Annotated in this window: 191 protein-coding genes (1 of these 191 cut by a window edge); 68 read left to right on the top strand and 123 right to left on the bottom strand. The window is 37.8% G+C overall.

Annotated features, from left to right (window positions below):
* Positions 1-62: 62 nt before the first annotated feature.
* From ACTJIV_RS05970 to ACTJIV_RS05935, 8 genes are all read right to left on the bottom strand, one after another.
* Positions 63-392 (bottom strand): helix-turn-helix domain-containing protein, encoded by a 330-nt coding sequence (locus tag ACTJIV_RS05970; RefSeq protein ID WP_111954717.1) that lies wholly within the window; start codon positions 390-392, stop codon positions 63-65.
* 11 nt (positions 393-403) lie between these two features.
* Positions 404-844 (bottom strand): transposase, encoded by a 441-nt coding sequence (locus ACTJIV_RS05965; protein ID WP_336378394.1) that lies wholly within the window; start codon positions 842-844, stop codon positions 404-406.
* 52 nt (positions 845-896) lie between these two features.
* Complete coding sequence (locus ACTJIV_RS05960) at positions 897-1919, bottom strand: hypothetical protein (protein WP_440626287.1); 1023 nt, start codon at positions 1917-1919, stop codon at positions 897-899.
* A gap of 478 nt (positions 1920-2397) precedes the next feature.
* Positions 2398-3450 (bottom strand): hypothetical protein, encoded by a 1053-nt coding sequence (locus tag ACTJIV_RS05955; protein WP_440626285.1) that lies wholly within the window; start codon positions 3448-3450, stop codon positions 2398-2400.
* Between the two features lie 213 nt (positions 3451-3663).
* Positions 3664-5232, bottom strand: a complete 1569-nt coding sequence (locus tag ACTJIV_RS05950; RefSeq protein ID WP_440626283.1) for a helix-turn-helix domain-containing protein — start codon at positions 5230-5232, stop codon at positions 3664-3666.
* A gap of 786 nt (positions 5233-6018) precedes the next feature.
* The gene (locus ACTJIV_RS05945; RefSeq protein WP_440626281.1) at positions 6019-6705 is read right to left on the bottom strand and encodes a hypothetical protein; all 687 of its coding nucleotides are present in this window, start codon (positions 6703-6705) and stop codon (positions 6019-6021) included.
* Positions 6706-6722: 17 nt separating this feature from the next.
* Entirely contained in the window at positions 6723-7418 is a 696-nt protein-coding gene (locus ACTJIV_RS05940; protein WP_336378389.1) for a hypothetical protein, read from the bottom strand.
* A gap of 12 nt (positions 7419-7430) precedes the next feature.
* On the bottom strand, positions 7431-8099 hold the full coding sequence (locus ACTJIV_RS05935; protein WP_440626279.1) for a hypothetical protein: 669 nt from the start codon (positions 8097-8099) through the stop codon (positions 7431-7433).
* Positions 8100-8554: 455 nt separating this feature from the next.
* Between ACTJIV_RS05935 and ACTJIV_RS05930 the strand changes: the two genes are divergently transcribed.
* Positions 8555-9133 (top strand): peroxiredoxin family protein, encoded by a 579-nt coding sequence (locus ACTJIV_RS05930; protein WP_440626277.1) that lies wholly within the window; start codon positions 8555-8557, stop codon positions 9131-9133.
* Positions 9134-9267: 134 nt separating this feature from the next.
* Here the strand turns inward: ACTJIV_RS05930 and ACTJIV_RS05925 are convergent, their stop codons facing one another.
* Both ACTJIV_RS05925 and ACTJIV_RS05920 read right to left on the bottom strand, forming a co-directional pair.
* A complete protein-coding gene (locus tag ACTJIV_RS05925; protein ID WP_440626275.1) occupies positions 9268-11004 on the bottom strand; it encodes a RagB/SusD family nutrient uptake outer membrane protein in 1737 nt (578 codons plus the stop codon).
* A gap of 21 nt (positions 11005-11025) precedes the next feature.
* Entirely contained in the window at positions 11026-13791 is a 2766-nt protein-coding gene (locus ACTJIV_RS05920; protein WP_440626273.1) for a SusC/RagA family TonB-linked outer membrane protein, read from the bottom strand.
* Between the two features lie 278 nt (positions 13792-14069).
* On the opposite strand from ACTJIV_RS05920, the gene ACTJIV_RS05915 reads away from it, so the two are divergent.
* From ACTJIV_RS05915 to ACTJIV_RS05905, 3 genes are read left to right on the top strand one after another with little or no spacing between them, the layout of a single operon-like run.
* Positions 14070-15197 (top strand): alkaline phosphatase, encoded by a 1128-nt coding sequence (locus ACTJIV_RS05915; RefSeq protein WP_440626271.1) that lies wholly within the window; start codon positions 14070-14072, stop codon positions 15195-15197.
* A gap of 20 nt (positions 15198-15217) precedes the next feature.
* Positions 15218-16999: an alkaline phosphatase gene (locus ACTJIV_RS05910; protein WP_440626269.1), complete on the top strand. Its 1782-nt coding sequence runs from the start codon at positions 15218-15220 to the stop codon at positions 16997-16999.
* A 34-nt stretch (positions 17000-17033) separates the two neighbouring features.
* Positions 17034-18836: a metallophosphoesterase family protein gene (locus ACTJIV_RS05905; RefSeq protein WP_440626267.1), complete on the top strand. Its 1803-nt coding sequence runs from the start codon at positions 17034-17036 to the stop codon at positions 18834-18836.
* 328 nt (positions 18837-19164) lie between these two features.
* On the opposite strand, the gene ACTJIV_RS05900 is transcribed toward ACTJIV_RS05905, so the two are convergent.
* From ACTJIV_RS05900 to ACTJIV_RS05885, 4 genes are all read right to left on the bottom strand, one after another.
* Positions 19165-19683, bottom strand: a complete 519-nt coding sequence (locus tag ACTJIV_RS05900; RefSeq protein ID WP_336378382.1) for a DUF2911 domain-containing protein — start codon at positions 19681-19683, stop codon at positions 19165-19167.
* Between the two features lie 32 nt (positions 19684-19715).
* On the bottom strand, positions 19716-21407 hold the full coding sequence (locus tag ACTJIV_RS05895) for a sodium:solute symporter (protein ID WP_440626265.1): 1692 nt from the start codon (positions 21405-21407) through the stop codon (positions 19716-19718).
* A gap of 100 nt (positions 21408-21507) precedes the next feature.
* Positions 21508-24012 carry a PIG-L family deacetylase gene (locus ACTJIV_RS05890; RefSeq protein WP_440626263.1) on the bottom strand — a complete coding sequence of 835 codons (2505 nt, stop codon included), beginning with the start codon at positions 24010-24012 and terminating at the stop codon, positions 21508-21510.
* 171 nt (positions 24013-24183) lie between these two features.
* Entirely contained in the window at positions 24184-24855 is a 672-nt protein-coding gene (locus tag ACTJIV_RS05885; protein ID WP_223559124.1) for a hypothetical protein, read from the bottom strand.
* A gap of 150 nt (positions 24856-25005) precedes the next feature.
* Between ACTJIV_RS05885 and ACTJIV_RS05880 the strand changes: the two genes are divergently transcribed.
* Positions 25006-25518 carry an AAA family ATPase gene (locus ACTJIV_RS05880; RefSeq protein WP_440626261.1) on the top strand — a complete coding sequence of 171 codons (513 nt, stop codon included), beginning with the start codon at positions 25006-25008 and terminating at the stop codon, positions 25516-25518.
* 74 nt (positions 25519-25592) lie between these two features.
* On the opposite strand, the gene ACTJIV_RS05875 is transcribed toward ACTJIV_RS05880, so the two are convergent.
* Entirely contained in the window at positions 25593-26135 is a 543-nt protein-coding gene (locus ACTJIV_RS05875) for a hypothetical protein (protein ID WP_440626259.1), read from the bottom strand.
* Positions 26136-26623: 488 nt separating this feature from the next.
* Between ACTJIV_RS05875 and ACTJIV_RS05870 the strand changes: the two genes are divergently transcribed.
* The 5 genes from ACTJIV_RS05870 to ACTJIV_RS05850 all read left to right on the top strand — a co-directional run bounded on the left by ACTJIV_RS05870 (position 26624) and on the right by ACTJIV_RS05850 (position 31954).
* Positions 26624-26872 (top strand): transcriptional regulator, encoded by a 249-nt coding sequence (locus ACTJIV_RS05870; protein WP_440626257.1) that lies wholly within the window; start codon positions 26624-26626, stop codon positions 26870-26872.
* 241 nt (positions 26873-27113) lie between these two features.
* A complete protein-coding gene (locus ACTJIV_RS05865; protein ID WP_440626256.1) occupies positions 27114-27461 on the top strand; it encodes a hypothetical protein in 348 nt (115 codons plus the stop codon).
* Positions 27462-27485: 24 nt separating this feature from the next.
* Positions 27486-29642: an ATP-dependent nuclease gene (locus ACTJIV_RS05860; protein ID WP_440626254.1), complete on the top strand. Its 2157-nt coding sequence runs from the start codon at positions 27486-27488 to the stop codon at positions 29640-29642.
* The gene (locus tag ACTJIV_RS05855) at positions 29624-31576 is read left to right on the top strand and encodes a UvrD-helicase domain-containing protein (RefSeq protein WP_440626252.1); all 1953 of its coding nucleotides are present in this window, start codon (positions 29624-29626) and stop codon (positions 31574-31576) included. Before ACTJIV_RS05860 ends, ACTJIV_RS05855 begins: the two co-directional genes overlap by 19 nt.
* Positions 31577-31774: 198 nt before the next feature.
* Positions 31775-31954, top strand: coding sequence for a hypothetical protein (locus ACTJIV_RS05850; RefSeq protein ID WP_440626250.1), 180 nt, complete (start codon positions 31775-31777; stop codon positions 31952-31954).
* 99 nt (positions 31955-32053) lie between these two features.
* Here ACTJIV_RS05850 and ACTJIV_RS05845 read toward each other — a convergent pair whose 3' ends face one another.
* The 7 genes from ACTJIV_RS05845 to ACTJIV_RS05815 all read right to left on the bottom strand — a co-directional run bounded on the left by ACTJIV_RS05845 (position 32054) and on the right by ACTJIV_RS05815 (position 41173).
* On the bottom strand, positions 32054-32830 hold the full coding sequence (locus ACTJIV_RS05845; protein ID WP_440626248.1) for an SDR family NAD(P)-dependent oxidoreductase: 777 nt from the start codon (positions 32828-32830) through the stop codon (positions 32054-32056).
* Positions 32831-32841: 11 nt separating this feature from the next.
* A complete protein-coding gene (locus ACTJIV_RS05840) occupies positions 32842-35907 on the bottom strand; it encodes an efflux RND transporter permease subunit (protein ID WP_440626246.1) in 3066 nt (1021 codons plus the stop codon).
* 6 nt (positions 35908-35913) lie between these two features.
* Positions 35914-36957: an efflux RND transporter periplasmic adaptor subunit gene (locus ACTJIV_RS05835; RefSeq protein WP_440626244.1), complete on the bottom strand. Its 1044-nt coding sequence runs from the start codon at positions 36955-36957 to the stop codon at positions 35914-35916.
* 16 nt (positions 36958-36973) lie between these two features.
* Complete coding sequence (locus tag ACTJIV_RS05830) at positions 36974-38308, bottom strand: TolC family protein (RefSeq protein WP_440626243.1); 1335 nt, start codon at positions 38306-38308, stop codon at positions 36974-36976.
* A 52-nt stretch (positions 38309-38360) separates the two neighbouring features.
* The gene (locus ACTJIV_RS05825; protein WP_255815919.1) at positions 38361-38978 is read right to left on the bottom strand and encodes a TetR/AcrR family transcriptional regulator; all 618 of its coding nucleotides are present in this window, start codon (positions 38976-38978) and stop codon (positions 38361-38363) included.
* A 360-nt stretch (positions 38979-39338) separates the two neighbouring features.
* The gene (locus ACTJIV_RS05820; RefSeq protein ID WP_440626240.1) at positions 39339-40097 is read right to left on the bottom strand and encodes an SDR family NAD(P)-dependent oxidoreductase; all 759 of its coding nucleotides are present in this window, start codon (positions 40095-40097) and stop codon (positions 39339-39341) included.
* A 485-nt stretch (positions 40098-40582) separates the two neighbouring features.
* Positions 40583-41173 carry a Crp/Fnr family transcriptional regulator gene (locus ACTJIV_RS05815; RefSeq protein WP_440626238.1) on the bottom strand — a complete coding sequence of 197 codons (591 nt, stop codon included), beginning with the start codon at positions 41171-41173 and terminating at the stop codon, positions 40583-40585.
* Positions 41174-41701: 528 nt separating this feature from the next.
* Here ACTJIV_RS05815 and ACTJIV_RS05810 point away from each other — a divergent pair.
* The gene (locus ACTJIV_RS05810; RefSeq protein WP_440626236.1) at positions 41702-43213 is read left to right on the top strand and encodes a serine hydrolase; all 1512 of its coding nucleotides are present in this window, start codon (positions 41702-41704) and stop codon (positions 43211-43213) included.
* Between the two features lie 176 nt (positions 43214-43389).
* Here the strand turns inward: ACTJIV_RS05810 and ACTJIV_RS05805 are convergent, their stop codons facing one another.
* From ACTJIV_RS05805 to ACTJIV_RS05770, 8 genes are all read right to left on the bottom strand, one after another.
* Positions 43390-44310, bottom strand: coding sequence for a carbohydrate kinase family protein (locus ACTJIV_RS05805; protein ID WP_440626234.1), 921 nt, complete (start codon positions 44308-44310; stop codon positions 43390-43392).
* Between the two features lie 152 nt (positions 44311-44462).
* On the bottom strand, positions 44463-46160 hold the full coding sequence (locus ACTJIV_RS05800) for a RagB/SusD family nutrient uptake outer membrane protein (RefSeq protein ID WP_440626232.1): 1698 nt from the start codon (positions 46158-46160) through the stop codon (positions 44463-44465).
* Positions 46161-46177: 17 nt separating this feature from the next.
* A complete protein-coding gene (locus ACTJIV_RS05795) occupies positions 46178-49279 on the bottom strand; it encodes a SusC/RagA family TonB-linked outer membrane protein (RefSeq protein WP_440626230.1) in 3102 nt (1033 codons plus the stop codon).
* A gap of 10 nt (positions 49280-49289) precedes the next feature.
* Positions 49290-50852 (bottom strand): glycoside hydrolase family 32 protein, encoded by a 1563-nt coding sequence (locus tag ACTJIV_RS05790; protein ID WP_440626228.1) that lies wholly within the window; start codon positions 50850-50852, stop codon positions 49290-49292.
* A 95-nt stretch (positions 50853-50947) separates the two neighbouring features.
* On the bottom strand, positions 50948-52258 hold the full coding sequence (locus tag ACTJIV_RS05785; RefSeq protein WP_111954651.1) for a sugar porter family MFS transporter: 1311 nt from the start codon (positions 52256-52258) through the stop codon (positions 50948-50950).
* A 517-nt stretch (positions 52259-52775) separates the two neighbouring features.
* Entirely contained in the window at positions 52776-55544 is a 2769-nt protein-coding gene (locus tag ACTJIV_RS05780; RefSeq protein WP_440626226.1) for a substrate-binding domain-containing protein, read from the bottom strand.
* 145 nt (positions 55545-55689) lie between these two features.
* A complete protein-coding gene (locus ACTJIV_RS05775) occupies positions 55690-56247 on the bottom strand; it encodes a dihydrofolate reductase family protein (RefSeq protein ID WP_440626224.1) in 558 nt (185 codons plus the stop codon).
* Positions 56248-56446: 199 nt separating this feature from the next.
* Positions 56447-56698 carry a DoxX family protein gene (locus ACTJIV_RS05770; RefSeq protein WP_440626222.1) on the bottom strand — a complete coding sequence of 84 codons (252 nt, stop codon included), beginning with the start codon at positions 56696-56698 and terminating at the stop codon, positions 56447-56449.
* Positions 56699-56790: 92 nt separating this feature from the next.
* Between ACTJIV_RS05770 and ACTJIV_RS05765 the strand changes: the two genes are divergently transcribed.
* Together ACTJIV_RS05765 and ACTJIV_RS05760 are read left to right on the top strand one after the other, a co-directional pair.
* Positions 56791-57147, top strand: coding sequence for a winged helix-turn-helix transcriptional regulator (locus ACTJIV_RS05765; RefSeq protein WP_111954643.1), 357 nt, complete (start codon positions 56791-56793; stop codon positions 57145-57147).
* Positions 57148-57315: 168 nt separating this feature from the next.
* Positions 57316-57732 (top strand): YybH family protein, encoded by a 417-nt coding sequence (locus ACTJIV_RS05760; protein ID WP_440626220.1) that lies wholly within the window; start codon positions 57316-57318, stop codon positions 57730-57732.
* Positions 57733-57937: 205 nt separating this feature from the next.
* Here the strand turns inward: ACTJIV_RS05760 and ACTJIV_RS05755 are convergent, their stop codons facing one another.
* The 5 genes from ACTJIV_RS05755 to ACTJIV_RS05735 all read right to left on the bottom strand — a co-directional run bounded on the left by ACTJIV_RS05755 (position 57938) and on the right by ACTJIV_RS05735 (position 62314).
* Complete coding sequence (locus ACTJIV_RS05755; protein ID WP_440626218.1) at positions 57938-58879, bottom strand: alpha/beta fold hydrolase; 942 nt, start codon at positions 58877-58879, stop codon at positions 57938-57940.
* Between the two features lie 399 nt (positions 58880-59278).
* Positions 59279-59923, bottom strand: coding sequence for a hypothetical protein (locus ACTJIV_RS05750; RefSeq protein WP_223559093.1), 645 nt, complete (start codon positions 59921-59923; stop codon positions 59279-59281).
* A gap of 751 nt (positions 59924-60674) precedes the next feature.
* The gene (locus ACTJIV_RS05745; RefSeq protein WP_440626216.1) at positions 60675-61226 is read right to left on the bottom strand and encodes a putative glycolipid-binding domain-containing protein; all 552 of its coding nucleotides are present in this window, start codon (positions 61224-61226) and stop codon (positions 60675-60677) included.
* A gap of 171 nt (positions 61227-61397) precedes the next feature.
* The gene (locus ACTJIV_RS05740) at positions 61398-61877 is read right to left on the bottom strand and encodes a DinB family protein (protein WP_228452584.1); all 480 of its coding nucleotides are present in this window, start codon (positions 61875-61877) and stop codon (positions 61398-61400) included.
* A 251-nt stretch (positions 61878-62128) separates the two neighbouring features.
* Positions 62129-62314, bottom strand: a complete 186-nt coding sequence (locus tag ACTJIV_RS05735; RefSeq protein ID WP_111954631.1) for a hypothetical protein — start codon at positions 62312-62314, stop codon at positions 62129-62131.
* A gap of 22 nt (positions 62315-62336) precedes the next feature.
* On the opposite strand from ACTJIV_RS05735, the gene ACTJIV_RS05730 reads away from it, so the two are divergent.
* The 11 genes from ACTJIV_RS05730 to ACTJIV_RS05680 all read left to right on the top strand — a co-directional run bounded on the left by ACTJIV_RS05730 (position 62337) and on the right by ACTJIV_RS05680 (position 73934).
* The gene (locus tag ACTJIV_RS05730) at positions 62337-62810 is read left to right on the top strand and encodes a cyclase family protein (RefSeq protein ID WP_440626213.1); all 474 of its coding nucleotides are present in this window, start codon (positions 62337-62339) and stop codon (positions 62808-62810) included.
* A 306-nt stretch (positions 62811-63116) separates the two neighbouring features.
* Positions 63117-65000 carry a type VI secretion system Vgr family protein gene (locus ACTJIV_RS05725; protein WP_440626211.1) on the top strand — a complete coding sequence of 628 codons (1884 nt, stop codon included), beginning with the start codon at positions 63117-63119 and terminating at the stop codon, positions 64998-65000.
* Positions 65001-65092: 92 nt separating this feature from the next.
* Positions 65093-66772, top strand: a complete 1680-nt coding sequence (locus ACTJIV_RS05720) for a PAAR-like protein (protein WP_336378350.1) — start codon at positions 65093-65095, stop codon at positions 66770-66772.
* A complete protein-coding gene (locus ACTJIV_RS05715; RefSeq protein ID WP_440626209.1) occupies positions 66753-67328 on the top strand; it encodes a hypothetical protein in 576 nt (191 codons plus the stop codon). Before ACTJIV_RS05720 ends, ACTJIV_RS05715 begins: the two co-directional genes overlap by 20 nt.
* Before the next feature lie 20 nt (positions 67329-67348).
* On the top strand, positions 67349-69016 hold the full coding sequence (locus tag ACTJIV_RS05710; RefSeq protein ID WP_440626207.1) for a hypothetical protein: 1668 nt from the start codon (positions 67349-67351) through the stop codon (positions 69014-69016).
* Positions 69013-69495, top strand: coding sequence for a hypothetical protein (locus ACTJIV_RS05705; RefSeq protein ID WP_440626206.1), 483 nt, complete (start codon positions 69013-69015; stop codon positions 69493-69495). Before ACTJIV_RS05710 ends, ACTJIV_RS05705 begins: the two co-directional genes overlap by 4 nt.
* Positions 69496-69514: 19 nt before the next feature.
* On the top strand, positions 69515-70384 hold the full coding sequence (locus ACTJIV_RS05700; RefSeq protein WP_440626204.1) for a hypothetical protein: 870 nt from the start codon (positions 69515-69517) through the stop codon (positions 70382-70384).
* Positions 70371-70541 carry a hypothetical protein gene (locus ACTJIV_RS05695; RefSeq protein ID WP_440626202.1) on the top strand — a complete coding sequence of 57 codons (171 nt, stop codon included), beginning with the start codon at positions 70371-70373 and terminating at the stop codon, positions 70539-70541. Before ACTJIV_RS05700 ends, ACTJIV_RS05695 begins: the two co-directional genes overlap by 14 nt.
* Positions 70542-70574: 33 nt before the next feature.
* Positions 70575-72167 (top strand): hypothetical protein, encoded by a 1593-nt coding sequence (locus tag ACTJIV_RS05690; protein ID WP_440626200.1) that lies wholly within the window; start codon positions 70575-70577, stop codon positions 72165-72167.
* Complete coding sequence (locus tag ACTJIV_RS05685; RefSeq protein ID WP_440626198.1) at positions 72160-73146, top strand: hypothetical protein; 987 nt, start codon at positions 72160-72162, stop codon at positions 73144-73146. The genes ACTJIV_RS05690 and ACTJIV_RS05685 overlap by 8 nt, the downstream gene beginning before the upstream one ends.
* A 347-nt stretch (positions 73147-73493) precedes the next feature.
* Complete coding sequence (locus ACTJIV_RS05680; protein WP_440626196.1) at positions 73494-73934, top strand: hypothetical protein; 441 nt, start codon at positions 73494-73496, stop codon at positions 73932-73934.
* Positions 73935-74095: 161 nt separating this feature from the next.
* Here the strand turns inward: ACTJIV_RS05680 and ACTJIV_RS05675 are convergent, their stop codons facing one another.
* Positions 74096-74692, bottom strand: a complete 597-nt coding sequence (locus ACTJIV_RS05675; RefSeq protein ID WP_440626194.1) for a Crp/Fnr family transcriptional regulator — start codon at positions 74690-74692, stop codon at positions 74096-74098.
* 129 nt (positions 74693-74821) lie between these two features.
* Positions 74822-74995, bottom strand: a complete 174-nt coding sequence (locus ACTJIV_RS05670; RefSeq protein WP_223559069.1) for a hypothetical protein — start codon at positions 74993-74995, stop codon at positions 74822-74824.
* 64 nt (positions 74996-75059) lie between these two features.
* Here ACTJIV_RS05670 and ACTJIV_RS05665 point away from each other — a divergent pair, with 64 nt between their 5' ends.
* Both ACTJIV_RS05665 and ACTJIV_RS05660 read left to right on the top strand, forming a co-directional pair.
* A complete protein-coding gene (locus ACTJIV_RS05665) occupies positions 75060-76325 on the top strand; it encodes an NAD(P)/FAD-dependent oxidoreductase (protein WP_440626190.1) in 1266 nt (421 codons plus the stop codon).
* Positions 76326-76338: 13 nt separating this feature from the next.
* Positions 76339-76800: a PA2169 family four-helix-bundle protein gene (locus ACTJIV_RS05660; RefSeq protein ID WP_223559067.1), complete on the top strand. Its 462-nt coding sequence runs from the start codon at positions 76339-76341 to the stop codon at positions 76798-76800.
* A gap of 278 nt (positions 76801-77078) precedes the next feature.
* On the opposite strand, the gene ACTJIV_RS05655 is transcribed toward ACTJIV_RS05660, so the two are convergent.
* The 11 genes from ACTJIV_RS05655 to ACTJIV_RS05605 all read right to left on the bottom strand — a co-directional run bounded on the left by ACTJIV_RS05655 (position 77079) and on the right by ACTJIV_RS05605 (position 91943).
* Positions 77079-78587, bottom strand: a complete 1509-nt coding sequence (locus ACTJIV_RS05655; RefSeq protein ID WP_223559406.1) for an FAD-dependent oxidoreductase — start codon at positions 78585-78587, stop codon at positions 77079-77081.
* Between the two features lie 365 nt (positions 78588-78952).
* On the bottom strand, positions 78953-79564 hold the full coding sequence (locus ACTJIV_RS05650) for a ferritin-like domain-containing protein (protein ID WP_336378334.1): 612 nt from the start codon (positions 79562-79564) through the stop codon (positions 78953-78955).
* 79 nt (positions 79565-79643) lie between these two features.
* Positions 79644-80396, bottom strand: a complete 753-nt coding sequence (locus tag ACTJIV_RS05645; protein ID WP_440626188.1) for a KGG domain-containing protein — start codon at positions 80394-80396, stop codon at positions 79644-79646.
* Positions 80397-81205: 809 nt separating this feature from the next.
* Positions 81206-82387: an alpha/beta hydrolase gene (locus ACTJIV_RS05640; protein WP_440626186.1), complete on the bottom strand. Its 1182-nt coding sequence runs from the start codon at positions 82385-82387 to the stop codon at positions 81206-81208.
* Positions 82388-82391: 4 nt separating this feature from the next.
* Positions 82392-85121: a TonB-dependent receptor gene (locus tag ACTJIV_RS05635; RefSeq protein WP_440626184.1), complete on the bottom strand. Its 2730-nt coding sequence runs from the start codon at positions 85119-85121 to the stop codon at positions 82392-82394.
* On the bottom strand, positions 85063-85941 hold the full coding sequence (locus ACTJIV_RS05630; protein ID WP_440626183.1) for a prolyl oligopeptidase family serine peptidase: 879 nt from the start codon (positions 85939-85941) through the stop codon (positions 85063-85065). The genes ACTJIV_RS05635 and ACTJIV_RS05630 overlap by 59 nt, the downstream gene beginning before the upstream one ends.
* Positions 85938-87470 carry a long-chain-fatty-acid--CoA ligase gene (locus ACTJIV_RS05625; protein WP_440626181.1) on the bottom strand — a complete coding sequence of 511 codons (1533 nt, stop codon included), beginning with the start codon at positions 87468-87470 and terminating at the stop codon, positions 85938-85940. The genes ACTJIV_RS05630 and ACTJIV_RS05625 overlap by 4 nt, the downstream gene beginning before the upstream one ends.
* A gap of 230 nt (positions 87471-87700) precedes the next feature.
* Positions 87701-88576 (bottom strand): helix-turn-helix transcriptional regulator, encoded by an 876-nt coding sequence (locus ACTJIV_RS05620; protein WP_111954597.1) that lies wholly within the window; start codon positions 88574-88576, stop codon positions 87701-87703.
* A gap of 61 nt (positions 88577-88637) precedes the next feature.
* On the bottom strand, positions 88638-89768 hold the full coding sequence (locus ACTJIV_RS05615) for an alpha/beta hydrolase-fold protein (protein WP_440626179.1): 1131 nt from the start codon (positions 89766-89768) through the stop codon (positions 88638-88640).
* A gap of 184 nt (positions 89769-89952) precedes the next feature.
* Entirely contained in the window at positions 89953-90948 is a 996-nt protein-coding gene (locus ACTJIV_RS05610) for an alpha/beta hydrolase (protein WP_440626177.1), read from the bottom strand.
* A gap of 137 nt (positions 90949-91085) precedes the next feature.
* Positions 91086-91943 carry an AraC family transcriptional regulator gene (locus ACTJIV_RS05605; RefSeq protein WP_336378326.1) on the bottom strand — a complete coding sequence of 286 codons (858 nt, stop codon included), beginning with the start codon at positions 91941-91943 and terminating at the stop codon, positions 91086-91088.
* A gap of 77 nt (positions 91944-92020) precedes the next feature.
* Here ACTJIV_RS05605 and ACTJIV_RS05600 point away from each other — a divergent pair, with 77 nt between their 5' ends.
* A complete protein-coding gene (locus tag ACTJIV_RS05600) occupies positions 92021-93121 on the top strand; it encodes an alkene reductase (RefSeq protein WP_440626175.1) in 1101 nt (366 codons plus the stop codon).
* Between the two features lie 68 nt (positions 93122-93189).
* Here the strand turns inward: ACTJIV_RS05600 and ACTJIV_RS05595 are convergent, their stop codons facing one another.
* On the bottom strand, positions 93190-94320 hold the full coding sequence (locus ACTJIV_RS05595) for an acyltransferase family protein (protein WP_440626173.1): 1131 nt from the start codon (positions 94318-94320) through the stop codon (positions 93190-93192).
* Positions 94321-94504: 184 nt separating this feature from the next.
* Between ACTJIV_RS05595 and ACTJIV_RS05590 the strand changes: the two genes are divergently transcribed.
* Both ACTJIV_RS05590 and ACTJIV_RS05585 read left to right on the top strand, forming a co-directional pair.
* Positions 94505-95563 (top strand): sensor histidine kinase, encoded by a 1059-nt coding sequence (locus ACTJIV_RS05590; protein WP_440626171.1) that lies wholly within the window; start codon positions 94505-94507, stop codon positions 95561-95563.
* Positions 95560-96255 carry a LytR/AlgR family response regulator transcription factor gene (locus tag ACTJIV_RS05585; RefSeq protein WP_440626169.1) on the top strand — a complete coding sequence of 232 codons (696 nt, stop codon included), beginning with the start codon at positions 95560-95562 and terminating at the stop codon, positions 96253-96255. The genes ACTJIV_RS05590 and ACTJIV_RS05585 overlap by 4 nt, the downstream gene beginning before the upstream one ends.
* A 36-nt stretch (positions 96256-96291) precedes the next feature.
* Here the strand turns inward: ACTJIV_RS05585 and ACTJIV_RS05580 are convergent, their stop codons facing one another.
* Positions 96292-96792, bottom strand: coding sequence for a GNAT family N-acetyltransferase (locus ACTJIV_RS05580; protein ID WP_223559053.1), 501 nt, complete (start codon positions 96790-96792; stop codon positions 96292-96294).
* Between the two features lie 571 nt (positions 96793-97363).
* Between ACTJIV_RS05580 and ACTJIV_RS05575 the strand changes: the two genes are divergently transcribed.
* The 4 genes from ACTJIV_RS05575 to ACTJIV_RS05560 all read left to right on the top strand — a co-directional run bounded on the left by ACTJIV_RS05575 (position 97364) and on the right by ACTJIV_RS05560 (position 100341).
* Positions 97364-97933, top strand: a complete 570-nt coding sequence (locus ACTJIV_RS05575) for a hypothetical protein (RefSeq protein ID WP_111954581.1) — start codon at positions 97364-97366, stop codon at positions 97931-97933.
* Between the two features lie 158 nt (positions 97934-98091).
* Entirely contained in the window at positions 98092-98793 is a 702-nt protein-coding gene (locus ACTJIV_RS05570; protein WP_111954579.1) for an ABC transporter ATP-binding protein, read from the top strand.
* A gap of 5 nt (positions 98794-98798) precedes the next feature.
* Positions 98799-99839, top strand: a complete 1041-nt coding sequence (locus ACTJIV_RS05565; RefSeq protein WP_440626166.1) for a hypothetical protein — start codon at positions 98799-98801, stop codon at positions 99837-99839.
* Positions 99840-99897: 58 nt separating this feature from the next.
* Positions 99898-100341 (top strand): hypothetical protein, encoded by a 444-nt coding sequence (locus ACTJIV_RS05560; protein WP_440626164.1) that lies wholly within the window; start codon positions 99898-99900, stop codon positions 100339-100341.
* A gap of 122 nt (positions 100342-100463) precedes the next feature.
* Here the strand turns inward: ACTJIV_RS05560 and ACTJIV_RS05555 are convergent, their stop codons facing one another.
* Positions 100464-101264, bottom strand: a complete 801-nt coding sequence (locus ACTJIV_RS05555) for a patatin-like phospholipase family protein (protein WP_440626162.1) — start codon at positions 101262-101264, stop codon at positions 100464-100466.
* A gap of 165 nt (positions 101265-101429) precedes the next feature.
* On the opposite strand from ACTJIV_RS05555, the gene ACTJIV_RS05550 reads away from it, so the two are divergent.
* Positions 101430-102008: a TetR/AcrR family transcriptional regulator gene (locus ACTJIV_RS05550; protein WP_440626160.1), complete on the top strand. Its 579-nt coding sequence runs from the start codon at positions 101430-101432 to the stop codon at positions 102006-102008.
* 77 nt (positions 102009-102085) lie between these two features.
* Positions 102086-102937 carry a nuclear transport factor 2 family protein gene (locus ACTJIV_RS05545; RefSeq protein WP_440626159.1) on the top strand — a complete coding sequence of 284 codons (852 nt, stop codon included), beginning with the start codon at positions 102086-102088 and terminating at the stop codon, positions 102935-102937.
* A gap of 158 nt (positions 102938-103095) precedes the next feature.
* Here the strand turns inward: ACTJIV_RS05545 and ACTJIV_RS05540 are convergent, their stop codons facing one another.
* The 4 genes from ACTJIV_RS05540 to lpdA form a co-directional block, all read right to left on the bottom strand.
* The gene (locus ACTJIV_RS05540) at positions 103096-105036 is read right to left on the bottom strand and encodes a prolyl oligopeptidase family serine peptidase (RefSeq protein WP_440626157.1); all 1941 of its coding nucleotides are present in this window, start codon (positions 105034-105036) and stop codon (positions 103096-103098) included.
* A gap of 77 nt (positions 105037-105113) precedes the next feature.
* Entirely contained in the window at positions 105114-105698 is a 585-nt protein-coding gene (locus tag ACTJIV_RS05535; protein ID WP_440626155.1) for a hypothetical protein, read from the bottom strand.
* A 62-nt stretch (positions 105699-105760) separates the two neighbouring features.
* Positions 105761-105859 carry a YvbH-like oligomerization domain-containing protein gene (locus ACTJIV_RS05530; RefSeq protein ID WP_440626682.1) on the bottom strand — a complete coding sequence of 33 codons (99 nt, stop codon included), beginning with the start codon at positions 105857-105859 and terminating at the stop codon, positions 105761-105763.
* An 18-nt stretch (positions 105860-105877) separates the two neighbouring features.
* Positions 105878-107266 (bottom strand): dihydrolipoyl dehydrogenase, encoded by a 1389-nt coding sequence (lpdA, locus tag ACTJIV_RS05525; protein ID WP_111954561.1) that lies wholly within the window; start codon positions 107264-107266, stop codon positions 105878-105880.
* A 276-nt stretch (positions 107267-107542) separates the two neighbouring features.
* Between lpdA and ACTJIV_RS05520 the strand changes: the two genes are divergently transcribed.
* Positions 107543-108427 (top strand): hypothetical protein, encoded by an 885-nt coding sequence (locus ACTJIV_RS05520; RefSeq protein ID WP_336378315.1) that lies wholly within the window; start codon positions 107543-107545, stop codon positions 108425-108427.
* Between the two features lie 144 nt (positions 108428-108571).
* Here the strand turns inward: ACTJIV_RS05520 and ACTJIV_RS05515 are convergent, their stop codons facing one another.
* The 12 genes from ACTJIV_RS05515 to ACTJIV_RS05460 all read right to left on the bottom strand — a co-directional run bounded on the left by ACTJIV_RS05515 (position 108572) and on the right by ACTJIV_RS05460 (position 121587).
* Positions 108572-108832, bottom strand: a complete 261-nt coding sequence (locus ACTJIV_RS05515) for a hypothetical protein (protein ID WP_111954559.1) — start codon at positions 108830-108832, stop codon at positions 108572-108574.
* Positions 108833-108993: 161 nt separating this feature from the next.
* Positions 108994-111753, bottom strand: coding sequence for a glycoside hydrolase family 3 N-terminal domain-containing protein (locus tag ACTJIV_RS05510; RefSeq protein ID WP_440626152.1), 2760 nt, complete (start codon positions 111751-111753; stop codon positions 108994-108996).
* On the bottom strand, positions 111663-113105 hold the full coding sequence (locus ACTJIV_RS05505; RefSeq protein WP_440626150.1) for an alpha-L-fucosidase: 1443 nt from the start codon (positions 113103-113105) through the stop codon (positions 111663-111665). Before ACTJIV_RS05505 ends, ACTJIV_RS05510 begins: the two co-directional genes overlap by 91 nt.
* Before the next feature lie 50 nt (positions 113106-113155).
* Positions 113156-113305 (bottom strand): hypothetical protein, encoded by a 150-nt coding sequence (locus ACTJIV_RS05500; RefSeq protein ID WP_223559042.1) that lies wholly within the window; start codon positions 113303-113305, stop codon positions 113156-113158.
* 170 nt (positions 113306-113475) lie between these two features.
* Positions 113476-113682: a hypothetical protein gene (locus ACTJIV_RS05495; RefSeq protein ID WP_440626148.1), complete on the bottom strand. Its 207-nt coding sequence runs from the start codon at positions 113680-113682 to the stop codon at positions 113476-113478.
* Positions 113683-113766: 84 nt separating this feature from the next.
* The gene (locus ACTJIV_RS05490) at positions 113767-114549 is read right to left on the bottom strand and encodes a fatty acid desaturase (protein WP_440626146.1); all 783 of its coding nucleotides are present in this window, start codon (positions 114547-114549) and stop codon (positions 113767-113769) included.
* Between the two features lie 10 nt (positions 114550-114559).
* Entirely contained in the window at positions 114560-115369 is an 810-nt protein-coding gene (locus ACTJIV_RS05485) for a DCC1-like thiol-disulfide oxidoreductase family protein (RefSeq protein ID WP_440626144.1), read from the bottom strand.
* 6 nt (positions 115370-115375) lie between these two features.
* Complete coding sequence (locus ACTJIV_RS05480; RefSeq protein ID WP_146896988.1) at positions 115376-115732, bottom strand: hypothetical protein; 357 nt, start codon at positions 115730-115732, stop codon at positions 115376-115378.
* A 190-nt stretch (positions 115733-115922) separates the two neighbouring features.
* Positions 115923-116426, bottom strand: a complete 504-nt coding sequence (locus ACTJIV_RS05475; RefSeq protein ID WP_111955055.1) for a GbsR/MarR family transcriptional regulator — start codon at positions 116424-116426, stop codon at positions 115923-115925.
* Positions 116427-116543: 117 nt separating this feature from the next.
* Positions 116544-118472, bottom strand: a complete 1929-nt coding sequence (locus tag ACTJIV_RS05470) for a vWA domain-containing protein (RefSeq protein WP_440626141.1) — start codon at positions 118470-118472, stop codon at positions 116544-116546.
* A gap of 116 nt (positions 118473-118588) precedes the next feature.
* Positions 118589-121057 (bottom strand): YfbK domain-containing protein, encoded by a 2469-nt coding sequence (locus ACTJIV_RS05465; RefSeq protein ID WP_440626139.1) that lies wholly within the window; start codon positions 121055-121057, stop codon positions 118589-118591.
* 11 nt (positions 121058-121068) lie between these two features.
* Positions 121069-121587 carry an RNA polymerase sigma factor gene (locus ACTJIV_RS05460; protein WP_111954547.1) on the bottom strand — a complete coding sequence of 173 codons (519 nt, stop codon included), beginning with the start codon at positions 121585-121587 and terminating at the stop codon, positions 121069-121071.
* Between the two features lie 218 nt (positions 121588-121805).
* On the opposite strand from ACTJIV_RS05460, the gene ACTJIV_RS05455 reads away from it, so the two are divergent.
* Both ACTJIV_RS05455 and ACTJIV_RS05450 read left to right on the top strand, forming a co-directional pair.
* A complete protein-coding gene (locus ACTJIV_RS05455; RefSeq protein ID WP_111954545.1) occupies positions 121806-123008 on the top strand; it encodes an aminopeptidase C in 1203 nt (400 codons plus the stop codon).
* Between the two features lie 174 nt (positions 123009-123182).
* Positions 123183-123344: a bacteriocin-like protein gene (locus ACTJIV_RS05450; protein ID WP_157963356.1), complete on the top strand. Its 162-nt coding sequence runs from the start codon at positions 123183-123185 to the stop codon at positions 123342-123344.
* Positions 123345-123553: 209 nt separating this feature from the next.
* On the opposite strand, the gene ACTJIV_RS05445 is transcribed toward ACTJIV_RS05450, so the two are convergent.
* Positions 123554-124615, bottom strand: a complete 1062-nt coding sequence (locus ACTJIV_RS05445) for an NADH:flavin oxidoreductase (RefSeq protein ID WP_440626136.1) — start codon at positions 124613-124615, stop codon at positions 123554-123556.
* Between the two features lie 122 nt (positions 124616-124737).
* On the opposite strand from ACTJIV_RS05445, the gene ACTJIV_RS05440 reads away from it, so the two are divergent.
* Entirely contained in the window at positions 124738-125124 is a 387-nt protein-coding gene (locus ACTJIV_RS05440) for a winged helix-turn-helix transcriptional regulator (RefSeq protein ID WP_223559035.1), read from the top strand.
* 84 nt (positions 125125-125208) lie between these two features.
* Here the strand turns inward: ACTJIV_RS05440 and ACTJIV_RS05435 are convergent, their stop codons facing one another.
* The gene (locus tag ACTJIV_RS05435) at positions 125209-127641 is read right to left on the bottom strand and encodes an alpha-ketoacid dehydrogenase subunit alpha/beta (RefSeq protein WP_440626134.1); all 2433 of its coding nucleotides are present in this window, start codon (positions 127639-127641) and stop codon (positions 125209-125211) included.
* Between the two features lie 137 nt (positions 127642-127778).
* On the opposite strand from ACTJIV_RS05435, the gene ACTJIV_RS05430 reads away from it, so the two are divergent.
* Both ACTJIV_RS05430 and ACTJIV_RS05425 read left to right on the top strand, forming a co-directional pair.
* Positions 127779-128075, top strand: coding sequence for a hypothetical protein (locus ACTJIV_RS05430; RefSeq protein ID WP_111954535.1), 297 nt, complete (start codon positions 127779-127781; stop codon positions 128073-128075).
* Between the two features lie 274 nt (positions 128076-128349).
* Entirely contained in the window at positions 128350-129141 is a 792-nt protein-coding gene (locus ACTJIV_RS05425; RefSeq protein WP_111954533.1) for a hypothetical protein, read from the top strand.
* A 60-nt stretch (positions 129142-129201) separates the two neighbouring features.
* Here the strand turns inward: ACTJIV_RS05425 and ACTJIV_RS05420 are convergent, their stop codons facing one another.
* The 5 genes from ACTJIV_RS05420 to queA form a co-directional block, all read right to left on the bottom strand.
* Positions 129202-130179 (bottom strand): polyprenyl synthetase family protein, encoded by a 978-nt coding sequence (locus tag ACTJIV_RS05420; RefSeq protein ID WP_111954531.1) that lies wholly within the window; start codon positions 130177-130179, stop codon positions 129202-129204.
* Between the two features lie 74 nt (positions 130180-130253).
* Positions 130254-131132, bottom strand: a complete 879-nt coding sequence (locus ACTJIV_RS05415) for a hypothetical protein (RefSeq protein WP_440626131.1) — start codon at positions 131130-131132, stop codon at positions 130254-130256.
* Positions 131133-131439: 307 nt separating this feature from the next.
* A complete protein-coding gene (locus ACTJIV_RS05410) occupies positions 131440-132357 on the bottom strand; it encodes a sterol desaturase family protein (protein WP_440626129.1) in 918 nt (305 codons plus the stop codon).
* 72 nt (positions 132358-132429) lie between these two features.
* Positions 132430-133464 (bottom strand): 23S rRNA (adenine(2503)-C(2))-methyltransferase RlmN, encoded by a 1035-nt coding sequence (gene rlmN / locus ACTJIV_RS05405; protein ID WP_440626127.1) that lies wholly within the window; start codon positions 133462-133464, stop codon positions 132430-132432.
* A gap of 114 nt (positions 133465-133578) precedes the next feature.
* Complete coding sequence (queA, locus tag ACTJIV_RS05400; protein WP_111954523.1) at positions 133579-134628, bottom strand: tRNA preQ1(34) S-adenosylmethionine ribosyltransferase-isomerase QueA; 1050 nt, start codon at positions 134626-134628, stop codon at positions 133579-133581.
* 180 nt (positions 134629-134808) lie between these two features.
* On the opposite strand from queA, the gene ACTJIV_RS05395 reads away from it, so the two are divergent.
* From ACTJIV_RS05395 to ACTJIV_RS05380, 4 genes are all read left to right on the top strand, one after another.
* Entirely contained in the window at positions 134809-135501 is a 693-nt protein-coding gene (locus ACTJIV_RS05395) for an AIM24 family protein (protein WP_336378301.1), read from the top strand.
* A 154-nt stretch (positions 135502-135655) separates the two neighbouring features.
* Entirely contained in the window at positions 135656-137053 is a 1398-nt protein-coding gene (locus ACTJIV_RS05390) for a Gfo/Idh/MocA family protein (protein WP_440626124.1), read from the top strand.
* Positions 137043-137948, top strand: a complete 906-nt coding sequence (locus ACTJIV_RS05385; protein ID WP_440626122.1) for a sugar phosphate nucleotidyltransferase — start codon at positions 137043-137045, stop codon at positions 137946-137948. Before ACTJIV_RS05390 ends, ACTJIV_RS05385 begins: the two co-directional genes overlap by 11 nt.
* Positions 137939-138973 (top strand): phosphotransferase enzyme family protein, encoded by a 1035-nt coding sequence (locus tag ACTJIV_RS05380; protein ID WP_440626120.1) that lies wholly within the window; start codon positions 137939-137941, stop codon positions 138971-138973. Before ACTJIV_RS05385 ends, ACTJIV_RS05380 begins: the two co-directional genes overlap by 10 nt.
* A gap of 197 nt (positions 138974-139170) precedes the next feature.
* Here ACTJIV_RS05380 and ACTJIV_RS05375 read toward each other — a convergent pair whose 3' ends face one another.
* From ACTJIV_RS05375 to ACTJIV_RS05360, 4 genes are all read right to left on the bottom strand, one after another.
* Positions 139171-139662: a DNA-deoxyinosine glycosylase gene (locus ACTJIV_RS05375; protein WP_440626118.1), complete on the bottom strand. Its 492-nt coding sequence runs from the start codon at positions 139660-139662 to the stop codon at positions 139171-139173.
* A gap of 124 nt (positions 139663-139786) precedes the next feature.
* Positions 139787-141781: an alpha/beta fold hydrolase gene (locus ACTJIV_RS05370; protein ID WP_440626116.1), complete on the bottom strand. Its 1995-nt coding sequence runs from the start codon at positions 141779-141781 to the stop codon at positions 139787-139789.
* Between the two features lie 265 nt (positions 141782-142046).
* On the bottom strand, positions 142047-142391 hold the full coding sequence (locus tag ACTJIV_RS05365) for a phage holin family protein (protein ID WP_111954513.1): 345 nt from the start codon (positions 142389-142391) through the stop codon (positions 142047-142049).
* 112 nt (positions 142392-142503) lie between these two features.
* Positions 142504-142926, bottom strand: a complete 423-nt coding sequence (locus tag ACTJIV_RS05360) for a PaaI family thioesterase (protein ID WP_223559026.1) — start codon at positions 142924-142926, stop codon at positions 142504-142506.
* A 275-nt stretch (positions 142927-143201) separates the two neighbouring features.
* Between ACTJIV_RS05360 and ACTJIV_RS05355 the strand changes: the two genes are divergently transcribed.
* Positions 143202-143624: a hypothetical protein gene (locus ACTJIV_RS05355; protein ID WP_440626113.1), complete on the top strand. Its 423-nt coding sequence runs from the start codon at positions 143202-143204 to the stop codon at positions 143622-143624.
* 2 nt (positions 143625-143626) lie between these two features.
* On the opposite strand, the gene ACTJIV_RS05350 is transcribed toward ACTJIV_RS05355, so the two are convergent.
* Complete coding sequence (locus tag ACTJIV_RS05350) at positions 143627-145750, bottom strand: DNA topoisomerase 3 (protein ID WP_440626111.1); 2124 nt, start codon at positions 145748-145750, stop codon at positions 143627-143629.
* A 504-nt stretch (positions 145751-146254) separates the two neighbouring features.
* On the opposite strand from ACTJIV_RS05350, the gene ACTJIV_RS05345 reads away from it, so the two are divergent.
* From ACTJIV_RS05345 to ACTJIV_RS05325, 5 genes are all read left to right on the top strand, one after another.
* The gene (locus ACTJIV_RS05345; RefSeq protein WP_440626109.1) at positions 146255-147250 is read left to right on the top strand and encodes an EamA family transporter; all 996 of its coding nucleotides are present in this window, start codon (positions 146255-146257) and stop codon (positions 147248-147250) included.
* 22 nt (positions 147251-147272) lie between these two features.
* The gene (locus ACTJIV_RS05340) at positions 147273-148301 is read left to right on the top strand and encodes a methionine ABC transporter ATP-binding protein (RefSeq protein WP_440626107.1); all 1029 of its coding nucleotides are present in this window, start codon (positions 147273-147275) and stop codon (positions 148299-148301) included.
* Positions 148294-148950 (top strand): methionine ABC transporter permease MetI, encoded by a 657-nt coding sequence (gene metI, locus ACTJIV_RS05335; RefSeq protein WP_111954501.1) that lies wholly within the window; start codon positions 148294-148296, stop codon positions 148948-148950. Before ACTJIV_RS05340 ends, metI begins: the two co-directional genes overlap by 8 nt.
* Before the next feature lie 85 nt (positions 148951-149035).
* Positions 149036-149854 (top strand): methionine ABC transporter substrate-binding lipoprotein MetQ, encoded by an 819-nt coding sequence (gene metQ / locus ACTJIV_RS05330; RefSeq protein ID WP_111954499.1) that lies wholly within the window; start codon positions 149036-149038, stop codon positions 149852-149854.
* 232 nt (positions 149855-150086) lie between these two features.
* The gene (locus ACTJIV_RS05325; RefSeq protein WP_440626104.1) at positions 150087-152348 is read left to right on the top strand and encodes a glycoside hydrolase family 3 C-terminal domain-containing protein; all 2262 of its coding nucleotides are present in this window, start codon (positions 150087-150089) and stop codon (positions 152346-152348) included.
* Positions 152349-152721: 373 nt separating this feature from the next.
* On the opposite strand, the gene ACTJIV_RS05320 is transcribed toward ACTJIV_RS05325, so the two are convergent.
* From ACTJIV_RS05320 to ACTJIV_RS05285, 8 genes are all read right to left on the bottom strand, one after another.
* Positions 152722-153681, bottom strand: a complete 960-nt coding sequence (locus tag ACTJIV_RS05320; protein ID WP_440626102.1) for a Fic family protein — start codon at positions 153679-153681, stop codon at positions 152722-152724.
* A gap of 134 nt (positions 153682-153815) precedes the next feature.
* Positions 153816-154370 (bottom strand): DUF2652 domain-containing protein, encoded by a 555-nt coding sequence (locus tag ACTJIV_RS05315; protein ID WP_440626100.1) that lies wholly within the window; start codon positions 154368-154370, stop codon positions 153816-153818.
* 59 nt (positions 154371-154429) lie between these two features.
* Positions 154430-155848: an efflux transporter outer membrane subunit gene (locus tag ACTJIV_RS05310; protein WP_440626099.1), complete on the bottom strand. Its 1419-nt coding sequence runs from the start codon at positions 155846-155848 to the stop codon at positions 154430-154432.
* A 17-nt stretch (positions 155849-155865) separates the two neighbouring features.
* Positions 155866-159006 (bottom strand): efflux RND transporter permease subunit, encoded by a 3141-nt coding sequence (locus tag ACTJIV_RS05305; RefSeq protein ID WP_440626097.1) that lies wholly within the window; start codon positions 159004-159006, stop codon positions 155866-155868.
* A 9-nt stretch (positions 159007-159015) separates the two neighbouring features.
* Complete coding sequence (locus ACTJIV_RS05300) at positions 159016-160161, bottom strand: efflux RND transporter periplasmic adaptor subunit (protein WP_223559015.1); 1146 nt, start codon at positions 160159-160161, stop codon at positions 159016-159018.
* 239 nt (positions 160162-160400) lie between these two features.
* Positions 160401-161318: a helix-turn-helix domain-containing protein gene (locus tag ACTJIV_RS05295; protein ID WP_440626094.1), complete on the bottom strand. Its 918-nt coding sequence runs from the start codon at positions 161316-161318 to the stop codon at positions 160401-160403.
* Positions 161319-161408: 90 nt separating this feature from the next.
* On the bottom strand, positions 161409-162203 hold the full coding sequence (locus ACTJIV_RS05290) for a metallophosphoesterase (RefSeq protein ID WP_440626092.1): 795 nt from the start codon (positions 162201-162203) through the stop codon (positions 161409-161411).
* A gap of 417 nt (positions 162204-162620) precedes the next feature.
* A complete protein-coding gene (locus ACTJIV_RS05285) occupies positions 162621-164009 on the bottom strand; it encodes an MFS transporter (RefSeq protein WP_440626090.1) in 1389 nt (462 codons plus the stop codon).
* Between the two features lie 142 nt (positions 164010-164151).
* Here ACTJIV_RS05285 and ACTJIV_RS05280 point away from each other — a divergent pair, with 142 nt between their 5' ends.
* Entirely contained in the window at positions 164152-164622 is a 471-nt protein-coding gene (locus ACTJIV_RS05280; protein WP_111954483.1) for an Lrp/AsnC family transcriptional regulator, read from the top strand.
* Positions 164623-164913: 291 nt separating this feature from the next.
* A complete protein-coding gene (locus ACTJIV_RS05275; RefSeq protein WP_440626088.1) occupies positions 164914-165681 on the top strand; it encodes a methyltransferase domain-containing protein in 768 nt (255 codons plus the stop codon).
* A gap of 71 nt (positions 165682-165752) precedes the next feature.
* On the opposite strand, the gene ACTJIV_RS05270 is transcribed toward ACTJIV_RS05275, so the two are convergent.
* Positions 165753-166268 (bottom strand): hypothetical protein, encoded by a 516-nt coding sequence (locus ACTJIV_RS05270; RefSeq protein ID WP_440626086.1) that lies wholly within the window; start codon positions 166266-166268, stop codon positions 165753-165755.
* A gap of 19 nt (positions 166269-166287) precedes the next feature.
* Entirely contained in the window at positions 166288-167340 is a 1053-nt protein-coding gene (locus tag ACTJIV_RS05265) for a hypothetical protein (RefSeq protein ID WP_440626084.1), read from the bottom strand.
* Positions 167341-167876: 536 nt separating this feature from the next.
* Between ACTJIV_RS05265 and ACTJIV_RS05260 the strand changes: the two genes are divergently transcribed.
* Positions 167877-169055 (top strand): T9SS type A sorting domain-containing protein, encoded by a 1179-nt coding sequence (locus tag ACTJIV_RS05260; RefSeq protein WP_440626082.1) that lies wholly within the window; start codon positions 167877-167879, stop codon positions 169053-169055.
* 141 nt (positions 169056-169196) lie between these two features.
* On the opposite strand, the gene ACTJIV_RS05255 is transcribed toward ACTJIV_RS05260, so the two are convergent.
* From ACTJIV_RS05255 to ACTJIV_RS05240, 4 genes are all read right to left on the bottom strand, one after another.
* Positions 169197-170045: a GIY-YIG nuclease family protein gene (locus ACTJIV_RS05255; protein ID WP_440626080.1), complete on the bottom strand. Its 849-nt coding sequence runs from the start codon at positions 170043-170045 to the stop codon at positions 169197-169199.
* A gap of 395 nt (positions 170046-170440) precedes the next feature.
* Complete coding sequence (locus ACTJIV_RS05250; protein WP_440626078.1) at positions 170441-171163, bottom strand: siderophore-interacting protein; 723 nt, start codon at positions 171161-171163, stop codon at positions 170441-170443.
* An 82-nt stretch (positions 171164-171245) separates the two neighbouring features.
* Entirely contained in the window at positions 171246-172118 is an 873-nt protein-coding gene (locus tag ACTJIV_RS05245; RefSeq protein WP_440626076.1) for a helix-turn-helix domain-containing protein, read from the bottom strand.
* Between the two features lie 53 nt (positions 172119-172171).
* Entirely contained in the window at positions 172172-172807 is a 636-nt protein-coding gene (locus ACTJIV_RS05240) for a LysE family translocator (protein ID WP_440626074.1), read from the bottom strand.
* 245 nt (positions 172808-173052) lie between these two features.
* Between ACTJIV_RS05240 and ACTJIV_RS05235 the strand changes: the two genes are divergently transcribed.
* From ACTJIV_RS05235 to ACTJIV_RS05215, 5 genes are all read left to right on the top strand, one after another.
* Entirely contained in the window at positions 173053-173211 is a 159-nt protein-coding gene (locus ACTJIV_RS05235) for a hypothetical protein (protein ID WP_440626072.1), read from the top strand.
* A 181-nt stretch (positions 173212-173392) separates the two neighbouring features.
* Positions 173393-175732 carry a TonB-dependent receptor gene (locus ACTJIV_RS05230; RefSeq protein WP_336378275.1) on the top strand — a complete coding sequence of 780 codons (2340 nt, stop codon included), beginning with the start codon at positions 173393-173395 and terminating at the stop codon, positions 175730-175732.
* 3 nt (positions 175733-175735) lie between these two features.
* On the top strand, positions 175736-176551 hold the full coding sequence (locus ACTJIV_RS05225) for a DUF4249 domain-containing protein (RefSeq protein WP_440626069.1): 816 nt from the start codon (positions 175736-175738) through the stop codon (positions 176549-176551).
* Positions 176552-176847: 296 nt separating this feature from the next.
* Entirely contained in the window at positions 176848-177507 is a 660-nt protein-coding gene (locus ACTJIV_RS05220) for a hypothetical protein (RefSeq protein WP_111954463.1), read from the top strand.
* A 341-nt stretch (positions 177508-177848) separates the two neighbouring features.
* Positions 177849-178865 (top strand): hypothetical protein, encoded by a 1017-nt coding sequence (locus ACTJIV_RS05215; RefSeq protein WP_440626067.1) that lies wholly within the window; start codon positions 177849-177851, stop codon positions 178863-178865.
* A 116-nt stretch (positions 178866-178981) separates the two neighbouring features.
* On the opposite strand, the gene tssD is transcribed toward ACTJIV_RS05215, so the two are convergent.
* The 22 genes from tssD to ACTJIV_RS05105 form a co-directional block, all read right to left on the bottom strand.
* Positions 178982-179389, bottom strand: a complete 408-nt coding sequence (gene tssD / locus ACTJIV_RS05210) for a type VI secretion system tube protein TssD (protein ID WP_111954459.1) — start codon at positions 179387-179389, stop codon at positions 178982-178984.
* 198 nt (positions 179390-179587) lie between these two features.
* Positions 179588-181153: an ABC transporter permease/substrate-binding protein gene (locus ACTJIV_RS05205; RefSeq protein ID WP_440626065.1), complete on the bottom strand. Its 1566-nt coding sequence runs from the start codon at positions 181151-181153 to the stop codon at positions 179588-179590.
* Positions 181150-182061, bottom strand: coding sequence for an ABC transporter ATP-binding protein (locus ACTJIV_RS05200; RefSeq protein ID WP_440626063.1), 912 nt, complete (start codon positions 182059-182061; stop codon positions 181150-181152). Before ACTJIV_RS05200 ends, ACTJIV_RS05205 begins: the two co-directional genes overlap by 4 nt.
* 9 nt (positions 182062-182070) lie before the next feature.
* Positions 182071-183243, bottom strand: coding sequence for an ergothioneine biosynthesis protein EgtB (egtB, locus tag ACTJIV_RS05195; protein WP_440626061.1), 1173 nt, complete (start codon positions 183241-183243; stop codon positions 182071-182073).
* A 254-nt stretch (positions 183244-183497) separates the two neighbouring features.
* Positions 183498-184481 carry an L-histidine N(alpha)-methyltransferase gene (gene egtD, locus ACTJIV_RS05190; RefSeq protein WP_440626059.1) on the bottom strand — a complete coding sequence of 328 codons (984 nt, stop codon included), beginning with the start codon at positions 184479-184481 and terminating at the stop codon, positions 183498-183500.
* A gap of 139 nt (positions 184482-184620) precedes the next feature.
* Entirely contained in the window at positions 184621-185082 is a 462-nt protein-coding gene (locus ACTJIV_RS05185; RefSeq protein ID WP_440626680.1) for a GNAT family N-acetyltransferase, read from the bottom strand.
* A 302-nt stretch (positions 185083-185384) separates the two neighbouring features.
* Positions 185385-186527, bottom strand: a complete 1143-nt coding sequence (locus ACTJIV_RS05180; RefSeq protein WP_440626057.1) for a 1-acyl-sn-glycerol-3-phosphate acyltransferase — start codon at positions 186525-186527, stop codon at positions 185385-185387.
* A gap of 393 nt (positions 186528-186920) precedes the next feature.
* Positions 186921-187466 carry a hypothetical protein gene (locus ACTJIV_RS05175; RefSeq protein ID WP_440626055.1) on the bottom strand — a complete coding sequence of 182 codons (546 nt, stop codon included), beginning with the start codon at positions 187464-187466 and terminating at the stop codon, positions 186921-186923.
* A gap of 184 nt (positions 187467-187650) precedes the next feature.
* Positions 187651-188676, bottom strand: a complete 1026-nt coding sequence (locus ACTJIV_RS05170; protein WP_111954443.1) for a terpene synthase family protein — start codon at positions 188674-188676, stop codon at positions 187651-187653.
* Between the two features lie 20 nt (positions 188677-188696).
* Complete coding sequence (locus tag ACTJIV_RS05165; RefSeq protein ID WP_440626053.1) at positions 188697-189698, bottom strand: terpene synthase family protein; 1002 nt, start codon at positions 189696-189698, stop codon at positions 188697-188699.
* A gap of 21 nt (positions 189699-189719) precedes the next feature.
* The gene (locus ACTJIV_RS05160) at positions 189720-190736 is read right to left on the bottom strand and encodes a terpene synthase family protein (RefSeq protein ID WP_440626051.1); all 1017 of its coding nucleotides are present in this window, start codon (positions 190734-190736) and stop codon (positions 189720-189722) included.
* 28 nt (positions 190737-190764) lie between these two features.
* Positions 190765-191763, bottom strand: a complete 999-nt coding sequence (locus ACTJIV_RS05155) for a terpene synthase family protein (RefSeq protein ID WP_111954435.1) — start codon at positions 191761-191763, stop codon at positions 190765-190767.
* A 684-nt stretch (positions 191764-192447) separates the two neighbouring features.
* Complete coding sequence (locus tag ACTJIV_RS05150) at positions 192448-192786, bottom strand: hypothetical protein (protein ID WP_440626049.1); 339 nt, start codon at positions 192784-192786, stop codon at positions 192448-192450.
* A gap of 30 nt (positions 192787-192816) precedes the next feature.
* On the bottom strand, positions 192817-193353 hold the full coding sequence (locus tag ACTJIV_RS05145) for a hypothetical protein (RefSeq protein WP_440626047.1): 537 nt from the start codon (positions 193351-193353) through the stop codon (positions 192817-192819).
* Entirely contained in the window at positions 193350-194603 is a 1254-nt protein-coding gene (locus ACTJIV_RS05140; RefSeq protein WP_440626045.1) for a condensation domain-containing protein, read from the bottom strand. Before ACTJIV_RS05140 ends, ACTJIV_RS05145 begins: the two co-directional genes overlap by 4 nt.
* Complete coding sequence (locus tag ACTJIV_RS05135; protein ID WP_440626043.1) at positions 194600-195871, bottom strand: condensation domain-containing protein; 1272 nt, start codon at positions 195869-195871, stop codon at positions 194600-194602. Before ACTJIV_RS05135 ends, ACTJIV_RS05140 begins: the two co-directional genes overlap by 4 nt.
* Positions 195872-195874: 3 nt before the next feature.
* Positions 195875-198280, bottom strand: coding sequence for a glycosyltransferase (locus tag ACTJIV_RS05130; protein ID WP_440626041.1), 2406 nt, complete (start codon positions 198278-198280; stop codon positions 195875-195877).
* Entirely contained in the window at positions 198273-199067 is a 795-nt protein-coding gene (locus tag ACTJIV_RS05125) for an alpha/beta fold hydrolase (protein WP_440626039.1), read from the bottom strand. Before ACTJIV_RS05125 ends, ACTJIV_RS05130 begins: the two co-directional genes overlap by 8 nt.
* Complete coding sequence (locus ACTJIV_RS05120; protein ID WP_034728171.1) at positions 199058-199357, bottom strand: acyl carrier protein; 300 nt, start codon at positions 199355-199357, stop codon at positions 199058-199060. Before ACTJIV_RS05120 ends, ACTJIV_RS05125 begins: the two co-directional genes overlap by 10 nt.
* Positions 199345-203577, bottom strand: a complete 4233-nt coding sequence (locus ACTJIV_RS05115) for a beta-ketoacyl synthase N-terminal-like domain-containing protein (RefSeq protein ID WP_440626037.1) — start codon at positions 203575-203577, stop codon at positions 199345-199347. The genes ACTJIV_RS05120 and ACTJIV_RS05115 overlap by 13 nt, the downstream gene beginning before the upstream one ends.
* A 19-nt stretch (positions 203578-203596) precedes the next feature.
* A complete protein-coding gene (locus tag ACTJIV_RS05110) occupies positions 203597-210598 on the bottom strand; it encodes an SDR family NAD(P)-dependent oxidoreductase (protein WP_440626035.1) in 7002 nt (2333 codons plus the stop codon).
* 693 nt (positions 210599-211291) lie between these two features.
* Complete coding sequence (locus ACTJIV_RS05105; protein WP_440626033.1) at positions 211292-213667, bottom strand: TonB-dependent receptor domain-containing protein; 2376 nt, start codon at positions 213665-213667, stop codon at positions 211292-211294.
* Between the two features lie 109 nt (positions 213668-213776).
* Here ACTJIV_RS05105 and ACTJIV_RS05100 point away from each other — a divergent pair, with 109 nt between their 5' ends.
* Both ACTJIV_RS05100 and ACTJIV_RS05095 read left to right on the top strand, forming a co-directional pair.
* The gene (locus ACTJIV_RS05100; protein WP_336378256.1) at positions 213777-215441 is read left to right on the top strand and encodes a histidine kinase; all 1665 of its coding nucleotides are present in this window, start codon (positions 213777-213779) and stop codon (positions 215439-215441) included.
* Positions 215441-216139, top strand: a complete 699-nt coding sequence (locus tag ACTJIV_RS05095; protein ID WP_440626030.1) for a LytR/AlgR family response regulator transcription factor — start codon at positions 215441-215443, stop codon at positions 216137-216139. The genes ACTJIV_RS05100 and ACTJIV_RS05095 overlap by 1 nt, the downstream gene beginning before the upstream one ends.
* 29 nt (positions 216140-216168) lie before the next feature.
* Here the strand turns inward: ACTJIV_RS05095 and glsA are convergent, their stop codons facing one another.
* Positions 216169-217176: a glutaminase A gene (gene glsA / locus ACTJIV_RS05090; RefSeq protein WP_440626028.1), complete on the bottom strand. Its 1008-nt coding sequence runs from the start codon at positions 217174-217176 to the stop codon at positions 216169-216171.
* Between the two features lie 235 nt (positions 217177-217411).
* Between glsA and ACTJIV_RS05085 the strand changes: the two genes are divergently transcribed.
* The 6 genes from ACTJIV_RS05085 (at position 217412) to ACTJIV_RS05060 (ending at position 222198) form a co-directional block, all read left to right on the top strand.
* Positions 217412-217822, top strand: coding sequence for a hypothetical protein (locus tag ACTJIV_RS05085; RefSeq protein ID WP_111959649.1), 411 nt, complete (start codon positions 217412-217414; stop codon positions 217820-217822).
* 190 nt (positions 217823-218012) lie between these two features.
* Positions 218013-219026 (top strand): NAD-dependent epimerase/dehydratase family protein, encoded by a 1014-nt coding sequence (locus tag ACTJIV_RS05080; protein ID WP_440626026.1) that lies wholly within the window; start codon positions 218013-218015, stop codon positions 219024-219026.
* A 39-nt stretch (positions 219027-219065) separates the two neighbouring features.
* Positions 219066-219638 carry a Crp/Fnr family transcriptional regulator gene (locus ACTJIV_RS05075; RefSeq protein WP_223558975.1) on the top strand — a complete coding sequence of 191 codons (573 nt, stop codon included), beginning with the start codon at positions 219066-219068 and terminating at the stop codon, positions 219636-219638.
* Positions 219639-219733: 95 nt separating this feature from the next.
* Positions 219734-220432: a DUF1826 domain-containing protein gene (locus tag ACTJIV_RS05070; RefSeq protein WP_440626024.1), complete on the top strand. Its 699-nt coding sequence runs from the start codon at positions 219734-219736 to the stop codon at positions 220430-220432.
* A gap of 94 nt (positions 220433-220526) precedes the next feature.
* A complete protein-coding gene (locus ACTJIV_RS05065; protein ID WP_440626022.1) occupies positions 220527-220994 on the top strand; it encodes a cupin domain-containing protein in 468 nt (155 codons plus the stop codon).
* 391 nt (positions 220995-221385) lie between these two features.
* Complete coding sequence (locus tag ACTJIV_RS05060) at positions 221386-222198, top strand: helix-turn-helix domain-containing protein (RefSeq protein ID WP_440626020.1); 813 nt, start codon at positions 221386-221388, stop codon at positions 222196-222198.
* Positions 222199-222202: 4 nt separating this feature from the next.
* On the opposite strand, the gene ACTJIV_RS05055 is transcribed toward ACTJIV_RS05060, so the two are convergent.
* The 6 genes from ACTJIV_RS05055 to ACTJIV_RS05030 form a co-directional block, all read right to left on the bottom strand.
* Positions 222203-222559, bottom strand: coding sequence for a helix-turn-helix domain-containing protein (locus ACTJIV_RS05055; RefSeq protein WP_440626018.1), 357 nt, complete (start codon positions 222557-222559; stop codon positions 222203-222205).
* An 18-nt stretch (positions 222560-222577) separates the two neighbouring features.
* Positions 222578-223018: a transposase gene (locus ACTJIV_RS05050; RefSeq protein ID WP_440626016.1), complete on the bottom strand. Its 441-nt coding sequence runs from the start codon at positions 223016-223018 to the stop codon at positions 222578-222580.
* 49 nt (positions 223019-223067) lie between these two features.
* Positions 223068-223820: a hypothetical protein gene (locus tag ACTJIV_RS05045; protein WP_440626014.1), complete on the bottom strand. Its 753-nt coding sequence runs from the start codon at positions 223818-223820 to the stop codon at positions 223068-223070.
* A 660-nt stretch (positions 223821-224480) separates the two neighbouring features.
* Entirely contained in the window at positions 224481-225356 is an 876-nt protein-coding gene (locus ACTJIV_RS05040) for a helix-turn-helix domain-containing protein (protein WP_111959631.1), read from the bottom strand.
* 660 nt (positions 225357-226016) lie between these two features.
* A complete protein-coding gene (locus tag ACTJIV_RS05035) occupies positions 226017-226829 on the bottom strand; it encodes a helix-turn-helix domain-containing protein (RefSeq protein WP_440626012.1) in 813 nt (270 codons plus the stop codon).
* A 54-nt stretch (positions 226830-226883) separates the two neighbouring features.
* On the bottom strand, positions 226884-228299 hold the full coding sequence (locus ACTJIV_RS05030) for an aldehyde dehydrogenase family protein (protein WP_440626010.1): 1416 nt from the start codon (positions 228297-228299) through the stop codon (positions 226884-226886).
* A 788-nt stretch (positions 228300-229087) separates the two neighbouring features.
* Here ACTJIV_RS05030 and ACTJIV_RS05025 point away from each other — a divergent pair.
* Positions 229088-230080 (top strand): hypothetical protein, encoded by a 993-nt coding sequence (locus ACTJIV_RS05025; protein ID WP_440626008.1) that lies wholly within the window; start codon positions 229088-229090, stop codon positions 230078-230080.
* 599 nt (positions 230081-230679) lie between these two features.
* On the opposite strand, the gene ACTJIV_RS05020 is transcribed toward ACTJIV_RS05025, so the two are convergent.
* Positions 230680-230686 carry the 3' end of a PhzF family phenazine biosynthesis protein gene (locus ACTJIV_RS05020; RefSeq protein ID WP_440626006.1) on the bottom strand. It continues 782 nt past the right edge of the window, so the window shows 7 of its 789 coding nt (coding positions 783-789); its start codon lies off the right edge, out of view — the gene reads right to left on this strand; the stop codon is at positions 230680-230682.

Genomic DNA, 230686 nt, shown 5'->3' with positions numbered 1-230686 from the left:
TAACTGAACTCTGCATATTTATTCACACTTTCTACATATCCAACGACATACCACCTGTAATATCAAAGTTTATATATTCTCTTCCATCGTGTAAGAGTATTCCTGCTGAGCTTAAAGTGCCGGGCTACCTGGCTGTTGTTGAGGCTGTTTTTATCCTGATACTCTAATATTTCCAGAATTACTTTTTCATTGTATGATCTGTGTGCCTGATTAAAATGATCAAACTCTTTTTCTATACTTTTAAAAAGAATTTTTTCAAGGTTAATAACATCCAATGGCGAAAGATTGTCCTTTGACAGTATTGTTTGGCATTTCCATTTCTTTTCAGGATATTTTAGTTCAATAAGATCTGTATATATTTTTATATAGTCTGGGTTACCTTGTTTTTCCAATAAAAATAATTTTAAGTATTATCAATTTTTTTGTATTTGCTGATCCATTTATAAAGGGTAGTTTTTGGGATTTTATATTCGTCAATGACCTGCCGTATTGTTTTTTGTTCTGTACTGATAAGTTCCAGAATAAAATCAATCATTACTTTGGTATAAATATTTTTGCGGAATTGAGGGAGTTCAGATTTTCGGTCCGGCTCTTCCTTATCAGGTGAAACAGGAGGTGAAAAAAGCACCAGATGTTGGGTATAGATGCGGAAAAAATCATATTTCAGCAATTTGCTCCATTTTAGAAGAATACCTGTATTCATATCTTTTTGTTTATACATTTCTTCGATATCTTTCTCAATACAGTCAAAAAAATTGCATATGCGGGATACTTTTATATTGCATTCCGATACTCTTTTTTCAATAAGGTTACCGATGTGTATGTTTTTATAAATGATTGACATAGAACTCTCTTTTTAAAGGATCATTTTTTATTGATAGAATTATGCTGAGATATTATTTAAGTAATGTCAATGTAAAGCTATTCTGAGAAAAAGAACCTCTTGAGGTATTTGTAGTACAGCCTGGAGAAGAAGACCCTCTTACTTGCATATAATATGTTCCGGCTGTCAGGTAAGCAATATTCGAAGTATAAATAAAGTCATAACTACTAGAACCGGTAGGTACATGGATATCCTGCGCAGGAAATGCAACATTTACTGCTGCCGTTGAGCTTTTGCTCAAATTATAGGCAAGAAAAGCTCCACAACCCGCTGGGCTTTTATCGGTAATAAGACGCGGTGAAACAATATAATACCCTGGAGTAGTAACAACGGCGTTTGCTCCAAGGTAGGTCATAGCCGCAGGGATATTTACACTGGTACCTGTTGTAGAGTTAATAACAAGTGCAGAACCCGTAGTGTCACGCCAAGTGGCTACACCACTCGCATCAGAAACCAGAACTTTACCTTCAGCCTGTGTTCCATCTACAATTTTTATTGCTCCCGGAGTACTTCCGTTGTCAATATCTAATCTTGTAGCAGGAGCTGTCGTTCCCAATCCTACTCTGTTATTTAGGGCATCGATATTGAAAGTAGTATTGTCTACCTGAAAATGGCTGGTTCCTGTATTGGCAGAAGAAGTAAAAGAAAGAGTTTTGTCGCTCATCGTTACCACTCTGTTTGATTCAAGAGTTCCATTGTTTTTGTAAATATTGGTGTCCTGATTTATTTTTTGCCAAATATTTCCATCGAAAAAGTAATATCCCTCTTCTGTAATGTTTATTGTCTTTGGTGATACTATACTTACGGCCGAGGTAGCATAGATGATGTTCCCTTTTTGATCCATCATATATTGTGCATCTCCGGCTTTGATCTGATCTCCAGCAAGTCTTGGTGCAAGAAGTCCTTCCGGTCTGCTGCCATCAGTTGTTTTTGCCGTTATATCGAAGGTTGATTTTGAATTGCTTGTGTTGATCCCTATTTGGGAGAATAACAATTGAGTACATAGGAAACATAATAGTAGATTGATTTTTTTCATTCTATAAAATTTAAATATGATGTATGAATCTGATAACGCCCTGGATATGCTTATTAAAAACGATATAAAAGTAGATGAATAGTGTATTATCGAAAAAACAATATCTTGTTGTTTTCGGGAAAATGACAAGACATAAAAATGGTATAAATGTAAATATATCAATACTTTGTAATTCATTTTTAAATTTATCATAAGCGCTGTTTCTACAAAAAAGAGAAAATGATTTAAGATGAATTTTAATGAGTAACAAGAACATAAACATGGCCGGTTCTTCGGCCATGTGAGTAACCTGCAGATAAAATTGAGGGATGTTCTGCATCGTTAAAAATCAAATGTGCTTTCAGAATCATCAAAGAAGTTAATCCGTTAGTTCATAGATAGGAATTTTCAAAAATTTATGAGCTTATTGTTTTGATGTCTTGCTTAACGCCTAACAATAATCAGTTGTTGTGTTGTTAATCCTAATAAGAATAATATATTATCTTTGAAATTCTACAAAAATATATCCTAGTGCTCCAAAGCCAAGTCCGTCTCCATCTGCTATATGAAAACTTACTCTATAGAAGGTTTTATCTACATAAGAAAAGAATGTAAACTCTGCGTGGCCATCCTGCGTACAATTGATAGGAATCAAAGCTGGATTAGGATTGCTTGGTATTCCGGCTCCTATATTCGCAAATGTCGGAGTTATGGTTAAGGGAACACTGTTAATAAATCCTGAACCATTTTGTGCAGTTCGAGATATTCCGTGGATAATCCCCGTATTATTGGTTCCTGTTGTTGTTCTTACCTGCATATAAGAATCCGTATTTGTACAGGTCGTAGATGGATATCGAAATTCTAAAGATCCTATAGACACAGAAGAACTTGTGGGAGTCGTTGCATTAATATTAAACGACCTGAATGAGGTGGTTATGGAGCTCTGTACCACAACATTACCATTAGCATCAATTCCCAGTGGTGACGTATTTGATGAAGGTGTAGTTGTATTGTTCATATTGGTAAATTTCAATCCTGAAGATCCGTCTACACCAGATTCAATTTCCATTTTTGCCGTTGGCGTGCTGGTTCCTATTCCTACCCTGTTATTGGCAGCATCCACAGAGAAAGTGGCACCGTTTACAGAGAAGGCATTGGTAGATGTCCCGTTAAAAGCCAGGGTGTGATCCGCTTGTGTCACCGTTCTGTTTCCTGTAAGTGCTCCGTCTGAACTATAAATATTAGCATTGAGTTTCGTCCAAGTTGTTCCATTGAAAAAGTAAAAGCCCGTATTATCAATATTAACGGCATTCCCGGTTTGTGTTCCGGTTGATATATCATTAACATAAATAAGGGTTGAGGTTGGGATGCCGGTCATACTCTGGGCTCTTTGCCTGTTGATCCTCGGAATCAGCATTCCGTCTACTGTTGTTATTGTTCCTGTTGCTTCTTTTGCTGCAACTTCAAAAGTTGCAGAAGGAGTGGATGTATTGATGCCGACCTGGGCAAAAATTCCGTAAGGAACTAAAAAAAGCAATAGTAGTTTTTTCATTTTTTACTCTGGATTTAATTAAAAATGTTTGGGAAATGAGATCAACTTAATTTATGCAATAGCCTTTATCTCAACCAGGAATTATAGAGTTATTGTTTTTCCTGATTGTGTGGCAAAAGTATCCCGTCAATTGTTAGGGAAAAAGAAAATACCTTGCTTTTTTCAGGAAAAAGACAAGGTATATTTGTGTAGTAAAATTCTGATTAATAATACTTAATCTTCTTTTTCTTGAATTTCTTCCTGCAGGTATTTTATAAATAGCGAAGGAGATAAAGAAGTCACTTTCTTGAATATTTTGCTGAATTTGCTATGCGAAGAAAATCCCACCTCATCTGCTAATGAGGCCAATTTAAAGTTCCGGTATTGAGGATCATTTTTGAGTTTTTCAATAATGTAATTAATCCTCAGCTCATTAATATAATTATTAAAGTCTTTCTCTTTATGAGTATTGATAACATAAGAAAGATATTTGGTATTGGTTTCAAAACGGCCTGCTAAAAAGGGAAGGGAAATATTTTTATTATTAAAGAGATTTGTTTTTTCAAATTTATTCAATTTTGCAAGCAGTTTTTCTTCTGTTTCTGAACTCATTAATACCACTGCCTCATTATTTCCTGCTTGATGAACCGATATATCGATTTTTTCTGAGGCGATAGGAATATCAGTACTGTTTTTTATATTGGATTTTCGAAGTATCTGTTTAAATTTTTCAATATTTTTCCTTTGTTGTATTTTAGATCTTATATATAATGTAAGGATAAGAATAAGCAGAAGTCCGGTAATGAATATAAGATAGTTTTTCTGAATACTTTTTTTCTCTGTCTTTATTATTTTTTTGTCAAGCTTGGTATAGGATTCATCGATAAACTGACGAGTTTTTGACTCTATTTTCTTCTCTAACGTGTCTTTTCGTTGGTCTGTAACCTTTAGTTTTTCAATATTTTCAGTCTGTAAATAATATTGTTTCTCCGTAGTGTAAATCTCTTTTTTTTGTTCAAGGTTTTCTGTTTTTTCAGATACTTTTTTGGCGAGATCCAGATATTGTTTAGCTTTTGACAGATTTTTTTTTTCTAAATATACATTAGCAAGGCCAATGTAAATATAGCTCGTAGTTTCATTTTCGGGAAAATCTTTAACTAAGTTTAGAGCCTTCTTATAATGATATAAAGAAGCATTAATATTTTTCAGATTGTAATAATTAGACCCAAGCATCTGTTCGTTATCAGTAGTAAAAAAATCTTTTTCTTTTATAACATTGAAATGAAGCTGAGATTGTTGAATATACTGATTGGATTTCTTGTATTTTTTTTGATCCATTTCGTAATAGGCCATTTCCTGCAGAATTAATCCCTGGATTTTATGTGCTATTAACGTATCCTTAATCATTTTAGCTGTTTTGAGGGTTTTTTGAGCGTATTTTTTTGACTGGCTGTAGAGTTCAACACCACGATATTGGCCAGCTAAAAAAAGAGAAATCCGTGCTTGCCAGTTTAAATTATCCGTATTCTCAATAATTGTTTCAGCTTTTTCAGCATACGATAAGGCTCTGTTAAAATCTTTCGCATCTCTGCAAAGGTTAGCAGAAAGCATTAAACTTTTTGCCTGAAGGGTCGGTGTTCCAGAAATCTTATATAAAGAATCAGCAATATAGAGTGCTTTTTTGAAATCTTTGGAAGCGGTTTCTAAATAGGTTTTGTTATATAATTTATTATATGCATCTAAATCCTGGGCATTAACAAGCGCACACGCCACAAGATACAGAAGAACTAATTTTTTTTTCATTGATTATTTTTTCTTTAAGGAATTCCGATAGTATATAAAAGTGAATTATAAAGTTCTTTTTATCCAAAATAGCAAAGACATAGAATAGTTAGTTGACATACTTTAAAATATTAAAAAAATGAAAGATTAAAGAATATGGTTAAATTATATTTCAAAAATGAAGAATAAAATTCATATTTCAATATATAGATTAACAATAATTTTCGCGTCACAAAATTATAATTTTTGGAATCATGATAAAAGCTATTATTACTGATAGATCCAAGCAGAATTATAAACGGTAAATTTATTATGACCCAATTATTGGATATTGCCGAAACCTTCAAAATATTTAGCCAGACGATAAAATTTGCCACTATTGAGGTATATAATCTATGATTATAGTCACTAAGTTGTGAAAATTTATTTCTTAACTTGATTTTCTTTCAAATAGAAATCAACGCAGATAAACCAATGCAACCTTGGACAGTGTATGAGATAAAAACGGAATTCTAATTCCCAGAATGATGCTGCTCAAATAGAACATATAATTCCCATAACTGATCTGGCTATGGGGATATGTGTTCTAAAAGTATTTTTGGATAGTGGACAAGAAAAACGACGCATAAATCACAGAAATAAAGCAAAGCATTCATTGATATCGAGTAGAACAATTCAGTAATGCCTGCCTTTTTTAAGCCGAAGGTTAATTAAAAAACAGGTCAGGATTCATTTTGTAATATTATAATCATTTCAAAAAAGTGAAATCGATCATTCTTTTTATAATTTCGCTGTTGATAAGTGAAATCAGAAAATCTCCATGACCAAAAGATTATAAATATCCAGCTCTACATGTCCGCTTAGCTTATACATTTTCGTTGGGTCATTAGATGCACTTATAAACATCATGGCATCCCAGTTATTGGTATACGTATAAACATTCTTCCAGCTACTCCAATCGGTTGTGGTCCATGATATATTAACAGTATTAGCTGCAGAGTTATTAAACGTCCATAGCTTTACCGAGCCCCTTATCGTTACATTAGCTGCTGGAGCACTCCGAAGCCGTGCCTGTACAGAATAGGTCGTTGCTGTTGCTTTTACCATTCTCCACTCATAGTACTCCGTTACCAGAACTTTATCAGTGTTGGTGGTTAAACCTGTATAGATTAAATTGTTGACTTTTAAATCTGAAGACTCAGAAAAATAATCAAATTTGCTCCACTCAGGAGATGTTTTATCTCCCATATTTACATATAATCCGACCCCATTTACCGTAGCCAATGGATGGTATACAAGTAATCCGTTGGCAGGCTGTGGTACGGTAACAGCATCGGTGGAAGAAAGCAGGGAAACCCTCGGAAACAGTACGCCTTTGCTTGTGCTCTCTACATGTAACGCGGCAGATGGATCCGGATTCACTGCACCGATCCCAATTTGGCTCAACGCGATAGTGTAGGATACTATTGCAATTGTTGTTAGTATATTTTTCATCTTTGACATTGTATTTTTTAAAATTGTTCTACCATTAAGTAATTAATAGAATTGGTAACGGTGTAAACATTGACCCTAAATAATTTATCAGTTCCGACAACACCGAAATAGTAAAAAGTTTCAAAATTAGATTGATAGGTATAGGCAGGGTACCATATATTCCAGTTGGTTGGAGACCACGTAAAAGAAGGCATCGCTAAGGTCGCTTGCTCGGTACCTCTCCAGTTTAAAGTATAGGTACTGGTAGTAGTAACATTACCCGTTGGCGCAGCCTTTAATCTCATTTGTAATGAATAATTGCCGGAAGCATCAGAGACCATTCTCCACTGAAATGTATCTGTGTTTAAGATTTTTGCTGCATTAGTGGTAGCCCCATTATATACAAGAGTTGATACAATTCTTGATGATTCTTGGGATTGTAATATTTTCATTTTTTGCCAGGATGGTGATGATGCGTTTCCTTCATTAACATACATTCCCTCTCCTATAAAGCCATTGGTATTAAATACGGTTAATCCTTTAACAGGAGAGACTATTGTCGTTGCATCTGTTGCCGACGTAAGATTTACTTTTGGCAAAAGAACACCTTGTTTCCCGGATTTTCCAACGACATCAAGAACTGCAGAACTATTGGGTGTAGAGGTATTGATACCCACTTGCCCGAACCCTAAACTGCTAAAGAAAATTGATGATAAAAATAATAGTTTTCTCATAATACGTGTTTTTTAATAAATTTCTACAATCAATGAATTAAAACTATTTTGATTAACAAAATTACTAATCTTATAAAACTGGTTAGAATTGGAAACTCTTAAATAAAAGAAATGGCTTGCTCCATTAGCCATAAAATCCATCACTTTCCAGGTATTCCAGTCGGTTGAGTTCCATGTCTGTGAAACAAGCTTAAGTCCCGTAATAGTACTCACCCAACCAACCCTGTTACCAGATATGGTAATGGGATCAGTCGGCGCTTGAATTAATCTTGCATACAAATAGGTTTGAGCCCCTTCAATAGTGAACTTGAATTCGAAACCACCTTTTTTCAACGTTTTTGAAGCATTCATTGTAGTCCCAAAGTAAACCAGCTTGCCGATTTCTACTCCGTTTTCCGGGGTTAAAGACTGCCACAGCGGTGCAGCGGGTGTTCCTGTATTTAACGATATTCCTTCCCTTAGATTCGCTGCGTTAGGATTAGAATTATATACGATAAGTCCGGTTGCCGGACTTGTTATTGTTAATGCGTCAGTACGAGAAGTAAGATTAACCCGGGGTGGTAAAAATCCTGCCGGTTTATCTGGTTTTGCCTGTATATCCAATGCTGCTGAGGTGTCTGGACTGCTTGTATTTATACCTACTTGTGCTTCAGTATACATTATGCTACTGAATAATAGCATAAAAAAGATTTTAGCTTCCATTTTTTTATTTTTTCTTATCAAAGTATTTGTTGAATGAGAGTAATGATATATCTGCAATTTTTCAATACACAGCTGTTATAAAGTCCAAATGATATTGAATATCTTGTCCTCTATTTTTACCGCCGCAAGGTATATTTAAAATCAGGCGGTGTAAAGCATTTGGCTGATCGTATTCAGGAATATGACAACACTGATTGACTGGAAAAAATGCATCAAACTAATGGTATATGTTTGGCCCTAATCAATGTAAATTAGTGAGTCCGGCTTGACAATTCTGAGCAAGTTAAATCTGTAGAAATTCTCATCTTTAATATTTGATAGAAATGTATTGTTCTTAAATTATGGGAAGATCCCTGTTATTGAGCTTGAGTTGCTTCCATAAAAACATTAGTGTATATTTAAGAATCTCATTCATCTATCATAAAAAAACTATCATGAAACACATTTTAGCCCTATTTATAATATTATCTATATTATCTTGCGAAAGCAAAGAACAAAAAAAAGAGAGAATTTTAAAGGAATTCGAGAAAGAAGCTAAAGAGTTACAAAAAAATCAGATTGATTTTTCACTCAATGCAAGGCCCAGATATTTTTCAGCTAAAACAACTAATGGTAATGTATTCAATTCACAGAATTATAAAGACAAAAATCTCGTGGTTTTCATATATGACAAGTCTTATTTAAAAAAGAGCGAGTCTTATGATATGGCAGAAGAGTTCAATACTCTATATACGAAGTATAAAAATGACGCTTATTTTATTGGTATTGTAGAAGGTTTTATAGAAGATGAAAAAGAGCTAAAGAATTATCTAAGTCATTCACAAGTTCTGTTTGAGCAGATCGACAATACCAAATCTTACAGTAAATCAGAAAAATTGAATTACAATCTATTTTGTAGTCCTGCAAAGGTTCTTATTGGTACTAATGGAAAGGTTATACACTCTTCTTGTGGCGGTGGCAACAATATGATGATCGAACAGAAGCTCGACAGTATAAGGGCTATTGTAAAATAGTTAAAGTATTGCCTATGTTATAATATGATTGCAATTGTAGGAAATTTGCTTTTCAAATAATTAAATTAGACCATAAAATCAAAACTGTCAGCAGAAATTCTGCTGACAGTTTTTTGAAAGTAAAAAATGTAAAATTAATATCCCTCGTTCTGAACCAGATATCCAAGAACACTTGATGCTCCGTCAATTGTCGATTGCGGAATCGGGAAAAGCCTTTTTCGTACATCAGTATTTGTTTTAGATGTATAGGTATCTTCATAATGACCAAAACGAATCATATCTGTTCTTCTGGAATATTCCCAGTAAAACTCAAAACCTCTTTCTCTGTATAAAAGATCCAGATTCATTGTTGTCAGTGCGGGAGGGGTAACGTTAGGTCTGGCTGTTCTAGATGCTCTAACGAGATTAACATCCGCTAAAGCTGCTCCTGCATTTCCTTTTCTTAACTGGGCTTCTGCTCTCATCAGATAAATATCCGCTAAGCGTAAAAGGACTATATCTGCATTTCCTCTGTTTCTTCCTGTATCTGAAGTTCTGCTGAACTGGTATTTTGAAACTCGATATCCATCGGTGTAATCTTTATTGTTGGGATTTTCTAAATCGATATCCAGCGTGTGATTTACGTAGCTTACAAATCCATTTCTCTGCTCTATGATAGGATAAATTTTATATTGTCCGTTCAGAGTTTGGAAAGGCTGTCCATTTGATGCATTTCGCAACCCCCACTGAACTCCTCTCTGAATTCCTCTGTTAATTTCATAAGTAGCACCATTCACAAGGAAATAATGATTCCCATCATTTGCAGGAGTCACTCCGGTTAAATCCTGTAGATTTGCCGGAACACTAAAGTTTTCTTTATAAAATCTGGCATCTGCCTGAGCCGGATCAGTGCTTCCATAGGCCTGAACCCATGTCTTATAAAAATCAGAAGTTATCGCTGGGCCATCTGTTCCGTTGGCTTTAGGAAATGCAGCCAAAGGATATTGACTTCCTGACAAAGACCAATAACCTAATCTGTTGTGTGATGTGTTAAGGTCCTGACGCTGGTCAATTGCAAAAATTAATTCTTTATTTGAATGGTTATTGTCGTCAAATATGGCAAAATATTCCGCAGATAAACTAAATAACCCGCTATTGATAACTTTGTTAGTATATTCAATTACCTTATCCATATCTCCCGCCGCAAAAGAAGGAGTTCCGTAAGGGTTTCTGTAAACCGCTGCATTAAGATAAAGCTGTGCTAAAAATCCGTTTACTGCTGCTTGAGAAACTCTTCCCGGACCTTTCGTATTGTCTAGGCTATTTACAACAGCTAAAAACTCACTTTCAATATAAGAAACAGCTTCCTGCCTTCTTAGAACTTCAGAATTTTGCCCCGTGTTATCTTTTTTGAATGCAATTCCCCAATAATCAAGTATCAACATATTGTAATAAGCTCTCAAAGCACGCATTTCGGCAACAGCTTTAGCTGCATTGGGATCTGTTGCAGCAATGGGTTGTAGCTTTTCGATTGCTGTTACAGTTCTTGAAAGCATTAATCTCATTGCATCCCAGGTTTGTTGTACAACAACGTTTGTAGTTGTAGTGGTGTGTTGATGAAGTTCGATGTATTTTCCGCCATCATACCAGTCGTTCCCACTTCCTCTTGGAGGTAGAATGGCTTGGTCTGAACTGATCAGCTGAAGCCCATAATTTTTGGTATGGGTAAATGCGTCTGGAAGCGGACCGTAAGCCGGAGCGATAAAAGATTCAACAGGCGTTGTTGTTTGTGCATCAAGTGATTCGTCAATAACCGATTCTTCAAGATCTGTACATCCTACAAGTGCCAAAACACTTAGACTAAAAATAGAGGTTAAAAATTTATTTTTCATTTTTTTTCTTTTAAATATTAATTAAAATGCTACGTTTACACCAAATACAAAGCTTCTGGCTTTAGGATAAGTAACGTAATCAATTCCGAAGGACTGAATTCCGCCCTGAGATAAACCGGTATTGATTTCAGGATCGAAACCTGAATATTTGGTAATCACGAATAAATTCTGAGCCGTTACTGAGAATCTGATGTTTCTGATATGCTCACCAATTCCAAGGATTTTCGGATTCAGATTGTAACCTAAAGTGGCATTATTCAATCTGAAAAAGTCTCCCTTTTCAAGGTATCTTGTTGAAATTACATTGGTATTGTTTACACTTTCATTAGGAAATTGCGTTGCAGCATCTGTTGTGTTGTGAGATAATCCCAATCTGCCTCTTGAAAATAACGTGGAAGCAGTATTGTTATAAATCATATTGCCTGAAACTCCGTTGAAATTTAATCCTAAATCGAAGTTTTTGTAAGCTGCCTTCAGGTAAAGATTATAAGTAAAATCCGGTAAAGCGCTTCCTGCTGCAACTCTGTCGTTGTCTGTAATAATTCCATCTCCGTTTACATCTCTGAAGATATTGGTGCCGTTTTCGCTTAATCCTAAAAATTCTCTTACGTAGAAAGTTCCGATTGGTTCATTATTAATGTACCCATTGATAACAGCATTAGTTGTTCCCGGTCCCTGTGCCTCTCCTGTGGAAATTACTTTGTATGGAGAATTTTTTACTTCATTTTTAATAAAAGAAGCATTTCCCCCAATGCCATATGTAAATGCTTTATTCGGATCGCTGTTGTAGTTTAATGAAATTTCCCAACCCGTATTGTTGATCTGCATATTCGGGATATTCTTCCACATTGTTGGAGCTGGCTCTATAGGATCCACAGTATTTATTACCGAAATAATGTTATCAGAAATTTTTCTGAAGAAATCGACAGTACCCGTTAATCTATTATTTAAAATTCCAAAGTCTAATCCAATATTGGTTTGCGTCGTTACTTCCCATTGTAGATCCGGATTGTCAGCTCTTACCAAATACACTCCTATAGGATAATTTCCACTGTCATTTAGAGGATAAGTGGCTTGTGCAGTTCCGCTAGCATCGGCTTGGTAGCTTTTTTTTGTTACCTTACCCGGGATTTCCTGATTTCCTGTTTTACCCCAGCTTGCTCTTAATTTCAGATTGTTGATCTGCTCTACATCCGAAAGAAATTTTTCTTTGCTGATGTTCCATCCTGCAGCGACTGACGGAAATATTCCGTATTTGTTATTTGCTCCGAACTTAGAAGATCCATCGGCTCTTAAAGTTGCTGTTAAAAGATATTTATCCTGAAAATCATAATTTACCCTTCCAAACCAGGACTGTAATTCATTTTTATTAGCAATAACAGACGTTGTTTGATTCGTTGCCCCTGCAGCAGGAATCTGATATTGCGGCTCGATTCCGTTGATTGGGAAGTTCTGATAATACCATCCTCTCGATGTCAACATTAACTTTTGATAAGAATGTCCTGCCATTACATTAAAATCGTGACTGTTGATTTTAAATTTATACGTTAAAGTATTTTCTAAAAGAGTATTGTTATTTGAATAATTGCTTAGGTTTAAAGTTCCGATCTCCAGAGGAATAGCATGCGGAATATTCTGGATAACTCGTTCCGCTGTAGAATAATCAACCCCTAAATTCAGCTTATAAGTCAATCCTTTAATAATTTCCACAGAAGGAGAAATGTTGGCTAAAATTCTGTTATTTGTTGTAAAATCCTTGTAAATCTCGCGACGAATTAATGGGTTAAAAGCCCCATTATTAAAGACAGTAGTTGGTACCCCATCGGTATATGCAGGATACGTCGGATTCCATGTAAGCATATTGGAAACCACATCTGTTGAATTCGGTCTGTTATTTTCGGTTCTTGTTCCGTTTAAATTGAAGTTTATACTTACTCTTCCGTTAAACGCTTTTTGTGAAGCATTGATACGACCGGAATATCTTTTTAGATTACTGTTGTGAAGAATTCCTTCCTGATCTTCATATCCTAAAGCAGCATAATAATTTGAAGTATCTGTCGCTCCTGCTGCTGAAAAATTTACATTTTTAGAAATAGCTGTCCTGGTCAGCTCATCCTGCCAATCGGTATTTCCTCCCATATCATCCAATTTTCCTCCGGCTGCAGTTACCTGTCTTCTGAATTCGTCTGCTCCAAAAACATTCATTTTGTTCGCAAGATTGGAAATTGTAAGATTGGAAGAAAGACTCATCTGAGTTCTACCTTTTTTACCTTTTTTAGTCGTGATGATAATCACTCCATTGGCTCCTCTTGCCCCATAGATTGCAGCTGCAGAAGCATCTTTTAAAATATCCAATGATTCAATATCATCAGGATTAATAAAGTTCATGGGGTTGTTAGCTGTTCCGGTATTGCTGTTATCAATTACAAACCCATCGATAACGTAAAGTGGTGTTGTGCCGGAACGTAAACTTCCGACTCCTCTGATGATAATATTTTGGTTAGCTCCCGGTTCACCACTTATATTCGAAACATTTACTCCGGCAACTTTTCCCTGAAGCAATTGACCAACATTAGCAACCATTCCTTTATTAAAATCTTCGCTTTTTACAGAACCTACAGCTCCGGTTACATCAGATTTTTTTTGACTCCCGTATCCTATCATTACCACTTCTTCAATGTCTGTCAATTTGTTCTCATCCTTGAGCGTGTCGGATTCTTTTTTTTGTGCAAATGTTAAGCTGACACAACTCATCAAAACTGTCGGCACGAGATAAATACGTTTCATTCCTTATTATTTTCGTGCAAAATTAGCTCGATAAAATGCCGAAAACTGTTAATTTAACATTAAGTAACCGGTTTTTAAAATTAATAAAACGTGAATATTTTTGTCAAAAATTAAATTTATGGAAACTTTATGTAAACAAACTTTTTTAAAGTTCTTAAATTCAATTATTTCCCTGTTAACATTGGACTTATAGTTTATTATTGAAATTTTTGAAATGATATTATATCTAATTTCGCATCTTATTTCACACTTATAAAATTATTAAAAATCCAATCATTATGAATTATTTCTGTAAAAATGTTAATTTCAAGGCAATCGCAGCTTTTTCGTTGCTTCTTTTTGTAGCCATGTTATCAGCTCAAAAAAAACAAAAGCCTCTTAACGTTATTTTTATGATTGGTGATGGAATGGGTGTTTCACAGGTTACTTCTGCATTCTATTTTGGAAATTCAGAACCCAATTTTCAAAAATTTAAAATTGTAGGTCTGTCTGAAACATCTTCAACCAGCGATTGGGTTACAGATTCTGCTGCCGGGGCAACCGCTTTATCAACAGGTGAAAAAACTTACAAACGTGCGATTGGCGTAAATAAAGATTCGATAGCACTTCCAACGATATTAGAACAGCTGCAGAAAAAAAATTACCAAACCGGGTTGGTTAGTTTAACGAGTATTACTCATGCAACACCTGCTTCTTACTACGCTCATGTAAAAGACAGAGATCTTCATGAAGATATTGCGCTTGACCTTGTAAAAGCAAACGTTAATTTTTTAGCAGGCGGAGGTTTAAAATTCTTCAATAAAAGAAAAGATGGAAAAAATCTTCTGAATGAATTTAAAAAGCTCAATTATAATATAGACACGCTGAAACTTTCAAAACCCATTCAAAATAAAAACAACTTTTATCTTTTGGCGCAGGACGAACTCCCGAATAAAGTTCAGGGAAGAGGAGATTTTCTTCCCGAAGCCACACAAACCGCTTTAGATTACTTATCTAAAAATAAAAAGCCATTCTTTTTGATGGTGGAAGGTTCATTTATCGATTGGGGCGGTCATGCTAAAGATGGCGAAATGATGGTAAAAGAAGTTTTAGACTTTGACAAAACCATCGGCGTGGTGATGGAGTTCATCAAAGAAAACCCGAATACACTGTTGGTAGTCACAGCAGATCACGAGACAGGCGGTGCAAGCATCGGAAAATTCATGGAAAAAGATTCAACAGGAAAAGAGAAGAACATCAAAGACAAAGTACAGGTGAATTTCATCGACAATCAACACACTGCGGCTTTAGTTCCCGTTTTTGCGATGGGAAAAAACCAGGAGCTTTTCTCTGGCGTATACCCCAACAACACCATCTATCATAAGCTTGCCGAAGCTTTGAAAAAAAGTGGAATCACTATTAAATAATTTGAATTTTATTAAATCTTATGCGCTTACATTTAAAAAAAATTACAGGCTTTATCACTCTGCTTTTTGTTGCAACTGTTTTTGGTCAAACTACAAGAGTACACTCTCATAATGATTATGAACAGAAAATCCCATTTTGGTATGCCTTAGGTTCTGATGCAAATTCAATTGAAGTGGATGTTTTTCTTGAAAACAACGAACTTTTTGTAGCCCACAACAAAAAAGACATTACCCATGAACGAACATTTGAAAGTTTATATCTGAATCCTATTGATAAGGCATTAGGAATGAATATGATCAAACAGGAATCTCTACAGATTCTTATTGATATTAAAACAGATGCTAAAACAACTTTAAAGCAGATTGTAAAAACAATTCAGAAATATCCGGCCATTACAGCTCAAAAAAAATTACGTTTTGTTATTTCAGGGAATCAGCCAAAACCGGAAGAATATACTTCTTATCCCGAATTTATTTTTTTTGATTATCAAAAACTGGATAATTTAACAACAGATCAATGGAATAAAGTTGCTTTGCTTAGCTTAAGCTTTCCGCAATATTCTAAATGGAACGGTAAAGGAGGCTTAACGGAAGAAGATTTACCTAAAGTAACCGAAGTCATCAAAAAAGCAAAATCATTTGGGAAACCATTCAGATTCTGGGCGATTCCCGACGGGAAAACTTCCTGGGAATTTTTTGCACACAACGGTGTTGATTTTATTAATACAGACCATCCTAAAGAATGTGTGGAATATGTAAATTCTTTGGAGAAAAGAACTTTTAAGAATAATCTGTTTTCAGAAGTTTATCAGCCTAAATTTTCCTATCTGAACAAAAATGTTCCCGTGAAAAATGTTATTTTATTAATCGGTGACGGAAATGGTCTTTCACAAATTTCTTCATCCGTTTTAGCCAATAAAGGACAATTAACGTTAACACAATTGAAAAATATTGGTTTAATTAAAACTTCTTCGACTGATAATTTCACCACAGATTCTGCAGCAGGAGCAACTGCTTTTGCAACAGGAAAAAAAACAAAAAACAGATTTATCGGAGTAAATTCTGAGGGGCAAAAAACGGCAAATCTTACTGAAATTCTATCAGAAAAAGGTTTCAGCACCGGAATTATTACGATTGACGAAATTGTGGGAGCAACACCTTCTGCATTTTATGCTCATCAAAAAGACCGTGGTATGGAAAAGGAAATTGCTGAAGATTTGCCAAAATCAAAACTTAACTTTTTTGCAGCGGGCGGAAAATCTAAAGTTTCCGGCCTGCATGATTTTAAATTAGCCGAAAACCCGAAGGAGGTTGCAGAAAGTAAAGCCAACCGTTTGGCGTATTATCTTTCCGATAACGGTGTTCCGCAAGTTTTGAAAGGTCGCGGGAATCTTTTGGCTGAAACTGTAGAAAGTGGGCTGCAATTTTTAAAAAGCAAGAAAAAACCATTCTTCATCATGATTGAGGCAGCGCAAATTGACAGTGGCGGCCACAGCAATAATGTAGGAACCATCGTTACTGAAGGTATTGATTTCGACAGAGCAATTACAAAAGCAGTACAGTTTGCTGACCAGAACCCCGGGACTTTGGTGATAATTACTGCAGATCACGAGACAGGAGGTTTTAGTATTCCTCATGGCGATCTGGAAACAAGCACTATAGAAGGTGATTTTACGACAGACGATCACTCAGCTACATTAATTCCTGTGTTTTCCTACGGTTCAGGCTCAGAAATTTTTACGGGAGTATACGAGAATAATGAAATTTTCCATAAAATATTGAAAGCTTTGAAAGTAAATTAGTTTTACAATTATTTTTTCTAAAATACATACAGCTTTGAAAAAACATTTTTCTATTCATCTATTGATCGCTTTACTGCTTTCGTTAAACGTATTTGCGCAGCAGAAAGCCATTCAAATAGCATTTTTGGCAGATGTTCATTTTCAGGATCTTTACGGAGATTTTTCAGATAACGAATTCAGAGGAGTAGAAAATCCAAAAACCCAAAAGAAAACCTTATTGAGAACAATGGATTCACAGCTCCACTCGACAAGAATTTTTAATGAAAATTATTTTGCTTTTCTGGCGGCTTTGGATGATGTGGCAAAACGGGGGATTAAAATCGTCGCACTTCCCGGTGATTATACTGATGACGGACAAGCCTACAATTTGAGAGGATTGAAAAAGATTTTAGATGAATATCAAAAAAAACATGGAATAAGGTTTTTTATTACCACAGGAAATCATGATCCGGTAAGCCCGTTTCTGAAAGACGGCGGGAAATCTGATTTTTTAGGCGAAAATGGAAGCCCTGTTAACATTTTTAGTAATAAAATTTCAGTTGAAGATAATGGTCAGGAAACTTTCATTACCAAAGATATTGCGATGTCTGGCTATTTTGAAATTATGAAAGAGTTTAAAGAATTTGGATTTTGCCCTTCTGAAAAAGATCTGTTTTGGGAGACTCCGTTTAATCATAGTTCTTATGAAAATTATAGTTTTAAAAAGGCTTTAAAAAGTTCAGAATATTCCAACAGAATGTATGAAGTCAGTCCGGGATTTACTGTTCCTGATTTGAGTTATCTGGTAGAACCCGTAAATGGAATTTGGCTTTTGGCAATTGACGGAAATACCTATTTGCCAAAAAATATTAATGGAAATCCAATAGATCCAGATAATTTTCATAGTGCTTCCGTTGGATACAATAATGTGCTTTCAAATAAAAAACATTTGATTGATTGGGTGAAAAACATTTCAAAAGAAGCAGAAAAAAAACACAAAGTTCTCATTGCATTTACGCATTATCCGATGCTTGATTACAATGACGGTGCTTCTGAAGATATTAAAAATTTATTAGGCAAAAATAAATGGCAGCTCGACAGAGTGCCAGATGATCGCGTTGCTAAGGTTTTTGCAGATGCAGGAGTGAAACTTCATTTTGCGGGCCATATGCACATCAACGACACCGGAATCAAAAAGTTTGAAAACGGAAAAATGCTTGTCAATATTCAGGTTCCTTCATTGGCAGCTTATCTTCCGGGATATAAAATTCTGACAGTGAATTCTCCCGCTGATTTTGATGTCGAAACGGTTTCTATTACTAATGTCCCACGTTTTGATGAGCTATTCCCTTTGTATAAAAAAGAATTTGGAGTCTTAAAAAATCAGACCAGAAAAGATCTTTGGAACGTTGAAATTTTAAAAACAAAGAATTACCACGATTTTACATTATTTCATTTAAAAGAATTGGTAAGGTTAAGATTTGTTCCTTCAGAATGGCCTAAAGATTTTATAGAAAAAGCCAGCCAACTTTCAGGAGAAGATTTACTTTATTTAAGTATCATGACCAATTCAACTACAATAAATGCAGGAGAATTTAAAACATGGAATTTTGAAGATGCTTTATTAAATCTTTATCAATTACAGTCTGCAGACGAATTAGCAAAAAAAGATATTCCTGAAAAACGACTTTTGCAATTCAAATTTTTGCATGAAAATTTCGAAAAATTAAATACAAAAGATGAATTTCTAAATCAGCTGAAATTATTTTTCATAGTTTTAGTTAAGCTCTCCTCGGGAGATTCTGCAGACCATTTCAAAATTGATTTTGAGAAAGGGGAAATTTTGAAATTGAAATAATTGCTGCTTTATCAAAAAAAATAATATTGTTCAAACAGCAATCTTAACAAATTCCTCCATCAAAAATACCAAAGCAACACTATTTTCAAAGATACTTCTGAAATACAAATCATTGCAGCTTTTTATTTAACTTTCAAAATATTTCGAAAATCAAAATGAATTTTGACATAACTTGAGAATTTCCAGAAGAACAAAAAACTAAAGCATTAATCAAACAGCAGGAATTGGATTGGTGACTGGAATTTACAATAGCAATCTTTGATACAATATCAAAATTTTAAATAAAAAATCCCGGTTAATCCGGGATTTTAATTTCTCATTTTTACATTTATTTTATTTCTACAGGAACTGAGATTTTATCCCAATCCATTGTGAATCCATTATTGTTTATTTTATAAACTAAAGTTTCCTGTGTTGCTGGTAAAGCCTTGGTTTTTACATCAACACGTAAAGCATCTTTTGCTTGTTCATATTTATAAGCTCCCCACTGTTTTGGCTCTTTGTTAAAAATCGCAGTCCAGGTTCCAGACTCTTTTGGGATTAAGAAAAAGCTATATTTACCGGCAGGCAACGGTTTACCCTGAACAGTAATGTTTTTATCCGTTTCAAAAGTAGTTGCTTCATTGGCACCCGCACGCCAAACTTTGTCATAAGCTTCTAAACCACCCCAGATCGTACGCCCTTTAACAGAAGGACTGCTATAAGCTATCGTAATGGTTGCATCTTTAATTTTTCCCGTAGCAGTAGCCGGAGGGCTGGCAGGTTTTTTAGTGTCCTGTGCAAAGGCATTCATGGAGATTGTCATTGTCGCAACAAGTACGGCAGCAGATTTAATGATGGTTTTCATAATATTTTTGTTTGTATGTTTATTTTGTCTGTTTACGAATTTACTGCTTTCTGTTTATAAAACAGTAATCCGATTGCTGAAAATATAATGACTGCTGCTGCCCCAATGACGTTAAGCCAAAGGAAAGAAACAATATCAAAATTATAAACGGCAATAACCACAATTTCTGATAAAATGGCAGCAATAAATACATTGGAACCGGTGATTTTTTTATAGTAAAATGCAACAAGAAAAATCCCCAATATCGGGCCGTAGAAGAGAGAACCTAATACATTAACCGCTTCAATAAGGGAACCCATTTGAGTAGCAAACATGGCTACCCCAATTGAAAAAATACCCCAGGCTAAAGTATGCAGGCGACTGTACTTCAATTCGGTTGCATCATCAGGAATTTCTTTTTTAAATATCAAATGAACATCTTTTAATGAGCAGGCGGCAAGGGAATTCAGTGCTGCAGAAATTGAACCCCAGCTGGCCAGAAAAATGACGGCAAACAGTAAACCGATCATTCCTACAGGCAAGGTATTTTTTACGAAATACAGGAAAATGTAATTCGTATCCGTTTTTTCCGCATTATAGTTTGAATGATTGATCGCTTCCTCTACCCTGCCGTGCAGTGCTTTTACCTGAGTTTGCGTGTTTTTAAAATCCTGAATCGTTTTTTTGAGCTGAGGAGAATGAGTTTCTTTCAACCTTAAAATTTCTTTCGATTCTGCATTAAATTTTAGTTGTAAATCCTGATGTTCTTTTTCAAAAACCGAAGCCTGTTCAGGTTTTGTTTCCTTCAAATATTGATAAGAGCGTTCATTAAAATAAATCGGAGCCGGTTTTAGGGAAAAGAAAGCGAAAAGCAAAGCACCGATCAGGAGAATAGCAAACTGCATCGGAATTTTAACCAATCCGTTCAATAGCAAGCCCATTTTTGCATTGGTATTGTCCTTCGCAGTAATATACCTCCCGACCTGGCTCTGGTCTGTACCAAAGTAAGAAAGGGCCAGAAAAAAACCGCCAATTAATCCGCTCCAAATATTGTATTTATCTTTCCAGTCGAATTCTGTAGTGATTACATTGAGCTTTCCGGATTTCCCTGCCAGATAAAGCGCATCGTTAAAACCAATTCCATTCGGCATATTCTGAATAAGCAAATAACCTGCAAAAGCCATTGTTCCCAGAATAATGAGAAACTGTAATTTTTGGGTGTGAGCGATCGCTTTTGCTCCGCCAACATAGGTATAAATCAACAGAATTCCCCCTGTTAAAACATTGGTTAAATAAATATTCCAGTTTAAAACGCTTGATAAGATGATACTCGGAGCGTAAATGCTGATTCCTGTTGATAAGCCTCTGGAAAAAAGAAAAAGCAGTGAAGTGAGTACCCTTGTTTTTTTATCAAATCGGTTTTCCAAATATTCATAAGCCGTGTACACATTTAAGCGCTGAAAAATCGGGATGAAAGTGATACAGATAACAATCATCGCCAAAGGCAAACCAAAGTAATACTGAACGAAACGCATACCATCTGTATAAGCCTGACCCGGTGCTGACAGAAATGTAATGGCACTTGCCTGTGTAGCCATAATACCTATAAGCACAATGTACCAGGGCATTTTATTATCTGCTTTCAGATATGATTCGTTGCTTTTTTGGCCACGACCGATCAATACGCCGTAAACAACCACTGCAACAAGGGTAAAAATGAGAACTGTCCAATCTATAATACTCATGCCCAGAATTTAGTAAACAAATAATAAAATGCGATCTGAAATACTAATGCAACGGCTAATAGTATGTACCAGGTATTCCAATTTTTAAGTGGTTTGTTCATCAGTTTTTCTGTGCAGATAAAAAGTTAAAAAATAAACGTGCCGCCCCCACATTTCCCGCAGGCAGCTGTCTGAAAAATGCCAACGGTGTGTAGATAAAATTACCCTTCCCATATTTGGCATATAAAGTTGATCCCTGCAGTGGCTCTTCATCTGTGTCGTGCATTTCAAAAAGCGGTTCATACGCTACATCCCATTGAGCAGGGAAATAGGCGCCGCGCTCCTGCACCCAGCCTTTAAAATCATCCGCAGTGATTTTGTTCGGAAAGTTCAGTAATTTATGATTTGGATTTAAAAATGTAACCGCTGCATTTTCTTCGGTAACACGCTTATTGGCAATACTGAAATTGTACATCCCCAATTTGTCAACGGTTGTATCCTGGTTGGTGTTATACTGCATCACCAAATTACCTCCGGCTTTTGCATAAGACCATAAAAAAGGCATCCAGCGACTCAACTTTTTCTCTGTATTATTGGCACGAACGCCAAGTACGATGGCATCATATTGCGATAGCTTGTTTTGACTGCCGTTTCCAGCAGATTCATCTAAGTTGCCATAAAAATCTTCGTCTTTCAAAACATCTACCTGAATACCTGCAATGCGTAGGAACTCAGGAATGAAATCGCCCGCACCTTCTATGTAACCCACTTTTTGAACCTTCGCCTGAATATCGCCTTTCATTACGATGGCAGTTGCAGGTGAAAAATATTGTAAGGAAGGTAAATGCGGGTACTGAATTAATATTTGTTTTTTATTATAAGTTACTCCATCTGCAACAAAATTGGCATCTAATTGCAAACGAGATGAATGTATTGCGGCAAGCTTAGTTTTTGGAATAACGTAATCGATGGTAGCATCTTTTCCATTGATCGAACTTACATCAGCACCGCCTAATCGTTCTCCGTTATACATCAGGTTTACTTTACTGTTACTGTACTGTCTGTTAGAATTAACCTTAACATTTAAACTCAAATGTAAATCTTCATTTTCCTTGACCTGATAAAGGGGTTGTGTAAATTTCAGTTCCAATGCAGGAACAATGCGCAAAGCTTCGACTACATCACCACGCACCGGGTCTAATTTCTTGAAAGATAAAGGAAGTTTAACCTGAAACTTTTCCGAACCGATTCTTAAACCAAGCAAAACATTCAGTGGCGATTCTGCCTCTGGCAAACCGATTAAAGTATCATTCGGAACAGAGAAAGTTGCTGCGTTCGTGGGAGATTTTGCCAACCAGTAAGGTTCTGTGAGTGCTGCATCTGCAGGAATCTGAATGTCATGCTGAATGGTAATTAAAGAATCTTTTGATAGTTTTCTGTTGAAGCTTTCTGATTGACTTAACCATTTTACATTGTCTAAAATGACAGGATTTTCAGCTCTTGAAATCAAATTTAACCTGAAATTGTAATGGTCTCCGGCAACAGCTTCAGCCTGATTGGTCACTACCTCGCCCATAAATCCGGCACAGCTTAAAATGATATTGTCAAGAGATTTAATTTTATCCCTTTTTAGATCTCCATCCTGAAGAGCTACAACCTTTTTTCGTAAAGCAAGCAAGGCAGGTAAGCTGAGATCAGGTTGATTAAAATTAAAAGAGGAAATAATTTTATCTAATGATTGGTCAATATCAGCGCTTCCTTGTGAAGTCCAGGTTTTAGTTATTCCGTCAAAGAGTGTTGCTTTTGCAGGTTCGCCAATAACGTGGGCAAAATATTCAGTTCTGATACCGGCTACAGACTGTGTCCCCGCACCCTGGCTTTTATGTAAACTTCTGCTTAATCCTGCCAATTCACCATAGCCCATTCCCAATTGCGCATCATATTGCCCAACGGTAACTTTCAGTTGATTTTCAGCTGTCGTATTGACCCCACCAAAGCGGAAAGTATTCCACAATACGCGTTTTGGTTGCCATGCATTCACATATTTTAGTTGATCTGGGAAAGCCGTTTTATCGCCTGCCAGCTTAAAAGCTTTTTCCGCAACCACGGCCGAAGCTGCATGTTGTCCGTGGCCTGCCGCAGCATTAGGAGGAAAACGACAAATGATAACATCAGGACGGAATTTACGGATGACCCAAACTACATCCGCTGTAATGCTATCTGCATCCCATTGTTTAAAGGTGTCGGTCGTATTTTTAGAGAATCCGAAATCAATTGCCCGGGTAAAAAACTGTTGGGCACCGTCTAACTTTCTTGCCTCTAAAAGCTCATGCGTTCTGATTAAACCCAATGCAGCACCCTGCTCAGTACCTAATAAATTCTGACCACCATCACCTCTGGTTAAAGACAAATAGCCCGTTTCTACATTTTGATCGTTGATTAGCCAGGAAAGTAATCCTGTATTTTCATCATCAGGATGAGCCGCAAGATATAAAACTTTAGGCAGCTGTTTAAGGGTTTTGAGTTCACGGTAAATTTCAGATGATTTGGAAGGCCGGACCTGCTGGGCCGAACAAAAAACCGTATAAAAGCCAAGGATACATACAGTGCTTACTTTTTTGAACATTTAGATTTGCTTTGCGAGCAAATATAAGTAAATCGTTTTTTCTTTTAAACTTAAATTAGCAACTCCAAAAATTGTATTATATTCTTAGTAAAATCTTTGTGTGAAGGTAAAAGGAACCAAAGGCTTGATAATCATGTATCCATTTTTTTCAAATAAAATTTAAACAGGTATTTATGTTTTTCTAATCGTATTCCGCGTAAGATAGATATAATTAAACATGCAAAATGTGGCTACCGCCCCAAAAGTATGCCATAAAAAGTGTGTTCCGAAACTCAACCATTCCCGTTTATCAATGATGCGGAAAGTGAGTGCGAGCGCAAACGACAACAAAGCAAAGCCTACCCATTTGCCAGCTTTCCATTGGGTATAAATTAAATAACGTAACACTGAGAAAAGGACAAATGAAGCCATGATTGCATAATTTACGTTGATAAAAAGAGAAGTGTTATCTGTCAAAATCCAATTTCTCAAGCCCAACATAAGTACCAGATATGCAAGAACCATTACAACAGCATAGTACCATCTGGTGCTCTGAGCTACAAAATAAAATCCGGCGGACAAACAGAGCAGCATAATGGGCATCCAATCCATCATGATAAATACCGGCCATTGTCTAAATGCATGGTAAACAGTTCCCCCAATGGCACCAATATATAACAACATTAAGCAGTAGGTTAAAAAAGGATATTCTTTAAAATTACCCTTCATTTTAAGGGTCCAAAAAATAGCTATGGCTAAAAATAACAGAGCAGTTATTGCATTGAATGGCTCAGGGAAAAACTGGGCCATATCTGTTTCTTTATATAACATGCCTCCGTCCGGAGGTATTCGGTTTATTGGCATTCTCTTTTTTTATATTATATTTATATACCTGTTCTAAATATAGAAAAATTATGGTATTAAATAGACTGGCAAAACTCTATATAATGGACGCTCAAAAAACAGGCACGAAAATCTCGTACCATACTTTTGGATTATAATATAAACTGAAATATGAGAATTGCAATAATCGGCGCTCACAAAGTCGGTAAAACTACATTGGCAGAAGAACTTCTGGAGAACCTTCCCGGGTACACCCTTGAAATAGAACCCTACTACCAGATGGAGTCTTCAGGGTATGAATTTTCAGAAGAACCTCATCCTGACGATTTTCTTGAACAATTTAATTATTCAGCTAAACTGATCTTCAAAAGCGGAGATGATGTCATATTTGACAGATGTGTCATCGATATCTTAGCTTATCTTCATGTTCTTGATTCAGGTCGAAATATCCAGTTTCTCTTTGAAAAAGTTCAAACCATCATCGATGAAATTGATGTTTTTGTTTTTGTCCCTATTGAAGAACCCGATCTGATATCCAAACATCAAATAGAGCTGCCAAAACTCAGGCATAAGGTTAATGAGTTACTTTATGACTGGATTGAGGATCTTGGAATAAAGGTCATTAAAGTAAGCGGAACTTCATCGAACCGAAAAGATCAGGTGCTGACCGGAATTTTATCCTAGGATCTGAGGTGGGTAACTTCTGTAAGGCTTTAAAAAGGTTACAGGTTTGAATTCTGGCATTATGCTCAACTTTCTTATCCTGAATTGGTCTCAGCCATCTCCTTTTCTCTCCTTCTTTGAAGAATAAGGTGTGCAGCATCCAGCATTTTAACCGTATGAATGTAAGGCATAACGATGTTGCTTTCCGGCAGATTTTCATAGACGCCCATTGAAAAATAGACAATTCCGGACATAAAATAATCAAATTCTTTGAGGGTGTATTCCCTGAATGCTTTTTTGAAAACCAGCAGAGGATTCCGGTATTCTTTCTCCGAAAGCAAGCCAAGAACCCACGGGGAAATCTTCTCCGGCCGGGCATCGACCGTCCATTTTCTGTTTTTCAGCATCATGAGATATCCTGCCCGGATCAGCGACCTCATCGATTGATGAAACTGGAAGATCACCGCCGGATCTTCATGAATCCAGCTATTCCTCTTGACGGCATAATTTAAAATGTTGCTGAGCCTTTCTTTGGAAACATCCAGCTCATTGAACTGAAAAAAAGTTTCTATCAGCTGCAAGCCGGAGCGCTTACCTTCCCAAAGCCGGGTGTCGAAATCTGTTTTTATTTTTTTCATTGTTTGTATTTTTAGAATGCATGAAACCACCAGCCTACCGATGTACGCTGAGTTTTATTGTAAATAGTGAGCAGAAATAAATCTGTGTTCTCATAAAAGCCCTGAAGCCGCAATGGATTGTACACTCCATTGTATCGTACATGATACTTTATGTAGTGAAGCAGCTTAGAAAAAGATGATTGTAGAAAAGCAGAACAGCATAAAATAAAAACGGCATGAGACTCTACAATATCCGTCATTGAGGCACTGGTATACCTTACACACAGATAAGAGAGCCCACGCCTAGGTCGTGAGCTTCCTGCTTATCGTCTTGTGTGTCTAAAAATTACCAGTTTTCAATGACAAGATTCTAAGCAATAGCTTCTATTATTCTTTGAAGTATCGCAAAGCTACTTTATTTGTAGCTTATTGTACAAATGTAATAATATTTTCATTATTGCGCACAGAAAACCGCACTATTTTTTTCACCTTTCTCGTAATTTGTTTTAATGGACGAAGAAAACGAAGTAACTATTGCCATCTGCCAATACATTTACACAAACTGGATTTCAAAAGCAAAATCACAGAGAGACTTTGCATCTAAATGCGAAATAGAAGAAAGTACAGTTAGGAAAATTAAAAATGTTGCCTTAGGAACTGCAAAGACGGAGTATAATATGTCTATAAAAACACTGGCGAAAATTTGTCGAAAGAAAGAAATTACTTTAGAAGAGCTTTTTAAAAATATAAAAAAATAAAATCCTGACGAGAGTTGGGATTTTTTTGTGACTAAATTTTGAAGAAATTCCGGGAAAATACGGATACAAAATTTTAAGATACTTTTTATTTTTACACTTACGGAAATCCGTAAACTACAAATATCATGTATTCTTTACATTTGACATTAAAAACTGCTCACCTGAAGAACAAATAGATAAAGTGTTATGCAAATTGGTAAGATAACTTTTTCTTCTATCAAATATTAACAAACAAATAAGTATGGAACCCATAATAGAAAGGATTAAAGACTTTAAAAAAGTACTAGAAACAGAAATTAAAATTGATTTATTCAATAAGTTAATATTACATTGTCAAGATGATATAAATCAAAATCTTATGACCCAATATATTAATAATCTATCGATAGAGCAATGGGTTGAATTGTACAGAAATTTAAATATAAATGTTACGGAATATCAAGTTAAAGAATTTTTTGATTACATGATAAAGTATTATAAAGGGTTTTATAAAATTCATGGAAAAACATATGCTGTAAGTCGAGGATTTGATAAAGAATCTGAAAGTTTTGAATTTGAAAAGATCGTTTTCTATTCTATTAATTTGTAAGATCCTCTTTAATAGACAGTAACCATGAAAATAAAAAAACTTTTTATTAAAAACTTTAGAATACTTTCCGATTTTCAAATTGACTTAGAAGATGAAATTTCGTTGGTTATAGGAAAAAATAACTCGGGTAAAACTTCTATTCTTACAGTTCTGGATAAGTTTTTAAATCAAAGTGAGAAGAATAGTTTTTCAATTGAAGACTTTAATTTGTCCTTTAAACAACAATTGCAAATTCTTATTGAAGATTCTACGGAGCTTTCTGAAGAAGAGTATCTGAAATGCTATAATGGTATTTCACTAAGAATATTAGTATTGTATAATAATACTGATAGTTTCATCAATATTCAAAAATTAATGCTAGATCTTGATCCAGAAAATAACCATATTGTATTAGGATTTGATTATTATTTAAGTTATAAAAATTATTTAGGAATCAGGAAAGATTTAGCACAATATAGACATCGTGAAAATGTTAAAAAAGCTGAGGCAGAAGCCTGTGAGCCACCTAAGAAATATAATGTAAAAGGATTTTCAGAATTTTTCAAATTACATTATCAAAAATATTTTGAAACTAAGAAAAAATCAATTTTCTATGACAAGACTTCAAAAAAAATAATTGAGGATAACTATATATTAATTGAAGACTTGAAAACATCTGATTTTATTAGCTTTAAATACATTTCAGCTAGAAGAGATGTTACTAATAAAGAGACAGATAAAACATTATCATTACAAACATCAAAGATATACGAAAGAAAAGAAAATGATGAAAATGAAGCTAAGAAGATAGATGATTTTCATGATACTATAATTAATACTGATGAAGAACTATCAAAGATTTACAAAGTCTTTTTCGAAGATATAATTGAAAAAATAAAAAGTCTAGGAGGAATACGTGAAAATGAATCAGTATTGAGTGTACTTTCGACATTACAGTCTAGAGAACTTTTAAAGGGTAATACAACTGTTTATTATAAACATGAACTGTCAGATTTACCAGAACACTATAATGGCTTGGGATACCTAAATCTTATAAGTATGATCTTTGAAATTGAAATAAAAAAATATGAGTTTCAAAGATCTTTATTAGAAGCTCCCGCAGATATTAATTTATTATTTATAGAGGAGCCAGAAGCACATACTCACCCACAAATGCAATATGTTTTTATAAAAAATATTAGAACAATTGTGGGTGATAAAATCTCAAAAAAAATTAAAAATGTTGATAATACAGAATTTGAGATTTGCCGTAGTTTACAGACAATAATTTCTACACATTCTTCTCATATTGTTGCAGATAGTGATTTTGATGAAATTAAATATTTAAAAAAAACAGATACAATAACTTCTAGAAATTTAAAGGATTTAAAAAAATTATATGATGCTGCTGGAAAGCAATATCATTTTCTTAAACAATATCTTACTATAAGTCGTGCTGAAATATTTTTCGCTGATAAAGCTATTTTGATCGAAGGAGATACGGAGCGTATACTTCTCCCGACAATAATGAAGAAAATAGACATTAATTCGTCTCAATATGATAAAGAAAATAAAATAATTCCACTACTATCTCAAAATATTTCGATCATCGAGGTTGGAGCTTATTCTGAAATATTTGAACTTTTTATAGATTTTATAGGTATTAAAACACTTATTATTACTGATTTAGATAGCACTCGTAAAGTTAAAAAACTAAATAAAAATGATAAGGAAATCACAAAAGGTGAAGCCTGTCGTGTCGCAGTAGGGGATAATTATGCAAATCCAGCACTTAAATTTTTCTTAAATAACAAAACTCTTGAAGAATTAAAATCTCTCATATTAAAAGATAAATGTTTGATTAAAACAGATAATAAATGGGTTCCAAATGAAAATGGAACTGTATGTATTACTTATCAAACTGATTATGAAGGATATACCGCAAGAAGCTTTGAAGATTCTTTTTTAGCTATACCGAAAAATAAAAATTTAGTTATTAGTAAAATAGATAACTTTAAAGGAATTAAAAATCCTAGACATTTTGATGATAAAAATAAAGATTCTTATGATTTAGCAAATGAATGTATTAATAAGAAAACCCATTTTGCTTTAGATATATTATATCATAGTAATGATGATTATTCAAATTGGGAAATTCCTGGATATATAAAAGAAGGTTTGTTATGGCTGAAAGAGAATTAAAAAATGAAATAGATCAGATTTTTGATCATATAGAAAAAGGAGATAATTTTTTATTAAGTGGTGGAGCTGGAAGTGGAAAAACATATACTTTAGTACAGTGCATAATTGGAATAATTGATAAGTTTCCAAATCATAAGATTGCCTGTATTACATATACAAATTCTGCGGTTAAAGAAATTGAAGAGCGTATAGATCATAAAAATTTACAGGTTTTAACCATTCACGACTTCTTATGGGATTGTATAAAAAATTTTCAAAATGAATTAAAATATGCAATAGTTACCCTAGCCAATAATCCCTCGCAGAAAAAAATAAATATAGAAAATCCCAGTGTAGAAATGTTTTCCGAAGGCATTAGATATATGGAAAATCTAAATTTATCTAAGGGAATAATTTCGCATGATGAACTATTAGTAATAGCTGAATACTTATTTAAAAATTATGAAAAATTATGTGATGTAATCAAAGACAAATTTAATTTTATATTGATCGATGAGTATCAAGATACTAGCGAATTTGTGATAAGGATTTTTCTAGATCATTTCAGACAGGGTTCAAAAAAAAATATAATAGGTTTTTTCGGAGATGCAATGCAATCTATCTATGAAGACGGTATTGGAGATTTAAAGAAGTACCAAGAAAATGAGGGTGATTACTTCGTTCAAGAAGTTAAGAAGCTAGAAAATAGAAGAAGTCCACTTAATGTAATTAATTTAGCTAATAAAGTAAGAAACGATGGGTTAGAACAATTACCTCAATTGGAAAAAACGAGCCCTATGCCCCCTAATATGAATGAAGATGGTACAATTAAAGAAGGGGAAATTAGATTTTTATATTCTTCTGAAAATAACTTGGATAAAGTGAGAAAATATTTACAATGGGATTTTAATGAGAGGGATAAAGATGGGAATTTAAAGTGTAAAGAGTTAAATCTAACTCATAATCTTATAGCAAAAGAATCTCAATTTGGAACATTAATGGACATTTATAACAATGACCAAATACTAGAATATAAATATCTTGTTGATGTTTTCTTAAGAAATAATCCACATATTCAAATAGATGAAAATGATACCTTTGGAGATGCAATAGAAAAATCTGGACAAGTTCCTAATGGTGGTAAAATGTCCGACTTTATTAATTCAAATATTGATCTCTTTAACGAAGCTAAATCGTATAAATTTAATTTGTTTAGAAAAATTTATCTAAATAGTGATATTCTTACGGACGATAAAAAACAAAATGAAAAAGACTTAATCAAAAAAGGAACAAAAAGAGATAATTTATTAAAACATTTATTTAAAATCCAAAATTGCATAAGACTTTACAACGAAAAGAGATTTAATGAATTTTTGAAGATTACAGATTATAAGATTAATTCAATTGAGGACAAAAAAATATTACAAGATCATATAGAAGCTCTTTCAAAAACTGATGAAAAAACGATTGGTGATGTAATTGAAAAAGCAGATGAATATAAATTGGTTTATGCTGATGATAAACTAAATGAATTTATGCAACATAAGCAATATGTCTATAATAGAATTTCTAAAGTTAAATATTCTGAATTCATTAATCTATATAATTATTTAGAAGGTTTTACCCCATTCTCAACTCAACATAAAACAAAAGGAAGAGAATTTGAAAAAGTCCTTGTCATTTTAGATAGGGGTGGTTGGAATAATTATAATTTTGAATATGTTTTTGATGATGGTACAGTCTATAAATCTTTGGTTGATGGAAAATCAAAAACAAAATCGAAATTGTCAAGTTATCCTAAAATAAAAGAAAGAACGGAAAAAATATTTTATGTATGCTGTACTCGTTCTAAAGAAAAACTTGCTGTTTTTTATCTTGCTCCTAAACCATTTGTCATAGATACTGCAAAAGTTTGGTTTGGTGATGAAAATGTTATAAATATTGATAATCTTTAGGATTCATTAATTTATATATTAATGGAAAATAAACATACAAGCTCTCCCCATTACCACACAGGTATTTCGTTTAAAGAAATAATCTTATCTCCCAGCTAAAAGTAGGAAGGCTTTCCACAACAGCGCACAATATTTAAAAAATGATCACCGACAATCATTTCTCTTTATCACTTATATCCTTTTTTTGTAAAAAAACTAATGGACAAATTAAGTTTTCTGGAAGTTATTGCTGCGATGGCTGTTTTTATATCGCTGCTGCTTGCTGTATTTTTATTAACGGTAAAAACAGAAAGAAAACTGGAAAACAGATTATTTGCAGCGTTCCTTATCATTAATGCCATTGATATCAGCGGAATTTTTATGCGTCGAGATCACTAAAAGCCAAATGGGGCTACTTATTAAGACAAGTGACCCCATTTTTATTTGTTTCGATAGCACTATTTACCGGATTAATGTCTTTTTACAGTCTTTAAGAAATCACCCCTTTGCAGCCAGATTTTTTTTAATTTTCATCATCAAAAAATCCGGAGTTATGCGTGGAATATTAGACAGGAACCAATTCATAAAACCGACAATTTTCTTACCTTTTCCATGTAAAAGAAGTTTCACACCTTCTTTTGCAACCACCTCGGGCTTAACGGGTTTATTGCTTTTCATCATATTGGCTTGGAGCATTTCTTCATTGTAGAAGCCTGTATCGATCGGCCCGGGACATAATGCTGTTACAACTACTCCCGTTCCTTCCAGTTCGGAAGCGAGTGTTTCGGTAAAAGCCAGAACAAAAGTTTTCGTTGCAGAATAAACCGAATAATAAGGGAATGGCAAGAATGCCATCAGAGATGAGATATTCATAATCCTGCCTGATTTTCTGGTCACCATATCTTTGACAAACAATTTGTTAAGTGCCACGAGACTGGAAATATTCAAATCGATCATTTTTAATTCTTCTTCCAATGAAGTTTTTGTAAATTCCCCGTAAGTTCCTACGCCAGCATTATTAACCAATCCGGTTACAAGCAGATTTCTGTCCTGAACTTCACGGTATAGTGCAACGGCATTTTCAACAACAGACAAATCTTTGACAATATATTCCACGGAAATTCCGTATGTAGCAGTGAGTTCTGATGCAAGTTTCTTGAGCTTATCTTCGCTTCGGGCTACCAAAATCAGATCTTTCTTTAATTCAGCTAACTGAACGGCCATATGGTAACCTATCCCGGATGATGCGCCTGTTATTAAAATGTATTCTTTCATTTTATTCAATTTTAATATTCTTCTTTGTTTTCAATGTCCAGACTTGGAGGAATCAGTTTGTACATTACCGGCGTAACAATTCTGGAGAGAATCGTTGAGCTGATAAGTCCGCCAATCAATACGATGGCTAATGGAGCGATCAAAGGATTGGAGTTTAAAGCCAAAGGAATTAAACCGCAGATCGCCGTGATGGAAGTTAAAACTACAGGAAGAAAACGCGTTTCACCCGCAATAGCAATGGCCTCATCAATCGAATGGCCTTCCAATCTCAACTGGTTGGTAAAATCTACCAGCAACAGAGAATTTTTAACCTGAATTCCGGACAGTCCGATAAATCCGATAATTGCCACTAATGACATCGGGCTGCCATCAATCAGTAACAAAATGACACCGCCCAAAATCCCCAATGGAATAATCGACAATACAATGATAATTCCTTTAAAAGTTTTGAACTGAAGCAACAGCACAGCAATGAAAAGAAAAGTGCTTAAGATAATGACAGAAATGAAATTTCCTCCTAATGCATCGCCTTCTGATTCTTTTTCTCCCGACAGTTTATAGTAGTAGCCTTTTGGCATTTTCAGCTGATCCAATTGAGGAATAATGTCAACCAATAAATCATTGGCATAATATCCTTTTCCAGACATGGCCGAAACTTTTGCAAATCTTGATTTATTGAAATGGTTGATTGCCGTAGGAGATGTTTCAAATGAAACGGCAGCAATCTCATTGAGCGCAATTGGTACCCCTTGCACATTATTGACATAAAGACTCTTCAGAGCGTCCAGATTAGAAAATTTTTCTCTTGGTAGAGTCAGCGTTACTGTTCTTGCATCGCCGCGGTCGTCGATGTAGTCTCCCACCGGCAATCCGGCTACGGCAAGACGAATGACTTTATCCACCTCACTCGTCATCACTCCTAGAGTTCTCGCTTTTTCCTTGTTGATTTTTACTTTAACATCGGTTTTGTAGGTGTTTAGTTCATTGTTGATGTACACCGTTCCTTCTTGTTTTCTCAAAATATTTTCTACCTGAGAAGAAAGTTGTCTCAAAACAGCAGGATCTTCTCCAAATAAGCGCACGACAATATTGGCTTCAATCGGGGTTCCCTGTTCAAAATCTTTTACCTCAACTTTGGCGTAAGGCATTGTTTTGAATTTTTCCCTTAAAGTTTCGATCAGCACCGTCTTCGTTTCAGGTTTTGCTTCGTCATCCAGCTGCACAAAGATCTGCGCAAAATCAGGCTTTCTGTCCTGTGGATGCACATTGTAGTAAATCTGTGGATTTCCTTTTCCAACATTGGAAGTGTAAAAGGTTATTTCTTTATGCTTTTTTAATTCTGATTCAACAATCCTGGCAACACGGTCACTCTCTGAAATATTAGACTGAAGGGGTGTTTTGATATTGATCAGAAACATCGGTTTTTCTGAAGTCGGGAATAATTTAAAACCTGTTAAACTGAATAATCCAAATGCCAAAACACTTAATGCGATTGAAATTCCGATTGTTATTTTGGGATATTTCAAGGCTTTCGGCATAATTCCTTTGTAACTGTTGGTCAGAAATTTCTGAAGATACTGTAGGAAAATATTTCCACCTTCGTGGTCGTGGGTCTTCAGGAATCGGCTGCCTAAAAATGGAACAAGGGTTAGCGCAACCAGCATGGACGCCAAAACACTCGTAATTACCGCCACGGGTAGACTTCGTATAAATTCCCCGGCGATATCAGGAAGGAATGCCAATGGTAAAAATGCAATGATCAATGTTGCCGTACATCCTACAACCGCCAAACCGATCTGTTTGGTTCCTTTAAGAACCGCATCTTTTTTAGAATGTCCTTCACGTAACCAGCGCTCTATATTTTCCACAACCACAATACTGTCATCAACCAATAATCCCAATGCTACAACCAATCCCACGATGCTCAACTGATTCAGTGAAAATCCTAATGCATTCATCGCAATTAAACCTAATGCCAACGAAAGCGGAATTGAAATCATTACAATAACAGATGCTCTTGAACCTAAAGGCAGCAATGTAATGATAACCAAAACAATGGCCAATCCGAAGTCAAAACCTAAATGCCCCAGACGCTGGGAAACCATATCAGCCTGGTCGAAGTTTTTGATCAACTTAATATTTTCAGGAAGATCTTTTGAGAATTCTTCCAAAATAGGAGCAAATTGTTTCTGAACATCGGTAATATTCACATTATCCTTCATTCCGGCACTTACAAGAATGCAACGATGGCCATTGATTCGGGTGATATGGTCAACGGTCTGCGATTTGTAACCAACCTCGGCAACGTCTTTCATATAGACAATCTTACCATTGGCATTATAAATGACGGTGTTGGCAACATCCTGCTCATTTTTGAATTTACCGCTGGTTTTAACATTGAACACCTTGGTTCCCATATCGATACTTCCTCCGGGGATATCGGCTGCCTCACTCTGCAAACTTCCCATCACAACATTTAAGGGTATTCTCAGTTGTGCAAGCTTATCCAGTTTAAGATCAACCCTAATCTCCTGCTCTGGCATTCCTGAGTAGATGACATTTTTAAGATTCGTGATCTTTTCAAGTTTTGTTTTAAACTTATCTGCCTCATCTCGAAGTTTTTTCTCGGAAGCACTCTCAGAAACCAAGGCAACCTGCAGAATTTTCACATCAGAAGATGATATCTTTTCTGTTTTGATCTGATAAATATCTTTCGGAAGCTCACTGTTTTTTAAGGCATTAATCTCAGTTGAAATTTCCTGATACTTATTATCGACATCAACACCATATTTAAATTTAACCTGAAAAGCGGCAACGCCGTCTTCTACAGTCGTCAGTATTTTATCAATATTTTCCAGCCCGTAGATTTTATTTTCGATGGGCTTTACCACCTGCTCTTCCATATCTTTCGGGCTTGTTCCGGGATAGATCACGGTGATCAGATATTGTGGCGGATGCGTGGATGGATCTTCGGATCTTGGCATTGTGAAGAGCGTTAAAAAACCGACCACCGCAACAAGAAGAAATATGATCAGCGTAAACTGATAATTTTTAACGGCAAAATTTGTAATCTTCATCGTTTCTTAATTAATAATTTTAATGGTTGATTGCTCATTCAGATAAGCACTGTTGGAGATCACAATTTTATTGTTCTTTTGAAGTCCGTCCTTTACAAACACTTTATCATTTTCAAATCTGGCAATCGTAATAGGTCTTTTCTTCACTTTGTTATTTTCAACCACAAAAACGAAAGCTTTATTCCCGTCAGCTTCAATTAAGGAATTGTAGGGAACCATTATAAAATCTTCCGAATGATCAGTCTTAATCTCGGCTTTCCCAAACATTCCTACTGCGGGCTTGCTGTCATTCATCGTCAGTTTAAGCTCCACCTGAAAAGAGCCAAGCGCCATATCAGCTGCCTGCGACTTCCTGAAAATAAAGGCATCGAAACTTTTGCCGGGATAGCCATCCAATGTAACCACTGCTTTTTGGCCGATCTTTACAGAAGCCCATTCGGTATCGGTAAGTCCTACTTTCAATAGATAATTATTATTGTTGGAAGTTTCATTAATCATGAGAACCGGTGAGCCTGGTCCTACAATCTCACCTTTACCGGCCACTTTTTGGGAAACGAAACCGTCCGCGGCTGCATAAATTTTTGCATATCTGGCGTTGAATGCAACCGCATCTTTCTGTTTACGGGCGATATCCAGTCCGGTCTTGGTGTTCTGAACCTGCTCCAAGGTATACACGCTGTCTTTATATAAGTTGGTGGCGCGTCTGTAATCACGTTCGTATTTCTGCACATTTAAATCCGACTGATTGAGGCCTGAACGGATCTCTGTCTCGTCCAAAGTGGCCAGTAGCTGACCTTTTCTGAAAAACTGTCCTTCCTCCACAAAAACTCCATTCACGACTCCTCCTATTTTAAAGGAATAGGTGGTTTCATTTTCTGTGGTTACCAAACCGGAGGCATTAATGTTTGAAGCAAGAGCCAATGATCCTACAGACGCTGTTTTTACGGCAATTATATCAGCTGTTTCAAATGGTTTTGACTCTTTTTTTTCTTCTTTGCAGGAAGCTGTCAGCAAGATTGAAAGCAGGGATATGGTTATGGTTTTATTCATAATAACTGTGTTGATTTTATTGATTAAGATTGAAAGTGGCATTGGCTCTTTCCAGTTCTGCGAAGGCAATCCATGAATTGTAAAGGGCAATGTTGGTATTAAGCTGTGTGTTGACGACCTGATTTTGGGCATCCAGCAATTCGATGTAGATCGCTAAACCTTCTTTGTATAATTTGGTGACATCATCATTGTATTTTGTAGCGGTCTCTTTCTGTTTACTGTCAGATTCATACTGTTCCAAAGCGGATTTTAAATTATTTTGAGAAACCTGAAACTGGAGTAACAACTGCTGTTTGGCATTATTGATCTGAGAATCTAATTTTTTACTTTCTTCATCTACCTGTTTCAGTTTGTACTTATTTTTATTACCTGAAAAAATATTCCATTCCAGGCTCAGACCTGCAAAATAATAGCGTGAAGTCTTATCAACCCTGAAATCAAAATCCTGAAAACCGAGATCTGCGAAGCCGCTTAGTTTTGGAAACCAACTGGATCTTGTCAGCTGATACACATTTCCGTTGATCTCTTTAGCCTGATTCAGCTTCTGCAATTCTTCCCTGTTTTCTGTATTTTCCGAGAGCAATTCTGTCGGAATTTCTATAATTTCATCGGTTTCAATCTCAGTATCCAGCTTCTGATTCAACAGAAAATTAAAGTAAGCCTGGGCATTTTTGCTTGTATTGATGGCGGTTTCGAGATTAGCCTGAATTCTTGTTACTTCATTATCACTTCTCAGTACTGCTGTACGATTGATTTTGTCATTCTTAAAAAGCGCTCTGTTCACTCTCTGATTTTCCTTCACCATCGATAAAGCATTCTGATAAATTCTGATACCTTCTAAAGATTGCAAGTATTTATAGTATGCAATCTTGATATCCTTTACCAATTCGCGCCGGTAAATTTCCAGTTCAATTTTTTGTAAACCCGCTTGCTGTGTTTTAATCTTTTTGTTGTAAATAATCTCATAATTCAAAAGCGGCATTGTCGTATGAAGCTTTATGTCATAGAAATTATTAGGATTAATCAGCACCGACTGATTCTCCAGCGAAGGAAAAGCGTTGGAATTGGTGATCTGATTCAAGGTGCTGTACACAGGATTCAGCATATCCCCGATGGGAATATCAATCGTTCTTCCGCCGTCAGCAATCGTGTAATTGGCTACTACTGCGACCGAAGGTGAAAACAGTGACTTAGCTTCCTGTAATGCATACAGGCTTTTATTGACATCAAAATTTCTTTGTTTGATAACTTCATTATTTTCAAGACCGATTTCGATGTATCGATCAAGGTTAGTTTGGGAGTATGCGATGCATCCTAAACAAATCAGTAATAACATTGACAGTTTTTTCATTTAAATACATTGTTTATAATTTGAACATTGTTCATTTTTTTGACAAAAAAATTTATAGCTTTTCCAGCATTTTCAAAAATTCGTTATACCCTTCCGCCATAATGGTGTCCGGACTGCTGAATTTTACACCTTTTGTTCTTTGGCGGATTTCCAGACAGCACATACCGTGTACTAAGCTCCAGATCAAAAAAGATAATGCTTCTGAGTTATGCTCCTTAAAATGACCTTCTTGCATACAATCTTCCACCGTCTTTTTAACATACCCAAAAGTTTCATTTCCTTCAGACCACAGCTGATTTTTCTGTGTTTCAAGATAATCCATTGGTGCTCTCAGGTTGAACATCAAATCATACATCTCAGAATTTTCCATCGCAAACTTCATGTAGACAAATCCCATTTTTCGAAGCCTCAATAACGGATCTTCTTCACTGACTAAATCTCTGAAGTATCCACCCAATTCCTGAAATCCTATGGAATGCAGATCATGAAAAATAGCATTCTTATCCTTAAAATAAACATAAACAGTACCTACACTGTAATTTATTTCATCAGCAATATTTCTAATGGTGGTATACTCTATTCCTTTTTCCACAAAAAGTCTTTTTGCACCATTAAGAATGAGTAATCTTAAAGCTTCCTTTTCTTTTTGTTTTCTTTCACTTATGCTCATAAAATAATTTTACTATGCAAAGATATAATTATTTTTTGAACGTTGTTCATTTTAATTATACTTATCGGTATTTTTGTTCGTTTTATTAAATTCAAATATCTAAAAAGTGTGTCAAAATAAAGCTCTATATTCCTTGTAAATACCTATTTACTTGAATTGAGTTAAATAGAAATTATTGGATAAAAAAAGCTTTGTAATTCTTGTTTTATTTGGATCAAACGAACCAAATCATGAATAAAAGTGTTTGAAGATACGCTCACTAAAAGCCAAATGGCGCTACTTATTAAGACAAGTAGCGCCATTTTTATTTATTTCGATAACACTATTTGCTATGCAATATCTTCAGTTCTTTCAATGTTTTTAAAAACCAAACATACCACCGGAAACGCTTATTTGCTCTCCTGTAATCCAGGCTGCATCATCAGAAGCCAAAAATACGGCAGCTTTCGCAATATCTTCCGGCTGGCCTCTACGGCCAAGTGGTGTATTGGCAACAAACATTTTTTCATAATCACTGCCTTTGGTAACACCAGCACTAACTGCACCTTCTGTTTCTGTGGCGCCTGGCAAAATAGAATTAATACGAACGTTTTTTACACCCAGTTCTTTCGACAAAGAAATCGTTATTGCATCTAATGCTGCTTTTGTTGAAGAATATAACGATACTCCCGCCATTGGCGATTTGCTTGCACCCGAACTGATATTAATGATATTGCCACCTTTATCTCCAAACAGCTTTAAAGATGCTTGGATAGTCAATACAGAACCCAAAACATTGACATTGAAATGCTGATGGAAAGCTTCTGCCGATACTTGTTCGATAGGTAAAAATTGTTGAAAAACCGCGTTGTTTACCAAAATATCTAAGGTTCCGAAAGTTTTTTTAGCTTCTTCAAACAACCTGTTCACATCAGCTTCATTAGATACATCGGCCTGTACTGCAATGGCTATGCCTCCATGATCTGTTATCTCCTTTACTACACTATCCGCTGCTTCTTTGCTTGAAGCATAATTTACAACGACCTTTGCACCTTCATGGGCAAAGTGCTTTGCGATTGAAGCACCTATTCCTTTTGCTGCACCAGTTACTACTGCTACTTTATTTTTTAATTTACTCATTACTTTTTATTACTTTTTTTGTTTGTTAATATTCTTCATATTCTCGTTTTGAAGCTTGTACAAAGATGCAACCCTGTGATGAAGCGTTGGTTGACATACATCATTAAGTAAGCTTGATATGGGTCAAGTCAGGTTGATGATCCAAATCAAATTAAGCTCATAACCAATTGTAATACTGTAAATTACGATATTATTAAAAACACTCGGGAAACAAAAACCGTCAAGGTCAAAACGGCATAACATCCTTTTTAGCCCAATTTTTTATTCGAGCAAAATATTTTTTTAAGTAGGGAATTTGCTGAGAAAACAAATTGAAAAACCAAGTAATATGATTTGATCAATGATGAATTGAGAATTGCTATATTTTACGGGACTTCCTAGCTGATTATTATGAAAAGTTCTCCTTCAGGGAAAAAGCTGATGTATAATCTTTAATTTTATTAGTCGACATTCGTCATGAATTATACAGTTAACATAAAAAGAAATTATTTTAAAAAGTTTTTCTTTATCCTGCTCAAAGTTTCTGGCGATAAACCCAGGTATGAAGCGATCATGTTCTGCGGAAACCGTTGCAGGAAATGAGGATAACTTCTGATCAGTTCTTCATAACGTTCTTCAGCCGTATAGCTATTTGAGGCCAGCATTCTTTTTTGAGCTGCAATAGCGTAATTTTGATTGATTACATTCGTCATCGCTGAAAAGGCGGGAATATGCTTTAGAAACTGTTCAATTTCAGCATGAGTTGACTGTAGTATCTCAAGTGGCTCCAGTGCTTCAATATTAAAACGGCTTGGAGTCAACAGAAAAAAGCTTTCAAAATCGGCCAGCCACCAATTTTCCACAGATAGTTTCAGTATGTGTTCATGCCCCTTATCATCTACCGCAAAGGTTCTGGCAGATCCTTTCACAATAAACCCAATGTATTTGCATACGTCTCCTTCCTGTAAAAAATACTGTCTTTTTCGAAGTTTTTTGGGTTTGAAATGGGCCATCAACAAACGCTTATCGTCTTCTGAAAGCTGTTTGCCTGATGTTTTTTCTATGTAATCGAAAAACACTGGAAAATCAGACATCATTTAAATAATTTATTGCAATTTACTTAAACTATCCGATAAACTAAAAGATAAGTATTCTAAAATTTGAGGTATACTATCATAAATTTACAAGTAATAAATGTCATTTTAATACCTTCAAAATCTTATCTATAGCTGTTAATAAAAGATTTGAATAGAGCCCGGTTATCAGCATGGAGAAATGCCTTGGTTTTGCGGACAAAAGCCTAAAAAACTTGGCGTAGAAAATTTAAATAAGGAAAATGCAGGAGATAGCTCACTTGCAGCCAATAAATTTGATAAAGTTTGTATAAAGGAACTTCTTGTCAATGAAAAATCAAAATTGAAGTACAGTTTGTAAAATTATTTTTCACAACGATGTATCAAAAATCTATTGAATTAAATCCGGATCATGAAAATGGACAACAGATGCTGTTGAACATTGAAAAAAAATAAACAATAAAACAGAAGATATTAAAAAAATCAGTCATTGATGTAATAAAACTTACTTGTGGATCGTCTTTATATTGAAATAGATAACCAGGAATAAAAATGAAAAAACTACATCTAGTCCTAATGCTGTCTTTAACCTTGAATATTTTTGCACAAAATGTAAAGGATAAAATAAAATCATTCGAAAACAATATGCTCAGTTGGGATAAATCGAAAACTAAGAAATGGACTTTAAAAGACAGGATGGCTTTCTATAATATGAATGCAGTAAGCATCGCAGTCATTAAAGATTACAAAGTAGAATGGGCTAAAGCTTATGGTTATGCAGATGTTGCTGAAAACAGACCAGCGAGCGTTCACACATTATTTCAGGCTGCATCTATCAGTAAATCCATTAATAGCTTAGGACAATTAAAGTTGGTTGAACAAGGAAAATTAAGCTTGGATGATGACATCAATAATTATTTGAAAAGCTGGAAATTCCCATATGATTCGGTTTCAAAAGGAAAAAAAATTTCTATTGCAAACCTCTTAAGTCATAAAGCAGGTTTGTCTGTTCATGGTTTCGGAGGCTATCAAAGAGGAAAAGAACTCCCTACAATAATACAAATTCTTGATGGACTGAAACCATCAAATTCTATTGCGGTTCGGTCTGTGTTTGAGCCCAACCTTAAATTCCAGTATTCGGGTGGAGGAACAACTATTTCACAGTTAATCCTTGAAAATATAACAGGAGAAAAGTATGAAGATTATATGTTGAAAAATGTTTTGAAGCCATTAGGAATGAATGAAAGTTCTTATAATCAGCCTCCCTCTCCAGATAAAGAATTATTACTTGCAACAGCTTATAATAACGGAAAAGAGGTAAATGGAAAATATCATATTTATCCCGAAAAAGCCGCAGCCGGTTTATGGACCAATCCCAGTGATCTGGCAAAATATATCATCGAAACACAATTGTCATTATTAGGCAAATCAAATAATATTTTGTCCAAAGAAATGTCTGTAAGGAGAATTGAGAATAATTACGGTGTATTTCTAAGTGATTTCAAAGGCACAAAATATTTTGCACACAGCGGAGGGAATGAAGGGTTTGTATGCTACTATATTGGAAGTGTTGAAGATGGAAACGGTTTAGCAGTAATGACTAATGGTAATAATTTTAAGCTGATAGAAGAAATCCTTTTAAGTATTGCCAGTTTAAACCAATGGAAAAACTACCCTATCGAGCCACAAAAGGAATCTATTGGCTTAACCATCAGAAAAGAATGCTTGAAAAATATTGATAAAGGAATTGCATTATATAAAGACCTTAAGAAAAACAAGCCAAATGACTACAATTTCTCCAACGAAAATGAATTGAATGAACTTGGTTATGAGTTTCTAAAAGATAATCAATTAGACGCAGCGCTTAAGATTTTTGATTTAAATGTCAATGAATTTCCAAAATCAGGAAATGTCTATGACAGTCGAGGCGAAGCTTATTTTAACAAAAAAGAATATGCATTATCAAAAAGCGATTATCAGAAATCATTAGAGTTGGATCCCACCAATAATAATGCGAAGGAAATGATTTTGAAAATCAATCAAATTTTTTCCACCAAAAATTAAATTGCTTTATAAAATGAGTGATGTAGTTCTTGCTTAATTTGATTTAAATGAACCAATTATCGATAAAAGTTTGAAGATAATATGTCTTGATCATATACAGTTAAACGGCGCCACTTCTCTTAAAGTGGCGCCGTTTTTATTCTTTGGGATATCAGACTCAATCAGATTAATACTTTTTAAATATTCAGATAAGCATTCTGCTTAAGAAATATCTCTATTTCAGAATTTTCTATCTTAGGATTTGCACCGGAGTAGCTCGCTACCAAGGCACCGACAGCGCTTGCAAAATTTAAAGCATCAACAGGATTTTGATCGGACAGCAATTTCGCAATAAGGCTTGCCAAAAAAGAATCACCTGCACCTACCGTATCTGCCACTTTTACAGGATAACCTTCGTGTCTATAAAACTGATCATTCCATAGTAAGATAGATCCGTGTTTTCCTAAAGTTACACATATCGCTTTAGTGTTTGTTTTTTCTGATATGAATTTTATATTGGACTCAAGATCATGTGATTCAAATCCCATTCCGGCAGCAATTTCCAGTATTTCCTCATCATTAAATTTAATAAAGTCTGCCCTGTCCATAAGCTTTTCAAGAAGCTGAATATTGTAAAAGGGCTTTCTTAGATTCACATCGAAAACTTTAAACATTTTATCGTTGGAATCCAATATGGAGAAAAGTGTTTTTTGGGAAACCTCATTTCTGCAGGCAAGGCTTCCATAGAAAAAAACATCGGCTTCTTTTACGGTATCCATTATTTTTTCGTCAACACTGATAAAATCCCAGGCAGAAGGAAACTTGATCTCATACGTGGCAGAGCCACGCTCATTTAAAGAGACCTGAACAATTCCTGTTTCATATTCTGGAGAAACAATAATTCCGGCGGTTTCAAGAGTATTTTCTTTGCCATAATCCAGAATTACTTTTCCGTCTTCGTCATTTCCTACTGCACTGATCATTGTTACCGGAAAGCCATACGAAGCTGTTCTGAGAGCCAGATTAAGAGGAGCTCCCCCAATTTTTTTCTCTTCTCCAAAAACGTCGAAAAGTACTTCTCCAAAACTTATTACATTAATTTTCTTATTGATAAACATTAATTGGATTTTTGATATTGATATTATTGAATGAACTCTCTGAAGAGCTAAAAATACTCCATTTTTTATTAATAGATAAGATACTCCGAACCGGAATTCATTCCATAATCCGCAATTCTGTTTTTGAATATCGTTTTCATTAGCATTTTGTTTTAGTATCCGTTATTTTGTTTGTACAGTCCCTGGCTGAAATTGATCTGCGCCAAAGGAATCGGACAGTATTCTTCAATTCCGTGGTCAAACCCCGCCTGCGAATAGTAAGATCTTTTAGTTTTCTCGACAGAATAATAGCTGTTCATCGTTCCTGCTGTAATGCCCCATCTCACGAGGTCAAAGAAACGGCTTCCTTCCATGGCAAACTCCATTCTTCTCTCCCATCGCAACGCTTTTCTTGCAAAATCCTGATTCCACGTACAGTTCACTCCCGGCTCATATTTGCTGATCAGGTTGTTGGTGGTATAACTTCCTGTAAGGACCGTACTATTAGCAGCCCGCTGTCTCACCTGATTGATCAGTGGTAAAGCATCGTTATATTGTCCAAGCTCTATCAGCGCTTCAGCTTTCATCAGCAAAACATCGGAATATCTTATGATGATTCTGTTTTTGGAATTTCCATAGAAGGGGTCTACATTCACGGTACAGCCACATCCTACAGGCACATTTTCTTTTAACGAAGAATAATACCCATAAGTCCCGGGACTTCTGCTCCAACTTTCCTGAAAAATTTTGTTTTCGTCGTATTTCCAAGGCAGTCCGGGCAAGGCAACGGTGTGATATAATCTGGGATCTACTTTGTAACTGTTCAGCTGGTTGTAATTCAGATCAACATCGTTAAAAGTATTAAACATCGGTAGCCCCTGCGGTGTCGTTTTGAATGCGTTCACCAGATTCTGGCTTGGCTTATGAAAATCACAGCATCCCAAACCTTGTGGTACAGAAAGCATATCTCCGAAATTGAGCCTTCCGAAAAGCGTACCGTCATTATCAGAATATTGAATGGAAAAGATTGCCTCCGGGCCGTTTTCGTGTGTTCCCGGCAGGAAATTGTACCCGAAATCCGGTTCCAATGTATAATTTCCGATCACCTGATTGGCAGCATCAATAGATTTCTGAAGGGTGGCAGGATTTACCTGCGTTACTGTATAGTTATCATCCTGCTCATACGCCTGATACAGCCTTACTTTAGCAAGATAGGCATAGGCAGCGCTTTTCTTTGGTCTTCCCACTTCCGACTGTGTTGCAGGCAGATTAGCGGCTGCAAATTCAAAATTAGAAGCAATAGCTTCCCATAACTGCTGGTCTGTCTTTGCCCTGTTTGAGATTTTCGGATACTCATCAAGCGGTGTATTTTCATCTACATAAGGCACATATTTAAATAACGTTTTCAGTAAAAAGTAGTAATGTCCTCTTACGAAGCTCATCTCGGCAATCCGCTTTTGCTTGTTCGGATATTCTGAATCTGAAAGCTGCTTAAGTGCGGCAATTGCTTTGTTACATCTGGAAATCCCTACATAATTGAGATACCATAATCTGTCTAACTCACCAAAATCCGAACGGACGTTATTTGAAATTTCAAAAAAGTGGAATGTCTGGATATCATTGGTTCCGCTTCCTCCTTTGTACGCATCATCAGAACGAACGTTCCCATAGGGCCAAAGGCTGAAAGGGGTATCATAATGGTCGTTTCCAAGAGATGCATAGGCTGCAACTACAAAACCATCCACATTCTGAGGCGTTACCACGTCGGCTTCCGACAGGACACCTCTCGGCTCATTGTCCAGAAAATCGTTGCAGGAAGTAGTTCCCAGCAAAAAAGCAAAAGCTATTGTTAAAAGTATATTCTTTTTCATTTTTTATTATTTAAAAATTATAGGGAAAAATTAACTCCAAAATTGAACGTCAGCGGTAACGGATAACCGAATGCCGGTGTTTCGGGATCTACTCCTGTAAAGCTTTTCGATTTTATTGTCCAAAGATTCTGAACACTTGCATACATCCTGAAATTGACAATATTATAATGCTCCATTAAAGATTTCGGAAACGTATAGCCCAACTGTAAAACCCTCAGCTTCAGATAACTTCCGCTTTCTACATAATATGATGAGAATCTGGATTCTGCATTGCTGTCCACTGTCGTAAGCGCAGGAATATCCGAATTGGGATTTTGCGGCGACCACGCATTCAGAAGCCTTGTCCCTTTATTGGAACCGACATCATCCACACTCCAGAAATCAGTCTGGTATTTTTTTGAATTAATGACATCCACATCACCGATGCCCTGCCAGAATGTTGAAAGATCAAAGTTTTTATATGAAAAGTTAAGGTTGATACCATACATAAATCCCGGATTCGGATTGCCAATCCACGTTCTGTCTTTGTCGTCAATCATTCCATCACCATTTAGATCTGCATAGCGGATTCTTCCCAAACCTTTACCTGACTGACTGGCAGAATTATCCACCTCTGCCTGCGTCCTGAAAAGTCCGTCGGCAACATAACCGTACATTGAGTTAATGGGGCGTCCCAGAATATTATCCGTTGTTCCGTTTCCACCGTAATTATTGATAACTGATTGCGGAAGTTCGGTAATTTTGTTACGGTTCATCGAGATGTTCCCTGAAACTTCGTAACGGAAACCGCCTGCTGTTTCATTCTGATAGGACAATGCAACCTCGATCCCTTTGTTTTCCATAGATGCACCATTGATCCATCGATCTCCTCCTTCTCCGATCACCCCAAGATAAGGTGGTAATACCAGGATGTCTTTTGTTGCTTTTTTATAAACATCGATACTCCCTGTCAGTTTTTGGTTAAAAAATCCGAAATCCAGACCGAGATTGGTTTGTGTGGTGGTTTCCCATCTGAGGTCGTCATTTTTTGTCTGCGTTGCGATAAATCCTGATGGTAATAACCCACTTCCGACACCGGAAATATCGTAGGCTGTGCCATAAGATGTTGCCCATGTTGGATTTCCTCCCGCATAATTTGCTATATAAAGGGAATAAACCGCCGAATTGCTGATTTCCTGGTTTCCGGTCTGTCCCCAACCTGCTCTTAATCGCAAATCTGAGAAAAACGGAATCAGATGTTCTGCAAAATGTTCTTTATTGATTCTCCATCCTGCCGAGAATGCAGGGAATGTTCCGAAACGGTTGTTTTTACCGAATCTTGAAGAGCCGTCGTAACGCATTGTTGCAGAAAAAAGGTATCGGTTGTCATAATCGTAAGAGAATTTTCCGAAGTAGGACAACAGGCTGTAATACGTGGAGCTTCCGCCGTTGAAAGCATCTCCTGTACCCGCATCTGGATACATATAATCCGGTGTTTCTATCAGGAATCCTTCTTTTCTCAGCCAGGTATTTTTAAACGTATCCTTGTACATTTCCATTCCGCCCAACACATCAAAATGGTGCTTTCCAGTTTTTGCCGTGTACTGTGCGGTATTGGACCACGTCCATTTTTCCGTGTCTGACTGGTCGATGTTTACTGCATTGGTTTTGTTTTGCAGATAACCTGAAACATAGCTTCTTTGCAGCATTCTTTTGTAATAATTGGAAAGATCGATTCCAAAGCTGGATTTTAAGGTCAGATTTTTCACAGGCTGCAATTCGGCATAAACATTTCCGAAGAATCTTTGATATTGGTAGCCATTGTCTTTATTGTATTCCAAAAGTCTGACAGGATTTTGCCGGTCATTCATTCCACCAACCGGACCGCCCCACCCAATACCGTCTACAGTATGAACGGGAATGATGGGCAAAGCACGTAATGCGGGATCCAAAACGCCCGGATCCATAAGCTCATTGGTTTTATTAAAGGTGAAATTTTCTCCGATTTTCAGTTTTCCGTCAAAAAAGTTATAAGAGGTATTGACGCGGGCAGACAATCTTTTGAAATTGGTAAGCTTCACGATTCCATCATTGTTATAATATCCCAAAGAGAAAAAGTAAGAACCTTTGTCCGAAGCACTAGAAGCAGAAACATCCAGCGAATTGGCAACACCTGTCTGCGAAACCTCATCATACCAGTTGGTATCGGCTGACTTTATGGTTTTTGCAGCATCCAGATATTCCGGAACATTGCTGCTGTATAAGGTCGGAACACCATTCTGAACACCCCAGTCGAAATTGTAGCTTAAATTGTTGCTATTAGGGTTCAGTCCGTCATTGATGTTGGCCTGCCAAAGCACCTGTCCGAATTGTTTGGCATTCAGAACCTCTGTTTTTTTAGTATACTGTGAATACGCCGTATAATAATTAAGGTCGATTCTCATCTTCCCTTTTTTACCTTTTTTGGTAGTGATAATGATAACACCATTAGCAGCCCTGGAACCGTAGATACTTGCTGAGGATGCATCTTTCAGCACCTGCATCGTTTCGATATCGCTTGGGTTGAGTTCGTTCATTCCGGCTTTTGTGGGAACACCGTCAATCACATAAAGTGGATCTGTATTATTTAACGTTCCCACACCACGAATCAGCACTTTGGTATTACTGCCGGAAGGAGATCCGTCGGCTGTGATATTAACACCTGCTACTCGTCCCTGCAAAGATTTAATTGGATTCGGTTCGGTCTGCTTGTTCAGGTCTTTCATATCCACCACAGAAACCGCACCGGTAATGTCTGCTTTTTTCTGCTTGGTATATCCGGTTACGATGACCTCATCTATACTTTTTATTTTCTCTGCAGCTAAAACGATGTTAAGAATTGTCTTTTCATCAACAATCACTTCACGGGTGGAATAATCGGGATAAGTGAAAATTAAAGTATTTCCTTTTTGCAGGTCATTAATCTGAAATGCACCGCTGCTGTCTGTTGTTGTATTGGCTCCTGTTTCCGAAACGGTTACAATAACCCCGCTCAGCGGTTTCTGATTTGAGGAAACTACCTTACCTTTAATGACTTCCTGCGCAAATACATACGAAAAAGGCAGAAGACAAAAGGCGATGGCTATTTTGTATTTCTTCATAGTATAGTTTTTATTTGATATTAATCTGATGTGCATTGATGTTCAGAGTACTTCCTTTTGTATCTGTGGATAAGCTCAGTTCCGAAAAGTTTTCATTAGGGAAGAAAATTTCGGTCATTACCTTTTCGCCGTTATTGAAGAAAATTTCGATGGAAGTTTTATCCAGGACAATTTTGAATGCTGCATTTTGGTAGTTTTTTGCTAATGGAGCTTTTGAAACCCTGTCTGCAAAATTGCCCTTAAAATCGGTTTTCCCGGATTGGGTACGGTCAATAAACAGCTCTTGCTTGTTATTGTCAATTCCGAAAATCACCCTTTCTCCCAATGAATTTTTCAAAGCAAAAGTGTAAACTCCTTTGGTCATTTTTTTGAGATCAACATCTAACACTGCTTTGGAAAGATCTATTTCTCCTTTGCCGATGAGCTTTTTATCAGAAACAAGGCTAATTTCTTTTCTGATTGTTTTTCCTTCATAATTTTTGAGTTGGGAAACAGGATTATTTTTCAAAATATAACCTTCTTTGGTCCGTTTTAAAGTTACTTCACGAGGAATAGTAGAACTTCCTCTCCATTTTTCCGTAGGCACATTCGGTGAATAATCCCAGTTTGACATCCATCCGATAATCACTCTTTTATTATCCGGAACATTATCAAAAGAAACGCTCGCATAATTATCGCGCCCCCAATCCAGCCAGACCACTTTTTCTTTTTCGAGCTGCTTTGTATAAATATCATCCATTTTGAAGGTTTTTCCGTCAAAATCACCTACAAAATACTGGGCAGCAGAGCCTCCGTTTGGGCCACCCGGATTGATGTTAACGATAAGCACCCATTTTTCTTCATTGGTTCCTTCTACCTTTATGGGGAAAAGATCCGGACACTCCCAAACGCCACCGTGTCCGCCTACATCTTTACCAAACTCTGAAAGGAAGGTCCAGTCTTTCAGGTTTTTTGAGGCATAAAAATGCTGCCTGTCCTGTACCGCCAATCCCATTACCCATTGTTTTCTTTTGGCATCCCAGAAAACTTTCGGATCCCTGAAATCTTTTATTCCTGGATTTTTCAATACCGGATTGTTACTGTATTTGGTCCAGGTTTTTCCATTATCCAAAGAATAAGCGATTGCCTGAGACTGTGCGTCAATTTCTCCGGCTTGCTCTTTCTTCATATCGTGATAGGTAAAAATTGCCACCAACGGAACATTCTTCCCATCACCAAAACCTGATGTATTATTTTTATCCACAACTGCACTTCCTGAGAATATGGCACCTTTTTCATCATAGGCAATGGCAGGAGCCAGTTCTTCCCATTTTATAAGATCTTTGCTGATAGCGTGTCCCCAATGCATCTTACCAAAATCTGGTACACTCTGAAACGGCGTATACTGGAAAAATAAGTGATAAGTTCCGTTGAGATAAAACAGACCGTTTGGATCATTCATCCAGCCTTTTTGAGGAGTGAAGTGGTAATTGGGTCTGTAAAGCTGCTCTTCGGCCGTTTTCAAATCCGACTGTGCGTTGAGCCCGGAATAAAACGTTGCAGCAATGATTAAAGTTGATATGATTCTCTTCATTATGATTATTTAATAGGAATTTTTTGAATTATTTTAAAAACACTTTATTCAATTTATAGAGGTGTTCTTTCTGATGATTATATTGATTTGTACATCTATTTCGTCAGTGTTTTGCTTAATTTTTCCAGAGATATACCCTTTGTTTCCGGCATCATAAACATCACGAATAATAATTGGAATACCATTGCAATGGTAAAGACTAAAAACACAGTCCCTGCTCCGATAGTAGAAAATAATGTAGGAATCAGTGATGGAATAATCGCTGCCAGAAGCCAGTGTGTGGAACTTCCGAAAGCCTGTCCCGATGCCCTAAGATGATTCGGAAAAATCTCCGAGATAAATACCCAAATCACTGTTCCCTGACCAATAGCGTGAGAAGCAATGAAGAGGAACAGGAAAATAGGAATCGCCAATCCCGACCAATGGAAATAAAACGCCATAGAAACCAATCCCAGAGAAATGATATACCCTACGGAACCTAAATACATCAGTGTTCTTCTCCCAACTTTATCAATGAGATTAACCCCAACCAGAGTGAAAACCATATTCACAACACCAATTCCTATACTGCTGAGAAGTGCTGTTTTCTCGCCCAAACCTGCTTCGCCAAAAATCCTTGGTGCGTAATACAAGAATGCGTTGATACCCGACATCTGATTAAAAAAGGCTACTAGAAAAGCCAACATCAGCGGGAAACGGTATTTTTTCATAAAGATATTTTCCTTTGGCGATTCTGCGTGGTCATCTTCCATCTGCGTGATCAAAGTTTCAGAATCCTGATCCGGACTCAGGATTTTCATCACTTTTTTCGCTTCTTCTATTCTGGAATGGGAAACCAGCCATCTCGGACTTTCCGGAATGGTGAATACACATAATGTATAAATGGCTGCGGGAATTGCCTGTACACCAAGCATCCATCTCCAGTCGTTATCGCCGATACCGCTTAATAAATAATTTGATAAAAATGCGATTAAAATCCCCAGAACAATATTAAACTGATACAGTGAAACCATCCTTCCGCGGTCTTTTGCAGGTGCAATCTCTGAAATATAAGCCGGTGCAGCAATCGTAGAAGCACCTACTCCTAAACCACCCATAAACCTGAAAAATGCAAACAGATAAGGATCATTGGAAAGCGCAGTTCCTATGGCAGAAAATGCATATAAGACACCAATGATCAAGAGCGTTTTTTTCCGTCCTAATGTATTGGTCGGGATTCCGCCGAAAATAGCCCCTATCACTGTACCCCATAATGCCATCCCCATCACGACCGCTCCGTGAAATGCATCTGAGCTGTTCCACAACGTTTGCAATTTTTTGTCTGCGCCGGAAATCACTACCACGTCAAATCCAAAAAGAAATCCTGCCAAAGCTGCCGTAATAGACCACATAAGAATTTTATTCATCCTTTAAAATATTTATTTGTTTGTGGCTAATATATCCCGGGGCGGTAATCCGAAGGTCTAATTATGTAACTAAATATTTCAGCAAGGTTAACTATTTGTTAATTAATCATAACTAACTAAATATCAACAATTTATTTATAAACAATTTTATTAAAGTTTAATCATGTTTCAAAAATGTAACATTGTCTTATAAAAATGTTACGCATATTTTGGCCTTTTTAAGATTAATAACCATTTACTATTATGAAAAGTTTATCCGAAAAATGGGTCAAGGTGTGGGATTTTTGGCTTATGAATTTTTAGCAATTATTAATCGTTCGGAAAGTTGGTTATTCGTCCGAATGAAGGTGTGTTATTCAGAAAGTATAATAAAAAAGCAGCAGTTTGATTTTCTGCTGCTGGATATGATAAAAATAGTATATGTGAAAATTGATATTAAATATAAGTTAAGCTTTAGGTTTTGTTATTACAATGTTACATTCAAATAGGTGATCATTTGATTTTACAAACTTTTTTATCACTCCTTCCCTGAAGACTTTCTAAAGGCATTAGGGGATATGCCAAACTTATTTTTAAAAACAGTAGAGAAATAATTCGGAGAAGAAAAACCGGTTTTGTATGCAATCTCAGAAATAGTCAGTTCAGGATTTTGAAGCATCGATTTGGCCTGTTCCAGGCGGAAATTGTTGATATAATCACTCACATTCACATCAAACATCGCTTTTATCTTTCTATAAAGCTGAATTCTGGAAATATTGAGCAGGTCTGCAAGATTTTCTACTGAGAAATCGGGATTATCGATATTGGTTTTGATAAGTTGGTTCAGATTATTCACAAATGTTTGCTCCATGCTTCCGAACGATTTACTGTCCACAATTCTGCCGATATTGTTTGTATAGTAATAACGCAGTTTTTCGCGGTTGTAAAGCAGCGCACGCAGTGACTGTATCAGAATAGGGTAACTGAAAGGTTTTGTGAGGTAAAGGTCAACGCCGGATTTCAGTCCCTGCAGGTAGGATTCTTTATTATCCAAAGCAGTCAGAAGAATAACCGGAATATGTGATGTACGAAGGTCATTTTTTAGAATTTCACAGATTTCAAAACCGTTTTTGTCCGGAAGATTGACGTCACAGACGATAATATCCGGAATTTCACTCAATGCCTTATCAATTGCATCCGTACCGTCAGAAACCATTACTTCAAACTCATTCTGAAGCTTTTTGCTTAGAAAGAAGGATAAATCCGAATTATCCTCTACCAAAAGAAGCGAATAACGTTCGCCCTGAAACTCCTGATTTTGGGTAATCGTCTCGTCTTCCAATCCTGTAAAAACAGTATCTTTTGCCAGACTTTCAGCATCTGCGAGACTGGGTTCTTTCACCATTTGGTCTTCGTTGAAATGCTTGTTTCCCTTGTAAAGGCTGATGGTAAATTCCGTTCCCTGGAAAGAGCTCACTTCTATCTTCCCAAGATGAAGCTCTATGAACTGCCTGCTAAGATGAAGCCCGATTCCTGAACTGTTTTTTCTGTTATTGGAACCTTTGAAATAAGCTTCAAAGACATTGCTGACCTCTTTTTCGGGGATTCCGATTCCGTTATCTTTAAAGCTGATGACCGCCTGATTGCCTTTTTCCTGAATTGTAATTTCAATCTTTCCATTGTCCGGCGTAAATTTGAAAGCATTCGATAAAAGGTTGAAATAAACTTTATCCATCAGGTTTCTGTCAATATAAAGCTCAAGGTTTTTATTTTGTGAATGAATTTCGAATTTGATATTTCTTTTCTTGGCTTCATTTTCAAAATCACGAAAAATCGCATACGTAAAATCATAGATATTCGTTTTGGAAACTCTCAGATTAAAAGTCTGATTTTCTATTTTTCTAAAATCCAGCAGGTTATCCACCAATCTCAATAATCTGTTGGAGTTTTTATTGATCAACTCTAACTCATAGGATGGTTTTGCACCTTTAGTTTTACCGGAATCCATCAAAGATTCCAATGAACTGAGAATAAGCGTGATGGGTGTTTTAAATTCATGAGACAATCCCGTGAAAAAATTAACCCTTGCCTCATTACTGTCTTTCAACTCATTGGCAATGGTTTCAATCTGGTTTCTTTGAATAGTAATTCTCTCGTTGGTAAGGGTAAGCTGCTTATTTTTTATCTTGATCGCATAAATAAGGTAAATAGAATAAGCCACCAGGCAAAACATCAATATCAACAATATGATAGACCAGCGGAACAATTCTTTTTGCGAAGAATAAAGCTCGATCTGCTTTTTAACCGCCTGTACCTGATTTTCTATAATACCTTGTTGCTCAATGATTTTATCAAACTGATTACGCATAATTTCCGCATTCATTCTGTCGATGATCGTTGTACTGAGTTTAATGCGTTTGGGAACGGCAGCACCGTTATGAATTTTAATTGCAGTCTCAATGGCTTCTGCCCCACCTGTCGGATACAATAAAGTGGCGTTCAGCTTTCCGTCCAGAACCATTTGTATTCCGCCGTCTTTTGTATTCAGTCCGTCAATGCCGATAAATTTGATTTGATTTTCCAAACCTTTATTCCTTGCAGCCTGCCACGCAATGGCGGCAAGCTCATCATTAAAAGCAAAAACATACAGACTTTGATTTCCCAAGGAATCAAGTGTTTTCCGGAAAGCGTCTACAGGAAGACCTTTAAAGGTTTTTATCAGCTCTGTGTTGGGATTGTTTTTGATGATTTCCTGAAAGCCAAGACTTCTTTCTATGGTTGGAGAGGAATTGTCATCGCCACTTATTTCGATAACTTTTTTATAATTTTTGGAATCTGAAAGAATGTAACTGGCCGCTTCTTTACCAATCTCCAAGTTGTCTGCGCCTATATAGGTTGTATATTGTTCTGAATTGATTTTCCTGTCGAGCAAAATAACCGGAATATTTTTGGCAGCCGCTTTTTCCACTACAGGAATCAAGGATTCCGGATCAATCGGTGAGATAATAATCACATCCACCTTACGATCAATCATTTTTTGTATGTCCTGAACCTGCTTGCTAACCGAATTTTCTGCTTTCTGTATATTCAGCTCTACTTCGGAATGGAGTGATGCCTGTATCTCCATAGCATGGTTCATTGTCAATCTCCAGGGATGATTTCCCAACCCCTGTGAAAATCCGATACTAATTTTGTCTGAAGTTTTCTGAGATTCTTTACAAGAAGAAAAAGCAAGGAAAAACAGAAGAAATAACATTCTATAAGCCTGAGGAAAACCAAAAACTTTCAAAAATTTTATTGTTGACATATGAACACAATATTAATGAAGTTGTTGCAGACAGGCAATTTTTAATTACAGTATTTTGTATTCAATCCTCTATTTATTATATACATATTTGATTTGATTCATAAGGCGACAGAAATTCTGGCTAATTTTAACAGTATTGTCAAGTTTAATCAATAGTTCTTACTGGTTCATAGTACAGTATGACCGAGCCTCCGCTAAAGGTTTGCGTTCTTAAGAGCTTAAGAATAATCCTGCTATTTATGTTTTCAAATAACGGCAGACCATTTCCAACAACAACAGGGTAAACACATAGCTGAAATTCGTCTATCAGATTAAGTTTCATTAATTGGATAATCAGGCTTCGGCTTCCTACTAAAATATCTTTACCTGTTTGCTGTTTTAATTTCAGGACCTCTGCTTTCAACTCCCCAGCGGCTAACTTTGCACTTTCCCATTCTATATTTTTCAGACTGTTGGAAAATACGATTTTAGGGATTTTATCAATTGCCTGTGCAAAGTCGTCCATTGATTTTTCACCTGAGGGATTCTTTACATAAGGTCGCCAATATTCCATAAGCTGATAGGTTATTCTACCATATAAAATAACATCTGCCTGGTTTAACAGATCAGTATAATGTTTATGTATTTCTTCATCGGGAATACCTGCCGTATGATCACAAAATCCATCAAGTGTCATATTAAATGCCGCAATTATTTTTCTCATATCGGTCTAATGATTTTATTTGATCATTAAATTTAAAAATTTACATTTTATCGGGGCTTTGCATAGGACAAGAAAAATGTTCAAAGAATAATTTTGAATTCTTTGTCAGTTACTAAAAGGACTATACTCAGAATGCACATTAGCAGTGAATTGTAATAGTGTTCATATTCATTATGTGACATGTGTGTTGTAAAAGCACCTACTGCAAAAGGAAAAAGTTTAATACAGCAAGATTCTTTATTGGTGGTTTAAACAATCCAATTATCAATAGCACAACGCCAATTAACTCGCCAATGCCGATTAATATTGTCCACGTTTTATTAAATCCTAAGTTCTGCATATTCTGCATCATAGTCTGTTTTTGAAATACTTTAAATAACGAAGCGTATCCAAATACATACAGATAGTAGGCATATGCACTCCAATGAATTAATGTTTTAATTACCGTCATTTTGTTGATTTTAGAATTAAGACAAATTTATTTTTTAACTTTCAGAATTAAAAGAACTGACAAAATTGTATGGTACTAATAAAAAAGTATGTATGAATAAAAGGAAAATAAACTCTACAAATCATATTAACGAAGTTCAGATAAATGAGAATTGTGGAATTGCTTACACATTATCATTAATAGGAGGAAGATGGAAAATTAATATTCTTTCTTATTTACTAAACGAAAATAGGTTACGTTACAATGAATTATTAAAACGTCTGCCAGGAATTTCAGAACGCATGCTTATTGCAAAATTGAAAGAGTTGGAAAATGATAATTTGATAAATAGAATTGTTTATCAACAAGTTCCCCCAAAGGTTGAATATGAGTTAACGGATTTAGGGAAGTCATTATCGGATATAATGAAATTAATGGACAGTTGGGGAGAAAAACAATTAAAAATGTAAAATGACAAGCAAGTTTGCGTCAGACGGACAGATTTACAAAACTCAACTTTTTTTTATAAATTTGGTTCAATTCAAGGTTTAACGTTTGTGCGCAATTTCCCACCCGAATGCCAGGCTGCGAACCTTTAGCGATCATTGTAAAAAGATAACCCATTCAAATTTAAAAGCATGATAAACGACAATAAACATTTAAAGGACTTTGAAAATTTTATGCAAGTAAGACTTAAAGCCTCGGGAGATTTTGTAGAAGGAAAATTTGAACCTTTAGAGAAAATATCTGTAAAAAAATCTCCTGCAACAATTTTCCCACCACCAGGAATCTGTATTCAAGGTGCCAGCGAAGTGAATACTTTCAATAAAGAAGGAGCGACCAATTTCCTACCCGGTGCCAAAAATGAATTTGAGATAATGCATCAGGATGCGGATGAGCATTTGGCATATTGGACAGGTATTCAACGTTCGACAGTGAAAATGAAAGGGCAAGACAATGACATTATATTTAATTTAAGAGTGACAGAGATATTTCGAAAAGAGAACGACGAATGGAAATTAATGCATCGCCATGCAGACAAACTAACAGAATAATAAAAGGCAATGATATACTAAAATGCACCCAAAATTTTTGTTTCTTCAAAACCGTAAAAGAAGGCAGATGACAGTATATTGAAGTATTGTGAGTAGCCTAGTTTATACTGGTACATTTAAGTATTAACATCTTAATTTGTATTAACTAGGATTCTGCTGCATCTCAGTCCATCTGATGCAAAAAGCTTGTTGACGATAATTCTTTCTACTTACCTTTTAAGGAAGTTAGACAGTTTTTGTACGTATCTATCAAAGCTTCTGCTACAATTTTGGGATCTTGCTGATGTATTCCATGGCTGTAACGCGGCAACAAGATCAACCGGCTATTACTGTTATTTTTTATCATTTCTGCATAATGATTTATTCTTAATTCATCCAATTCTTTCCACCACGGAATTAAATTGATCCCTAATTTCAGATTTTCGTTCATCTTTGTTTCATAATGTTCAATATGCTTGTTGTATGAAATCATTACGGTTACAGGAATGTCCTTAAGAGGTTGTAAGGATTTGTATCTTTTAAAGAATTCCGGTGAGCTTTCATTCAGTTCTCTCTTTGCCTCATTTCGAAAACCATCTGATGTTAAGGTATCATTTATAATGTTTTTAAGATTTATCACAAATAATTCCCTATAGCCTGTAGAGCTTGATGTATTAATTTTCACTTTGTTGTCTTCGTCTTTTGTAAGCATAAAATCTGTAGGATCTATAAAAAACAGGCCGCAAATTTCATTTGGATACATTGAGGCATACAGACGTATAAACGGTCCGCCTATAGAATGTCCTGCCAATAGATAAGGCGGATTTATTTTTAAGGCTGCTAGCAAATCATGAAGTCTTTTGATAACATCTTCATCTGTTTTTATGGAAGTATCGATTTCTGACTCTCCAATTCCATTTCTGTCATAAACTACCCCTGCAAAACTTTTTTGAATGAAAGGAAACAAACTTCCATACCCTCCACCTCCTGAACCGAGACCACTTTCAAAGATTACTATTGGCTCATTAGCTTTTCTTTCATCAAGTCCAAAAGTTTTATATGCTATTTGCTTATTGTTAATGGATACAAATTTTCTTTCAGAAGTCTGCGAAAAAAATAATGTTATTGAAAAGAAAGTAATAAATACAGTTATTTTTAAGGATTTCATCTTTTTTGATTTAGTATAAGTAGCAGGTCTTAAAATTACGTTCACTCAAAACACATTCAATTTGCATTCTGAATATTTTAAACAATATTAATGAATTTTAAGCCACGATATACTTTAATGCATGATTTAACCCCAGCATTGCTTTTAAGCAAAACATAAGGAGATGTATTCCACACAAAACCCTCATACCAATTTCATAACATCAATTGCCGGCACATTAAAACAAAAAAATATCAAATCATTGATTTTCAAACACATAAAGCCAATACATTTTCAATCGAGTTTTAACAAGATTCTCCAAATCCGCATCGCCTTTTCTGTTGAGCTTTGCACGCATGCTGGCGATTATTTTCCATTACGAAGAACCTTCCGGTATAGTTCAAAAAAGTTCAAAAACCGTTATTTTAATCGTCTTACAGAAACTTGCGTGACAGGACCTGAACCCGTTGAGCCGGAGCTTGCATACTTGAGTGTGTAATCTTGTGTATTTATAGCCCTAAACGAATAGGTATTTGCAGCCTGCATCGGAATCGAAGTAATTAAGGTATATGTTTGTAATCCGCCGGTCGGCGCTGCATATGTGTCATTTACTCTGGCTACCCACAACCCGGTGTTATTATTCCATATACCAATAACCGGTGAAGTTCCGTTGGCAGTGGAAATCTGTACATTCATATTAATCTGATAAACCCCGTCAGCAGACACTTTAAAAGAATTGGTTGTAGCCGTACCTGTATAAAGATTTTCGTTATCGATAATTTCATTGTTCAGATTGCCAATGGGATTGGCTACCGTAGCGCCCGGAGCACCTGCGCCACTCGTATCTGCAGTCATTTGAACAGTAATTTCCTGCGCAACTAAAAACTGTCCATTAACAACTATTACTGTTCCTGTTGATGTAGGAACGCCGGCTAAAGTTTGCCATGAAGGTGCAGCACCCGGTCCATTTGATTTCAGTACCTGGCCTATTGCACCTGCTGAACCTGCAGTATTACTATTACCCCCGACATTAAGTTCATTCGTAACTTGTAACGAACCATTCACATGAAGATTTTTTTGAGGTGTTGAAGTACCGATACCCACTTGAGCAGAAATTGCCGCACATATCGAAAAGGTCAATAAAAAAAGTGTTTTTTTCATACTTAGCATGTTTAAAAATAAAGTTAAAAAGCAGCCTCTTCTTGCGATTCCAGGGATCAGAGAGAATGGAGAGGAGGCTGAATATAGTGTTCATTTGTGTTTTTAGAATCCGAAAATCCTTAGCTACATTCTAATATTGTATTTTGGCTCCATTAATTACTGAAATGGATTACCATCTTTACTCATAGTTTTATAGCAAATAAATATTTTATAAACTAAAAGCTCTTTAAATAATTATCTTATTACAAAATTACCAACATTCGATGTAAATTATAAAGAATTCGCATCGACATATATCGATAAACGCATAGATGTTTATAGCTAATAATCTACTATCGCTAAGTTTGAAACTTTTTCCTGGGGTAATTATTGAGTACAGTCAGTGCTCTGAAACTTACTATGTAAGAATTAGTACAGTTAACAGATTAATATCATTGGAACTAAGATATCATTGATGCAGATATTGCGGATAGTCAGCAATATTTATGTAAACAGTATGGAAATATAGAAGGTTATCTAAAAGATATTCGACTTAACGCCGAAACGGCTGGAAAACTGGAAACTTATAGGTATTTCTCAATGTTACTTTGAATCAGAAGTAACAATCTTTCTATCAATAAAAAAATGTAGTCCATCAACTTCACATCATTACCAATTAAACCTGGCCAATTTTTTCAAACAGTTCAGGGTACTTCTCAACAAAGCCGTTATGATCAACTGTTAGTATTGCTTTAAAATCAGAGTCTATGTTTTCATAAGAAAAACTGAGCGTATCAAGTTTTGTGTACCTCTGCTTTACTGGTTTTATATGACCCTGTAAAATATCTATGTAAATAACATCAATATCCTGTGGCACCTTTTCCTTAAAGACCAGATTGTTTATAGGTAATGAATTTGTGAAAGGACTAAGGGAAATATCAATATAGTGTATGTTCGCCAATTCAGGTTCAGGTATATTATTAATTTCCCAGGCACAGTCTCTTTTTTTTCCGGTATAAGAAGTTGTGATAGAGTTTATTTCAGTAACTATTGTAAACTCATTAATAAACCAATTATCGTCAATTAGCAAATGATAAGTGACTGCGAAAACTGTATCCTCCTGAATACCAATAATTTTTGAATTAACCTTTAACGACCCTTCTTTTTTTTCGATTTTAAAATATTCAAGAGACTGATTGGCGAGCCCTTTCCAAAGAATTATTTTCATAAGGTAAATATTGTTTTGTTCATCAAATATCGAATGACCAGCATATTAGGAGTTTAAAATATTACAGAGCATCTTTAAAACATAATACTTTTGTGATAGTTCCAAGCCAAATTTTGATAAAGACTCTTGACCTCTTAAACTATATTACCAAAGTGCTACTGATTTCTTGGTTTAAGTTGTGCCATTTGTCAGAAACTTAATAGTGATGCCTATTTGTCCCAGATGATAAAAATCGTGATGGACCAGTCCAGTGGCTAGATATTGGTAATTATGCGGGAAAGATGCATCCGCATATGGATATGGGCTGTATAAATAGGAGTCATCTTTTTCTGCCAGAAATGATATCAGCTGTTGTTGGCTGGTATAAAAACCATTTAGAAGATTTTCCCATCCCATTTCTTTAAGCTCTTCATTACTCCGCCAATTTGCGGCATCACTCATTTCAAGACCTCTTGGATTTCCTTGAAGTCTGCTTAAAACCTCCTTGCGCCATTCGGTTAAATGAGAGATAAGCTCCGCAACACTATGCAGATTGGCAATAGGACGTTCAAAAGCGGTTTCATCATTAACTTTTAAAAGTTTCTTCTTAAAATTTTCGTCAATCCATAGATCTGCATTCTCAACGTCCTTCAGTTGTTGAATTAAATCCATAATCAAAATATTTTCCATTTAGTTAGCATTAAGGAGTTTGACTTATTATTTTTAGTTTCAACTTATGAATTCCATACCATTGCCTACCCTAAGCTTGAATTCATTACGGTTTTGTCTCCAGCAATTTTCCATTAATTTTCCATACTTTTTACAAAATATAGGTATTTTGAAGAAAAATTGAAATGCATAAAGGAGGAATTACCAGGAATGTTCTTCAATTCGGGAATGCAATATTTTACTTTAACTTATAGTTATGCTTCATCTCTTGTATTCTTTACAAGACCTATTCCGGAGAAAAAGAAGATCAAACCGATCACTCCAACTACAGATAACGTAGTATATGCAGAACTTTTGTTGATCAATTCGTATCCGGTATAAACCATACCTGCAATTCCAAGGATTGTAAGTATTGCTCCAAATGTGCGTTTTACGTTCATAATATTTTTGATTAAGTGGGTTATGATTTTTATTTTACAAAAATCACACCGTTTCTTTTCATTATTTTTTTTGCCAAGCAGTCCTCAAATTAATTCCTCGCAGGAATGCAATATCTCCTATCCTATTATACCATTTCGCCCCAATTCTGATGAGGAATTATTGGTTGATCTCAGTCACACGATTGAAAATGGAAAAGATGTTTCCGAAATGTGCCTCAAATCCTTTGCAGAACTGGAAGCCGTTGTCATCAGGGTTCCCTATAACGAAACATTGGAAATTACCGAGGAACATCTCAAAAACAAAGAAATCAGGAACAGAGCAGTATTGATTCATACAGGCTGGGATAAGCACTGGAGTACAGAACGCTGTTATAATAATCATCCTTATCTGACAGAATCCGCACCAGAATACCTTAACCCGCCCGGTACATTCTATCTTACGGGGTGCGCAAATACTCATCGTAGAACATCTGTGCAATTTGGAGCTGCTGCCTGATCAAAATTTCACCTTTACAGCTGCACCTCCAAAATTCAAAGGCGTGGGAACATTCCCTGTCAGGGTTTTTGCTTCCATAAAAAAATCTATGGAGAGGTCTTAATAAAAAAAACATTGCTATAGCAAACAATATTAAAAAAATGGATTTGCCAGACTGGAACTTCCTCAATTTCCAAAACTTAAGCAGGATTTTTTAGTCAATCGTAGTTTTACTACAATTTTGAAGATTTAATGAAATTTTACATTTAATAGTCTATTTTTATCTAACTTAGGTGACATAATATCAAAAAAAACGCACCAAATATTATGAAAAACACCTCAAATTCTGATAAAGTTTCAGAAAACCATATTTCGGGAATCAACCGTGTGGTAAAACTGGACATTGTGGTTGAGGGCAAGGCTGTCAATCACTTTAAACACTTTCGTTTACAACAAAGTGCAAGAAGGCACCATGATTTTGAGCTGGTATTGGCTTATGACTCTTTAGGCGAGGCCCAAAATCACAATCTTGAACAGGCCCAAAAGTTTTTAGGAAAAAGAATCACCATTGTTTTTAAATATAAAGATGCCGAAACTGAAAGCCCCGAAAGAACATTTGTGGGTCTCATTACCAAAGTAGCATTCAGTCAGGAAAAAATGAGTCTGGGAAATATTATTTTAAAAGGAAAAAGCCCCACTATTCTCATGGATTCCGCTCCACATACCCAAAGTTTCGGAGGAAGCCAGGAGGTGAATACCAATATTATTGCCAACCGGATTATTAAGGAGGCATTAGGGGCAAATAAATTTGATTTCAGGATAGATACCCAAAACAAAAGTTATATCAGTTACAGTTCACAATACAACGAAACCCATTACAATTACCTTACAAGGATTGCGGAAGCCTACGGAGAACAGTTCTATTATGACGGTGAGATTCTTCATTTCGGGAAGCTCCCCTCTTCTGAAAAACCTATCCTGCTGGTGTACGGAAGCAATGTAAATGATGTAAATGTTGAGCTGAAAGCCGTTCACACCAAACCGGAATACTTTGGCTATAACAGCAGCAGTCATACTAAAATGGTGGGTGCTGATGATCGTATACAACATTTGGGAGAGTTATCTTCGAAAGCCTACGAACTGAATGATACTATTTTCACAACCCGATCATTGACCCCTACTCCCATCAATGCCAATATGTTCCGTGATGTAGATGATTCCCAAAAAAGCGCAAGAGGAAGTAAAGCAGTAGAGGTTTTTACTGTTTCAGGACAAACAACAGTTCCATTCCTGTATATTGGCTGTGTTGCAGACTTAGCCATGAGAAAGACCGGCAGCAATGAAACCTCACATTTTACAACACTGATGATTACAGAGGTGACCCACGAAGTTGATGCAAGAGGATATTATACGGGAAGTTTTGAAGCCATTGCTGAAGGCACTGGTTTTATGCCAAAGCCTGATTTTGAAATGCCCAAAGCTGAACCGCAGGTGGCAACCGTTATATCCAATGTAGATCCACTGAATCAAGGCAGAATACAGGTCCGATTTGACTGGCAGTTAAATGATACGACCCACTTTATCAGAATGATGAGCCCAGATGCAGGCGGAACAGATGCTATTACACAAAACAGAGGTTTTGTAGCCGTTCCGGAAATTGGCGATCAGGTTATGGTGGGATTTGAATACCACAACCCTGATTTTCCATTTGCTATGGGCGGAATGTTTCACGGGAAAGTAGGCCTGGGCGGTGGCGTGGACAATCATTTGAAATCTATACAGACGAGAAGTGGTATCAAGGTGTTAATGAATGACGCGGAAAAAAGTGTAACCATTAAGGATCCAAGCGGAAATACTTATTTTATGGATGGCCAGGGTAATATTCATGTTACTGCGCCCAAGAATATGACCTTTACTGCAGGGGAAGATATGCAGATTTCCGTGGGAAGGAATATGACCACTAAGATTGGGCAGGACAGCACCATGCATATTGGAAATGACCATACCGAATCCATTACAAAGAGATACACTCAGACCTCTGAAAATAAAAGCGTTACCGTTAAACAAGATCAAACAGAAAGCACCGGTAATAAGTTTAAAAGTATTTCCGGAGAAGCAGATATACAGACCTCTAAAGGCGATTTAAAACTAAGAGGAACATCATTGGCCGTATTCCAGGGCGGAAAAGACGTTAAAGTAAGTAAAGGCTAAATCTATTATGGATGATGAAAGTAAATTTTCATTGATTACCAGCAAATGCGATTCCGGTTTCAACAATTGAATCAAATCCAAAATTTTAACACATGGAAAATCAGAATACTTCAGCGCATGATCGTAAGCTTTCTGAAAAAAGAGCAGAAAAACAAAAAAAAGCCAACGAAGATTCTCCTTCAGAAAAAAGAGAAATGGTTATCCATGGAGCCAAGTTGAAATGTCCCTATGCTCAGGCGCCCGGAGAACTGAAAGTTACCTCTAATGAAATAAACCTTCAGGATAAGCTATTTGCAACAGAAGGCGATGGAAACAATATGGTCAACCTTCAGTTTAAAGGAACTTGCGGGCACCCGAAATGGCCTGCTAGAAATATGTCTCCCCCACCCTGTATGAGCGTTATAAAGTTAAGTCCGTGGCAAAACCTGGGAACCTCCATTATACAGGAACAAACTGTTTTGGTAAAAGAATCCTATATCAATTGTGACCCTGAGTTTAATGCAGCCACTGCAACACCGATTCCGCAGGCAGCAAGTATAAAAAGTGAGATTCAAAACAATGAAATTCCTAAAATTATTGATGCTTACTTTGTGAAGTGGATTTCAGAGAAAGGCACTCCTGTTGAAAAAGAAGAGGAAGTCTACAACAAGAAACTGGGCAAGAAAGTTTCTGTAAAAAAGAAAATAGAGACCACGAAAATATCTACAGAAAGAATATCAGAGCGGGGATTAAGTTATCAGGTTGCTTTAATTGTTGAAACTGAAGGACTTTCTGGAAAAAAAGTAAAGGTTAAGATTAAAAGCGGTAAAAATAAAGTTTTAACAGATGTTGATGCTGAGCTGAGTTTAATTGATCTAAAAGAGGTAGAAAAAGTTACAGATGCTGCAAAATATGCAGGCATAAAAGCAAAAAGTGAATTTGAAATAGAAGTTGATAATTTTGCAAATGATCCCACAATAGAAAATTCAAGCCAATTCAAAAACAAAGCGGTACTCAAACTAATGCTCAATCAACGTGCTGATGATTTATCATTTAATTTGGCAAAACTAATAACAGCAAGTCCTGACAAAGAAGCATCGGTATATATAGAAGTGACTTCTGATGAACCAAAAATTGAATATCTTGGCAAAGAAGGAAGCAGCAGCTTAAAAAATACCTTTTTAAATGAATTAGGGAAATATTTCAAAATAAAATATCTGGAACAGCCATGGGTTGTTAAAGCCCGAGAAGAACAGGAACTGGGCGTTTCAGAGTCCACCCATTGCTCAAAGATCATAGATGAATACCATGCTATAAACCGACAAAATAAACCAAAAGCTTGTGCTAATACCGATAACAGTTCTTGGTGTGCCTCATTTGTGGGCTGGTGTTTGAAAAACAGCGGGTATTCTGCCCAATTAGACCCGGGTGCCTATTCATATGGAGAAGAAAAGACTAGATATAGAGCTGGTTTTAAGAAAAATCCAACAGATAAAAAAGGTCTGGAAAAAGAGGAATTTGATGATCCGGTATGGGGAAAGCTTATAGCCGGGAATCACCCTTTGGTGGGTTCGATATGTGTTTTATTAAATAAACACCACGTAAGTATAGCTGTTGGAAAGAGCAGTGATGGGAAAACAATATATTATCTGGGAGGAAATCAGGGAAACAAAGTCTGTGTGGGAACTTTCGGACAAAGAACCTCTTCCATATACCCCGTAGAATATACCAAAAAATCTGAAGACGATGAGTTACCTATTTATTATACAAAAAATGAAAAGCTTAGTTACTAGTTTGATATTATTGTTTTTTATCCCTGTTTGCGGACAAAAGCCTGTGAATGATACTTTGAAAAGGTATTATCAGGATTCATTGATCATACAAAAAAACTTTAAAGACGGAACAATATCAAACAAACTTACCGTAAAAGTAATTAATCCCTGTAACTCTGAAAAAAACAGATTCGACGGAGCAGTAACCATTATCAGCGCTGCTGTCAAAAATAAAAATTACAGCGATAACGTAGTTTATAATTATCCATATGCACAATCCGGTTTAATCAATTTAAAAACAGATCATATATCTGATCATAACATCAATAAGCATCAGGCAGTCTTCATACCCTTTACGTATTGTGGGAATTGGGATAACGATACAAAAGTTTCCTACATTATATTTTATAAACATAAAAAATATCTGTATCATATAAAATATTATTGTGGAGAAGATGGCAAATGTAAACTAAATGATAATCTGAACATTACATTAAAAGATTTACCCTCAACATTAAGATTAAAAGTGATTAAAGACTTAAAAACAAAATATAAGAACTCAAATGATTTTCAATAATAAGCTCAAAATAAAATGATATGAGTGAAGTACAAGAAAAAGATGATTATTCTGTAAACCCCAATCAGAAAGTTTATGATCTCCCCCACCAGGTGGATCATGAAGTGAATGTGGTAAAAATATATTTTGCAAAACAAGTTCCTAAAATGACCTGGGAAACTAAAGAAGAAACTTATACTGTTAAAAGTGGAGGTCTGGTATCTGATGTCAAAAAGAAGTACGAAAAAAAAGGAAGAAGGAACCTCAAGGCAGATCAGGAGGATTCTGTAAAATTAAAGGCAAAAGAATCGGTGAAAATTACCTGGGAAGAGGAAGTACAAGCGAAAAAGGCTGATGGCAGTCCTGATTTTGATTTTGAGAGAATAAACAGCACCACCATTAAAAAGAAAGTATGGGTAGTCGCCAATTGTGAAGGGGCAAGCGGCAAACTCTCTGTTGAGATCCATGAAAATAAATTGAAAAATACTGAAAACGTATATGAAAATCCTGTCAAGTTTTTAGATGGCGAGGAGGAGAAAAGTAAAATAGAATTTACTATCGACGGAACACTGGTGTATGCCAAAGAAATAACGATGCGTCCCAAAAGTGATGAAGATTTAAAGAAATTAATAGATAAATTAAATAAAAGAGAGGACTTAAATGCCTTTTTATATTTAAAAGCTGAAGTAACAGGAACAGAAGATGAAGTGAAATTCCCGGATGAAACGCATGAGTTTTTAAATAAAGACAATGAAAGGTTTGAGATCAGATACTGTAATTGTGGAAACAACTATGATATTACCTGTACCCGATATAGTAAAAAATATGGACCAGCCTACTGGGGATCTAAAAAACTTGAAAATTATTCCGATTGGGATACATTGATTGAAGAAAAGAAAATTACAGCCGAAGAAAAGGCTATTTTGGTGGGAATGTCTGAAAATGAAGGCAAATTGGATTCTGTTCAATCCTATGACTGGGACCTTTCAGGTGAACAGATGATATTAACTGCGGGGGCCATGCAGAAAACAGTGGATCATACCGGAAAAGGTGAATTTACTACACAGGTTGAAGAATTTAAAGCTCAGCATCCTGAAAAATATGACGAGTTATTTGTATCATGCGGATGGACGGTAGACTCCGGGATTCTATACTATAAAGATCCGGCAGATCCCAAAGCGGAGAAAATTACAGGAAATACATTATCGAATAAAATCAGAGAAAACTGTAAAGAATCCTTATTTGGAAAAACAGTAGAATGTAAGCCTCTGCAACCGATTGTAAATGCTGTTATTGATAAAGTATTTCAGGAAAAACAGGTGCTGGATTTTATTAAGAGATTAAAAGAAGTTGTACTTCCTTTAACTCCTACAGGCTATTCATATAAGCTGTCAGATTATTTAAAATCAAAATTAGGTAAAGCAACTGCATTGGATCATCACATTAACAGACCAGGATATGTACAAGATGATTTCGGCTCTGCACTAGACCGGTTTTTTGCAAAAAAAGATGCTAACACAGCCAAAGAAAATAAAACCAGAAAAGAAGGGGAAAAATTAGAAAAAATATCAAGAAATCCTGGCGAATGGGGAGATATGCACAGTAAATACGAGCAGGAAATTCTTGATGATTACGGGAATAAAAGAAGAGGTACAGATATGGATAAACGCTATGAAAAAATGGAAAAAAACTCAAATTTATCATCATGAAAAAATTGACATTTATGCTAATGATTTTAATCATTTTTGTTACCTGCGGAAACGTTGTTTCCCAAAAACATCATGATGTACAGAATAAAACGGCAAAGAAAGACACTATCATTACTTTAAATGATACTCTATCATTGTATTATGCTTCCTACAACAGCCCTATGAAACTATGGTATAATCTCCATATTATTATTAAAAAGAAAAAGATAAAAGTAGGTAAAGGAAGTGAATTTAATGGTACCGGAAGTGAGCTCTTTTCTTCACTGTCCCCTAATGCAAAGTACGTAGTAGTAGACGGCATCATTAAAGAATATGTACATGAAAGTGATAAGGACAGTACCCTGCATGAAAACTACACGTGTGCCATTATTGACATAAAAAAAGCAAAAATAGTTAAACAAATGCAACAGGATTGTGATGGGTCTTGGAACAAAAAAAACCAGTGGGTTTCCTCCGGAGGGAAAGTAGTTTTTAAGTAAAAATAATGAGTGAAAAATTATGGAACCAGGGTTTCCCATAGATATTAAATTGAACCTTTCGGAAGGAAAGAAATTTTACCGCTATTCCTGTAATGAATATACCACCATCAACGGAAAAACGCACAGAAGCGAGCTCAACAAAAATTTTCATGTTACGCTGAAGCGTTTAGAAAAAGAAAGATTTGAATACCATATCGAAATTTTTGACAGAGTTCATCGGGATAAAACACTATCCCTGTCCGAAAAAGATTTTCTAGCCAGAATTGCAGATATCAATGACGATGTAGTGCTTATAACGGACGAATATGGTCATTTAAAAAATGTACAGGAATTATCAATTCTTCAGGATAAGGTGGAAAAAACAGTAGAAAAGCTCTCCCGCTCCTATGTTGGCAAACAGGCAGAAGATTCTTACACCTTTTTAAAAACATTTTACCAAAACGAAAACTTAGTGGGTAAAGATTTTTTAAAAAGTAATCAATTGGGAATGATCCTCCATAAGTTTTATGGAAGGTATGAGCAGGAAGATCGGGTAAAGTATAGCGTGCGTTACCTTAATTTTATGACCAATACCGTAATAGATATAGAAGAACGTGTACAAACGGAGGCCATGCGTTGTGATGATGAATTATTACTATTACAGTATACCGGGAACATTCCTTCAGATAAAAATTGGGAAATGTTTTATGGAGAAATGAACAGAAAGGAAATTGCTTATAACAGGGAAACAGATTTTCCAAAACTTGACAAATATAAAGGGCAGATTTTATTGGATTTTAAAACCAAAGAAGTGCTAGAACATAAACTTACCATAGAATTTTCCCTGGGTGAAAACTACCAAAAGAAAATCATCTATCATATAAAAGAAATAAGCTATGAAGAACTATAAAAATACAGGATGGATTAAAGAAATGCAGGACCAGCCGGATGAAAAGTCTGGCAAAGGATTGAACCATACTGGTTTTGTGTTTTTATTATTTGGAAATCAGAATCTTACCTCATTTAAGGAAAATGAAATCTCGGATAATCCTCGTCAGGAAATGTAAAAACTCCCGTATTAAAAAAAGAAAAATCTTAAAATGGCGACACGTATTACAATAACAGATTCCGGGCAAACCCAAACTTTAAATGGCCCATTGGCTCCGGATACCCCCGATAACTCTTTACAGCGTATTACTGAAGTTTATTTTGCCAAGAAAACGACAACAGACAACGGAACAAGAGTCAATTTTACAAAAATTGATTCTGCTCATGTACAGCAGGATCATCAGAATCAAAATATCCCATACGATTCCATATTAGGCAAAACAGTATATCTGATCATAGAGACCAGCAATATGACAGACCTGAGTATAGATGCGGTGATAAGGCCTTCAGCAAGTACGATGACAGAAAATACAGATCCATTACAGTTAATGCGTTTTATATCTCCTGACCGATATGAGGCACAGAGGCTGTTTACCGTACAGGTAGGAAATTTTGATGCTCTTAACAATAGAGATGGCAGCCATGATCATTATACTAATTTACGGGCTGACCATATCAATAAAGCCATTATTAAGCTGCAGCTAAGGCCTGACGGAAGAGCTATTTTTGATGACTGGACCAGAAGGCTGGCAGATAGCAGTATTAATTTGGAAGTGGCAGTAGAAAGAACAGACAATAATCCTTGTGCCTATGGAGATGGACAGGAAGAGGTAAACGGCGCCGGTATTTTCTTGAATGATGACAGAGGAAGATTCAGGGTGGTCAATAAAAATATCTATACCATTCATCATGGCAGCAATACGTACAATGCTTTACAGGTGATCAGTACAAATCCGGAAAGAAGAAGAAGGATTCAGAAGGTTCTGAATAACCATTCCACTGATGTTATCTTTTTTTATTACGACCAAAACGATAATGAACACAGGATCTGTAACAGAACTAAAGAAACTGTAACCAGAAAAAGAAGAGTCAATACCATCCCACCACTGGCCCAAAGAGGCAATCTTTTGGACACCATAGATTTCACAGCGAACAGAGCCGCCGGAGAGCAGATAGATGCCCATCAGTTATTGGTGTATGCTAACGGAACTCTTGGTGATGGAGCCACCGACAAATGGTACATCAATCAACCGGGAAATGTCGAGTTGGTCAATATGGATATTTTAGCGAATGACGGTGTAGGGCCACAGATTTTTGAGGCATTCAATTATAATCAAGACGGGGTCATCATCCGGTATGGGTTTCAGCATACCAGAAGAAGAAGCATCCAGCCGGATTTATTTGCAGGTTTCTTAGGAGCATTGGCACAATTCAGACAGGAAGGACATAATCATTATATTGTATCTCAGGGTTTTTCTTATTCAGACGCGTCATGCTATCCCAGCGCAGAACATGTGAACGGAGAAGCGGGAGATCTGAATTTATTAACGGCTCAGCAAAATGGAGTCAATACCATCCTTACGGCTGCGAATTTTGATTATGACAATCAGGTTATTCTCCGGAATATTCTTTTTGATTTTGGATTTGGATCAGGCCGGTCAGAGAATTTTTCCAATACCTCAAATGCCAGTACTGCAGACAATGCCAGCACACGGTTACCTCATACCACGCATACCGCTACCCCAAGACATAATAATCATTTGCATGTTCACGGTTTCACCCCAATATTAGATATATATGCCTAAAATTAATATCGCCTGTTTTACCATTCTGTTTTTCCTTTTTTCCTGTTACAGTAAGGCTCAAACAGAAAATAAGGCAATAAGCACAGAATCTCATTCCACAGATAAAGAATCAGTTTCCTTTAACACCAATAAAGCGGATTGTATTATTCTGCCATTTGGATATCCAGATATTTCAAAACGGATCACTGTTGACTCCATTCTGTCTGCTATACAGGATGAAAATAAATTAAAGGAAATCAATGCATTGCAATTTGAAAAACAAATAAAAAAAGATTTTGTAGTACTTCCTGAAGAATACAATGTTTTGCTGCCATTCAGCACTACTGTCAATGAAAAATATGATCAAATTAAAATAGCCTCAGATTTTTTGTGTTATGGAGACTATTCACTGTACTTTATGGCGGTTTATAATACCGTTCGTTATGCCGACCCGTTTATTGAAAAAATGTATTTAGTTTCAACGAAGGACGGCAAACTGATCGATATGAAAAGAATCTATCTGAATCATCAGGGAGAAATGGGATTTGCCAACTATACCCTGTTTAATATCGATAAAAATTACACCATTTCTCTACAGGATTATGAATTGACTGAAAGCCCTTTTCAATTAAAACCTTTACAGAAATACCAGATTCTGCCCTCCGGAAAATTTGCCAGATACTATGACAATGATGGCCCTTATAAAGATAATGAAGAACAGGGCCTGGTAAAAAATCACCATAAAGAAGGAAAATGGATAGAATGTAAACCCAATGGATCTATGGATTTACAAAAACATCCTAAATTTACGGATCCTTATACTTATCTGGAAGCGGAGTATAAAAATGGGTTACCAACCGGGACATGGAAGTTTTATAAGTTATTGCAAAAATATAATGAAGATACCGGAGAACCTCTTATAAATACAAGGAAAAAGGGACAATTGATCTATACTGAAATGTATAGAGACGGAGTTTTAGAAAAACGGGAATTTCATTAACGCAATTAAAGAATATCAAAATAAAATGTTTTTCCCTACGCCCGCTACCGCACGAATCCTTTCGTGTGGTTTTAGCATTATAAATCAAACATTCTAAAAACAACAATATTATCTAAAAGTCCTTTTTCATCGGAATAATCAATTGTACTGCTGTATCTATAATCTTCTGCACGAAAAACTAAACCTGCTTCTACCGGATTTTGATGTACATAATTAATTTTCTCATTAAAGAAACCATTTTTATTTTACTTGCTCAAAGTCAGAAGACTTTTCGCAGCAGATTTTTTAAAAACAAGATCTTTTACAAGAAACACCCAAATATTCCGTTTAATTCTTAAATTTGGCTTATGCGAAAGAATCTTTATTTCATCATTATATTATTTTCTCTGACCAGCTGCTATACGTACCAGGTAAAAAAGCAAGTGGATCCAGCGGCCGACAGTAAGCAAAATACAGCTGCGCAAATGAAAAGCACAACAGCTGCATCCCAAAGCCCGAACGCACAACAAATGCCTGCTCCTGTCAATATTCAGGAGAAACTTGCATCCGGTAAAAATGTTAGAATTGAAGCAGATGGCAAAAGTTATAAAGTAATCGTTGATAAGTGGGAAAGCGACAGTCTGGTGGCTCACCCGGTTCATAATCCTAATAAAATTCTGAAATTCCATAAGAACCAGATCAATGCCGAGAAAATTGCAGAAAAACGATTTTCACAACCCATCGCAGATATTCTTACGGTTACCGCTTATGCTGCAATTGGTGTTGGAATCTATCTTCTTGTCCGCTAGTTTTTTAGCCTTTTCCCAGTAATGATAGAAAATATTATAAGATAATAATGAAGCATACTATCCGTGAAACGGATCAATAAAATAACGCCATATGATTCATATGGCATTATTTATAAAACATTTCACAATTAATACGTTATAATTAAAATAGGTTTAAAGGCTTAATAAAGTATTTTCCGGCCTTCAATTTTAACCATATTTTCATTTTCCATTTTCTTAACGGTTCTTATAACCGTTTCAACACGCAGTCCTGTAAGATTGGCAATCTGCTGCCGGGTATAAGGTACCTGAAAAGTCTGGTTACGATCGTTACCCTGGGTTGCCTTCAAATAGTCCATGACCGTTTTGATTTTGAACTGTGGATCCGTGGATGAAATATTAAAAAGCATTAAATATTTGTAGTAGAGTCGGTCGGACATGCATTTAAACATATCCATCATCACATCCTTATTTTGATGAATGAGCGAAAAGAAATCTGCCTGAGGCAGTTTCATGACGGAACATTGTGTTTTGGCAACGGCAGTCATGGGATACGGCTTATCGTTAAAAAGTAACGATTCGCCAATACTTTGCCCATCGGAAAGAATATTCTGTGTGAATTCTTTACCATCCTCATGGTAATTATTGAGCTCGACAACACCATTAACAATCTGGAAATAAAATTTAGCAAAGCTTCCTTCACTAAAAATAATCTCATTTGGTAAATAGGTTTCATATTCACCTCCATAAGCTAACAAAAGGTCTTCACTGATTATCATATCTTAAAATTTTATTGATAGTTAAGTAATGAACATCGTAGTAAAAAATTGGTGCTTTTCCAATATCAAAAAGCAAGCCATATTAATTTATTGTTACGAACAATACCAAATAAAAACCCGTGTTTATGATCAGGATAATAATATAAATGAGAAGTATTTGTTAATTTTATAAAGATTAGCGAGCATAATGGTAAGTATTAAGCAATGTTTTATGATAGCAGGAACCATATCTGCCTTTACATCGATAGCTTTTATAACTGTTGCTGTATTGTATTTCCGGACCTGTTCAACTAAATGTAACATACACTATCTATTTTTTGGTGCCATTATTGGAGGATAATCAAAACAATTCCAAATGTCAATTAACATGAAAAAGCATATCATTATTGTTGGTGGAGGATTTGCAGGAATTAATCTTATTAAATCCTTAAAAAATGACAATAGATTTCTTATTACGCTTGTTGATAAGAACAATTATCATTTCTTTCCTCCCCTTATTTACCAGGTGGCGACCTCTTTTATTCAGGCCTCCAACATCAGCTATCCTTTCCGTAGATTATTTTCAAAATACAAAAATGTGAATTTTCATATGGGAAGCCTTCTTAAAGTGAATCCCGAAAGCAAAACCATAGAAACAGATACAGGAAACCTGACTTATGATTATCTGGTTATTGCATTGGGAACTGAGTCCAACTTTTTCGGAATGGATAATGTACAGAGGTGTGCACTTCCTATGAAAAGTATTGAGGAGGCACTTTATCTGCGGAATCATATGCTCCTCAACTTGGAGGAAGCTGCCAGAAATAAAGACCCGAAAACCGCAGAAAAATTACAGAATGTGGTTATAGCAGGCGGCGGACCTACCGGGGTAGAACTGGCGGGCATGATCGCGGAAATGGGAAAATATATTGCTGAAAAAGAATACCCGGAAATCAAGCTCAGCCTTTCCAATCTGTATCTGATTGATGCCTTACCTACCCTGCTTTCCCCGATGAGTAAAATGGCACAGGAGACTTCCCACAAGACTTTACAGGAGCTTGGTGTAAAAATACTTCTTAATGTTTCGGTAAAAGACTATGTCAATAATCAGGTGCTTCTGTCCGACGGAACATCGATAGATACCGAAACCCTCATCTGGACTTCCGGAGTTATAGGACGGGAAGTTCCTGGAATTCCGGAAGACAAAATAGGAAAAGGAAGAAGAATTTTAACTGATGAATACAACCGGGTAGAAGGAATGGAGAACATCTATGCGGTAGGAGATATCGCTCTTCAATTAACGGATAAAGAGTTCCCGAAAGGACATCCCCAGCTTGCCCAGGTGGCCATACAGCAGGCTAAAAATCTGGCTAAAAATTTCATCAGGATCGAAGAAGAAAAAATACTCATTCCCTTCAAATATAATGATAAGGGCAGTATGGCGATCATTTCAAAATTCAATGCCGTGGTGGATCTTCCCAAATTTTCTTTCAAAGGTTTCCTGGCTTGGCTTACATGGCTGTTTATCCATATCATTCCGTTGGTAGGCTTCAGAAGCAAAATCAGGCTAGCACTGGATTGGTTACGGCTGTTTATCACCAATAACCCATCCATCCGTTTAATTCTTTATCCAAAAAGAAATACAACTCAATAAAAAAAAATAAAGTATGAAAACAGAAGAAACAGTATCCGTCCTCAATGACCTGCTTCACATTACGAATGACAGGATAGAAGGATTTGAAAAGGTTGAAGGAAAAATCTGGGAAATGTATCCCGGAATAAAAGATGAGTATGACCGCATGATCTCACAATCAAAAATCATGAAAAATGAGCTGATTAACCTGATCACTGAAAAAAACGGAAAACCTGAGGATTCAACTTCCATTGCAGGAGCTCTCCACAGGACATGGATTGATATTAAAAATTCATTTACCATAGGCAATCTCGAAGAATCTACCTTAGAAAATGTAATCTTTGGTGAAAAAGCGGCCATTGAGGCTTATCAAAAAGCTCTGGACAGCGGAGATCTCTGTGAAAAAAGCGAGAAAATTGTTTCAGAGCAATTACACAGCCTGAAGATATCTTATCAGCAGTTTAAAAATATTGAAGAATATAAAAAGAAAGAATAAGGATATGAAAATTTAAGTTCAACAATCACACACCAAATCTTAAAATAACATGAAAAAGAAATCACCCAAAGAAATGCTATAGGAAAAACATCGACAACAATTGTTGTGGCTGCTGTTGCTCCAATTGTTTTTGCCCAGTCATAAAAAACATCAAACATACCGCAGGACAAAATCTTATCTACCCCACTACAAAAAGTTCATATCAAATATTAAAGTATTGAAGCCACCTCAGGGTGGCTTTTTAAACGATCACAGGTAATTTACTATAAAGATTTGGTCTAAAGTTCAATTCTATGCAAATCCTTTACGGTAGGACCTGTAAGCATTTTCCCATTGACATTGAATCTGGAACCATGGCAAGGACAATCCCAGCTTATTTCTGCACTATTCCAGCGTACTTCACAATTCATGTGAGTACACGTACTTTTAACAAGATGTATTTTCCCTCCGCTGTCTTTATATACAGCGTAAGATTCACCTTCGTATTTTACAACTTTTGCTTCACCTTCAGTAAGTTCGGTTAGGGAATTTATCTTCTCAATAAACAGTTTATCTTTCACAAAATCCAATACTACACTAGCCTGCTCTTTCACAAAATTGGTAAAGCCGGCCACCGGTTTTATCCTTCCCGGGTCAAAAAGCTCTTTATACTTACTGGAACCGGTTAAGATTAAGTCTCCAAGAATTTGTGAGGCAATAGTTCCAAAGATCATCCCGTTTCCCCGGAATCCTGTGGCTGTATAGATTTTTTTGCATCCCGGCAATATTCCAATATAAGGAAACCCGTCAGTCGGTTCATAGTATTGGCTGGACCAGCTGTAAACAGCAGTATCTACATCAAAATGTTCTCTCACATAGTTCTCTAATTTCGAAAAGCATTCTCCGGTATCCTCTGTATGTCCTGTTTTATGGTCTTCACCACCGGCAATCAGCAGATCCTCACCATTTATATTCTGAATTCTGTAGTAATGATAGGGATCAGTCAGGTCATACCCGAGATCTTTAGGATAATGATCTCCTTTCAGACTGAACGCAATGGCATAACTGCGGTAAGGAGCGTTCATCAGATGAAGGATGCTCACTCCGGGAGGAATATGGGTAGCATAAATAACATGGTTTGCACTAATACTTCCTTTTGAAGACTTCAAGATTACTGAATTCTCCTGTTCATCATGCCCTTCACAAACACAGTCTTCTACGAGTGTCCCTCCCAGATTAATAAACGCCTCTGCAAGGCTTTTGATATATTTGATGGGATGAAATTGCCCCTGATTGGGAATAACAGCTGCCTTCCTGAACGCAAAAGGAAAAGGAATTTCATTGGTAAACGTCATCTGATGCCCTACCTGTGATGCCCCTTTTACCATATCCTCCAATTGTTTTTCCTGCTTCTCATCTAAAGCAAAAAGGTAGGCTGTTTTGTTTTCAAAATCACAGTCAATATTAAATTCCCTGATATTATTCCTGATGATATTTTTGGCTTCAATGCCCACATATTTCAAGAGTTTTGCGCTATTTAAACCAAAATCCTTAATGGCCTGGGCATAGGTGGTATCAAAGAAGTCATTTAAGTGGGCTGTTGTTCCGCCGGTGGTTCCAAAACCAATGTTGGCAGCTTCCAGAACAATACACTTCTGACCTTCTTTCTGTAATCTTATTGCGGCAGAAATGCCGGTAATACCGGCTCCAACGATGGCAACATCATAGTGTTTTTCCAAGACTGGCTCTAAAGAAAACTTTTTAATTTCCTCCTGCCATATACTTTTTCTGGCTCCATCCCTGTTCATCACTTTTTAGCTTTTAAAGTGTCGCTTTTTAATCTTAGATCGTTTTTCTTCTTTGCTTCATCCTCATTTATATCACAACGGCAAGCTGTTAAACTCGTAAGGCAAAATGCCATTAAAATGATTGTTTTCATATTTTTTTGTTAGGGTTTATCTATTATTTTATTGCCTTAATAAAGATTTTTGTCAAAGATTTCGTATCATTTAGAAACATCTTCAAGGGAATGAGGGTGCGTAATAATATCATCCAGCTTCATAATGTTAATATTTAGTGGGTGTGAAGAATCTCTTCGGACAACATCTCTGGTAGTTTCCGGATTAAAATGTCATATAGATTTTGAAATCTATATGACATTTCATTATTTGACTTAATCTTCCTGTTCTGCATCAAAGTTGATGAAGGTTTCAGCAATTTCAGTAAGGTTATAATCTGTATCTTCTTCCTCCTGAAGTGTTTTTTCGAGCAGGTCTGCAGCCTTATCGTGTCCCATGGTAATAGCAAGCTGAGCCAGCCCCCCATAAGTTGCAATCTCATAATGTTCTACTTTCTGCGCAGCAATAATCAAAGCTGCATCTCTGGTCATAGAACCTTCTTCTGTAGATTTTATAACTTCCTCGCCTTCTTTTATGATTCCTTTTATTGCTTCACATTCTTTTTTTGCTGGAGTCTCATCAATGAGCTTAAAGACTTTTTCCAAACGGCTTATATGTTTTTTGGTCTGAAGCTGATGGTCTTCAAATGCATCTTTCAGTTCTTCGGTTGTTGCCGCTTCCTGCATTTTCTCCAGTGCGTCGATAATGGCATTTTCTGCGAAATAAATGTCTTTAAGAGAACTCACAAAGAACTTGTGCAGTGGAGAATTCTTCATTTCGTTTTTGTCTACCGAAGCATTGTCTACTTTCATTTTTTTATCTGCAGCAGATGCTGTTGCAGTGCCTGCAGATGTTGTTGTACTATTTTCTGTTGTTTTTGTTGCCATGATATATGTATATGATGTGGTGTTGAAATTAAATTAAAAGATTACCTCTTTAAAGCTGTAAAGAGGTAATCTAAAAAAATTATGAATTATTACGTCTGCCTCCAAATCCTGATCTTCCTGAACCGGAAGATCTTCCGCCACTATGAGAAGCTTGTCCTCCCATGCGGGCAATCCTGGTACGTTCAGCTTTACTCATGGATGCAAAACCTCTTCTTGAAGTTTCGTTTCCTGAATTTCCTGAATTAGAACCACGACCTGAGCCACTGCCGCTTCCTGAGCCTGAACCTCTTGAACTACCACCAGCGCCTGATCTTCCTGAATTTGAAGAAGATCTTCCGCCTCCATGGGAAGCTTCTCCTCCCATACGGGCAATTCTTGTACGCTCAGCCTTACTCATGGATGCAAAACCTCTTCTTGAAGTTCCGTTTCCTGAACCTGAAGATGATCTTCCTTTTCCTGATGAGCCGGATCTAGAGCCTCCTCTACCTCCGGAAGTAAATCTTCCCTGACTGTCTCTTTGTTGATTATCTCCTCTGGAACCTTCTCTTCCTACGAAGCTTCCACGTCCTCTATTATCGTCGTCTTCATCATCATATTCATCATCGTCATAGTCTTCGTAATCATCGTCCTCGTAGTCGTCATCATCATAGCTGTTTTCATAATCATCATAATCATCTTCATATTCAGAGAAATCATCATCATACTCTTCATCTTCGGATGCATCGTTATAACCATGGTCATAACCTAATTGATAAACTTCCTCTAAAGTAGATCTTTCACTGTTTGAAGAATTACTTCTTGAACTACGACTGTTTGAATTTCTAGTGCTCATAACTGAATGTTTTAAAAAATTAATATATAAGTGATGTATTGCAGTTCTTAACTAGTATCAGAAAAGCAATGGTGTTAGTATATTGATATAATTGTATTAAGCTGAACAGCTTATGTATGACCTCCACTATGGAAGCATCAGATTTTTAATCAGTTTGATATTTCAAATTTACAGCAGAATAATTCTCATGTTTATGACCCGCATCATATTAAATAATTTTTTCTGTTGATGATCTTCGATAATGTATTTATAAAGCGTGTAGTTCAAAATTACAACCCTATATAATTTATTTTTATGATTTACATCATAAAAAACAGATATTATTCAACATCCTAAAGAACTTCACACATTTTAATATTAAATAACATATTTTAAGAATTATATTATTTAAACAAAAAAAATTCAAAATATAATAACAGTAATAATAATCTAAAAAGTAAAGATATTATTTACAAAAAACCTTCCTGAGTAGGAAGGCCAGAATATATGGGTCTAAAAAAGTGTTTAAAAGCTATAAAGTTATTTTCCATCCTCTGTTTCAATGCAGGACCGTTATAATCAGTTATTGCATCAATTGAATACCAGTTTCTCAGTAAGAAACAACAGATTATTTTTCAAATTTATCTACTTATTCTTTTTTAGTTTATGAGCTAGATCACAAAGTAATTTTATTATCTTGGAAACACAATTATTTGGCACTTGTTCTTGTCCAAAAAGCACCATATGTCAACATACAGTGCTCTATTCTTATTAAAATATATTCAGCTGAACCAATCATTAACCAGTCATTATCCCTCAGACAAAGATTATTAATTTTCCAGATGATTATTTTTTAAAAACTCTCCTATTTTATTCCATTCAATCTGTCCTGCAATGGAATTGGAATTGGCGTCAAAAACATGTTCCCCGTAAGGAATTTCAACATAGGAAACGGGGAGCTTCATTTCTTCCGTTTTTTTTACAAATTTTCTTGTAGCTTCTACATTTACGACATGATCTATTTCGCCGGCAATAATGAACGTCGGGGAAATTCCTTCGGAAAGCTGGTCTATTAAATTCAGCTGTGCATAGCGCTGTGGGAATTCGGTGGGTGAACCTCCGAGATATTTTCTAGCCGCATATTTGAGATCAATATTCTTTTTTTCATCTATTTTCTGCCAGAGCTCGGATAAACTGACAGGCGGATAAATAGCAATAATTGCAGCCGGAACCGGAGGCTGAGGGGAATCGTAAGATTTGGCAAAACCTTTCCTTAATCCTAAATCTGCCTGCATCACCAAAGCGGCCCCAGCGGAGCCCCCTACTAAAACTATTTTGTTCGGGTCAACATTGAATTTTTTTGAATTTTTCACCACAAATCCCATTGAAGTCACGACTGAATTAACAGCAGATTCCCAATTGTGCCGGTCTTCTTTTCCTAAAGGATAATCGATGGAAAAAACGGTGTATCCATGATCTTTAAACCAATTGGCTGCATAACCTACCTGGGTTCTGTTCCCTTCAATAAAAGCACCACCGTGAACAAGAATAACAGGAATCGCAGGCACAGAAGATTTTACTTCCGGACGGAAAACATCTATATGCTGCTCTTCATTATAAATCGTAAGATAAGAATAGGTTTCAGTAGGTTTTATCGGTATTCCAGAACTTTTTAATCCCTGGGAAAAAGAAACTTTGGTATTGTATTTTTTGGCCGTGGAAAACATCACAGCCGTGAAATAAATCTGGGCAAGAAAAAACAAAACCGAAAGGACCAAATTGGCTATCAGTAATTTCCGCCAGTATTTTCGATATCGGTAGAAAAGAAAACAGATCAATAGTAAAACCAACCCCAAAACAACAAACTGTGAATTGAACTGCATGGTAAACGAACTGCTGTAACCGCTCAGAAGCATGGGTGCTTTCAGATACACAGAAATCATAGGAATAACCAATAATATCAGGATAATAAAGAGCAGAACTGCAAAAAATATAGATAAGGACTTTCTCATAGGATTAAAATTTATAAGTTACCGTAAAATATCCGGATGTGGGTGGAATGGCAATCGTAAAATAAGGAGTATTATTGGCCACTGCTGAGTTGTATTCAGCCTGGGTAAAGTTTTCGAAGCCGGCAAGCTGCTGCTGCAGGGTTCCCGGCCTCTGGTAGCTCATTACCCCATATTTGTTAAATACATTGTTCACATTCACCAGCATACTGATATTTTCGTTTAAATTATACCCTATTCCAAGATCAAACTGGGAAAATCCCGGAAGTTTATAGATATTGGTGTTGCTTCCTTCTCTTTTACCCATATAGCTCCAGGTCACGAATCCATATGCTTTGCCGATTTTCAAATTAGGAGTGACGTGGGCCATAATTTTCGGAGTATAGGCAATCGTAGTTCCCGAATATGAGGAAACAGTGTCATCTGAAGGACCGGCACTTCCCAAATTCCATAAATATCCTTCTTTAACTTTCGGATCCTGCAGGGTAAGCACAGCTCTGATACTGAAATTATCAGCCGGTTTTATATTGGTTTCCAATTCAATACCATAGGTTTCGTTTTTATTGTACAGGGACGGTGTGGTATAGAACCCGCCTTTGCCGTCATCAGCCATAAAGCTGTAAGGAATATTGCTCAGCAAACTGTAAAACGGGGTTATAAAAGCATCAAAATAAGTGGTTTTGGTTTTAAAGCCCATCTCCACCTGCTGTGTTTTTCTGGATTGCGGATTCAACAAGTCTATCGTTTCCGGCCTGTTGGCTGCAAAGAACATATCAAGATCCGGAGATTTGCTGCCTTTAGAATATCTGGCATATATGGCAACATTATTATTGAACTTATAATTCACCGCTGCTGAATAGGAAAAGTTTTCCAGCTGCCTGCTATAGGCAACATTGGTAAGTTTCGTTAAAGCATTGTTATTGTACAGGGTAAAAATGTTACTGTCCGTCCCTCCGTTTTTATCTGAAAACAGATAGGTTCTGGTATTATCCCCTTTGATCCATACTTTTTCATACCGGATTCCCCAATCCAGAGTCAGGTGATCTGTGATATCCCAGGTATGTCCGAAAAATACGGCCCCCTGCTGCTGTTTGGCTTTAAATTCAATTAAATCCCCCGTACTGCCTGCTGCCTGCGCAAACCCGTCATTATTGGTCAGCTGGTAAACACCGGGTTTTGTAAAATCTAAAGTAGTGACACCCGTTAAGCTTACCGTCAGCATTCTCGGCCTGTTTTCCAAAGTCGTAAGCCCTATCCCGTTAATTCCGGAAAAACGCCATACATCAGAATAACCATAATATCCTCCAAACGAGAAATTCATATGGTTCCATTTTTTATTGATGGTCAGCTGATTCATGGATTCTTTTACTTTATTTTCATAAAAATTTAGCGCCGACATTGCAAATGAATTATTCTGGATAGACTGACCCGGCAACTGATTCTTGGTGATCTGGTAAACAGGTAATCCTCCGACTCCCAGGGTAGCATTCACACTGGCAAGTTCCTGTCCTGTAAGCGCATCTTTAAAGGAGTAAGTTCCGATTCCCAGTCCACCGACTAAAAAATAAGAGGTCATATCATCCAGTGAGGTAAGAAAAGAATTACCCACACTGTTCTGCACCACATCATTATCAGAATATTTGCTTGCAAAGAACAGCTTCCAGTCATTTCCCAGGTTATGATCCCAGTTGAGTCCTACGGAACGGTATTTATTGCTAACCAAACGCCCTGAATTATAATCTACATTACCTCCGTGAATAAAATCCGGAGAATTGTACTGCAGCTCCGGAATAAGCAAAGACGAACTGCTGCTGAACCCTTCCGCCGGTTCGGGAGCCGTATAGTTTCTGGTAGGAATCAGCTGCGCATAGCCATTTCTGTCATCCAGATATTTAAGGAAAACTTTCAGGCTTCCTTTATTGTATTTTTTTACAATATTTGCTTTTACCTGGCCTCCGTTATTAAACGGATAGCCTGCATACCGGGCACCTAAATCATACCGGTAAAACCCGCCGACATTAAAAAACCAGTTATCACCCAGAGGTCCTCCAAAGTTGGCATCAATTCTGTGATATCCTGAGTTATTAGCTCCCTGAATTCCATATTTTGCACGGATTTCTCCTCCGAATTTATTGCCTCCTGTTTTGGAAATATAATTGAAGATTCCTCCTGGTGCATTGGCCGCCGTAATAGAGGCAGGCCCTCCTCTCACGGCATCAATCTGGGAAATGGTTGCATCTGCTCTTAGAAAAAAGTCGGGACCGTAATTATAATAGGTGGTATTGGTTACAGGCAAACCGTCTTCCTGCATAGATATATATTCGTAAGCAAAAGTCCCGTCTGAAGAACCTGCACTGATTCCTCTTGAGCTTACATTGTTCCTGATCTCTCCCAATGATGAGTTCACATATACTCCGGGAACGTTTTTAAGCAGATCTGCAGCACTTACAGGGACCTGTTTTTCAATGACCTCGCTTTTCAGAACAGAGATAGCCACAGGAGCATTCATCCTTGTTCTTTTATCAAATACCCCGGTCATAATCACTTCATCGATATCTTTTGTTTCCGCTGTATCAGCTTCTTTTTTCTGGGCCGTTACATTGGAAAAAGCTGCCAGGAAAAGTACTGCTACCGTGATTTTTGTATTCAAAAATGTAGTCTTCATAATATTGTAATCATTAATTTGTGCCATACTTTTTAAGCCATTCTGCCACATGGGTGAATACCACCTGCTCATCTGCCGGTAATTTTGTGATAAGATGCCCTGCGCCGGGAACTACGACCAATTTATACGGAACACCTTTTGCCTTCAGGGCTTTTTCCAGAATATAAGCTTGCTGGATGGGAACCACTTCATCCTTGTCACCATGAATAATCATTGTGGGAATCTGATTGACAAATTTTACAGGACTGGTTTTAGCATAAGCTTCCGGAATCGCATCACCGGGTTTCCAGACTACTTTGTTTCCAGACATTTTATCCAGGACATTCAAAAGGTTAGCTGCTTTCACGTACTGTAACGTCTGAACATCTGTAAAATCTACGGGACCACACATTTCTATGATGGTTTTAATCTGAGGATTTTTGGTATAGGCATACATCAGCGAAACATGGGCACCGGAGCTCCCTCCGGAAATTGAAAACCCGTTTTTTCTGGTATTCCACTCATTGGCATGGGAAGAAAGATATTTTACAACGTTATCAATATCATCTAAAAGCTCAGGAAGATGGGTGTCAGTAAGATTGGCATAACGGTAATTGAGATTGGCAACAGCAATTCCCTGTGAAAGAAGATATTCGGAAATTTTACCATCATATGTCCTATCACCTTGCGTCCAGGCTCCACCGTGGATATTAACAAGAAAGGCAGTTTTCGGGCTTCTGTTTGCCGGTAGATAGACATCCATTACGTTCCTTTCGTGTGAGCCGTATTGTATATCGGTAAGCTTTTCTTCCTTTTGGCTTACAGAAACCGTTTTGGTGTTTTCAATATTTTGTGTTGAGCAGCTTACCGTCAATAATGTAATGGACAGGGCTGCGATTTTAAAATAATTCATTTCAGTTGTTTTTTTAAATTCTTTTTAAGTATTTTTCCTGTAGCGTTTAAAGGCATCTCGTCTATAAATTCTATGATTCTCGGATATTTATATTTGGCAATTCTTTCTTTTGTCCACAGCTTAATATCTTCCTCGGAAGCGTTGCTTTCTTTTTTCTTTACCACAAATGCTTTAATTTCTTCACCTAGCTTTTCATCATCGATGCCGATAACCGCAACCATGGAAATATCAGGATTCCGCATCATCACTTCCTCTACTTCACGGGGATAAACGTTCATTCCGCCCCGGATAATCATTTCTTTTTTACGGTCAACGATGAAGAAAAAACCATCCTCATCCTTTACCGCGATGTCTCCGGAAAACATCCATCCGTTCTTCAGAACTTCCTGAGTTTCTTCAGGCCTTTTGTAATAGGCTTTCATCACATTGGGACCGCGATAGATCAACTCTCCTTTTTCACCAATCGGGAGTTCATTACCTTGATCATCTATAATCTTTACCTCAACTCCCCAGATTGGAGTTCCGATAGAACCGGGCTTTCGTCCCACTGCCAGCTGATTGAATGTCACCACAGGAGAACCTTCGGACATTCCATATCCTTCAATAATGGGAACGCCGAAGCGGGTTTCAAATTCGTCAATGATTTTTACAGGAAGGGAAGCACCGCCGGAAACACAGATTCTCAGTTTTTTAATGCTGTTTGTATTTTCTTCAGTGTTTTCCTCATTCAGCAGGGCCCAGTACATGGAAGGAACGCCGGCAAAAATCCGGATATCAAAACGGATAATGAGCTGATAAACTGCTTTGGCATCAAATTTCGGCATCAGGATAAGATGAAGCGATCTCCGGATTCCTGCAAGCATCATTACCGTTAAGCCAAAAATGTGAAATAAAGGTAAAACAACAAGCTGGGCTTCAAATTCGGTAGATGCAATTATAGTTGTGCTGGCTTCTGAATTGGTAAAGAGATTAATATGCGAAAGTTCGGCTCCTTTAGGTTTTCCGGTAGTTCCCGAGGTGTAAATAATAACGGCCGTATCTTCTGATGAGGTAATATAGGATTCAAATTGGGTTTCTTCGTCTTTAATTAAATCATCAAAATTCTCAACATCTTCAGCGAGATTCCCTATACTGATAAAATCTTTGCATGAGGTGCTTTTATCAAATCCCTCCTTTCCAAACTTTCCTACAGGCATTTCCGGAGTTCCTGCAAAGCACAGAAACATTTTACTGTCAGAATCGGACAGCTGGTAAGCAATCTCATCAGGTTTAAGAAAAATGCTAAAGGGTACAACCGTTGCCCCAGTTTTTAGTATTGCGAAAAAAATAACCGGAAATTGTAGAATATTAGGACATAGCAAAGCAACCTTATCGCCATATCCGATTCCTCTTTTTGCAAAGGCATTGGCCGCCTGGCCAACTTTTTCATGAAAAATTTTATAGTTGATCGTGGTTTCTCCCAGGCTTAAGGCTGGCTTTTCCGGATTTCTTCTTGCACTTTCTTCCACTAAAATTGATAAGTTCAGCATAATTTTGTTCATATTGAGTTAATGTTGATATGAAAAGGGCCTTGGTTAAAGGGAATTTCATATGAACTAATCTTAACTCCAAATTAATGATATGCTGCACAGGTGCTGACACGAAAAGGAAATTCCGTGATACGAAAAAGAAATTTTTTCATAGTGTATAAAACTGCAACTTCACGCAAATGTCAGGTATAACAGTCATTCACGATATTCCGTATAAAAGTGTTTAAGTTTTACTGACGTTCTTCGGAAGGAAGCTTCCCGAAATGACGGAGATAAAGCTGTGAAAAGTGTCCCCGGTTGTTATACCCGATAAAATCACTGATCTCCCCTACCGATTTTTCGGTTTCCAGAAGCATTGCACGAGCTGTTTCCATTCTGGTTTTGATAATATACTGATGAATAGGCAATTGGGTATAATCCTTAAATCCTTTTTTCAGATCACTGCTATTGAGTCCGCAGTAACGGCTTATCTCCCTGATGGCCAGACTCTGGAACGCATTGGTATCTACAAAATCTTTGGCCAGTTTTATTTTGTCTTCAAATGCCTTCTTATGCTCAAAAGTCTTTTCATCGGACAGCAGATAATGGATCCAATAGCTTAAGAACTCTAAAATCCGGCTTTCGAGAATAATACTGCATGAAGCATCGTCAAACGGAGTATCGAAAATAGTTTTAAGCTTTTCCTGACTCAGGTAATTGCGCTGTGCATTTTCCAGCTTTTCTTTCAGAAGCCCTTTATCTTTTGAAAATATGGTTTTGGGTACAAAAATCCTTACGCCATCGATATCGGTAGTATTGTGTTCAAATTTTTTTTCGTCATTAATAAAATTACTGCTGATCTTCCCTTCTTTATTGATCCGGAAATCCATCATCCCATTATCTCCTACTTTATGCGGGGAATGAAAAATGGTTTCTTCATGAAAGTTCCATTTTCCACGGAAAAAATGAAAATTCTTCTTACTGAAAAGAATCAGCTTCCCGGTTCCTAAATCCTCCGGCATCTCCAGAACAGTAGAGTTCAGGAAATCTTTATCACAAAATCTGTAATCCTTCATCAGACCTTGTTTAAAACCATCCGGTTCCAGATAAGGAAGGAGTAATTCCATACAACGGTAATTTATTGGTGTAAGTTAATAAAATTTCAAAACATGACAAATATCATGTTTTTTATTTAAAAATTTGCTGGGCAAACTGGTAAAGAGATCTTCTCCACGTAAGCCATTCATGGCGGGTTTCAGGGGATTTGTATTGGAAATAAGGATAATTATTCCTGTTTAAGAAATCCGTCAATAATTGATCAAATTTAAAAAACATAGCGTCTTCTTTTTCCCCGATTCCGATAAAGAAGTAAGGCTTTTTCTTAGACTTCAGCAAGTTTCCGATAGGAAGTTCTTTAAAAGGTTCTGCCTCAGTTCCTTCATAGATCACAGGACTAAATGCTCCGATCGCCGAAAATGTTTCGGGATGAGAAACCCCGACAAGCATAGCCTGATAGCTGCCGCGGGAAAGTCCTGCGATAGCTTTTTTACCTGAAGTTTTATATTTTTTCTCTATATAAGGAATCAACTCCTGCGTAATGATTTTATCAAGATTTTTGGAAGAAAGCACTGTTCTGGGATAGTTGTCCGGCATTTTTTCCTGTTCGGCATTCAGGGCAACCCCATAGTCCATCACCACTATCATTTCCCGTGCTTTTTTTTCTGCGAAAAGATTGTCTAAAATGTTTAGGATATACCCTTGTTTTTCCCAGCCTGTAATATCTTCTCCGGTACCATGGTACAGATACAGAACGGGTAATTTTTTTGTACCGTAATTGGGAGGAAGATATACTTTAAAATTCCGTTTACCCTGGGTAATTTGTGAGTTTAAACTGTCATTAATGATTTTCCCATGCTTTACATTTTTTTCCTGGAAAAAAACCTCCCCGGAAGGAACTTCAATTCCACTCGTCGGCTGGCTGTACCCGAAATACAGCTGTGTATTGGGATCATTAGTCCGTTGCCCATCTACATTGAACCAATAGTAATGAAATCCTATTTCCATAGGTGTTGTGAAAATGTTCCAAAAGCCATCTTTATCTTTGGAAACGGAAGATTTTATACTTTTCATGCCGTCTCCTCCATCTAAAGTTACAGATTTTGCATCCGGAAAGTAAACACGGAATTCTGCTTTTTTCTCAGAGTCTATTCTGGGAAATTGCTTTCCCGGTAAAACTGTTGAAGAAGTTTTATAAACCTGGGAAAATACGATGGAAGAGAATAAAACGAAAATTAAAGATATTTTTTTTGAGTACTGCATTATTTTAGTTTTAAAATATGATTCACAGTCAGACAGCTTTTCTAAAGAAAAGGGCTCTTGTTACTTCTGTCAATCCTGTGTTATTACATCAATATTAAGGAAAATATTTTTTCTTTATCCGGATCTATAGAATATTATTCTATGACAGTTTGAAATCCAGATTTCTGCCTCATCCCTGTCCTGATTATTTAAGAAACTGCTTCATCATTCTCAGGGTGATCTCCATGCTTCCGGGAAGTGGCATTCCGTGGGCATAGCCTGCAAAAACGTGTAATTCTGTGAAAATACCTGCTTTTATCAGACGGGCAGCGTAAGCTATTCCACTATCCCGTAAAGGATCTGCTCCGGCAACAAAAATTACAGCAGGTGGAAGATTAGAGACATCTTTAATATTGCCAGGCAATACGTATTTTTCTTTTGAATTACCATTTTTTCCTATATAGAAGTCTTTTAAAACTGGGAAATCATCACTTTTGACACCGGGAATTCTTTTAAATTCAACAACAGACGGGTAATCCATCCCGAAATCACCGGGAGGAATTTCCAGAACCTGTAAACTGATTTCCGGACCTTTCAGATCTCTTGTATATTGTGCCAGACTTCCGGATATCCCGGCTCCCGCACTGGAACCTCCAACTGCAATCAGTTTTGGATTTCCACCAATACGCACTGCATTTTTACTGGCCCATAACAGGGAAGCATAGGCATCGTGAAGTGCCGCCGGAAAAGGACTTTCCGGGGCGAAACGGTAATCTATATTGATAACAACAGCGTGCCCTTTCAAAGCATAATCTGCACACCTCTGATGATCCCATTTAGGAGTTCCATATACAAAAGCACCACCATGGAACCAAAGAAATAAGGGAAGATTTTTCGCGTTTTTGGGTTTATAAATCGTTACCGGGATTTCGGGATCTTTGGCATTCAATCCCGGAATTTTAGATTGGGTTACATCAACGCTGTCTTTGTTTTTCAGTTCCGGCCAGGCCATTTCTGCCTGGGTTTTGCGCTCTTTTTTTACTTCTTCCAGGGTAATATCCTGAATCGGAGCATTAATCATAGCTCTAAACTGGGGCAGTAATCTTTTTTCTGCTTCCTGAAGGGTAAGTGGATTATATTGTTGTGCAAATGATAAGCCCGGGATCAGGAAAGATATTAGGAATAACAGGTATTTTTTCATAATAACAGTAATGATAGATTCTATTCTTTCAAAAGTAATGTTATGCCTACCATTGGATGATACGAAAAGGAAATTTTGTGATACGGAAAAGAAATTTTTATAACCGGGTTTTCAAATTTGTCAGCAATTTTTTCTCTTTAGCTTTTAAACTGTTTCCGGAAGGCAGCAGCAGTTATCCCTTTATGCTTTTTGAACTGTCTGCTTAAATGGCTTTCATCAGAAAACCCTAAATCGTCTGCAATCTGTCCTATTGAATATTCACTGTAGATTAGCCGCTGTTCTATAATATTCATTTTATACTGAGTAAGATAACAGTGTAAGCTGTCGCCGGTGAGGTTCTTAAAATATTCGCCGATATAATTTGCCGACAGGTTAAACTGTTCTGCAAGATGTTTTATTCTTAAATTCTTAGGACTGTGTATGTTCTGATGCAGATAAACGAGTATTTTATTAATCAACGGTTCATCCATGGTTGTATCTGATATAACCTGCTGGGGATTCACGTTACGGGAAATAATATTTAAAACAAGAATGACCAGATGCTGAAGATTTTCATCAAAATAGGAAGGCTTGTTGCTGTATTCTGTGATCATATTTTCAATTAATGAAGCGATCATGTTGCAGTCTTTCTCATCTTTAATCAATACCTGCTCAAAGCGGTTGTGATGCGTGAAAATAGCTTCCAGCTGCTTTAACCATTCTATGACTCTTTCTTTTTCGTGTTTGGTTTTGTACTGTTCGAGAAAGACTTCGGAAAACCGGATGGAGCAATAGCGGGTATTGGTAGTACTCTCAAAACCTCTGCAGTCCAGCGGGGTAAACAAAAAAATACTGCCTTTAGTATATGGAAACTTGTTTTCATTAATAATCCTGGTGCCTTCCCCTTCCATAATCTGTACAATTTCAAAGAACTGATAGATCAGCGGACGTTCATGCCAATGTTCCATATCGGATACAAATATATCTAAAGGTTTATGTAAATGTTTAGTTTTCATTACCCGAAATGTACAAAAAAAACCGCCCAATATCCCTGTTTTTACCTCTTGGTTCATGTTAATTTTGTCAAAAAAATATGCCACAGAAAAAATTAATCGCTCCGTTTATCAGCGAAAACATTTCCCTTTCCAGCAGAGTTGTAATGGCTCCCATGAACCGTAGAAGAGCCATTAAAGGCATCCCGTCACCATCCATGATTACCTATTACCAGCAGAGAGCCGGTGCAGGATTATTAATATCAGACAATATTGCAGTTTCTTCCAATGGTGGAGCGTATATGAATACTCCGGGAATATATACTAAAAACCAAAAAGATGCCTGGAAAAAAGTAGTTGAAGGAGTACATACAAAAGGCGGAAAAATATTTGCCCAATTAGTACAGTCAGGCCGTGTTGGTCATCCGGCCATCCAAAATAATGAGCCATTGATAGCACCGTCTGCCATACCTGTGAATGAAACTATCCGTATTCCTGATAACAGCTATCAAAGCATGACCATTCCTGATGCTATCAGTACAGAAGAGATTCCGGTTTGGGTAAAAGTTTTTAAAGAAGCAGCCATCAACGCGATGGAAGCGGGATTTGACGGTGTTGAAATTCATGCAGCTCATGGCTTTCTGATCGACCAGTTCATCAATCCTCTGAGCAATACCCGAACGGATGAATACGGCGGAAGTATTGAAAACAGAACGAGGTTCCTTTTTGAAGTCATGCAGGAAGTTATTGCAGCAATTGGTAAGCATAAAGTAGGTATAAGACTTTCCCCTTTCCGCGAAATTTATGATCTTAAGACTTATCCTGAGGAACTGGCAACCCACGAATATATCCTTGATGAACTACAGAAACTGGATATTTTGTATGTTCACTTTTCTAATGCGGTAGCTGATGGAAAACCTTCAATTCCATTGAGCTTTTTAGAGAATGCGAGACAACGTTTTAAAAACATCATCATGATTGCCGGCGGCTTTAGCATAGAAACAGCGGAAGAAATATTGCAAACCGGGCTTGTGGACCTGGTCGCTTTTGGCAAACTCTATATTTCCAATCCTGATTTGGCAGAACGTATAAAAAATGATCTTCCGATGGCGGATTGGGATGAGGAAACGTTTTATCACGGTGGAGACAAAGGGTATACTGACTATCCGAAAATATCATTTCAGGGATGTATAGAGTGTTAGCTTTCATATTGAACTAAATTTTAATTGATCTGATACGAATTCCCGGATAGCTGGGCATTTGTGTCAGATCAATCACGTTCTGCTGTTCGGTTTAAAATCCTGTATTTAAGCCTTGAAGCAGGATTTTCAATCATAAAGCGATATAACAAACCTCCGGCGATACATCCTGCCAGGCAGACTAAAAGACTGAAATTGTCTGACACATTCATTCCAAACTGCCCAAGAGTATATTGAATCATATGGATAATTCCTTTATGTGAAAGATAAATTGCATAAGAAAGCGCCGCAATCTGTGTAGTACTATATGATTTTGACCTGAAGAGAAATGAAGACCCAGAAAGTGACGACATCAAAATAATTCCATAACTTATTGCTACAAAAGTAAATCCAAAGACGGAAGCTTCTTCAGAAACCTGATCGTTACATATCCAAAATGAAATCCCCAACAAAATCGCTCCAAGAATGAAAAGCTTATTCCCGTTGTTATGAACTGCATTTTTAAACTGAGATGAATATTGCATTAAATAACTGACTGTAACTCCTACTGCCAAACCGTCCAGACGTGTATGTGTAGGATAATACATTTCCATATACCAAACTTTCCAGAAATCTTCGGTATCCAGCACCGGAACAATAAAGTCTTTCCAAATGATAAATCTGGCTGTCAGCGAAAAGATGATGAGGAAGGCAGTAAAAAACACTGTATATCTCAAAACTTTTGCCTTCACTGCTACTAAAAGCATGCAAGGAAGGAAAAGATAAAACTGTTCTTCAATACATAAAGACCATGCATGCGAAAACGTTCCGCGGTTAATGACATCGAGTCCATAGTTTTGAGTAAAGGTGATAAACTTCCAAAAAGAGGATAATGCCTCTCTTTCCCTGAAAAACGGAAATGAAAAGTACAAAGCCAAAGTGAAACAATACGGCGGGATAATCCTGAAAAAGCGTTTGGTAAAAAATATTTTTAAACTGATACTTCCACTTTTCTCAATTTCTTTAAACAGCTGTCGTGATATCAAATAACCACTCAGTACAAAGAAAAGATCTACCCCGGTCCACCCGAATCTCCCTAAGGTATCCAGCCAGGCCGGATGTTGAAACGCTCGGTAATGGTACAATAAAACCAATACAATGGCTAAAGCTCGTAAATGATCCAGTCCGTAAAGTCTTTCAGAAGAATTGTAGTTTGCCTGCATTTTTTTTCTGCAAATGTTGTAAAACAGATCAGACTTTTTGTATAATCATGGCAGACAGCTATAATCTGCATGCCAACCGTAAAATCAGCCGTCCGAATGATAAATAAATCTTTCCGTCACTAATTTGCTTCTTTTTATCAAAAAATGACAGGCTGCACTTCAGGATTTTATATTTTTGAAGACTATGACATTCGGACCGGAAAATAATCTCAAACAGAATATCTGTTTCCAACTGCTCTTTTGGACGGCTTTGTTTGTATTTGGAATTGCAAGAATGTATGGAGAATATGATGACGGAATCTCTTGGGAAATCATCATTTATAATTTCTGTCACTGGATATTTCAGATAGCAGGAGCCAATTTTATCTATTTTGTTCTTATCCGGAATTTTTTTGACCGGAAAAATTATTTCGCATTTTCGCTGTCCCTTATTTTCAGTCTGTATGTTATTTCTGTGGTCAACAGGATATTCATTGTTTATCTGGCAGAACCTTTCTTCATCAGTGTTCCTAAAGACAGCTTCTACAGTATTTTTACGGATATCGGTTATCTTTGGACTCACTATATTTTTACAATTATCAGTGGAGCTTTTATTTTTGTTTCAGTAATGTTTGTGATTCGGTATAAAGATGAAAAAGAAAACACGGCGAAACTGCAGAAGGAAAAAGCTGAACTTGAATTAAAATCTTTGAAATCCCAGCTTAACCCACATTTTCTGTTCAATACTTTGAATAATATTTATTCCCTTTCAATCAGCAATTCAGAGAAAACTTCTGAATCAATCAGCCGTCTTTCAGATATTCTGGATTACATTCTGTATAAAGGCCCTAAAAATGAGGTATCCATATCTGAAGAACTCAATATGATTGATCATTATATCACCTTGGAAAGCCTTAGATACAGTGAAGGAAGATTAAAAATCAGCAGAACGGCTTCCTTATATTCAGCCGCTGTGATTCCTCCGCTACTCTACCTTACATTGGTTGAAAATGCTTTTAAACATGGCGCAGAAAAAACGATAGGCTCAACTGAGATAAAAATTGATGTTTCCACAGATCGCTCCTATTCAGTTTTCAGGATTCAGAATACTTGTGGAGATGATGAGTATAACAACCCTGAAGGAATCGGGTTGAAAAATATAGAAAAACAGCTCCGGCTCCATTACCATGATGATTTCATACTCAAAGTTTCAAAAGAAAACAATATTTTTAAAGTCGAAATAAAAACTCCAGCAATCTTATGATCAACTGTATCATTGTGGATGATGAACCTCTGGCAGCAGCCCTGCTTGAAAAACATATTTCCGGGATCGGACATTTAAAACTGACTGGAAAAGCTGAAAATGCAATGGATGCCTACAAACTTCTGCAGACAAAATCTGTAGACCTTATGTTTTTGGATATCCAGATGCCTCATTTAACCGGAATTGATTTTCTTAGATCACTTCCTCAAAAACCACCAACTATTTTCACAACAGCCTACCGCGATTTTGCCATCGAAGGTTTCGAGCTGGAAGCTGTGGATTATCTTTTGAAACCTATTACTTTTGAACGTTTTTTCAAATCTGTAGAACGGGTTTTAAGAAACAGAAGTGATTTTCAGGAGGACTTTATCATCATTAAAACGGAAGGAATGAACCGGAAAGTCTTTATTCAGGAAATTGTTTATTTTGAAAGCCAGGGAAACGATATCAAAATGGTGTTGGCCAATAATGAAAACATTATATCAAAGCATACAATAACAGAGCTGGAAGCCATTTTATCCGGAAGAAATTTTGTCAGAATCCACCGTTCATTTATGATTAATGCTCAATTCATGACTGCTTTTAACAACAATGAAGTCCTGCTAGGCATTCATCATCTTCCTGTAGGCAGAAGCTATAAAAATGAGTTCAATGCTTTTATAATAAGGGTTTCTAAAGGCTCTATTAATTGATGAAAACCAATTATCTCCTCTAATCTAAATATAGATCTAATTACGTTTAACTATATAATAAGCTAATTCACCATATGTTCTTTTCAGATTATCAGTCCGATTAAATCCTGCTTTTTCCAATACTTTTTGTGAACCGATATTATCAAGATCAGTTACGGCTACAACTTCATTGGTCTCAGTCTTTAAAAAGCAATATTTTACGAGAGCACGGCTCACTTCTGTTGCTATTCCTTTCCCCCAATATTTTTTACTTAACGTATATCCTATTTCAATCTGATCGGGTACATCAGCAAAGGTCCTGGCCAGGCACATTCCGATAAAATCATTATTTTCAGAATCAAATATTCCAAAACGGCCAAACGGGCCTTCAAGGTAATCCTTCAGAGCTATTTCGAACATTTCTATATACTGTTCAGGTGAACGATAAGGAAGATATTTGGTAACCTCCGCATCTTCAAAAAGGTCACAAAACAGGTTTTGCTCTTCAACTGAAAATTGACGGATAATAAAGCTTTGATCCTGATGTAGAATATTCATATTGGAAAATTATACTAATGAAAGGATAAAATTACAAATTATATAGCTTTTATCAAGATTATAATGCTGATCACTTATATTTTCTGAAAGCACACGCTTTTGTAATAGTCTTTTCATTCATAAACTTTATATTTCGCAGCTTTTGAAACTTAATTAATTATCTTTGAACAAATTGAAAGGCAAAACGGCTCTCTGACCAACTGTGGAACATTTAAGTTTGTTCATGTCTGGAAAAAGACTCCTGACGGGTGGAAAATTTCAAGAGTGGTCAGCTACGGACACTAAATAACTCAGAATAATTTTAAAGTCCCAGTTAATTAATAGTTTACAGCACTAAAAAGCTTATCCAGCTCATTTAATATTTTGGAAATGATGCAGATAACTTATAAACGTCTGCCAACAAATGATTTGCAAACCTTCCCGCATGCAATGGCATGCATAATATCAACAGCTTCCCCATCATGGATATTAAAAAAAAGTCTTACTTTTGTTTGAAATAATAAAATTGTTTAGAAACTTTTTATTAGTAATTTTAAGACACAAATTTATAAAACATTAAAATCCCTTCCACATGAGAAAAATAATTCTACTCATTACATGTATGTTCAGTATTTCAGTTTTCTCGCAGATCAAAGTGCTGAAAAATGAAAGCTTGGTGGAAATTGGCAAAGATAATTCCGTAGGTTTATATAAAAAAGAGGATAAATTTACCATCAACTACCAGGATCTTAATACAAGTAACCTGAATACCATAAGGTCTTTTTCTTTCCAGAACCTGAACAGCGATGTATCTGGTCTGTATAAACTGCTTATGGACGGCTTTATATCCTCTCCGGACGAAAACATCATCCTGGAACTTCCTAATGATATTATTGAGCTTCATTACGAGAAAAATTATGGCCAACCAACCGTACAGTTTATCCAATACATCAATAAAAACCGTAAATATGTTGGCAAATCCCAGTTTTTAACCAGAAAACAGGTAGACAAAGTATTCGGAAGAACAAATGGAAAATCTGCCATGTATGAGAAGCCTGCTACCATGCAACAGATCAATGGTACAAAGTCTTACTCAAATCAGGCATCCACTGCGGCACCAGCTTCAAACAGCGGCAGTAAAAACAAGAAATCAAGAAAATAATCATATTTATTTTTCAATAATACTGAACTCATTCATCCGGATGAGTTTTATTTTTAAGATAAATCCCAGATATACCGCTATTATTTCTAATATTACGCAACCGTACATTACGAAATGAGTTTTTTATTTTTTACTTTTGCAGAAAGACATTACTTATTATGCCGCTTCAGATAATCAATTTAACCAAGAAATTTGGGGAACAGACCGCACTAGATAATATCAATATTTCTATTGATAAAAATGAGATCATTGGCCTTCTGGGTCCGAACGGAGCCGGAAAATCCACCCTCATGAAATCTATTGTCGGAGCATTGAAAATTGATCAGGGCGAAATTATCTTTAATGGAATGAATATTTCCGAAAATGAGATCGAAAGCAAGAAGAAAATAGGTTTTCTTCCCGAAAACAATCCGTTATACCTGGAAATGTATGTCAGAGAATACCTTCAGTTCGTTGCCAATATCCATAAAATATCTGCAGCCAGAGTAGATGAGGTGATTGAGCTTGTGGGAATTACTCCGGAAAAATCAAAAAAGATCGGCCAGCTGTCTAAAGGATACAAGCAGAGGGTTGGTCTTGCACAGGCCATCATTCATCAGCCGGACCTGTTGATCCTGGATGAACCAACCAACGGCCTGGATCCTAACCAGATTATCGAGATAAGAAATGTAGTGAAAGAAATCGGGCAACAGAAAACAGTACTTCTGTCTACTCATATTATGCAGGAAGTGGAAGCGCTTTGCTCACGGGTCATTCTGATTCACAAAGGAAACATTCTTCAAGACTGCCCTATTGATGAATTTAAAGGCAGATTCGACAGTCTGGAAGAAGCTTTTGCAAGCTATACGGCTGTTTCTTAATACTCATGGAAATACACATCACTCACGGACAGGGCATTATCAAAGTTCTGTACGATGGTTTTGCCAGCTGCTTAATCATCAGGCGTCCTGTGGCTGTTAACTGGCCGGATTCCCGGGGAAGTGTGGGTGAATATTATGCTGTTTCGGAACTCTCTGATGAAGAGAAAATAACTTTGGCTGACGGTCTTAACCATGCCCTTACGGAAGGAACCGAAGAAGAGATCATAGCTCAGGTTGAGGATTTTCTAAAGCTTTTTGAAAGTGGAAGTTACCAGGTTAACCTGGGTAAAATTCCGTTCGACAATTCCAATTTCTATATGGCCACGCCTTTGCCTGATGACGAAAATATTCCTGACCGGAAGAAATTTTCCGGCTGGTTCTACCCTTTCCAGGATTTTAATTATCTGTATACGTTGGAAAGTAAAAGTATAGATCCCAAAAGAATCGAATATTATGTAGATCTTATCAGAAAAGGAGGCCGTCCGAAACCCGTTGTATTTTACAGTCTTTACCATCTCGATCCGATGATGAGCTGTGCTTTTGTTCTGGACGGACATCATAAAATTGAAGCGTACACCCGTCTGAAGATGGATATCCCGGCAGTTTTTATTGTAAAGGATAATAATGACTACAGCCCTGCATCAGAGATCATGCATGGAGCACACCACCTCCTTCAGGATATTGAGTTTGAACATCTTTTTCAGAACAATGACGAAAATCTGCCCAACATTAATTTTATCGATGATGAAATACTGACCAATGCGCTGGATAAAATGCTTAAGGAATCGGAAAGAATTGACACCTCTATTATTGAAATATTGATCAGGCATCACGAGTCCGGTTCTATGGATGAAAGAAAGTGGCTGAACAGGCGGCTTGATTTTTTAAAAGAAAACGTTAACCTTAGCTTTTTTAGTTTTAAAAAAGGTTTAAATGTATATTCACCGCAATATTCTGAAAGACATAAGACCAATATATGGTTCCTGAAAACGCTTAAAAGCGCAGTGGAACTGAATGTATGGATCAAAGAAACCATCTTACGATAAATATCCAATGGCTTCATATTTGATGGGTCTATTAATCTAACCAATAACCCATAATGCGATGATTAAAAGAATCTTATTAGGCGCCTTTTGTACGGCTCAGTTTTCTTTGGCTTATGCAATTGATAAGCCGGTAACCTCCAATTTTATTACTGTTTCCAGCAAGATACTTTCTTCTCAGCAGGTTCCGAAAACAGTGATCATTAAAACGAAAAAATTTAAAATCAGGATCGACAAGCAGCCAAATGGAAAATATCTTTACCAGTCATGGGCTGCCAACGCCAGGATCACATCAAAGCCAAGCATGATCATCAGTGACGGTGAGCTGATCCCTGACGGTTCCGGAGGAAATTACTATTTCAGCTTTGCCAATAAAGGATATACATATCAGATATGGAGAAACTACCTTACCGACTCAGCTTCCAAAGCACCTTATACACTGACCGTGAATAATGAGAATGATCAGGAAGTTGTACGCCAGGACGGATTTGTAGTGAAGCAATAAAATAATATTATATAACAAAAAATAACCAACCTGCAGATTACATCATTTCAAGACAGTTAAGCTGTGGAATTGTGTAATCCGTGGGATTTTTATAATATTAATTTATTGTATAGATAAGCTTATTACGAGCCAGACTGTTTCAGCTCCGTATGGAAACCGCTTGCTTCATAGCTTTCTTCAGCAGCTTTATACCCTATGTTAAAAATTTCTTCCAGACGGTCTTTTTTGCGCTCAAAAGTTCCATAGGAGGAAAGTTTTTGGGAAGAAATAAACCAGTCACAATAGTCGAATTTTCCTTTTTCGACTCTATATGAAAGAAGGTCGTAGGAACGGGAAACAATGGCTTTAATGGATTTCAGGTCTTTAATATCAATATCATGCGGCGGTGACACGAAAACACCGATCAGTTTATCGCATTCATCTCTGATGATATCTGCAGGAAAGTTATTCAGAACGCCTCCGTCACAGTACATTTCCTCACCGATGATATAGGGTGTTGTAACTCCCGGAATAGAGCACGATGCAATAATAGCATCTACTACTTGGAAGTTTTCGTCAAAGATTTTTTGAGTCCCGGAAACCAGTTCTGTGGCTACAATTTTCACTTCTTTTTTCAAATCCCCTAATTTCATATCATGAAAAATGGGTTTAAGATAATTACTGAAAATCACCGAAGAAACCAACCCCGGCTGGTTGAAAGTAAAATGCTTCCAGTTGAAGAAATAAACCGAATTGAAAAATTCCAGAATCTCATCCGGCGTTTTTCCTACTGCATACAGACACCCCACAATAGATCCTGCACTACAGCATGACAGCACATTAATATCTATGTTCTTTTCATTCAAGAATTTTAAAACTCCTGCATGGGCGATCCCTTTGGTACCGCCTCCTGACAAAACCAGCCCTGTTCTCTCAAAATTCATAGAATAAATGTAAGAAAACAGCCTGAAATAATCAGATTAATTTTAAGAAACATGCGGATTTTAGAATTATTTTAACAAAACACCTGGTAAGCTGTTCTTCTTATCTGATTCAAAAAAGCAGATAATTTAATTTGGAACGATCAGTTTAAATTGTATATTTGTCTCATGCCAAGAAATAAGGAATTTGATTATACAGAAAAACTGGAACTAGTGCGCAACCTCTTTTGGGAAAAGGGATACCATACGACATCCATGCATGATATTGTAGCCATCATGAAGCTGAACAGGAGCAGTATCTATGATACCTATGGCAATAAGCATGATTTATTTTTAAAATGTCTGGCGAATTATGCGGCCTTCAAAGAAAATCAATACTCAAAAGCGTCACAGGCAAAAGATAGAGGAATTGAATCTCTGGAATATATCATCCGGGATGTTGTAGATCAGACACTGGCAGATAACAGAGCGTGTCTTATTGTAAAAACTATTTTTGAAGTGGCTCCTTCAGACCAGAAGGTTAAGCAGTTCATCCTGAAGAATGGTGTGGTGCTGCAGGCGATTTTAGAGCGGTCCATATTACAGGCCCTTGCGGAAGGAGATATCAGAAGTGAAAGTTCTTCATCTGTTATTGCCCGTTATATTCTTGCTTCTTTCAGTAGTTTTTGGAGTCATTATATCTTAACGCAAAATAAAAAAGAAGTAACGGAAATGGTTGATTTTTTAATGGAACAAATCAGGAAATAAATTTTTTTATCCAATAACGGAACGATCGGTTTAAAATACAATAATAAAGATATTAATCAAGTAACAAGTAAAATAAAATGGAAAAAAAGACTTTAAATGAGATCAGAAAAAACAAAATTGAAACCTATTTCAAAAAGATAGATTCAGGAATATTTGATGATGAATACTTTGATCTTTATACCGAAGATGTAGAAATGTATTATCCTAAATTTGGGTTTGAAAAAGGGAAACAGGGAATTAAAAATTTCGGAACGGTCATAGGAAAGCATTTGGAGAAGCTTACTCATGATATTCAAAATTTCAGGTATACTTTTTCAGATACTGTCATTGTGGTTGAAGGCAACGAAAAAGGAGTCACAAGGTCTGGTAAGGAATGGCCGGACAATCATACGTCTTTTGGTAAATTTTGTAATGTTTTTGAATTTGACGGTGAACTGATTAAAAGAGTTCATATCTATGTAGATCCGGATTTTACATCGGAAGATACCGAAAGGCTTGCTATTTTCAGGAACGACTCCGGTAAACAAAATTCAGTACCCTCGACCAGAGATGTGGTTGAGGAATTCTATGATCTGCAGTTCGGAAGGAAAGAAGGAAATATAGTGGATCTTTTTGCAGATTCTGTAGACTGGGATTTGCCCGGCAACAAGGATAAATTCCCATGGACAGGAAAAAGAGAAACCCGTGAGGAAATAGAGCTGTTTTTTCAAGACTTATACAATAACATACAATCGGAAAGCTTTACTATTGATTTTATTTCTGTAGAAGGGGAAAACGCAGCCGTAGCAGGACAGTTATCCTCCAGAATACTGAAATATGACAAAGTGTTCAGTACCGAATTTGTTGTTATTTTTAAAGTGATTAACGGAAAAATTGTCAAATATCATTTCTTAGAAGACAGCTATAAACTTAATGAAGAAATGAAATAAAACGCATTCTCTTCCCTGTACAACATTCTTATGGTCGTTACAGAATATTTTAAACCACAAAAGTCACAGAATTTTCAAATACTTTAAACCTATAAATTTTCTGACTTTTGCGGTTTTATTTTGATACATCCAGAATATGGACAGTTTTTATGCTGCTGCTATTTCAGCAGGTATTCCTGCATGAATCTGATCACGGCAAGACGCTGAAAATCTACATTTTCTTTTTTCCTGAATCCGTGGCCTTCATTTTTAGCTTCCAGATACCATACTGTTTTTCCCTGGGCTTTCAGCTTATCTCTCATCTGAACAGCTTCCGTCACAGGAACTCTGGGATCATTGGTTCCCTGGATGATGAACATTGGTTTTTTAATCTTATCGATATTATTCAGAGGAGCAATTTTGGTAAAGAATTCAGCCATTTTGGGAATCCTTTCATCACCGTACTCTACCCTTCTCAGGTCTCTTCTGTATTCTTCCGTATTTTTAAGGAAGGTATTAAAATCGGAGATTCCCACAATATCTACGGAGCATCTGATCTTATCGGCATATTCATAAGCAGTGGCCAGAGTCATAAAGCCTCCGTAGCTTCCTCCCATGATCATGATCCTGTCCTTATCCAGTTCAGGCTGCCTGGCGATCCAATCAAGAAGGGCTCCGATATCTTTCACGGAATTCATTCTCAGATCCCAGTTATCGGCCGCAATGAATGTTTTCCCAAAACCGGATGAACCTCTTACATTAGGATAAATCATGGCAACTCCCATTTCATTGGTAAAATAGTTCGAAGAGCCTATAGAAGATGCCATAGATTGCCCTTCCGGGCCACCATGGATATTAATAATCACCGGTCTTTTTCCTGTAAACTTCGAGGACGCCGGATAATAAAACCCTGAGATCTTCATTTGGTCAAAGCTCTTCCATTCTATCAGTTTTGGGACGGACATATCGGAAGGCTGCATTTCACCTTGCTCACTTTCCGTCCACCTTTCTATATTCCGGGTGGCCATGTCCATTTTATAAACATCTGCACCGGAATCTGCTGCTGATCTGGAGAAGTAAAGGGATTTCCCATCGTTGGAAAACTTCACACCACCAATCAGACCGATCGGGATTTGGCTAACAGGTACATATTTTTTTGTAGCCGTATCCAGAGTATACAATTTATTGATTCCGCTTTCATTGGTTACAAATGCCAGCGTGGATTTATCTTCAGAAAGCTCATAATCTTCTACATTCCATGGAATGGAAGAGGTCAGGTATTCTGTTTTTTTGGTTTTTAAATTTAAAACTGCCAGTCTGCTGAATTCATTATTCCGGTCTGTAATGTAGAAAATTTCATCAGGATTTTTGCTGAAAACACCAGCGCTTTGCACGACTCCTTTCTCTTTACGATCTGTGATGGGTTCCAGTTTTTTAGCTTCCAGATCATACAGGTACAGATAGGAATCGTTAGCTGAAACATATTCTGCAACCAGAAGCTTTTTACCGTCTTCGGAAAGATCGGAAATTCCCCAGCCGCCTCCTTTGACTTCCAGTACCAATTGTGCATTTTCCGGTTTTAGAGGATTCATGTAATAAATATCCCTGTCGCCACCGTTTCTTTTTGTGGATGAAAAATAAAATCCTGACCCATCTTTTTTCCAGATTACTCCTCCATTCTGGGATCGTCCGCCATCGGTGAGAAGTTTAGATTCCATCGTCTTCAGATCAAGCTTAAAAAGCTGCCCGAATTCATTTCCTCCGGTATCTTTGGTGTAGATCAGATACTCCCCCTTTACGGGCTCATATGAGGCTGTATTGACGGGTTCATCAAAGAAAGTAATCTGCTTTCTCGCTCCCATGGGAACAGAAATCTTATGAAGCTGATTGGTCGAAGCAAAACGGGTCACCGCAATGATCTCTTTTCCATTAGGATGAATGTCTGCAACACCTGCATTTCTGCTCTCAGAATACTTTTTAATAGTCTGATTCAAGCTCTTTGGAATAGGCAGAATATTTTCGACAATAAGATTCTCATTGGGGCTTACAAAGTCATTTTTCGTCTGTGCAGACAGGAGTCCGGCGAACAGAAGAGGAAGAAGAATATATTTGTTTTTCATGCTTAAATTTTGCCTGAATTTACAAAAAACCACAGACATTATCCATGGTTTCATTTATTTACAAAGTTTCTATATGATTATTTTTTATCGTATCGTTCAAGGATCTGTATTAAATCTGTATCCTCAACCATCCCATCTATCAATAGTGAAAGATCGGGGTACGCTCCAAATATTTCCTTCAATTGTGCCCTTGCTCCCGGTGCCCTAAAATATATTTCATTAATATTTTTATTCTTCCGCATGATCAAATAATCTGTATTCTTTGTTTCATAGGTATAGATCGGGCCGTCGTAAAAGCTCTTTCTGTACCATTGCGTCTTATTCCCGCTATACATTACCTGAAGCAATCCGGAATCTTTAGAAAGAACGGATTTTGAATTAACGAATGTTCTTTTTACTTTTTTAAGGTCTCTTATTTCCAGGTATTCAATATCATTTTCATTCACTTTCAGCTTTTTACCTGAAGGATCTAACACTGTGATCTGGCGGATATAAGTTGCCGGAGAAAACTCTTCATTATCATACAATCCAATATTCAGAATTTTTGTTTTTATAGTGTCTTTAGAATTTTTCAGGACATATTTTGCCGGAAAGTATGTTTCTTTCTGAGAAAATAAAAAATTAAAACAAAGGAAAAGAAGGAGTAAATTTATCTTTTTCATAATTGCAGCTATCATAAAAAAGCCCAGAGCAAATCTGAGCTTTAAATATAGTTATTAATATTTTAGTTATTCATATACTTTTCAAAAATCGCTGAAAAGTCTTTCTGATTGTTATCTTTCAAAACTGTTTTTGACCAGTTAAAAACATATTCTGAATACAGGTATCAGTTAAATTGATCTTAGATATGGATTACTTCACCGTAAGCTGCTGCTGCTGCTTCCATAATCGCTTCGGAAACCGTTGGGTGCGGGTGGATCGATTTAATGATCTCATGACCTGTAGTTTCCAGTTTTCTGGCCACTACTGCTTCTGCAACCATATCTGTAACTCCTTCTCCAATCATGTGACATCCTAACCACTCACCATATTTGGCATCAAAAATAACTTTGATGAATCCGTCTGTATTTCCGTTAGCAGTTGCTTTACCACTTGCAGAAAGAGGGAACTTCCCTACTTTGATCTCGTATCCTTTTTCTTTAGCCTGCTTTTCCGTAAGACCTACAGAGGCTACTTCTGGGTGACAGTATGTACATCCCGGGATATTGCCATAGTCGATTTTTTCAACGTGCATCCCTTTGATTTTTTCAACACAAGTGATTCCTTCAGCAGAAGCAACGTGTGCCAAAGCCTGTGTAGGAATGATATCACCGATTGCATAGTAACCCGGAACGGAAGTTTCATACCATTCGTTTACTAAAACTCTTCCTTTATCAGTCTGGATTCCTACTTCTTCCAATCCGATGTTTTCGATATTGGCAGCGATACCTACGGCAGAAAGTAAAATATCAGCTTCAAGGGTAATGTTTCCGTTTGCTGTTTTTACAGTTGCTTTTACGCCTTCTCCACTTGTATCAACACTTTCAACTGATGCATTAGTCATGATCTCGATTCCTGTCTTTTTAAGAGATTTTTCCAGGTGCTTAGAAATTTCCTCATCTTCTACAGGAACAATGTTTGGCATAAATTCTACAACAGTTACTTTAGTCCCCATTGTATTATAGAAATCGGCAAATTCTACCCCGATAGCACCAGAACCTACAACGATCATAGATTTCGGTTGCTCAGGAAGAGATAATGCCTGTCTGTATCCGATTACTTTTTTACCATCCTGAGGAAGGTTAGGAAGTTCTCTTGAACGTGCTCCTGTTGCGATAATAATGTTCTCTGCTGCATATTCAGTCACTTTACCATCTTTATCTGTAACAGAAACTTTTTTACCTTTCTGAACCTTAGCTGTCCCAAGAATCACGTCGATCTTGTTCTTCTTCATCAGGAATTCAATTCCTTTGCTCATTTTGTTGGCAACGCCACGGCTTCTCTGGATTACATTTGGAAACTCAAAGCTTCCTTCCACTTTATTCAGACCATAGTCTTCAGCATGGTTGATATAATGAAAAACCTGAGCAGACTTCAGTAAAGCTTTCGTAGGAATACATCCCCAGTTCAGGCAGATTCCCCCTAAGTTTTCTTTCTCGATAATTGCAGTTTTGAAACCCAATTGTGCTGCTCTGATCGCTGTAACATAACCGCCAGGACCGCTTCCGATGACAATGATATCGTAGTTCATTATTTTAAAAATTTTATGCGAATTTAAGGAAAAATATTGGATGTTCTATGTTCTGCCATTTCATATTTCACTGAACACTAAGTTCATTTTATCAGTCAGCGCCCGGTCTAACAACCCTGAGCATCTTTTTTTTATCAAATATTAAATACCATTTCAAAAATTAAACACAATATATATAATTACAATCAAATGATTTAAGTGTCAAAGAATAAAAATAAACAATTGTAAATGAATATTTTACAATAATTTTCATATTTTTGCCGAAGATATAACAATATGAAAATAAAGAACTTTATTTCGATCTTTCTTCTGTGTAGTGCGTTTTTAAATGCACAAGTTGGTATTAAAACAACAACACCTAACAGTACTTTAGCTGTTGCCGGGTCTCTGGGAGCCGATTACAAGCAAATCACCGCGACAACCTATAACATAACCGCTACAGATCATTACATCACTTATGACGGAGTTGCCAATGCTACTTTTACACTTCCTGTCATCGGAACGGGTACTACTAGTTATACGGGAAGAATTTATAAAATGAAAAACATCTCTGCTTCCAGCATTACGCTTCAGGCATCGAGTGGCAATACCCTAAGGATCGACAATACTCCGGTTTCGTCTTTTGTGATTCCTACCGGAGCTTATGCGGAAGTGGTCAACAACAGCAATACGACAGGAGGAACATGGGATCTATCATTTACGGTACTTCCCAAACCGAGCAACGTAGAAATTTATGGGATACAGCTTTCTATTCCGCCTCACGGGGGTGGCTCTCCGGGAGTAGCTGACTGGACTAATCATACAGTAACATCTTATGATACGGGTACAGGTACAGATGCATGGTGGGTGATCAGCAAAGCTTCTACCACCTATGCACACACCGCAGGTTACTCCAATGCGAGCCGTATGACGATCGTCTATGAATACCAGGGCACCCCTTTCAATGTCACCAATATGTATCCTATTTTAACGGCAGGAAACAATTCCAGTTTTCCTGATGTTTTTACTGCTTCTTTCGTAAGTCTTGCGAATGTTTCAGGAAAAACAAGACTTACCGTTTCTGTTTCCCGTATTGACTTTATAGGAACCAACGGATCCAATAACAGTAACTGGACGGGGACTTTCATGCTGAATCTGTTGCTGGCTAGGAAATTATATTAAGGATGAGGCTAAGGTTAGGATAGAGGATGAGGCTAAGATGGAAGATGAAAAAAAGATTGAGAATAATTATAGAATAAAATGAAGAAAGCCGTTTCACAAGATGTGAAACGGCTTTTTATATCTGTTTTAATGTATAACCCAAGATTACAGTTTTTTAAGTAATCTTTTCTCGGTCCGGTATCTTTCATTTAAAGCTTTCATCTGATCTCTTTTCATCTTTTTTGTGGCAAGCGGATGATTCATAATCAGTTTCTTTTCTGTATTGTATTTTTTGTCCAGCTCACGCGATTTACTGCTGATTAGCTCACTTTTGGATGGGTGTGGAGGTGCCGGTGGTCGTTTCTGGGCATTCACACTCATCGATAAAACTAATAACAATACGGTCGATATAAAAAACTTTTTCATGACATTTTACTTTTAAGAATGATTTTAAAATGATTAATTAATATCCATTCAATTCATTCAGGTTTTGCAATACATATTACATATATCGTACCAGAGTTTTTATCCTTCGCATTCACCTTCTGTCAGCAGGCTTTAGAAAAGGATAAATCCTGAATAAGAAATTATTCTACCTCAATATTCTGTTTTAAGGGAAGGTTTTTAGAGGAATTTCCGACCATAATTCTGTAGGTTCCTTTTTCTACTGTCCAGTTCATATTTTCATCTAAAAACCGGAGTTCTTTGACTGGAATTTTAATGGTTACCTGCTTTGATTCCCCGGGATTCACATACACTTTCTGAAAATCTTTTAACTCAATAACAGGTCTTGAAACTGATGCCAGCAGGTCTTTCACATACAGCTGAACGACTTCACTTCCGCCTTTTATTCCTGTATTTCTGACGTTGATTCGGGCAGTAACAGTATCATTTTCAGAATATTTCAACTGATTAAGCTGCAGATCCGAAAGCTCAAAAGTGGTATAGCTAAGGCCAAAACCAAAAGGATATAATGGCTCACCGCTTAAATCATAATAATCATTTCCTCTTCCTGTCGGATGATGATTGTAGGTCAATGGCAGCTGCCCTTCTTCGGCCGGAAAGGTAATGGGCAATTTCCCTGAAGGATTTTCCGCTCCGAAAAGAATTTTCGCCACTGCGTTTCCGCCCTCTTCTCCCGGATACCAAACATCCAGAATGGCTCCTGCTTTATCTTTCCACGCTGTGGTTTTGATAGCAGAGCCCCCAACTAAAATTACGGTTATGGGTTTGTTCAGTTTTGAAACTTCATGAATAAATTTCTCCTGATTTCCGGGCAGGCTCAGCGAGGAACGGTCCTGAAACTCTCCTTCATGAATTCCGGCAGCAACAATGATATGATCTGCCTTTTCTGCAGTTTTTAAAGCCTCATTAAATTCTTTCTGAGCATCATCAATACCATAATTCCAGATCAGCTCAACATGAGCTTCTCCCCTGCTTTCCCGGAATTCTATAATGAGATTGTATTGTTGGTCTTTCACAAAATCTATGGCAGCTGTTTTTGTTGAATAGCCCAGCTTTTCCCATTGATCAACAATTAATTTTCCGTCCAGATATAATCTGAAACCATCGTTTCCACGCAGTCCGAGCTGGTATTTTCCATTACCCGGAGCCTTCAATTGACCTGTCCACCGGATGCTGTAGTTGTCCGGCTGTAGTTTTTCAGGATCCGGTGAGTATAGGGTCCATTTGAAATTAATCTGCTCATCCTGCCTTTGAAAAGCCTCCTTTCCCTGTAAGCCCGTATTTGGAAAATAATTTCCTTTTAAACCTTTCTGATTTTTAGATGATAAAAGATCGGCAGGAACCGTTGCAAAATCCTTCAGATCCCATGTAATACCTTTTGAATAAAGGATCTCTATATTTTTGTCTTTCGTGAAGTTTTTAATTCCCTCAAGCATACTTACTTTATGGTTTCCCGGCCCGGAATAGCCGCCAAGTCTCGCATCAACGGCATCTGTTCCGATCACTGCTATTTTCTTCACATTAGCAGAAACCGGGAGTGTTCCCCTATTATTCTGTAATAAAACAATAGATTCAAGAGCTGCTTTTTCGGCTAACGGTTTATGATTAATCATTTTCAATTCATGAATTTCCCGGTCAGAGATATAAGGATTCTCAAAAAGCCCGAGTTCAAATTTTGCCTTTAAAACCCTTGCTACCGCATCATCTATCCTTTCCTGTGAAATCCGTCCATCCAAAAACGGAGGAATAAACAGCTGATAATGTTTGTATTCTGTCTGGAAAATTACGTCAAGCCCTGCATTCATAGCCTGTGCAGAGGCATCATCATAATCTTTTGCCGTAAAATGAAGTACATTGGCGCCTCCTACAGCACTGGCATCGCTAATGACAAAACCTTTGAAATTCCATTCTTTTTTCAGTTTTTCTGTGAGCAGCCAATGGTTGGCAGTCGAAGGTCTTCCGTCGAGAAGGTTATAGGAGGTCATTACCGACCTGCTTTTTCCTGAGGTAAATGCTGTATGAAAGGGAATAAGATGGGTTTCTTCAAGATATCTTCTGCTCCAGTGAATAGGATAAGAATCTCTTCCGCCTTCTCCTACATTGGCTAAAAAATGCTTTGGAGTGGTAATGATTCCCAGGTTTTCAAATGAGCTTACGAAACCAACACCCATCACAGAAGTTAAAAAAGGGTCTTCACCATAAGTTTCCTCTGTCCGTCCCCATCTCACATCGCTGGCCAGATTCACTACCGGGGTCAGAACCTGGCGGATTCCTCTTAATTTTGATTCTTTTGCAATGGCAGAAGAAACCTGCTTCATCAGTTCGGGATTGAATGTGGCAGCAAGCCCAATAGCCTGGGGAAAAGCCGTTGCTCCCTCCCGCATTAATCCGTGTAAAGCTTCATCAAACGGGATGATCGGAATTCCCAGTCTGGATTCTTCAACAAAATATTTTTGAATGGCATTGATTTTTCTCGCGAGCTTTTCCGCATCTTCACCGGCATTATATTTCAATAGCTGGCCTGCTGCCCCGCCACCCTGATTTCCGGCACTGACCTGCAGACCAAAGATTCCGTGCCTGTACTGGTCTTTGGGAACATTATCCAGATCTCCCGGGATCATAAAGCACTGCCAGAATTTTTCTTCGGGAGTCATTCTTTTTAACAGATCCTGAACTCTTACTTCTACGGGCTGTTTCGGATCTTTGTATAAAGGTTCTTCTTTCTGGGCATACAGAAATGTGGAATTTACGAGCAGCGTAATGACTGTAATTTTAACAAAATAGAGGTTCATTAGTTCATCATTTGAATAGCTGTGGCATACTTTAATTTTTTTCTGTCTTCCGGCAACTTCAGCTCTACTGTAGTTCCCGTCTGTTTCCACGTCAGTTTTGTATTGATTCCAAGAATCTTCAATGCTTTCGGTTTAAAGTTTTCCGGAAGTGAAAAAGTGAGTACATCAGGAGCCTGGTACTCTTTCTGATCATCAATATGAAAAACATTGAGGGTTTTGCCGTCTTTAGACCGGGTATAATAGAAGTTCCCGTTATGGTAAGGCTCAGTGCTTCTTGTAGCAAATACAGCTGACTGATTTTTCTCCATCCAGCCGGAAATTTCATTTAATCTTTCATAAACAATTGCATCATAATCTCCATTGGGGCCAGGAGCAATATTCATAAGGTAATTTCCACCCCGGGAGATAATTTTGATGAGTGTTTCAATGATTTTTTGGGAGGATTTATAATGGTCGTTGGGAACATACGAGAAAGAATCTCCCATCGTAATGCAGCTTTCCCAGGGAATGGAAAGGGGATGTTCCGGGACAGCCTGCTCGGGGGTCACATAATTTTCCCACTTTCCGGGTACGGTACGGTCTACAACTATGATTCCCGGCTGGTTTTTCCTTGCCATGCTTCCAATTTTATCCATATCAATATCCTGCTCTACTTTGATGGTTCTCTGCCATTCCACAGACGGATCAATGGTTTTGAAAGGCCGTACCCAGCCACCATCCAGCCACAGAATATCAATTTTCCCGTAGTTGGATGTAATTTCATTAAGCTGATTAAAAGTGAATGTTTTAAAGCTTCCCCATCTTTCAGGATACTTTTTCGGATCGTAATTTACATTTCTATCTTTCGGCGGAAAATAGGGCCACCAATAGTTTTCCGAATGCCAGTCGGGCTTTGAAAAATAAGCTCCAATTTTGAATCCGTCTTTTCTGAATGCATTGAAAATCTCTTTGGTAACGTCTGCTTTAGGATTTTTTGAGAACGGTGTTTTTGGTGAGGTAATTTTATAGTCTGATTCCTTGGTGTCAAACATGGCAAAACCGTCATGATGCTTTGTGGTGAAAACCACGTATTTCATTCCTGCTTTCTTTGCTGCCTCTGCCCATTTTTGAGGATTAAATCCTGTGGGATTAAAGGTAGTCTGAAGATTTTCGTAGTTCTTGACATACTCATTGTAAGATTTCCCATGTTCAGGCCTTCTCTGGGTCCAGGATTCGTCTTCAGGGCATAAGCTCCAGCTTTCTACAATTCCCCATTGGCTGTAGATCCCCCAATGCATAAACAGCCCGAATTTCAGATCCTGCCACTGCTCCAGATTCTGAACAACAAGCGGATCATCCGGCTTCTGATAGCCTGCAGATACATTATGAGCCTGTGAAAAGAAAGCAGAAGAAATAAGAAAAGATGAAAGAAAAAAGGTTTTTGTTTTCTGTTTAATGAGCATATGACGTTCGTTTTTGCTAAATTAAACATCCTGCCACTAATCAGCAAACCTTAATTTTTCAATAAATGCTGCAGCGCTTTATCCAGTTCATTTCTTCTTTTCAATAAAAGTTCAGTTTCCATATTCAAAAAGAGGGAAGCCATTTCCAGCTGCCGTACCGGAGCATTCAACCCAAAAGAAATTTTGAGATTTTTTCTCATCTTTGTCATAAGATCTTTGTAGACAAAGGATTGGGAGCGGTTACATTGATGGTTCCTGATATACTTTCATGGCTAATGATCCATTCAACGGCTTTACAGAAATCATCAATGTAAAAGCTCCTTTAAGCATGACATCCGTAAACTGGACGTTTTTTTGCATACTGATGATTTTAGGTTGTCAATGTCTGATTAATTCCTAAATGTGTGGCTTTCCATGTTACGGTTTCATTTTCTTCAATAAGGCCGGACGTTCTTCCTGCTATTGCCTTTTCATTGGTTTTTTCGGTTGATTTCTGATGCAGGTCAATATCCCTGGCTAAATCAAAAACTTTATGAATATCTGCTTTGATTGGAGTTTCTAAATATATTGTAGCCATTGTTTTAGTTTTAAAGAGTTTCGGGATTCGTGTTCCGAGATACATATTTTAGTTTACCATTTGCTGTCTAAGCTATTATTTTTTTTAAAAAGTCTGTTTTTTGTTCAGCTCCGGCAGTTCCTTATCTATTCTTGCAGCCAGTTCCGGTAGTTTGATCGTTGGAACAGCAGGAAAAAGATGGTGCTCCATATGATAGAACATACTGAAAGTAATTTTGTTTTTCCAGGATCCACGCTGTGTTCTTGCGATATCAGGGTTTTCATGGGTGTCATGATGAACAGTCCATACTGCAAAGAATGCCATTAAAAATTCTCCGAAAAGCATGATCAACGCATGATAGATCAGAAAATTAATCTGAAAATAAAACACTATAAAAGTAAAAATCCCTATTGAAACAAGTTCTGTCATCATATTTTTTTTATACTTTTTATTGGCTTTTTTAAAGGTGATCCAGTGGATCATGAACATATGTTTCGGACCATACAAGACTGCTTCATACCATTTCATAGAGGCCGATTTGCCTTCATAATCTTCTTCTGAAAGACAGAATTTATGATGCCTGATATGGTTAAATTTTACCGCATGAATAGATGCCATCATCAAAATACTGTTCAGATACAGGGAGAGCCATGTTAGAAATTTCCCGGTTCCCAAAGCATTGTGAAAGCCATTATGCACCTGTCTGAGCGCCGTCAGAAAATAGAATGCAGAAAAAGGAAGAGCCAGCCAGTAATATTCATAATAAGCCAAAAATATCGAAATAAAAAGCCAAGGCAGACTGATATTGTTTTCAATGAGCATTTCTTTAACGGAAAGAGTTCTGAGGTCTTTCCATTCTACTTTTTTAATAAGTTCAAGATGGTTCATTTTTTTCATTTTAAAAGGGTAAACCAATAATAAATGCCCAGGCTGTCATTTTGAATAGGATCCATGAGATGGTAGGAAGATCATTCAACTTTAAGAGTTTGCATCGTCTTAAATGTTCCAGAAGCATTATCAATACAACAATTCCGAAGTAGATAATATAAAAAGAAGATGCGAAATTGGTTAATAAAACCGGAATTAAAAACAGTGTTCCGATCAGAGAAACTGTCATCATATTTCCGAGATAGTCCCAGATTTTATCTTTTAAATAAATTCTCAGAAATATAGTCTGCCAGATAATCTGTCCGATGCAAATACCCAATTCTCTTGTAAAACTATGATTCAGGTTTAGTCCCAGCTTTCCGGAAAATATACTTAGAATATACGCCGAAAAGACAATCACAAAGGCAATGTACATTACTCTGTATTTCAAATTAAAATCAGGAATACAAGCCTGTTCAGTGTGATTTGCTGATGGAATGATCTGTTTCCGGTTATAGGAAACAAATGAATACAGTTTTTTGAAAAACCAGTACAAAGGATTCATCCTGCCAATTCTTTCAAGCAGAGGAAAGGAGTTTCCAATGATCAGAAGAAGGCTGTCCAACCCATACACAACTTCATTTCTGTTGTGATCTATCAATGCAATCTCGTTTTTTGCACGGTTAAAGTCTATGATGGATTTATTCGCTTTTGAGATTTCTGTAAAAGCTTCTCTTCCATTCTCATCAAGCATTCCAAATTTTGTAAAACCTTTAGAATAGATATTGCACATGGGACATTCATTGTCGTAGATCAGGGTGTGTTTTTTTAAAGTGTTCATGGCTGTTTATTGGTAAGATTTATAAGTTCTGTAATTATCATAGATGTAGATTACGGCCATAACCGGACTGTAAAATAGTGCGCCAATTAAGATCATCAGAAGCATTTCAGTAATATCTGGATGCACCTTAAGTCCGAAAACGAGCAACAATGAAATCCAGACCGGTAGAATAAGAATTCCATAAATGATATATAAAAGAGATTTTTTTCCCGGCTGAAGAACCCTTATTAAAAAGCTGACAAGCTGTGGAATGCCTACCACAAAATAAAATGCTCCTCCAAATATTCCTATGCTTTCGATTATGATTCCGGCAATCAAGATTGCTAACTGAATATAAAAGTCATATGCTGCAAATGTTTTCATGATCATTTATTTAAAAGATTAGAAAATCCCCGCGGGTTCTTTTATGGGAGGATCTGAAAGTGATATACATCCAGATCTTAAAGATGAGTGTTTTCATTTTGCAAGTATCTCTTATTAAACATCTTATAAATATTATATTTTCAGTAATTTTTGAAAATTAAATTCAAATAAAAAAGGATGGTATCCTTTTCTATTTTAACAGATTAGTAATTTTACCTACCAGCCAGTGATCATCACTTTTGATTGCCATATCCATAATATTGTTGATCTTTCCCGTTACGGAACTGAAATCATCCATCAGCTTTACAAACTCTTTCGCTTCCTGAGAATCATTATCCTCTATGTTTTTTAATTCTTCCAGAAAAGCAATGACAGGTTCTATTTCCCTTTTTCTCCTTTCTTTTGTAATCTGTTTGAACAGGTACCAAACATCTTTTTCTGCTACAAAATATTCTTTACGGTCACCTTTTATAAATTCTTTTCTTACAATTCCCCAGTCAATCAAAGCCCTGAGATTCATATTGGCATTCCCTCTTGAAATTTCCAACTGTTCCATTACTTCATCGGTGGAAAGCGGTTTTCCAGTGGCCAAAAGCAATGCATGAACCTGCGCCATCGTACGGTTGATTCCCCAGTTTGTCGCGAATGTTCCCCAAGTCTGGATATACTTTTCTTTTGCTTCTGAAAGTTTCATTTGTTTTTCCATTTTCAATTTCTATAACAAATGTAATTATATTTTTCGAATTTTCAATAATTTTTGAAAATTAAATTTAAAATAAAACAGACATTTAAAATAATGTCTGTTTTAAAGCTACTTTTGAATGGTTTTATACGTTTCAACCAATCTTATAAATTCGGATCTGTACCCTTCTTCATCTTTATTTTTTCCTTCTCTGGCAAGTATTTCGATATCATTAAGGTCTTTTTTGCTTATTAATTTTGAATCTCTCAAAACCAATCCAAACCATGCGACAGATGATGCAAATTTAAAATCAGGACTTGCAGATGTAATAGACTCATCAGAATTTTTCACAACCTGAATAATCTCAACACTTTTATCTTCATCCGGTTTTTTATACCGGAATTTAACTGTTGCCATTTCGTCTCCGAAATTTTGAGAATTTAAGGTTTTTGTGTATTTTAATTTGCTTTCTTTAGGCGCAAATGCTGATTTAACATTTTTAGGAATTATCTCATACAAAGCAGTTACTGTATGGCCACTCCCTAGTTCTCCGGCATCAATTTTATCATTTTTAAAATCCTCATTCCTCAGTTTTCTATTTTCATAGCCAATTAGTCTGTAAGATTTTACATATTCAGGATTAAACTCAATTTGGATCTTAACATCTTTTGCAATTGCGAACATGCTACCTGCAAATTCCCTTCCCAGAAATTTATTGGCCTCCTGCATATTATCTATATAAGCATAATTACCATTTCCTTTATCTGCCAAAGTTTCCAGTCTATTATCCTTGTAATTTCCCATTCCGTAACCCAGACAGGTAAGAAAAACTCCTGATTTTCTTTTTTCTTCAATTAAAGTTTCAAGACCTGCAGAAGAGGATACTCCAACGTTAAAATCACCATCTGTAGCTAAAACAACTCTATTATTTCCTCCTTTTATGAAGTTCTCCTGTGCCAATTGATAGGCAAGTTCTATTCCTGCGCCGCCTGCTGTACTTCCTCCCGCATCAAGCTTATCTAAGGCTTCTATTATCTTATCTTTTTCTTTAGCCGAAGTAGGAGCTAAAACCATTCCTGCACTTCCTGCATATACTACAATCCCCACTTTATCCTGAGGTCTCAATTGATTTAAAAGTACTTTTAGAGAAGATTTCAGTAATGGTAATTTATTAGCTTCATTCATAGAACCGGAAACATCAATAAGAAATACCAGATTGGAATTAGGAAGATTATCCAGCGGGATATTTTTTCCCTGAAGACCTATTTTTAAAAGTTTATGATCAGGATTCCAGGGTGAATCACTGTATTCTGTATTGATCGAAAATGGTTTTTTACTTTCAGGCTGAGGATAATCATATCTGAAATAATTCATCATTTCTTCTACCCTTACTGCATTTTTATCTACATTATCTCCACCATTAATCATTCTTCTGATATTAGAATAGGATGCATTATCAACATCAATAGAAAAAGTAGATACCGGCTGACTTACCGTCAATTCAAAAGGATTCTCAACTAAGGACGCATACTCTTCATCATCATAATCTATTTGCTTTTTCGTTCCTTTTTTACCCGCAGAATTTATTTTATTATAAACTTTCTCATTCGTATCAAAAGATTTCCTTCGATACGAACTTTCCGTAATAATGCTTTCTGATGAGACTTCCATAGCAGTTTGCATTTTAGGCTTCGGGCAGCCATTATATTCAGGCATTCCCGGAACTGTAGGACACGCATCATCTTTATCCAATATACCATCACCATCGGTATCCGGCCAAGGACAGCCATTATTTTCTGCTGGCCCGGCTGCGGTAGGACAGGCGTCGTCTTTATCTAAAACCCCGTCACCATCAGTTTCAGGCCACGGGCATCCATTATTTTCCACAGGGCCTGCAATTTCAGGACATTGGTCTAATTTATTGGGAACACCGTCCTGATCTTTATCTTTCCTTATGCTTAAAGGTTTAGAATTATTTTCAGCTGTAGATACTTTATTTGTGGTACAGCTTCCTAACAATACCAGAATTACTATTGCAGTACTAATTTTTTTCATCATATTTTTTTAGTAGCTGTGAAATTATCAAAATATATTTAATTTCTGTTAAATACCTTAAAATTTTGTTAAAATCCAATTCTCGACCTCTAGAAGTTATTCAGCATATTATTTTTAAATTATTTTGGAATCACTTTATAACTCTCAATAAGTCTTATAAATTCGGATCTGTACCCTTCTTCATCTTTATTTTTTCCTTCTCTGGCAAGTGTTTCGATATCATTAAGGTCTTTTTTGCTTATTAATTTTGAATCTCTCAAAACCAATCCAAACCATGCGACAGATGTTGCAAATTTAAAATCTGGGCTTGTAGAATGATCCGTATTTTTCACTGTCTGCACTATTTCTGTACTGGTATTTCCGTCTGGTTTCTTGTAACGGAATTTAATAGTTGCCAGTTCATCACTAAAATACTCAGAAGAAGTCTTGTTATATCTTAGTTTATTCTCTTCAGGCAGAAACTCAGATTTCACACCGGCAGGAATCACTTCATATAAAGCTGTTACCGTATGTCCGCTTCCCAATTCCCCGGCATCAATTTTATCATTGGTAAAATCTTCATTTCTCAATTTTCTGTTTTCATAGCCAATGAGGCGGTAGGAACTCACATATTTAGGGTTAAACTCAATCTGGATCTTTACATCTTTTGCAATCGTATATATGCTTCCTGCAAATTCTTTTCCCAGGAATTTATTGGCTTCTTGAAGATTGTCTATGTAAGCATAATTCCCGTTTCCTTTATCAGCTAGGGTTTCAAGCGTATTATCTTTATAATTACCCATTCCAAAGCCCAGGCAAGTCAGAAAAACTCCGGATTTTCTTTTTTCTTCAATCAAAGTTTTAATATCTGAAGTGGAAGAAGCACCAACGTTAAAATCTCCATCTGTAGCTATAATTACCCGGTTGTTGCCGTTTTTAATGAAATTTTCTTGCGCTAGCTTATAAGCAAGCTCAATTCCTGCACCGCCTGCCGTGCTTCCTCCTGCCTGAAGATTGTCCAGTGCAAGAACTATTTTTTCTTTCTCTCTGGCAGAAGTCGGTGGCAGAACCATACCTGCACTTCCAGCATACACTACAATCCCAACCCTATCTTCAGACCTGAGCTGGTCCAGAAGTACTTTGAAAGAGGATTTCAGGAGTGGCAGCTTATTCGGTTCATTCATTGATCCAGAAACATCTATCAGGAATACGAGATTAGATGCGGGAACTTTATCCATGGCAATATTCTTTCCCTGAAGACCTATTTTTAAAAGTTTATGGGTTGGATTCCAGGGTGCATTGCCATATTCTGTATTAATGGAAAACGGCTCGTTATTTTTCGGCTGAGGATAGCTGTATTTAAAATAATTGATCATTTCTTCAACCCTTACCGCGTTTTTATCTACGGTTTGTCCATTATTGATCATTCTTCTGATATTGGAATAGGATGCATTATCCACGTCAATAGAAAAAGTTGACAGCGGCTGGTTTTTGGTGAGCTCAAATGAGTTTTCTTCAAATGCATCATAGCCTTCATTATCGAAAACATTCTGTTTGTATTGGCTGATTGTTTTCTGTATTTCCTCCATCCTTCTTTTCTCCTTTCTGGAAAGCCTTTTGGTCTTTATTACAATAATTCCGTTCGCTCCCCTGCTTCCGTACAATGCTGATGCACCAGCTCCTTTTACCACTTCCACACTTTCAATCTTTTTGGGATTCAATGCATTAAAATAATCACGCTGTACTATTTCACCGTTAACCACAAATAATGGTTCGTGTGTCCCTTTTAAACTTGCTGCACCTCTTATGCTTATTTGATTATTACCTGAAAAAGCATTATTGATTGCATTCATTTTATTAGCAATCTGATCATTTCTTCTCCGCTTAGTTCCATAAGCCTGAATCTGGACTCCCATTATACTTCCCTGAAGTGCCTGAGGAATAGTATTTGAAGCAATATAATTAGACTGTACACTAACAGCACTTGAGGTATAAGCCTGTACTTTTTTAGGCGCAAATTCTGTTACAACAACTTCTTCAATATTCTGCGTCTGTAAAGTATCTTTCCACTTTCCTCCTTTTCCCGGTGCAATAGTACCATTATTAGCTTCTTTCTTTTTAATATAATATTCATCTGTTGAGTAAGCATTTTTTCCTAAAGCATACCTCTCCTCATTCTTATTAACAGCTAAGGTTTCACTCTTGTTGTTCGGGACTTTAATAGCTTCATCTTTTGCGACAGAAAGGGCTTTCTGTGATGATTTTGAGATTTCAATTTCCTTTTCAATATTCGATTTAACTGTACTGTCTACTGTATAAATGCTCTTTTTTTCAGGATGTATTTCAATACTGTTTTCTACCATTAAAGGGGCTGAATTTTCAACAGTTCCATTTTTGCTGATAAAATAAAGTGCTCCCAAACCAAGAATTAAGCTGGCTGCAACTCCATAAGGAAACCAAACCGGTAATATTCTCTTTTTTTCTTCTATTGTATCCAATTTTTCTTCAACCTTCGCCCAAACTTTATCAAAACCCTGAAAAACAGCCGGTTCTTCTGAAAGCTTAGAAGCATCATTGAATCTTTTATCTATGTCGTGATTATTTTCCATTTTCCTAAAGTTTAAATGTTCTGATTGACTAAAAGTTCCTGTAGTTTTTTCCTTGCAAAATTGAGCTGGGATTTAGACGTCCCTTCGCTTATCGAGAGCATGGAAGCAATTTCTTTATGGGGATACCCCTCAATGGCAAACAGATTGAAAATCGCTCTGCAGCCTTCGGGAAGAAAATTCAGCAGGCTCAGAATATCTTTCTCAAATGAAATGCTTTCTGATAATGTTCCGGATGTTTCTGCAAAACCGTCATCCATAGAGACGAATTGAGCTTTGGTAGCTCTCAATTTCTGAAGGCATTCATTGACTGCAATTTTTTTAGCCCATCCTTCAAAGGTGTCCAGATTCTGAAGCTGGGTGATCTTGGTGAATATTTTGTAAAAAGTATCGGCCAATACTTCTTCAATATCTTCATCATTTTTCAGATAGCGTCTGCAGACTGAATACAGCCTGCCCGCCATTTTCTCGTAGATCTTCCGCTGGGCACTCCGGCTGTTACGCTGGCATTCTATTAGTAATTCTTTTTCCATAGTCAGGCTTTATACTGTAATAGATGCATAAACTGTTGAATGGGTTGGAAACATTTAGATCTTTTTTTAATAAAAGCAAAATACTTAATAAATTGATTGACAAATTAATTATTTACTTTGAACTTTTTATTCAAATTTTCACTTCCAAATTTAACTTTTCCCTTTGTAACAAATCTTTAATATGAACGACTATTCATATAAATAATCTTTTTATAGTAATGAAAAATACCAAAATTGCCTCATTACTTTTTGTTTTGTCTGCAGGAAGTATGATGTTTGCCCAAGATGACTTGATCAACAAATTAAAAAACAATCAATCTCAAAATGCTAATTTTCAGTTCACAGCGTTAAAAGACGTAGGAGCTACTTCAGTAAAGAATCAGGGTTCATCAGGAACCTGCTGGAGCTACTCAGGAAATTCTTTTCTTGAATCCGAAATGCAGAGAATGGGTAAAAAGCCTGTAGACCTTGCTGAAATTTTCACAGCAAGAAATTCTTACCACGATAAAGCTAAACTATATGTACTGAATAACGGAGCGATCAGCTGGGGAGACGGTGGTGAGCTGCACGATGTGGTAAACATGTACAAAAAATATGGTGCTGTTCCTCAGGATGTTTATACAGGTCTAAAATCGGGGCAGACCCTTAATAATTTTAAGGAAATGCAGGGTAAGCTGAAACCTGTTTTAGACAGTCTTGTTCAGGCAGGATCAAAAGCACAGCTTACAGATAACTGGATGGATTCCGTAGATGCTATTCTGGATGAATACCTTGGAAAAGTTCCGGCTAACTTTACGTATGAAGGAAAAAATTACACTCCTAAAACATTCGCTAAAGAAGTTGTAGGGATTAACCCTGAAGATTATATCGAGATTTCTTCTTATAAGGATTATCCATATTACCAAAAATTTGTAGTTCCGATTCCTGATAACTGGAGCCATGATTCTGACTGGAATGTTCCGATGAAAGATCTTACAGCTATTATTGATAACGCCGTGAACAAAGGATATTCTGTGGGATGGGCAACGGATGTTTCCGAACCTTATTTTTCCTACAAAAACGGAGTGGCTTACGTTCCGGACATGGATCTGAGCCAGATTACTGCTGAAAACAAGCAGACTTTGTTCACTGAGCCTAAAAAAGATAAAACCATTACAGAGGATATGCGTCAGAAATCTCTTAATAACCTTTCTACAACGGATGACCACGGTATGCATATCGTAGGATTGGCAAAAGATCAGACTGGTAAGGAATATTATATGGTTAAAAATTCCTGGGGTGTAACCAATGATTTTGAGGGTTATCTGTATGTAACAAGACCGTATGTAGAATACAAATCAACGGCTATCTTAGTACACAAGAATGCCGTTCCAAAAAGTATTCTTAAGCAACTGAAGCCTACAAAGAACATCGGTTTATAATCAACAATCACTGTTACCGGTCACTACGGTAATTTTAGATATTTAAATCTGTTAAAACCGCGCTCCAAAATATTGGAGTGCGGTTATTTTTTATGGATGGTAATATTTATTTACATACTATTTCGCTATTTAGTGAAAATAGTATACTTTTATTATCCAACAAATTATTACCATATGAAAAATTTAAAAAAATTAACAAAATCTGATTTAAAGAAAATTAACGGTGGAAATGCACCTGATTGTCCTACAGGAACAACAGCATGCTATATTCCTCCTAAAAATGGTTTTCCATCTTACTGGAAATGTATTTCAGATACTATGGAATGCCCGGATTAAAAACAATCAAAACCCGCTTTCAGAAATTCTGAAAGCGGGTTTCTTTAAATAAATAGGTGAAAAATTTAATATAAAAATAAAGAAAAATATAATTTGTGAATGGTGAATAGTGAATTCGCTTCGCTGTCAATTTTTATTTTCGCTGAAATTAAGTGAACTGTTAATTCTATTCACTTGCGAAGCAAAATTGACCATTCACTATTGCCATCTTAATACAATTTCGCCATGCTTTCTGCTGAAAAGTCAAGAAGCTCTCCTGTATTTCCGGTTTTTATTTTCTGAACCCATTGAGGGTCCTGTAAAAGGGCACGTCCTACCGCAACCAGATCAAATTCTTCATTATCCAGTCTTCTGATCAGGTCGGTCAGGTCAGTTTTTTCAGTTCCCTGCCCTGCGAAAGCACTCATGAAATCTCCTTTCAGTCCTACAGAACCTACAGTAATTGTTGGCTGACCTGTGATTTTCTTTGCCCAACCTGCAAAATTTAAATCTGAACCTTCAAATTCCGGTTCCCAGAAACGGCGCTGTGAGCAATGGAAAATATCTACTCCGGCTTCTTTTAATGGCAGTAACCATTCTTCCATTTCTGTTGGGTTATTGCTCAATCTGCTGCTGTAATCCTGTTGTTTCCATTGTGAAAGACGGAGAATAATAGTAAAATCCTCTCCTACTGCAGCTCTGATGGCTTTAATCACATCTACTGCAAAACGGTTTCTTTCTTTGATTGTTTTACCTCCATATTCATCGGTTCTTGTATTGGTTACTTCCCAAAAGAACTGATCAATAAGATAGCCGTGTGCACCATGAACCTCAACGACATCAAAACCTAAATCTTTTGCAGATTTTGCAGAAGCAGCAAACTGTGCAATGGTATCCTGAATATCTTCCAAAGTCATTGTTGAAGCTTTCTCCATAGGTGCAAGCGGATAGTCTTCAGATGATCTGGTATCTCCTACATGCCAGATCTGCGGTCCCATTTTGCCGCCATTCTGATGAACAGCATTGATCACATTTTTCCAGCCTGCCAATGCTTCATCCCCGTAAAAGTCCGGGATGTTCTGCATATTTTTTGAGGATGGTCTTTTGATCACGGTTCCTTCAGAAAGAATTAATCCAACTTCTGAAGCAGCTCTTCTTGCGTAATACTCAGCGATATTTTGGGTAGGAACTCCATTATCAGACTGGGCTCTGGTCATAGGAGCCATTACGATTCTGTTTTTAAGTTCCAGGTTTTTGTAAACAAACGGTTTAAATAATGATTCTGTGCTCATTTTTAAATTGATATTTTATAATTGTTACACAAAGTAACTAATAATAGTTCGTTTTTGTATCTTTTATCAAAAAAATAGTGGTAACTTCGCAGTAACTTACATTAGTAACATAAAAGTAACGCATGGTAAAGAATGAACTGATGAAATATAGCTGTCCTCTAGGCAAAGCAATGTCTGCGCTAGGAAGCAAGTGGAAACCGATCATTGTTTTGGTGATTAAAGACCGTAAGCTACGTTTCGGGGAACTAGCTGTACGAATTAATGTGATTTCCAGAAAAGTTCTTACGGACCAGTTAAGAGAGATGGAAAGTGACGGATTGGTTATTCGTGAAGAGTTTAAAGAGCTGCCTCCGAGGGTTGAATATTCTTTAACAGAAAAGGGATTGGCCTTGCTGCCGATTTTGTATTTACTGGAAGAATGGGAGGCGAAATTTACTACTGAAAATTTTAATTCTGAAAAAAACTGTAGTTTATTGGATAAGGAAAACAGAAAGGAGGCCAAAGTTTGATAATTTAGTCTAAAATCCAATGTGTTAAATAAAAAACCGCTTCCAGAAGTTCTGAAAGCGGCCTAATTTTATCTAAAATCCCAATTAAAATATCGCAGGATATTTCTGAGGATTTGTTTCGTTAAACATCGCGTAGATTCTTTCTACCATATCATCTGAAGATGGCTTGCTGAAATAATCTCCGTCACTTGCATAAGCAGGTCTGTGATCGTTGGCTGCAATTGTCAACGGATCTGAATCCAGGTATCTGAATGCTTTCTGCTTTTCAAGAATCTGTTGAAGAATAAATGCCGAGGTACCTCCTTCCACATCTTCATCAATCACGACCAATCTGTTGGTTCTCTTCACGCTTTCTGCAATTTCATTCGTTAAATCAAATGGAATTAATGACTGAACGTCAATAACTTCCGCAGAGATTCCCAGTTTCTCCAATTGTTCTGCTGCATCCATTACAATTCTCCATGTAGAACCGTAAGTCACCAATGTAACATCTTTTCCTTCTTTGGTCACTTCAATTTTTCCTACAGGAACAGTGAATTCACCTAAGTTATCAGGCTGCTTTTCTTTTAATCGGTATCCGTTCAGACATTCAACGATCACCGCAGGATCATCACTTTGAAGCATGGTATTGTAGAAACCAGCCGCTTTCGTTAAGTTTCTCGGTACCAATACCAGGATTCCTTTAGAAAGGTTCAGAATTCCCGCCATCGGAGAACCTGAATGCCAAACCCCTTCCAGTCTGTGACCTCTTGTTCTGATAATCACCGGAGCTTTCTGACCGCCTTTTGTTCTGTACTGAACCGTCGCCAGATCATCACTCATTCCCTGTAAACAGTATAAAATATAATCTAAATACTGGATTTCAGCAATAGGTCTCAGACCTCTCATTGCCATACCGATACCCTGACCAAGAATGGTAGCTTCACGGATTCCGGTATCCGCTACACGTACTTCGCCGTATTTTTCCTGCATTCCTTCTAATCCCTGATTCACGTCGCCGATATTTCCGGCATCTTCACCAAACACTAAAGTTTCAGGATATTTTTCGAAAATTTTATCAAAATTATTTCTTACCACTACTCTTCCGTCTACTTCTTCAGAATTTTCTGAGAAAACAGGCTTTACCTCCTTCACATTTTCAGCTTTCCACTGAGACTGGGAATATAAGTGGGAAGAATAATTATCTTTTTCTATTTCAAAAACTTCATTGTACTTCTGCATCAATTGGGTTCTTTCTGCAGAATTTGTTCCTCTTGTAGCCAGTAAAGCTTTTCTTGTCAGGTGGAAAATATCTTTTTTAGCTTTGGAAACCAATTTATTGAACTGAGCAATATATCCTTCGATTTCAGCATTCTGACCTTTAAGGTTTTCAACTAATGGAAGAACAGACTGAACTAAATCTGTAATGGTTTTCTGGTAATTATCCCAGGCATTTTTCTGACCTGCTTTTACTATTTTTTTAGCTTCTTCATCTATCGCATCCAATTCTTCTGCTGAAGCAATAATTTCTTCTTTTCCTTCGATTTCGATTGAATAATTCAGTATCCATTCTTTGAATTTCACCATACCGTCAAAATCTGCCTCCCAGGAAAGACGTTCTTCATTTTTATATCTTTCATGAGATCCTGAGGTTGAGTGCCCCTGAGGCTGAGTAACCTCAATAACATGAACTACAACCGGAATACTTTCCGTTCTGGCAAAATGTTCAGCTCTGGCATAAGCATCCAATAGTGAAGGATAATCCCATGCTTTTACCTGAATGATCTCGCAACCCTGGTTTTCACCTTCTTTTCTCTGAAAACCGCTTAGCATTTCAGCAATATCTGCTTTTGCTCTCTGGTTTCTGGTTGGAACTGAAATTCCGTACCCGTCGTCCCAGATAGAAACAATCATTGGAACCTGAAGCGCACAGGCTGCATTCAATGTTTCCCAGAAATGTCCTTCTGCTGTAGAAGCATCTCCAATAGTACCGAAAGCAATTTCATTTCCTCCTTTTGAAAACTTCTCAGAACCGTCGAATTTTACACTTTTATACACTTTAGAAGCTTGGGCCAATCCTAAAAGCCTTGGCATCTGTCCCGCTGTAGGAGAAATATCGGAAGAGATATTTTTTTGTGCCGTAAGGTCTTTCCAGCTTCCGTCTTCATTTAAACTTCTTGTGGCAAAGTGCCCGTTCATCTGTCTTCCAGCTGATGCCGGCTCCCTTTCAACGCTTGTATCTGCATACAACTGTGCGAAAAAACTTTCAACCGTCAAAGCATCTACTGCCAATGCAAAAGTCTGATCCCTGTAATATCCTGAACGGAAGTCGCCATTTCTGAAAACTTTCGCCATTGCCAGCTGAGGAAGCTCCTTACCATCCCCAAAAATTCCGAATTTAGCTTTTCCTGTTAGCACTTCTCTTCTTCCAAGATAAGACATCTCACGTGATATCTTTCCTAACCTGTAGTCTTCAAGTATCTGGTTTTTAAAGTCCTGGAAAGAAATTTGCTGTGTTTCAATATAGGTTGTCTGCATAGCTAGATATAAAAGTTTTTATTCTTCAAGTATGCCGCTAATATACAATTTTTAAATTAATTTTAATTTTCAATAATCTTTTTTAAAAATTTGATAATAAAAGAATTGTGTTTTATATTGTAAAAAAATTGTAAACGATGGAAAAAAAGTCAACTCACATCCTGAATGCATCCAGCAATCTTTTAGGTTTTTCCCTGATTATCATTACCTCGCTGAAAATCACTAAAATCAGTGGGAATACACATCTTGATGAGTTTGCCGGTATAGCATGCCTGCTATTTTCCTGCAGCTGCTTTTTTTCATTTATGGCGATCCGTACCAAAAGCCAAAAGCAAGAAAATAAATATGAGACCATTGCGGATTATCTATTTTTAATCGCTTTATTTTGTATTGTTTTAGCAGTTATTATTGTGACTGTAAAAATAATTGATTAAATCTATAATCTTATCATTCCATTTTTCAAAAATTCATTTTCTTTTGATAAATAAATCACTAGTTTGTTCTTATTATAGTAAATAATAAGAGGAGCTGTTGTATAAATTAAATCAAATAAAAGAGATATTTTTTTATGTAATCTGTAATATTCTTCTTCTAAAACACTCAAAATTATCATATCGTTAATTATTCTTTCTATAATGGTATAAAAATTGATAAATGAAATGGAAAGTTATGTAACTTTAACACACAAAAGAAAAAAAATTAAATCAAATGAAAAAAAAAATTATTTCGCTTCTTGGCGTTTTTTTAATGTCAAGCATTATCTATGCACAAGTAGGCATAAACACAAACAATCCCCAAGCCAGCTTCCATATTGATGCAGCAAAAGACAATCCATTATCTGGCACACCCTCCGCTGCACAGCAAGCTAATGATTTTGTTGTAACGAGTACTGCTAATGTTGGTATTGGGACTACGACCCCAACTGATAAGCTCGATGTAGCCTCAGGAAATGCAAGGATCCGAAACATTAATTCAAATATTGGAGTAGGAGGAACAGACAGAGTTGTTGTGGCTGATGCAAATGGTGTATTAAAAACAATAGACTTTACTGCTTATTCATTATTCCATGCCCGTCTGGCAGCCAATCAGAATTTGACATCAAGCACGATTGCTACTTTATTGTTTTCTTCTCCTTTGGCAACTTCACCGTTCTATTCTTACAATACAACCACCGGTGTATTAACTTTCAATCAACCCGGAAATTATCTGGTTACGCTACAGGCAAGCTTTGCGAGTGCTCCAGCCGGAACTCAGCTACTGGTTGGGGTAAGACCTAATCCGGATGCCAATTATCTGGGAAGAGGAAGCCATTATAATGCAACAGCAACCACTGCAACAGTAGGAGAACTGATGAACTATACCACTGTGCTGGTAATACCAACGGCAGGCTACCAGATCCGTTTTACAGCTGCTCCTAATCAAAACTGTACAGTTTTGTCTACTGAAACCGGAAGTACGGGAAGCGGAAACGTAACCAACGTTACGGTACAAAAGATTTAACCTTAAAAATAAAAAGGGATGTAGTGCTACATCCCTTTTTTTATCATTAATTCTAAATACCTAGAATTTTCTTTCAATTACGTAATCAAGCATACTGTGTAATGATCTCCTGGCTTCAGAATCCGGAAATTCTTCCAGGATATCTTTAGCTTTCTGCTGGAAATCTTTCATTACTTTTATTGCGTAATCCATGCCTCCGGAATTTTTGACAAAGTCTATAAGCTCCTTAACGCGTTTCGGATCGTTATTGTAACGCTTGATGGTATTGAAGTAGTATTTACGTTCTTTTTCACTGGCCATTTTTAAAGTATGAATCAAAGGAAGGGTCATTTTTTGCTCCTTGATATCAATTCCTACAGGCTTTCCGATGACGTTGGAGCTCAGATAATCGAAAAGGTCATCCTTGATCTGGAAAGCCATCCCGGTATACGTACCGAAGTTCATCATCTTTTTAGCAAGAGTTTCATCCGCATCATTGGATAAAACCCCAATTTCACAGCAGGCAGCAATAAGAGTAGCTGTTTTCTGACGGATAATTTCATAGTAAACATCTTCTGTAATGTCCAGTTTTCGGGCCTTTTCCAGCTGGAGAAGCTCACCTTCTGACATTTCGCGGATTGTTCTGGAAATCACTCCTAAAAGATCGTAATCTTTATGGTCTGTAGAAAGCAATACGGATTTTGATAAAAGATAATCTCCTACCAAAACAGCAATTTTGTTTTTCCATAAAGCATTGATGGAAAAGAAATTACGTCTTTTGAAACTTTCATCCACCACATCATCGTGTACCAGAGTTGCGGTATGGATCAACTCTATCATGGAGGCTCCGCGGTAGGTTTTTTCATTGACATCACCTATCAGCTTTGCGCAAAGGAATACGAACATAGGACGCATCTGCTTTCCTTTAGTAGTAACAATAAAACGGGTTACTTTATCCAATAAAGGCACTTTGCTCTGCATCGATTCATAAAACTTCTGTTCGAAAAGTTTCATTTCCTCATTGATCGGTCGTTTGATTTCTTCTACGATGTTTGCCAAAATCTGTTGAATGAAAGGTAAATACTAATTAATTCTCACAAAGATAATTGTTTTCACGCAATTTCAGGACAAAATTAATCTTTGAGTTCTTCATTTGGAATAAAATAGAGGGACGGCTGTGCACTTCCCAATCCAGACCTGAATTTTTCTCCTGAAATATAAATTCCCGATTCATTAACAGCAATGCCTTCAATCTGTCCTATTGCCAAAGCACTGCCCAGATAATAATGTTTCGGTTTTTCTTTAAAAAACATGCCGGATTCCGTTTCTGTAAAAACATTGAGAAAGACTTCCGTTTTTTTGGTATAGCCTACCAGATAAAGCTTTCTGTTAAAATAAGCAGCATCGGTTACCACAAAGTTGGTTTTGTAAGATTCTGTTTTTTCTGCTTTCTGCTTTTCAGATAATTGAGGATCAATGATGTAATGAGAAGTTGATTTTGATTTCCATTCTTTGGTAAACAGGTGCAGCTTTCCGTCCAGATAGATCATGGCCTCTGCATCAAAATCATTGGCTGTGTATTTTGGGATGAATTCTGTCTGTTCCGGATAATAGAATGATATTTTCGTAATGGAATCATTCTTTATATCACCGTTTTCAAAAGGTAATTTATAGATTTCCAGATCTCTTCTTATTCCTCCGTTATTCCCTATGTCTCCAATATAAAAGTTCTTTCCATCATTAGTCAAAGCCTCCCAGTCTTTATTTTTAGCATTGATTGTGAATGTATTTTTGATATTGCCCGAAGTTTCATCCAGTTCAAAAAGTTCCGGAGCATTACCGCTGTCATTGAACGTATACAGTTTTCCATTGAAAATATTCAGCCCTGATGTTTCCTTGATTTTATCATCTAAGTAACCGATTCTGTATTTTCTAATTTTTAAAAATTCCGTCTGCTGTGAAAATGAGAATTGAAAAATAATAAGGGCAGTAAAAAGAAGGAGCTTTTTCATAAGGCAAAAATAGGGGTTTGTTAGGAAACTGGAAAAGACTTAACATATTTTCAGATTGCACCTCTTTAATATGAAACTCTCCTTAATATTCTTAACAACTTAAAAATGCTTTAATGGTTAAAAATTTTCTCCCGCAGATCAAGCCGATTTTTGGTCATCAAAGATTTAGATAAAACTTAAGCGTGTTTTTTGCCGATGTGCGTTATTGCTTCAATAAATTTAAATGTTAAAAACGTTTGTGCCTTTTGTGGCTAAATAAAGACAGCGTATCTATTACAAATTATCAGGTTGATTTTATTTTTTGCTTTTATTCCAGCTTTTTAGTTTGTTTTTTTAAATAATCTTTCTGATATTGTCTTACTGTTTTTCCCGTACCGTCATGTCTCCAGCCTGGAGAATTAAAAATATAATTGATCCGATCGGAAAATTTCAGTCCCGGCTGTCTGATGTCTTTCCAGATCTTTCTCCATTCATAAAGAAGAACGGTATCTGGCTTATTGTCTGGCATTTTTGGATAGATTCCATACTTTACGGGTACATCCGGGTCTTCCTTTTCGAAGGTTCCGAATATTTTATCCCAGATGATGAGGCACATGCCCATATTTCTATCCAAATATTTGATGTTGCAGGCATGATGTACTCTATGATGGGAAGGGGTTACCAGAATGTATTCCAGTATTCCCAGTTTTTTTACAGCCTGCGTATGCACCCATGTTCCGTACACCTGCCCTATGGCATAAACCACCATAATATGCCACGGATTAAAGCCTAAAAAAGCAAGCGGAGAAAAGTAAAGATACCTGTACAGCGGTTGCAGTACCGGACTTCTAAAACCTGTGGTAAGGTTGAAATACTCTGAATTGTGGTGGGTAATGTGAATAGCCCAGAACGCCCTGGAATGATGATCTACATAATGCAGCACATAATAGGCAAAATCTGTGACAGTAAAACAGATGAGCCAGTACCAAACCGTGAAATCCCATGTAAAAAGCCTGTGATTATAAAAGAAAAACATGATTCCCATGGCAAAAGCCTTCATGATCAGATCCAGGCCAAAATTCATCAATGCAAGATAGACACTCGTTACCACGTCCTTTCCATTATACAGCTTAGCCTCAGAAATATGGCTGTAGATCATTTCTGCTAAAATTACTGTAGCATGAAGCGGAATTGACCATGCATAGACATTTTCAAGCCCATCTTCGCCTGTAAAGAAATCCAACATCCCTTATTAGTTTATGTAAAGGTAGGATTTTAGGAAATTTTTAAGGAAATTTTTATCTTTTTTAAGGAAATTTTAATCAACTGTTTTATTGGCAAGCTGCCCACAGGCCGCATCAATATCTCCACCGCGGCTTTTTCTGATCATTACAGTAATTCCTGCATTTTCCAGCTGGCGTACATAATTTTCTTCTGCCTGCTTATTGCATTGGTCGTATTTTCCGTCTCCGATAGGGTTATATTGGATCAGATTCACTTTGGAAGGCACCTGTTTACAGTATCTGATCAGAGCTTTGATATCTTCATCCCCATCATTGATTCCTTTCCATACGCAGTATTCAAAAGTAATCACAGAGCCTGTTTTCTGGTACCAGTACTGAAGGGCTTCCATAATATCCGTCAACGGAAATTTATCCGAGAAAGGCATGATCTCATTACGTTTGGATTCAATAGCAGAGTGAAGCGAAAGTGCCAGTTTTACACGGAGCTCATCATCTGCCAGCATTTTGATCATCTTTGGAATTCCTGATGTAGAAACGGTAATTCTTCTTGGTGACATTCCCAGACCTTCCGGCTGGGTGATTTTTCTGATGGCTTCCACTACATTTTTGTAATTCATCATCGGCTCCCCCATTCCCATGAAAACGATATTGGAAAGCGGTCTGTTGAAATACATTTTGCTTTGACTGTCAATCAGAGCCACCTGGTCCACAATTTCTGCTACCTCAAGGTTTCTCATTCTTTTGAGTCTTGCTGTTGCACAGAATTCACAGTTTAATGAACATCCCACCTGTGAGGAAACGCAGGCTGTAGTTCTTGTTTCTGTAGGAATAAGAACAGATTCCACCAGAAGTCCGTCATGAAGTTTCACACCGTTTTTGATGGTTCCGTCCGTACTTCTCTGAAGCTGATCTACAGAAACAGGATTGATAGTATACTCTTCGGAAATTTTTTCGCGGAGAGATTTCGAAAGATTCGTCATTTCATCAATCGAATGGAGGTTTTTACTCCATAACCAGTCATAAACCTGTTTTGCACGAAACGGTTTTTCCCCTAAAGTCAAAAAATAGTCTTTAAGCTGGTCTAGTGATAAAACTCGGATATCTTTCATTATTGTAAAAAGTATGATGTACAATGTACAAAGTAATAATCTTATGTATTATCTTAAGTTTTTAAACCACTAAAAAATACATTATACTTTGTACATTATACATTAATACATAATTTATAGAATTAACATGGCGTCACCGTAAGAATAGAATTTATACTTTTCTTTTACGGCTTCTTCATAAGCATGCATGATAAAATCTTTTCCGGCAAATGCAGCAATCATCATCAATAATGTTGATTTCGGCGTGTGGAAGTTGGTGATCATTGAGTTTGCTACTCCAAAATCGTGAGGCGGATAAATGAATTTGTTCGTCCAACCGTTGAATGCAGAGATCTTTTTGTTGGAAGAAACGGAAGTTTCCAATGCTCTCATCGTTGTAGTACCTACCGCACAGACTCTTCTGTGAGCATCTACCGCTTTATTGATGATGTCAGCATTTTTCTCATCGATAATGATTTCTTCAGATTCCATTTTGTGCTTGGAAAGATCTTCCACCTCAATCGGGTTAAAAGTTCCTAAACCAACGTGAAGTGTTACTTCAGCAAAATCAATTCCTTTGATCTCCAACTTCTTCATCAGATGCTTGGAGAAGTGAAGACCTGCTGTAGGGGCAGCAACCGCTCCTTCTATTTTTGCATAGATCGTCTGGTATCTTTCTGCATCTTCCGGCTCTACTGCTCTTTTAATATATTTTGGAAGTGGAGTTTCGCCCAATTCCTTCAGTTTTGTTCTGAATTCGTCATAAGAACCATCGAATAAGAATCTCAATGTTCTTCCTCTTGAAGTTGTATTATCGATCACTTCAGCTACCAAAGATTCATCTTCAGTAAAGAATAATTTGTTACCGATTCTGATTTTTCTTGCAGGATCTACAAGAACATCCCATACTCTGGTTTCTTTATCCAGCTCTCTTAAAAGGAAAACTTCAATTTTAGCACCTGTTTTTTCCTTATTTCCATAAAGACGCGCAGGGAAAACTTTAGTATTGTTGAAAATGAATAGATCTTTCTCTTCGAAATAATCCACAACATCTTTAAACAGCTTATGCTCAATGGTTTGTGTTTTTCTGTTAAGAACCATTAATTTGGCTTCGTCTCTGTGTTCAGATGGGTGTTCTGCTAATAATTCCGCAGGAAGATCAAAATTAAAATCTGATGTTTTCATTTTTTTAAATTACGGTTTAAAAATTATTCAAATTACAAGTGTAATTTCGGAGTGCAAATATACGACATTCAATACCCCTTTGTCAAGTATTATTTAAATCAAATTGAAAACCGGGATTCTACGGTGATCCATGAGGGAAAAAAAGATTATTTTTGGAAATATTTAAAAACAATTTACACTATGAGCAAATATTCATTGGAAGCTTTCGTCAACGAAACTAAAGAAAATCCACAACAGAGAGATTATTTTGAGCTTGAAACTCCCCATATGCTGGAAATTAATCTCAACAATCAGGCTGTATGGACCAAACGAGGAAGTATGGTAGGTTATGTAGGAGGCATCAACTTCGAAAGACAGGGAATGCTGGCCGGAGGTATCGGTAATCTTTTAAAGAAAGCGATCAGCGGCGAAGGAAGCAAACTGATGAAAGCCGAAGGAAATGGTAAACTTTATGTGGCAGATGCCGGAAAGAAAGTTCGTATCCTTTATCTGAACAATGAGTCGGTATGTGTGAACGGGAATGATGTTCTTGCCCACGAACAGAGTATAAAAAGTGATATCACTATGCTTAAAAGCGTTGCCGGGATGATGGCTGGCGGTCTTTTCCAGGTAAAACTTTCCGGAACCGGACATATTGCAATAACGACTCATGGTGAACCATTAACTCTTATGGTAACTCCGGAAAATCCTGTTTTCACAGATCCTAATGCTACTGTAGCATGGTCCGGAAACTTAAGCCCGGATCTGAAAACCAATGTTTCTTTCAAAAGCCTTATCGGAAGAGGAAGCGGGGAAGAATTTCAAATGAAGTTTTCAGGAAACGGATGGGTACTGATTCAGCCGTACGAAGAAGTATATTTCACGGAAAAATAATATTAAAAATTGATGATTGTAACGGCTGCTCCTCATACCAGGACAGCCGTTTTTATGTTCACACCGGATTTTAAATCCCCGATTCCACAGCTCAAAACCAGCACCAATACCCCCTACTTCGCAACTTTTTAATATATTTAAGGAAAAAATTTTAATGGACACCACCTCTTCACGCAGAAACTTTATTAAGACCGCTGCCCTCGCAAGCTTTGGGGCATTGGTTCTACCTAATTCTTTATTTGCCTATTCCAATGATTTTAAATCAGATAAAAAAATCCGTGTCGGTTTTATCGGTGTAGGACTCCGCGGGCAGGAACACGTAAAGCTGCTGGCAAAACGCAATGACGTAGAAATTGTGGCTTTTGCAGATCCTGATAAAAGAATGCTTGCTGCATCGCAGAAAATATTAAAAGACAATAATAAATCTGCGGCCCAGGAATTTTCAAACGGTGACTACGACTACCGGAATCTTTTAAAATTAAAAACCATTGATGCAGTAGTAATTGCTACTCCCTGGGAATGGCATCTTCCACAGGGTACCGAGGCCATGAGAGCAAAAAAAATTGTCGGTATGGAAGTTTCCGGAGCGATAAAGCTTCAGGACTGCTGGGAATTTGTAAAGGTATATGAAGAAACAAAAGTTCCTATTTTCATGATGGAGAATGTATGCTACCGCAGAGATATCATGGCTGTTCTGAATATGGTCCGTAAAGGGATGTTCGGGGAGCTGGTTCACGGAAGAGGCGGCTATCAGCATGATTTAAGAGGAGTTCTTTTCAATGATGGTGTTACGCCCTACAATTCGGGTGCTGAATTCGGAGAAAAGGGATTCAGTGAAGCACATTGGAGAACAGAACATTATGTAAAACGCAACGGTGAGCTTTATCCAACACACGGATTGGGGCCTGTGGCAGTGATGATGGATATTAACCGTGGCAACCGCCTGACGAGGCTTTCCTCATTCTCTTCAAAGTCTGTGGGACTGCACAAATACATTGTGGAGCATCCTAAAGGCGGCGAAAATCATCCGAATGCCAAAGTAAAATTCAACCAGGGAGATATTGTTACTACACAGATTGCCTGTGCTAATGGAGAAACCATCCTTTTAACCCATGATACGAGCTTACAACGCCCTTATGATCTTGGATTCCGAGTGCAGGGAACGGAAGGTTTGTGGCAGGATTTCGGCTGGGGAGATTTCAACCAGGGGCATATTTATTTTGAAAAAACAATGAATCACACGCACCGATGGGAAAATACGGAAAAATGGATGAAAGAATTTGACCATCCGATATGGAAAAAATTTGAAGATACAGCTGCAGGCGCAGGCCACGGCGGAATGGATTTCTTTGTCATGAATACCTTCATCGAATGTATCAAGCGAAATATAGAATTCCCGATGGATGTGTATGATCTTGCTCTATGGTATTCTATCACACCGCTCAGCGAAGAATCTATTGCTAAAGGAGGCCAGGCTGTTGATATTCCGGATTTCACCAACGGAAAATGGAAGACCCGTAAACCTGTATTTGGAATGACAGATGAGTTCTAAAAAAGCACTGCTTATATTAGCCGGAGGCCTGGGAAGCCGCTATAAAGGCCTGAAACAGATAGACGGAATATTGGATAACGGCTCACCCATCCTGGAATATTCTATATATGATGCATTGGAAGCCGGCTTCAGTAAAGTTGTTATTATTGTCAACAGACGTATCCCGGAAAGTTATATTGAAAGATTAAATACAATATCCCAGAAAGAACAGTTTGAACTGCACTGGGTGTATCAGGAAAATGAAAGTTTTCTGCCAGTGAACGCCGATTTCTCACAGCGGCAAAAGCCTTGGGGAACGGGACATGCTGTCCTTTGTGCAAAAAATACAATACAGGAACCTTTTGTTATGATCAATGCCGATGATTTTTACGGGAAAGAAGCCTATCGGCTGGCAGCTGAAGAAATTGACGTTCATATTTCAGGATCGCAGTTCGGAATGGCAGCTTATCCAGTGGAATCTACTCTAAGTGGAAATGGAAATGTAGCCAGGGGAATATGTACTTTAGATGCTGAAAATTACCTTGTAAAAATAGAGGAACAGACCTCTATCCGAAAGGAAGGAAACCTGATTATGTATACTGAAAAAGGAAAGAATATAGAAATAGCTTCCGATACGCTGGTATCTATGAATTTTTTCATTTTTAATCCGGATATTTTTAATGCTCTCGAAATGTATTTTAATGATTTCATAAAGTCAGATCCGGAGCCCTCACAGGAATTTTATGTTCCTTCTGCCGTACAGAGAATGATTGACGAGAAAAAAGCAAAGGTACTGGTGAAAACCTCCCCATCAAAATGGATGGGTGTTACTTATGCAGATGATAAAAGCAGTATTAAAGATTTTCTGGCATCAGAGATCAAAAATAACAGATATCCTGAAGATCTATGGAATTAAAACAAATTGTTACCGAATTTACCGGAACTGAAAATTGCAGCATCACTCCTATTACCAACGGGCTGATCAATACGACTTATTGGGTAGAGAATAAAGATTCTGAGGAAAAGTTCATCCTTCAAAGAATCAACACTCAGGTATTTCAGTTTCCGGAAATTATTACCCATAATCATATTCTGATCAATGAAATGCTGGCAGGTGGAGACTATCCGCTACAGCCGGTCATACCAAAACCAACGTTAGCCGGAAATTTTATTGTGAAAGATGAGGAAGGAGGATCCTGGAGAATGCTCAGCTTTATTGAGGATACAAGAACTTTCTTTAAGATTCCCGATATCAAAACTGCCTACGAATCTGCAAAGGCTGTAGGATGTTTTTTAAATATGGTCAATCCCGAACATCTTCCGGATATTCAGCCTCCGATTCCTGATTTTATTAATTTTGAAAAAAGAATCCTTGATTATCAGGCTTCTTTACGATATGCGAATGAAGACCTGCTGAAAAATGCCGGACCACAAATCGAAATGATGGATAAGCTGCTTTTTCTTCCGCAAAAATGGATAGAAATGGAAAAAAACGGTTTATTACCTAAAAGAATCATACACGGAGATCCCAATGTAAGAAATATTCTTTTTGATGAAAACTCAAGGCCTCTGGCTGTTATTGACCTGGATACGGTAACTGCTTCTACGATCCTGTACGATTTCGGTGATATGGCAAGGTCTTATACCAATACTTTAGATGAAGATGATGGAAATGCCGAAAACAATTTTAACCCTCAAATTTACAGAACCGTGAAAGACGGATTTCTGCTGTACTTAAAAGATAAACTGACTTTTGAGGAGCTTGAAAACCTTGACTATGCTGCGCAGACTGTCATCTATATCCAGGCTATCCGTTTTCTGACTGATTATCTGAATGGGAATACTTACTATGCTACGAAATATGCTAATCATAACCTGGACAGAACAAGAAATCAACTGGAGCTGCTGAAAGGATTAAGGGAATATCTGCGTGTTGATTAGTTTTTCCACAGATCTTATAGATTGCTACAAAGTCAGTCATTGCGAGCGTAGCGAAGCAATCTCCCGGAAGAATTTTATAATCTCTCTGACATGAAAATCTGCTTTAATATGAGATTGCTTCGTCGATACTCTCCTCGTAATGACTAACTACATTGCGTTTATTCGTCAAAACCTCTGTGATTTTTGTAGTGAAAATTTTACATTAAGAATTCCAGAATCTTCTTCCACTCTTCCAGTTTCTTATCCAATGACACCGTATGAAGCGGGCTTGTTGAAGGTAACTGAACTATTGGCAACCTATAATTTTTCCCTAAAAGCTTTTGAAGGTTTTTGTATGATTTTCCTCCATTACAAAAGATAGCTCTAATATTGGGATGTTCTTCCAGAAGTTCATCAATTTGGTTAGCTTCTTCATTTCTGATCTCCGAATCCAGGCTTCCTTTTCTTTCGCAGGAGTCGATAACGTCCCAGACTGCTATATGATGTTTCTTTAAAATATTTATCCGTTCAGGATAATTGTCAGTAAATTCTTCTTTGAACAATTCAAAAATAATGATCCAGAATTTATTCTGCGGATGCGCATAATACTGTTGTTTCTCCAAAGATTTTACTCCGGGAATTGAACCTAAAATTAAAATTTCAGACTGATCATCGATTATTGGCGGAAAGGAGGAAATTCTGTTTTGCATACTCAAATATATAAGGTTTGGCTAAAGCCTCTCAAATCTGAAAACAAAAAGCGGGCTAAAGCCCGCTCTTATTGAATTTTGAACATTGAAAATTAATATTTTCGTTTATTCATTTATATTTTCATTACAAAGTTTCCTTCAGCCAGTCGAAGAATTCTCTCTGCCATACCAATCCGTTTTGCGGATGAAGTACCCAGTGGTTTTCGTTCGGAAAGTAAACTAATTTAGATTTCAATCCTCTTAACTTGGCTGCCTGGAAAGCTTCCTGCCCCTGCTCGTAAGGTACACGGAAATCGATTCCTCCCTGAACAATCATAATAGGCTTGTTCCATTTTTCAACAAAATTGCTTGGATTGAATTCTGTGTATGCCTTTGGAAGTGGTTTTTCCCATGGAGAACCAAGGTCCCAGTTCGCAAACCAAAGCTCTTCTGTAGTAAGGTACCATGATTTCATGTCGAACAACCCATCGTGTGCGATGAATGTTTTAAATCTGTTTTCGTGGATTCCAGCCAACATAAATACGCTGTATCCTCCGTAGCTCGCTCCTACTGCGGCTACTCTTTCGCCATCTACATAAGGTAAAGTTTTTGCGAAATCTGTTGCTGCCAGATAATCTCTCATCGGCTGTCCGCCCCAGTCTTTAGAAATATCTTCATTCCATTTTGTTCCCCATCCCGGCATTCCTCTTCTGTTTGGGGCAACAATGATATATCCGTTGGCTGCCATTAAAGAGAAATTCCATCTTGTACTGAAATACTGAGTCAGTGCAGATTGCGGACCTCCCTGGCAATATACCAATGTAGGATATTTTTTATTGGGATCAAAGTTCGGTGGATAATGGAACCAAACCCCCATCTCTTTGCCGTCTGATGTTTTCACCATCTTAAGTTCAGATTTACCTTGGGTCAACTTAGCATAAGTATCTTTGTTGACTTCGGTCACCTGCTTCATTTCACCGTTTTTCAGATTGACGGAGAATAATTCCGTTGCATGATTTATGTCTGTTCTTCCTACTAAAAGTGAAGATTTATTGTCGGTAAAGATCTCATTGACATCGAAATCACCTTTTGTAATCTGCTGTACTTTTGCTGACTTAGGATCTAAAGAGAAAAGCTGCTTTGTACCTCTGAATGCTGCTGTAAAATAAATGGCTTTTGAATCACCGCTCCAGAATACATCTCCTGAAACACTTTCATCCCATCCGGCAGTAAGATTCGTAGTTTTGCCAGATTTCCAGTCCATGATCTTTATATCATTTTTATCGGCTTCATAACCATCTCTGGCCATACTTTGCCAAGCCAGTGATTTTCCGTCCGGACTGAATTTTGGATTAACATCATACCCTTTATTGGATTCGGTTAAATTCTTTGTTATTCCTGAAGCAAGGTCGTAAGCAAAAATATCTGTGTTGGTGCTTGTAGCATATTCTTTTCCGCTTTTAGGTTTGGTAACGTATAAAAGCTGAGAGGAATCCGGGCTCCAGATAAAGTCTTCTGCTCCTCCGAAAGGTCTTTGAGGAGAATCCCATGTTTTACCATCCAAAAGATCTTTTGCAGATTCTGCTTTATCCGTGGTATTGACTACAAATACATGGTTGTATTTTCCTTCATTGAAATAATCCCAGTGTCTGTGGTTCAGATCTGTATATACCTGGGCTGTCGTTTTAGGGGTATCGCTGTATTTGTCTTTCCCCATTAGTTTTTCTACCAGAACCTGTTTGCTGAACGCAATTTTTTTACCATCGGGAGAGATCACAATGTTATCAACTTCTCCAATGGTGTAAAATTCAGACCAGGTTTTTCCGTTGTCTTTTGAAAGAAAAATCTTATCTCCTTCCTGTGCATAAATCCCGTTTTTATCCCACTGAATAAGGGCTTTTTTACCTAAATCTATTTTAGAAGACTGGTTATTAAGAACATTGAGAAAGTAGTTCTCATTTTTTGTCTTTTCTGTTTTCAGATCTACCTGTCCTACTTTATAGATCAATGAAGACTGATCCGGTGAAACGGCCTGTACTCCTACTTTTTTCAAAGTCCAAAGAATTTCAGGTGTCATTAACTGTTGTGCATTCATTAAGAGCGGAGCTGCCAGAGCCAGCAGACTGTACTTAAGTTTCATATGTTGATATTCATTTTTAACGGAATTATTAATCGTACTGATTTCACAACTCCTTTTATTTAATTCAAAGATGGCCAAAGTTAGTATTTAAAATAAAAATGAACGAAAGAATTAACATTAAAGTTTTGATTTATCCTGCTTTCAGTCTAAATATTTCCAGAAATGACAATACGGTCCCAAATGATACTTCTTCATCGTATTCAAAGCAATAAAAAAGTCTGCCGTAAAAACAGCAGACCTAGTATTGTATCTAATAGTGGATTAATTAATCTCCATCTGAAAACATGGAATTGGCCAGTGAAGTTACAAAGGACAGCAGCACACTGAAAATAAGTGCCCACCAGAAGCCGTCTACCACCATACTGTCTATAAAATAATCTGCGATCAGAATAATCAATGCATTGATCACTAGAGCAAATAATCCTAATGTAATGATCGTAAGCGGAAGACCTAAAAGTCCCAGAATAGGCTTTACAAAAATATTTAATACCCCCAATACGATGGCAAAAATAATGGCCGAAGAAAATCCTTCGAAATGTACACCCGGAAGCACCTTAGTCAAAAGGTAGGCAACGATTGCTGTAATGAACAGCCTGATAATTAAGTTCATATTATTATTTTTTAATGTTATGTTATTTACGTTGCAAATCCTGTTCCATTTAACCCTAAAAAAAGCTGGTAATCCCTTTATTTACTGGATATTTTTTGGTTACGTTTTCTATTTATTTGATCCTCATCATGGTTACCAATGAAGTGGCCACATGGCTTTCCGAACCTGTATTTTCATCAAGAACATAAATTTCAGTTCTTACCACAATGATTTTTGCACCCCCTTTTACAACATATGACCTCGATATGAGGGCATCTCCCATTGCAGGACGAAGATAGTTCACCTTCAGTTCAACAGTCACTACATAACAATCATCTTTATAATGGCTTACCGATGCATATCCTGAAGAAACATCCACCAGAGAAGCGATCATAGCTCCATTGAACATTCCGGCTTTCCGGGTCATCATTTCCATTTTAGGAATTTTGATCGAGACGAAATCGGTGTCTACCTCCAACAGTTCGGCATTGTAAAATTTCAATGTTTCTGAGCGGCCGAAGCTGTCTGTCATGAGTTTCTTTTTTTCCGGAGTCATGAATATTTATTTAATCTGAATGTAAACACAAAGTACACAAATGTTTTTAGAAATGCCAGAAAATTTGAAACAAGTTTGCTTCTTACTACTGAAATTTCAAAAGTTTAACAAGTTTTTAAACACTTAAGCTTTTAAGTTAAATACATTGTGTATAAAAGTACACTTAAGTTTCTATGAAAATTTTTGAAATTAAGTATTCAATGAATTAAAAACTTTTGTGACTTTTGTGGTTAAATAATAGGGTTTATAGTAGCTTTGCAGTAAATAGTATCCGTATGACCACAACAAAGATCTTCACATTTTTAGGCCTTCTAGTTTGTTGTATTTTTCAGGCCCAGACATTACATCTGTACGGCGGTTCCAATCAAGATCAATATCTTGGATGCTTAAATTGCGATACTTTTGATAAAAATTCGATCTGGAATTCCTACAATGATTATGGAAATGTGCTCAGCTCAAAATCCATCTGGAACGGTTCCGGAAACTATGGAAGTTCATACAGTACATATTCTCCGTGGAGCAATTATGCTTCTTATCCACCGGCTATTGTTGATCAGGATGGAAACTTTTTTGGTTATCTGACCTTAAATTCTTACAAATCTGAAAGGTCCGAACTGGAACTGGCACAGATCTTATGCAAATACCATGATGCTATCAAAAAAGACATCAGTGGCTGGTACGATAAATTATTCCGTTAAATTTAAGAAAGCTGTACATGGAAATCTTCTCCAAGTGCTAAAATTCCCTCTGTCAATGCTTCCGAATGGGTAGTGAAACCTTTCAGTTTTGAAGTTTTACCTTTTAAAACAAGATCTAAAAGCTGTTTATCTGATAATTTCTTACCGAAAATATCAAAAGTAATTTTGAAACCACAATTCTTGAAATCGGAACAACCAACAGCTGCTTTTCCTTTGATCAGGTGATGTTCTTTACATTTCGGACATTTGGTTTCTTCCCAGGACTGAAGCTCTTTTTTTACGGCAGGTTCGCGTTTTTTCTTTTCTTTGACTTCTTCTTTTTCTTCGTACAATGTAATCACTTTCCCTTTTCCATACACCACTTTTTCGGTCAGTTCCGTCACCATCTGAATCAGCTCTTCCTTAAACTGGTTGGCTTCATATTCACCGCTTTCAATTTTACGAAGTTTTGACTCCCATTCTCCGGTTAACTCAGGACTTTTTAGCAGTTCGTCTTCAATAGTATCAATCAGCTGAATTCCGGTTTGAGTGGCAATCAGATTTTTCCTTTTCTTCTCAATATACTTTCTTTTGAAAAGGGTTTCAATGATATTGGCACGGGTAGACGGTCTTCCGATCCCGTTATTCTTCAGAAGCTCACGTAATTCTTCGTCCTCTACCTGTTTTCCGGCAGTTTCCATCGCCCTCAGTAGAGTTGCTTCGGTGTAAGGTTTTGGTGGTGTCGTCTTTCCCTGGTGGATCATTGGATCGTGAGGTCCGGTTTCCCCAACAGTAAATTCAGGGATGGTCTGCTCTTCTTCCTTCTCTTTTTCTTTATCTGTGGATTCTTCTTTAGGTTCTTTTGCACAAACCGCTCTCCATCCAGGTTCCAGCACCTGTCTTCCGCTGGTTTTGAAAGGAATAGTTCCTACTTTTCCTTCTACTAATGTATTGGAAATTTTACATTCAGGATAAAAAACAGAGATAAAACGTTTTGCAATCAGGTCATACACTAACTTCTCTTCTCTGCTCAGGTTTTGAGAAGGCGGAACTTCTGTAGGGATAATCGCGTGGTGATCGGTCACTTTTGCATCATCGAAAACAGCTTTTGATTTAGGAATAGGTGCTTCCAATAACGGGGAAACCAGATCCTGATAAAAATGCATTTTCCGAAGGATTCCTTCAATTTTAGGATACAAACTTTCAGATAAATAAGTGGTATCCACACGCGGATAAGTCACATGCTTTTTTTCGTACAGACTCTGGATATAATTTAATGTACTCTCTGCGGAGTAACCATATTTTTTGTTAGCTTCTACCTGAAGTCCCGTAAGGTCGAAAAGTCTGGGATTTTTTTCTTTTCCTTCTTTAATTTCAAAAGAGACAATTTCAAAAGGATTGACTTTAAGATATTCCAAACCTTTCTCTGCACGGTCTAAAGTTTTCAACCTGTCGATCGCTGCATTGAAAATAACATCACGGTATTTGGTTTTAAGTTCCCAATATTCCTCGGTATTGAATGCATCAATCTCTTTCTGACGCTGAACCAGCATGGCCAAAGTTGGTGTCTGCACTCTTCCGATGGAAAGAACAGCTTTATTACCGCCAAACTTTTTGGTAAATAATCTCGTTGCATTAATTCCCAGCAACCAGTCACCAATCGCTCTTACATTTCCTGCGAGGTAAAGGTTTTTATACTCTTCAGCGGGTTTCAGATTTTCAAAACCTTCTTTAATTGCTTCTTCAGTAAGGGACGAGATCCATAAACGCTGAACGGGTTTATTACATTTTGCTTTCTGCAAAACCCATCTCTGGATCAGCTCTCCTTCCTGCCCGGCATCACCACAGTTAATGACCTCATCACATTCTTCCACCAATCTTTCAATGACTTTGAACTGGTTTTCCACGCCTTTGTTAGGGATTAATTTGATCCCAAAACTGGCTGGAATTATAGGTAACAAAAACAAATTCCAAGATTTGTATTGAGGGCCATAATCGTGAGGTTCCTTTAGGGTGCAAAGGTGCCCGAACGTCCATGTCACACAGTATCCGTTACCTTCCATATAGCCCTGTTTAGGCGTGGTAGCACCTAATACTTTGGCGATATCTCTGGCAACACTGGGCTTTTCGGCAATACAAAGTTTCATGAATTTCGGAATTATTGAAGGGGAACAAAAGTCGGGATTTTTTTTGGATTTTGCTAATTTAGTTCGGAGTTGTAGCGACTTGTTGAGGGTATAGAAAAATAATGGTTAAACGTCTTTCTTTAATAATTTAAGTAGAATTAAGCAATAAAAAAGTTTATTATCTATGAATATTAACAAAACTTAAAATAAATTAATTCATTGAAAAACAATTGATTAAAAATTCATAAAACAAAAAACATTAAAAAGTCTATTGTTTTAGTGGACTAATAAAAATATATGTCCTATATTTGCAACCGTATTCAGGAAAAGAAAAACAAAATGATACAAGGATTTAAACATCAATCAGTGAAGAAACAGACCATCAAAACTATGATGATGTGCAACTGTATGCCTATGCATCAGAAATCCCGTGGCTGACCTTATTTTTATATTACATATTCTAAAGGCCTTACCACGTTGTAGGGCCTTTTTATTTTAATACACATCACACAAAAAACATACAGAATGAGCACTTCTAAAAACAGCTGGCTGGTGCCGGTGGCATTTATCAATATTTACGTGATTTGGGGAATTACATTCCTCGCCATTTCATTCGGTCTTAAAGGGTTTCCTCCTTTTATTCTTTCCGGGTTCCGTTTCCTGGCGGCAGGGATTCTGATGATCGGCTGGCTGCTTGCTAAGGGTGAAAAAGCCAATTCCCTCATCAACTGGAAAAAGAATGCCATCACAGGAATCCTTATTCTTACTGGTGGAACCGGTCTTGTCGCCTGGGGCGAGCAGTATGTATCGGCTTCTGAAGCAGCGATTGCCATTGCAACGGGACCGTTCTGGTTTATTGCTATTGATAAGAAAAACTGGAAGTATTATTTCTCAGATAAATTCATCCCAATAGGTCTAATTATTGGATTTGTAGGCTTAATCTTATTCCTGAACGGAAGCGTTTCCAGTGCACACCATGCAGCGACAGACGGAAACCTTCGAATCACCGCATTTATTGTACTGGCATTAAGTTCTGTGGCCTGGGTTTTGGGATCTTTATATTCAAAAAAAAATCCGGCCTCGCAGTCTACGTTTATGAATATTGCACAACAGCTTATCACAGCAGGTGTTGCCGCCTTTATTATTGCTGCATTCAGAAAAGAATGGCACGGTTTTTCATTCTCCAATGTTCCGGTATCGGCATGGGCTGGTGTTCTGTTCCTGGTGTTCTTCGGATCGATAGTCGCTTATTTATCTTACATATGGCTGCTTTCCGTAAAACCTGCAGCTTTGGTAAGTACACATACTTATATCAACCCTATTGTTACCGTATTGGCAGGCTGGATCGTAGCCGGACAGACTATTAACGGAAGTCAGCTCTACGGATTATCCGTGATCTTAGTGGGAGTTTTGCTCACCAATGTAACTAAGTACTTCAGACTTTCAAAAAGATCAAAAGTGAAGATAAGAAGACTGAAACGGTTTTTCAATAAGACATCACGACCATATCAGCCTATTTAAAATTAAAACTAGACATTAAAAAATGATAGAAATCAAAAACATTTCAAAGACATTTCATCAGAAAAAGCAGTCATTCAAAGCTCTGGATCAGGTAAGCCTGAACATAGAAAAAGGAGATATTGTTGGTATCATCGGGTTTTCCGGGGCAGGAAAAAGTACTTTGATCCGTACTGTGAATCTTCTGGAAAGACCTGATGAAGGTCAGATCATCATCAACGGGAAGGATTTCATTCAGCTAAGCTCAAAACAGCTCGCTGCTGAACGGAAAAAAATAGGTATGATTTTCCAGCATTTCAATCTGCTTTCCTCGAGAACGGTTTTTGATAATGTAGCGCTTTCATTAGAACTGGATCACATCAGTAAAGATGAGATTAAGAGAAAAGTAAATGAACTGCTGAAGATCGTAGGACTGGAAGAAAAGGCCAATGATTACCCCAAAAGCCTTTCCGGAGGACAGAAACAGAGAGTAGCCATTGCAAGGGCTTTAGCGAATGATCCTTACCTCCTTCTCTGTGACGAAGCCACAAGCGCGCTGGATCCGGCAACCACACAGTCTATTCTGCAGCTTTTGAGGGATATTAACCAAAGGCTTGGCATCACCATCCTGCTCATCACACATGAAATGGAAGTCATCAAGGCCGTTTGCAATCATGTGGCGGTTATAGACAAAGGAAAATTATTAGCAAAAGGAACATTAAGCGAGATCATCTCGGATAAAGAAAATCCGGTGATCCGACAATTTATAAATTCAGATATCATGACGATTCCTCAGGAACTCAATAAAAAACTGCAGAAAGAGCCGCAAGACGGTTTATTTCCGCTGGTTGAAATAGAACTTAATGAACATATCAGTGTTGAAAAACTGCTTTCAACGCTTTATGATCAATACAAAATACCTTACCGACTTCTGAAAGCCGATGTAGAATATCTCGGTGACTCTAATTTCGGAAAACTTCTGCTTCAGCTGCAGGGTGAAACCGAAGAAAACCAGAAAGCGATCTATTATTTTAACCAGAATAAAATTCAAAATACAGTAAAAGGATATGCTTAGTGACTCGGTAATTGCTCTTTTGGGAAAGGGACTTTGGGAGACGGTTTATATGACGTTTGTTTCAGGATTTTTTGGATTTGTTTTAGGCCTTCCGGTAGGAATTTTATTGTTTTTAACAAGAAAAGGACAGCTGCTGGAAAACAAAATTTATTACAGGATTATTTCTATTCTGGTTAATATTTTCCGGTCTATTCCTTTTATTATTTTAATTGTCTGGATGATCCCTTTCACAAGGGTGATCATTGGAACTTCCATCGGTATGAATGCTGCTTTGGTTCCGTTAAGTGTAGGAGCAGCTCCGTTTATCGCCAGACTGGTGGAAAACAGCCTTCTTGAGGTTCCGCATGGTTTGATAGAAACAGCCAGAGCTTTGGGTGCATCCCCTTTGCAGATTATCCGGAAAGTATTGCTTCCTGAAGCGCTTCCTTCCCTGATCAACAATGCAGCGATCACCTTGATCACTTTGGTGGGTTATTCTGCAATGGGTGGAGCTTTGGGAGCCGGTGGACTGGGACAGATCGGATATCAATATGGTTACATCGGTTATGATGCTGTGATTATGAACGTGGTATTAGTGCTGTTGGTAGCACTGGTGTTTATTATTCAGTTTGCGGGTGACAGATTGGCTAAAAAATTTGATCACAGGTAAGTCAAAAACCGGAAATTTAAACTATAATTCTAATAATTAAAGGTGGCTTCGAGTGCCTCAGCTACCTTAATGATAAAAAAATTTAATGAAAAAGATAAAAATCATAGCCGTTTTAGCGGCCGGACTTCTCGTATTCAACGCATGTTCAGGAAAGAAAGATGATCCGAATCATATCGTGGTAGGAATTACTTACGGCCCGGAGCTGGAAATTGCCGAAGCTGCTAAAAAAGTAGCCAAGGAAAAATACAATCTTGATGTGGAACTGATTCCCTTCAATGATTATGTGGTCCCTAATGAGGCTTTGAACAACGGAGATATTGAAGCCAATGCTTTCCAGCATGTTCCTTACCTGAACGAGCAGTCGAAGCAGAGAGGCTATAAACTGGCTGTGGTAGGAAATACTTTTGTGTATCCTATTGTAGCTTATTCAAAAAAGATCAGAACAATCAGCCAGCTTCAGAACGGGAGTACAATTGTGATTCCCAATGACCCCACCAACGAAGGACGTTCCCTCCTTCTTCTTCAGAAAAACGGACTTTTAAAACTGAAAGAAGGAACAGGATTACTGCCAAAAGTTACCGATATCACCGAAAATCCTAAGCAGCTTAAAATCCTAGAGATTGAAGCTCCACAACTTCCAAGAGTTTTGGACGACAAAGAAGTAGTTATCGCGATTATCAACAATAATTTCGCATCACAAGCTGGATTAGATCCTGCTAAACAGGGCGTCTTCAGCGAGGATAAAGATTCTCCATACGTCAATGTAATCGTTGCGACCCATGACAATAAAAATTCTGCCAAAGTTAAAAACTTTGTCAAGGCCTACCAGTCTGATGAAGTGGCTAAAAAAGCTGATGAGATCTTTAAAGGTGGCGCTGTAAAGGGATGGGAGGATCATGAGTGATCAGTAATGAGTAATTGGTGATGAATTTGTTACGGTTACTGGGGTTGAAGAGCCAGAGAGGTTTAGAGCTCAAAACCTAGGAATACGAAACCCATACCCCCAAACTTTAAAACTCCTATCCTCAAATTTCGAAGCCCGAGATCAAAAAAATTTATTGATTAAATTTATTTTCTCAATTTGAGATAATAAAAATTTTACTTACTTTTGTTGTTAATCAATAAAAAGGCATTTTATGTTCAAAAAAACCGCCATTGTAAGTTTATTCACTTTTATTGCCGCTTCATATATGGCTCAGAATCATACTCAACCCGTTTATTTAGATGAATCAAAACCTGTAGAGCAGCGTATTCAGGATGCTCTTTCGAGAATGACCGTAGAAGAAAAGGTGGCTATGCTGCATGCACAGTCCAAATTCAGTTCGCCCGGTGTTCCAAGACTGGGAATTCCTGAATTCTGGACCACAGACGGTCCTCACGGGGTACGTCCGGAAGTGATGTGGGACGAATGGGACCAGGCCGGCTGGACGAATGACTCTATCATTGCCTACCCTGCCCTCACTGCGCTTTCTGCAACATGGAACAAAAAAATGTCCTGGAATTATGGAAAAGCTCTGGGCGAAGAGGCCCGATACAGGAAAAAAGATATTCTTCTGGGACCCGGTGTCAATATCTACAGAACACCTTTGAACGGAAGAAACTTCGAATATATGGGTGAAGATCCTTATTTAACTTCAAAAATGGTAGTTCCGTACATCCAAGGGGTGCAATCCAATGGTGTAGCGACTTCTGTGAAGCATTTTGCTCTGAACAACCAGGAAATGTTCCGTCATACAAGCAATGTTAATGTAGATGACAGGGCGCTTTATGAAATCTACCTTCCCCCTTTCAAAGCAGCGGTAACCGAAGGAGATTCCTGGACGATCATGGGTGCTTATGACATGTACAAAAATCAGTATGCCAGCCAGAATCAATATCTTTTAAATGACATTCTGAAAAAAGAATGGGGTTATAAAGGCGTTGTAGTATCGGACTGGGGAGCGGTCAATAATACGGAACAGGCTATCCACAACGGACTGGATCTTGAATTCGGGAGCTGGACGAACGGACTTTCTGCCGGAACTAAAAATGCTTACGACAATTATTATTTAGCAAAACCTTATTTAGACCTCATCAAAGCTGGAAAAGTAGGAACACAGGAACTTGACGATAAAGTAACCAGATTACTTCGTTTAGCCTACAAAACCACGATGAACAGGAATAAACCTTTCGGAAATATTGCTTCTGAAGAACATAAAGCCGTAGCCAAAGAGATTGGCGAAGAAGGAATTGTATTGCTTAAAAATCAGGGAAATGTACTTCCTATCGATATTAATAAAGCTAAAAAAATTGCCGTTATCGGTGAAAATGCCATCAAGATCATGACTGTTGGCGGCGGATCTTCTTCTTTAAAAGTAAAATATGAAACCCTTCCATTAGACGGAATCAAATCCAGGTTTGGAAAGCAGGCTGATGTACAGTATGCAAGGGGTTATGTAGGTGACATCGGCGGAGAATATAACGGGGTAAAATCCGGACAGGACCTGAAAGATGACCGTTCTGCAGCTGAATTATTGAACGAAGCTGTAGAATTAGCCAAAAAATCCGACTATGTTATTTTCGTAGGAGGATTGAATAAATCTGACTTCCAGGACAGTGAAGGGAACGACAGAAAAAGTTACGGACTTCCCTACAATCAGGACAATTTGATTTCTGCATTAGCAAAAGCGAATAAAAATCTTGCAGTTGTTCTGGTTTCCGGAAACGCGGTGGCCATGCCATGGATTAAAGAAGTTCCTTCTGTTGTACAGTCCTGGTATCTTGGTTCCGAGGCCGGAAATTCTATCGCTTCTGTATTGGCTGGTGATGCAAACCCGTCGGGAAAACTTCCGTTTACTTTTCCTATGAAGCTGGAAGATAATTCAGCCCATCAGTTGGGAGAATATCCCGGACAAAAAGATGAACTGGCGGCCGGAAAAGGAAAAGATCAGAAAAACCCGATCAATATTACGTATAATGAAGGTGTTTTTGTGGGCTACCGTTGGCATGATACGAAGAAAATCAAGCCTTTGTTCAGCTTCGGGCATGGATTGAGCTACACTACATTTGAGTTTGGAAAGGCTTCTGCTGATAAAAAAGTGATATCTCAGGATGACAAGATCACATTCACCGTGACTGTAAAGAATACAGGGAAGAAAGCCGGTGCTGAAGTAGCCCAGTTATACATCAGTGATAATAAAGCTTCTGTACCACGTCCTGCAAAGGAACTGAAGGGTTTTGAAAAGGTATATTTAAATCCTGGTGAGCAGAAGGAAGTCACTTTCACGATTGATAAAACGGCATTGAGCTATTTTGATGCAGATAAGCATGAATGGACGGCTGAGTCTGGAGATTTTGAGGCGCAGATTGGAAATTCTTCGGATGCGATTAAGACGAAGGTGAAGTTTACGTTGAAGTAATTGACAATAGTATTGTAAAAATATAATGTAAAGCAGGTTCCATTGAACCTGCTTTTTTTTATTTAATGTTCTTTTGCCTTGAAGCAAAATGAACCAAAAGTTCAAGACTTAAAACCTTCCGCTAAAAATGAAATCTGTTCTCTAAAAACTCTAAAACTCGTGCGGTAGCGCTCTATGTTTAGAATCTTATTTTGTCCCGCACTCAGACAAAAGAGTTTTCTTTACGTTCACAGATTTCATTTTCTTTACGCTCCAGTTTCTTAGGTCGATTATTAGTCGGTACAATAAGTTAAACAACTATTTTTCAATCTATTGCTTTACCGTTTCTTTTTTGTACTCAATTCCTTCGTCAGCATTTTAAACGTAAGCCACCTCAACCTATGAACTGATACTCAGTCAGTCTCTGCTCTCCGTATTTTTCTAAAATCCCTTGTTCTACAGCCCATTTTAAATCCCTGCTGGCTGTAGGTGCTGAAATATTTTTAAAATGTTGGAGATAATCTTTCCTGCTGAAATTTTCGCCCTTTACTTTTTCCCTAAAGATTAGTATCCTGTCTTTTGTCGTTAAATTGATATTCTGAGATTGCAAAACCTCCTGAAGAGCTTCTACAATAATTCCCAGCATAAATTCAACAAAAGGAGTAGAATTTCCTTTTTTATCGGATTCTGAAAGTTTATTGTAATATTCCTTTTGATTCTTCTTAATAAGGCTTTCTACCGGAAGGTATTCAAATACAGGATACTGCTGCATCAGAATTAAGGTCTGCCATAATCTTCCCATTCTTCCGTTACCATCTAAAAAGGGGTGGATAAATTCAAATTCATAATGAAAAACACAGCTTTTTATTAAGACAAGTTCAGGATCCTTCTTTAAATATTGAAAAAGATCATTCATCAGACCTTTTACCATTTTTCCGGAGGGAGCAATATGTTCCACTTTAGAGCCTTTGACTATTCCTACATTGGAAGTCCTTAATTTTCCAGCCTTATCTATCAGATCTTTCATTAAAACAGCATGAGCCTTTTCCAGATCTTTAATATTGGCAGGATTAAACTGTTTTAAGCTAGCATACACTTCAATAGCATTCTGTACTTCCTGAATATCTTTCAATGGCGCAATGATTCGCTTATTATCCAGTAATGCCGTTATCTGTTCCTCGGTCAGCGTATTCCCTTCAATTTCTAATGAAGACTGGATCGTTTTAATACGGTTCTTTTTACGCAGTTCCGTTGTTGGTTTATAAAGATGATGGGCATTAATCTCTCCAATCTTTTCAGATATAGAAACAACTAATGATAAAATTTTATCGGTAATAGTATATGGCGGCTTCAAAACTTGATAGTATCATTTGATAGTATCAAAGATATAAAATCATTTTTAATCTATACCATATCAATCCACAAAAAAAAGCCCGGATCTCTCCGGGCATCACATAGCAAATTTACAAGGATTAAAAAATAGATATGCTAGTTGACACTTTCAAAATAATGAATCATTCCTCCTTCCGGAAGATGATATTTCTGTGTATTGGTTTCTGACTCGCTGTTTCCGCTGTTTTCCAGAAAAGAATTACTGAACAGGGCGTAAGACGGCTGCTCGGCAAATTCATTTTTCAGCATCTGATGGGCCTCTACTACTGTTTTACCGTAAAGCTTTTTAAAATTTCCGATCGTATACTGTGAAAACTTTCCATAGTGAACGATGAATTTCAACGACATGTCAATGGCTGTACTGAGCTCCCTGCTCAATTCTTTTATCTTTTGATTAAAAGCATCCCGCATTTTCCAAAGCATCGTTGAAATATTCTGATAGGACGGTTTGTCATCATATCTGTAAAATAAAATGGCATCGCCTTCGATCTCAGAAATTTCAAAATACTGATCATTCATATCGATCAGCGTAGATAGTAGTTGTCTTACAATATATTCTCCTGTATAAAGTTTCGTATTGAACACAAATTCAGTAAACCCGCTGAAATCAGGAATAAGAATAATACCTTCATGTATATTTGTATTCTTCATAATGATTATAGTTTAAAAACCTGCTGCATCCTTATAGACGAAGCAGGTTTCATTTTACTTTATTGCCAGCCGCCGCCAACCGCTCTATATAGAGATGTAATAGCATTTAAGCGTTGGGCTTTCAGGGAAGCGAGGTCCAGTTCTGCCTGAAGCTTGTTGCTTTGCGCGATGATTACTTCCACATATGTTGCTGAATTGTATTTAAATAAAATATCAGCTTTCTTCACCGCTTCAACGGATTTCGCAGCTAATCCTTCTGCAATTTTCTGCTGTTCTTCCAACTTCTGGATCTGTACTAGTGCATCAGAAACTTCTCCAACCGCTTTCAAAACGGACTGTTTAAAATTAATTTCAGCCTGATCAGCCAGCACTTTAGACTGCTCATACTGCGTTTTTAACTGTTTTCCGTTTAAAATAGGCTGTGCAATCATTCCTGCCGCCATTCCGAAAAGTGAACCGGGAACACTGAACCAGTGACTGGCCTGGAAAGCATTCAGTCCACCCTGAGCAGTAATATTCAGGGAAGGATACATGCTCACTTTTGCCACGTGGATCGCAGCAGCACTTTTCCTTACTTCGAGTTCTGCAGTTTTAATATCCGGTCTGTAGCTTAACAGCTCTGAAGGAATTCCTGCTGCAATTTTGTCCGGCGACTGTACATTATTCAGGCTTGCACTTCTTTCAATCTTATCAGGCATGGAGCCTGTCAGAAGACTCAATGCATTTTCCTGAACTGCGATAGAACTTTCAATGGCAGGAATCGTCTTTAAGATCTGATCTTTTACAATTTCCTGTTGCTGCACGGCAAGAGCAGTCGTTAAACCTAATTCCTGCTGCTTGGTTAAAAACTTCAGGGTCGTATCCGAATATTCCAGATTAGATTTCGTGATCAGCAACTGGGTATCCAGCATGAGTAAGTTGTAATATCCCTGCACTACTGAAGCCACCAGCTGGGTTTTCACCGCTTTTGCCGCTTCCTGGGTTTTAAGATATTCTGTCAGAGCCTGTTCTTTTCTTCCTCTGATCTTTCCCCAGATATCTGCTTCCCATGAAATGTTGACCGATGTGGTATAATCTTCTGTATATTTTTTTCCCATGAACTGTCCGGCCATCATTCCGTTCATACTGTTGTCTGAAGGTCGGCTGATACTGGCATTTCCTACCGTTGTACTGATGGTGGGAACATTCCCCCACTTGCTTTGGTTATAAGCAAGGGAGGCGTATTCTATCTGTTTTAATGCCACAAGAAAATTATTATTCTGTGCAATGGCTTTGTCGATAAGACCAACCAGAACCGGGTCTTTAAAAAAGTCCTTGTAGCTGGTCTTTGCTATATTGTCCTGAACATCCGCAACGATACTGTCACTTCTGAAAGCTTCAGGCATTTTCACTTCAGGCTGTTCATATTTCTGAACTTTGCACGAAACGGCAACTCCTGAGATCAATGCGATATATGCTATATTTTTAATTGAATTCATTTTAATAATCATTTGGATTAATATTCCCAGTCGGCTTCCGTTATTACTTTTCCGCTCATTCTTTCATGTAAAGCCTGGAAGACTACAAACAGCACCGGCACCACGAAAATTCCTAAAACAGTTCCGAAGATCATCCCGGAAACCGCTGCATATCCGATAGAATGGTTTCCTAACGCTGATGGTCCTATGACAAACAGCAATGGAAGAAGTCCCGCAATAAATGCTAATGACGTCATCAGAATAGGACGCAGACGGGCTTTGGCTCCTTCAACCGCAGAAGCAATAAGACTTTTTCCTGCTCTTCTACGCTGAATGGCAAACTCCACAATCAAAATCCCGTTCTTAGCTAATAGACCAATCAACATGACCAAAGCAATCTGAACGTAAATATTGTTGGAAAGATCCGCCATCGTAATTCCCACAAATACTCCTGATAAACCTACAGGAATCGCAATAAGTACAGCAAACGGAAGCACATAACTTTCATACTGCGCCGACAGAAGGAAGAATACAAACACAATACACAATCCGAAGATCATCACCGACTGTGAACCCGCACTTACTTCTTCACGGCTCATTCCTTTGTAATCGTAGGTATATCCCGGAGGAAGAACCTGCTTGCTCACCTCATCAATAGCCGCCATTGCCTGTCCTGTACTGAATCCCGGAGCCGGCATTACCGTTAAGTTGGAAGAGTTGAACAGGTTGAAACGGTCTACCACTTCTGCTCCTGTTACCTGTTTTAAACTTACCAATGTATTGATAGGAACCATTTCGCCTGAATTATTTTTAACGAAAATACCGTTCAGTGATTCTTTGTCTTCTCTCATTTCCGGAGTAGACTGAACCAGTACTCTGTAATATTTCCCGAATCTGTTGAAATCCGAAGACTGAATACTTCCGTAATAACCCTGCATCACGCCCAATACATCAGAAACATTAACGCCAAGCTGAGCTGCTTTTACCTCATCTACCAACACTTCAAACTGTGGATAGGATACATCAAACGTTGTAAATGCCACTGCCACTTCCGGTCTCTGCATCAAGGCGCCCATCATTCCGTAAGAGATATTTCCGAGATTCTGAAGTTCGCCGTTGGTACGGTCCTGAAGCACAAGCTCCATCCCGCTGGTATTCCCGAAACCGTCTACTGTAGGTGTATTGATGACAAGGAAATTCGCTCTTTTATCCTGGGAAAGCGTTCCCTGAACCTGACCGATAATGTCATTGATATTACTTACATTTCCTCTTTGCTCTGTTTTTTTCAGTTTAACGAAAATAGAAGCTGCTGAAGATGACATGGATCCACTGAATAAGTTCAGTCCATCCACCGAAATCACTTTTTCTACTGCGGGATTTTTCATTAACAGGTCTTCCGTATCAGAAACTACTTTGGTGGTTCTGTCTTTCGAAGCTCCCGGAGCAAGATTGGCGGTTACGATGATAAAACTTTGGTCTTCATCAGGAATAAATCCTTTAGGTGTCGTCATAGACATCCATGCGAACAAACCTCCAAATCCAACAATGATGATGGCTGCTATCCATCTTCTTTTTAACAGGAACAGAATCGCTTTTCCGTAACGGAAGGTCAGTTTATTAAAGCTTGCATTAAAACCAGCAAAGAAACGGTCTTTAAAGTTCATTTTCTCATGAGTACCCGGATGGTGCTGTTTCAAAAATATAGCACACAAAGCCGGACTCAATGTCAATGCGTTAACCGCTGAAATTACAATGGCAATAGCCAATGTCAAGGCAAACTGCTGGTAAAATAATCCTGTAGAACCACTCATAAAGGCTACCGGAACGAATACCGCAGACATAATCAGGGTAATGGAAACAATAGCACCCGTAATTTCACTCATCGCCGACATGGTCGCAGCCCTTGGGTTAAGCTTTTTATGTTCCATTTTAGCATGGACTGCTTCCACGACGACAATGGCGTCATCCACCACAATACCAATGGCCAGTACCAGGGCAAACAACGTCAAAATATTAATAGAAAAACCAAACAAATTCATAAAGAAGAACGTTCCCACAATAGACACCGGAACCGCAATAGCCGGAATTAGCGTAGAACGGAAATCCTGCAGGAAGATATACACCACGATGAATACCAGGATAAATGCCTCAATCAAAGTATGGATTACCTGATCAATGGATTGGTCCAAAGCTTCTTTCGTCGCATAAGGAATTTCATAGGCCATTCCTTCCGGGAAAGATTTTTCAAGCTCTTTCATTCTTTCCTGAAGGGCGATCTGCACCTCATTAGCATTGGATCCGGCCATTTGGAAAATAGCCATTGTCACTGACGGTTTTTTATTGAAATTAGAAGAAACGGTATAGCTATACGCCCCGAATTCTACTTTGGCAACATCTTTTAATTTTAAAACAGAACCGTCGCTCAGTGCTTTAATCGTAATATTTTCATACTGTTCAGGCTCAGTGAATTTGCCTTTGTAACGAAGAACATATTCCATCGCTTCTTTACTTCTCTCCCCGAGTCTTCCCGGTGCCGCCTCAAGGTTCTGAGTCTGGATCGCGCGTGAAACATCTGCTGGTGTAAGGTTATAAGAGGTCAGCTTATTGGGATCAAGCCATACTCTCATGGAGTAATCCTTGTTTCCGTATACCATAGCATCTCCTACTCCTTTTACCCTTTTCAGGTCAGGAACGATGTTGATTTTAGCATAGTTTTCAAGGAAAAGATCGTCCATCTTACCGTCTTTGCTGGTTAATGAAACCATCGCAATCATACTGTTCTGTCTCTTCACCGTTGTGATTCCGGCCTGAATAACTTCTGCAGGAAGCTGGTTCGTCACCTGTGCTACCCTGTTCTGAACGTTAATGGCAGCCTGATCCGGATCTGTACCCAGTTTAAAGATGACTGTGATACTTAACGTACCGTCGTTACTGGCTGTGGACGTAATATAGTCCATATTTTCAACCCCGTTGATGGCGTTTTCCAATGGCGGTGCTACGGATCTCGCAATCGTTTCCGCGTTGGCTCCCGGATAGGCAGCCGTTACCATTACGGTAGGTGGAGCGATATCGGGAAATTTTGTAATCGGCAGACTGATCATACCGACGATACCCAGAATAACAAGCAATACGGATATAACCGTTGCCAGTACGGGCCTTTTTATAATGGTCTTTAACATGATTTTTTCTTACGATTTTTTCGGTTGAGCATTCTTTTTCTGAGCGACTACGGGCGTTCCCGGCTGCAGTCTGTCGAAACCTGTTACGATGTACTCATCACCGGCTTTTAATCCTTTTGATACGATGAAATTATCTCCGGCCTTTCCAGTGACTTCTACCGGAAGCATCACTGCTTTTCCTCCTTTGATGGAGAATACAAAGATCTTATCCTGAATGGTTCTCGTAGAAGCTACAGGAAGAAGAACTACGTTGCTGTAAAACTGGTCCATCACAATTTTCCCGGTATTCCCGCTTCTCAAAAGGTTGTCCGGATTGGTGAATTTTGCTCTTAAAGTGATGGAACCTGTGGTTTTGTTGAACTGTCCTTCCACCGCATCTATTTTTCCGGTCTGTGCATATTTTTCGCCTCCGGAAAGCAGAAGAGAAACTGCCGGTGTATTTTTGATGATCTCGTTGATGTTGCTTCCCGCCTGTTGTTTCTGGAAGCTGTTGAAATCATTTTCACTCATGCTGAAATAGGTATACACCTCATGAATGTCTGATAAAAGCGTGATCGGCTCCTGATTGGAGGGCGTCATTAAGCTTCCCAGACGGTAATTGAACCTCCCGATAAATCCGCTTACCGGAGCTTTGATCGTAGAGAAATTAAGATTGATCTTTGCGGATTCAATCGCAGATACCGACTGACTTACCGCTCCTCTTGCTGCGTTGTAAGCAGCTTCCGCTTCTTTCACCTGAATATCAGAGACCATTTTGTTTCGTAATAATTCCTTTTTTCTGTCGAGATCAATTTTGGAAGTGGAAAGATTGGCTTGAGCTGTGATCAGGGCTGCCTGAGCACTTTTCATCTGCTCGCGGAAGATCTGGTCTTCTATTTTGAACAGAGGCTGTCCCGCTCTTACATAATCTCCTTCATCTACGAAGATCTTGCTTAAATATCCCGTAACCTGTGGTCTGATCTCTACATTGGAAATTCCTTCCACGGATGCTGCATATTCTCTGGAAACAGAAGCGTCTCCCTGCTTCACTTTTTCTATCGGAAGTTCAGGGGCCTGCTGTTGAAAAGCCTGGTTTTGATTGTTTTTCCTGCACCCCGCCAAGACGATCAGCGAGAGGAAAAGTATAGTTGATTTTTGAATAAAAAATCTCTGCATAACAATATTCCTTTTAAATTTACGGGGCAAAATTCGCCTTAAAAAAATTCAATCGAAATATTCAAAAAACTCCTTGTTTTGTCAAAAAGACTCCTGATTCTTCAAAACATGAGAAATATCATTTAATACCTTAAATAGAATACATAAATAATATAATTCCACTTTTTGTATCAGAAAACAGCAATAATTTAGCAAAAAGACATCAATTATAAAATTTCCAAAATACAAAACACTGATTGTCAATACAAATCATCTTTTTTGTACTCTAATGGTGATTTCCCAACATGCTTTTTAAAAAATTTGCTGAAAGACGCCTGATCAGAGAACTTCAGCTCCATCGCAACATGATTGACATTGAGGTTCGGGTTCCTGAGAAGAAGTCTTGCTTCCACAGCCAATACCTGATGAATAATATCTCTAGGGGATTTGAACATGGTCTTATTGATCACTTTGGTTAGATATTTCCGGCTAATACAGAGTTTGTCGGCATAGAACTGTACATTATGCTCTTCTTTAAAATGTTCCCGAACCAGCGTAAAGAAGCTGGTTGTCAGTTCATCTTCACGATGGGTCACCTGATGGGGTTTTTCAATCTTTTTGAAATAATTGTCGATCTCATAGATCACGAGTGAAAAGTGATGCCAGATCATTTCATTGAAGTAATAATCTTCTTTCTCCGCATTGTTAAGGGCCTTTAGCTCATCAAGGTGGAAATCCAGCCTTCTATAGAGATCAGGTTCATTTCTGATAATGTGAGTAGGATCTGCTGAAAGGCTTTTCAGGACATCATTCGATTTGTAATTAAATCCGGCATCAGAAATAAATTCCAGGGAAAAGAAGATATATTTTGCTTTGTATTCTTCTGAGATCATATCTACCCAGAATATTTCTGAAAAAGGACAGAAAATGACATCGCCTTCCGATACACCATAGCTTTTGTCATCCAACCTGAAACGGATACTTCCCTGCTGGACCATAAAAATGCAGAAATAGTCTGAACGGTATGGGGTATTGAGCTTGATAAGATAATTAGCCTTATCAATTTCCATGACCACAAATTCCTTTACCCTGAGATCAAACTCTACATCCCGAAGAAGCTCTTCAAAAGTAAATACGGATACAAATTCTGAGGGGTTTTCGGTAGACTTTTTAGCCATGAAAGATGAATTAGAGTACGAAATTAGGGTATTTGAGTGAAAGGGGCAAAATCAAAAAAAGATTAAGTGGATAGAGAAAACTCTTTGATTTTACAATTCAATGATCAATTCTTTTTCATATCCATTATATTTTTCATCGATATAGCCATGCGGGTTGCAGATCACCTCGGTTTTCCCGATGTTGTATCTGCATGGCGTATGGATATGCCCATGAATCCAGTACAGTGGTTGGTGCTCTGTAATGAAATCTTCCAGATTGGAGACATAAGCGGAAGTCACGGGATCTTCTTTGTACTGTTCCGGAACAGACTGAATGCTGGGCGCGTGATGGGTAACGACAATATTCTTTAAGCCTTTAGAGTTTTCCAGACTTTCTTTTAACCACAGCTTTGAAAACTGATGAATTTTGAAGGTATCAATGGTCCTCATTTTTGAATAGGAAGGATCCCGTCTGATCATTTTATAATCATTCATTTTAGGCTGACAGATCATTCCGTAATGTAAAGGATTTCCGAAAATAGAAAAATCCGTCCATAGTGTGGCTCCGTGAAATCTGATTCCGTCAATATCCACGGATTCATTTTCAAGAACAAATACATTGGATCCTTCAGCTGCCTGTTTTATCTTGTTTAAGGTTTTAGGATAGGAACCTTTATAATATTCATGATTTCCCAGAACATAGATGACAGGCTTATTTCCTATTTTTGATTTGATCCATTCAATTCCTTTGGTCCCAAGATTAACATCTCCGGCCAATATGACAACATCCGCATGATCAAAAAATAAATCAGTCGATCCGAATTCCTGATGAAGGTCGCTGATGATCTGTATTTTCATACTGCTAAAATAAAAAGAACCGGCACAATAATGCCGATCCTTTTTCATATAGTTTGTATATTTTTAATAAAAACTGAACTTATCGGTAATAATATTTATTTAAGTTTATATGTTCTTTTGTCTTGAAACAAAATGAACCAAAAATTCAAGACTGGAATCTTTCGCTAAAAATTAAAACTTGCTTCTAAAATTCCCAAACTCGTGCGGATTCATTGTTACCTCTTCGGTTCAATATTCTTACCGCACTCAGACAGTGGGAATTTTTTAACGAATCAAGTTATAATTTTCTTAACGCTACAGCTTCCTAGGCCATGATACAGGCTAAACTACGAAAGGAAGCAGGTGTATTCAAAATATTTATACTACAGCTTAATCAACGGCAGAGACGTCTTCTTTACTCTCCTCAAAATAGAAAGTAACAATAATTTCTTTGCGTTGAAATCATGGATTTATACATATTTCTTTTTATGAAACAGCAATTTCCGTCTGCCTGATTTTTAAACTTTTAAAGATAAAATATAAAAGCATTCCAAGAGCCAGTAAAGCATAACCTACCAGGATGATTAAACTCAAATCTCCAACCGCATATTTTGACGGAAAGATCTGACTCATCAGAGTCATGAACGAAAGGCCGATACCCGCTCCCAGAAAGTAACTGGTAGAACTTAAACTGGATGCCACACCATAATGAGAAGGCTCCACATCCTGAATTCCCATCACCGAAAGTGCCGTAAAACAGAAGGTCATTCCGATTCCTGAAATACAGGCTGCTCCCAACAATACTACTGCCAAAGGATGCCCTGTATACACCGCAATCAGTAAAGATAAAGCGCCTGTCAGCATAAAACTCCATCCGAAAACACCCATTTGTGAAGAACTTAATCTCTTGGAAACATGAGATAAAACAAATTTTGCTGCCAGTGCAGACATGATACTGAACGGTACAAGCATCAACCCTGCTGATGCTGCACTATGTCCCATATCTTTCTGAAGCATTAATGAAATTAGAAAAAGAAATCCTATGAAAAATGCTCCCAATGTAAAGAAAACTGCATTAGAAATCATCAGCGATCTGTGTTTTAATAACTGTAAATCGATCAAAGGCTGAGCTACAGATTTCAGTCTGATAAATACAGCAGTCAAAAGTAAAACAGCAAGTACCAGAGAACCGATGATCATCATTGGATTTTCTTTGATATGAACCAATTCATGGGTTCCGTAGGTAAGACTCAGCAGGCCTAAAACCAGCAGCATTCCTGAAATGAGATCTGTTTTTTGTCCGGCTTCGCTTTTTTCATCTGCAGGAAGGTACTGATAGGCAAAAATCAGGGTCAATAAAAGAATAGGAACATTGATCAGGAAAACCCAGTGCCAGCTTAGATAAGTACTGATAATTCCTCCTACAGAAAGCCCGCTTCCGGAACCGATCGCAGCAAACGAACTGAAAATCCCGATCGCCCGGTTACGTTCCTGCTCTCCCCTGAAAGTATTCGTCACAATGGATAAAGCGGAAGGCATGATCAAAGCCGCTCCCAGTCCCTGAAGGGCACGGAATACAGCCAAGACTTCAAAGCTTTGCGAAAGTCCCGCTCCCAATGATGTCAGCATAAAAATAAGAGCTCCAATAAGGAATATTTTTTTACGCCCGATCTGGTCCGAAAGTTTTCCGCCAATGATCAGGAAACCTCCAAAAAACAGTACATAAAGGGTTTGCAGCCACTGTACAGTCTCCGCCCCAATATGAAACTGCTCCTGAATAGAAGGAATCGTTAAATTAATAATGGCAATATCCAAAGCCTCTACAAAAGTTCCTACTGATGCTAATATTAATATTAAATTTTTCCTTGTACTCATAGATTCAAATTTCCTGCAAAATTAATTTTAAAAGAACATATGTAAAAATTATATAGTAAATTTGGAACAAATTTGTATTTTGATCAAATTTAAAAGAACAAATACACTATCACCATTAATAACAAGCTTAAAAACAGAACAAATGACCGCAGAACATTACATTCCCGATGAAAAGGACCTTTCTATCCTGCGTTTGCTACAGAAGGATGCCAAAATGAGTGTGCGTGATATTTCCGCAAGGATCAATTTAAGCCCCACCCCTACCCATGAACGGATTAAGCGGATGGAAAAGCTTGGCATTATCAGGGAGTATACGGCTGTACTAGACCGTAAAAAGGTAAATAAAGGCATGATGGTGATCTGCATGATTGCCCTGAATGTTCACAATAAAAAAACAGCCGGAAAGTTCATTGAAGAAGTAGGAAAACTGAAAGAAGTTGTAGAGTTTTACAACATCAGCGGGGATTTTGATTTCATGCTTAAGATCCTGGCTCCAAATATGGATGAGTTTCATGAGTTTTTTGTCAATAAGCTCTCTGAAATTGAAGGAATCGGGCAGACGAAAAGTATTTTTGTGATGAACAGCATTAAGGAAAGCGCGCAGATTTTATAAAGGATGGAAGCGGGAAGATGGAAGATGGAGGCGCTTTCAGTCTGTAAATGGATTCAAGAGCTTTTTAAGATCCTTGTCAAGTTTTAAAACCATGACAAAGACTTTTACCAAATTCATACTAAATTAAAACCTCAAATATTCAATAAAAACGAGATTGATTACCCTTTCTCACTACAGTAACTTCCCGCTTCCATCTTCCCGCTCCCCATCTTTTAAGAATCTTTTAATATTTTAATTTCCTTATTCTATTCAGGAATTGCTAAATTGAAGATTCATTTAAATTCACTGAATATGCCTTGGAATCCTGACGTTTACAATCAATTTAAAAATATCCGTTTTAAGCCGTTTTATGATCTCGCCGAGCTGATCACCGATGAAAGTAATATGAAAGCAGTAGATATCGGATGTGGAACAGGTGAGCAGACTGCCATCCTTACGGATAAACTTCAGGGAGCTGTTTTTACTGGAATAGATTCTTCTCCCGAAATGCTTGAAAAATCCAGGACCCTTGAAAATGAACGTCTCCACTTTAAATTATCGACAACTGAAGCTATGCTTGATGCTGATGAAAGCTGGGATCTTATTTTCAGTAACGCTGCCCTGCAATGGTCCGACAACCATCAGGAATTATTTCCGAAGCTGATCTCCAAACTGAATGTGGGTGGTCAACTAGCTGTACAGATGCCTTATCAGCCGGGAAATACCCTGAATAAAATTCTTTTTGAGCTGGCGGATGAAGAGCCGTTTAAATCTCAGCTTAACAGCTGGAACCGCCCTTCTGCCGTCCTGACCATTGATGAATATGCACAGATCCTCTTCGATAACGGCATTCAAGATTTGAATCTTTCCCAAAAGGTATATCCTATTATTGCCGAAGATCATGATACCCTATTCAACTTTATCTCAGGATCGGCCTTGATTCCTTACCTGGAAAGACTTGATGAGGAACAGCAAAAAACCTTTACAACAGAGTTTAAACTGCGTATTACGAGGAATTTCCCAAAACTTCCGGCTATTTATGCTTTCAAAAGAATCCTGTTGTATGGGAGAAATAAATAAATAAATAAATAAATAAAAAAAGCCCTGTTTACTTCTAATACAGGGCTTTTTTGAATAGTCTTATCGTATTGCTATTTCCAATAATTCCAGACCGTTCCGTCAAAAACAGCAAACGTTTTACTGGCTGTATCGTAGCATATCATTCCCGGGTACGGATTTTTCACATTGAGATGCGGCGAAGATATTTTGGGAAGAATCATCGCTTTATCTGGTGATTCAAGGACCAGCACTCCATCTGCGCTACCTTCCTTATTACCTATCACTACTCCATTTCCGGCTTCATCCGAATCATTAGGTATTACTGATGCGGCATTTCCCATATCACTAAGCGCTTTCCAAGTATTATTTTCGTACACCTTCACTTTGCCATCGGATGTATCAAATACAAATGTTCCGTTTGCCGGACTGCCGGCAGGAATTCCCTGTGTTGCCGGCAGAATAAGCCCTTTTGTATTGGTGGATGTATTATTGAAATCCAGTATGGTGTTTCTTCCGTCAATTGTTTCTTTCCCTATAGCGACCTGAGTGTAAAAAACATTAAAAATCATCAATGTCAGGGCTATACTTATCTTTTTTATAGGTTTCATATTATGTTCAAAATTTAGGTTAATCATTACAGCTTCTTTCAATACATTTCCATTGGGTACCGTTGTACAGTTTAACACAGTTGTCCTGAATATCATAAACAAGCATTCCTTCTTTCGGTTCAGCAACTGCATCTCCTGGCTTAGGAGTCTGGTCTACATGCTGCACTCTGGTGATAACAAAGCCTTTAGTTTTCGATTCTAATGCAAGAAAACCATTAGGAATATTCTCAGGCCAGCTTTTGGTTTTCTGCTGTGTAGTGATTCCCATTTTCGTATAGCCGTCAGGGGTTCCCGAAAGTCCGGGTTTGGTACAGTAATTATCTAATTCATGAACAATTTCATCCGCAAAACCACAGGCAAATTTGTCATCAGGAAGCCCGGCAGGCCAAAGACCCGGACATGAAGCCTGAGTAGCATTTGGTCCGCAGAAGCTGGCATTTCCGGGAGCAAGCCCTGTTACCGTATCCATTGCAATGGCTATAATCTGGCTGTCATTACTGAGTATGGAGCTTCCCCCTCCATTTACCTGGGCTTTGGCAATACAATAGGCTTTTCCCAAAGGAGCACCAACATAATTTATAAAAGGATAGGTAATGGACTGCTGGCTGAAAGTTCCGCATATTTCCACAACGCTGTATGTTCCCATATCAATGGTTGAAGTAGCTCCGGGAAATGTCCCCCAAAATGAAGGATCTCCCTGAGAAACCGAACCGGTAAGGGAAAGGTAAGCTTTTGTTCCTAGTTTCACTTTTGAGTTCTTCTGGCTTCCGAAAACTCCTATGATGATTGATCCCTCAGATTTCACACTGGCAGCATCTCTGATCTCAAGGTTACCGTTTACCGTAACACCTTTTACAGTAAGCACTCTTCCAGGTTCAATAATAAGAAGTGTACCCTGTGGGATGGTTATATCATTAGCTAAAGTCAGGTTTCCGGTAAGACAGTAAGTCTGCCCGGGATTCATCGCCTGACCTGTGTAGGCTGTACATTGCGCGTTCGTAATACCGTAAAAAAGAACCATTAACAAGAAAATGAATTTCCCATTAATGGTGCTAAAATTTAAATTATTCATATGACTTTATAATAAATTAATATTTTTCACATAATTTAATGCGTTAAAAATAAAATTTTAGTTAGCCCTCTATTCAACAATTTACATACCAAAATTTTATTCAGAGTCTCATTTGAGCCCGAATTATTTAGGTCAAAAACACTTAATTAACGCAATAACAGGAAATTAAACACGTGTTTAAAAAAAATAAAATTTATTTTAAAAATTAAATCAGTGTTTGCCAATTCAAATTGATTTCTTTTTAACTGCATTTATAAAAAAGATGACCATCATGATGTATCTCCTGAATTAAAATTTATTGTTTCAAATTTAGTTAAGCTGCCACTCAATTATATCCGTATTGAAAAGGCTTTCAAAAGTAATTAGATGATACAAATGAAATGTATAGAAATTAATTATAATGCACATATTTCCCTTTATTACTGAATTTAAAGCAATAAACAATCCTTGTACATCACATTAAAGTGAGAAAAAATCCATTACAATAATAATATTTCATACTTTAGTGATAACTAAAACCATCAAAATTCAAATTTATGAAAACACCATTATTATCCATGAAAAGTGGCCTGGCAGCAGCTATGCTTTTTTTAGCAGGAATTGCTAATGCCCAGCAATGGCAAATTACTGGAAACGCTGGGATCACATCGGCAAATTATGCAGGCACAGTAGATCCGAGACCTTTTTTCCTGAGAACCAACGGAGCATCTGCCAATCCGGGGCAAGCTATCCTTAATGAAGCAGGTTCGTTTATCGTAGACGCCGTGAATAACTCCAATACCGCCAAAGTAAAAGGAAGTATCGTGACGGGAAGCTCCAATATTCTTGGAGGACTGGCCAGTAGTTCTATAGTAAGCGGATGGGGAAATGATCTCGCCAACGGCGGAGGGGCCAACATCGTGAGCGGACAGGACAATGTGGTCCTGAATAATTCAAGCAAGTCTGTGGCATTGGGCTGGAAAAATACTATCAGAAACCATAACCAGTTCGCATTAGGGGTAGGCATCGATCTTAAGGATGTATATTCCGGAGGATTCGGAATTGACCTGGCTGCTACCGGAAACCGTTCTTTCGTGATTGGGTCTGGAACCGGAGGAGTGAAACTGACGAATAATATTCCGCTGTCCATTATGTTTGGATTATCTCCTACATCAACCATGCTGATCAAAGATCAAAGTGTGGGGATTCTTACACTCGCCCCGACTGCTAATTTCCACACGGTGGGAACGGTAAGACATGAAAATCTGCCCACAGGAAGCGGCCGCGCCCTGGTTGTAGATGCGAGTGGTAATGTAATGGTTTCGAATACGCCGCTCAACAAAACAGCTTCGGCTTCAGATGAAACCATCCAGCAGCTGGAAGACCGCATTAAAAACCTTGAAAATACAGTAGAGGAACTGAAACAGCTTCTATTGAATAAAGGAGTTTCATCAACTGATCTTTCTTCTTCAGATGTTGCTCAACTCGCTCAAAATGTTCCCAATCCCACCAAAAACGGAACGAGCATCAGCTATTATCTTCCGAAAAGTACAAAAACAGCTTCTATTGAAGTATACAACATCACTGGCCAACTGGTGAAATCCCTCCCACTCCGTGAGAAAGGCAACGGAACAATCACCCTATCAGGTTCAGATCTGCAATCCGGAACATATGTATATACCATGATGACAGACGGAAAAGTGACGGGTTCTAAAAAAATGATTATCCGGGATTAAATTCTTGATATATTATTTTCAAAAAAACGGCTGAAGAGGATTCTTCAGCTGTTTTTGTGTAATTTAAATCTTAATTTAACCTGAGTTCGGGATAAAGCTTTTTTTTATTGATCGAAAAATTGCATCCCAGTTTAATTCAATTTAAATCTCTAAATATTTTAGTTGAATTCCCTCTTCTGTTTTCCATTCTATAGGGCCACTTGCAGATCTGGCTAAAGTAGCAGCCGCAGCTCTAGAAGATGAAGTGAAAATATAATCCTTTGTAAGCTTATAAAAGCCTCCTTCTGTCTGTAATATTCCTTCCTCTACCATCTCCCGCCTTTCTGCTGATATACTGTTCGTTAATGACAGCTGCTCATCCAACATAAAAAGAGAATCTTTATACACTACAAAGCCTTCAGTTGAGGGACTTCCTTTACTCGATGCCCCAGCTCCATTCTTACAAAATAATATCTGTTGTTTAGTCTCGTTTTGTATAACTGTTTCTTCTAATGATTCAAATATTCTGTGTCCTAATGATGCTGTCAATACTTTAATATTTGATAAAAACTCTTCCAATTCAGCCTGTTCTGCCTCAGATAACTCCGGCCGAGTTGGAAGATTTTGATCTATCACATGCCGTCCAGCATTTCTCGCAATTTCGTATAATCTATTTTCTAAATACTTCACACTGGCTTTATTCAGATATTTATCCTTACTTCCAAAAAATAATACTTCATTCCAGAAATCTTTATTAGCAATATGTTGAACCAGACGATCTGCAATTATTTCTGCTTCTCCAATATAAGCCGCATCTTCATTATTTTCATCCTTACCAATTAAAATATACACACCTGGCTTTCTAAATTCTGCTCTGGAACTGTAATCTTTAATTTTGATACGTGGAACTTTTATACCAATTCCTGTCCAGTTACTAAGTTCTGCAGTAGTAAGGCTATTCGCAGTTCCGTCTATTAAAAATAATCGTATGGTTTTTCCGAAGGTGTTCATAAATTTTAATGATAGTTTTTTTAGCTAATATTGGATGTTTGCCTAAACAATTACAACAATAATTTAATTATAAGAATATTTATATGAAATTGCTTCCTCTAACTTAAGCCCATTTCCTATAAGCTTTCCATACACCCATCTATTAAAAAGTTCTAATGCAGTTCTTTCATTGCTCTTGCTAATTTATTCAGCAAGAAAGATAGCAGAAAATGTTATTTCCTCTACTAGGATTGTTCTTTTATTGGTAAATATTGATAGCCTAATCTCAGTGTAATTGATATTTTGACTTTCGAATTTCCTTAAATAGCATCGTTAACATCTTTATGGCATTTGCTTTATCAAAGATAAGGTTAAAGATTTTCAGTGACAAATAAGTGTTATAAATATTCACTTCATTACAACCCCCTCTTCCCCACCATCCAATACGCCTGCGACCTGATACACTTCCCATCCACCCCTTTCGCCTTAAGAAATTTGCGAACCACCGACATGGTATTTCCGTTTCCTGTAAGATAGAAAACCGCTTCATTATTGTAAACGGCTTGTTTTTCTTCCTTTAAAAAGTCGTTTAAAGCTTCCATCATGTTCTGGATATCGTTTTTGGGAGCGTGATAGCCGTACAGTCCCAGTTTTTTCAACACCGAGGAATCTTCCAGCTCATGAAGACATACAAATGCACCGCCAATCTCTTCCGCTGCTTCTTTGATGGACAGAGAACTTCCCAGCGAAGTTGCATCCCCTATGGAAAAATGGATTTCTGCATTGGGTTCAAAAAAACGTTTCCCTCTTGGCATCAGTATTTTTGTAGTTTCGCCTGGTGAAAGACGGCTTGCAAAACGGCTTCCTACAGCATCCGTATCATGAAGATGGAAAATCACATCAAAAGTTCCTGCATTCTTATTAAAACTGAAGGGTGAATAATTACGGTAATCCCTTTCGTTGACTCTTATTCCTATAGCGTAAGCCGGTTCAAAAGGGACATCTTCCAGATCAGAAGTAAAACGGATAAGGCGGAGATCTTTTGAAACAGCTTCTGTATGGATAACGGTGCATTCTTTAAATTTTGAGGACATGACATTTTCTAATGTATCATTCATCCATTTTGGTAGGCTTGGCATAAATAATTTTTAATGCAAAGGAAGCTTCAAAATGAATGCAGACCGATAGCCGTATCAGGGTATTAGTTGGACAATTCGTGGGTTACTTCCTGTTCCGGTATTTGTCCCGGAATTCTGTCGGCGGGCAGCCTTCAACCTTAGAAAATAAGCGGGAAAAATAGGCATTATCGCTGTAGCCCAGCTCATACGCAATTTCTTTTACACTAAGTTGAGTGAAGGATAAAAGTCTTTTGGCTTCTATCAAAACTTCCTGATGGATCCAGTGCTGGGCAGATTTACCTGTTACCTCACGAATAACCTCAGTCAGATAGCCGGGTGAAATATTCAAAAGCCCGGCATAGGCTGATGGACTTTTCAGGGTTTTAAATTCTTTTCTTACCAGAATCCTGAACTTTCTGGTCAATTGAACGGCACGGCTTTCACTGGATGCTCCTGCATGATTTCCGCCTAAAAAGATAAGGACATACAAGCCTGTAAAAGCATTAATTAATGACTGAACAACAAGAAATCCTTCTTTAGTAGCCAGCATTTCTTCCGTACAGGACATCTGAAGCATCCCGGCACAGACATTGAGCTTTTCAACCCAGCTACCATCAGCAGGTACCGGCTGTACATCTACTAAAGTTTCTTCAAAAACCGATCTTGCAGTATCGGGTAACAGGTCTGCTTTCACGGCAATAAACCATCCGGTGACCTTTTCCATTAAAATTCCCTGATGAACCTGACCGGGCAGCAAAAAGAAAACAGCAGCATCCCGGGCTTCTATGATCTTGAAATCAACCATCATCTTAGCCCTTCCACTTTCCAGAAATGTAAAAATATAATGGCTGTCCCGGTGAATTCCTTTATCAAAAAGATTATCTATGGTGCTCATCGTCCGCTTTTCAATCCTTTCGATCAGGATACCATGCCGGGTAATACTGTTTAAATCATAAGTGGGAATGGTCTGTTTCATGCTTTGGAATCATTTATTGATACAACATTTACAGCAATAAGCTACATACCCGCTTATTTAGCCTTCGACAAAGCCATTTTTACAGCTAAATAAGTAAGTACGCCCGCCATAAACCATTTCTGAATCTTTACCCAAAATGGATTACCCGCAAAAAATGCGGCCACCCTTGCAGCTGTGAGTACGATGATAAAATTAACGCTGAAGCTTACAAAAACCTGGACAATTCCCAGTTCAAAGCTTTGCAATAAAACAGAACCATATTCAGGTTTTATGAACTGCGGGAAAAAGGACAGGTAAAATACAGCGACTTTCGGGTTCAGTGCGCTGGTGAGGAAGCCAACGCTAAAAAGCTTTTTGGTCCCATCATGCGGGCTGTTTTTATCTACTTCAAATATATTTTTACTCTTAGGTTTTATTGCCTGGTACGCTAAATACAGAAGATAAACGGTTCCAAGTGTTTTCAGAACGGTATAAGCAACCGGAACTGCCAGTAATACCGCTGTAAGCCCGAAAGATACCATGACAATATGAAACATAAAACCACATACTACTCCTGCCAGAGAAATCAGTCCGGATTTTTTTCCTTGTGTAATTGATTTTGAAATGAGGTAGATCATATTAGGCCCGGGACTTATCACTAAAACAAGGGCAGCCAGAACAAAGAATAAAAGTTCGTGAAGTGGAATCATTTTTTATGCAGTTATTTATTAAACAGTCTGTGCGGAAAATAAGGTACCCGGATTCGGAGAATACTCATTGAACAAATATATTTAATTTCATTCACAGTCTGTATAAAGTGATACTCATTTTTATCTGCAGTGATCATTTAACATTAAGATGACAATAAAATATAAGTCTGGTTGTGGTATTTTGTTATTTTTGTATTCCCGGAACAGGGATTTTCTACCTTTTCAGGATAACCATACCAAAAACTATGAACCGAAATCAATTGCTGCCTGTTAACTATACAGGAAAAAAGACCATAAAGAGATCAATTCAGTCTCAAAATACCTTCCCGCCTCTTCAGGCTATTCAGGAACCCATCTGCCATAAAAGATTGAGAAACTCTTATTCCGGTTTTGGTATCTGGTAGAATATTTTTTTTCAATTTCTGTAATATCGCTTGAATTTTTACGTTTGACAGTAAACCATGAACCATTACCTAACACTAAAAGTTTCACCCGTCTAATTCCTTTTTCTGCAATTAGCTTTAACATCACCCAACCTAAACATACTATTTGACAGGATTTCTACTACATTAAAATTTAAACTCAATGCAAAAATTGTTTTTTAAAACTGCCGTCACCGCCGCTGTAGTCTGTTTCAGCTCCATGGCGCTGGCGCAACAGAAATACTCAGTAAGCGGTACTGTGAAGGATCATAAGAACGGAGAGCTGCTGATAGGGGTTACTGTAAAAGTAAGTGAAGATCCGTCTGTTTCTGTGGTCGCCAACGAATATGGCTTTTATTCCCTGTCACTTCCCGAAGGAAGTTATACGCTGATCGTTTCCTATCCGGGTTACCGTGATTTTGAGCTGCCGGTAAAGGTGGAACAGAATACCAAGCTGGATCTGCCACTCGATCAGGAAGAAAAAGGAGATGAAAAAGTGGGGAAAATTGATGAAGTCGTTATTTCAGGGATTAAAAAGGATAAAAACCTTACTTCGGCCCAGATGGGAACTGAAACTTTAAGCATCAAAAATATAGAAAAACTGCCGGTTTTGTTCGGGGAAAAGGATGTGATGAAAACGATACAGCTTTTACCGGGAATCAAAAGCAATGGTGAGGGAAGCAGCGGATTCAGTGTAAGAGGCGGTGCTACGGATCAGAACCTGATCTTACTGGATGAAGCACCTGTTTATAATGCTTCGCACTTATTAGGTTTCTTCAGCACCTTCAACAGTGATGCACTGAAAGATGCCAGCATTATTAAAGGAAACAGTCCTGCCCAGTACGGAGGCCGTCTTTCTTCTGTGATGGATGTTAAAATGAAAGACGGAAATAATAAGGATTATAATGTGAATGGAGGAATTGGACTGATCAGCAGCAGATTGAGTGTGGAAGGTCCTATTCAGAAGGAAAAATCTTCATTCATTGTTTCCGGAAGAAGAACCTATGCCGATCTGTTTCTTAAGACAAGCGATGATTATAAGGACAGTAAGCTTTATTTCTACGATTTGAATTTGAAAGCCAATTATCAGATTAATGAGAACAACCGTCTTTATTTATCCGGATATTTCGGAAGAGATGTCCTGGGACTGGGTGATACCTTCTCAACAGACTGGGGAAATACAACGGCAACACTCCGATGGAACAGCATTATCAGCAGTAAGCTGTTTTCCAATACTTCATTAATTTACAGCAATTACAATTATAAAATCAGCCTGAAAAGCAATGATAATACGTTTGGCCTGGATTCCCAGATCGAGGACTGGAACCTTAAGCAGGATTTCACGTGGTTTGCCGGAAATAAGCATTCGGTGCGTTTCGGGCTTCAGTCTATTCACCATACGATCACGCCAAGCAGCGCTTCCGGCACGAGTGTGAGCAGCTTTCCGAGAAACCCGAGAAAATCATGGGAAAATGCGGTGTATATCAATGATGATTTTAAAGCCTCAGATAAATTAACCGTAAATTATGGTTTAAGGCTTTCTACCTTCAGCATTTTGGGTGGTGACACGTATAATACCTATGATAATGGAGTGATTACGGACAGCAGATTCCTGGAAAAGGGTAAATTCGGGAAAACATACTTTAATCTTGAACCGAGAATTACCGCCAATTATCGCATCAATGAGGTAAGCAGCATCAAGGCCGGATATTCCCGCAACACACAGAATCTGCACCTTCTGAGCAACAGCAGCAGCGGAAATCCTACAGACCAGTGGATCGGGAGCAGCTACAGCGTAAAGCCGGAAATAGCCGATCAGATCAGTGCCGGATACAGCAGAAATTTCAATCATAACAATTATGAACTGAACGCTGAGATTTATTACAAATCCATGCAAAACCAGATCGACTTTAAAAATGGTGCGCAGATTACCTTTGATACGGCAGCAGATGTAGAAAGTGAATTGCTGTATGGTAAAGGAAGAGCCTACGGACTGGAACTGATCGCCAAGAAGAAAAGCGGAAGATTGACAGGATGGATTTCTTACACATTGTCTAAAACAGAAAGAAAAATAAACGGAATCAATGATAATGAGTGGTATAATGCCAGAATGGACAAAACCCACGATCTATCTATTGTCGCCACTTATGAACTGAATAAGAAATGGTCTTTATCCGGATTATTCCTTTACAGCACAGGAAATGCCGTTACCTTCCCTACTGCCAAATATGAGCTGAACGGACAGACTATTTTTCAGTACAGCAGCAGGAATGCAGACCGTATGCCTGCCTACCACAGAATGGATCTGAGCGCTACCTATGAACCGGAATCTACCAAGCGTTTCAAAGGATCATGGTCATTCGGTATTTATAATCTCTATGGCAGGGAAAATGCCTATACCATTACGTTTGAAGACAATCCGAACAATCCTGGAACAACGCGCGCTATGCAGACTTCCCTTTTCCGTTGGGTACCCAATATCACTTATAATTTCAAATTTTAGATCATGAAGAATATCATTTTTATCATATTATCGCTGTTTTTACTAACTTCCTGTGAAAAAGAGATCGATCTTGATCTGGATGACAAGAGTGGAAACATCGTCATAGAAGGCAATATAACAAACCAACCGGGACCCTATATTGTAAGAATCACAAAATCTGTAGCTTTTACACAAAACAATCAATATCCTGCGGTTACTGATGCACAGGTTGTTGTAAGTGATAATACAGGTCAGACAGAAACTTTACAGTATGTAGGGGACGGCAAATATATAACCACAGCTTTTACCGGAGTGACCGGGAGAACCTATACCCTGAAAATACAGGCTGAAGGAAAGCAGTATACGGCTCAAAGTACCATGCCTGAAGTTGTCAGCTTTGATGGCCTGACGCAGGATTCGTTTACCTTCGGAAGCGAAACCACCTATACCCTTTTACCTGTTTTCACCGACCCCGCGGTATTAGGGAACCGTTATCTTTTCAATTTTACCATCAATAACATGACGAAAAAGACATTTGAGGTATTTTCAGATAATGTAAATAACGGAATGGTCAACCAAAGACCTTTGTTTCTCCCGAATGAGGATAATGATGATGACCCTACGGATCATAAGGTAGTGCCCGGGGATACTGTTTATGTAGAAATGCAGTCCATTGATCATAATATATTCACCTATTATTCTGCTCTTCTTCAGATTTCAGGGGATGGCGGGCCCGGCGGAGGCGTTACCCCTTCCAATCCTCCAAGTAATATTAACAATGGGGCTTTGGGTTATTTCTCAGCACATACGGTACAGAAAAAAAGTATTGTCATTCAATAAATTATAATCATCAAGCTATATAAAAAGGCTATTCCTAATAATTTGGAGTAGCCTTTTTTATCACTCTTCTAAAATTATTCTTCTACAGTTTATCTGAATTGTTTTATCAGAATTCATGTTTACAGGATTGGTTAAAAAAATAACTCACAAACAACTAATAAACAACACATTACCCTCAATAAGTATTTCTACTGACGATAATATTTGGTTATTTACACGCTAAAATCCGGTTCTTTTTCTTCGTTCCTTTGAGTTGTTCAATAAGTAATTACAAACACCAACCAAAAAACAAAACAATGGAAACAATTCAAATTACACAGACCGAAGTGGGTTTCAAAGATCCGTTCGAACGCGTTATTTCAACCTCAAAAGCAGGAGGAGAATCCAAAGAGTCTTATTCTATCGAGGTAGCAGGGGAAGGACAGCTTACAGGGCTTTCCTATAGTGTACCGCCATTCACTCAGGGAAGAATCACAGCTTCTCTTCAGGTATCTGCCATGTCCAGCCAGGATGTGAAAAATCTGAATGACCTGGCCATGAGCATGCTGAGTGCCAGCTATAAAGAAGAAGTTAAAGAGTACGAAAAAACATCGGCAAGTGCCAATTTATCCGTCTGGACTTGGTTTTTCGGTGGCGGTGGCGCTTCTGCTTCTTATGAAAAAACAAAAGAATCTATGAAATCCAAAGGGCTTACAGAGGCTCAGATCACCACATTAATGGATGCTTTTCTTGAAAAGGCAAAGCAGATGTCTACTGTAAATATTGACTTTTATGTGAATAATTCGGCCAATGACTTTGCTGTTTCGGGGGACCTGTATCTGTATACGGTTTCAGGAACCATCAAAACTGAAAAAGGAACGGCACAGTACCGTATGCTGGCTGATCAGGCTTCTGCAGGCGGACCTCCTCCTTCTGGCGGCGGTGCTCCTTCTTCGGGAACCATTAAACTGAACTAACATTAAGTTTTAAGTTTATTGAGATGATTCAAGTTCGGAACGGTAATGCCCGTTCCGAATTTTGATACAGCAGTTATTACCTATTCTATTTAGCCTGAGTTCCGGATAAGACATTTCTGTTTTTAATAAGGTAAGGAAGCCTGAAGCCGGAAGAGAGAAATTATTAAGGTCATAAAAAATAATTATACATCAGTTTTTATTAATTTTCTTAAGACTAATTAATTCAATTTTAAGAAACTATCAGTCCATAATAACTTCAAACCTCCCACTTCCAGCTTCCAGCACATTAATCTTTTCTTAACCCGAACTCCTATTTATCAATCCAATAAAACCACCAAATCATGAAACTAAGTAAAGAAGAACTGGCCCTGCACGATGAAATGGCCAAAAGACTCCCTGAACTCGTTGAAGAGTATTTTAAAAGACCCGAGATCACTTCTTTAGGGGTCTCTTTGAAAACAGTGAACGATCAACTGATTCCAAGTCTCAGCTATACGTTTGGAGTAAAAAAGAAACTGCCTTTAGCCAAAGTCAGCAATCCAATTCCAGCTGCCCTTTTTGGTCATCCTACAGACGTTGTGGAGTTTGAAATTCAGCCTAATAATTTAGCAGCTCCGGATTCAGTTTTGGCAGCAAGAAATGAAAAAACAGATCCGCTTATCGGCGGGGTAAGCATTTCGGCTAACGGGGAACTGATGCAGAACGGAAGGGAAGTCGCCGGAAACGGGACGTTGGGCGTCATGGTAAATAAAACAGGGGACGATAATCCTTATTTAATAACGTGTGCCCATGTACTGGCAGGAACGACCACAGAACTGGATTCGGATGTGTGCCAGCAGTCTAAATGGGAAACAACCCTGAATTACTGTCACAATTGTGCGTCCCTGAAGAGTTATTACCATGAAAATGTTACATTTAAACGTAATTCAGCAACGATCAGTGCATGGCTGGACTGTGCTATTGCAAGAAAGGGATGGTTCAGATACGCCACAATAGGAAAAGTATACGGTGTGGGAAATATCATTGGGGGATTTTCTGATATCAACCCTGAACTTATTGGTGAGGAAGTGATGAAAAGCGGCATTGCAACAGAAGTCACCACCGGGGAAGTAACAAGTATTACCACTTCGCTGAAAGCCAGAAACTTTAACGGTACAGAAGTGACAGCCAATAATATGATTATGGTAAAGGGTAACTCAGGATCTTTTTCTGCTTCAGGAGATTCCGGGTCTGCCGTTTTTACAACTAATGGCTCCCTGATGATCGGTGTGCTTACAGGCGCTGGGCTTACCAGCGGCTTAACTTCCGTTTCTGCGGCTGATGCTATTTTAAGCCAGTGGTCGGATTTGAGTTTTTAAATTCAAAAAAAGATCAGTCCACAAACTTTATTTACAAACAAAAAAGACAGAATGGTATCCTAATTTTATAGGTAACCATTCTGTCTGATTTTTTTTAAGTTTAAGAAACTATATTCCTAAGAAGTAGGCCATTCTGCTTTGTAAGAAGAATTACCTAAGTCAATCTGCTCTGCACTTACGATGAAGCTGATGTACATACTGTTTTCATCTACTGCATTGAAATCTACTTCGTGCTGAATTACATATCCGTTCTCCCATTTCAGAGTAGTCAGTGTTCCTTCTTCATGAGATTTGTTGAACGTTACTTCTCCGGTTGTAGGCTTGTATTTTCCGTTCAGAAGACTTTCCAGAATATCTGATTTTTCTGTAGCTTCCACTGTGATTTTGATAAGCGCATTAGAAGGATCTGATGCCACTCTACCTGATACGTCCGTAGAACGTGATACACTGTAGTGAAGTTTTAGCAGTTTCTGCCCTTCTCCACCATTGAATTTTAAGATTCCTCTTGAATTTCTTTCTGCCATGATTTGTAAATTAATGGTTAATATTTTGTGATCTGATGTTATTCTAATTCACCAAATATAGAAGTAGTTGCGGTATAAAAAGGGCTTTTTATGATTTATCTGAGAAAGTGTAGTAGTAGTACGACTAACAAGTGTTAGGGTTTTTTATTAATTATAAATCAAATATTTACAGTTTTAAAGGAAAGATCAGATTTTATTTTATCTGTCTTTGAAATATTTTTTAAGATCTGATATATTCTTTATCTGAAGATCCTGAGACTGTTTTCTGCGCATCATCAATGCATAGGAATTATTGAATCCAAGAGGTTTAAGCCACTGAATACCGTACTGCTTTTTAAACTCCGAATTGACATAGGTGTATGTTTTATCAGGACTCTGGGTTACATTTTTAAGCGTTTGCTCCGAAGGCTTTAAAAGAACCAGAAGTCCGGTTCCCGTATATTCAGGATAAAAATCAATTCCATCATTCATTAAGGCATCAAAACAGATCTTGGTGCCACCCAGTCCTGTTTTCGTTTCCACCTTATAGTCTGTATAGCCTTCAATAAGCATTTTATACATTTCTGTGAGAATATACTGCTCACCAAAAATCTTCGACCCTATCCGTATCGTTCCGGAATTTCCTTTCCTTGAATTTTTATACAAATTATTTTTAACTAAAAAATCCTTTGCTATTTTTTCCGGTGTCTGGTTAAGATAATCAGATTTATAATTCAGATCGGTCATTATGGAGTCATTGAATTTACCGGCCAGCAGACCAAGGGTTTCTTCCAGCTCAGGAAATTTCTTCAATGTTTTTGTTTTAAGAATGGGTGCTGCAAAATAAGGCGGAAATATTTTTTTGTCATCATTCAGAACATACAGGTCAAAAGCTTTGATCCTTCCATCGGTAGAATATCCGCTGATAAGATCCAGTTCCTTTTCATAGGCTGCTTTATACATAATGGCATCGTTTACCACAACAGGATTTACATTCAGTCCGTACACCGAACGCAAACCTAGGTCACCATCCTGTCTTCCCATAAATTCAGGGGTAAAACCTGCCTTAATTTTATTCTTTGACCCGGAAGTAAACAGATAAGCTGCACCAACAATAATAAAAACAGCCGGAATTATATATTTCAGTTTCTGAAATAAACGATAGCCGGATTTCTGAACAATGGCAATGGTTTGGTCGAGCAAAACCGCCAACAAAGCTGCAGGAATAGCACCTGCCAGGATCATATTGGTATTATTCAGAGAGATACCTCCGAAAATAAACTCGCCCAAGCCACCTGCTGCCACAAAGGATGCCAATGTAGCCACTCCGACATTGATCACCGCTGCCGTTCGGATTCCGGCAATGATAACAGGCATGGCCAGAGGAAGTTTCACTTTAAAAAGGAGCTGCCTTCTGTTCATTCCCATTGCTTTTGCCGCTTCTACAACGGTGGGGCTTACTTCTGTAATCCCTGTATAGGTGTTTCGGATGATGGGTAAAAGAGCATAAATTAACAGGGCAACGATAGCAGGCCTGGCCCCGATTCCAAAAACAGGAATCATAAAACCCAGCAGGGCAATACTCGGAATAGTCTGCAAAATACCGGCAAAACCAAGCACAGGGCTGGAGAATTTTCTTTTCCTCGCAATCAGTATTCCTAAAGGTACACCGACAACAGTTGCCAAAAGTAATGACAGAAAGGTAAGCCCCAGATGCTGTACAACCTGGGTCAGTAATTTTTCCTGCTGTTCTATGATAAACTGCCAAAGACTTTGCTGCGTCATACGATCTGTAATTTTCTATACTCATTGAATGCCCTGATCAGGCTTTCATAATATTCAGTGTTTCTGTGATCCGAGCTTAATTTCTGTAAAGCATTCCAGACACTGGTATTTTCAGTAAAACCAAATTCACTGTACAGGCTTTCTGAATTAGCAAGATCTTTCAAAACCGCAATTTTGTATTCAAGCAAAAGCCTGTTTTCGGTAAAAAATTCATTGACAAAATCGTTTTGAGGACGATAAAGCATCTCTTCAGGGGTTCCTGTCTGGATAATTTTCCCTTTATCCATAAGGCATATGCGGTGTCCCAGTTCAAAAGCTTCCTGAACATCATGGGTAACCAGTATAATGGTTTTATTTTTAAGCTCTTCCAGCGATTTAAATTCTGAATGAATGTCAGCCTTGGTGATATTGTCCAGCGCTCCGAAAGGCTCGTCCATCAGCAGAACGGGTGTATTGGCGATCAGAGCTCTTGCAATGCCCACTCTCTGCTGCTGTCCCCCACTCAGTTCGCCGGGAAACCGTGAAAGTATATCTTCTGAAAGATGAAGCTTATTCAACAATTCATGGGTCCGGTTTTCTGTTTTCTTCCTGTCCCATCTCAGTAATTCGGGGACTACAGCAATATTCTGTTGAATGGTGTAATGAGGAAACAGACCGGAATGCTGCATCACAAAACCGATTCCCATCCGCAGTTCTTCCGGTTTCTGATCACAGATATTTTTACCGTTGATGGAAATATTTCCTGAATCCGCTTCTACAAGACGATTGATCATTTTAAGGGTCGTCGTTTTGCCACAACCGCTCGTTCCCAGAAGGACTAATATTTCCTGATCATGGGCCTGAAAAGAAATATCGTCTACTGCAGGTTTTCCGTTAAAATTCTTTGAAACTGATTCAACTGTAATCATTGGCAAAAATTATTGAGCAAGTCTGATTCCTGTAAACTGCCATTTCAGATTGGTCTGAAAGAAATTACGATAGGTATTCCTGCTGTGTCCGGCAGGTGTAGCCTCAGAAGCACCACGCAAAACCATTTGATTGACCATGAATTTGCCGTTATACTCTCCTACTGCTCCCGCTTCTTTCTTAAAACCGGGATATGGTAAATAGGCAGAATTGGTCCATTCCCAACGGTTTCCCCAATTGAAATTACCGGATGCTGCTTCCCACTCTGCTTCGGTAGGCAGGCGCATTTCTTTCCAGGATGCAAAAGCAGAGGCTTCATAAAAATTAATGTGGCAGACAGCATCATTAAGGTCAACTTCCTGTAAGCCGTTTAGGGTATAGTTCATCCATTTTCCATCAATAAAATGCCAGTACAGCGGAGATTCTGCTTTGCTCTGCTTTACCCAATCCCATCCTTCAGCATGCCAGTGCCTGAAATCGGTATACCCTCCAGCTTCCATAAACTGCAGATATTCTCTGTTGGTCACCAGCTGATCTGCAATTTCAAAATCATTAAGATATACTTTATGCCTTCCCAATTCATTATCAAAGCAGAAATCTTCTCCTTTGAACCCGATTTCATAAATTCCTTCGGAAAACTTTAGCATTTCAGTAGGTCTATAGCTTTCTTTTTTTGAGATCAATTCTTTTCTATAGGCTGGAAAAAGCGGATTGTGTCCTAAGATGTATTTAATATCGGTAATTAATAATTCCTGGTGCTGCTGTTCGTGATTAAGACCCAATTCTAAGAGCGGTTCAACAGTTTCAGTCATAAACCTGCTCTGAAGAAATATTTTCATATGCTCATCCACATACTGCCTGTATTTATAAATATCCGAAACGGAAGGACGGCTGAGATTTCCACGGTCGGTACGGATCACTCTTGCCCCAATAGTTTCGTAATAGCTGTTAAAGACAAAATTATACTGGGCATCGAAAACTTTATAATCAGGAAAATTGGGAATGAGAATGAAAGTCTCAAAAAACCAGGTGGTATGGCCAAGATGCCATTTCGGCGGGCTTACATCTATGATGGGCTGCACTACATAATCCTCAATTTCCAAAGGAGCACAGATTTCTTCGGAATGTTTTCGGATATCGGTATACTTTTTTACTAAATCCGTTGTCGCTATATTCAGTGTCATGCTCTTTAGTTTTTAGTAGGTTATAATTTAAGTTCAAATAAATATACTTCTTATTTTTCTTTGAAAGAACGTTTGTCTCTATGAGATCTGATTAATCTGTGGAGTATTATGCTTTTTATTTAACGCAAAGTTTTATTAGTTCAAACATATTATTTAGATAAGCAAAAAAGTCAACAAAGTTGTTGACGAAGCTGTACGGTTGTTGATTTGCTTCTTGAGAATTCATGGTATTAATTCTGTCCCCTTATTTCTCTTTATTTTGCCTGCCAGACGACATCTACAAACCATTTTTTTGAGTCTTTGATCTCTCCTATCCGTTTAAAACCCGATTTTTCTCTTAATTCCTCAATTTTTTCTTCAGAAAATTTTTGTGAAATTTCCATGTCAATAAGTTCATTTTCTTCAAATAAAATGCTGTCGTTTCCTATTTTTACGGTCTGTTTTTGCAGGCTTACAAGATAGCTTTTACAGGCTCCGCTTATGGGATCATAGGTTTGATAATGCTGGAATTGTTTCAAGTCAAAATTGGCATCAAGTTCCCGGTTGATACGGGTCAGCAAATTAAGGTTAAATGCTGCCGTAATACCTTTCCGGTCGTTGTAAGCATTTAAAATAGTGTGAGGATTTTTCTTGAGATCGAAGCCAACCAATACCCTGTCGCCGGAAGTCAGATTCCGGTTTAAACTGTGACAAAAATTTTCAGCTTCCCCGGGATTCATATTGCCTATATTGCTTCCTAAAAACAGGATAACTTTTCTTCTGCCGGAAAGTGACGCTGCTTTCTGAAGCATTTCAAAATATTCTCCTTCCAAAGCCTGTACTTCCAAATCCGGTAATTCCCGGCTCAATTTTTCTTTTAATATGGAAAGGATGTTGCCTGAGATATCAATAGGCATATAGGTGAACTGAGTTCCCTGTTCCACCAGATGCTTCAATAAAAATGTGGACTTCATGGCATCTCCAGCTCCCAGTTCGATCAAATCGAATGGCTCATTTTCAGGGATAACAAGACGGGCCAGATCAGTTGTTTTATTTTTGAAGATGTCGAGCTCACACTGGGTGAGGTAATATTCAGGCATAGCCATGATTTCCTGGAAAAGCCGGTCTCCTTCTTTATCGTAAAAGTATTTTGAAGATAATCTTTTGGGACTGTTTTTCAAGCCTTCCAGAACATCCGGACGAAAACTGTCAACATGATGATTTTCAACCTTTGGGCATGGGTTTATTTGTAAATTCATATGTTTTAATTTGTGTGGTTGTTAGTTCACTACAACTATCTTGCCGCCTCAACGTTGAATTTACAAAAAAATATTTTCTATCGTTTCATTAACATAAATATCTGCTTAATTGATGTAACTGATCGTCCGCTCTGAGCATTTATTTTCCTAGTTCATACTCGATTTCACCATCATTTAAATCTGCTGTTTTTACAAAATTAAGACGTTCCAGCAGTTTAATTGCAGGGCCGTTATGCTGATCTGTTGCTGCCCATATACGCTTCAGCCCTAATGTATGCAGTCCGAAATCAATGGCCAGCATCATTCCGGCAGTCATATATCCTTTGCCGTAATATTGTGGCAATAAAACACATCCCAGCTCACCTTCTCCTTTATCCAATCCCCGGTAATACCCACAGGTCCCAACAATTTTATGAGTTTCATTGTCCACGATGCCCCAGTGAATAGAATTTCCATCCAGATAATCCTGATTGATCTTTGCCTGCATTTCTGCTGCCTGTTGAACAGTTTCCGCCCGGATAGCATCATAAAATGAGATTTCGATAAGATCATCAAGGTCTGCATCCTTAATCTGTCGTAATGATACCCTATCACCTGTTATGTGCGGAAAATACTCATATTGAAATAGTTTAATGCTTTTTAGTTTTTAATCAGCCGTTAAGATATGAATAGCCCAAGCGTTACTCATGCTTTTTTAGGAAAATTTTAAATTTAAAAATAGTTAAGGATACTAGACAAAATAGTGCATTATCTTTCTGTCTTTGTTCTTTTGTCTTGAAACAAAATGAACCAAAAATTCAAGGCTGGAAACTTTCACTAAAAATTAAAACTTGATCCTAAAATTTTAATTTTCTTAACGCTACAGCTTCCTAGACCGATATTCGAATAACTCTTCAGCAATACTTACATTAATGAGTTGTTCTCATACTTCTTTTTATTGATCAGAGGATTCGCATACATGGTAAGAAAAAACTCTTTGGAAATAGCATCAGAAGGGTCTATACGCATTTCAAGTCTGCGCACAAACAGTTGTTTTTCCTGTTCTGTATATTGATCAGCATAAGTATCGGTATTGTGAAGCAGGTCGTAAGCTATAAATTTGGTTGGCCAAAGCCTATAGTTCTGAATGATTGAATCATCAATGATCTGTGCAATTGCCTGCAGCTGCTTATTTTTATTTTCAGAATTGGCCGCAATATCATCCAGCTCAGTATTAAGAACGTTGCCTGCATGCAGGTGAATCCGTTTTTTCTGACCTAAAACTCCACTGAGCATGGTCATAAAATCCTCATCTTTACCTTTAACGTACTCCTCATCTCTGTGCCTGGCCAAAAGCTGCGGCATTTTTAAGGAATCTGTAGGATCATATTCGTAGGAAATAGATACGGGAACGATTTTCAGGGTTTTAAAATAATCTGCCAATGGCATATCTTCTGCAGCCATAGCAAGCATTTTTAAAACGCCCTGCTGGGTAACATCGTTTCCGTCTTTTGTACGGCCTTCGCGCTGGGCAATCCAGACGGAACGGTTTTCTTTATGTAAAAGTTCTTTAATATATTCCGACATGATCTGGGAACTCTTCAGCTGCTCACGAAGCGGCAGTCCTCTCTGAACGAGAAAATTACGGTTCAGTTTGGCCAGGTCATGTAAAAAAGTTTTCTGAACAAGATTATCGCCTATCGCTGAAGCCGTCATGATAAGGCCTTTCTCCAAAAGAACCAGGTTGATGAGTGAAGTATCTAAAACAATATCTCTATGGTTCGAAATGAAAAGATACGGCGTCTGCTTATCCAGCTTATCGAATCCTGAAGTGGTAAGACCCTCGGAACTTTTCGCAAGGATCTGACGAATGGTATAGGCAATAAAATTGTGCTGAAAATCACTTACAGAGTGAATGTTTTTAAACTGCTCTCTCCATATTTTCTTATCCGTATCAGGAAAAGTAAAACTCATCAGCGCGTTCATCATAGGATCACGGGCAATTCCAAGTAATGCTTCATTCACTTCACTGTCATCAAAAAACCGGATCTCATCGAACTTTGACATGTAATACTGTTAAAATTAAACTTTTTGCAAAAGAACAAAAATTTATTGAGGGTACGCCACAATGTTTGTTAAAGTATTATGATTTACGTTTAAGTTTAGACGGACAATCTGTTTTTATAAATAGATAAAACATTAAACCAATTATCAATCCATTTTATAAGTTCTTTTGTCTTGAAACAAAAGAACCAAAAATTCAATGCTGGAATCTTCCGCTAAAAATTAAAATTTGCTCCTAAAATCCCCAAAACTCGTGCGGATTCAAGATTACTTTTTCAGTTCTATATTCGGGCCGCACTCAGACAGTGGGAATTTTTTAACGGATCAATTTTTAATTTTTTTAACGCTACAGCTTCCTAAGCCGATAAACAGGTTACCACAATAAAAAGAGAGCCATTATTTTACTTTTTCCAATAGGTACAATTTAGCGCCTGAAAATGCCAGTTTAGGCATCAGGTTTCCTTCCAGCACCATGGTTTTGTTGTTGACATCAATTACTGAAATATAATTATTGGAATTGTATTCTATATAGTTTTCTTTTTCTTTGGTTAAAGGATTTTTTCCGAATTCCATAGAATATTTTACCCAATCTTCTTCTCCCGAACTGCAATGTACCGGTTTGAATTTGGATTTTTTAGCCTTGAAAATAATCTGGTCAAAACCTTCCGTACAATCTGACGTAAATGAACTTTCCGGATTCTGATCTTTTGAAAAGTCTTCAAACGAGCCTTTATAAACCCCTACAATTTTCCAGGTTCCATCCACACGGTCTTCATCTATTTTTCCTTTGGCTTTGCTTACCACCCAGCTGATGCCATTCACCGTTCCTTTTACAGCTTTGTAGCCTATGGTCGCAGCTCCTGTCACTACTTTTGCAGCGGTTCTTACAACGCAGGAGTTCAGCACAAATGCGGCTGAGGCCAGGAATATTATTTTTTTCATATCATCAAGTTATTAAGAATACGAAGATAAGATTTTAAAAATATTATGTTTATTCCTGTAGTGTGGATTTTCAGCTTTAGTGATCTACTGCTTGAAAAAAAGTATATTTTTCGAAAAATAAAAAAACAGCAAAAAATTTCATCTTTGCTGTTTTTTTATTACTTCAACAGTATTCTATTTGCAGCTATTTCTGTACAAAAATACTGTGTGGGATAAGAATGTCATCTCCTTCTCTTCCATATTGTGGCACAATAAATCCTTTCGGTTCATACCGGTTGGTTCCGGAGTTATAATACCAGTTGGCACATCCGCTTATCTGTAGCTTAATATGGTAAATATGATCGTATGCCTGTTGTTGAAAAGCTCCAAAATCCGGGAGTGACTTGTGCAGATCATCCAATTCCTGACCATAGGCATCGTGCAGTCTCATCGCTTCAGTACAGGCCTCCTGATAGGTAAGGTTATACTGATGGCTTAAAATGAAAATAATATTCAGACTTTCACTTTCTATTTCAAGTTCTTTTTTCAGAGAAGCAAAATCATTCTGGATCACAATAATCAGGGAGAGCAGCTCTCTGCAACGCTGTACAATAGGGTGATTATAGATAAAAACCGGCAATGGAGAATTCGTTGCAGGATCTATCAGATCACCATACGGCCACATCCCGATTGAATATTTTCTAAAGCTGAGATAATGCGGAAGTAACGGATAGATTCTTTTCTCGGCCTGTTTGAAAGGGATTTCCTCGATCATTCCGTAGATGATGAATTCATAAAAATTGATAGCCACCCTGTCTATCCAGAAACGAGGCATAAATGTTTCCCACTCTTTTCGTGCTTTTGCCATTTGCCGGAGAATACCAATTTCATCCGGAAGAGGATCATCTCCCATCATGACTTCATATACCCTTTCTGCCATCGCTTTCAGTTCTTTTGCGGGAGTCATTCCGAAATAGTCATCAAATAGTGTGATGTAGATCATTAACCTAGCACAAGGGCGCATCCGTTCTATGCTGTCACAGGTAGGATTCATATAGGTAGCTACGCGGGACAGGAACTGGGGTTTGCATCTTTTTATTCCTTCTTCAGAAATAAAAGTATAATCATGGTCATACCATATTTTTTCTTCGTCATCAAAGGCATTGGCAATTGGGCTGGTAACGGTGGGCCATGGGTAGCGGCATTTAGGAACAACTAAATCTTCTCTCATAGGTTTATTTTTTATCAATTTTAAATAGTTTTCACATCATTACTAATTTCCGGCCAGGCAAAACCTACTCCTCCATGCTGGTATCTTTCAGTTTCCAGATAAAAAGAATTCACTCCCTGAAGTCCAACTCCTGCATAATAAACGAACTTGTCTACGTGCTCCTGATATTCACCAAACTCGCGGTATTCAGCATGTAAGGCAAGTACTTTTGCCAATTCTTCATTATGGATGCGGAATGCCTGTGCGCAGGCATCCTCCAATGAAAGATTATATTCCTGCTGTAATACAAAAACCAGGTTAAAAACCTCTGTACCCTTCGCCATTTCTTTTGGCAGAGAATGAATATCATTTTGCCATGCAACAACCAGGGTCATATGAGATATCATTTTTTGAACGACAACATGCTCAAAAATATGTTCAGGAAGTACAAGACCTGATTCAATCTCACCTAAGATCAGATAGGGACGCATAAGAACAGAATATTCACGAATGGTTTTGAAAAGCGTAAGTGACGGTGGACGCTCTGCTATTTTATAAGGGTACTCCAGTTCAATCCCATATCTGAATGACTGATAAAAGTAATAAATAAAACGCTCCACCCATAGGTCGGGCATCAACGCGCGGAATTCGTCCCTTATTAACGTCATATGTTGGTAGAGAGCATTTTCGTCCTCCTTTGGTTGGGCACCCTTGAGAATGTCTACACAACGAATCCGTAACTGTTGGATTTCCTCCAGAGACGAATGCTCTACCTGATCATCAAGAGCCACGTACTGAAGCATAAACCTGTTGCAGGGAATAGTCTGTTCATAGGTTAAGTCCGGCCACATGCGCGCAGTGCACATGTGCAGCCTCATTTTCTTGTATGTTGTGCGTTGTTTTTCGGTCAGGAAAGTGTAATCATTATCAATCCATCCGTCCATATCTTTACCCATCTGTTCTGCATTTGGATTGATAAGGTCAGGCCAAGGATAATGGCCACGTGGCAGATAATCTTTTGAATTATATTCTTCCGGTTTCATATTGTTTATTGTTGTTTGTCATTATAGAAAATTTTTATTTTCAGGGAGAATACTGTCTCTTTTTTCAATATCCCTGTAGCCATCCGGTTTATAACGTAATGTGTCCAAATGATACCAGGTATTTAAGCCTTGTATTCCAATTCCCATGTGTAGGGCATAGTTTTCAATATCTTTATTTATACTCCCAAAATCTGGAAGAGCTGATTGCAAGGCAACAAACTCTGTCACACACGCATCATGAAAACGTAGGGCTTCTTTACAGGCTTCGCCAAAAGTTAGTCCATACTCATCTTCCATTACCCTTATTAAATCACAGGGAACTTTGCTTGTACCCCTTACTGATTCTTTTTCTAAAGAATAAAAGTCATTCTGAAAACCTATAATTTTCCCCATAAGTGACCGTATCCTCTGTATTACAGGATGATCGACAACATGCTTCGGAAGTGTAAATCCTATTTCACATTCCACAAAATTCATAAAAGGGATCACTGCTACATCAAATTCCCGAATAATAGAATAAACAGCCAAATTGGGACGTGTGCCAGTTGCCGTATATGCTGTCATTTCTCTTATTCCAAAAAGAAGATATTCATACATGTCCTTGGCCATGCGCTCCATCCATTCATTGGGCATAAAAGCTCGGTATTCATCACGCATAATAGCGTATTGGTGAAAGAAAGCCATTTCATCAGGAAGTGGATCCGCTCCCAATAATATTGATCTTACCCGTTCTGCTGCATGCTGTATCTCTTCCCTTGTACTTAGCTCATAATAATCGTCACTCACAGTGACTGCTACCATCCACCTAACGGCAGGTTTCATACGTTCATAGCTTGTATTTTCATTGGGCAGCATCCTTATTGTTGTATAGGCTAAATTGGCAATTTTGTATAATCTTCGTTCGGACGCTGTTAAAAATGTGTAATCATTGTCGAGCCAACCCTCTGCATCTTCTTTCAGCCGTTCGACATGAGCAGGAATAGAAGTCTCAGGGAATGGGTAATACCCCAGCGACAATGGGTTTTGGTAACTGTTCATATTGGATTATTTAAGATGCTTATTAATATTATATTTGATTTAGCCTTTCTTTCAGTTCCTTTACATCCGGAAATTCCAGTGCATTGTAACGGCCAAGTTTTGTAGAAATATTTTTCCAACCGCTTAGGACCATGCTCATATAATGTACCCAATTGACAACTGCATCCTGCCAGATACCGAAGTCAGGCAAAGAAGACTGAAGGGTTACAAATTCTTTCAGGTCTTCATTGTGCAGGCGCAGATCTTCAAGGCAGGCATCTTCCAGTGAGATCTGGCGTTCGTGCTGGATCACTTTAACAATATTGTAATAAACACTGTCGGTTGCTTCATCTTTCACTACGGACTGTACTTCGTTGAAATAAGTCACCAGATGACAGGCCAGAGTCTGCAGGCGGCGGATGACCGGATGCTCATGGATCTCCGGTGGAAGAATGATTCCTGTTTCTACCTCTGTGAGCTGTAAAAAAGGATACAGGCAGATAGAATCTTCCCTTAAAGCAATGCATTCTTCTATGGTCGGAAACATTTTTTTCTCCTTGTATTGAAGTTCAGTTTCCAGTCCGGTAAAGTACCTGCTGATCATCTTTGTAAACCGCACGATTGATTCCTGAGGGATAAACTGCAACAGTTCCTGCCTTAATGAAGCCAGCATAGATCCTAATGGTATTGTTGCTTCTTCAGCGCTTAACTCACCATTGAGAACTGCAACGGACTGGATATGGATTTTTTTAATATCTCCAGATGTGCTTTCCTCGTACAGATCGTCATTATAAAGTGTCCACAACATCAGTCTGCAGATAGGTTTGAAACGTTCAAGCGATGCTGTGGGAAACCATTGGGCAGCAATGTGTGCAGTTTTAGTTTTTTTGTATTTTTTGCGGAGGTCAGGGTTCTGTTCATAAAGCCACAGATATTCGCCATCTATCCATTGGTTTTCGGTAATTTCCTGCAGCTGGTCTGCATGAGGGTTCTTTAATGTCGGGAAGGGATAATTAAATTGTTTGTTTAAGAGTTCAAGTGTGTTCATGGTTTTATTATTTTACTGTTTTTTCACATAAGGATACTATTTATAGGTATAAGTAGTTTAAAATTGATCATTGATAACGGGGCAAATAAATTAGTGTAAACATAAATCCCAACCTATCCACAAATAGTTGTACTTAAGACAAATTAAGAGGCTGATACCAAATAAACTAATTTATATTGAGCTTACCTGTTATATTTCTGTATGGGTTCGTGTAAGTATTAGAAGCAGGAAGAGATCAGTTCCCTAAATTTATTGCAAGAAAAATTTTCATAAATTTTAATTTGATGATTAATATTTTTACGGCATTAGTTTATAGCAATGAAAATAAAAAAAAATACAACACAATTCAATTTTATTTCACATAAGTTTGACATTACTAACCATATAATACTGATAAGCAATATTTAAGGGCCTTTGTGAACAACAAAAATATTTAAATGCAGCACGAAATACCAATATTATTGTTTTTTGGGGTCTTTTTTTCTCCCGTTTATGAGCACAGGACCATAAGAATAATGTAATCTGATAAAAAATATTGTGATAATCGGTTTCTATTTGCCATCATGCAGACAATATCCTGCAACGAAATACCCAATTAAAACATTACAAATCATCACCCTTACAATTAGAAAATAAACCCGACAGGCAAAGTAATTTTCAACTGAATCCGCATGAAAGAAGCTTCTAAAAAATATCTATTTCAATAGCAATGTCTATATCTTCTATTTCTATACGGTTGATGCTGTCCAGCTGAAATGTTCCTTTTGCTGAAAAAGATTTACTGTAAGTTATATCATCACCCTGATTATCTGATTGCAATGTTAGGTTACACGCAAAAAAGCCTTCATTAACTGAAAATGTTTTTGAAGGAGTGTCAACAAAAATATCCTCTTGACTGATTTCTACCTGCCAATTTTTGCAGACATAATTTTCCGGCTGTGTATTGCTTAATACATCACTCCAGATTCTGTAATCATTGCTAAATTTTTTTGCAATGTGATCTTTAATCTTGTTAATTTCCATGGTTATAGTTTTTTGATGTTAGAATTAAAGTTAGTAGTTAGCCATCTCAGGCTTATACATCCATCTCCTCAACCTTCTCACCGGCAGATACACAAAAATAACAGAAAGAATTCCTGCCAGCACGCCTACAAGCACTGCCATCGCCGTAGCATCCAATTTATAATATTTTGAAAAACCATACTGTGCAAAAAGTAATACAGACAACACCAGTAATCCGGTAATAAGTCCGTGCAGAATGCTCAGTTTGGTCATCAGTTTCTTTTTATTGAGTTGCTCATCTACGGTAAACTCAATGGCACCCTGCTCGGCAGCAATAATAACCCTGTTGATGACATCGATGGTAAGCACCACCGGTAAGAATATGGCCATGGGCAGGGTCAGCCGGGCCAGATTTTGGGTTCCGGAAAAGAAGTGTGTGTATCCCAATTCCTGAAAGCTGGCGTAAGCGATAATGAAATTGAAGAACACATTCGGAAGGACATAATAAATCGTCCGCCTGATGAGAAAGCGTTTCAGCGTGGTTTTCTTGAGTTTTTTAGGGGGTGGCGGCTTCAGTTTAAATTTCATAGCGACGAGGTCAGGAGTTCAATAGCTTTGTTTTTAATTGTAACGGCTTCTTCTTTGGAAAGGAAATGCTCGTTGGACATAAACGTAAAATCCATTTGCTGGTTATACGTTGTGGCGACCAAGGTATTCGAATTCAGCCATGGAAAGGCAACAGTCGGACTGATGACGGTTTCCACTTTAAAATTTTTATAATCGCTTGGGATATTGATCCTTCCCATATTGGAAAGCGTTACATCATGCCCGCCTTTACTGGATTTCATCATGGAAATCATACGTTCAGCAACGGGATGCATCTGCTCACCCATCCACAGAAGCTCTCTCGCCTCCATTTTTTCTATTTTTCCGACAAGATCTTTTTTGATCTGTCTGGCATTATCCAGTAGATCTGTACTTCCTTTTTTTAATGACAGTTCAACGGTCGGCGCAAAAGCAAATACATGATCCTGCCTGATCTCCGGAATAAAATGGCGGACATCTACAGGACTGATCACCTTACCTTTTGCCTGCTTTCCCTGAATCTCCTGAAAAGCCTGCATAAATGAGGAACAGAGCAAAGCATGTACAGAAACACCATGAGCTTTGGACTTTTCAGTGATTTGCGCAGTTGTATCTGAATTCAACTTCCAATGGACCACGTAATTTTTTCCGAGGTTTCTTATCTTACTTTTTCGCTGCATAAGAAAAAAGAGTCGGGCCATCACCAGGTAAAAACGGGCTTTGCGCTTCTTTTTTTTCATATTGAAATCCAAAGGCAGAAAATCATCTACAGAACTGAATACCTCATAAGGCTGCAGCTCCACAGCAGGATCATCCAGCAAAGTAAGAAGCTCCGTCATCATGGTGACAAGGGAAGTTCCGTCGCAGATACAGTGAGGCAGTACCCAAAGAATTTCGGACACATCATTTCCTTTAATCCAAACCAATTGGGCCAGTGGCTTTTTTTCATCTTTAAACAACCGGAACCACTCAGTTTCGGATTCCTGCAGCCAGTCTTCATCAGTTTTCCGTTCAACAATACGAAACGGAATAGACTCAATTCCTTTTACTTCTATAAAAAACGGATACTTTTCACTGCTGTTATCAATTCTGGTTCTCAGCAAAGGATGTTTCTGCTGGATTTTTTCTAAAGCAGCCTTAAAGTTCTCCTCAGGGATATCCCCCTTGATTTTTGCCGTAAATACACAATTGACAGGGGTTTCCGGATCAACGTACATAATCCGTTCCACCATCATTAAATTTCGCCTGATCATAATACTGCTATATGGTCTAATTGTAATTTCACCGTCTGAATTACCTCATCACGAATGGCTAAGGCTTCAGCATACGGTAAATATCCTTCGCTTCCTACAAAAGAAAAATCCATTTCCCCTCTGAATGTTGATGTGACCATCGTCGTGGTATTGCCCAAAGGGCCGATCACAGAAGGACTGAAAATGGTATCCAGTGTAAATTCTTTGTATTGATGGGGAATCTGAATGCGTCCCAGATTGGAAAACATGCAGTCGTTGGAAGACTTGCCATTCTTCAACAGCTTCGTGAAATTTTTCAAAGCATCATGGGCAGACTCCATCACCATCATCGTAATGTAAGGATTAAGCTTGGAGGTTTTCCGTTCTACAGATTCCTGCATCAGTCTTAAATTTTCTGAGAAACTTATTTTTTGATTCGCTGAAACCACAATCATCAGTCCGAAAGCAAAAATATGGTCTTCTTTGATCTGGCTGGCAAACCGCCGGATATCCACCGGACACGAAACCTTATTGAAAGCCGCAGTACCCCTTACTTTACTGAATGCCTGGAGTAGAACTGCACATAAAAAAGTGTTCACTGTAACTTCCTGCGATTTACAGTAGGCAATCAGTTCCTGACTCATCTCTTTGTCGAATTTCCAGTGAATAAGATAGTCATTTTGCCGGTCAACGGCTTTTTGGTTGACAGGAATACATTTGATGGCTGTTGCCGCCAGTCTTCCGATCACTTTCGCTTTCAGTTTTTGTTTGCGATTCGTTAAAACCTCAGCAGGAACCACATCATGAATTCCGAGTATGGGATTTTCCACCCCAATTTCTGCAGAAGGACGATCCAGCAGCTGCAAAAATTCATACAGGAAAGCCATCGCAGAACCGCCATCGCATAAACAATGATGAAAAGAAAAAAGCATATCTGAAACCTCTTCCCCCTTGATCCATACAAATCGAATCAGCGGTAATTCTCCATAATTAAATAAGGTTTTCCACTCTCTTGCGGATTCTTCTTTCCAGTCATCCTCTCCTTTTCGGACCACCATCCGTATCGGGATGGGCAGAAGTCTTTCCGGAACTTCAAACCATGGGATATTGTTTTCATCATGGCTGATAAGTGCTCTCAACCACGGATGCTTGCGCTGAATCTGGTTCAGCGCATGTTGAATATTTTCCTCTTGAAAGGTTCCGCGCAACCGGAACGGAATCACCGCATTGAAAGGTTCTGTTCCATCACCCAGCAGCATGCGCTCACCAAATAACAATTTTCTTTTCATAAACTATACTGTAACTAATGTTGAACGATGTTGCTGTACAAAATCTTCCAGAAGCTCTACCGCACGGTCATTGCCGCCGGCATTCAGTAAGTTCGTCTGAACCTCCTTCGCTGCGTTTCTGTAGGCAGGATTTTCCAGTAGTTCAAAAACGGTTTCACGAAGAGCTTCAACACGCAATCGCTTGTATCGGATGCTGATTCCACAACCGGCCTTTTCGATTAATTTTGCAATATGAAAATGGTCGTAAGCAATAGGCGTAATCAACATAGGTAATCCGTTGGTGAAGGTATCATTTACGGTATTAAAACCTCCGTGACAGATTACCACATCCATATGAGGCATCAATGCAGATTGTGGCACAAAACCATTCACGATGAAATTAGAAGGCCATTCATCAAATATGTCCGGCGGAGTAGCTGCAATAACCGTTACAAGCTGATCTGCAAAAGCAGCAATCACCTTTTCAAAAAAGGCTTTCCGGATGTCTACCAACAAAGTCCCGAGTGATACAAATATTTTCGGTGTCGTAGATGCTTCCAGTTTTTCCCAGTCAAAAGGAGCCGGATTCGGACGTCCTTTTACGGGACCTACAAATCTCATATGAGAAGGAACGGTTTCAAAATCTGCAAACGTCTGTGAGGTGAATACCAGATTTAACTTATTGGAATGGATAAAAATCCCTTCATCATCAATTCCCACTTCTTTTTGAAGATCTTTGATCAGGTTTTGCTGCCATTCGAATATTTTTGGGGCATTATTCGCCGTATCTCCCATTACATCAGGAGGAACAGGCGTAGTTGTTACACACGGAATATGATGTTTATAAGCAAAAAGAGCTCCTCCGAAAGTGATGCAGTCATTCACCAGAACATCCGGTTTCCAGCTTTCCATCAGACGCTCCAATCCGGGCATCATCATTTTGGCAAACGGAACATAGGTTTCTTCCAGTGCAAGCTTCATCACCTCAGGTCCTGAACATGCCGGACCGTCATCCTGCCTCTTTAAAATACGCTGAATATCTTCCTGAAACGGACTCAAATCTTCTTCAGGATAAAAATAACTTCCTCCTTCAGGAATGTGTTTGTTATCTAAAGGAGTAATTCCAAACCATTTTACTTCATGTCCACGAGCGATCAAACTAGCTCCTACACTTAAGGTCGGGCTGATATGTCCAAAAAACGGTGGGATCACAAATAAAAATTTAGACCCCGGCTTTATGGTTTCATCAGCAGGGATTAATGCTTTTTCAAGCAAACTGGCTGCAGTGGCTGTACCTCCGGCTTCGGTGAAAGATTCACGAACCGTTTCAGCAGCTTCTTTATATTCTGAATGATGCAAGATATTTTTCACGGCTTCGTTTAAGTGATGGGATTTAAATCTGTTAAAATTAAGACGCTCTCCTGCTCCTGTACGCACTACACGACCTGCCACATGAGACTGATCATACGCAATCGGGATCACAACCAACGGAAGACCATTGGAAAGGGCTTCAGAAACGGTATTGTGACCGCCGTGGCAAACAACTCCATCCAAATGAGGCAGCAGATCCAATTGAGGAACCTGATTGTAGACCATAAAGTTCTCCGGCCAGCTGTCAAAAAGCTGCGGATCAGAAACCAATATAACGGTAAGATCTTCATTTGTAAAGGCATCTACCACTTTTTGGAAGAACGCTTTTTTATGATCATGATCGAAAGTCGTTCCGATGCTTACCAGGATCTTTTTATTCGTACTGCTTTTCAATCTGTCCCAATCAAATTCACAGGAGATGCGGCGTTCCATAAGAACAGGTCCCGTAAACTGATAATTCTCCGGAAGATCCATTTCCCCAAATAAATATTTTGAAGTTAAAACAAGCGTCAACAGATCAGAAGAGGCTAATGAACGGTTTTCCGTTACACCCAGTTCTTTCTGCAGTTCAATGATTTTATTGACTTCCCATTCGTGTACTTTAGGCAGCTCGTCCATCATTTTAATGGCCGCCGGAGCGGTAACGGATGTGCTGTAAGGAAGATTCAGTTTTTTAGCAGCAATAGCGGCCGCAAATAACTGATGATCCCCAATCACCATATCGGGTTGATATTGTTTTAGTAAGGTAACGATCCCATTGTAGCAATGTCTGTTTAAAGGAATCAATACGTCGTCGTAAAGAAACTTAATACTGTCGATACCGTAGACTACTTTTTTAGAAATAATATCGAGATAGTTCTCGCTTTCTCTTTTCTCCTCGTCGGTCTGATCATATTGAATGAGTAAAAGTTCTCCCCCGGCAGGAAGCTTTGTACTTAAATTTTTGTCAAGACTGATCCAGGCCACTTCATGTCCTCTTTGCAGTAATTCTGCGCCGATGCTTAAGGTTGGATTGACATGACCTGTCAATGGTGGAACAACAAATACAAATTTAGCCATGATTTTGTGTTAATGCGTTAGATAATGATTGAGATAAAAAATGAACCATCGATTCTGCAATCTGAACAGGTTCCTGTATCGGGACATTGTGATCACCGGGAATCAGTTCCAGTTCAGATGAAGTGATCTGCGTTTTCAGCCATTCCCCTGTAGGTTTACAGTTCGATTCAGATCCGTAAAGCAAAAGTGTGGGGATATTCAGTTCTGAGAAATCCGCTTCCTTCAGAAAATTTTTTTCCCTGATCATATCTGCTTTGATGCTGGTCTTTTCAAACAGGAATTCATACATCCGGTGGTTTTTCTCCATCTGCCTTTTACCCATCTGAACTTTGGTGGTATCCGTAAAATTGGCCACATAATGTTCGAGGAATTCTTTGCTATACTCATCGATGATGTTACGGGCCTTTTCATCCTGAGGGTCCGGTGCTTCTATAACGACCAGCTGACTGACACGTTCCGGCGCTCTCAATGCTGTTTTCAAAGCGATCAGTCCTCCGAAACTGTATCCGGCCAGATGTACTTTTTTAAGGTTTAAAACACCCATCAGAGCCAATACATCGGATGACATACTTTCCAGATCGTAGCCGTCTGTAAAACGCTCACTCATGCCATGGCTTTTCAGATCGTACATCACCACATGGAAATGCTTGGCCAGAATCGGGGCAATATTGAAATAATAAATGGAGAGGTTGCTGAACATCCCGTGGATAAGCACCACTGTCTGTTCAGCCCCTTTGTTGAGTTCCTGAATATGAACCTGTTTATGGTTTACATTGATTATTGGCATTCGTAGATATAATTGATGATCATACGGAGGTCAAGGTTGATCAGTTCGTCTAAATCCATAGAAGACAGCCATCCCGTGAAGTCAATCTGATCCCCGAAATGCGCTTTGATCTTCTCGGAAAAAGAAACGATTTCTATGCTGTCCATTTCCAGGTCTTTCGTGAATGAGCTGTCCGGAGTGATATCCATTTCCTCTACAAATTCGGCACCTATTACTTCCGTAATAAAACCTTTTAAAAGTGTGAACAATTCTTCGTGATTCAATTTTAATGTGTTGTTTATAGTGTCCATCCGATAATATATTTTTTATGTTTAATAGTTTTTATTTCAGTTTGGTTGATCCATAAATGATCTCCCTCGATATGAGTGATTTCAAAGGCTTTTGGATTTCCTTTCAGTCCGGTTCCCAGAAACTTTCCATACGCTTCTTTCGCTACCCAGAATTTGGTGGTCCATTCCGCCTGATCTCTGTCTTTTAATAAGGTTAATTCGTGATCGGTAAATACCAGGTCATAAAATCCGGAGCTTCGTTCTTCCATGATTTCCATGTCGATTCCTACCGGACCGCCCTGACGTGCAATACCTACCGCATCCTTTTCTTTATGGGCTAAAGAAATATGGATATCTTCTGTGACATCGCCTATCAGATAAGGTTTTCCAACTTCATCCTTTCTTATTTCAAAAGTGATGGGGAAACAAGGGTGATTTTTCTTTTCACGGAGAAGATTTCGTACGGCATCTTTCACGGCTACACGGCTTACCATCCATTCTTTCCGTTTGTTGGGAAACAACTGCTGATGATGCTGCTTTTCCGTCTGGTTGAAATATCTTTTAAGAATAAAATCCCATGAAGCCACTCTGGTATACGCCTGATGAAAGAAAAATACTTCAGGAGCTATTTCCTCCGAAAGACGGTTATGTAAAGGCGACATGGAAACATTCCACAGCGGTTCATCGATTTCCAGACGGCGGTTTTGCCAGCCTGTAATCGCGCACCATACCTTTCCATCTCTTTTCAAGATAATATCGGCAATGGCAAATTCTTCATTGAGCTCAGTAAGGATGCAGGTACATTCAAAAATACCTTCCTGATCTTTCATATCTCCAAAGAATTCAATATCTCTGATTTTCACAGGGAAAGCAATACGGTCCTTGGTCAGGGTAAGCTGCAGCCACAATCCGAATAGCTGTCCGGCATTATCCAATAAAGATCCGTTTCCTCCGTTTCCTTTGATTTTTCCTACAATTCCTTTCGTTCCTACTGCTGAAACCTCTGTAATTCCCTGGTACAGTTCTCCATGGAACATATGTTTGTCATAGATTTCTTCAGATGTTCTTTCAATAGGCAGAAGATCTCCGATTGCCAGGTTAAAGGCCGGAACAGCAGGTGCAGATGAAGCCAGTAAAACTTCTGCATTGGCGAAGTTCTCAATATCAAGGTAAGCATGGTTATTGGAGCGCCATTCTCCTTTGACTGTTTTTTCAAAAGGTTTGGCGACATTCATCCATTGAAACACACTTACATTCATGATTTTATGAACGCGGGTTCCCGGTATTTCAGCCTGTGCTATTTCTGCTAACTGCTCAAAAATCATGGTCATCGGGATCACCGGTTCCATATCAGAGACATTGGTCCATCCTTTCGGCTGTCTCAATAAACTGTGATCGATGAGGTAAGGATGCGTATCTAAAGTGACATACAGAAGTTTCGAGAAATTTTTGCTGGCAGGTACTTTAGAAACCACAGGTCTTGGGATTGTAATTTCCGGGCGGTTTTGAAACAGTGTCAATACTTCTTCCTGCATCCGGATCATATCGGTGATATTTTCCTGGAACGCCTGAACAAGAGGATGACCTGTCTTAGCCACTGTGGCTGAAACCGTATTTTGTTTTGGCATCTCAAAAGACTGAGCCAGATTTTGAATTTCTTTAAAATCACGGATGATCGGTGAACCTAGCTGTAACTTAATTCCCTTTCCTGATGACTTTTTTGATTGGCTTTGTATTTCTAGAAAGTCCAATGCTACGGTTTTGCCTTCCACAAATAATGCGGCTACCACACGCTGCAGCTGGGCCAGGGCAGATCTTGTAGCCACACTCGACGCTATCGTACTGAATGGTTTTCCTTTCAAAGTATCATCAATAAACCCGATCAATCCTCCGGTACCAATCTGAATAAAAAATTTTGCACCTTCTTCATACAGTTTATCCGTCAGTTCACGGAAACGGACCGGCTGCACCAAATGCTCGGCACTTAGCTTTCTGATCGCATCCTGATCGGCAGGATACGGCTCTAAAGTTGTTGCCGACCACAACGGGATTTTTGTCTGTTGAAACTGCGCTTTTTCTATTCCCGCTAAGATCACATCCAGTTTATCAGCGATAAACGGTGAGTGAAAACCGGACTGAAAAGGCAGAATCTGATGAAAGATCTGTTTTGATTTTAACAATGGAACCAGCTTATCCAGAGCAGCATTACTGCCACAAAGAATCACCTGATTGGGACAGTTGTCATTGGAAATATAAAGATTGGGAATAGCATCGATAAAAGGCTTCACCGCATCAATCCCCGCCCCGATCGCAATGAATCTGGAATCTTTTAATTCAAAGGTTTCCGGATTCAGAACATCAATCAAAGCTTTAACGGAATTCACTTCTGCCAGTTCTGAGGAATATCCTGCCAGCCATTCTCCCAGGCTGTGTCCCGCGTTCATATCCGGAACAATTCCCAGTTTTTTCAGGGCGTTATCAAGGATGCTACATTTGTTGAAAATCCCCAAAGCATCGCTTAATAAACCTTCCCCTTCTGTTTCGATAGGTTCGGTTAATCCAAAATAACGGCTCACACTGTCCACTTCTCCTTTTGCAAGGCCATCCAGACCCGGAAATACGAAAGCGATTTTACCTCCATCTTTCAGTAAAGGGGTGTTGGTGTACCAGATATCCTGTTTATTGCGCCATGGATTATTTTTAGCTACAATTTTAATAGCTTTTTCTATTCTTTCAGGGGTCGGGTCGAATAAAGCAATCCGGTAATCCCCTTCTCCTACTCTGTTGTCGTTGTTCTTTAAAGCAGTAAGCAATTCTTCGTGTGTAGGTCTTGCCAATACTAAAACGCGGTCTTTTTTCGGCATATCATAGCCTTCCAAAACGACGTGCGCATTGATCCCTCCAAATCCGAAGGCATTGACTGCCGCTACTTTCGGCAAACCAGTTTTTGACCAGCTTTTCGGTTCCTGTACCGGAGCAAAACGGGTCTGCTCCATATCTGCGATTGGATTTTCGCAATATAATGTAGGCGGCAACGTATCATGATGAAGCGCCAGACAGGTCTTGATTAAACCTGCGATCCCGGCGGCCGGCATAGCATGTCCGATATTGGATTTAACAGAACCGATTCCTGCAGCCTGCGTTGTATCTTCTTTAGTAAAGAATTGGGCTAAGGTCTGAAGTTCTGTTTTGTCTCCAAGCGGTGTTCCTGTCCCATGGGCTTCAAGATAACCGATCTGTTTTTCGTCTATATCTGCATTGATCCAGGCCTGTTGTAAAGCTTTAAGCTGACCTTTAACGGACGGGCTCATCACGCTGGTTCCATTCCCATCGCTGCTTACTCCAACGCCTTTGATCACAGCGTAGATTTTATCCTGATCGCGGACTGCATCTTCCAATCGTTTTAATACGACGAAACCACAGCCTTCACCAATTAATAATCCGTCTGCATCCATACTGAACGGCTTGATCTGCTGTTGATGAGACAAAGCTCCCAACTGGGCAAAAATACTCCAGAAAGCAGCATTCTGTCCGGTATGTACACCTCCTGCTATGACCATATCACAACGGCCACGGTTGAGTTCCTGAACGGCATGATCTACTGCAATCAGGGCACTGGCACAGGCAGCATCTACTGTAAAAGCAGCGCCTCCCAGATTGAAACGATTCGCGACTAAAGAAGCAACCAGATTGGGAATCAGTCCCATGGCTGTATCTGCGGTAAAACGGCCTTTTCTTTCCTGGAAAGCATGTTTCACCTTTTCGATATCTGCTGAAGATACCTGAGGCAATAATTCCTGCAACAGCGAAGAAATCTGTTCTCCCGTACGCACGATTTCAATGGCACGCGTTGCGCCGGGACCGGTATAGTTTCCTTTACCGATAATGATTCCGGTTTTCTCAAGAGATATTCCTTTTTGAAATACGCCGGCATCTTCCAGTGCTTTCTGCACCAGATCGAGGGTTAATAAATGATCCGGCTCGGTGCCTTCTACGGCTAACGGAAGAATCCCAAAAGCCGTCGGATCAAATTCATAATCTGAAATAAATCCACCGCGCTGACAGTAAAATCTGTCGACAGGACTGGTAGCATCACTAAAGTGTACAGGATCAATCCGATCAGCAGGAGCCAATTGGGTGGAATCTACTTTATTGATAATATTCTGCCAGAAAGTATGGGCATCCTGTGCCCCGGGAAAGACACAGGATAGACCAATAACAGCAACATCTGTTTTTTTCATAGTTATCGTATACAGAGGTTTACCAGTTGTTTCCGGACATGATCAATACCTGACTTTCGGTTCCGTATTTGATCTCATTAAGGAAAATTTCTTTCCCCTGATCCAATGGAATTAAAGAAATACCGCGACGTTCATATTCTGTTTCCAGAGTCGATGAAACCATCCCGGCTCCTTTCCATGGGCCCCAGTTGATGGAGATTACTTTTCCTTTTAATTTTTTGTTTAAAGCTTTCGCATAATCATCCAGTACAGAGTTGGCCGCAGCATAATCTGTCTGCCCTTTGTTCCCGTATACTGAAGCGATGCTTGAGAAGAGCACTACAAACTGACAGTCGGCTCGAAGTTGTTCTGCCAATACACGAAGCGGTTTTACTTTCGTATCAAAGACACGTTCAAATGAGCTGGAGGTTTTCTGTCTGAACAGTTTGTCTTCCAAAAGACCTGCCCCATGAATAACGCCGTCTAAACGGTTGTATTTTTCGTAAATATTTTTGATCAGATCTGATAATCCCTCTTCATCACAAAGATCTAAGGACTGATACAATACGGTATTTCCTATCTGCTCCATATCACGGATGGTACGCAGGATCTGATTGTTTTTAAAAATTCTTACGGTCTCTTTTTCTATTTCGGAAGGAGAAGTGAATTTTCCGGTTTTAATAAGATAGCTTCTTATTTCTTCCTTGGTTTTCATGGCTTCCACTTCTTTAAGGTCTGCTATGACATCTCTGGGATATGCTGATCTTCCTACCAGAATATAGGTACACGGATATGCTCCGGACATATGTTTCACCAATTCAGAAGTGATCCCCTGTCCGCCTCCAAGCACTAAGACTACAGATTCCTGATCCAGCTGGATATGCGCTTCTTCAAGGCTTGTTGACAATGGAGAAGGGATGATCTCTATTTTATGCCTTTGGTCGTGTTTGTAAACGACTTCGGAAGGTTTATCTGTGGTTAATATTTCTTTTAAAGCGATCTCTGTAATCTGATCAACTTCCTGTGGTGTACTCAGACTGATCAGCCTGCAGGAGGTCTGTTCAAATTCTCTCGCTAAACTTTTGAAAAGTCCAGGATAGCCTTTGTAATGACGTAAAAGACGGGTATCAGTCAATTCCTGAATATGGGCCGGAATATCTGAAATCAGATACACCCATTTGGCTTTATCAAGATCCAGTTTCTTGATCTGATCTACGTGATCAATGATGCTGTGTTTTACGGTTGAGGAGAACAGATCCAGAATGATCAGTCCATCAAAATCTTTAAGATCTCTTTCCGTATCCACCAATTCTGCGATAGCGCCATATTTTTCAAGGGTGTTTTTGATCGCCATCGTTTGGGGACTGTTGTCCTGAGTAATGGCAAAACGTTTTCCCTTGATGATTTCTGTATTCTGCTCTGTAGAAACATCGGTTGGAGTCAGATCAAAACGAAGACGTGACAATAAATTCTGTACAGGTTCAGCATCAGCATCGGTGTTTTCACTCATTTCGCTGATCCATGAGGCCAGTCCTTTTAATGTTTTAATGGCTGCCAGTTTTTCCATCAGATCATCCGCCTGGTCCATATCCTGACCGAAACCTATTTTGGTTTTAAGGTCTCCGATAATTTCCATTCTTTTAATAGAGTCAATGCTCAAATCTGCTTCAAGGTCAAGATCCAATCCAAGCATTTCCTTTGGATAACCCGTTTTCTCACTGACAATATCCAGAATTATATTTTGAAGCTCTTCAAGAGAGAATGCTGATTTACTTTCTACACCTGCTGCTGGTGTTACTGCAGTTCCGTTTTTTTCAGGAGCTGCTATTGGAGTTCCAGTTAATTCTGTCAACCAGGAAACCAGACCGCTTAACGTTTTGATCGATGCTAATTTTTCCATGATCGTATCTTCATCAGCATTACCTGATGTAAGCGCTCCCAACTCACTGCGAAGCGTTCCAATGATTTCTACCCTTTTGATAGAGTCAATACTCAAATCAGCTTCCAGATCCATTTCCATACCGAGCATTTCGTGTGGATATCCTGTTTTATCGCTGACCACCTGTAGCAACAGGGTTTTAATATCTTTTACCGGAGCCTGTTTTACCGAAACAGCAGCTGGCTTTTCTACATGGACAGGCTGTGCAGGAATCGTCACTAAACGATCGTTCACTGGTGCTTGTACCGGCGCAGCATAAACAGGTGCAGGGCTGACTTGTGGATTCTGTCCCAGGAAGGAAAGCATCACATCACGCTGTGCCTGAATCAGCTGTTTCATGGTATTTAAATATTCCTGAAGCATACGTTCAGCAGCAGGCTGAGATTCGGCTACAGGGGCTGGTTGGTTATTCGTAAAATTGTTCATGGGAATAGGATTTAATATCGGTAATGCACCGTTAGCCGGCAGATTACCTGTGGTTGGATGCGCCATTTGTCCGTTCACACGCCAAATGGCTGGATTTTTCTTATACAGTTCAGGCTGGTCTATCTGAATCAGTTTAGCATTACGGCCGTCGAAAAGTTTTTCAATGCTGAAGCTTCGGCCTGTTCCCAGATATTGTGCCAGCATGGAAAGAAGATGGCTCAGTTTATTTCGGTTGCTGTCTTCTACATACAGGATCAGCTGATCTTTTTCCAAGCAGGATTTAGTCAGTCCGGAAAGGACTTTTCCAGGGCCTACTTCGATGAATATTCTGGCTCCGTCTTCATACATCGCCTGAATTTCTTCTACAAATCTTACGGGCTGCACCAGATGATCCGTCAGTCTTTCTTTGATTTCCGATGGACTTGTTGGATAGATTTCTGCAGTTGTATTCGACCAAACCGGGATCTGCATTTCCTGGAAAGGAATATCTTTTAAAACCTCATTATATAAGCCTTTGGACTTGGCCAATAATGGGCTGTGGAATGCACACGCAACTTCTAATTTCTTTGCAGAGATGCGTTCTTGTTTTAGGGTTTCCATTAATTTATTGATGGCCGGCGTACTTCCCGCCACTACACATTGGGTCGGAGCATTATAATTAACCGGATAGCAACCTTCTGTTTTGTCTAATACCGGCTGCAATTGTTCTCTAGTTGCGCTTACCGCAATCATAGTTCCCGGATCACCTCCTTCTACTGAATCCAGAATGGCATGAGCTCTTTGAATACTTAGATCAACCAGTTTTTCTTCTTCAAAAGCTCCGGCAAAACATAAAGCAGGTAGTTCACCATAACTGTGACCTGCCATCATATCCGGAACGATGTCCAGCGATTTCAGGAAGTTAGCTAAAGCCAGGTCAACCATTCCTAAGATAGGTTGTGCCAGACGGGTATCTTTAATGGTTTCTTTCTGTTGTTTTAAAGCAGCTTCATTAAATGTTGCTGAAGGGAAAACTACTTTCTCCAATTCAGGATATCCTTCAATCAGGTTACGCATGGCCGGAAAAGCGACGAACAGATCGCGGGCCATATTGATTCTCTGACTGCCCTGTCCCGGGAACAAGAAAGCTACTTTACCATCGCGTCTGTTAACTGTAAAAGTATCTTTACTTTCAATGCCTGATAATGCCAGTTCGATATTCATCATCAAATGTTCAGAGGTATCAGCGACAATGCTTAACTGAATTGGTTTTTCTGAGCCTACCGCTAAGCTGTACGCCATATCTTTTAATGGAATATCACCGTTGACCTCTAATAAAGATTTGATCTGTGCCAATTGAATTTTCGCATCCTCATACGTATCCCCACGGAATATAAATAATTCTGACGGCCACGATTGCAATACGGCAGAATCGTCTTCCTTAGGATGGTTGGCAATGACCGTATGGAAATTGGTTCCCCCGAATCCAAAAGCACTGATTCCTGCATAACGGTTTTTCTCCCCCCATAAACCACTTTCTGCATAAAAAGCAAAAGGGCTGGTTTGGGCATTATAATAAGCATTAGGCTGCTGTAAATGAAGTGTTGGTGGTTTTACGCCGTGGTATACCGCCAGTGAAGCTTTGATCAGCCCGGCTAATCCGGCGGCACATTTGGTATGCCCGATTTGTGTCTTTACAGAACCTAAGTGAGTCTGTCCCGGTATGGCTCCTGAACGGCTGAATAAATTGGTCAGTGCACTCAGTTCAGTTTTATCTCCTACTACAGTTCCAGTTCCATGGGCTTCCACTAAACCAACTGACGCAGGACTGATTCCTGCCTGGGTGTACGCGCGTTCCAACGCCCGTACCTGTCCTATTTTTCTAGGGGCTGTAAGACCTAACGCTTTTCCGTCACTTGACCCTCCTACTCCTTTGATGACAGAATAAATACGGTCGCCATCGCGAACGGCATCTTCGTATCTTTTTAAGACAAGAATCGCAACTCCCTCTCCAAGGGCAATTCCGTCGGCTTCTCCGTCAAATGTCGCGCATCTTCCTTTTCTGGAAAGTGCATGAGTGCTTGAAAACATAAGATAATCATTGATTCCGTTGTGTAAATCCGCTCCGCCAGCAAGAACCATATCGGATTTCCCTAATACAAGTTCCTGACAGGCCAGATCAATAGCTGCCAGAGAAGAAGCACACGCCGCATCTACGGTAAAATTTCTTCCCCCCAGATCCAGACGGTTTGTAATTCTCCCTGCGATCACATTAGCCAAAATACCAGGAAATGAATCTTCCGTCGTATGGGGAAATGCCTGTTTCACTTCTTCATGAAGTTCTCCGAAAACCTGTTTATAGTATCCTCTGAAACTATAGCTGTTGGCGAGATCATTACCGCCTTCAGCGCCTATAATAACAGAAATATTTTCTCTGTTGATGTGTTTTTCTCCATAGCCTGCATCTTCCATCGCACGCTTGGCAACCAATAAGGTCAACAGCTGTGTGGGTTCAATGGCAGCAAGGGATTGTGGAGGAATTCCGAAGGCCAAAGGATCAAAATCAATTTTTGGAATAAATCCTCCCCATTTGGAATGAGATACATCCGGTCCGTCTGAATCCGGTTGATAGTAAAGTTCTTTGTTCCAGCGCTCATCGGGAACTTCTGTGACACTGTCTCTTCCTAAAATGATGTTTCGCCAGTACTCTTCAAGGTTTTTAGCGCCCGGGAAAATACATTCCATCCCGACAATCGCTACATCCAGAGGTTTTTCTGAGGATACCGGCTGTTCCGGTAAAGCCGCCTCTTCAATGTATTTATAGTTATCAATACTTACATTCTGATGAAGGGATGCAAGGGAAATCACCCGGTTTTGCATCGTGGCCACCTGACCGATCATGTACATTCCAAGATCCAGCTGCTCGTTTTTAGGAACATTAACCAACTTGTCTCCCTGACGGTCAATTCCTTTTGCAGCAATTCTAAGCCGGCCCACATTTAGTTTTTCAAGCTGTTCCCAAACTTCTTTTTTATCCATTCCGGCTGCCAGAAGTTTAATTTTCTCGGTGCTGAAATGTTTAGCAAAAGCTGTATTTAAACAACGTGTTTCGTGTCCCGGTGCTGTTTCCAGTAAAACTGTGTCTTTTGCCTGCATAGCCTGCACCTGGAATTCTTCCTGAATAGCTCCGGTACGTACGGCCTCTTCCGTATAGAGATAGGCTGTTCCGATCAGTACTCCAACCTTTACGCCTCTTGCTGCTAACGGAGCTGCCATGATAGAAACGAATGCTGTTGAAAATGCATTATGAATTCCGCCCGCAAAAAATACGCTGATATTTTCAGGATGTTCTTCTTTTAAAATACGTTCAATCTGTTTTTCCCAAAGCACCATGCTGGAAAGCGGACCTACGTGACCACCGCATTCACGGCCTTCAAAGATGAAGTTGACAGCGCCTTCTTTTAGGAAAATATCCAGCAATGCAGGAGAAGGAACGTGAAGGAAAGTTGTAATTCCCGCCTTTTCAAATACCTTAGCCTGTGCAGGTCTTCCTCCGGCAATAAGAACTACGGGAGGTTTAGCTTCCAATATATAGGATGTCTGTTCTTCTCTCAATTCCTGAGGGGCAAATCCAAGAATACCTACACCCCACGTTTTTTCACCAGCCAGTTTTTTGGTTTCCATCACCAAAGCTTTCGCCTGCTCACCTTTCAACAATGATAAAGCAACAAAAGGCAAAGCGCCTGCATTTGCTACTGCATTGGCAAATAACGGAACATCGCTGACACGGGTCATTGGTCCCTGTGCGATAGGGTAACGCAATCCCAGCTTTTGAGCCATTATATTATTCTCACTGATCACTTTAAGTGCTTTAGCCTGCTTCAAATGACCATACATGGCTTCTTTGAATCCAAAAACCATTTTTTTCAGGGTTTTGAAATCTTCATACAGATCTATTGCCAATGAAATATCCTGGCCCATAGGAATATAGCTGTTGTTTAGGTCAAGATCAGTAAAATATTGTCTCAGCTCATCAGCCGTGATATCTTCCGGTAGCGCAGGTGAGTTGGGTCTCACCAATATCCGGTGATTCGCTATTATTTTAGTTTCGGTACCATTCAGTTTTGAGGACAGGTCTTTGATCTCCTGAGGAACGGAACTTTCGGGGAATAATACCAGCTGACTATCCAGTACAACACCTGCTGCTCCCAGTGCTTTGGCAGCAGCAGCTGTATGAATCCCTACTCCTCCATGCATCCAAACGGGAACAGAATTAACTTCTTTGATGACACGCTGAAATAATACAAATGTAGACTCATAGCCTACGAGGCCACCTGCTTCGTTGCCTTTGATAATAATCCCTTCGGCACCAGACTGTTCGGCCAACCTGGCTTCATCTAAACTGGTCACCTGATAAATAACGGGAAGATCCGGTATAAGGTTCATTAAAATACCGGACGGAAGGATGGCCAACCTAACTTTTTCGGGAATCTGAAGGGATATAAATTTGTCGTTCGGCAGATAGATCCCATAAGAAGGTATATCTGTCTGGTTCATTTGATTCAGCGCTTCCTGAGCTGCTTTTGAATCATGTCCTAAGCTTAAGACGGGAAACGCACCTGCCTCATGTAATTTCAGCATAAGATTAACATCCGGCTTTTCAAAAGGCGTTACACCAATAATGGTTAAGTTTTTCATTGCATTCATGATATTGAGATAATAACTGGGAAATTATATAACACAACTCGCAACCTTTCGGCATAAAGAGCATTTATCAATTATTAGGGAATAAAAATAATAAATTTATATTACATTTCTAATCATAAATAAAATTTAATAATTAATTATTAATAATTAATTATTATTAATTTAAATACCATTAAAAAATATAGATTATATTTCTATTATCGAAAAATGAGACAGCACAACCTATAAGCTTCAATTATAAAGGTTTATAATTGATAATTTAAAGCAAATATAGAAATAAAAAATAAAATAAATCAAAAATAAGGGAATTATTTTTCTATATTACAAAAATATAACACACCTATAAAAGCGTATGAAATCTACATAATCTGTAGTTTGCTGATCCGGTAAAAAGAATCAGTAAATTCAGAATTTTGAAAAAATAATAACAAAATTTCATAAGATTTTCGCAAAAAAATAACGTTACCGGAAAGCAACGTTATGATAATAAGAAGATTATAAAAAAATCCTCATTATTTGATTGACAAAATTATATCATCCATTAATATTTCATCTGTCATCTGTTAGTATTTTTTCGTCACAGAAGACGAAAGATCAAATTTAAATCAAAAAATGCGCTCGCAGATTTTGCAGATCAGGCAGAAATTATTGTTTTATTTAAAATGCCAATAAATTATCTAAAATTTAATCTCTGTTGCCACTTTTAGCTTGCCGTACCGTCTGATTATCTTTTTGGTTGAATCTGTAAACCAGTGTTAAACGATAGCGGGCAGCATTAGGAATACTGGTCTGGCTGATTTCGTAATCTGCCCCTACAGTTCTGCTGTTTGACTTTCGTAATCCAAACAGATTGCTTATATCAAACATAAGCGTTGCTTTGTCTTTTAAAAAAGTCTTGCTCAGTCCAAAATCAATACTGTGAAGTGCATCTGTACGAGTCTGGGCAGTAGCATTGGCTCCTCTGAAATTATAAAGCGTTTGAAAAGCAAGTTTGTTCTTCAATTTCAGCTGGGCACTTACGCGGGCGGTTAAGGTATTCCCGGAATAATCGAAGCTTTGATCTTTATAACTGCCCTGTTCTGCATAATGAAACAGATTAAGCTCTGTATTAACCTGCAGCCATTTGACAGGATTATAAAGCACTGACAGCTCAAAACCGTGACGGGTTTCCCTTTTTATATTAACCGGCATTGTAATAAACAGCCCCTCCGCATTCCGGAACGTATAATCTTCCATTACTCCGGTATTTCGCTGATAATAGAAGGATGGATTAAAGGTAAGCGTCTTCCAGTTTTTAAGAAAAGCGATTTCAAAAACATTGGCATAAGATGGATTAAGATCCGGATTTCCCACATAACGGCTGCTTAGATCAGTCAGTTCATTAAAAGGATAAATCATGCCCAGCCTTGGCCTGTTGATTCTTTTGCTGTAGCTTCCCTGTAAAGTAGTCCGCTCATTGAAACGATAGCTTACATTTAATGTTGGAAACAGACGGTTATAATTTTTCTCATTGGTATAGGTACCCGCACGGTCTTCGATACCGATATGGGTAAGCTCGCCACGTAAACCTGCCTGATAACTTAAAGCTCCGGTCTTTCCGGAAAACTGTACGTAAGCACTTCCAATCAATTCTTTATATAACAAATGATTATCAATCTGATCAATGATCTCCCAGCCCGCTGAATTCTGCTGTTCCGCGATAAAGTCGGTGTTTACTCTCCGGTCTTCTAACTTCAAACCGAATTCCAAAGTGGAAGTACTGTCCAGTGGCTGCACCATATCTGTTTTAATCATAAAATCCTTGCTCTCACCCATTGAACCTGTCCTGATCATTGGTAAGTCTACAGCAGCTGGAAATACTTTGCGGGTTGATAAGTTCCAGTCTTTGTCACTATCCCAGAAGTCATACTGCATATCTACAGTCAGCTTCTTTCCTGCTTTAGCAAAGTTTTTGGTATAATTGAATTCGAGCTGGTTATAGCTGCGCTTTTCCCATGATTCGCCCTTTCTGGTGAGACTGCTGTCGATAATTCCGTTTTTATTTGAATATAAATAATTAAGCTGGGTCTTGTCGTGATCGTGGGTTGAATTCCTCATGAAAGCTGCGGTAATGGTATTATGATCATTGATCTTAAAGTCGGCCCCAAAATAAAGTAATTTGGCATCATCATGCCTGTTCTCATCCTGTCTCTGGTCCAGATCTACCCGTGTTCCTGAAAGTCCCGTAGACTGTTTCATTGTATACAGACCTACATAATCTGAGAACCGGATGCCGTAGGTAGCAAACAGATTGAGTTTATTTGATTTATAATTCAGACTGGGACTGATACGGGTTTCGTTGGGTATGCCGCCTACCAGACGCAACTGACCATTGAATCCTGCCTTTTTATTCTTTTTAAGTATGATATTGATAATCCCAGCAGAACCGGCTGCATCGAATCTGGAAGAAGGATTGGTGATCACCTCCACGCGCTCTACCTGATCGGCGGGCACCTGTTCCAAAGCATTGCTCTGAGTCAGTCCGGTCCGGCGGCCGTCAATTAATACCAATACATTAGAATTCCCCCGTAAACTGATTTCTCCACCCGGACTCACACTAACAGAAGGAACAACGTTGAGAAGATCCGTCACCGCACCTGACTGCGAGAGGACATCCTTACCTACTTCAAAGACTTTTTTGTCCAGTTTTAAACTGACCGATGAACGTTGTCCTGTTACAGACACTTCCTGCAACAGTTTTGTATCAGGCTCTAAAATAACTGTTCCCACATTGACTGTCTCATCAGTCTTAACCTCCACAGGCCTGCTGATCGTCTGAAAACCCGCAAGAGCATAACTGATGGTATAGTTTCCAGCCGTAATGCTTTCCAGCCTGAATATTCCTTTGGCATCCGAAATACCGGCGGCAATCGCCCGATCTCCGTTATCCTTTAATGTTACCGTTACATAAGATATGGGTATATCCTGTTTTTCCTGAATGACTCCAGTAATCTGACCTTTCTGTGCAAATGAATACTGAACAGACAAGATGATAAAAAAAATGATGGCTACTTGTTTCATGATGTAAATTTAAATCGTAGAAACAGCCATTCACAGAAGAAACATCTGAACAGCTCCACAAGCTTTCAAACGACATCCGATTTTTCAAATTAGCTTGTATATTTACATTATGTATTATTTAATATTTTTATTAACGCTGCTTGACCTGCTGGCTATACCTGTTATCCGCAATGAAGATCCAGTACCGGTTTATAAAACCGGAGACAATATGGCCTGGATAAGTAAAAATTATAATGATAAAGACTGGTCTGAGACCAGGGGTAATACTTCGGATAAAATATTCTGGTCACGTACCCATGTTGATCTACGTCCAGTGGAAAACGAGCTGATACCTCTCGGTCTTCAGATCAATTCTTTCGGTGCTTTTGAAGTGTACTGGGATGGTGTACTGATCGGCAGAAACGGACAGCTTCCGAAAAATGGAAATCCGGAAATACCGGGAACTGAATGCAGTTATTACAGGATTCCGAATCATCTGATTTCGCCCGGGCTTCATACGATTGCCATGCGCAGCTCCCAATCCCTGTATCCTGATGTCCAGCGGAGTATTGGATTCACAATCAATAATTACGAAACATTACTGACATACCCACTGGTCACAACGGCCTATATGAACCTGATGGCCGGAGCTTTTCTGATCGCTGCCGTTTATTATTTCTTCCTCTATCTGAACAGCAAAAGAAAACAGAAAGACATCCTTATATTTGCGACCATATGCCTTCTTTTTTTCACTTTACTGATCATGGAATATCTGAAATTCCATGTGAAGCTCCCCTATTCTGAGTTCTTCTTACGTCTTGAAATCATCGGATGGCTGACGTTTACCAATGCGCTGCTGGTTCCTTGGTATTTTATTATTCAGTTTAACTTCAGGTATGGGAAATGGCTGATGCTCGCCCTGCTGCTGACACTGCTTGGACTTTATTGGTTCAATTACGGGCACTATGACCTGACTGCCCGGCTCTATAGCCTGGCCATGCTGATAACTGCCTTCATTGTGGTTCTGAATGGTATTCTTCAAAAGGAAAAAGGAGGTTTTATTGCTCTGACTGCTCTTTTGGCAAGTGCATTGGTCAACAGGCTTGTGGTTTATGATTATGGGCTATTCATTAGTTTTACCATCATTGTACTCTCTATGCTTTATCTGCACTCTATCCGTACCAGTGTCATTGAGGCAGAGCATCAGAATGCTGTTTTACTTTCGTCGAGGCTGCAACTGGAATTGCTTAAAAAGAATATTCAGCCTCACTTTTTAAGGAATACGCTGACTTCGATGATGGACTGGGTAGAAGAATCCCCCAAGGACGGAGCCCGCTTTATCCAGGCATTGGCCACAGAATTTGATATTATGAACGAGATCTCTGAACAGACCCTGATCCCTGTTACGAAAGAACTGGAGTTATGCCGCCAACACCTGTCAGTTATGGGTTTTCGGAAGGAAATAAATTATATCTGGGAACAAAAAGGAATCGATGAAACACAGCTGATACCTCCGGCAATCATTCATACCCTGCTGGAGAATGGTATTACACACAGCGAGCCACTGTCCGGAAATACAATTCAATTTGTACTCCATTATTCTTTATCAAAAGAGGCTCACCAATATACTTTTGAAACTATCGCGAAGAACCGGCCAATCATGACGGACCGCGCGGGCGGAAACGGCTTTAAGTATATCAAAGCAAGACTGACTGAAAGTTATGGCCAAAACTGGAAACTCGAATCGGGCTCTACGGAAACCGGCTGGATGTCTACCATTCAAATTGTAAGGTGATGAATATAGTAATTATAGAGGATGAGGCCAGAATTGCACGACGTTTACAGCGTATGACGTCCGAATTCTTTACGGACAGACCCCATGAAATCATTATCTGTGATTCCCTGCAAAAGGGACTTGATCAGGTTTCAACCCGAATTCCCGATCTGCTCCTACTCGATCTTAATCTCAATGGGGATAATGGTTTTGAACTATTGGAACATATGGTAGCCGCTTCTTTTCATACCATAATTGTTTCTGCCAATACAGATAAGGCGATTACCGCTTTTGCGTACGGGGTTCTTGATTTTGTTCCCAAACCCTTTGACCAGGACAGACTTTTTAAGGCTTTAACAAGATTCGTCAGCCCTGCCATAAAACCGGATGAAGGCATTAAATACCTCGCTGTAAAAAGAGCCGGACAGGTTCGTGTGATCAATATTTCTGAGGTGATCTACATCAAAGGGGCCGGAATTTATACTGAGCTGCATCTCAGTAACGGACAGAATGAGCTTCATGATAAATCCCTTGAATATTTGCAGCAACTTCTTCCTGAGAGGTTTGAACGCATTCATAAGTCTTATCTTGTTAATTTTCAGCAGATCGAAAAAATTATCATCAATCCCGGCACACGGTATGGAGCCTTGCTTAAAACAGGTGAAGTATTGCCTGTAGGACGTTCGAAGTATAAAGACCTGAAAAATAAAATGGTCTGATGTCTGAATTCGACATGTGAAGACTATTCTTAAAACAGACTCAGGTCATACTGTTTCACCAGGTCTAAAATCATATGATAACCGGCCGAGGAATTTCCATGCTGATCTAATGCGGGACTGAAAACACCGATTCCCATTTTCCCGGGAACACTCACGGCAATTCCGCCTCCAACACCGGATTTGCTAGGAAGACCTACAGTTCTGGCATATTCTCCACTGAATTCGTACATCCCGGCTATGAGCATCTGAGATTGGATCAGTTTCGACATTTCTGCATTTTTATACTTGGTATCTCCGTCAAAACGAACACATTCATTGGCAAAGAAATATCCAATTTTAGCCAAATCTTCAGCCGTAAGCTCAATAGAACATTGTTTGAAATAATTGTCCAGCTGATCTTCATTTCCCGAGATCAGTCCGTTGTTTTTCATCAGGTAAAATATGCCACGGTTACGGTGGCCTGTAGATTTTTCGGATTCGTAAACGGATGTATTGTAATCAATTGTATTATTTTTGGTTATATACCTTACCAGATCCAAAATTTTAAGAAACGGTTTTTCACCTTCTCCTGAAATTAGTGAAGTGGTAAGAATAGCTCCCGCATTCATCATCGGATTCAATGGTTTACCAGTAGTTTCAAGGTTGGAAAAGTGATTGAAAGGTTTATCGGTTCCAAAATACCCCATTTTATCAAAAACATTTGCCTCCCCTTTCTCATTGACAGCAATCATTAATGCAATGATTTTGGAGATACTCTGCATAGTGAATTTCTTGTGAACATCGCCAGTATTAAAGATTTTACCGTTTTTACCAACCACTGAAAAAGCGATTGCTCTGGCATCCATTTTACCTAGTTCAGGAATATAATCAGCCACTTTCCCCTCCGTATAATAGTTTCTGTTTTTTTCCAGGATGCTGTTTAAGGTTTTTTCCGAAATTGTGGAAATATCTGCTTTCTGGGCATACATCACTGTGTTTAAGGAAAGAAAAGCTGCAATACAGATTCTTTTTGCAGAAAGTAAAAAACTATTATTCATAAAGGTATTTTCGGCCAACAACTTATCATCAACCTTTAAAAACAAAGATAAAGCATTTCCTCCTCTGCCAGCAAATCTACAGGAAAATATCAGTTCTCAGTTTTGTTTTCCTAACCTAAGTATTTCTACCCAAAGCCATAATTGGTCATTTGTACTCTAAAACAGCTGTATTCTTCTTTGTTACTTTGGAATACAGAACAGTTAATAAAAAAATAACCAACAAAATAAATTCAATATGGACACTACAAACATCAATGCCAACTCTGCCGGCCAGCTTCAATTGGGTGGAGGCGCACAATTCTGGGTTTATCTTTCACCTCAGAATGATACATCCAAAATGATTTCCACTTGGCGCGTTACATTCTCACAGGGTAACTGGAGCGATTCGATTTCCAGCGAAGCTCCGACGAAACAAATTCAGACCCCAAATCTTTCGGGTATTTTTGAAATTAAAGTAGAATTATTAAGCGGTTCTACCGGTACATGGCGCCAAATTCCGCCTCAGGCAGGAAGTTATAATGAAATAGGCTGCAATTCGAACTGCGCTTCTATGGTAGGTATTGTTGCTGACAGCACCAACCCTGCTCCCGGAGCTATTAATGCCCATTTCTGGACAACCTGGGATGCTATGTGCAAAGCAGGATAAAAACAATTGGCTCATGGTATTAAGCTGTCAGCTATTCATTTAATGACATCATATACAAAACAGATGAAGCTGTCTCATTATTGAGATGGCTTTATATTTTTATCGCAGAAACCGTCTGAACATTATCTAACAAAAGTCAAGTGCATTGGCAAATGGTAATAGGAACTTTGTGTCATTAAAATAAGCAATTATGATACAGAAAAATCTGGCTTTAGTTTCCGGGGCCAACGGACATTTAGGAAATAATCTGGTAAGATTCCTGATCAATAAAGGAGTTCCTGTAAGAGCCAGCGTAAGAAATATTAATAATAAAGCACCATTTACAGGATTGGACTGCGAGGTGGTACAGGCAGATATCACCGACAAATCGTCTTTTATCAAAGCCTTACAGGGAGTGGAAACATTCTATGCAGTGGGAGCATCTTTCAAGCTGTGGGCACAGGATCCTAAAACAGAAATTTATGATGTGAATATTCAGGGAACAAAAAATACTATTGAAGCCGCAGCAGAAGCAGGCGTAAAACGTATTGTTTATGTAAGTTCTATAGCGGCATTAGATTATACAAAACTCCCTACCAAAGAAAGTTACGGCTACAATCCTGACCGCAGGGATATGTATTACAATTCTAAAAATGACGGCGAAAAGCTGGCATTTGAACTGGCCAGAAAACTGGGAATAGAAATAGTATCCGTGATGCCTTCAGCAATGATCGGAAGTGAGGCTTTTTTACCATTGAATGTTTCTTATGGAGTTTTAAAGCTCATTCTCAATAAAGAAATCCCGGTAGATACTAAAATAACCCTGAACTGGATTGATGTAAAAGATGTAGCGGAAGGCTGCTATCTGGCTGCACAGAACGGCAGGAATGGAGAGCGCTATATCCTTGCCAATGAGAAGTGTATGACCATTACAGACACTACTATCTTAGCCAATACATTATTTCCTGAGCTAAAGATCAAAATTCCCGGTTCAGTGCCTAAAGCTATTTTATTTATTATTGCCGGAATTATGGAGCTTACTGCTAAAATACAGAAAAAGCCACCTGTTCTTACCCGCAAGGATATTGCGATGTTTTCGGGTTTGCAGCAAGATTTTGACATTACAAAATCCAGAAAAGAATTGGGATTCAACCCCAAAAGTCCGGAACAGGCAGTAAAGGAAGCACTACTTTATTTAATGGAGCATAAAGAGCTATTGAAATAGTTATTGTAAATTTGAATTTATAACCATTTGTAAGGTACGATGCAGCAGAAATTAATTGATTTTATCCAGTCCGGACATCCTCTTTCCCAAATGGATAAGGATTTAATTTTTCAATATTTTGAACCGGTACTTTTTCCTAAAAACCGTATTATTGAAGAAGCGGGAAAAGTACCGGAATACCTTTATTATATCATATCAGGCTATCTACGCCTGTTCCATTATAACGAAAATGGAGATGAGGTAACAACGCATATCAATTGTCCTCCGGGATTTTTTACCTCTTATTTTAATTTCATAAATGCAACAAAATCTAATGAAAATGTTGAATGCATCACTGAATGTGAGCTCCTACGAATCACCAGGACGGATCTTGATTCTTTAACTTCAAAAAGTGAAGCTATGAAAGATTTCAGCATAGAAGTTTTTCAAAAATCTATTGTCTATAATGAAACCCGATCCACTGAGCTCGCCACTCTTTCCGGAGAAAAACGCTACAGGAAACTTATTGAAAATTATCCGGGAATCCTGCATAATGTGCCTATTACCTATATTGCTTCTTTCCTGGGAATGAAGCCTGAAAGCCTGAGCCGTATCCGCAGGAAACTGATATAAAATAATCTCCTCATAAAATCCAAATAATATCTGGTATTGGTCTTCATTATCTTATAGCCTAATCCTTATTTTTGCAGAACATTAAGCAACTTATTATGAATCTAAAATTTTCTGACCACAATCAAATTGGAGTAGTTTCTACTTTTTCTGAGCTTATAAATACCAATTTTAAGGGAGCGATGAATGCAGTTTGCTGGGACAGAAATTTAGACGGTGATTTTAAAGAAATTGTATCTCAACTTCAATTAAAAGAGAATATTACGGAAGTTTCCATTGAAGATCTTTTAGCACTGCAGCTATCAGAAGAAGGGAATGCTGCAAGGGAAATTATCTTGAGTGATTTAAAGCAATTAGCTGATTTCGGAGCCTCCCCTTCCCTTAATTTACTCAAAAGTTACGAGCGAGATGAGGAGCTCGATTTTATTTCAACCGATGTATATTCGTATCATGTGGACCGCTCGCCTGTTGGTACCCAAACTTTTTTATGTACCTACCATGGTGCTGCAAGTGATATCTTACCTAATGATCAGGCTACACAAAAAATCCTGATTCCGGAAATCCGGGAAAAGCTTAAAGAATTACATGACGGTCCGGAAGGAGAATTCGAAATCTTCCTGAAAGACTGTTTTTTCGATCTGCATTACCAGCCCAAGTCCAATGCCCAACCCATAAATTTAGGATCAGGGCATCTTTGGAAACTGGCAGTAGATCATCCGGGGCAGCAAGTCCTGCCTTGTATTCATAGGGCTCCTGTTGAAAGGGATGGTGAGTATAGGCTGCTGCTGATTTGCTAAATGGTTGATTTTTCAATAAAAGCTGTTTTGCTTGCATTGCTGTATAATTTTTGGTAAATTGATGTACATTATTTTAAATCAATATCTAACTCACATGGCTGATACAGTTATATTATCTGAAGGAGCGGAATTCGATTACGTTATACAGGAGGTTTCAAAATACATCCACCTTTATGTAATGGCCTTTGAAAAGGAAGAGCGAAGCATTATACGCATAGATAAACGTGAAAAAATGTATGGCGGAAACGGAACTGTATACATGATCCAAATGTTCGATCAGAATGAGCTGACCAATAATCGTCTGGGTGCTTATATGGTTCTATTAAATACAGGTGATGAATCCGGGTTTCATACCCACAATGAAAAAAATGAAGAAGAACTATATATTGTTGTGCATGGAGCCGGAGAATATCGTGAAAGAACCGGAACTCAGGGACCGGAGCGAAAAAAAATACTTCAAAAAGGAGATATTACAGCCATCAGTTCCATAGGCTATCATTCTATTGAAAACATCGGAGATGAACCTTTGATTATGTTTGTTATTACGACTAATAACCCTTAATAAAGAATAAAGCTTAACATCCTTCTCAACTAAGCTGTAAAATATTGGAAAGGTTTTGCCTTGCGTTCACAGAGCTCCTGTTGAAAGGATGCTGCTTTTGATCAGTTAGAGAATTGGTATTTATTAAGTATGATATGATTAACATTTTTTGTATCTCCGGATCATCTCTTATTCCATTTTATCTTCGCTTCTCGCCTGAAGGCAAAAGGTTTTCTTTATTGAAAATAATTATCATTTTTTTTCGGAAATTGATAACTGACGCGAGATTATTTGCCATATTATTGTGCTTTCATGATAACATCGTTTTAAAAAAAATATATTGATAGGTATTCCCACAATCATTATGAGTTCCGTTTTTTATCTCATATCTTATATCTTCATTTCCTGTACAATGGAGGTTGAAAAGAAAAAAAATTTAAATGTCTCTTCTGAAATTTACAATTGTACACATGTAAATAACCAAACAAAATCATGGTCACATCCAAAGCTTCAAGAATTTTTAAAGATATTTACTGTTAACCCTATGTTTCTAGTGTTAGGGAGCAATAAATCAAAAACAGAAGGAAGTGATATAGCTTGCATATGCAGCCAAAAGATGAAGGAGCTCAATTTAATGGTTAAGGATTGCAAAGGATGCCTCAGGCCAATTGGGAATCCAACGCAGATTAAAATTTTGATTTTATGCTTAGCCGCTTCAATAACGATAATTATTGGTTTAATCATATTCATCAGAATAAAACCAAATACAAATAACAATTCAGACATTTATTTGCCTGAAAAAAGCACAGAAATAAGCCCCACAGAAATATCCGATGCCAAATTACCAAATTCAATTAGTAGCAGTACCGAACTGTTGATTCTGGAAAAGCTAAATAATTTTGAAGATAATAACATGTTTACAAAAAAGGGGGTTACCCTTGGCAATCTTGCTACAGAGTTTGGAACGAATGTAAAATATTTATCTGCAATTATTAAAAAATATAAATCTGACAGCTTTAAGACTTATATTAATACTCTCAGGATAAATTATATAATCGGCAAGATGGACAGTGATATTTCTTATAAAAAATATAAGATAAGCTATCTTGCAGAAGTTACCGGCTTTGCCACGGCTTCTTCGTTCACCAAAACTTTTAAAGAAATTACAGGCCTCCCTCCATCCTTATACTTTGAAAATAAATATGATAAATCGGTTTCCGAATAATAAACTAATTGCAGCTTTCAGTAACTGAAATCAAGTGGGTATATTTTTTTTTCCACTTGGTTATCGTATTCCTGCTTAATCTAAAGATTGAAGCAGTTCGCATATTACTTAAATCGTTTTTAATTTGGTAATTTAAAATCTTTGAAATACTGTGTTTATTATATGCTTTGTGTTTTTGATTCAAAGTGAATGTGTCCTTATCAATACCTCCAAAAATTTTTTGATTCAGCTCAATTATATCGAATTGAGATAGCTCATTTTTACTTAAAATCGGCATACAGGCATCTTTCCTGTCCGGAAATTTTTGTTCAAGTATATCTAAAAAGATCAGCTTATAGTTTGGTGTAAGATTCTTCTCCATATCATTATCTTTATTGATTTAAGCTTCTGTACTTTCATATTTAGATATCCATTTATACAGGGTTGTCTTTGGGATTCCGTACCTATTTATAATTTGTAATTTTGTCATTTCTCCGGAAGAAATCTTCTCCATGATAAAGGCTATTATTTCCACTGTATACAAATTTTTATGCAATTCTGTCCTTGCTGGCTTTTTCACCTCGTCATCTTCACTGCTGAGACGAGCCTTTGCTTTAGGAGAATATAATATCAGGTGCTGAGTGTAAACCCTGAAAAAATCGTATTTTAAAAGCTTGCACCAGCTGAGAAGGATCTCTGCATCCAAGGTTTCAGCTTCATACATTTTGTTGATTTCGTTCATGTCACATTTGAAAAACCTGCAGATATGGCCTGTTTTAAGTCCTGCTTCCATGACTTTTAAATCAATTAATTTCCCGATATGTATTTTCTTATAATTCATGCCCTATTGCCAATCATCAGGCAAAGTCTTTTAAGTTCAATGATGGATACTAGTCAGAAACTTTATATACAGATACTGACACTTTACTATCGGTGAGTAATGATAAATTAACGTTTCCAGTTTCAACAGCAAATGTGATTGTCTCACCAGCGTTCAGCGGAACAATAGCTTCAAGAGTAGTGGAAGTAACAGGTACCGAAGCAAGTGTGACACTAAGAATAGATACACGGACAGCATCAATAATTTTCTGTTCAAATACAGTATTGCCATTTTTCAGGATACCTAACCTTTTACCCCCTAACACACTTAAATCAACACCACCCGCCAACTGAACTTCATACTTCACATCATAAAGTCCTGTTTTTGGAGCTGTATAAACTCCATTGTTGAGAAGCGTAGAAACTCCTGTTTTAGTGTCTGTTGATGTAAGGCTTATTTTATTCCAGCTTGTCCCGGAAATGCCTAAATTTATTAGCGACCAAGCACCATTTTTACTTGCAAAAAGTGTTGTTCCCGTTCCGCCTGCCTCTTTATTACCATTCAAGGCTGCCCAGACATTGTTAGGAGCATCATAATAGTAATAGCCTGATGCTGTGACTTGCACTGTTTTGGGTGTTGACGTCCCAACGGGCGCTGTAACATACACTATAGCTCCATTTTGAACATTACCGTACACAGAATCTTTTGCTTTTAATTGATCTCCTGTAATTCTAGGAGGTAACAGTCCATCAATTGAAGTAGTTATAGTTGGATTTCCTACAATATCCATCGTTGCAGAAGGATTTGCAGTATTCACCCCCACCTGTGCATAAAATACTGATGTTATGCCTATAGTGAATGCTAATAATGAGTTTTTTTTCATGATATATATTAGATTTGGTTGTAAAAATTACTAGTTATTAATGCTCACAGAGCCTAAAAAATGCTCTAGCATTAACAATGTAAAAGTCAACACAAAATCACAGGCATACAAACGAATATCTACCCATTTTCGGAAATCTAATTGATGAAATTTCCGAAAACAGCTACATCTTTTTAAAGTAATAATGACGTTGATATCGCTATGGATAAAGAAATAAAAAGATTATTCCTCTGAAGTAATTATCGTTTAAAAACTATAAGCCTTGAATAAGGAGTCCAAACTTTGCCGTTTTGTCTTGCTAAAATATAATAGCTATCCTTTTTCAGAATATCACCATCCAACTAATTAATTTGATCATTTTTATGCGCTTATATATCAATAGTTTTGGATAAAAAAGATTTTAATTTGTATTCATGAAAAAATATAATTCAGCTTAAGCTTTGGCTGGTTGATTTGACTTTTTAGAAATAATTTTTTTTTTCATCATTTGTGTTGTTACCACACCTAATATAATAAAAGGTGTGGTTTTTATTTCATTAAAATCTAATTCGTTTAAGAAATCAGGCCTTATGATCTGACCATATTAAGCTTATAAAGGAATTACTTTTTTACTGAAAGGGATCTAAATTGAGATGGAGTTAAGTCTGTTTTGGATTTAAAAAACTTAATAAAATTGGTTACCTCTTTAAAGCCCAGCTTATAGGCGATTTCACTTATACTTTTATCCTGGTAACAGAGATTTCTTTTGATTTCCAGAATCATTCTGTTGATCAGCCATTGTTTTGGGGTTTGTTTTTCTTCCTCTAGAAAAGCAATTTGAAGTGTTCGCAAACTCACATTTAAATTTTCAACATAAAATTCTAATGTATGCCTCTGGTGGATATTTTTATTAACCATAGACTTGAATTTTGACAGTAACAGCTTGTTCTTGGAAACATCGAGCTTTCTATCTTTATACTCTGATAAGTTTTCTGCAATTAAAAGGATATTGAATAAGTAATTATTTAAAATAGCAGACTGAGCTTCATGATAGGGTCTCTTAAGCTCATCATTTATAAAGCTGAATAAGGCGGAAATCTCATCAAATCTTTCCCTTACATCAAAATACGGTAAATTTAATGGATCATTAAATAAATCTGATTGTCCAAAAAACTGGGTCTGGCATAAATTATTTGTACAAAAAAAGTCTTCAGTAAAAATTAACACCCTCCCCTTGTAATTGGCAGGCTCATGAAATTGAGTCACTTGATTTTGAGTAACAAAAAGCATATACTTTTGTTCTATATCAATGGTAGTAAAATCTATGGTATGCTTCCCCTCGCCTTCGTCGAAAAGATAGATGACATTAAATTCCGTTCTATGTGGCTGGAATAGCTCGGAAGACCGTAGTAATAGCAACTCCGATATGCTTTTGGTGTTGATATAAGAAACACCATTATCAGCATTGAGAAAGGGCTCGATTAGAAATTCTTCCATAATTCATATTTTATTTAAAGAAATGATTAATGCTGGTATATTACAGTTTTTTATATTCATATTTAAAAACTTAATCGGATACCTGCCAAACTAATGTATTATGAAGGAATATTTGTAATAAAAATTCCTGCCACAACTACAATGTGTATTCAAAAAAAACTGCACCTATACCGATGCAGTTTAAACACAAATGATAAAAAAATATCTAGAATCTCTTAAGTCCTCAATTATTTTAAACCTATACAACTCTTTTTGAGTACTGCTACAAAAATAATTCCTCAAAATGAAATCATTTCGATAAAAAAACGTATAAAAAAGGTAAATATGCGAATTGAAGAAATAAAATTTTCTCTTTAAATATTTAAAAAGTTAATATGTTTCTCTAATTGGTAGAAAATTAAGATACATTTTCCCCCTTATGATCTTTATTTCCATACTTAACTGGGACAAATTCAACTGATTTGTCGTTCGAGGAAAACTTCATAAGTATCAAGATTTCAGTTACTATCTTTGCGATCTAGAAAATATCAACTAGCCAACGAGCTGGTAAGAAAATTGAATCTTTACTTCCGATCAATAGTGAGGTGAATCAATTTTAAATAGAAATCATAATGCAAAACAAGTGAATATTACCAATAACATCAGAAAAAAATAAGGAGTTTAAGTACTGATACCTCTCTCAATTTTTGTAGGACTGTACCCAAACTGTTTTTTAAATGTATAAGAAAAATGTGAAAGATCCTCAAAACCCAGATCAACAAAAATATCAGACGCGGATTTGCCCTCTTCTTTTATCAAAAAATGAGCTTCATTCAGACGTTTTTGCAGAATCCATTTATGCGGTGAAGCCTGAAATATTTTTTCAAAATCACGTTTAAATGTAGCAAGGCTTCTTCCTGTGAGATAAGCAAAGCGTTTGAGATTAACATTGTATCTATAGTTTTGATTCATAAAGGCTTCCAGATCAATTTTAAAAGGTTCGGAAAAATCAAAAAGGATATTTTTCAGTTCAGGCTGGGCTTGCAATAAAATTAAAAGAAGTTCTTTTATTTTCAGGTCAATCAGAGACGGATTTTTCAGGTTACTTTCCAGAAGTGTCTGTAAAGAGATCATAAAATTCTGAAGTACAGCATTGACTTCGATAGGAATAAGAGACTTTGCCGTAACCGCATGTTCAGTATGAAGATTATATTCTTTCGAAAAGTTTATTAAATCCTCATCATTCAAATAGATATTCATACTTTCAAAAACACCGTTTTCAGGTGGAATTTTAACAAACTTTACTAACTGATTTTTTCTGATAAGATTAAAATCTCCTGGATTTGCACCATAACTGCCATTACTATCTGACAACATAAAACTACCCGAAATCTGATACGAAAGAGTATGTTTCGGAACAAAATTTTCGCCTTTCCTATTCAGTTTGTGATAACAGGAATAAACAATATCCTTAGTTTGTAATCTGTTGTTCATATCGAAAAATAAAAGCATTACTATTGCGTAATGCTTTATCAAATTTACAAATTATTATTTCAGAATTGCTTTTGGTTCAAGGTAAGCTTCCAAACCATAGGTACCGTATTCTCTTCCGATTCCTGATTGTTTAAAACCACCAAAAGGAACCAATGGATCATGATTGAAACCATTAATACAAATTCTTCCAGCATCAATTTGAGAAGCAACATGCATTGCTCTTTCTGGATCTGCTAAACTAATATAAGCAGCCAATCCGTAAGGTGAATCATTTGCAATTTCAATTGCTTCATCTTCTGTTTTATAAGGGATGATGGATAAAACCGGACCAAAAATCTCTTCCTGAGCGATTCTCATTTTGTTGTTGACGTTGGTGAAAATTGTAGCTTTTACAAAGTTTCCCTCTTCTAGCCCTTCAGGTTTTCCTTCGCCGCCGGCAAGTAATACGGCGCCTTCCTCCAAACCTAATTTAATATAACTTTGAACTCTGTCAAACTGTTTCACACTGACCATCGGGCCAATATGAGTATCCTCATTCTGAGGTAAATTAACAATGATTTTGTCAACAGTAGCTTTTGCAATGGCATTTACTTTATCCAGTTTATTTTCGGGTACCAAAAGTCTTGTCGGTGCAATACAAGCTTGCCCACTGTTCATATAAGCTCCATAAACTGCCATTGGAATGGTTTTTTCCAAATCTGCATCCTCAAGAATAATGTTCGGAGACTTTCCACCCAATTCCAAAGTGACACGTTTCATTGTATCGACAGCAATTTTTGCAATTAGTTTCCCGACTGCTGTAGAACCTGTGAATGAAATTTTAGAAACGTCCGGGTTACTGGTCAATTCTGTGCCAACCACATTTCCCAGGCCTGTCACGAAGTTGATGATCCCCTCCGGCAAGCCGGCATCATGAAATGCTTCCATCAAAACCTGAGTCTGCAGACTGCTCATCTCGCTAGGTTTGATTACAACGGTACATCCTGCTGCAATCGCTGTAGCAACTTTGCTGCAGATGGAGCTGTTGCTGGAATTCCAGGGCGTAATGATTCCGACTACACCAACAGGTTGTAATTTCACGAATGAAGAATTGATGGTTTCTTCAAATTTGTACGTCTGAAGCACTTCTATCATACTGTCGAACCAGGCTCCGATATGCCTACTGCTCATCGTAACGAATTGGCGTGTACCACCATATTCTTCAATCATGATATCAATAAAATCCTGTTGTCTTTTTTCGACTGCAGTTCTTAATTTTCTCAAATAATCAATGCGTGTAGCAACTGTAGATTTAGAAAAGCTTTTGAATGCAACTTTTGCCGCTGCGATTGCATTTTTCGCATCTACTTCATCAGCTAATGTGACTTCTCCGATCTTTTGATTATTAGATGGATTGATCACATCAAAAATTTCTGCCCCGTGTGGAGTAACAAACATACCGTTGATGTAAATTTTATTTACTATTTTCATTTTGTTGATTTTAATGATACAAATTTAGAATGATGACTTAACTTGAACTTTGTAGAAAAGCTCAAATTAATTTTGTAAAAAAGCTCAGGTCATAAAAGCAGAGATAAGGATTATCTTGCCACCAATACATTGGTTCTAAAAACAATTTGCAGATTCCCTATCCTGATCATTTATAATAAGTGTACCACTTCTATTGAATTGCACTGTTAGTGATGTAGTTAATTAAAATTTAATTCCCCCTACTCACATTTCCTCCTTGAAACAAATAACTATACACAGATTAATTTTCAATCACGTCATTCCAAAAAATTATCGAGATCAACAATAAAAAAGTGCATTAATCGGATAGTTGGAAAATATCCATATTCTTTGAAAAATCTCCCTCTGCTCCTCGTTAATGGCTGAAAACCAATTATCAAAAAATAATACCTAACACAACGATTTTATTGTCGGCAGAAGCTTACACCCATTGAATAAAACAAAATATAGTGAAATATTTTACGAAAATTATTCACCATATTAAGAATTTTTATTAAATTTACTTCAACATAAATCTTTATAAATGAATTATTTTCTATTCAAACTAAGTGTAAATAAATAATTGAAGTTAATACAACTATACAGCAAATACATTTTATGATGATCATTAAATTTCTTTAATCAAGGTAAATTTTATTTCTCTTAGGTATATAATTTTTATAAATACAATCTGCAAAATCACCCTTTTCGCTTGAAATACTTTTTATATATGATTCTAAAAACAACAAAAAAATTAAAAATTTATTCTAATGAAAAAAGAACTTGTTACGTTATTTCTATTGATCGTGTCCATACTAGGATACGCGCAAGTTGGCATTAATACTCCTAACCCTCAGGGAGCTTTACATGTTGATGGAGCTAAGGATAATCCTGCCACAGGAGTACCTAGTGTTACCCAACAGGCCAACGATATCACAGTAACTCCCATCGGAAACGTAGGTTTAGGCACTGTAGCACCCATTGTAAAATTAGACATGGTAGGAACAACTTTCGGAATAAAAAACTCTCCAGGCAGTGGAAGTTGGGATAATATCTGGTTTAATGTTACACCGAGCATTCCTTCAATCAATGTATCGGGTGCAGAAGCAGGATTGCAGTTTAATGTAGGGAGTAACGCCGTGGGTACTTATGGGGACGGGCAAACCTTAACTACAGTCGCCACAATGTTGTCTAACGGAAACATGGGAGTTGGTATAACAACGCCAACTAATACTTTGGACGTAAACGGAACTACAAGAGTGAGAAGTATTACAGCCGTTGCAGGTACCAATGTTGTAACACCAGTATATTCCGATGCTAATGGTGTATTGGTAAAAGCATCTCCGTCTGCTGTTTATGGTGGAACTACTTCAAATTCAGTCAGCGTTGCAAGTGGTGCTACAGCGCCGTTAATTACCGGAATTATTCAGGGCGTTTACAAAGCTGTGGTCATAGCTAGCGATGGCTGCGTGTATGTAGCTACAGCTGATTATTTTGTGAATAATTTTTCTTTTAATAATAGTTTTGCTATTCGGGGAATAACTGGTCTTTTAAGCCCTAGTGCTACCAAAGGGCCGACATTTGCCGAGACCAACCAGACAACTACTGTCACTACCTGGAGCGGTAAGCCAACCTGTCAGGATGGTGGGGATTCTTCAGCATTAAACTATACCTTAACTATGCCTTCAGCTGGAACTATAAATGTGACTAATAATGGTAATGTAGCGAGATCGTATAAAATAATTCTTACAAGAATAGATTAGTATCCCAAAGCAACTGGAATCACTTGCGCATCCAATTGTAACTGAAGCTGCTGTAGGTGGATTCACATTTAAGAAGAACAGCCCTATTTAAATGCAGACACTAAACAAACAGCTCCGAAAAGTTAATCAAACCATCGGACGCAGATCGAAAAATACGGAACCGCAACGGTAGAAATAGATAGTATCCCTAGTAAAGAATAGCTCATAAAATCAAAACTAAATATATTGATCAATATAAAGTTAAAGCAGTATGGATTTGAAAAATTCTTACTGCTTTTTTATTTACTAAGCATGCTATTGATCCTTAAAAACAATGGTCATTGTAAGTTCATTCTAATTCATATGTTACATTTACGTTTCCCAAATCTAATGCCCCTGACAACCCTGTAGGATCGTTAACCGGGCCTAATTTGATTACTATTAAAAATGGCGCCGCTTATCTAAAAGCGGCGCCATTTGTTTTTGGCCAACAAGATAGGGCTTATCTAAGCACTTCTTATAAGACCGGGCTCGTTTGAGTCAAATTAAAAGTGAATGACTAAGTCCTTTCTCGCCCTTATGTTTGAGTTGTTATACTATACAGCCTGATCAGAATAACATTATTCT

Origin of the sequence: Chryseobacterium sp. 22532 (genome assembly GCF_052044665.1) — a bacterium.
GTDB lineage: Bacteria > Bacteroidota > Bacteroidia > Flavobacteriales > Weeksellaceae > Chryseobacterium > Chryseobacterium lathyri.
The sequence above is the reverse complement of the archived record's forward strand: the minus strand, read 5'-3'. Positions and strand labels throughout refer to the sequence as shown.

Bases quoted from the DNA above. Each gene is read 5' to 3' on its own strand.
- ACTJIV_RS05965 (WP_336378394.1), bottom strand. From the start codon at position 844: ATGTCAATCATTTATAAAAACATACACATCGGTAACCTTATTGAAAAA.
- ACTJIV_RS05960 (WP_440626287.1), bottom strand. From the start codon at position 1,919: ATGAAAAAAATCAATCTACTATTATGTTTCCTATGTACTCAATTGTTA.
- ACTJIV_RS05955 (WP_440626285.1), bottom strand. From the start codon at position 3,450: ATGAAAAAACTACTATTGCTTTTTTTAGTTCCTTACGGAATTTTTGCC.
- ACTJIV_RS05950 (WP_440626283.1), bottom strand. From the start codon at position 5,232: ATGAAAAAAAAATTAGTTCTTCTGTATCTTGTGGCGTGTGCGCTTGTT.
- ACTJIV_RS05945 (WP_440626281.1), bottom strand. From the start codon at position 6,705: ATGAAAAATATACTAACAACAATTGCAATAGTATCCTACACTATCGCG.
- ACTJIV_RS05940 (WP_336378389.1), bottom strand. From the start codon at position 7,418: ATGAGAAAACTATTATTTTTATCATCAATTTTCTTTAGCAGTTTAGGG.
- ACTJIV_RS05935 (WP_440626279.1), bottom strand. From the start codon at position 8,099: ATGCTATTATTCAGTAGCATAATGTATACTGAAGCACAAGTAGGTATA.
- ACTJIV_RS05930 (WP_440626277.1), top strand. From the start codon at position 8,555: ATGAAACACATTTTAGCCCTATTTATAATATTATCTATATTATCTTGC.
- ACTJIV_RS05925 (WP_440626275.1), bottom strand. From the start codon at position 11,004: ATGAAAAATAAATTTTTAACCTCTATTTTTAGTCTAAGTGTTTTGGCA.
- ACTJIV_RS05920 (WP_440626273.1), bottom strand. From the start codon at position 13,791: ATGAAACGTATTTATCTCGTGCCGACAGTTTTGATGAGTTGTGTCAGC.
- ACTJIV_RS05915 (WP_440626271.1), top strand. From the start codon at position 14,070: ATGAATTATTTCTGTAAAAATGTTAATTTCAAGGCAATCGCAGCTTTT.
- ACTJIV_RS05910 (WP_440626269.1), top strand. From the start codon at position 15,218: ATGCGCTTACATTTAAAAAAAATTACAGGCTTTATCACTCTGCTTTTT.
- ACTJIV_RS05900 (WP_336378382.1), bottom strand. From the start codon at position 19,683: ATGAAAACCATCATTAAATCTGCTGCCGTACTTGTTGCGACAATGACA.
- ACTJIV_RS05895 (WP_440626265.1), bottom strand. From the start codon at position 21,407: ATGAGTATTATAGATTGGACAGTTCTCATTTTTACCCTTGTTGCAGTG.
- ACTJIV_RS05890 (WP_440626263.1), bottom strand. From the start codon at position 24,012: ATGTTCAAAAAAGTAAGCACTGTATGTATCCTTGGCTTTTATACGGTT.
- ACTJIV_RS05885 (WP_223559124.1), bottom strand. From the start codon at position 24,855: ATGCCAATAAACCGAATACCTCCGGACGGAGGCATGTTATATAAAGAA.
- ACTJIV_RS05880 (WP_440626261.1), top strand. From the start codon at position 25,006: ATGAGAATTGCAATAATCGGCGCTCACAAAGTCGGTAAAACTACATTG.
- ACTJIV_RS05875 (WP_440626259.1), bottom strand. From the start codon at position 26,135: ATGAAAAAAATAAAAACAGATTTCGACACCCGGCTTTGGGAAGGTAAG.
- ACTJIV_RS05870 (WP_440626257.1), top strand. From the start codon at position 26,624: ATGGACGAAGAAAACGAAGTAACTATTGCCATCTGCCAATACATTTAC.
- ACTJIV_RS05865 (WP_440626256.1), top strand. From the start codon at position 27,114: ATGGAACCCATAATAGAAAGGATTAAAGACTTTAAAAAAGTACTAGAA.
- ACTJIV_RS05860 (WP_440626254.1), top strand. From the start codon at position 27,486: ATGAAAATAAAAAAACTTTTTATTAAAAACTTTAGAATACTTTCCGAT.
- ACTJIV_RS05855 (WP_440626252.1), top strand. From the start codon at position 29,624: ATGGCTGAAAGAGAATTAAAAAATGAAATAGATCAGATTTTTGATCAT.
- ACTJIV_RS05850 (WP_440626250.1), top strand. From the start codon at position 31,775: ATGGACAAATTAAGTTTTCTGGAAGTTATTGCTGCGATGGCTGTTTTT.
- ACTJIV_RS05845 (WP_440626248.1), bottom strand. From the start codon at position 32,830: ATGAAAGAATACATTTTAATAACAGGCGCATCATCCGGGATAGGTTAC.
- ACTJIV_RS05840 (WP_440626246.1), bottom strand. From the start codon at position 35,907: ATGAAGATTACAAATTTTGCCGTTAAAAATTATCAGTTTACGCTGATC.
- ACTJIV_RS05835 (WP_440626244.1), bottom strand. From the start codon at position 36,957: ATGAATAAAACCATAACCATATCCCTGCTTTCAATCTTGCTGACAGCT.
- ACTJIV_RS05830 (WP_440626243.1), bottom strand. From the start codon at position 38,308: ATGAAAAAACTGTCAATGTTATTACTGATTTGTTTAGGATGCATCGCA.
- ACTJIV_RS05825 (WP_255815919.1), bottom strand. From the start codon at position 38,978: ATGAGCATAAGTGAAAGAAAACAAAAAGAAAAGGAAGCTTTAAGATTA.
- ACTJIV_RS05820 (WP_440626240.1), bottom strand. From the start codon at position 40,097: ATGAGTAAATTAAAAAATAAAGTAGCAGTAGTAACTGGTGCAGCAAAA.
- ACTJIV_RS05815 (WP_440626238.1), bottom strand. From the start codon at position 41,173: ATGATGTCTGATTTTCCAGTGTTTTTCGATTACATAGAAAAAACATCA.
- ACTJIV_RS05810 (WP_440626236.1), top strand. From the start codon at position 41,702: ATGAAAAAACTACATCTAGTCCTAATGCTGTCTTTAACCTTGAATATT.
- ACTJIV_RS05805 (WP_440626234.1), bottom strand. From the start codon at position 44,310: ATGTTTATCAATAAGAAAATTAATGTAATAAGTTTTGGAGAAGTACTT.
- ACTJIV_RS05800 (WP_440626232.1), bottom strand. From the start codon at position 46,160: ATGAAAAAGAATATACTTTTAACAATAGCTTTTGCTTTTTTGCTGGGA.
- ACTJIV_RS05795 (WP_440626230.1), bottom strand. From the start codon at position 49,279: ATGAAGAAATACAAAATAGCCATCGCCTTTTGTCTTCTGCCTTTTTCG.
- ACTJIV_RS05790 (WP_440626228.1), bottom strand. From the start codon at position 50,852: ATGAAGAGAATCATATCAACTTTAATCATTGCTGCAACGTTTTATTCC.
- ACTJIV_RS05785 (WP_111954651.1), bottom strand. From the start codon at position 52,258: ATGAATAAAATTCTTATGTGGTCTATTACGGCAGCTTTGGCAGGATTT.
- ACTJIV_RS05780 (WP_440626226.1), bottom strand. From the start codon at position 55,544: ATGTCAACAATAAAATTTTTGAAAGTTTTTGGTTTTCCTCAGGCTTAT.
- ACTJIV_RS05775 (WP_440626224.1), bottom strand. From the start codon at position 56,247: ATGAGAAAAATAATTGCGGCATTTAATATGACACTTGATGGATTTTGT.
- ACTJIV_RS05770 (WP_440626222.1), bottom strand. From the start codon at position 56,698: ATGACGGTAATTAAAACATTAATTCATTGGAGTGCATATGCCTACTAT.
- ACTJIV_RS05765 (WP_111954643.1), top strand. From the start codon at position 56,791: ATGAATAAAAGGAAAATAAACTCTACAAATCATATTAACGAAGTTCAG.
- ACTJIV_RS05760 (WP_440626220.1), top strand. From the start codon at position 57,316: ATGATAAACGACAATAAACATTTAAAGGACTTTGAAAATTTTATGCAA.
- ACTJIV_RS05755 (WP_440626218.1), bottom strand. From the start codon at position 58,879: ATGAAATCCTTAAAAATAACTGTATTTATTACTTTCTTTTCAATAACA.
- ACTJIV_RS05745 (WP_440626216.1), bottom strand. From the start codon at position 61,226: ATGAAAATAATTCTTTGGAAAGGGCTCGCCAATCAGTCTCTTGAATAT.
- ACTJIV_RS05740 (WP_228452584.1), bottom strand. From the start codon at position 61,877: ATGGATTTAATTCAACAACTGAAGGACGTTGAGAATGCAGATCTATGG.
- ACTJIV_RS05735 (WP_111954631.1), bottom strand. From the start codon at position 62,314: ATGAACGTAAAACGCACATTTGGAGCAATACTTACAATCCTTGGAATT.
- ACTJIV_RS05730 (WP_440626213.1), top strand. From the start codon at position 62,337: ATGATTTTTATTTTACAAAAATCACACCGTTTCTTTTCATTATTTTTT.
- ACTJIV_RS05725 (WP_440626211.1), top strand. From the start codon at position 63,117: ATGAAAAACACCTCAAATTCTGATAAAGTTTCAGAAAACCATATTTCG.
- ACTJIV_RS05720 (WP_336378350.1), top strand. From the start codon at position 65,093: ATGGAAAATCAGAATACTTCAGCGCATGATCGTAAGCTTTCTGAAAAA.
- ACTJIV_RS05715 (WP_440626209.1), top strand. From the start codon at position 66,753: ATGAAAAGCTTAGTTACTAGTTTGATATTATTGTTTTTTATCCCTGTT.
- ACTJIV_RS05710 (WP_440626207.1), top strand. From the start codon at position 67,349: ATGAGTGAAGTACAAGAAAAAGATGATTATTCTGTAAACCCCAATCAG.
- ACTJIV_RS05705 (WP_440626206.1), top strand. From the start codon at position 69,013: ATGAAAAAATTGACATTTATGCTAATGATTTTAATCATTTTTGTTACC.
- ACTJIV_RS05700 (WP_440626204.1), top strand. From the start codon at position 69,515: ATGGAACCAGGGTTTCCCATAGATATTAAATTGAACCTTTCGGAAGGA.
- ACTJIV_RS05695 (WP_440626202.1), top strand. From the start codon at position 70,371: ATGAAGAACTATAAAAATACAGGATGGATTAAAGAAATGCAGGACCAG.
- ACTJIV_RS05690 (WP_440626200.1), top strand. From the start codon at position 70,575: ATGGCGACACGTATTACAATAACAGATTCCGGGCAAACCCAAACTTTA.
- ACTJIV_RS05685 (WP_440626198.1), top strand. From the start codon at position 72,160: ATGCCTAAAATTAATATCGCCTGTTTTACCATTCTGTTTTTCCTTTTT.
- ACTJIV_RS05680 (WP_440626196.1), top strand. From the start codon at position 73,494: ATGCGAAAGAATCTTTATTTCATCATTATATTATTTTCTCTGACCAGC.
- ACTJIV_RS05675 (WP_440626194.1), bottom strand. From the start codon at position 74,692: ATGATAATCAGTGAAGACCTTTTGTTAGCTTATGGAGGTGAATATGAA.
- ACTJIV_RS05670 (WP_223559069.1), bottom strand. From the start codon at position 74,995: ATGTTACATTTAGTTGAACAGGTCCGGAAATACAATACAGCAACAGTT.
- ACTJIV_RS05665 (WP_440626190.1), top strand. From the start codon at position 75,060: ATGAAAAAGCATATCATTATTGTTGGTGGAGGATTTGCAGGAATTAAT.
- ACTJIV_RS05660 (WP_223559067.1), top strand. From the start codon at position 76,339: ATGAAAACAGAAGAAACAGTATCCGTCCTCAATGACCTGCTTCACATT.
- ACTJIV_RS05655 (WP_223559406.1), bottom strand. From the start codon at position 78,587: ATGAACAGGGATGGAGCCAGAAAAAGTATATGGCAGGAGGAAATTAAA.
- ACTJIV_RS05650 (WP_336378334.1), bottom strand. From the start codon at position 79,564: ATGGCAACAAAAACAACAGAAAATAGTACAACAACATCTGCAGGCACT.
- ACTJIV_RS05645 (WP_440626188.1), bottom strand. From the start codon at position 80,396: ATGAGCACTAGAAATTCAAACAGTCGTAGTTCAAGAAGTAATTCTTCA.
- ACTJIV_RS05640 (WP_440626186.1), bottom strand. From the start codon at position 82,387: ATGAGAAAGTCCTTATCTATATTTTTTGCAGTTCTGCTCTTTATTATC.
- ACTJIV_RS05635 (WP_440626184.1), bottom strand. From the start codon at position 85,121: ATGAGCAGGTGGTATTCACCCATGTGGCAGAATGGCTTAAAAAGTATG.
- ACTJIV_RS05630 (WP_440626183.1), bottom strand. From the start codon at position 85,941: ATGAATTATTTTAAAATCGCAGCCCTGTCCATTACATTATTGACGGTA.
- ACTJIV_RS05625 (WP_440626181.1), bottom strand. From the start codon at position 87,470: ATGCTGAACTTATCAATTTTAGTGGAAGAAAGTGCAAGAAGAAATCCG.
- ACTJIV_RS05620 (WP_111954597.1), bottom strand. From the start codon at position 88,576: ATGGAATTACTCCTTCCTTATCTGGAACCGGATGGTTTTAAACAAGGT.
- ACTJIV_RS05615 (WP_440626179.1), bottom strand. From the start codon at position 89,768: ATGCAGTACTCAAAAAAAATATCTTTAATTTTCGTTTTATTCTCTTCC.
- ACTJIV_RS05610 (WP_440626177.1), bottom strand. From the start codon at position 90,948: ATGAAAAAATACCTGTTATTCCTAATATCTTTCCTGATCCCGGGCTTA.
- ACTJIV_RS05605 (WP_336378326.1), bottom strand. From the start codon at position 91,943: ATGAAAACTAAACATTTACATAAACCTTTAGATATATTTGTATCCGAT.
- ACTJIV_RS05600 (WP_440626175.1), top strand. From the start codon at position 92,021: ATGCCACAGAAAAAATTAATCGCTCCGTTTATCAGCGAAAACATTTCC.
- ACTJIV_RS05595 (WP_440626173.1), bottom strand. From the start codon at position 94,320: ATGCAGGCAAACTACAATTCTTCTGAAAGACTTTACGGACTGGATCAT.
- ACTJIV_RS05590 (WP_440626171.1), top strand. From the start codon at position 94,505: ATGACATTCGGACCGGAAAATAATCTCAAACAGAATATCTGTTTCCAA.
- ACTJIV_RS05585 (WP_440626169.1), top strand. From the start codon at position 95,560: ATGATCAACTGTATCATTGTGGATGATGAACCTCTGGCAGCAGCCCTG.
- ACTJIV_RS05580 (WP_223559053.1), bottom strand. From the start codon at position 96,792: ATGAATATTCTACATCAGGATCAAAGCTTTATTATCCGTCAATTTTCA.
- ACTJIV_RS05575 (WP_111954581.1), top strand. From the start codon at position 97,364: ATGAGAAAAATAATTCTACTCATTACATGTATGTTCAGTATTTCAGTT.
- ACTJIV_RS05570 (WP_111954579.1), top strand. From the start codon at position 98,092: ATGCCGCTTCAGATAATCAATTTAACCAAGAAATTTGGGGAACAGACC.
- ACTJIV_RS05565 (WP_440626166.1), top strand. From the start codon at position 98,799: ATGGAAATACACATCACTCACGGACAGGGCATTATCAAAGTTCTGTAC.
- ACTJIV_RS05560 (WP_440626164.1), top strand. From the start codon at position 99,898: ATGATTAAAAGAATCTTATTAGGCGCCTTTTGTACGGCTCAGTTTTCT.
- ACTJIV_RS05555 (WP_440626162.1), bottom strand. From the start codon at position 101,264: ATGAATTTTGAGAGAACAGGGCTGGTTTTGTCAGGAGGCGGTACCAAA.
- ACTJIV_RS05550 (WP_440626160.1), top strand. From the start codon at position 101,430: ATGCCAAGAAATAAGGAATTTGATTATACAGAAAAACTGGAACTAGTG.
- ACTJIV_RS05545 (WP_440626159.1), top strand. From the start codon at position 102,086: ATGGAAAAAAAGACTTTAAATGAGATCAGAAAAAACAAAATTGAAACC.
- ACTJIV_RS05540 (WP_440626157.1), bottom strand. From the start codon at position 105,036: ATGAAAAACAAATATATTCTTCTTCCTCTTCTGTTCGCCGGACTCCTG.
- ACTJIV_RS05535 (WP_440626155.1), bottom strand. From the start codon at position 105,698: ATGAAAAAGATAAATTTACTCCTTCTTTTCCTTTGTTTTAATTTTTTA.
- lpdA (WP_111954561.1), bottom strand. From the start codon at position 107,266: ATGAACTACGATATCATTGTCATCGGAAGCGGTCCTGGCGGTTATGTT.
- ACTJIV_RS05520 (WP_336378315.1), top strand. From the start codon at position 107,543: ATGAAAATAAAGAACTTTATTTCGATCTTTCTTCTGTGTAGTGCGTTT.
- ACTJIV_RS05515 (WP_111954559.1), bottom strand. From the start codon at position 108,832: ATGAAAAAGTTTTTTATATCGACCGTATTGTTATTAGTTTTATCGATG.
- ACTJIV_RS05505 (WP_440626150.1), bottom strand. From the start codon at position 113,105: ATGCTCATTAAACAGAAAACAAAAACCTTTTTTCTTTCATCTTTTCTT.
- ACTJIV_RS05500 (WP_223559042.1), bottom strand. From the start codon at position 113,305: ATGAGAAAAAATCTCAAAATTTCTTTTGGGTTGAATGCTCCGGTACGG.
- ACTJIV_RS05495 (WP_440626148.1), bottom strand. From the start codon at position 113,682: ATGGCTACAATATATTTAGAAACTCCAATCAAAGCAGATATTCATAAA.
- ACTJIV_RS05490 (WP_440626146.1), bottom strand. From the start codon at position 114,549: ATGAACCATCTTGAACTTATTAAAAAAGTAGAATGGAAAGACCTCAGA.
- ACTJIV_RS05485 (WP_440626144.1), bottom strand. From the start codon at position 115,369: ATGAACACTTTAAAAAAACACACCCTGATCTACGACAATGAATGTCCC.
- ACTJIV_RS05480 (WP_146896988.1), bottom strand. From the start codon at position 115,732: ATGAAAACATTTGCAGCATATGACTTTTATATTCAGTTAGCAATCTTG.
- ACTJIV_RS05475 (WP_111955055.1), bottom strand. From the start codon at position 116,426: ATGAAACTTTCAGAAGCAAAAGAAAAGTATATCCAGACTTGGGGAACA.
- ACTJIV_RS05470 (WP_440626141.1), bottom strand. From the start codon at position 118,472: ATGATGAAAAAAATTAGTACTGCAATAGTAATTCTGGTATTGTTAGGA.
- ACTJIV_RS05465 (WP_440626139.1), bottom strand. From the start codon at position 121,057: ATGGAAAATAATCACGACATAGATAAAAGATTCAATGATGCTTCTAAG.
- ACTJIV_RS05460 (WP_111954547.1), bottom strand. From the start codon at position 121,587: ATGGAAAAAGAATTACTAATAGAATGCCAGCGTAACAGCCGGAGTGCC.
- ACTJIV_RS05455 (WP_111954545.1), top strand. From the start codon at position 121,806: ATGAAAAATACCAAAATTGCCTCATTACTTTTTGTTTTGTCTGCAGGA.
- ACTJIV_RS05450 (WP_157963356.1), top strand. From the start codon at position 123,183: ATGAAAAATTTAAAAAAATTAACAAAATCTGATTTAAAGAAAATTAAC.
- ACTJIV_RS05445 (WP_440626136.1), bottom strand. From the start codon at position 124,615: ATGAGCACAGAATCATTATTTAAACCGTTTGTTTACAAAAACCTGGAA.
- ACTJIV_RS05440 (WP_223559035.1), top strand. From the start codon at position 124,738: ATGGTAAAGAATGAACTGATGAAATATAGCTGTCCTCTAGGCAAAGCA.
- ACTJIV_RS05435 (WP_440626134.1), bottom strand. From the start codon at position 127,641: ATGCAGACAACCTATATTGAAACACAGCAAATTTCTTTCCAGGACTTT.
- ACTJIV_RS05430 (WP_111954535.1), top strand. From the start codon at position 127,779: ATGGAAAAAAAGTCAACTCACATCCTGAATGCATCCAGCAATCTTTTA.
- ACTJIV_RS05425 (WP_111954533.1), top strand. From the start codon at position 128,350: ATGAAAAAAAAAATTATTTCGCTTCTTGGCGTTTTTTTAATGTCAAGC.
- ACTJIV_RS05415 (WP_440626131.1), bottom strand. From the start codon at position 131,132: ATGAAAAAGCTCCTTCTTTTTACTGCCCTTATTATTTTTCAATTCTCA.
- ACTJIV_RS05410 (WP_440626129.1), bottom strand. From the start codon at position 132,357: ATGTTGGATTTCTTTACAGGCGAAGATGGGCTTGAAAATGTCTATGCA.
- rlmN (WP_440626127.1), bottom strand. From the start codon at position 133,464: ATGAAAGATATCCGAGTTTTATCACTAGACCAGCTTAAAGACTATTTT.
- queA (WP_111954523.1), bottom strand. From the start codon at position 134,628: ATGAAAACATCAGATTTTAATTTTGATCTTCCTGCGGAATTATTAGCA.
- ACTJIV_RS05395 (WP_336378301.1), top strand. From the start codon at position 134,809: ATGAGCAAATATTCATTGGAAGCTTTCGTCAACGAAACTAAAGAAAAT.
- ACTJIV_RS05390 (WP_440626124.1), top strand. From the start codon at position 135,656: ATGGACACCACCTCTTCACGCAGAAACTTTATTAAGACCGCTGCCCTC.
- ACTJIV_RS05385 (WP_440626122.1), top strand. From the start codon at position 137,043: ATGAGTTCTAAAAAAGCACTGCTTATATTAGCCGGAGGCCTGGGAAGC.
- ACTJIV_RS05380 (WP_440626120.1), top strand. From the start codon at position 137,939: ATGGAATTAAAACAAATTGTTACCGAATTTACCGGAACTGAAAATTGC.
- ACTJIV_RS05375 (WP_440626118.1), bottom strand. From the start codon at position 139,662: ATGCAAAACAGAATTTCCTCCTTTCCGCCAATAATCGATGATCAGTCT.
- ACTJIV_RS05370 (WP_440626116.1), bottom strand. From the start codon at position 141,781: ATGAAACTTAAGTACAGTCTGCTGGCTCTGGCAGCTCCGCTCTTAATG.
- ACTJIV_RS05365 (WP_111954513.1), bottom strand. From the start codon at position 142,391: ATGAACTTAATTATCAGGCTGTTCATTACAGCAATCGTTGCCTACCTT.
- ACTJIV_RS05360 (WP_223559026.1), bottom strand. From the start codon at position 142,926: ATGACTCCGGAAAAAAAGAAACTCATGACAGACAGCTTCGGCCGCTCA.
- ACTJIV_RS05355 (WP_440626113.1), top strand. From the start codon at position 143,202: ATGACCACAACAAAGATCTTCACATTTTTAGGCCTTCTAGTTTGTTGT.
- ACTJIV_RS05350 (WP_440626111.1), bottom strand. From the start codon at position 145,750: ATGAAACTTTGTATTGCCGAAAAGCCCAGTGTTGCCAGAGATATCGCC.
- ACTJIV_RS05345 (WP_440626109.1), top strand. From the start codon at position 146,255: ATGAGCACTTCTAAAAACAGCTGGCTGGTGCCGGTGGCATTTATCAAT.
- ACTJIV_RS05340 (WP_440626107.1), top strand. From the start codon at position 147,273: ATGATAGAAATCAAAAACATTTCAAAGACATTTCATCAGAAAAAGCAG.
- metI (WP_111954501.1), top strand. From the start codon at position 148,294: ATGCTTAGTGACTCGGTAATTGCTCTTTTGGGAAAGGGACTTTGGGAG.
- metQ (WP_111954499.1), top strand. From the start codon at position 149,036: ATGAAAAAGATAAAAATCATAGCCGTTTTAGCGGCCGGACTTCTCGTA.
- ACTJIV_RS05325 (WP_440626104.1), top strand. From the start codon at position 150,087: ATGTTCAAAAAAACCGCCATTGTAAGTTTATTCACTTTTATTGCCGCT.
- ACTJIV_RS05315 (WP_440626100.1), bottom strand. From the start codon at position 154,370: ATGAAGAATACAAATATACATGAAGGTATTATTCTTATTCCTGATTTC.
- ACTJIV_RS05310 (WP_440626099.1), bottom strand. From the start codon at position 155,848: ATGAATTCAATTAAAAATATAGCATATATCGCATTGATCTCAGGAGTT.
- ACTJIV_RS05305 (WP_440626097.1), bottom strand. From the start codon at position 159,006: ATGTTAAAGACCATTATAAAAAGGCCCGTACTGGCAACGGTTATATCC.
- ACTJIV_RS05300 (WP_223559015.1), bottom strand. From the start codon at position 160,161: ATGCAGAGATTTTTTATTCAAAAATCAACTATACTTTTCCTCTCGCTG.
- ACTJIV_RS05295 (WP_440626094.1), bottom strand. From the start codon at position 161,318: ATGGCTAAAAAGTCTACCGAAAACCCCTCAGAATTTGTATCCGTATTT.
- ACTJIV_RS05290 (WP_440626092.1), bottom strand. From the start codon at position 162,203: ATGAAAAAGGATCGGCATTATTGTGCCGGTTCTTTTTATTTTAGCAGT.
- ACTJIV_RS05285 (WP_440626090.1), bottom strand. From the start codon at position 164,009: ATGAGTACAAGGAAAAATTTAATATTAATATTAGCATCAGTAGGAACT.
- ACTJIV_RS05280 (WP_111954483.1), top strand. From the start codon at position 164,152: ATGACCGCAGAACATTACATTCCCGATGAAAAGGACCTTTCTATCCTG.
- ACTJIV_RS05275 (WP_440626088.1), top strand. From the start codon at position 164,914: ATGCCTTGGAATCCTGACGTTTACAATCAATTTAAAAATATCCGTTTT.
- ACTJIV_RS05270 (WP_440626086.1), bottom strand. From the start codon at position 166,268: ATGAAACCTATAAAAAAGATAAGTATAGCCCTGACATTGATGATTTTT.
- ACTJIV_RS05265 (WP_440626084.1), bottom strand. From the start codon at position 167,340: ATGAATAATTTAAATTTTAGCACCATTAATGGGAAATTCATTTTCTTG.
- ACTJIV_RS05260 (WP_440626082.1), top strand. From the start codon at position 167,877: ATGAAAACACCATTATTATCCATGAAAAGTGGCCTGGCAGCAGCTATG.
- ACTJIV_RS05255 (WP_440626080.1), bottom strand. From the start codon at position 170,045: ATGAACACCTTCGGAAAAACCATACGATTATTTTTAATAGACGGAACT.
- ACTJIV_RS05250 (WP_440626078.1), bottom strand. From the start codon at position 171,163: ATGCCAAGCCTACCAAAATGGATGAATGATACATTAGAAAATGTCATG.
- ACTJIV_RS05245 (WP_440626076.1), bottom strand. From the start codon at position 172,118: ATGAAACAGACCATTCCCACTTATGATTTAAACAGTATTACCCGGCAT.
- ACTJIV_RS05240 (WP_440626074.1), bottom strand. From the start codon at position 172,807: ATGATTCCACTTCACGAACTTTTATTCTTTGTTCTGGCTGCCCTTGTT.
- ACTJIV_RS05235 (WP_440626072.1), top strand. From the start codon at position 173,053: ATGAACCGAAATCAATTGCTGCCTGTTAACTATACAGGAAAAAAGACC.
- ACTJIV_RS05230 (WP_336378275.1), top strand. From the start codon at position 173,393: ATGCAAAAATTGTTTTTTAAAACTGCCGTCACCGCCGCTGTAGTCTGT.
- ACTJIV_RS05225 (WP_440626069.1), top strand. From the start codon at position 175,736: ATGAAGAATATCATTTTTATCATATTATCGCTGTTTTTACTAACTTCC.
- ACTJIV_RS05220 (WP_111954463.1), top strand. From the start codon at position 176,848: ATGGAAACAATTCAAATTACACAGACCGAAGTGGGTTTCAAAGATCCG.
- ACTJIV_RS05215 (WP_440626067.1), top strand. From the start codon at position 177,849: ATGAAACTAAGTAAAGAAGAACTGGCCCTGCACGATGAAATGGCCAAA.
- tssD (WP_111954459.1), bottom strand. From the start codon at position 179,389: ATGGCAGAAAGAAATTCAAGAGGAATCTTAAAATTCAATGGTGGAGAA.
- ACTJIV_RS05205 (WP_440626065.1), bottom strand. From the start codon at position 181,153: ATGACGCAGCAAAGTCTTTGGCAGTTTATCATAGAACAGCAGGAAAAA.
- ACTJIV_RS05200 (WP_440626063.1), bottom strand. From the start codon at position 182,061: ATGATTACAGTTGAATCAGTTTCAAAGAATTTTAACGGAAAACCTGCA.
- egtB (WP_440626061.1), bottom strand. From the start codon at position 183,243: ATGACACTGAATATAGCGACAACGGATTTAGTAAAAAAGTATACCGAT.
- egtD (WP_440626059.1), bottom strand. From the start codon at position 184,481: ATGAATTTACAAATAAACCCATGCCCAAAGGTTGAAAATCATCATGTT.
- ACTJIV_RS05180 (WP_440626057.1), bottom strand. From the start codon at position 186,527: ATGTCAAAGTTCGATGAGATCCGGTTTTTTGATGACAGTGAAGTGAAT.
- ACTJIV_RS05175 (WP_440626055.1), bottom strand. From the start codon at position 187,466: ATGAAAAAAATAATATTCCTGGCCTCAGCCGCATTTGTGCTGAACTCC.
- ACTJIV_RS05170 (WP_111954443.1), bottom strand. From the start codon at position 188,676: ATGAGAGAAGATTTAGTTGTTCCTAAATGCCGCTACCCATGGCCCACC.
- ACTJIV_RS05165 (WP_440626053.1), bottom strand. From the start codon at position 189,698: ATGAAACCGGAAGAATATAATTCAAAAGATTATCTGCCACGTGGCCAT.
- ACTJIV_RS05160 (WP_440626051.1), bottom strand. From the start codon at position 190,736: ATGAACAGTTACCAAAACCCATTGTCGCTGGGGTATTACCCATTCCCT.
- ACTJIV_RS05155 (WP_111954435.1), bottom strand. From the start codon at position 191,763: ATGAACACACTTGAACTCTTAAACAAACAATTTAATTATCCCTTCCCG.
- ACTJIV_RS05150 (WP_440626049.1), bottom strand. From the start codon at position 192,786: ATGGAAATTAACAAGATTAAAGATCACATTGCAAAAAAATTTAGCAAT.
- ACTJIV_RS05145 (WP_440626047.1), bottom strand. From the start codon at position 193,353: ATGAAATTTAAACTGAAGCCGCCACCCCCTAAAAAACTCAAGAAAACC.
- ACTJIV_RS05140 (WP_440626045.1), bottom strand. From the start codon at position 194,603: ATGATCAGGCGAAATTTAATGATGGTGGAACGGATTATGTACGTTGAT.
- ACTJIV_RS05135 (WP_440626043.1), bottom strand. From the start codon at position 195,871: ATGAAAAGAAAATTGTTATTTGGTGAGCGCATGCTGCTGGGTGATGGA.
- ACTJIV_RS05130 (WP_440626041.1), bottom strand. From the start codon at position 198,280: ATGGCTAAATTTGTATTTGTTGTTCCACCATTGACAGGTCATGTCAAT.
- ACTJIV_RS05125 (WP_440626039.1), bottom strand. From the start codon at position 199,067: ATGCCAATAATCAATGTAAACCATAAACAGGTTCATATTCAGGAACTC.
- ACTJIV_RS05120 (WP_034728171.1), bottom strand. From the start codon at position 199,357: ATGGACACTATAAACAACACATTAAAATTGAATCACGAAGAATTGTTC.
- ACTJIV_RS05115 (WP_440626037.1), bottom strand. From the start codon at position 203,577: ATGAAAAAAACAGATGTTGCTGTTATTGGTCTATCCTGTGTCTTTCCC.
- ACTJIV_RS05110 (WP_440626035.1), bottom strand. From the start codon at position 210,598: ATGAAAAACTTAACCATTATTGGTGTAACGCCTTTTGAAAAGCCGGAT.
- ACTJIV_RS05105 (WP_440626033.1), bottom strand. From the start codon at position 213,667: ATGAAACAAGTAGCCATCATTTTTTTTATCATCTTGTCTGTTCAGTAT.
- ACTJIV_RS05100 (WP_336378256.1), top strand. From the start codon at position 213,777: ATGTATTATTTAATATTTTTATTAACGCTGCTTGACCTGCTGGCTATA.
- ACTJIV_RS05095 (WP_440626030.1), top strand. From the start codon at position 215,441: ATGAATATAGTAATTATAGAGGATGAGGCCAGAATTGCACGACGTTTA.
- glsA (WP_440626028.1), bottom strand. From the start codon at position 217,176: ATGAATAATAGTTTTTTACTTTCTGCAAAAAGAATCTGTATTGCAGCT.
- ACTJIV_RS05085 (WP_111959649.1), top strand. From the start codon at position 217,412: ATGGACACTACAAACATCAATGCCAACTCTGCCGGCCAGCTTCAATTG.
- ACTJIV_RS05080 (WP_440626026.1), top strand. From the start codon at position 218,013: ATGATACAGAAAAATCTGGCTTTAGTTTCCGGGGCCAACGGACATTTA.
- ACTJIV_RS05075 (WP_223558975.1), top strand. From the start codon at position 219,066: ATGCAGCAGAAATTAATTGATTTTATCCAGTCCGGACATCCTCTTTCC.
- ACTJIV_RS05070 (WP_440626024.1), top strand. From the start codon at position 219,734: ATGAATCTAAAATTTTCTGACCACAATCAAATTGGAGTAGTTTCTACT.
- ACTJIV_RS05065 (WP_440626022.1), top strand. From the start codon at position 220,527: ATGGCTGATACAGTTATATTATCTGAAGGAGCGGAATTCGATTACGTT.
- ACTJIV_RS05060 (WP_440626020.1), top strand. From the start codon at position 221,386: ATGGAGGTTGAAAAGAAAAAAAATTTAAATGTCTCTTCTGAAATTTAC.
- ACTJIV_RS05055 (WP_440626018.1), bottom strand. From the start codon at position 222,559: ATGGAGAAGAATCTTACACCAAACTATAAGCTGATCTTTTTAGATATA.
- ACTJIV_RS05050 (WP_440626016.1), bottom strand. From the start codon at position 223,018: ATGAATTATAAGAAAATACATATCGGGAAATTAATTGATTTAAAAGTC.
- ACTJIV_RS05040 (WP_111959631.1), bottom strand. From the start codon at position 225,356: ATGGAAGAATTTCTAATCGAGCCCTTTCTCAATGCTGATAATGGTGTT.
- ACTJIV_RS05035 (WP_440626012.1), bottom strand. From the start codon at position 226,829: ATGAACAACAGATTACAAACTAAGGATATTGTTTATTCCTGTTATCAC.
- ACTJIV_RS05030 (WP_440626010.1), bottom strand. From the start codon at position 228,299: ATGAAAATAGTAAATAAAATTTACATCAACGGTATGTTTGTTACTCCA.
- ACTJIV_RS05025 (WP_440626008.1), top strand. From the start codon at position 229,088: ATGAAAAAAGAACTTGTTACGTTATTTCTATTGATCGTGTCCATACTA.